Here is a 228,100-nt window from a genome sequence, read left to right as displayed (position 1 = left end):
GGACCTCGCAGATGCCCGGCGGCTGTCCGGAGCCGCCGAACCAGCGGATCGACAGGGCGGCCATGCCCTCACGGGCCAGGAGCTGGCACCGCTCGTCCTCGATCCGCCCGCTGGACCCGGAGAGCACGAGCACCCCGACCTCCGGGCCGCCGTCGGGTCCGTGCTGCGGCCTGGCGAGGAACCCCTCGCGAACGCCCCGGTGAAGGGCTTCGCGAGGGGTCCCGGTTCCGTGAGCAGCCCCGGGAGCAGCTCCGCGAGCGCCTTCGCCGGGATCGCCTTCGCAGGGACAGGGATCGCCGAAGGTGTGCTCGATGATGCGCATCGGCCGGTCAGGCGTCCGTGAGCACGACGGAGCGGGTCAGGTGGCGGGGGCTGTCCGGGTCCAGACCGCGGGCGGTGGCACGGGCGATCGCCAGACGCTGCACGCGCACCAGGTCGGCCAGCGGGTCCAGGCCGCTCTCCACCCAGCGGGCGCCGGTCGCCAGCACCTGCTCCGCGAGCCCCTCGGGGGCGGTGCCGAACATCCAGGTGGCGGTGCCGGCGGTGGCGATGCTGATCGGGCCGTGGCGGTATTCCATCGCGGGGTACGACTCGGTCCAGGACAGCGACGCCTCCTTCATCTTCAGCGCCGCCTCGTTGGCGAGCCCCGCCGTCCAGCCGCGGCCGAGGAAGGTGAACTGGGTGCACTCCACCAGACCCTCGGGCAGCGGCTCGGCCAGCGCGGTCTCCGCGTCGCGCACCGCTTCCTCGGTGTGCAGACCGAGGTGGGCGCGGAGCAGGGTGAACGCGGTGGTCGCGAACCGGGTCTGCACGACGGACTGCTCGTCGGCGAATTCGAGCACGACCACATCGTCGGCCGCCGTCATGACCGGGGTGTTCGGGTCGGCGGTGATGGCCACGGTACGGGTGACACCACGGAGCCGTTCGAGCAGCTCCAGCACCTCGGTCGTGGTTCCCGAGCGGGTGAGGGCGACGACCCGGTCGTAGCCGCGGCCGAACGGGAACTCCGAGGCGGCGAAGGCGTCGGACTCGCCCTGACCGGACCCCTCACGGAGCGCGGCGTACGCCTGAGCCATGTAGAACGAGGTGCCGCAGCCGACGACCGCGATGCGCTCGCCGGTGGCGGGCAGCGCGGCCGACTGCGTCTCGGCCAGCTCGGCGGCGCGACGCCAGCATTCCGGCTGACTGGCTGTCTCGATCTCGACAAATGACACTTTTGCACTCCGTACTCGTAGTGGGATGCTCGTTTACGCACGCTATATGGGTTGTGCGAGCATTATCAAGCATCCTGCGTGCAGGAAGCTTGACTGGGCGGAGCCTTGTGCGACGCTTGCGCGTGTCCGGTGACCGTACCCAAGGGGATGGGTGCCCGAAGCCCGGCCTGTGAGGAGAGGTGCCTTGTCCAGGGATGCCCGGTGGAACGCGCTGCTGGAACTCGTCGGTAAGAACGGCCGGGTGGACGTCGAGGACGCCGCCACGACGCTGGACGTCTCGGCCGCGACCATCCGCCGCGACCTGGACCAGCTCGCCGAGCAGCAGCTGCTCACCCGTACCCGCGGCGGCGCGGTGGCGCACGGCGTCAGTTACGAACTGGCCCTGCGCTACAAGACCGGACGCCACGCCCCGGAGAAGCAGGCCATCGGCCGTGCGGTCTCCGAACTGGTGGCGGTGGGCGAGGTGGTGGGACTGACCGGAGGTACGACGCTGACCGAGGTCGCCCGTTCGCTGGCGGTGCGCTCCGACGTCGTCGGTGAGGGCGCGACGGGGGTGGGCGGGCAGCCGACCCTGACCGTGGTCACCAACGCCCTCAACATCGCCAACGAGCTGGTGATCCGGCCGCAGATCAAGATCGTGGTGACCGGCGGAGTGGCCAGGCCCCAGTCGTACGAGCTGACGGGCCCGCTGGCCAGCGGGGTGCTGGGCGAGATCACGCTGGACGTCGCCGTGCTGGGCGTCAACGCGATCGACACCGAGCGCGGTGCGTACGTCCACCACGAGGGCGAGGCCAGCATCAACCGCCTGCTCGCCCAGCAGGCCCAGCGTGTGGTCGTGGCCGCGGACTCCTCGAAGATCGGCAAGCGGGCCTTCGCCCGGGTCTGCGATCTGTCCCGGATCGACTTCCTGGTCACCGACGAGGGGATCACCCCGGAGGCGACCGCCCGCTTCACGGAGGCCGGGGTCACGGTCATCGCGGTGTGAGCGCCGGCCGCCCGACGGCGGGGAGTCGTCCCGGACGAGGGGCGGCGCCCCGCCGTTTCTGTGTGCCCGCTGTTTCCTTGCTTGCGCCGAGGCGACTTGATGCCAAATCATGCTCGCTAAGTCCATGAAACGAACAACTCTTGCCATTTGCGTGCGCTGTCGTGAACTATGTGCGTGTCGCCGTGCAGGAGCATCGGCCGCACCCATCCCCGTACGAACCCCGCCCGCACCACCAGCACAACCAGAAGGGACCCCCGTGTCAGACCTGCGACTCGGCGTCATCGGGCTCGGCCTGCGCCGTTCCATCGCGACCTCCGCCCACCACCCCGGACAGGGCTCGGCGATCACCGCCGTCTGCGACCTCGACCCCGAGGTGCGGCGGCGCGAGGCCGAGCAGTTCGGTGCCGATGTCGCGGTCGAGGACTACAAGCAGCTCCTCGGCCGGGACGACCTCGATGCGATCATCGTCGCCACTCCCGACGACACCCACGAGACGATCGCCATCGACGCGCTGCGGGCCGGCAAGGCCGTCTTCGTCGAGAAGCCGCTCGGGATCACGGTCGAGAGCTGCGACAACATCCTGCGCGCCGCGTACGAGACCGGGACCCGGCTGTACGTCGGACACAACATGCGCCACATGGGCGTCGTGCGGCTGATGCGCGACATCATCGCCCGCGGCGACATCGGCGAGCCCAAGGCCGTCTGGGTGCGGCACTTCGTCGGGTACGGCGGTGACTACTACTTCAAGGACTGGCACGCCGACCGGACCCGCACCACCGGTCTGCTGCTCCAGAAGGCCGCGCACGACATCGACGTGCTGCACTGGCTGGCCGGCGGCTACACCCGCCGTGTCAACGCGCTCGGCGACCTCCTCGTCTACGGCGACCTGCCGCGCCGGGAGCCGGACACCCCGCGCCCGGCGAACTGGCTGCGCGAGTTCGACTGGCCGCCGACGGCCCGCAAGGACCTGCATCACATCGTGGACGTCGAGGACGTCTCGGTGATGAACATGCAGCTCGACAACGGCGTCGTGGCCGCCTACCAGCAGTGCCACTTCACCCCCGACTACTGGCGGAACTACACCGTCATCGGCACCGAGGGGCGCCTGGAGAACTTCGGTGACGGCCCCGGCGACGAGGTCAAGGTCTGGAACACCGGCCCCAGCGGATACCGGGCCGAGGCCGACATCACCTACCGGGTGCCGGAGGCCAACGGCTCCCACGGCGGCGGGGACAGCCGGATCATGGAGGAGTTCTGCCGGTTCGTGCGCGACGGGGGCGTCACCGACACCTCGCCGGTCGCCGCCCGGATGAGCGTCGCCGCCGGTGTGCTCGCGACCCGGTCCCTGCGCGAGGGCGGCACGCCGTTCGAGGTGCCGGCCCTCGACCCGGAGCTGATCGCCTACTTCGAGGGCGGCCAGGTCGGGTAGCGCGCGCCCGGTGCGACCGGCGCGACCGGTTCGCAGTCGCGGAGACCTTCGGGGACGGTGCCTTCCGGTGCCGTCCCCGAAGGTCTCGCTGAAGGTCTTGTCGAAGGTCACCATGCGATTGTTTTCGGCCATGCTCGGTGGGTAATCGGCGCATTCCTGTTTAGCGGCCGCCCGGTGGGTGTTCGGCGAGACGTGTGACATCGTCGGGTGAATTGGTGGCAATCATCCGGAAGATGACGAGTGGGGGCGGGGCGCGTCGGTCTCGCAGGGTTACCGCGACTGTGCCGCCTGGGGGCGAGAGCATCGATTTTGCGCCAATGGAACCCCTTAGTGGCCGAGTTCGAACGCGTGGCCGGATCTCGGTCGGCATAATCGCGTCCATGTCGATCACGGGTGGAGACGTCGTTGACCTGGGCAGGGGCCTGTACGCATGGCTCCCGCCGAAACGGGGCTGGGGGCTGGCCAACTGCGGTCTGCTCGTCTCGCCCCGGGGCGCGCTCTGGATCGACACCCCCTACGACGCGGTGCTGGCCGGTCAGTTCCTGGCCGAGTCCACGAAGCGGCTGCCGGACGGCGTCCAGGTCGACCGGGTGATCGTCACCCACGCCAACGGGGACCACTTCTGGGGCGCGGGCGTACTCCCGGACGCGGAGATCATCGCGACCCGCGAGGCCCGCGAGCACATCCACTACGAACCCACGCCGCAGCAGCAGCACGCCCTCGTCGCGGCCGGCGACCGGGCCACCCCGCTCGGCGGTTATCTCGCACGTCACTTCGGCACCTTCGACTGGTCGCGGACCGAGCCGGTGGTGCCGACCACCTACTTCACCGGCGAGCTCGAACTGACGCTGGGGGAGTACCCGGTCCAGATCTCCGCGCTGCCGTCCGCGCACACCACCGGCGACCTGATGGTCCATCTGCCCGCGCAGGGTGCCGTGTTCACCGGGGACATCATCTTCTCCTCCACCCCGGAGCAGCCGGGCGACCATCCGGTGCACTGGGCGGGCCCGCTGAGCAATCTGATCTCGGCCTGCGAACGGGTGCTGGCCACCGGCGCCGAGACCGTCGTCCCGGGACACGGCCCGCTCCTCGACCGGGCCGGGGTACGCGATCACATCGTGTACCTGGAGTACGTGCGTGAGCGCACCCACGCCTTCCACGCGGCCGGGATCCCCGCCGTCGAGGCCGCCCGCCGGGTCATCGCCGAGGGACGCTACCCGGAGCTTGGGCTTCCCGAGCGGCTGGTGGTGACCATCGGCAGCGAGTACCGGCAGCTCGACGGCTCCGAACTGCCCGGAGTGCTCCAGGTGATGACCGAGGTCGCCGTGGTCGCTCAGGAACTGGAGCAGCCGCATGAGCCGGCCGGACCTGCGGAGCGGTAGAGGCGTTCCTGCCAGGAGGGCCACCCCTTTTCCCCTGAAGACCTGTCCGACAACAGAAACGCGGTGACGGCATGGGATGGATAGTGGCGGTGATCGCCGTCGCCGCCGCCGTGGCGGCGATGGTCCACGCGGAGAACATGGCGCGTGCCCAACGCATCGCCGCGGCCCGCGCCGAGCTGGCCGAACGGCAGACGAAGGCCGCCGAGGCCCGTACCACGGCCCTCACCGACGAGATCGGCCAGTTGGCCCGGGAGCGGATACCCGTCGCCGCGCTCGCCCTCTCCCACCCCACCGCCCAGGTCCCCGGACTGCGGGAGGCGGCCGAGATCGACGGCGATGCCGCGCGGCTGCTCACCGAGGCGGTGCAGGCCGCGCGCACGGCCGTCCTGGAGGAGCGGGGCCGCGTCGACGCGGCCGCCCGCGCGGCGATGCGCGGCACCTCCGCCAAGATCCAGTCCCTGCTCAACCAGTCCCAGCAGCTGCTGCACGAGCTCCAGCACGAGTACGACGACCCGCGCATCCTGCAACTGGACTTCCGCAACGAACTGGCGCTGCGACGCACCCAGGCCACCGCGGTGCTCTGCGACGCCTGGCCCGGCCTCGCCCGCCAGAACTCGCCGCTCGTCGAGATCGTGCTCGGCGCCCAGTCCCGGGTGGCCGGCTACGAACGCGTCAAGGTCGCCAACCACCTGCGCGACGAACGGCTCGGCCTCGTCGCCCGTGCCGCCGAACCCCTCGCCATCGCCCTGGCCGAACTGCTGGCCAACGCCACCGCCTACTCGCACCCCGACACCGATGTCCAGGTCACCCTCCAGCAGAGCGGCGGCCGGGGCGCGTTCCTGATGGTCGACGACGCGGGCATCGGCATGGACGACGACGCGCTCGACCGGGCACGGGCCCTGGTGGCGGGCCCGCCGGAGATCCTGCTGACCGAGCTGGGCGATCCGCCGCAGACCGGCTTCGCCGTCGTCGGCCGGCTGGTGCTCCAGTACGGCTTCAACTGCCACATCGAGGAATCGCCGTTCGGCGGCATGCGCACGATCCTGCGCGTCCCCGCCCATCTGCTGACGGTGCTGGACGACGACCGCAGCCTCTCCGCCCTCGCCCCGAAGCCGGTGCGGACGCCCGCCTCGTCCACCGTTCCCGCGCCGACCGAGCAGGAGACCGCCCCCGTGCCGCAACCCGCCGGCGGACAGGCCCCCGCGCTGCCCAGCCGACGTCGTCGCACACCACGCCCGGCCCCGTCCCCCCAGGCGCCCGCCGGCGCCGCCCCGGAGCGCGAACAGGTGCCCCGTACACCCGAGCAGGCAGGGGCTTCCTGGGCGGCACTCCAGCAGGGCACCCTCAACGGCAGGAGCGTCGCCGGGCCGCCATCCGCCCCGGCACCGGACGACCACGACCACCCGGACGACCGGGACGAGCAAGGAGACGACCAGACGTGAGCGCCCCCACTTCCACCACCGGTGACCTCGCATGGGTGCTGACCCCGCTGCTGGAGCTCCCCGGAGTCCAGCACGCCGTGGTCGCCACCGGAGACGGCCTCGTCGAGGGCGCCTCACCCGGCCTGGACCGGGCCTCCGGCGAACGGGTCGCCGCCATGACCGCCACGCTGCACGCCGCGGCACGCGCCTTCACCACGGCCTTCACCGACGTCGAGGCACCACGCCTGGCCCAGACGGTCGTCGAGTCCGACCAGGGCTTCGCCATCGTCGTACCGGCCGGGAACAACACCACACTCGCCCTGTTCGCGGAACCCGGAGCCAAGCTCGGCGACATCGCGTACCAGATGCAGGTGCAGGTCACCGCCCTGACCCGGGCGATGAACGCACCCGCCCGCCTGCCGGACACCGCCGCCCGGCCATGACCTCCGGCCCGGGGCGCCGTCTGATACCCGCCTATCTGGTCACCGGCGGCCGGACCCGGCCCGCCGGTCCCGCGCTCGACCGGCTCGACGTACTCGTGCGCGCCGACACCGAGCTGCCCCCGGACACCGGCTCGGAACAGCGCAGACTCTGCGAGCTGCTCGAACCGGGGGCGCTCACCGTCGTCGAGTGCGCGGCCCACCTGGACCTGCCGGTCAGCGCCACCGTCTTCCTGGCCACGGACCTCGCGGCCGCCGGACACCTGCACACCCGACCGCCCGTCCCCAGCGCCGGGGAGATCGACCGGTCGCTCGTCGAGAGGCTGCTCGTTGGACTCCGCTCCCTCCACTGACCGCACCGGCATCGGCTATCTGCCGCCCGCCGCCCGGAACCTGATGAAGATCGTCGTCACGGGTCCGTTCGGCGTCGGCAAGACCACCCTGATCCGTACGCTGTCGGAGATCGCCACGCTCCACACCGAAGAGGCGATGACCCAGTCCAGCACCCGGCTCGACGACACCGCGGGGCTGCCGGACAAGACCACGACCACCGTCGCCGTCGACTTCGGCCGGCTCACCGTCCTGGACGACCTGGTGCTCTACATGTTCGGCACCCCCGGCCAGCAGCGGTTCCTGCCGCTCTGGGAGGACATCGCGCGGGGTGCGCTCGGCGCGGTCGTCCTGGTCGACACCCGCAGGCTCGCCGACTCCTTCGCGGTCATGGACATGGTCGAGGAGCAGGGCCTGCCGTACGCGGTCACGGTCAACCGTTTCCCCGATGCCCCCGCCCACACCGACGAGGTCCTGCGCAAACACCTCGACCTCGCCCCCGAGACCCCGCTGGTGCAGTGCGACGCCCGTGAACGCCGCGGCAGCATCGACGCCCTGATCGCGCTGGCCGAGCACGTACTCACCAAGATGCCCAGGCCCGAGGACCCGTCATGACAGCGTTCGCACAGCCGCCGGAGCCGCTCGCCCTGTACGGTCCGGAATTCGCCGCCGACCCGAGGAGCCACTACCGGCGCCTGCGCGAACACGGCCCCCTCGCGCCCGTCCGGCTCGCCCCCGGCATCGACGCCCTGCTGGTCACCGACTACCAGGCCGCCGTCGATCTGCTCCGCGACACCCACACCTTCACCAAGGATCCGCGCGCCTGGCAGGCCACCGTCCCCGAGGACTCGCCGGTCCTGCCCATGCTCGGCTACCGGCGCACCGCGCTGTTCAGCGACGGCGACGTGCACGCCCGCTACCGCGGCGCCATCAACGACAGCCTCGCACTGATCGAACCGCACGCCCTGCGGGCCGAGGTCACCCGGGTCGCGGGGCGCCTGATCGGCGAGTTCGCCGCCACCGGAAGCGCCGACCTCATCGCCCAGTACGCCCGACGGCTCCCGCTGCACGTCCTGGCCATCTGTTTCGGGGTGGAACCGGGCGACGGCGAACGCATCGTCAACGGCATCGCCGGCATGTTCAACTCCGCCGAGAACGCCGCCGCCGCCTACGCGGACCTCGTCGAGGTCGTCACCGCGCTGGTCGCCGACCGCCGTGACCGCCCGGGCCGCGACCTCACCTCGTACCTGCTGGGCCACCCGGCCAATCTCGACGACGACGAGACTGTGCGTCAGATCACGCTGATCATGAGCGCGGGCCACGATCCGACGACCAATCTGATCGGCAACGCGCTGCTGCACATGCTCACCGACGCCCGCTACGCCGGTTCGCTGCACGGCGGCGCGATGACGGCGCACGAGGCGGTCAACGAGGTCCTCTGGCAGGACCCGCCGCTGGCCAACCTCGCCGCCCACTACCCGCGCCACGACACGGAGTTCCACGGCGTGCGGCTGCGCGCGGGACAACTCCTCCTGGTCTCCTACGCCGCGGCCAACACCCGCTCGAAGCCCGGCCCTTCGGACTCTGCGGTCCGCTCCGGGGCCGGCGCCCACCTGGCCTGGTCCGCGGGTCCGCACCGCTGCCCGGCGAAGCAGCCGGCGCTGCTCATGGCCATGACCGCGATCGAGCAGCTCACCAGCCAGCTCTGCGACGCGGAACTGGCCGTCGAGGCCAGTGCTCTGAAGTGGCGTCCGGGCCCCTTCCACCGCGCACTGTCCCGGCTTCCGGTACGGTTCACCCCCGTCGACATGAGTGCGGAGACCCACCAGAACAGGACCGTCGGGGAAGCGGCGGACGGGCCGCCGACGGTGTCGATCGGCCCATGAACCGTGTCGGTGGTACGCCGAACGGGTGAGTGGCGAGAGAATTGCCCGATGAACAGCGAGCGCAGCCGGCGCAACGCCAACCGAAGCACAGACGGGGTGGTCCGGTGAGCAGGTACGACAGGTACGACGTCACGGACGAGCAGTGGGAGGGGCTTGCCCAGGTCGTACCTCTGCGCAGCCGCAACGAGTGGCCGTCCAGGGTGGATCACCGCACGGTTCCCGACGAGACCGAAACGGCCGAGCAGCGGCGACTCGTCGTGCTGCGGGTCCAGGTCTTCGCGGACGCACGGGAGGTGGCCGAATACCTGGTCGCCCAGATTCCGGTGCTGCTCGACCTGACCAGCGCCGAGACGGATGTGGCCAAGCGCATCCTGGACTTCACGAGCGGGGTGGTCTTCGGCCTCGGCAGCGGAATGCACCGGGTCGACCGGAACGTCTTCCTGCTGTCGCCGGTCGGCATGGAGGTCGAGGGAGTCACGGCGGCGGGCCTTCCCGGTTCGTAGGAGGGGCGCCGGGGCGGGCGGTGGCAGGGGTGTGCGAGGCAGTGCGTACGAGGTGGGGCGTACGAGGGGGTGGACGTACCCCGATCGTAGGAAGGTCGTTCAGGCGGAACGGTTCTTCTGTTGACGGCCTGCATACCGTCCGCCCATGACCGCACTCCGCCCCGAAACCTTCCCGCTGCCGCCCACCGGTTCGACCACGCCGGACGGCACATCCCCCGACGCACGCACGAGGGTCCACCCCGCCGGGCCCGTCGTCACCGAACTGCGGCTGTCCGCCTTCGCCTCGCACCGGGGCGCCGCCTTCCCCATCGGCCCCGTCACGCTCTTCGGCGGGCCGGGCGGCAGCGGCAAGTCGAGCGCGTTACGGGCGTACGAGGCGCTGGCGCGGCTGGGCGGCGGAGACCCGCTGGACGAGGTCTTCCCCGATCCGGCGGCCTGCGTGCCGGAGGGGGCCGCGGCCGACGCGCAGGGCCGCCGCGGCTTCCGGATCGGCTGCACGGCGGACGGCCCGGCGGGACCGGTGCGGCTCGATGTCGCCGTCCAGGCGGAGCCCACCCTCCGTATCGTCGGTGAACGGCTGACCGGCGGCGGCGAGACCCTGCTCACCACCGCGCTGCGCGACCCGGGACGCGCCACGGTCCAGGCGGCCTGGCACACCGCGGGCGCGGTCCCGGTGACGCGGGCGCCACTGCCGGACGACCGTCTCGGCACGGCCCTGCTGCCGCTGCGGGTCGCGGGCCGGACCGAGGGGCAGTTACGGGTCCTGGCCGCCGCCGAGCAGATGGTGGTGGCCCTCCGGTCGGTCTTCGCCTGCGAACCGCAACCGCAGCGGATGCGTGCCCCCGTGCCGGCCGGAGACGACAGGCTGCGGCGCGACTGCGACAACCTGGCGGCGGTGCTGGAGCGTACGCACACGCAGTGCGCGCAGCGCCATGCCCGGCTGGTCGCCGCGGCGCACGCCGGATGCGCGGGGACGGTGACCGCACTGGGCGTCGAACGGCTCCCCGACGGTTCGCTGCGGGCGGTCCTCGGCAGGGGCGGGGGACGGGCCACCCCGGCCGGGCGGCTCGGCGACGGCGAGCTGAGGTACCTCGCCCTCGCCCTGGTGCTGCTCACCGGTCCCGGGGTGCTGGCGGTGGATGCCGCGGGAGAGGTGCCGTCTGCCATGCAGACCCTCACCGTGCTGGCCGACGGACTCGATCGTGACCTGGACGAAAGGCAGTTGCGCGAGCTGCTCTCCCTGGCCCTGACGATCGGGGCGGCCGGGCATCTCAGGCTGGTCGGCACGGTCACCGAGTCAGGCGCGGCAAGGGCCCGGGAGATGCCTGGAGTGAGGGTGGTGGCCCTGGCGCCGTGACTGAACTCGATGTGTGGTGAGTCCGTCACCGAACTGCCGGCGGTCACGAGGGAATGCGCGCCCCCAGTCCGTGACCGCTGCAGCAGTCACTACCGGGAGAAGGGCGGGTGCTCTCCCTGAGGTCTCGCACCCGGCCCGGCACTCATTTTGAGGAGTGCCGACGTGCAGATGGTCTCTCCCCGTCGGCAGCGCAGTTTTCCATAATGGCATGAGAGAGCGGAGATGCGCGACAGGGGGCGTGAGCAGGGCTTGTCATAACTTGATCAAGCGGAAGAGAAGATTCCAGCTGTTGCGGGCATTCAAGTGCGCAGACAAGTCAATTGGGATGGTGTCTCGCTGAAGCGGTTTGAGTAAATTGCGCAGTTGCGACTGGATTGGAGCAGTGCCACGATGGTTACGCGCCCTGAACTGATCTCTATCTGTGGCGAGTTCACCGGCCGGCATACACCTGAATGCCTCGCACGTGCCTGAAACCCGGAAAGTGTCCAGAATCCGCATCTTGCATGCGGCATCTATGGCACGTGTGGCAGCGAGCGAAAGGCAAGGTCTTGTGATGAGATCAGTAACGAACGTTCGTCAACGGCCAAGAATGTCGGGGTTCACCTCGATCGCGGCGCTGGCAATAGTTGCCGTGCTCGCCTCGCTGCTGCTCGGCTCGGCGGGGACGGTGCAGGCGCGAGAATCAATTCAACCATCTTCGTCTCACTCCCCGAATATCCCCTGGATTGAACCCGGATGCGACACCGGGGAACTTGAGGGAGAGTACGTGGTTTGCTGCTGGGATGAAGACGGTTCCTTGGAGTGCACGGGAATTGTTTGAACCCATCGCTGTACACCATCTTGCGGCTCTTTCGCAGCGGTCGCGTGCAGAGAACGTTCGGTGCCCCCCCCGGCTGAGACCTCGGCCGAGGGGCACCGTTGCGTTCAGGCCCGGCACCGCAGGTGCGGCGGTTCGTCATGTCGCTTCGTACCCGGGCCGAACGGTCCTGAAGGCCACGAGAATACGCAGCCGATAGCGCCGCGGCTGGACGTCCAGGAACGGGTACGCCTTCCCGTTGACTACGGGCGTGTCCGCGCCGAACTCCTTGTCCAGGGTGTAGGCGAGCGAGCCGTCCGGATGGAAGGTCCGGTCGGCCAGGATGAGGGGAGCCTCGAACTCGCCCTGCGGCAGGCCGAGCCGCCTGTCGGCGGGATCATGAATGAGGTAGGTGCCGGCCAGGCCCGCATAGACGTTGAGGCTGGTGATCCCGATGGCGTGGTCGTGGTACCAGAGCACGCAGCTCGTGTGATCGTGGTTGGTGTAGCCGTAGATCGCTTCGTTGGGTGCGGCACGGCGCGGATCCAGAGTGGTGTAGGCCGGCCGAGGTTCTGTCGGAGTGCCTGGGGTGCCACGATCCCGGCTTCGCGCTGCCGGACCTACACTCACCTGATGCCGAGCGGCGAGAAGCGCACGCGGGAGGCCGGCCACAGCGCGTTCGAGGGCGACCCGAATGGTGAGCACGGCCCCACGGCGGCCCAGGGGGCATGAGGAGAGGGGACAGTATGCAGGTCGAGCCGCGAGCTGTGTCGGAACTCGATGTACGGACCCTTCAGCGACGGCTCGCCGCGTTCGCGGCCGCGCGGGACTGGGAGCGGTACCACACGCCGAAGAACCTGGCGTCGGCGCTGAGCGTCGAGGCGGCCGAACTGGTCGAGATCTTTCAGTGGCTGACGCCGGAGGAGTCGGCGCGGGTGATGGAGCGGCCCGGGACCGCGCACCGGGTGGCGGACGAGGTCGCGGATGTCCTCGCGTATCTGCTGCAGTTCTGCGAGGTGTTGGGGATCGACGCGCTCGCGGCCCTGTCGGAGAAGATCGACCGGAACGAGTCCCGATTCCCGGCGCCGGAGCGCCATGAGTCCACGGAATCCGGCGATCGTCACTCTTCGGAGTGATCAACTTGTCCACAATCGATTTTCTGTCCACAGATTTCCGAATTCCCCTGGCTTTTCGGTACCGGTGACCTCACTGTGGGTAATGGATGAGGTGAGCGGCTTTTCGTACGGACGGGGGAACGCATGGAAGCGGAACGGCTTGTGGGAGTCAGCCGGCGTGCTCTGGCTCAGAGCAGGGGGACGCCGGACATCATCGCGGAGGCCTGGCAGGCGCAGGCGCTGGCCCAGGCGATCGGCAGCCGCCTGGCCGCCGACGGGCCCAAGGAGTTACGGGGCGAGGCACGCGGGCTGAGCGAGATCGGGGGGCGGAGCAGCGGGTCGCTGGACCATCCGGCGGCGCGGGCCGGGGTGGCGCGGGCCGCGCAGCTCTCCGGGCTCGCCGAACCCCGGGCGACGCTGACGGGGCTGGGCGCATTGCTCGGGGAGGTGGGGATGGCCCTGGTCGGGGTCGCCTGCGAGACCGATGAGCAGGGGCTGTACTGGCAGTGCATGGAAGCGATCGACGCGGCCGACGAGTCGATGGACCGGGTGCATGGAATGCTCCGCCGCCTCGACGAGCACGACAGGGAACGGCAGCAGGATCTGGAGCGCGGCCGGGGGCGGGACGGCCCGTACGGAGCGCATGGCGCGTACGGTGCGCATGGCCCGTGCGGTGCGGACGGCTCGTACGGCGCGGTCGGCGGCGTCGGTGGACCGGCGGGTACGGGCGCGGTCGGCCGCGGTCGCGCGGGGCTCCGGGAGTGACCGGGCGGTCAGGCCGCGGGAGGCGGGCGAGGGCTGTCCGGAGGTGCAGGATGGATGCATGGATCTTCGAATCTTCACCGAGCCCCAGCAAGGGGCGAGCTACGACACCCTGCTCACCGTCGCGAAGGCGACCGAGGACCTCGGCTTCGACGCCTTCTACCGTTCCGACCACTACCTCCGCATGGGGCCGGGGGACGGGCTGCCCGGCCCGACCGACGCGTGGATCACCCTGGCCGGGCTGGCGCGTGAGACCAAGCGGATCCGGCTCGGCACGCTGATGACGGCGGGGACCTTCCGGCTCCCCGGCGTGCTCGCCATCCAGGTCGCGCAGGTCGACCAGATGTCCGGCGGGCGCGTCGAACTCGGCCTCGGCGCGGGCTGGTTCGAGGAGGAGCACAAGGCCTACGGCATTCCGTTCCCCAAGGAGAAATTCGGCAGGCTGGAGGAGCAGCTGGAGATCATCACCGGGCTGTGGGCGACGGAGACCGGCAAGACGTTCAGCTTCGACGGCACCTACTACCAGCTCACCGATTCGCCTGCGCTGCCCAAGCCGGCGCAGGCCAGGGTGCCGGTGCTGATCGGCGGTCACGGTGCGACGCGTACACCGCGACTGGCCGCCCGCTACGCGGACGAGTTCAATATCCCCTTCGCGTCGCTGGAGGACAGCGAGAAGCAGTTCGGACGGGTCATGGAGGCGGCCAGGACAGCCGGCCGCGAACCGGACGACCTGGTGTACTCCAACGCCCTGGTGGTCTGCGTCGGCAGGAACGACGCCGAGGTGGCGCGCCGCGCGTCCGTCATCGGGCGTGAGGTGGCGGAGCTGAAGGCGAACGGGCTCGCGGGCTCGCCCGCCGAGGTGGTCGACAAGATCGGCCGGTACGGTGCGATCGGCTCGTCCCGGATCTACCTCCAGGTCCTGGACCTGGACGACCTGGATCACCTGGAGCTGATCTCCGCCCAGGTCCAGTCCCAGCTCGGCTGAGGACCAACGACGGAAGGAGTCACCTGTGCACCCCGCCCGTTCGCTCGCCAGGGCCCTCGCGGCAGGGCCGGTCCTGCTCGACGGGGGGCTGTCCAACCAACTGGAGGCGCAGGGCTGCGATCTGTCCGACGCCCTGTGGTCGGCCCGGCTGCTGACCGACGGGCCCGACCAGATCGAGGCGGCCCACACCGCCTATGTGCGTGCGGGTGCGCAGGTGCTGATCACGGCCGGATACCAGGCGAGCTTCGAGGGGTTCGCACGGCGGGGGATCGGACGGGCGGAGGCGGCGGAGCTGTTCGCCCTGAGTGTCCGGCTGGCGCGGCGGGCCGCCGGTGCGGTGGAGCGGGATGTCTGGGTCGCCGCTTCGGTCGGCCCGTACGGGGCGATGCTGGCGGACGGCAGCGAGTACCGGGGCCGGTACGGGCTCACCGGCCGGGAACTGGAGCGGTTCCACCGGCCCCGGATCGAGGCGCTGGCCGCCGCCGGGCCCGATGCGCTGGCGCTGGAGACGGTGCCGGACGTCGACGAGGCCGAGGCGTTGCTGCGGGCGGTCGGGGGGTGCGGGCTGCCGGTCTGGCTCTCGTACAGCGTGGCGGGTGACCGGACCAGGGCGGGCCAGTCGCTGGAGACGGCCTTCGGGCTGGTCCGGGGGCACGACGAGGTGATGGCCGTGGGGGTGAACTGCTGCGATCCGGCTGATGCGGACCGGGCGGTGCGGGTGGCAGCCGAGGTGACCGGGAAGCCGGTCGTCGTCTACCCGAACAGCGGTGAGGGGTGGGACGCGGGGGCCCGGGGATGGGCCGGCGCCGCCACGTTCGACCCGGGCGGAGCAAGGGCCTGGCAGGACGGCGGGGCCCGGCTGATCGGCGGCTGCTGCCGGGTCGGCCCGGACACCATCGCGGAACTGGCCGGGCTGCTCGGCGCCGCGGGGGCCGGCGGGCCGACGTGAGCGGGCGCGGAAGTGGAAGCGGACCGGCAGGGCGGGCGCCGCGCCGCCCGGCCGGCCCGGAGCGTCGGCCGGGCAGATGCCCGGGACACGGGAAAATACTTGGTGGGGGGCAAGTGGAGCGGACCATACTCGGACGTGTGTTCCTGACAATCAGTGCGACCGGCAACCCGGAACGTCCAGCGACCGACCTCGGCTTTCTGCTGCACAAGCATCCCGAGAAGGCGCAGACGTTCTCCACCTCACACGGCACCGCGCATGTCTTCTACCCCGAAGCATCCGCCGAACGCTGCACCGCGGCGCTCCTGCTGGAAGTGGATCCCGTGGCGCTGGTGCGCCGCGGCAAGGGCAAGGGCCGGGGCGGCGCTCCCGACGCGGCGCTCGCGCAGTACGTCAACGACCGCCCGTACGCGGCGTCCTCGCTGCTGTCCGTCGCCATGAGCGCGGTCTTCAAGTCCGCGCTGAACGGTGTGTGCCGAGCACTGCCCGAGCGCGCGCGGGCACCGATGCCGCTGCGGATCGAGGTGCCCGCGCTGCCGGCCCGCGGTGGTGCGGAGCTGGTGCGCAAGCTCTTCGGGCCGCTCGGCTGGACGAGCGTGGAAGCCGTGGCCGTACCGCTGGACGAGCAGTTCCGGGAGTGGGGGGACTCCCGGTACGTACGCCTGGTGCTCGAAGGAGAGCTACGGCTGGCGGACGCCTTGCGTCAGCTGTACGTGCTGCTGCCGGTGCTTGACGACGCCAAGCACTACTGGGTCGCACCGGACGAGGTGGACAAGCTGCTGCGGGCGGGCGAGGGCTGGCTCGCCGCCCACCCCGAGCAGAAGCTGATCACCAGCCGCTATCTGTCCCGGCGCTGGGGGCTGACCCGGCAGGCGATGCAGCAGCTCGAACTGGTGCGGCTAGCGGAGTCGGACGACCTCGAAGTCGAGAGCATCGACAACGCGGTGGACGAGACGACCGACACCGAGGAGAAGCCGGTCCCGCTCGCCGAGCAGCGGCGCGCCGCAGTCCTCGGAGCGCTGCGGGCTGCCGGCGCGAGCCGGGTCCTCGACCTGGGCTGCGGCCAGGGCCAGTTGGTGCAGGCACTCCTCAAGGACGTGGCCTTCACCGAGATCGTCGGCGTCGATGTCTCCATGCGTGCCCTCACCATCGCGTCAAGGCGGCTGAAGCTGGACCGGATGGGAGAGCGGCAGGCAGCCAGGGTCACACTCCGGCAGGGCTCGCTCACCTACACCGACAAGCGGCTCAAGGGGTACGACGCGGCGGTGCTCAGCGAGGTGATCGAACACCTCGACCTGCCGCGACTGCCCGCGCTGGAGTACGCCGTGTTCGGTTCGGCCCGTCCGCGGACCGTCCTCGTGACGACGCCGAACGTCGAGTACAACGTCCGCTGGGAGACCCTGCCCGCCGGGCAGGTGCGCCACGGCGACCACCGGTTCGAATGGACCAGGGCCGAATTCCGCGACTGGGCCCGCGAAGTGGCCGAGCGGCACGGATACGAAGTCGGCTTCGTCCCCGTGGGGACGGACGACCCCGAGGTGGGACCGCCCACACAGATGGCCGTGTTCACGATGACCGCGGCAGACGGGACCGCGCAGCGGCGCGGGACCCGGACCGAGAAGGAGGCGAACGCCGCATGACCAGTACCGCACGCACCCTGCCGGTGACCGACCTCTCCCTCGTGGTCCTCATCGGGGCCAGCGGCTCCGGCAAGTCCACCTTCGCCCGCAGGCACTTCAAGCCCACCGAGATCGTCTCCTCGGACTTCTGCCGCGGCCTGGTCGCCGACGACGAGAACGACCAGAGCGCCAGCCGGGACGCCTTCGACGTACTCCACACAATCGTCGGCAAGCGGCTGGCGGCCGGGCGGCTGACCGTCGTGGACGCCACCAGCGTCCAGTCCGAGAGCCGCAAGCAGCTGGTCCAGCTGGCCAGGAGCCATGACGTGCTGCCCATCGCGATCGTCCTCGACCTGCCCGAAGAGGTCTGCATCGCGCGCAACGCGGCCCGCCCCGACCGCGCCGACATGCCGCGCCACGTCATCCAGCGCCACCGCCGCGAACTGCGCCGTTCGCTGCGGGGCCTGGAGCGCGAGGGCTTCCGCAAGGTGCACATCCTGCGCACCGAGGAAGAGGCCGAGCACGCCGAAGTGGTGCTGGAGCGCCGCTACAACGACCTGCGCCACCTCACCGGTCCCTTCGACATCATCGGCGACATCCACGGTTGCAGCTCCGAGCTGGAGTCCCTGCTCGGCAAGCTCGGTTACGTCGACGGCGCGCACCCCGAAGGGCGTACGGCGGTCTTCGTCGGCGACCTCGTGGACCGCGGCCCCGACAGCCCCGGAGTGCTGCGCCGCGTCATGGCCATGGTGTCGGCGGGCAACGCCCTGTGCGTACCGGGCAACCACGAGAACAAGCTCGGCCGTTACCTCAAGGGCCGCAACGTCCAGCACACCCATGGACTCGCCGAGACCATCGAGCAGTTGGAGAATGAGGACGAGAAGGACCCGGCCTTCCGCGAGCAGGTAAGGGAGTTCATCGACGGGCTCGTCAGCCACTACGTGCTCGACGACGGCAAGCTCGTCGTCTGCCACGCCGGCCTGCCCGAGAAGTACCACGGCCGCACCTCCGGACGGGTCCGCTCGCACGCCCTGTACGGGGACACCACCGGCGAGACCGACGAGTTCGGCCTGCCCGTGCGCTACCCCTGGGCGGAGGAGTACCGCGGCAGTGCCGCCGTGGTCTACGGCCACACCCCGGTCCCCAACACCTCCTGGATCAACAACACCATCTGCCTGGACACCGGGGCGGTCTTCGGCGGGAAGATGACCGCGCTGCGCTGGCCGGAGCGCGAACTCGTCGACGTACCGGCCGAGCGGGTCTGGTACGAGCCGGCCAAGCCGCTGGCCACGGAGGCACCCGGCGGCCGGGAGGGACGGCCGCTCGACCTGGCCGATGTGCAGGGCCGGCGGATCGTCGAGACCCGGCACATGGGCCGCATCGCGGTCCGTGAGGAGAACGCAGCCGCCGCGCTCGAAGTCATGAGCCGGTTCGCCGTCGACCCCCAGCTGCTCGGTTACCTCCCGCCGACCATGGCGCCCACCGCCACCTCGCGCGAGGACGGCTATCTGGAGCACCCGGCCGAGGCCTTCGAGCAGTACCGGGCGGACGGCGTGGCCAAGGTCGTGTGCGAGGAGAAGCACATGGGATCGCGCGCGGTGGCCCTGGTCTGCCGTGACGCGGCCGCCGCCCGTGAGCGGTTCGGCGCCGGGCCCACCTCCGGTGGAGCGAGCGGTCCGACCGGGGCGCTGTACACCCGTACCGGACGCCCGTTCCTCGACGACGCCGCACTCACCGAGGTGATCCTCGGCAGGCTGCGCACCGCCGTCACCGCTGCCGGGCTCTGGGAGGAGTGGGGCACCGACTGGGTGCTCCTCGACGCCGAGCTGATGCCCTGGTCCCTCAAGGCGGCCGGGCTGCTGCGCTCGCAGTACGCCGCCGTCGGTGCCGCGTCCGGCGCCGTCCTCCCGGAGGCCAACGCGGCCCTCGCGGCGGCGGCCGCCCGAGGGGTGGACGTCGGTCCGCTCGCTGAGCGCCAGCAGGGGCGGGCCGAGGACGCCGCCGCGTTCACCGAGACGTACCGCCGGTACTGCTGGTCCACCCAGGGCCTGGACGGGGTGCGGCTCGCGCCGTTCCAGATCCTCGCCGTGCAGGGCCGCTCGCTGGCCGCAGTACCGCACGACGAGCAGCTGGCCTGGCTGGACCGGCTGGTCGAGCACGACCCGACCGGGCTCCTCCAGGTCACCCGCCGGCTCGTCGTCGACACCGGGGACGAGGCATCGGTGCGCGCCGGTGTCGACTGGTGGCTGGAGATGACCGGGCGCGGCGGCGAGGGCATGGTCGTCAAGCCGCTCGCCGCGCTGGTCCGGGACGGCAAGGGCAGGCTGGTCCAGCCGGGCATCAAGGTGCGCGGCCGGGAGTACCTGCGGATCATCTACGGCCCCGAGTACACCCGCCCGGAAAATCTGGAGCGGCTGCGCGGACGGTTCCTCGGGCACAAGCGGTCGCTGGCGCTGAGGGAGTACGCGCTGGGACTCGAAGCGCTGGACCGGCTGGCCGACGGTGAGCCGCTGTGGCGGGTCCACGAGGCGGTGTTCGCGGTGCTGGCCCTGGAGTCGGAGCCGGTCGACCCACGGCTCTGAGGGGAGGCGCGAAGGCGGCACGGGGTCGCCGGTGGGTTCCGCGGAGCGATCGTCGGGGGGTTCCGCGGACGATCGCCGGTGGGTTGTGCGGAGGGATCAACGCAGAACCCACTGGCGATTCGCAGGGTTCACCGGCCCGCACACGGTGAGGATGGAGGCATGGGATTCCATGTCGACTCCGAGGCCGGGCGGCTGCGCCGCGTCATCCTGCACCGCCCCGATCTGGAACTGAAGAGGCTCACCCCCAGCAACAAGGACGCGCTCCTCTTCGACGACGTGCTCTGGGTGCGCCGGGCCCGCCAGGAGCACGACGGCTTCGCGGACGTGCTGCGCGACCGCGGAGTGGAGGTGCACCTCTTCGGTGATCTGCTCCGCGAGTCGCTGGACATCCCGGTGGCCAGACGGCTCGTGCTGGACCGGGTCTTCGAGGAGAAGGAGTACGGACCGCTCGCCACCGAGTATCTGCGGGCCGCCTTCGAGGAGTTGCCCAGCGCGGAGCTGGCCGAGGCGCTCGTCGGAGGCATGACCAAGCGGGAGTTCCTGGCGGGGCACGGCGAGCCGGTCTCCGTCCGCTTCCACGTCATGGACCTGGACGACTTCCTGCTGGACCCGCTGCCGAACCACCTCTTCACCCGGGACACCTCGGCCTGGATATACGACGGGGTGTCCATCAACGCGATGCGCTGGCCGGCCCGGCAGCGCGAGACGGTCCACTTCGAGGCGATCTACCGCCACCACCCCCTGTTCACCGGGCCCGAAGCGGGCGCCTTCCACCACTGGTCCCAGGGGCAGGACGACTACCCGTCCACCATCGAGGGCGGCGACGTCCTGGTCATCGGCCACGGCGCCGTCCTCATCGGGATGAGCGAGCGCACCACCCCGCAGGCGGTGGAGATGCTGGCCCGCGGGCTGTTCGACGCCGGCTCGGCCCACACGATCGTGGCGCTCGACATGCCCAAGCGCCGCGCGTTCATGCACCTCGACACCGTGATGACGATGGTCGACGGCGACACCTTCACCAAGTACGCCGGCCTGGGCATGCTCCGCTCGTACACCATCGAGCCCGGCGCGGGGCCCCGGGACCTGAAGGTCACCGACCATCCGCCCGAGCACATGCACCAGGCGATCGCGCACTCCCTGGGGCTGGAGTCGATCCGGGTCCTCACCGCCACCCAGGACGTGCACGCCGCCGAGCGCGAGCAGTGGGACGACGGCTGCAATGTGCTGGCCGTCGAGCCGGGTGTCGTCGTCGCGTACGAGCGCAACGCCACCACCAACACCTTTCTGCGCAAGGAGGGCATCGAGGTCATCGAGATCCGGGGCAGTGAACTCGGCCGGGGCCGGGGCGGCCCCCGCTGCATGAGCTGTCCGGTGGTGCGCGACCCGGTGTAGGGGGTGGGGACAGGTGCGGGCGCGAACCGACCGCACCGTATAGCGATGCATGGTGTCGTATAGACTTCCAGGGTCACTGTATGTGCGATCGTCGCCCGACCCAGGAGCTGTCCCATGGCCATAGACCTCACAGGCCGCCACTTCCTCAAGGAGCTGGACTTCACGGCCGAGGAGTTCCGCGGCCTGATCGAGCTCGCGGCCGAGCTCAAGAGCGCCAAGAAGTCGGGGACCGAGGAGCAGCGGCTGCGCGGCAGGAACATCGCGCTGATCTTCGAGAAGACCTCGACCCGCACCCGCTGTGCCTTCGAGGTGGCCGCCGCCGACCAGGGCGCTTCCACGACCTATCTGGACCCCTCCGGCTCCCAGCTGGGGCACAAGGAGTCGGTGAAGGACACGGCCCGCGTCCTCGGCCGGATGTTCGACGGCATCGAGTACCGCGGTGACAGCCAGGCGGCCGTGGAGGAGCTGGCCGCCCACGGCGGCGTGCCGGTCTTCAACGGGCTCACCGACGACTGGCACCCCACCCAGATGCTCGCCGACGTCCTCACCATGACCGAGCACAGCGACAAGCCGCTGGAGCGGATCGCCTTCGCCTACCTCGGCGACGCCCGGTTCAACATGGGCAACTCCTACCTGATCACCGGCGCCCTGCTGGGCATGGACGTCCGGATCGTCGCGCCGAAGGCGTACTGGCCCGCCGAACGGATCGTCGCCGAGGCCCACCGGCTGGCCGACGCGAGCGGTGCGACCGTCACCCTCACCGAGGACATCGCCGAGGGCGTCAAGGGTGCCGACTTCGTCGCCACCGACGTCTGGGTCTCCATGGGTGAGCCCAAGGAGGTGTGGGCCGAGCGCATCGAGGCCCTGGCGCCGTACAGCGTGACCATGGACGTGCTCCGTGCCACCGGCAACGCCGACGTGAAGTTCCTGCACTGCCTCCCGGCCTACCACGACCTGGGCACCGGGATCGGGCGGCAGATCGAGGCCGACCACGGGCTGACGGAGCTGGAGGTCACCGACGAGGTCTTCGAGTCGGCGAACTCGGTCGTCTTCGACGAGGCGGAGAACCGGATGCACACGATCAAGGCCGTTCTGGTGGCGACCATGGCGCCGCCGGCGGTCAAGGGCTGATCGCTGCATGGGCATACGCCCGATTCGCTGCATGGACATGCGCCCGATTGGGTGAACATGCGTGAAGGCGACTAATATGTCGCTCCTTGGTGGGGTTCGAGCTCGCACGCTCGAACCCCATTTTTTCTGAGCGTCACCGGAGCCCCCACAGTCCCGGGCGCACACCCCCCCACATGCTCCACCAGAGAAGAGACCATCCCCGTGAGTCCGCTGCGCCCACCGAGGCCCCCGCACCCGTCCGGGCCGCGCATCAAGAGCCCCCACCAGCTGATCGCCGAGTCCGGCGCCGACCTGGAGGGGCACGGCCTCAAGCGCACCATGGGGCTCTTCCAGCTGGTGTGCTTCGGTGTCGGCGCCGTCGTCGGGACCGGCATCTTCGTCGGCCTCTCCGACTCCGTCGCCGAGGCGGGCCCCGCCGTCGTGCTCTCCTTCGTGCTGGCCGCGATCACCTGCATCTTCACCGCGTTCTCCTTCGCCGAGCTGGGCAGCGCCATCCCGGTCTCCGGCAGCTCCTACTCCTTCGCCTACGCGACCCTCGGTGAACGCGTCGCGTTCCTCGTCGGCTGGTGCCTGCTGCTGGAGTACGGCGTCTCGCTCTCCGCGGTCGCCGTCGGCTGGAGCCAGTACGTCAACGAGCTGCTGGACAGCCTGTTCGGCGTGCAGCTCCCGGCCGCCCTCTCGGCGGGACCCGGTGACGGCGGCGTGATCAATCTGCCCGCCGTCCTGGTGGTCATGATGGCCGCGACCCTGCTGGCGCGCGGCGTGCGGGAGAGTGCCGGGGCCACCGCCGCGATGGCGGTCCTCAAGATCACCATCCTGGTCGCGTTCTGCGCCATCGCATTCACGGCCTTCGAGAACGGCAACCTCACGCCGTTCTTCGCCCAGGGCGCGGGCGGGGTCACGGCCGGTGCGTCGCTGGCGTTCTTCTCGTACATCGGCTTCGACGCCATCACCACGGCGGGCGAAGAGGTCAGGAACCCGCGGCGGAACATCCCGATCGCGATCATGGTCTGCATCGGGCTGGTCACCCTGCTCTACTGCGCGGTCGCGCTCGCCGCCATCGGCGCGCTGGGGCCGAAGGCCGTGGCCGACCAGCCGGCGGCGCTCTCGATCGTCGTCGACCAGGTCACCGACTCGACCGTGGGCGGCGGGATCATCGCCTTCGGTGCGGTCGTCGCGATCGCGTCCGTCGTGCTCGCGGTGATGTACGGGCAGACGCGCATCCTGATGTCGATGTCGCGGGACGGACTGATCCCGAGGGTCTTCGAGCGGGTCTCCCCGCGCACGGCGACGCCGGTCGCCAACACCTGGATCGTGGCGTCGGTCTTCGCGGTCCCGGCGGCCTTCTCGTCGCTGGACGTGGTGGTGAACCTGACGACCATCGGCGCACTGGCCACCATGGTCGCGGTGAACCTCGCGGTGATCGTGCTGCGGCGCCGCAACCCGGAGGTGAAGGGCTCGTTCCGGGTGCCGCTCTATCCGCTGAGCCCGCTCCTGGGCGTCGGCTTCTGCCTCTATCTGATGTACGGGACGGGCTGGGCGACCTGGGTGCAGTTCGCGGTCTTCCTGGCCGTCGGCTGGGCGGTGTACGCCTTCTACGGCCGCAGCCGCTCCCGGCTGGCCGGCGCCGGAGCGACCGGCTGAGGGCGGCGCTTCAGCTCTGAGGCGTGAGGGACGGCAGGGTGAACCACACCGCCTTGCCGCGCTCCGTCGTGCGGTGTCCGCAGGACGAGCTGAGCGTACGGATCAGCAGCAGGCCCCGGCCGTGCTCCTGCCAGGGGTCCGGTTCGCCGCCGGGCGGGGGGAAGGACAGGCCGGTCGGCGGGGCGGGGTCACGGTCGTGGACCTCGACCTGGCAGCCGGTCGGCAGGAGTTCCACCACCAGTTCGATGGGCTCGTCGCTCCGGGTGTGCTCGACCGCGTTGGCGACCAGCTCCGCGGTGAGGAGCTCGGCGGTGTCGCTGTCGGCCGGTGCGTCGATGTCCGAGAGCGCGGTACGGATCAGGGCGCGGGCGATCGGCACGGCCGCCGTCGAGTGCGGCAGGGCGATCCGCCAGGAGGCGGGGAGGGGGACATCGGGGGGCACGGCATGGTTTCCGTTCCGGGGTGGGGGCGGGTTCACGGGTGCGGGCGGACTCTTCGGCGGTCCGCACGGATGCGGGCGGACTCTCCGGTGGTCCGCACGGATGCGGGACTCTCTGGCGGTCAAGACTTCTCCGTTTCAACCTTACGAACCGCAACGACACAGACAAGGGCCTGCCGACCGGTATGAAAGGGACGTTGGCCACTGCGTTGTCACGCTCCACGTATTGCGTGCTCGTGACGGAAGTCACGTACGAGTGATAAGTTCGAGGGCAGGCAGCGGCCCGACGGCTGAAGGGGAGCCCCCTCCATGAGCCCGTTTCCCAGCTCCGCCCCGCACACGGACGACTGGCGCCATCTGCGGCTGACGACGGACGACGGGGTCGCCACCGTCACGCTCGCCCGGCCCGAGAAACTCAACGCGCTCACCTTCGGTGCCTACGCCGACCTGCGCGATCTGCTCGCCGAACTGTCCCGCGAACGCAGCGTGCGTGCCCTGGTGCTCGCGGGGGAGGGACGGGGATTCTGCTCCGGCGGAGATGTCGACGACATCATCGGCGCGACACTCGCCATGGACACCGCCCAGCTCCTCGATTTCAACCGCATGACCGGGCAGGTGGTGCGGGCCCTCCGTGAGACCCCCTTCCCCGTCATCGCCGCCGTACACGGGGTGGCGGCGGGTGCGGGGGCCGTTCTCGCGCTGGCCGCCGACTTCCGGGTCGCCGATCCGTCGGCCCGTTTCGCCTTCCTGTTCACCAGGGTCGGCCTGTCCGGCGGCGACATGGGCGCCGCCTACCTGCTGCCACGCGTCGTCGGCCTCGGCCATGCCACCCGGCTGCTGATGCTCGGCGAACCGGTCCGGGCACCCGAAGCGGAGCGGATCGGGCTGATCAGCGAGCTGACCGACGAGGGGCAGGCGGACGTACGCGCGGCGGCGCTCGCCCGCCGCCTCGCCGACGGACCCGCCCTCGCCCTCGCCCAGACCAAGGCCCTGCTCACCGCCGAACTCGACATGCCGCTCGCCGCCGCGGTCGAGATGGACGCCGCCACCCAGGCCCTGCTGATGCACGGCGAGGATTACGCCGAATTCCATGCCGCCTTCACCGAGAAGCGGCCCCCGAAGTGGCGGGGCAGGTAGCGCGATGCCGTCCGAGGCGAATCCGGCCGACGCGGCCCGAACCGGCGTACGGCGCATCGCGGTCATCGGCGGCGGGCCGGGCGGGCTCTACGCCGCCGCCCTGCTCAAGCGGCTCGACCCGGAACGCGACATCACCGTCTGGGAGCGCAACGCCCCCGAGGACACCTTCGGCTTCGGCGTCGTCCTCTCCGACGAGACCCTCGGCGGCATCGAACACGCCGACCCCGTCGTGTACCGGGCCCTCCAGAGCGAATTCGTACGGTGGGACGACATCGACATAGTCCACCGCGGCGTCACCCAGACGTCCGGCGGCCACGGCTTCGCCGCGCTCGGCAGACGCAGGCTGCTGCGGATCCTGCACGAGCGCTGCGACTCCCTCGGCGTACGCCTCCGCTTCCGCACCGAGGCACCGCCGGCCGCCGAGCTGGCCGCCACCCACGACCTGGTGATCGCCGCCGACGGGGTGCACAGCCTCACCCGCACCGCCCACGCCGCCACCTTCGGCCCCCGCCTCACCACCCACCGCTGCCGCTACATCTGGCTCGCCGCCGACTTCGCCCTCGACGCCTTCCGCTTCGAGACCGCCGAGACCGCCTACGGGGTGATGCAGCTCCACGGCTACCCCTTCTCGGCCGACGCCTCCACCGTCATCGTCGAGATGCGCGAGGAGGTCTGGCGGGCCGCCGGATTCGACACCTGCGAGGTCGAGCACTCCACGCTGCGCTGCGCCAAGATCTTCACCGAGGCGCTCGGCGGCCGCCCGCTGCGCTCCAACAACTCCTCCTGGCTCACCTTCCGCACCGTCGTCAACGCCCACTGGTCGCACGGCAACACGGTCCTCATCGGCGACGCCGCCCACACCGCGCACTTCTCCATCGGCTCCGGCACCAAACTCGCCGTCGAGGACGCCCTCGCCCTCGCCGCCTGCATCGAGGAACAGCCCGACCTGCCGAGCGCACTGTCCGCGTACGAGGCCGAGCGCCGCCCGGTCGTCGAGTCGACCCAGCGGGCCGCCGCCGCCAGCCTGCACTGGTTCGAGGAGCTCGGTACCTACGTCGACCAGCCGCCCCGCCAGTTCGCCTTCAACCTCCTCACCCGCAGCCGCCGCGTCACCCACGACAACCTGCGGCTGCGCGACGCCACCTTCACCGCCGCCGCCGAGGAGGAATTCGGCTGCGCCCCGGGCGTCCCGCCGATGTTCACCCCGCTGCGGCTGCGCGGCCTCGAACTGCGCAACCGCGTCGTCGTCTCACCCATGGACATGTACTCGGCCACCGGCGGCGTCCCCGGCGACTTCCACCTCGTCCACCTGGGCGCCCGCGCGCTCGGCGGCGCCGGACTCGTCATGACGGAGATGGTGTGCGTCAGCGCCGAGGGCCGCATCACCCCCGGCTGCACCGGCCTCTACACCCCCGAACAGGCCGCCGCCTGGACCCGGATCACCGAATTCGTCCACGCGAGCGCGCCCGGCACGGCCATCGGCGTGCAGCTCGGCCACTCCGGACGCAAGGGCTCCACCAAGCTGATGTGGGAAGGCATCGACCAGCCCCTCGACCACGGCAACTGGCCGCTCACCGCCGCCTCCCCGATCCCGTACGCACCCGGCGTCAACCAGGTCCCGCACGCCCTGGACCGGGCCGGGCTCGACACCGTGCGCGAGCAGTTCGCGGCGGCGGCCCGGCGCGCCGCCCACTGCGGCTTCGACCTGCTCGAACTGCACTGCGCCCACGGCTACCTGCTCTCCGGCTTCCTCTCGCCGCTCACCAACCACCGCACCGACGAGTACGGCGGTTCCCTGCGCGGCCGGCTCCGCTTTCCCCTGGAAGTCTTCGACGCGATCCGCGCCGACTGGCCCGACGACCGGCCCATGACCGTCCGGATCTCCGCCACCGACTGGGCCGAGGGCGGCACCACCGCCGAGGACGCCGTCGAGATCGCCCGCGCCTTCGTCGCCCACGGGGCCGATGCCATCGACGTTTCCACCGGCCAGGTCGTCCCCGACGAGCACCCCGAGTACGGTCGCTCCTACCAGACCCCGTACGCCGACCGGATCCGCAACACCCTGTGCGTGCCCGTCATCGCGGTCGGCGCGATCTCCTCCTGGGACGACGTCAACTCCCTGCTGCTCGCGGGCCGGGCCGACCTCTGCGCCCTGGCCCGCCCCCACCTCTACGACCCGCAGTGGACCCTGCACGCGGCGGCCGAGCAGGGCTACGAAGGACCGGGCGCGCCCTGGCCGCTCCCGTACCGCGCGGGCAGCCGCACCCCGCCGACGGGCCGCACGGACGCGCCGAAGCCCCGGCTCACCCTGGAGTGACGGGCAGGCACTCGTGGCACAGACACCGGTCCGGGTGCGGGGCCGCGTGGTGGGCGTGCCGCTCCTCGCGGGCGATCCGCTCCAGCAGCGCGGCCAGCTCCTCGGCCTCCTCCCGGGTACCGGACCCCCGGCCGTCGCACCGCTTCAGCACGGCCGGGGCGTACACCAACTGGGCCCGGAAGGTGTGCAGATGGCGGGTCCCCGTGTCGATGGTGATCCAGTGACCGGTGTGCCGCCCGTACCCCACCGTGGTCAGCTGCTGGTTTCCCATCCCCGGATAGGTGTCGACGACATACACCTTCGCCCCGCCCCGGTACGCCTTCGTGCCCGGACGCAGCTCCTGGCCGAGATCCCCGTACCGTCGCCACAGCACCACGTTCGCGGCGACCAGCCAGACCGGCTCGGGCGCCGCGCTCACCGCTCCACCACACTGATCAGCAGCCGGTCCGAGACCGCCCGGTAGCCGATGCGCCGGTACACGCCGTTGCTGGTGGGGTTCGCCAGGTCGGTGAAGAGCAGCACCTCCCGCGCGCCGGCCTCCCTCGCCGCCCGGCTGATCTCCGCCGTCACCGCTGCCGCGTAGCCCCGGCCGCGGCGCTCCGGCGGGGTGTAGACCGTCGCGACCCGCACCATGCCTGCGAGTCGCGGGGAGACGCCCGCCATCGACACCGGGACGCCGTCGTCCTCCCAGAGGGTCAGCCCGCCGGACGCGGTGCGCTCGTCCACCAGCCGCTCGGCGTGGGCACCTGACTGGCCGGTCCCTTCGGCGAAGTCGCGGACCCAGCGCACCAGCAGCTCCCGGTCGGCGACGGCCGCGGCCCTGGGCCGTCCCGGCGGGGCCGGGGAGGGCGGGATCAGCGTCGCCAGCCGGTAGAGCCGCTGCTCCTCGTCGACCCGGTGACCGGGCCAGGTCGCGGCGAGCGCCTCGGCGGTGGCCCGGTCCGCGTTGATCCGGGTCAGCGGGAGCGCGGCGGCCAGCGGACCGACCGCCGCCGGGGCGACGGACCCCAGCAGGGGCGGGTACGGCGGCGTCTGCACCAGCGTCCCCGCGACCTCGCCGTCCGCCCCGCGCCACCAGGCGAGCAGCGGGGCGGCGTCGCCGTAGGCATGCGGGCCGTGGCGCCGCAGGGTCTCGGTGACCGTCAGGACCAGGGTGTTCTCGGCGGGGCGGGCGGCCGGCGAGGAGCCGGCCGCGTCGAGGAAGACGTCGACGTCGTCGGTGAAGGACCAGGGCATGGTTCATCCTGCCGGGCGCGCGGGGAGCGCGGCACCCGGATTTCCGGTTCAGTCGTCCCGCAGCGGGAGGGTTCAGTCGGCCCGCAGCCGGAAGCGCTGGAGTTTGCCGGTGGCGGTGCGGGGGAGGGCGGGCAGGAACTCGACGACGCGCGGGCACTTGTGCGGGGCCAGCTCGCCCTTCACGTACGCGCGCAGCTCGTCGGCCGCCATTTCCGCGCCCTCGCGCAGCACCACGTACGCCACCACGATCTGGCCGCGCAGTTCGTCCGCCCGGCCCACCACCGCGGCCTCGGCCACCGAGGGGTGGTGCAGCAGGGCGTCCTCGACCTCCGGGCCCGCGATGTTGTAGCCGGAGGAGATGATCATGTCGTCGGCGCGGGCCACGTAACGGAAGTAGCCGTCCGGGTCCCGCACGTAGGTGTCCCCGGTGATGTTCCAGCCGTGCGCCACGTAGTCCCGCTGGCGCTCGTCGGCGAGATAGCGGCAGCCGACCGGGCCGCGTACCGCGAGCAGTCCGGGCTCCCCGTCCGGCATCGGGCGGCCGTCGCGGTCCAGTACCCGGGCCTGCCAGCCGGGGACGGGGATCCCGGTGGTGCCGGGGCGGATCGCCTCGTCGGCGGCCGAGATGAAGATGTGCAGCAGCTCGGTGGCGCCGATGCCGTTGATGATCCGCAGCCCGGTCCGCTCGTGCCACGCGCGCCAGGTGGCGACGGGGAGGTTCTCCCCGGCCGAGACGCAGCGCCGCAGCGCGCTCAGATCGTGGTGGTCCATGTGGTCGAGCATCACGCGGTAGGCGGTCGGCGCGGTGAACAGCACCGAGACGCGGTGGGCGGCCAGCGCGGGCAGCAGCTGTGCCGGGCCGGCCTGTTCGAGCAGCAGCACACTGGCACCGGCCCGCAGCGGGAAGACCACCAGACCGCCGAGCCCGAAGGTGAAGCCGAGCGGCGGGCTGCCCGCGAACACGTCGTCGGGGGTGGGCCGCAGGACATGGGCCGAGAAGGTGTCGGCGATGGCGAGCACATCCCGGTGGAAGTGCATGCACCCTTTCGGGCGTCCGGTGGTGCCCGAGGTGAACGCGATCAGCGCGACGTCGTCCGCCGCCGTCCGCACGGCCTCGTACGGCCCGCTCCTGGCCTCGGCCAGGCGCAGCAGATCGTCCGGGGCGTCGCCCCCGTAGGCCGTGATGCGCAGCCCCGGCACCTCGGCCTTCACCAGGTCGTCGACCGCGCGGGCGTCGCACAGCGCGTGACTCACCCGAGCGATGGAGCACATGGTGGACAGCTCGGCGGACCGCTGCCGGTCCAGCACCGTGACGGCGATCGCGCCGGCCTTCAGCACCGCGAGCCAGCAGGCGGCCAGATGGGGGGTGGTGGCGCCGCGCAGCAGGACGCGGTTGCCGGGTACGACCCCCAGATCGGAGGTGAGGACATGGGCGATCCGGTCCACCCGCTCCCGCAGCTCCCGGTAGCTCCACACCGCGCCGTCCGAGGTGCGGAAGGCGGGGCGGTCGGGGCCGAAGCGGTCGGCCGTACGGTCCAGCAGTTCCGCCGCGCAGTTGAGGTGGTCCGGATAGTGCAGCTCGGGAAGGCCGAAGAGCAGTTGCGGCCACTGGTCCTGCGGTGGCAGGTGCTCCCTGGCGAAGGTGTCGACGTGCGCTGAGGTCTTCGGGTCCATGACGGCTCGCCCCCTTGTCGCCTCTGGAGCGTATCGTTTGGGTGACGGTAGTCAACGGTCCGCGATAGACCGGGTGGACGGGAAACGGGCGGACGGGAAACGGGCGGACGGGAAACGGGACATCGAACGGATGGGAAGCGCGGGCAGGAAAACGGACGGGAAAAACGGGAACGAGGGACAGGGAAAACGGGAACGAGAGACCGGAAAAGCGGGAACGAGAGACCAGGAAGACGAGACGCGACCAGAAGGGCGCCCGTATGACGGCATTCTCACTCGATCCGGCACAGACCGCCTGGTGTGAAGAGCTAAGAACCCTGGCCGAGCAGCAACTGCGCCCCCTCGCCGAGAAGGGCGACCCCGGCCACGTCAACCGCCCGCTGATCGCCGCACTCGGCGAGTCGGGCCTGCTCGACCGGATGCTGAGCTCGGGAGCCCTCGATCTCTGCCTGCTCCGCGAGTCCCTGGCCCGCGGCTGCACCGAGGCCGAGACCGCGCTGGCCCTCCAGGGTCTCGGCACCCACCCCTTGCTCCGCTCGGGCACCCCGGCCCACCGCGAACGCTGGCTCCCCGAGGTGCGGGCGGGCCGCGCCGTCGCCGCCTTCGCGCTCAGCGAACCGGGCGCGGGCTCCGACGCGGCGGCCCTCGCCCTGAGAGCCGAACCCACTGCCGGCGGCTGGCGGCTGACCGGCGAGAAATGCTGGATCTCCAACGCGCCGGAGGCCGACTTCTACACCGTGTTCGCCCGCACGGCCCAGGGCGCCGGCTCCCGAGGCATCACCGCGTTCCTGGTCCCCGCCGACCGCCCCGGACTGACCGGCACCGCCCTCGACATGCTCTCGCCGCACCCCATCGGCGCCCTGGCCTTCGACGGTGTCCCGGTCACACCCGACGACGTCCTGGGCGAACCGGACCGGGGCTTCCGGGTCGCCATGGACACCCTCAACCTCTTCCGTCCCAGCGTCGGCGCGTTCGCCGTCGGCATGGCCCGCGCCGCCCTCGACGCCGCCGTGGAACACACCACGCACCGCACCGCGTTCGGCGGCCCGCTGAAGGACCTGCAGGCCGTCTCCCACCAGGTCGCCGAGATGGCAACCCGGACCGAGGCCGCCCGGCTCCTGGTGTTCGCGGCGGCCGCCGCGTACGACGCGGGGGAGTCCGGGGTGCCGGGCCGGGCCGCCATGGCGAAGCTGTACGCCACCGAGACCGCGCAGTACGTCGTCGACACCGCCGTCCAGCTGCACGGCGCCCGCGCCCTGCGCCGCGGCCACCTCCTGGAACACCTCTACCGGGAGGTCCGCGCGCCACGGATCTACGAGGGCGCCAGCGAGGTCCAGCGCACGATCATCGCCAAGGAGCTGTACGCGACCCGGGAGGCTTCCGCATGAGTCCGGTCCACCGGATCAACCCCGTCGAGCTGTCCCCGCCCACGGGCTTCTCGCACGCCGTCACGGCCACCGGCAGCCAACTGGTCTTCCTGGCCGGGCAGACCGCCCTCGACGAGGACGGCAAGATCGTCGGTGACGGCCTGCCCAAGCAGTTCACCACCGCGCTCACCAATCTGCTCACCGCGCTGCGCGCGGCGGGCGGCGCCCCGGCGGACCTCGCCCGGGTCACCGTGTACGCCACCGATGTGGCCGACTACCGCGAGAACTCCGCCGAACTGGGCCGGATCTGGCGGCGGCTGGCGGGCCGCGACTTCCCGGCCATGGCCGTCATCGGTGTGGCCAGGCTCTGGGACGAACAGGCCCTGGTGGAGATCGACGGGGTGGCGGTACTGCCGTGAACGCACCGTACGGGCCCGGCGAACCGGGCCCGTACGCGTGCGGCGGACGGCGCTTCAGCGAGGGTCAGTACGGCTTCACCAGTACGTGGGCGGCGCCCGGAATGCCGACCTTCAGCAGCTCGTCCTCGTCGGGCGTCGTCTCGTTGCCCGTCTCCTGCTTGAGCACCGCACGCGACATGGCCTGCACCCACATGGCCCGGGGGCGGCGGCGTGCCTCCCACGCTTCGAGCGCCTCGGCCACGCCGGACCCGGCGTCCAGCGACTCGGCCAGCACCAGCGCGTCCTCCACGGCCATCGCGGCGCCCTGGGCGATGTGCGGGGTGGAGGCGTGCGCGGCATCACCGGCCAGGACGACCCGGCCGACGTGCCACGGCTCCTCGACCGTCACCTGGGAGATCCGCGAGTACACCACCGAGGCCGGGTCGGTGACGGTGGCGAGCGCCTCGGCGACCGGACCGGAGAACATCGCCAGCCGCTCGGTGAGCTGCTCGTGGGCCCGCTCCGGGTCCGGCCGGAAGTCCTCGGACTCCGCGAACACCGCGCCCAGGTACATCAGTTCCTCGGTGATCGGGGTGAGCAGCGCCTTGGCTTCCTTGCCCGCGGTGCCCATCACCACGCCCCGCACCTGCGGCTGCCTGGGGACCGTCACCCGCCAGTTGGCGAAGCCGGTGTACTCGGGGGTGTAGCGGTCCCCGTAGAGCCGGGTGCGCAGCGGCGAGCCGATGCCGTCGAAGCCGGCCACCAGGTCCCAGCGGCCCGAGGAGCCGTCGGACAGGGTGACGTCCACACCGGAGCCGTCGTCGGTCAGCTCGGTGATGGTGGTCCCGAAGCGGATCTTCGCACCCGCGGCGACGGCGGCGGAGTTCAGCACCCGGGCCAGGGCGGGGCGCGGGATGCCGTTGTTGGAGGGGGCGTCGCCCATCCGCGGCTGGGGTATCTCGGCGAGCGTGTTGCCGGCCGGGTCGGCGATGGTCAGGATCTCCCACTCGAAGCCCGCCTCCAGGCAGTCGTCGAGGACCCCGATCTCCCGCATGACGTGCAGGGCGTTGGACGGCTGGATGATGCCGACGCCGAGCGCGTCCAGCTCGTCGCGGAGCTCGGCGACCTCGACGGTGTGGCCGCGCCGGGCCAGTGCGGTGGCGAGCGTGAGCCCGCCGATGCCGCCGCCGTGGATCAGGACGCGCAGGGGTGTTGCCATCTCAGGTGTCTCCAGAGCGAGAAAGGTGCGGGGAGTTACGGGGCGGACGGTCAGCCGGCCGCGACGGGCAGGCTCATCAGGTGGTCCACCAGGGCCAGCAGCACGTCCCGGCCGAACGGGCGCTCGCGGACGTCACCGATCAGCAGCGGCACGTGCGGGTCGAGGTCGAGAGCGGCCCTGATCTCCTCCGGGGTACGGGTGTTGTGGCCGTGGAAGCAGTTGATCGCGACCACGAACGGGATGTCCCGGCTCTCGTAGAAGTCGATCGAGGCGAAGCTCGTCTCCAGCCTGCGGGTGTCGGCGATCACCACGCCGCCGAGCGCCCCGTTGACCAGGTCGTTCCACATGAACCAGAAGCGTTCCTGGCCGGGGGTGCCGAAGAGGTAGACCACCAGCTCGGGACTGACCGTGATGCGGCCGAAGTCCAGTGCGACGGTGGTGGTGTCCTTCTCGCCGACACCGGCCAGGTCGTCGACCCCGATGCTGGCCTTGGTCAGGTACTCCTCGGTGCGCAGTGGCGCGACCTCGCTGACCGCGCCCACCAGGGTGGTCTTGCCGACGCCGAAGCCTCCGGCGATAAGTATCTTGACGGCGGCGGGGGCCGCCTGACTGCTTGTCATCTTGGTTCAGAGTCTCCGGAGTCCGTCACGTACGGCGGCCAGCAGCCCCATGTCGCGCCCGCCCGCCACCCGCGCCACCGAGAGCGGGGCGCGGGCGAGCAGCAGGCCCTGGGCGACGAGGTCGGCCAGCAGGATCTTGGTCACCGACACCGGGAGGCCGAGGTCGGAGGCGACTTCGGCGACCGCGGCCGGGTGGCGGCAGCGCTCCAGGATCATCCGGTGTTCCGGCTGGAGCCTCCCGGGCCGCACCGGCGCACCGTGCTCGTCGCGGGGGTCCTGCGCGGTCGTGAGCACGGTGATCAGGCTGAAGTCGTCCCGCTCGGGAGCGGTCCGGCCCCGGGTGATGGTGTACGGGCGCACCATCGTGCCCGCCCCGTCCTCCTCGGCCTCGTCCTCCCAGTACGGGGTCACGCCCGCTGCCCGTCCCCGGTACCGAAGGCGTCGAACCCGCCGCGGGCCGGCGTGGTGAGCTTCTGGCCGACCTGCTGCACGAGGTTGTGCATGGCGAGCGACATGATCTCGGCGTCCACCTCCTGGGAGGCGATCACGGCGAGGTGGGTGCCCTGGGCGGCCGCGATGATGAAGAGCCAGAGGTCGTTCAGCTCGACGATGACCTGGTGCACGCCGCCGCCGTTGAAGAGCTGGCCGACACCGCGGGCCAGGCTCTGCTGGCCGGTGCAGATGGCGGCCAGCCGCTCGGCGTCGGCGCGGTCGATGGTGCGCGAGTGGCTCACCACGAGTCCGTCGTCGGACAGCAGGACGGCGTTCTGGGTCTCGGCCACCGAGTCCACCAGGCCGTCGAGCAGCCAGTCGAGATCCTGGTGGGTGGCGGTTGTGCGTGTCATGGCCGTTCTTCTCTCGTGGGGAGCGGGATCGCTGGCGGTGCAGGCTGCTTCGGTGCCTCGTCGGTCGCGCGGGCGGCACGGGACCGGCGCTGGAACGCCCCGATCGCGGCTCCGGCCCGGCGTGGCGCCGGTCGCGGCTGCGGGTTCTCGGGCCGGTCCGGCGGCTGCGGTGCGGCGGGCCGGGAGGCCGCCGGGTCGAGCCGCAGCTCGTCGGCCAGGCTGGCCTGCCGTACCCGGCGCGGCAACGGGGGCTCCGCACCGGGCGCGGGGAGGGCGGGCCGGTCGGACCCGGGCCCCGCGTCCCGGGCGTGGATGGCCGCCACGTCCGGCGGGGCCGGGTGGTCGGGCTCCGACACCGGCAGCCGGGCGGGCGGGACGCTTTCCGGCTCGGACAGCCGGGGCGCGGGAACCGGGAGGGGCGCCGCGCGGTCCGCCCCGGGGGCGGAGGCGTACGGAGCCGGGTACGGCTGCTGCGGAGTCGCGAACGGCTCCTGGTCACCGGGGTACCGGCCCTCGGGCGCCGGGTACGGCGGCTGGTCCACGGGGTACTGTCCGGCGGCCGTCATGTACGGCTGTTCCGCCTGGCCGTACGGGCTCTCCTGAGCGGCGTACGGCGCGGCCGGCGGAGCGTACGGCGGCACGTACGGCTGCTCCTGTTCCTGCTCCGGCCGGTACGGCTCCGGTTCCGGGACCGGGTAGGGCTGTTCGGCGGCCGGGAACGGCTGCTCGGTGGTGGCGTACGGGGCGCCTGACGTGTGCAGCGCGGTGACTCCGGCGAGCGCCTGGCCCTGTACGCGGGTGGGCAGCGCGCCGTCGGCCGAAGGGGCGGAGGGAGCCGGGGCGGCGGCCGGGGCCGGCACGCCGACCGGGCCGGTACGCGGTTCGGGGACGGTCAGCTCGTCGGGGACGAGCAGGACCACGCGGGTGCCGCCGTACGCGGAGGAGCGGAACTCCACCCGCAGGCCGTGCTGGTCCGCGAGCCGAGCGATCACGTACAGGCCGAGACGGATGTCGTCGGAGTGGGCGAGCACGTCCATCCGGGGCGGCCGGACCATCAGTTCGTTGGCCGCCGCCAGCTGGTCCTCCTCCATACCCAGTCCCCGGTCCTCGACCTCGATGGCCAGACCGCGGCTCACCTTCGCAGCCCTGACCTCGACCGGGCTCGGCGGCCGGGAGAAGCTGAGCGCGTTCTCGATGAGCTCGGCGAGCACATGGGAGACCGGGCCGACGGCCCGCTCCGACAGCCAGGGGCTGCCGTCGAGATCCAGCACCACGCGCCGGTAGTCCTGCACCTCGCCCTGGGCGGAACGCATCACGTCCAGCAGCGGAACCGGCTTGCGCCAGCGCCGGTGCGGGGAACCGCCCGCGAGGATCACCAGGTTCTCCTCGTACCGCCGCAGTCGGGCGGTGAGGTGGTCCAGGTCGAAGAGGCCGTCGAGCACCTCGGGGTCCTCGTGCTTGCGCTCCAGCTCGTCCAGCTTCTTCAGCTGCTGGCCGATCAACTGCTGGGTGCGGCGGGCGATGCGCTGGAGCAGCCGCTCGAAGCCGCGGTGCTGGTCGGCCTGTTTGACGGCCGCGGCCAGCGCACTGGTGCGCGCCAGGTTGAGCGCGTCGCCGAGCTGGGTCAGCTCGTCGCTGCGGCTGTCCTTGCCGTCGGGCTCGATGGCCCGCGCCTCGGCCTCGACATCGATCCGCTCGCCCTGGGCGAGCCGCTCGACGACGTCCGGCAGGGCCTTCTCCAGCTCCTCGGCCCGCTCCTGGAGGCTGCCGATCCGGCGGCGGAGGTTGCGGGTGAGGCGCCAGGTGGTCCAGATGACCGCGATCACGGCCAGCAGGCCGACGACCGTGGTCAGCACCATCTTGAACAGCAGCGACATGACGCTGCCCTTGCCCTCCTCGACCACACTGGCGGTGCGGTGCTCAAGGAGCTTCTCGATCTGCGGGGTGAGTTCGTCCAACGCCCCGCGCCAGGTCTTCTCCTGGGCGCCGAGGGTGACGAACCCCTTCGCGTCGGCATCGGCCGGGCGCAGTACGTCGTTCTCCACCCGCGTCTTGGTCTTCCAGGCCGAGCTGCGGGTGATCTCCTCCCACATGGCCTTCTCGTCCGGGGGCAGTTGGGGAACGACCTTGGTGGAGTACTGGAGTTCCTGGCCGGAGACGGCCTCCCGGACCAGCTTGAGGTCCTCGGTGCTCAGCTTCCCCTTGGACCAGCCGCGCGCCAGCAGGGCGTCCGAGCGGGAGATCATCTCCTTGGTCCAGAACAGGTCGACCAGGGGCTGCGAGAGCGTGGTGATCCGGCCGTTGTCGACATGGCTGAGCGCCGCGAAGAGCTGGAGGTCGACCGCGATCAGATCCGTGTAGTAGCCGTACACGGCCTTCTGCTGGTCGCTGCCGCCGTCGTCGACGAGGGCGCGCTGGGCCGGGAGCTGGTTGATGGCCTCCCGGGCCTTGCCGACCGCGTCACGGACCTCGGCGGGTGCGTCGTCGGTGGCCACGTCGGAGAGCGTCTGGAAGCTCTTGACGGCGTCGTCGGTCAGCTTGCGCTGCCGCTGGAGTTCGTCGGTGGCGCCCTCGTGCCGGGCGAGCGCCTCGGCGCTGAGCCGGCGCTCCGCCTGGAGGTTGTAGTACACGATGTTGGACGGCTGGCCGGCCTTCTGTGCCAACTGCCCCTGGGCGGCCTGGCGCTGGAAGTCCAGCAGGGTCTGACCACTGGTGACGGCCCAGAGGGCGGCCAGTGCGACGCCGGGAACGATGGCCAGGACGAGCAGGGCTGTCCGCAGCGACATGGTGGCCGGTGCGGTCCGCCGTGAGGCGCGCGTGCGCAGGGCGTGCTCCTTGATGATGCCAGCCTCAGGACTGGTCAAATCCGTTGAGAACTTCGACACATAGATATTAGTCACAGTGAAAAAACGAAAAGGAAGCGGGCTCACACGGGCATTACCGATCACACACAGCTTCGCCATCATGCTGCGGAAGAGCCGGGGCCGTCCCGTTCCGAGTAGCGGGCCGGGAGGCAAGGGGGACGCTTGAACCGTCCCCGCGGAGTCATGAACCGACCCAGGAAGGTCACCGGTGGCCACCGAACAGCCGCCGCGCCCCGCGGCCAGGTCGTACGACGGCGAAGGCATCACCGTCGAGTACGACGTGCACCGCTGCCTGCACGCCGCCGAATGCGTACGCGGACTCCCGTCGGTCTTCGACACCGGCCGCAAGCCGTGGATCCGGCCCGACGGCGCCCCGGCCTACGACATCGCCGACGTCATCCACCGCTGCCCCAGCGGGGTCTGCGGCGAGCACGGGTGAACCCACCGCGCGGCGGGGGCGCGGCGCGCCGTACGGGTGAGGCACGGTCGGCGATATATCTGTATTGAGTGCTGTTCGCCCGTTACGTATCACCCGAACCCGGGACGCCCGTCCGCGCAGGGCGCGGAACGCCCCCCGGGGCCGAATGACCGCGCTCATCGTCTGCCACTTCGTCCTGGCCGCCTTCGCGCGCCCGCTGGTACGGAGGCTGGGCAGACGCGCCTTCGTCGTCCTCGCGCTGCCACCGGCCGCCGCCACCGTGTGGGCGGCCACGCAGTGGAACACCGCGGCGTCCGGTGGCGCGGTCACCTGGTCGTGGCGGTGGATGCCCGCGTACGACGTCACCGTCGCGCTGCGGTTCGACGCGCTCGCCGAACTGATGGTGCTGCTCGCGGCCGGGATCGGCACGCTCGTCCTGCTCTACTGCGCCTCGTACTTCACCGACGAAACCCCGCAACTGGCCGGATTCGCCGGGAATCTCCTGGCGTTCGCGGGCGCCATGCTCGCCCTCGTCCTCGCCGACGACCTGATCTCGCTCTATGTGTTCTGGGAGCTGACCACGGTCTTCTCGTTCCTGCTGATCGGATACGACAGAGAGCAGAAGCACAGCCGCCGCTCCGCGCTCCAGGCGCTCACCGTGACCACCCTCGGCGGTCTCGCGATGTTCGTCGGCTTCCTGATCCTCGGTCAGTCGGCGGGCACGTACCGCATCTCCGCCATCCTCGCCGACCCGCCCCGCGCCACCCTCGCGGTCTCCGTCGCGGTGGTGCTGATCCTGTGCGGGGCCCTGTCGAAGTCGGCGATCTGGCCGTTCAGCCTCTGGCTGCCCAACGCCATGGCCGCGCCCACACCCGTCAGCGCGTATCTGCACGCCGCCGCGATGGTGAAGGCCGGGGTCTACCTGGTCGCGCGGCTCGCGCCCGGCTTCGCGGACGTGCCCGTCTGGCGGCCCGTCGTGATCGTCCTCGGCGCCGCGACCATGCTGCTCGGCGGCTGGCGGGCGCTGCGCCTGAACGACCTCAAACTCGTCCTCGCCTACGGCACCGTCAGCCAGCTCGGCTTCCTCACTCTGCTCGCCGGGGCCGGCAACCGGGACACCGCGCTGGCCGCCGCCGTCATGATCCTGGCCCACGCACTGTTCAAGGCCCCGCTGTTCCTCGTCACCGGCATCGTCGACCACGCCGCGGGCACCCGTGATCTGCGCAGGCTCTCCGGCGTGGGCCGGGCGCTGCCGCACGTCTGCGCGGTCGCGGTCCTCGCCGCCGCGTCCATGGCGGCCCTGCCCCCGCTGCTCGGCTTCGCCGCCAAGGAGGCGGCCTTCGAGGCGCTGTTTGAGGGATCGACCGCCGACCGCTGGGCGCTGGGGGTCACGGTCGCGGGCTCGGCGCTGACCGTCGCGTACACCTTGCGGTTCGTCTGGGGCGCCTTCTGCCGCAAGCCGGGGGTTGAGGACACCCCGGTGCACCGGGTCGGGTGGGCGTTCCTCGCGCCGCCCGCCCTGCTCGCGCTGTGCGGGCTGGTGCTGGGGCCGGGCGTCGGCTGGACCGACCGGCTGTTCAGCGCGTACGCGGACGCCTTCGAGCCGTCCGCGCATCCGTACCACCTCGCGCTCTGGCACGGCTTCGGGACCGCTCTGCTGCTCTCCGCCGTCGCCGCCACGGGCGGTGTGCTGCTCTTCCTGGGACGCGTCGGAGTGACCCGGCTCTCCCGGCGGATCGCCTGGCCCACCGCCGACAGCGTCTTCGGGCACCTGCTGCTCGGCCTGGAACGGCTCTCCCTCCAGCTCACCGGCTTCGTCCAGCGCGGCTCGCTCTCCGGCTACCTCGCCACCACCCTGCTCGTGATGCTGGCCGGCCAGCTCACCGTCCTCGTCATGGACCGGCCCTGGCACACGGCCGCCGCCCCGAGGATCTGGGACCTCCCCCTCCAGGGCGCCGTCGCCGTACTGACCTGCGCGGCCGCACTCCTGTGCCTCACCGTCCGCCGCCGGATGAAGGCCGTGGTCCTGGCCGGGCTCACCGGATACGGCGCGGCGCTCCTCTTCGTCGTCCAGGGCGGCCCGGACCTGGCGCTCACCCAGTTCTGCGTCGAGACCGTGTCGATGATCGTGTTCGTGCTGGTGCTGCGGCGGATGCCGGTGCACTTCCAGGAGTCCGTCAGCACCTGGCGGCGCGCGGTGCGCATCCCGGTGGCGCTGGCCGCGGCGGCGACGCTCGGCGTGGTGGTGTGGGTCGCGGCGGCCGCCCGCAAGGCCGACCCGGCGGGCGCGGCCATGGTCGAGGAGGTCTCCCACCACGGGCTCAAGGACGTCGTGGCCACCATCCTGGTCGACCTGAGGTCCTGGGACACGATGGGGGAGTCGGCGGTGCTCGCGGCGGCGGCGGTCGGCGTCACGAGCCTGATCTACCTGCACCGCCGGACCGAGGAGTCGTCACCGCGCGACGAGGTACGGGGACGTACCGCCTGGTCATTGACGGCACCCGCGATGACGGGCCTTCCGCACGGCGACGAGGGGGCACCGGAGCGCGGCTGGCTCGCGGCCGGCTCGACGCTGGCGCCCGAGCACCGCTCCGTCGTCTTCGAGGTCGTGGCCCGGCTGCTGTTCCATCCGGTCCTGGTGCTCTCGCTGTACCTGCTGTTCTGCGCCGAGAACATGCCGGGCGGCGGCTTCGTCGCCGGGCTCGTCGCCGGACTCGCCCTGATCACCCGTTACCTGGCGGGCGGCCGGTTCGAACTGGCCGAGGCCGCCCCGCTCCAGCCCGGACTCTTCACCGGCCTCGGACTGTTCCTCTCCACCGGCGTCGCCCTGCTCGGCCTCGCCGACGGAACGGTCCTGCACGCCTGGACCCACCACGGCCGGCTGCCGCTGATCGGCGAGTACCACATCGGCACGCCCGTCCTCTTCGACTTCGGGGTCTATCTGCTGGTCCTGGGCGTCGTGCTGGACATCGTGCGCGCCCTCGGCGCCAAGATCGACCGCCAGATCGAGCGCGCGGCGGCCGAGCAGGCGGCCGCGGCCACCACCGCCGCACCACCGCGGCCGGCACCCGGCACGGGAGGCACCCCCGGATGACCGTCAGCGCCTCCCTCCTGGCCACCGCCGCGGTGCTGTGCGCGGTCGGCGGCATCCTCATGCTCACCCGCCCGCTCACCCGCATCCTGCTCGGCGCGGTCATCGCCGGCAACGGCATCAACCTGCTCGTCCTCGCCGCGGGCGGACGCGCCGGGGCGGAACCGCTCCTCTACGGCGTCCCGCTGGGCCGGGTCACCGACCCGCTGCCCCAGGCCATCGCGCTCACCGCGATCGTCATCACCCTCGCCACCACCGCGTTCCTCCTCGCCATGGCCTACCGCAGCCACCAGCTGACCGGCACCGACGAGGTCCACGACGACCTGGAGGACCGCCGGATCGCGCTGCGCGCCGAGGTACTGGGGGAGCGGGACGAACTGCGCGAGCGCTACCGGGCCGCCGACGACGTCACGGCCGAGGAACGCACCCGGTACCGCGCGGAACGCCGCCGCCTGCGGGCCCGGCTGCGCGCCGACCGCGCCCTCCAGGCCCGCGGCCGGTACGCCACCGGGGACCTCTGGCACGACGTGCTGGGCGCCGACCCCGAGGACTACGCGGCCCAGCAGGACCGCCCCGACGCCGACCCGGGAGCCACCGGATGAACGCACTCGTCCCCCTGCCGGTGCTGCTGCCGCTCTGCGCCACCGGCCTGAGCCTCGCCTTCGGCACCCGCCTCAAACAGCTCCAGCGCCTCATCAGCGTCGCCGTGCTCACAGCCGTACTGGGGCTCTCCGTCACCCTGATGACCATCGCCGACATGCGCGGCCCGCTCACCGTCCACCTCGGCGACTTCGCCCCGCCGCTCGGCATCACCCTGGTCGCCGACCGGCTGTCCGGACTGATGCTGACCGTCTCCTCGGCCGTCACCCTCTGCGTGCTGGTCTACTCCCTCGGGCAGGGCATGGCCGACCGGGAGGAGGAGACACCCGTCGCGGTCTTCCACCCGGCGTATCTGATCCTGGTCGCCGGGGTCTCCTGCACCTTCCTCGCCGGTGACCTCGTCAACCTCTACGTCGGCTTCGAGATCATGCTCGTCGCCAGCTTCGTCCTGCTCACCCTCGGCGGCACCGGCCCCCGCATCCGCGCGGGCTCCACGTACGTGATCATCTCCCTCTTCTCGTCGATGCTGTTCCTCACCGGCATCGCCATGACGTACGCGGCGACCGGCACCGCGAACTTCGCCCAGCTCGCCGGCCGCCTCGCCGGACTCCCGCTCGGCGTCCAGACCCTGATCCAGGCGATGCTGCTCACCGTCTTCGCCATCAAGGCCGCCGTCTTCCCGCTCGCCGCCTGGCTCCCCGACTCCTACCCGACCGCACCCGCCCCGGTCACCGCCGTCTTCGCCGGACTGCTCACCAAGGTCGGCGTCTACTGCATGCTGCGCACCGAGACCCTGCTCTTCCCCGGTAACCGGCTGGGCGATCTGCTGATGGCCGCCGCGCTCGCCTCGATGGTCGTCGGGATCCTCGGAGCCGTCGCCCAGACCGACCTGAAACGGCTGCTCTCCTTCACCCTCATCAGCCACATCGGCTTCATGGTCTTCGGGATCGGCCTCGCCACCCGGGACGCGTACGGCGGCGCGATCGTCTACGTCGCCCACCACATCACCGTCCAGACCACGCTGTTCCTGGTGGCCGGGCTGATCGAACGCCGGGGCGGCACCACCGAACTCACCCGGATCGGCGGCCTCGCCAAGGCCGCCCCGCTGCTCGCCGCCCTCTTCTTCGTACCCGCCATGAACCTGGCCGGCATCCCGCCGCTCTCCGGCTTCATCGGCAAACTCGGGCTGATGAGGGCCGGTGTCGCCGACGGCGGCGTCTGGGCGTGGATCCTCGTCACCGGGTCGGCGGTGACCAGCCTCCTGACCCTGTACGTGATCGCCAAGGTCTGGAACCTGGCGTTCTGGCGGGCCGCACCCCCCGGACAGGCCGCCACCGGCACCGTCCTGGAATCCGACTCCGACGAGGACGACGACGATGCGGACGCGGGCCCCGACCGGATCCCCGGCACCGGCGACGAACCGGTCCGCCCCCGCCACCAGCCCGCCGGACGGGCCGTCGCGGCCACCCTGCACGGGCACGCCGTCACCACCACGACGAAACTGCCCCTGCCGATGACCTGGGCCACCGCCGCGACCGTCGCGCTCGGCCTGGCCTTCACCGTGTTCGCCGGGCCCCTGACCTCGTACACCGACCGCGCGGCCGCCGAACTCCTCGCGCGGACCCCCTACGTGACGGCGGTGCTCGGCCGGTGAAACGCCTGCTCAGGCTGTCCTTCCGGAACAAGGACCTGCCCCCCTTCAGCTGCGAGTTCGTCGGGCGGCGACGACGCGTGCTCGACCTCCCGCTGATCGCCTGGCTCACCCTGATCTGGGTGCTGCTCTGGTCCAGCCCCAACTGGGTCAACCTGCTGACCGGCGTGGTCGTCGCCGTCGCCGTCTGCCTGGCCTTCCCGCTGCCCCGGGTCGACCTGGGCCTCCGCCTGCACCCCTGGGGCATCCTGATGCTCGCCGGGTACCTGCTCTACGACATGTACACCTCGGGCGTACGCGTCACCCGGCAGATCTTCGTCGACCACCCGCACCGGGCCGCCGTCATCGCGGTACCGCTGCGCTGCCGCTCCGACCTGATGCTCGCGGCCACCGCCGTCGCCGTGTCCAACGTGCCCGGCGGATCGGTCGTCGAGGTACGCCGCGCCACGGCCACCGTCTTCCTGCACGTCCTCGACGCGGACCGGCCCGCCGTGCTCGACGCGGCGCGCCGCTCCGTCTGGCGCCTGGAACGGCTGACCGTACGGGCCTTCGGCACCGCGGACGAGATCGCCCGCGTCGCCGCACCGCCTCCACCGACCGCATCCGACCGGGAGGGCGACGCATGAGCGCACCGGAGACCGTCGACCGGGCACTGCTCACCGCGGCCGTCGTGGTGATCGTCATCGCCGGAGCGGGGCTCCTCGCCCGCATCTGGCGGGGCCCCTCCATGCTTGACCGGGCCATCTCGCTCGATGTGTGCGCGGCCCTCATCATCGCGGGCCTCGGCGCCAAGTCCGCCTTCGCGCGCGACTCGTTCTACTTCCCGATCATGCTGGTGCTGGCGTTCCTCGGGTTCACGGGGTCGGTCGGCATCGCCCGCTTCATCGCCGTACGCGACAGACCGCCGCGACGCGGCACGGACCGGACCGGGGGCGGCAACGGAGGCGGCGAGGGGGAAGCGCGGTGAACGTCTGGTTCCAGATCCTCGACATGGCGGGCGCGGTCCTGGTCTTCATCGGCGCGGCCATCTGCCTGCTCGGTGTGATCGGGATGCTGCGGCTGCCGGACGTGCTCTCCCGCAGCCATGCCGCGACCAAGCCGCAGACCCTCGGCATGCTCCTGGTCCTCGCCGGGGTCGCCCTGCGGCTGCGCAGCGGCATGGACCTGGCGACCCTCGGGCTGATCGGCTTCTTCCAGCTGATGACCGGCCCCGTCGCCGCCCACCTCGTGGCGCGGTCCGCCTACCGGACCGGCCAGATCGACCACGGCGAGCTGCTCTTCGACGAACTGGACGAGCAGCTGACCGAGGAGAAGTGAGCAGTAAGAAGTGACGGGGCGGGGCACCTCCGGCATCCGTGCATGAATGCCGGGGGACGGGGGCCCCGCCTCCTCATCGCCGGACGTATCGCGTCAGACGTTCGGGTTCAGCACCGGGTTGTGCCGCCCCAGGATCATGTCCGTGCGCGCCGGCAGCGCCGCGTCCACCATCTCCGGCTGCGGGAACACCCAGTAACGCCCCTCCGCGATCTGCTCGAAGCACCGCCGCGCGTGCTCCAGCGGCGTGATCCCGGCGGAGTCGGCCCGCGCCTGGAGCTGCGCGTTGAACGCGGCGACCTCCGGCTGAGCCCCCTGGCCGGGAGCGTCGACCTTGAAGATCTCGCTCTGGACGGAGTCCGGGAAGACGACCGACACCTGGATGTCCGACTGCTTCATCTGCAACTCGTAGGCGAGCGACTCGGTCAGCGCCAGCGTGCCGAACTTCGTCACGCTGTACGGCGCCATCAGCGGGCTCGGCAGGAACCCGCCGACGGACGACACGTTCACCACCCACGCCTTCCCGCCCCGGGCGAGCAGCCGCGGCACGAAGGCCCGGATGCCGTTGACGTACCCGCCGATGTTGATCCGCAGCATGGCGTCCCAGCGCTCGGCAGGGATCTCCCAGGAGTAGCCCATCGCCATGATCCCCGCGCTGTTGAGCAGCAGATCGACCGTGCCGAAGCGCTCGTACGCCCGCTCGGCGAGCGCCTCCACGGAGGCCGGGTCGGAGACGTCGGTGACGACGCCCTCGACCTCGGTGCCCTTGTCGGCGAGCGCCCGCACCACGGCGGCCAGCCGGTCCTCGGCGATGTCGGCGAGGACCAGCTTCATTCCGAGGGAGGCGGCGTGCTCGGCGAAGCCGGCGCCGATGCCCGCGGAGGCCCCGGTGATGACGGCGACCTTGCCCTGGAAGGTGTCCTGTGAGGTGGTCATGAAACGTCCTGTTCCTCGATCGTGGGTGTGCGGCGGTTTTAGCGCAGGATGTCCTGCACGGCCGCGAGCTCCTCGGCGTCCGGCTCCCAGCCGATCGCCGCGGCGTTGGCGGCGACCTGCTCGGGGGTGGTGGCGCCGGCGATGACGGAGGCGACGCCGTCCTGGGCGAGGAGCCAGCCGAAGGCGAGCTCGATGATGCTCCGCCCGCGGTCGGCCGCGAACCGGGTCAGCTGCTCGACCTTGCGGAAGTTCTCCTCGGTCGCCACCTGGGCGAAGTACGGGATGAGCGCGAAGCGCGACCCTTCGGGGTACGGCTGCCCGGCGGCGTACTTGCCCGTGAGCAGGCCGGAGGCGAGCGGGAAGTAGGGCACGACACCCATGCCGGCCGCCCGCGCCGCCGGAACGACACCGGCCTCCACATCGCGCGAAAGCAGGTTCCACTCGGCCTGCACCCCGGTGAAGGGGGTGAGCCCGAGCTTCTCGGCGACCTGACGGGAGCCGCTGATCTGCCCCGCGTCGACGTTCGAGGTGGCCACGTGCAGCACCTTGCCGGCCCGCACCAGCTCGTCGAGCGTCTCCACGACCTCCTCGACCGGCGCCTCGGGGTCCGGGTAGTGCTGGTAGTAGACATCGATCCGGTCGGTACCCAGACGGCGCAGGCTCGACTCGCACGCCTCGCGGATGCGCGTCGCGAGAGCGCCCGGCGCGTAGGGCTCGTCCTGCGGCCGCGGAAGGTACTTGGTGGCGATGACGGTCTCGTCGCGGCGCCCCGCGAGGGCGGCGCCGAGGAACTCCTCGGACTTGCCGTCGCCGTACATCTCAGCGGTGTCGAAGTGGGTGATACCCGCGTCCAGGGCGGCGGCGACCACCGCCCGGCTCCCTTCGGCGTCCAGCTTCATCCCGAAGTTGTTGCACCCCAGGCCCACCACCGACAGCTGTGGACCACCGTCGCCGTACTCACGCGTTTCCATTGTTCAAGGCCTCCACTTGTCTTCTCTCCGTCACGGGTCGGGCGAGCGCCGCCCCGACCCGGATCGCTTCACTTTAGACGAGTGACTAAAGTCGAGGACATGGACTCCGACAAGCACGACGAGCCCGCGAACCGTCCCGGCCGCCGGCCGCGTCTGGGCCGGGAGCAGACAGTGGCCGCACTGGTCTCCTCCGCGCGGGCCCTCTTCGCCGAACGCGGCCCCGACTCGGTGTCGCTCCGCGATGTCGCCCAGCACGCAGGCGTCAATCACGGCCTCATCCACCACTACATCGGCGGCCGCGAGGACCTCATCCGTGCCGTGCTCGACGTGTCGGAGCGCGAGACCCTGGAGGCGGTGCGCACGGCCTCCGACCCGCTCGACGCCCTCGCCAGGCTCCGCAGCGAGGAACATCGCAGCATGGACTACGTGCGCCTCGTGTCCTGGCTGGCGCTGAGCAACCGGGCCCCCTCCTCCTTCCAGGAACGCTCGTCGGCGCTGGACGCCGCGGTGTCACTGGGGGCGCAGGACAGCGCGGAGGTACGCGAGGCCTTCGCCATCGCCATCGCGCAGCTGCTGGGCTGGGAGCTGTTCGGCGCCTTCGCCCTCCGCGCCGCCGGCATCGACGGCGACCCGGCCGACCACCGCGGCGCGGTCCACCGGGTCATCGACGACTACATGCGCTCGGCCACCGAGCTCCCCGACGACCGCTCCTGAGCGCTTCGAGCACGGCGCGAGGCGTGGCAACAGGACCGGCCCCCGGCCACGCCCTAGCCTCCGCATCATGCTGCGTATCGCCGACACCCGCACCGGCCACCTCGTGGAAGTCCCCGCCGCCCCACGCCACCTGCTGCGCAGCCGCGTCCAGCTGCCCGACATCGGTACGGGGCCGGACACCGGCACCGGGCTCGGCCCCGTGCACCTGCGCGTCCCGCTGATCGGCGACGTACTGGCCCGCACCGCCGAGCTGAACGGCCTCCAGGTCATCACGGTCCTCACCACCCCGGAGCTGACGCCCGACCGGGCCCGTGCCCTGGACCGGGTCATGGCGGTGCTCGGCATCCATCCCCCCGCAGTCGTCGGAGCCCACCGCCCGGACGCGGCACTGGGCGGCCCCGCCGACATCCACGTGGTCTCCGAGGGCACCGACCCGGCCGACGCCGAGGGCGGCGCCCTGATCGAGGTGGGCCAGGTCACCACGGCCCCACCGACCCAGGACTTCCCCGCCCCGGGCACACCCGATCCGACGGACACCGCCGACCCGCTGGCCGTGCGCCTCCTGCTGCTCACCAGCCCCTACAGAACACCGGTCACGGTCACCGGCGCCGCGCTCGCCGAGGCCAGGTGGACACTGCGCGACTGGCGCCGGTCGGTCGCCGACTGGGCGCAGGAGCCGTCCCACCCGATCCCCGCCGACCTGCTGCGGCAGTCGTACGCGGCGCTCGCCGAGGATCTCGACGTCGCCGCCGTCCTGGCCCTGCTGGCCGACCTGGCGGGCCGGTCCGATGTGCCGCCGGGCGCCAAGTTCGAGACCTTCGCCCACCTCGACCGGGTCCTCGGCCTGGACCTGGCCCGCGACGTGGGCCACCAGCGCCCCGCGTGACGGGCGGCCCGAGGGCCCGGCGCCCCTGGATCAGCGATCAGCCCTCCCGGCCCTGGTACGCCGTCGGCGGCCGGCCCAGGAGCTTCTTGAACGCGGCCGTGTAAGCAGCCGGGTTCTCGTAGCCGAGCAGGCCCGCGATACGCGTGACGGGCGTCCCCGCGGTGAGGTGCTGGAGGGAGTGCAGGACGCAGGCGCGCTGCCGCCACTGCGAGAAGGTCAGGCCGGTGCCGCGCCGGAACATGCGGGCCAGGGTGCGTTCGCTGACGTTGAGGGCCGCGCACCAGCGCGCGGGCGGGTCATGGACGTCCGGCTGCTGCAGGAACGCCTCGCACAGTCCGCGCAGCCGCGGATCGGACGGCAGCGGCACGTCGAGGGGCAGCGGGGTGAGGTTCCTGAGCTCGTGGAGGATGAGGGCCGCGACCGCCGCGTCGCGGCTGTGCTCCGGGTAGCGCGGCTCCATCTCGACGGCTTCCAGGATCAGCGCCCGGAGCAGGGCGGAGACGTCGACGGCCTGGCAGCGGGACGGGAACCACGGCACGGCGGCGGGCTCGATGTAGAGGCTGCGGGTGGAGACGCCCGTCATCGCGACCTGATGCGTGGTCCTGGGCGGGATCAGTACGGCGCGGGCGGTTGGCACCGTCCAGCTGCCGTCCGCCGTCTCGACCCGCATGACGCCCGTGGCGGCGTACAGGACCTGGGCGCGGCGGTGCTCGTGCCGGGGGAGCAGGTGGTCAGGGGGATAGTCGGTGCCGATGGCCAGCACGGCCCGATCGAGCCCGTCCACCTCCGCGACCGGAATGTTCCGCATGCCGCGAGGCTACGCGCGACCGAGTGCTGTGTCTGCTGCGCGTAGGAAGCAGTCAATTCATCGATTGCCCGCCAAGCCTGGCGCTTCCTAATGTCGGACCAGTGCTGACCCCCTTCCTCACCCTCCTGTCCCTCGGCTGCCTGACCGGCGTCACGACCGTGCTCTTCGGCTTCGGCGGCGGTTTCATCACGGTCCCCGTCGTCTACGGCGTCCTGACCATGACGGCGCGTCCCGGAACCGACGCGGACGCCATGCACATCGCCGTGGCGACCTCGGCGGCCGTCATGGTCGTCAACGCCGCGGCGGCGGCCCTGGCCCAGTGGCGTCAGGGCCGGCTGCGCCGCGAGTACGTGTGGCCGCTGGCGGCCTTCATCGCGGCGGGCGCCGTCGCCGGATCATTCGCGACCACCTTGATCGGCGGCACGGCGCTGCGCCTGCTGTTCGCCGCCTACCTGCTGGTCACGATCGCCGACAGCCTGCTGAGGAAGGGCTTCCTCTCGGTGGCGGACCGGACCCGTCCGCAGCCCCTGGACCGGGGAACCGTCACCTTCGGCGGCCTCGGCATCGGCCTCGTGGCGGCCGGCCTGGGCGTGGGCGGCAGCGTCATGACGGTCCCGCTCCTGCGGCGCAGGGGCCTGGCCATGGCCGAGGCGACCGCCATGGCCAACCCCCTCAGCGTCCCCGTCGCCGTGGCCGGAACCCTGGTCTACGCCCTCGCCCCCAACACCCCCGCCGCCCCGGGACAGCTCGGCTACGTCGACCTCACCGCGGGCGCCGCCCTTCTCATCGGCTCGCTCCCCACCATTGCGGTGGCCAGACGCCTCGTCGGCCGGGTCCCGGACCGCGTCCACTCCGTCGCCTACGTCGCGCTGCTCGTGGTCGTACTGATCGTGATGCTGGCCCTGGGCCTCTGACGCACCCACGGCCGCCTCCGAGGGTGACGCGAGCGGGCTCGTCCTGGAGATCCTGAAGAACCCGGACGCGGTGTACCAGTCGGAGGGCGGCGCCGGAAAGCTCATCCTCCGGAAGGGCGAGGGCGTCGTCGTGACTCATGGGCCGGGTTCCCAAGCCGGCCAGGCCATCACGGCGTACGGGCCGTCGGGTATCAAGGGTGAGTCCGGTGCGAGGGCGCTGGGCGGCGAGGCCACGGACCCCGGTCCACCGATCAACGACAGGGACATCGTGGAGGGAAGGATTCCGGGCAGGGACGGATTCATGCCCGGCGCGGAACTATTGAGGGAGCGCCAACCATGAGATTGACCATTGGCAACGACTGGCACGCGGAGGTGACGGCCGATCCGCTGCCCATCATTCCTCGCTTCTCGGGTAACTCCGTAGACATTGCACACTACGCGGATGTGGAGGAACGTGAGCGGTTCCTCCTGGCCACTTTCGGCAGCCAGGAACGGTTGTGGGATGCGCCCGACGTCCTCCGGTTCGACCCGGACAGCCGGAGACTGGCCGGTGCGGAGTTCCAATTGCCGAGGGAGTCCGCTTCCGCCGAGGTTTCCGCCCGCGTTTCAGTCCTGCCCGCGGTACGCCCGGGTGGGCTCCGCGCGGACGAGGTACGGGACTTCCGGCTGGAGATGTGCGAGGTGCTGTGCCGCACTCCCGGGGACACCGTGCTGACCAGCCTGCGCGACCGCGACGTCCTCAACGAGCAGCTGGAGGCCCGCATCGGCATTGCCCCCGATGCGGCCCTCCTCGTCCAGCACGGCACCGTCGTCGGCTGGAGTCTCACGGATCCGGCGCGTTACCTGACGCAGGCGTTCGCAGCCCCCGGCCCCAACCCACCGTTCCACCGAGCCGGTGATCGGCGACGTGATGGACGGCGAACCGGCCGCCCTGGCCCGGCTCAGGGCCGCCGACCAGGCCCTGCGCACTCAGCACGAGGACCGTTCCCGGGCCGACGCGCTGCTCGCGCTCATCGCCAACCTCGTGGAGGACCATCGGAACTGGTGACGGACAGCCGAAGAAGCTGAGGCGAACTTGGCGCTGTAGGCCACGTTTCGTGGCCTTCGCCGGTTGTTGGTCGCGTAGCCACATCTCTTCCACGGCCCGAACCGTTCGGACAGATCACGCCACTGCGCTCCGGTACGCACCCGGTGCAAAATCCCGTCGATCACCTGCCGGTGATCCCTTCGCCGGCCACAACGTCCGTTGTTGGTCGGCAGGAACGGTCGCAGCCGTTGCCGCTGAGTAAGCCCGGGGCGCGGTGGGCGCCGATGGTCGACCAGACGCGGTCGGCGTGACACGACCGACATCGGACGTTGCGAGGCCACTTCGGCGATATCCCTCCGTGAAGGCTGACGGGTGCTCAGGCATAGCCGATGTGGCGTCAGTCATGCGAGATCATTTTGCACGTGCGTTGCACAAGGTGTTGAAAAACAACGGTGATCAGTGGAGGGCCGGGAAGGTGGGTATCCGCAGGTCAGCTGGCATGTTGGGGTGTCGTGCCCCTTGCTCCCAAGGGGCACGACACCCCACCGGTCAGATGTCCCGGAAGATCTCGATCTGCGCGCCCACGGAGTTGAGCCGCTCTGCCAGCTCCTCGTAACCGCGGTTGATGACATACACGTTGCGCAGTACGGACGTGCCTTCCGCCGCCATCATGGCGAGCAGCACCACCACGGCGGGCCGCAGTGCCGGCGGGCACATCATCTCGGCGGCGCGCCACCGGGTCGGGCCCTCGACCAGTACCCGGTGGGGGTCCAGGAGTTGGAGCCTGCCGCCTAGGCGGTTCAGGTCGGTGAGGTAGATGGCCCGGTTGTCGTAGACCCAGTCGTGGATGAGGGTCTGGCCCTGGGCCGAGGCGGCGATCGCCGCGAAGAAGGGCACGTTGTCGATGTTGAGCCCTGGGAACGGCATGGGGTGGATCTTGTCGATCGGGGCCTCCAGCTTGGAGGGCCGGACCGTGAGGTCGACCAGGCGGGTGCGGCCGTTGTCGGCGGCGTACTCCGTCGTACGGTCGCAGTCGACGCCCATTTCTTCCAGCACCGCGAGTTCGATCTCCAGGAACTCGATCGGCACCCGGCGGATCGTCAGTTCGGACTCCGTCACCACGGCGGCGGCGAGGAGGCTCATCGCCTCGACCGGGTCCTCGGAGGGGGAGTAGTCGACGTCCACGTCTATGTGCGGAGCCCCGTGGACGGTCAGTGTGGTCGTACCGATGCCGTCCACGCGTATACCAAGGGCCTCCAGGAAGAAGCAGAGGTCCTGGACCATGTAGTTGGAGGAGGCGTTGCGGATGACGGTCCTGCCGTCGTGCCGGGCGGCGGCCAGCAGCGCGTTCTCGGTCACGGTGTCGCCGCGCTCGGTCAGCACGATGGGGCGGCCGGGGGTGACCGAGTGGTCGACCTGGGCGTGGTAGATGCCCTCGGTCGCGGCGATCTCCAGACCGAAGCGGCGCAGTGCGATCATGTGCGGCTCGATGGTCCGCGTACCGAGGTCGCAGCCGCCCGCGTACGGGAGCTTGAACCGGTCCATGCGGTGCAGCAGCGGGCCGAGGAACATGATGATGGAACGGGTCCGGCGGGCGGCGTCCGCGTCGATGGCGTCCATGTCGAGCCGGGCGGGCGGGACGATCTCCAGATCGGTTCCCTCGTTGATCCACCGGGTCCGCACGCCTATGGAGTTCAGCACCTCCAGGAGGCGGTAGACCTCCTCGATCCGGGCCACCCTGCGCAGCACCGTGCGGCCCTTGTTGAGCAGCGAGGCGCAGAGGAGTGCCACGCACGCGTTCTTGCTCGTCTTGACGTCGATGGAGCCCGAGAGCCGGCGGCCGCCGACCACCCGCAGGTGCATGGGCCCGGCGTAGCCGAGCGACACGATCTCGCTGTCGAGTGCCTCACCGATGCGCGCGATCATCTCAAGACTGATGTTTTGATTGCCGCGCTCGATGCGGTTCACGGCGCTCTGGCTGGTGGCGAGCGCCTCGGCGAGCTGACTCTGTGTCCAGCCCCGATGCTGACGTGCGTCACGGATGAGCTTGCCGATGCGTACGAGGTAATCGTCTGACATGGCGAAAGGCTATCTCAGATATGAGATGAGGCCTGTGCCGGGGTGTGGTGTTCGGGTGATTCTCGGGCGTGTCGGCACGGCAGTTGCAGGTCGGGCCGGTATGGACCGCCCGCATCCGGTGCGCGCCGTGCGTTCCATGTTGCGTCCGGACCACCGCGTCCGCGTGCGGTGCGCGTCCGTACGGGGGACGGGGCGGCCGGACTGCCTGGCACCGGCCTCCGGGAGCGCCCGGAGACCGGCCGTCGGCTTCCGGCGGTCAGTCCTCGAAGCCGTTGTCGCGCAGGATGTCGTCGATGCGGGCGCGGTGCGCGGCCTCCCACGCGTCAAGGGATTCGCCGGCCTCCTCGGCCACCTTCGCGCGGGCGTCGCGGAGCACCTGCTCGCGCCGGGCGCGGGGAACGACCACGATGCCTTCCTCGTCCGCCACCACGATGTCACCGGCTTCCACGTCCACACCGCCGCACCGCACGGGGCCGTTGAGCGGCCCGACCGCCTTCTTGGTACCGGGAATGGGGATCACGCCCCTGGCGAAGACGGGAAACCCCATCTCGCGCACCTCGGCGAGATCACGGATCACACCGTCGGCCACGAACGCCGCGATGCCCCGGCGCCGGGCGACGGCACAGACGTTCCCGCCGGCCAGCGCGTAGTCCACGTCGCCGGACTCGACGACGATGACGCTGCCGGGCTCCGCGCGGTGAATGGCTGCGTGGAGCATGAGGTTGTCGCCCGGAGGGCACCGCACGGTGAACGCCGGGCCGGCGACCCGTGGGACCGAGGGCCACAGCGGGCGGATGCCGATGTCCATGACCTGCCCGCGCCCCAGGAGGTCGGCGAGGGTGGTCGGGGAGGTGTCCTCGAACTCCCTGGACTCCCTGGACTCCTCGAACTTCTGGAATTCACTGATGCCGTTCATGTTCCTCCGTCGCCCGGGTCCACACGTCAGGTGTCGTACTGGCCGTCCCATGGAGCGTAGAAGCCGAGCCGGTCGGGGTGGAGTTCGGCCCGGTCGTCCTCGCCCTCGCCCTCGCCGTCTTCCCCGTCTTCCCCGTCCACGTTCCCGTCGTCGTGGCGCTCGATGACCAGCCCGAAGAGCACGCCGTCGACCGTCAGCCGGAAGGGCCGGATCGCGATGTCTCCGTACTCGCGCTCGGGAAGGCCGTCGAGGAGCGCCGTCATCCGCGCCTCCGCCCGCGCCATGACGGAGCCGTCGCCGGCGGGGAGTTGTCGCTGCTCGGCCTGCGTTCCCGCGTACCAGATGTCCGAATCGACGTGCCGGCCCTCGTGGTCGAACCGGTGCAGAACGACATAGAGCCGCTTGTGCTCCTCCCAGTCGTCGCCGACCGTGTACCCGTCCGGGAAGGCGTAGGTGACCGAGGCCAGGAACTGCCCGTCTGCGTACCGCCCGATGGTGTCGGTCCGGTAGTCCGGCTCGTGGGCTATGGGGATGATCGCGGGGACTGGCATGGCGAAACCGTAGTCGCGGCATCTGACATCGGCCGCCGGGCCCACTCCGGCCATGACCTGCGTCACTCGGCATTCCTGATGCCTTGTCCCGTTTGTGAGCACCGTGTCTAAGGTGGGTGCCGCGCGTGGTGGGTCCTGTCCGATCCGCGGTGCGCGCAGGTCATTTCGGCGCCGGGGGATCGGTGTCGCCGACACGGGGGAGGGCGGCCGGAGTTGTCGACGGAGCGGATGCGCGAGCTGTACTACTTCGACTACGCGCAGGACTTCGGGCTCAGCAGCTTCGCCGGCACTCTGTGCTCGCGTACGACGCTCCGCACCGACGTACCGGTGGTGCTCGCCCTCGCCGGGGCGCAGGCGGACGACGAGGACTACCAGCTCGGCAGGGACGTCCGGCTCCTGCTGGACTCCCCGCTGCCGGACGAGGTGCTCCACGCCGTGTGGCTGGCCGCCGTGCGCCGGTGCTTCGACCCGGCCGACGAGGGCACCGGCATCCGCTGCTGGTTGCGCCGGGTCGCGGAGGTCTGCCCGCCGTTCACGCAGGAGCGGGAAATGGCCGAGGCGGAGGTCCTCGACGAGGCGCGGCCGGCGGTGCCGGAGGAGGAGCTGCGCGGGACCGTGGCGGCGGAGATCGAGTCGGCCGCGGCCGCGCTCCGACGCGCCGTCGCGGTCCCGGACATCGTCCCGGCGCTCCTGCGGGTCGTGCGCGAGGCGGACGCCGACCTCGGGTTCCGGCTGTTCCTTCGTGCCGCGAAGGCGTACTCCGTACCGATCGGCAAGGAGGCGTACGACCGGCTGCTGGGGATCGGCGAGCTGCTGGCCCACCCCCTGGTCGCCGTCCACGACGGGCTGAACGTGCGCTGGCCCCCCGTCGACCCCGGCCGGCGCGACTTCGACCTCGGGCGCTTCGGGCTGCCGGTGCTCGCGAGCGTGTTCCACGGCACGGACTGGAAGTACCAGGGCACCGTTGCGGAGAACATCCGGAGCCTGGTCGGCAGCGACGCGGTCTCCGCCCCGGGTTCGTACGCGGCGGTGCTTCTGGAGGATGTACGGCGGCTGCTGGACTCCGCGCTGTCCGACGAGGCGGTCACCGCACTGTGGCGGACCGCCTCGCGACGGTTGTACGTCGATGCGGCGTTCGACGCCGACGAGGGGTTCGATGCCGACACGCGGGCCTGGCTGGAGCGGGTGGCTCGGGCATGCCGGGAACGGCTGAAGGAGGCCGACCCCGTCTACGTGCCGTACCTGTCACCCGCCCGGACCGATCTGGCCGGGGCCGTGCTGCGCGAGGTCCGCGAGGCGGCGCGCACCGACGTGGCCGAGGTGCGGGACGTGGCGCGCGTGCTGGAGGACGTGGTCACCACGGTGGACCCGGACCTGGGCTTCCGCCTCCTCCTCCAGATCCTCTTCACGCACGATGTTCCCGTCCCCGAGGCCCGGCGCGACCGCTACCGGGCCCTCGCTGAACGGCTCGGATTCAGCCCGGACCACGTGGACGACCAAATGCCGCGCCGGACGGACTGATCCGCCGCCCGGCCGGGCGGCGGATCAGTCCACTGAGTACGGGTACTCATGTGCGTCCGGGCACCGGTTGACCGGCTCCGCGGTATGACGAGTGGCAGAGGGGCGCTCACGGCCCTGCACCTCTTTGTGGTCTGGGCGATCACGGCGACCGCGGTGCCGGCGCTCGGCTTCGGGCTGGTGGCGGCGGCCTGGGGCGGCGGGGCCGGTGCGACGGTGCCGGTCCTGGCACTGGGCGCGCCGATGGTGGTGGTCCTGCTGGCCGTGGCGGGCCTGCTGGTGAAGGACGTGGTGCCGCTGTGCGGTTCCGTGCCGCGGCGGTTGGGCTGGGCGGTACTGGTCTTCGTCCTCGGCACGCTCGGCGTCCTGTCGGGTCTGGCCGCCTACAGCGGGGACGTCGACCTGGGGAGCGCCGGTACCCGGATCGCGCTGACGGGGGTGCCGTACGCCGTGGCCGCGGCGCTCTTCGTGCCGGGCCGGTGGGTGCGGTCGGGGGCGCTGATGGTGCTGGCGGCCGGGGTGGTCTACGGGGGCTTCGTCGGTCCGGCGCAGTCGCAGCAGCGTCAGCACGACGCGGAGATCGCGCGGTACCGGGAGAAGCCGGAGCTGCTGTACCTGGGCGCTGCACCGCCGGGCATGCAGGTCTCCCGCGCGGAGCTCGGCCCGGCCACCTTCGTCGTCGACTACCGTCCCGTCCGGGAGGGGTACGAGCCGGGGTACGTGAGCCTCGTCGTGCGCTCGTCGTACGCGCCGGAGGCCCGATGCCCCGAACCCGCGGAGAAGGGCGTCACCTGCACGGTGGACGCGAACCGGGAGATGGTCATGGTCCGCGAATTTCCCGACGGCACCCGCGACGTCACCCTTGTCCGCCGCCACGGGAAGGCGGAGGCACAGGTCGCCAGCCAGACCCTCGACGAAACCGGGCTGCGCCGTCTCCTGGACACTCTGCACCCGCTGTCGGACGCGGAGCTGGGGGAGCTGATGCGGGAGAAGAAGATCGACCACAGACTCTGAGCCCAGTCCGCTCCGGACTCCGGCAGCGGTCCCGTGCTCGGCCTCCGCCGGGAATCGCGCGGGCCGTGTCACGGTGCGAGTGAGTTCGAGTACGACGGGGGCGGCACTCCCTGCCGAGGGAGAGCCGCCCCCCGTCGCACTCGTGCCGCCCCTGCGCGGCGCCGGTTCTGCTCAGGCGGCGCGGCGGGCCCTGAGGTGGCGCACTGCGATGGTGGTGCCGCCACCCGCGACGATCAGCGCGGCGGCCACACCGGCGATCGCCGCGGTGCTGTCGTTCGTGCCGGTCTCGGCAAGGACGGAGTCCCTGTCCGCGGCCGGCCGGGCGCTGTTGTTCTTCATGGTCCTGTCGATCCAGTCCGCGTAGGCGGGCGCGCTGGTGTAGAGGCCAGGGCCCTGCGAGCACGGCACACCCGGGGTGCCGGGCCCCGAGGTGACGCCGATCAGTTCCCAGCGGCCGTCCCGGCCCTTCTGGAGCTGCGGTCCGCCGGAGTCCCCGAAGCACGCCATGGCCTCGGGCACGGTGGTGATCGTGCACAGCCGGGTCCGGTCCGCGTAGCCGGGCGCGCACTCGGATTCGGCGCCCCTGCGGGTGTTCAGTTCCTGCAGCCGGTCCGGGAACCTGAACTCGGTGTCGACGGTGGTGCCGAAGCCCAGGAGCCGGGTCGGCGTGCCGGGCCGTCCTGCCTGCTCGGCGATCTTGATGGGTTGCTGGGCGACCGGGCGGTCCAGGCGTATCAGCGCGATGTCGTTCTTGTTGGCGGCCTTGTTGTCGCCGTTCACGTAGCCGGGGTGGACGAAGGTCCGGTCGATCTTCCGGACGGTGCCGCCGGACTTGCGGTGGTCGCTGCCGACGCGCACGATGCCGTCCAGCTTGATGCCCTCGACCCTCAGGCAGTGGGCCGCCGTCAGCACCCACTGCCGATCGATCAGCGACGCCCCGCAGTTCCCGTCGATCAGACCCTGGTCCGGGGCCGACTCAGGGATGGTCGCCATGAACGGGTAGCTCTCGGTGGAGTCCGACCCGTTGACGATGGCTGCGGCGCTGCCGGCCAGGACGGTGGCGCAGGCCGCGGCGGCGAGAGCGCCGACGGCGGCGGTGCGGGCGGTACGGCGGCGCGGCGACTTGGAGCTGAACACAGGTGGTTCCCTTTTGCTTGGTGGATCCGGTATGCATTCAGCCTCGTCATCCGAGGCCTGCCGGACCATCCGGACAACCAGCCACCCGATGCTGTGGTCAGCCCCCGCATGACCGTGCGGCGGTGATGTACTAGAGTTATCTCGACATCGAGATATATGCCGAAGGCGCACCGCAGTCCGCCAGTCGGTAAGGGTTACCTAACTAAGCCTTACCTTAGCGGATGGGCGAGGGGCCGTAGGCGGCACCACGCGGCGCCCGCCGTATCGAGGCGTGGCGCGGAGTACGCGCACATTGATGAAGGAGACTGTCGTGTCGGCGAACAGCTTCGACGCCCGCAGCACGCTGCGCGTGGGCGACGAGTCGTACGAGATCTTCAAGCTGGACAAGGTCGAGGGCTCCGCGCGCCTCCCTTACAGCCTGAAGGTGCTGCTGGAGAACCTGCTCCGCACCGAGGACGGCGCGAACATCACCGCCGACCACATCCGGGCCCTCGGCGGCTGGGACTCCCAGGCCCAGCCCAGCCAGGAGATCCAGTTCACGCCGGCCCGCGTGATCATGCAGGACTTCACCGGTGTGCCGTGTGTCGTGGACCTCGCCACCATGCGTGAGGCCGTCAAGGAGCTGGGCGGCGACCCGGCCAAGATCAACCCCCTCGCCCCGGCCGAGCTGGTCATCGACCACTCCGTCATCGCCGACAAGTTCGGCACCAACGACGCGTTCGCGCAGAACGTCGAGCTGGAGTACGGCCGCAACAAGGAGCGCTACCAGTTCCTGCGCTGGGGCCAGACCGCCTTCGACGAGTTCAAGGTCGTCCCCCCGGGCACCGGCATCGTCCACCAGGTCAACATCGAGCACCTGGCCCGTACGGTCATGGTCCGGGGTGGCCAGGCGTACCCCGACACCCTCGTCGGCACCGACTCGCACACCACCATGGTCAACGGCCTCGGCGTGCTGGGCTGGGGCGTCGGCGGCATCGAGGCCGAGGCCGCGATGCTCGGCCAGCCGGTCTCCATGCTCATCCCGCGCGTCGTCGGCTTCAAGCTGACCGGCGAGCTCCCGGCCGGCACCACCGCCACCGACCTGGTGCTGACCATCACCGAGATGCTCCGCAAGCACGGTGTCGTCGGCAAGTTCGTCGAGTTCTACGGTGAGGGCGTTGCCGCCACCTCGCTCGCCAACCGCGCCACCATCGGCAACATGTCGCCGGAGTTCGGCTCCACCGCCGCGATCTTCCCGATCGACGACGAGACGCTGAAGTACCTGCGCCTGACCGGCCGCGCCGAGCAGCAGGTCGCGCTCGTCGAGGCGTACGCCAAGGAGCAGGGCCTCTGGCTCGACCCGGCCGCCGAGCCGGACTTCTCCGAGAAGCTGGAGCTGGACCTGTCGACGGTCGTCCCGTCGATCGCCGGCCCGAAGCGCCCGCAGGACCGCATCATCCTGGCGAACGCCAAGGAGCAGTTCGCCCAGGACGTGCGCAACTACGTCTCGGACGACGAGGAGTCGGGCAAGGAGTCCTTCCCGGCCTCCGACTCCCCGGCCGCCCACAACGGCGTCCCGTCGAACCCGACCACGGTCACGGCCCCCGACGGCACGACGTACGAGATCGACCACGGCGCCGTCACCGTCGCCGCGATCACCTCCTGCACCAACACCTCGAACCCGTACGTCATGGTCGCCGCGGCGCTCGTGGCGAAGAAGGCGGTCGAGAAGGGCCTGACCCGCAAGCCGTGGGTCAAGACCACCCTCGCCCCGGGCTCGAAGGTCGTCACCGACTACTTCGACAAGGCGGGCCTCACCCCGTACCTCGACAAGGTCGGCTTCAACCTCGTCGGCTACGGCTGCACCACCTGCATCGGCAACTCCGGCCCGCTGCCGGAGGAGGTCTCCAAGGCGGTCAACGAGCACGACCTGGCCGTGACCTCGGTGCTCTCCGGCAACCGTAACTTCGAGGGCCGGATCAACCCCGACGTCAAGATGAACTACCTGGCGTCCCCGCCGCTGGTCGTCGCGTACGCCATCGCCGGTTCGATGAAGGTGGACATCACCAAGGACGCCCTGGGCATCGACCAGGACGGCAAGCCGGTCTACCTCGCCGACATCTGGCCCTCCGAGGCCGAGGTGAACGACGTCGTCGCCAACGCCATCGGCGAGGACATGTTCAACAAGTCCTACCAGGACGTCTTCGCGGGCGACGCCCAGTGGCAGGCGCTGGCGATCCCCACCGGCAACACCTTCGAGTGGGACCCGCAGTCCACCTACGTGCGCAAGCCCCCGTACTTCGAGGGCATGACGATGGAGACGACCCCGGTCGCCGACATCACCGGCGCCCGGGTGCTCGCCAAGCTGGGCGACTCGGTCACCACCGACCACATCTCCCCGGCCGGTGCGATCAAGGCCGACACCCCGGCCGGCAAGTACCTCACGGAGCACGGCGTCGAGCGCCGTGACTTCAACTCCTACGGCTCGCGCCGAGGCAACCACGAGGTCATGATCCGCGGCACGTTCGCCAACATCCGCCTGCGCAACCAGATCGCCCCGGGCACCGAGGGCGGCTTCACCCGCGACTTCACCCAGGCGGACGCCCCGGTGTCGTTCATCTACGACGCCTCGCAGAACTACCAGGCCGCCGGCACCCCGCTGGTCATCCTGGCGGGCAAGGAGTACGGCTCCGGCTCGTCCCGCGACTGGGCCGCCAAGGGCACCGCGCTCCTCGGCGTCAAGGCCGTCATCGCCGAGTCCTACGAGCGCATCCACCGCTCGAACCTCATCGGCATGGGCGTCCTCCCGCTCCAGTTCCCGGAGGGCGCGAGCGCCGAGGCCCTCGGCCTCACCGGCGAGGAGACCTTCTCCTTCACCGGTGTGACCGAGCTGAACAACGGCACCACGCCGCGCACCGTCAAGGTGACCACCGACACCGGTGTGGAGTTCGACGCGGTCGTCCGCATCGACACCCCCGGTGAGGCGGACTACTACCGCAACGGCGGCATCATGCAGTACGTGCTCCGCAGCCTGATCCGCAAGTAGCAGATCCGGCGGGACACCGGGCCGCACCTCTTCGCATTGACGAAGGGGTGCGGCCCTTTCCCGTACCGGCTCACCGTCGCGCGGTCACCGTCGGAGCGACTTGGGCGAGGTGTAGCCGACGACGTACTTCGACACCGCCGACTGCTTGGTGTTCTTGTAGTTGAGCTTCTCGCTGGAGTTGCCCTCGACCGAGAAGTACGCCTTGTACTTGGTGCTGTACGCGGTGAGGACACCGACGTGGTCGATGACGCCGTCCCTGTTCCAGTCGTAGCTGACGACATCGCCCTTCTTCGGTACGTAGGGGTTCTTCTTCCTTGCCACCTCGGCGCGGGTGTGCCAGGTGTGGTTGGTGCGTCCGTAGCTGCGGAAGGAAGCGGCCGCCGCGTTGATCCCCGTCACCTTCGCGCCGCCCCAGTACCAGGTGTACTTCGCGAAGTCGGAGCACCAGGCGCGGGACTTCCACTTCACGGGCGTCCAGGTCTTGGTGCCCTTGACGTACATGTAGCCCTTGCTCGTGCCGCAGGTGGCGCGGTTGGTGCCGGTGCGCGGGGCCTTCGTGCCGTCGAAGCGGCGGTTGCGCGGGTCGGTCCAGAAGCCGGTGTAGAAGTTGCAGTTGTTCCTGGCGTTGACGCCGTTGGCCGCGCCCTCGTACTTGCGCTTCTTCACCTCGGCGTTCTTGCTGGTGTACTGACCGAGCGCCTGCGCGGCTATCTTGTTTCCGAGCGCGCTGGCGGCACTGACCGTACTGGCCGAAGCGGCCGTGCCGGCCGTGTCGGGCTGGACGGCGGTCGCGGGGTACGTCGTGACCCCCAGGGTGAGCACGGTGCCGAGGCCGGCCGTCGCCAGGGCATGGCGGATACGCATTTCTGCTCCTTGAGATCGGGTTGCTGTCCTGCTGCGCGACAGGTGGGTCCCCGGCTGCCGGCTGCGCTGTCTTCTCCGGTAGCCCGTCCCCGAACCTGTCCGGCGGGATGGACATCACCGTGCTCGGGCGACCCTGTCGCAACCTTGGAAAGAGCTTGAAACAGCTGCTCCGAGCCCTTGGCCTCGGTCTAGGATCGCGCCCGGGGGGTGGGTGGCGTGGCCGTGGAATTCCGCGTGCTCGGAGGGGTCGAGGCCTATGCCGACGGCCACCGGCTGGACCTGGGGCCCGCACGGCAGCAGCGCGTCCTCGCCGTGCTGCTGCTCGAAGCCGGCCAAGTGGTCACGGCGGACGAACTCGTGGACCGGGTCTGGGGCGAGCACGCCCCGCAGCGCGCCCGGCCGACGCTGTACAGCTACCTCTCCAGGCTGCGCAACGCGTTACGCACCGAGGGCCAGGAGGCGCCGATCGCGCGGCGGTCCGGAGGATACGTACTGACCGTCACCGCCACCGACGCCGACCTGCACCGCTTCCGGGCCCTCTCCGCCAGGGCCAGGGCCACCGCGCAGGCGGGGGACGAGCCGGCGGCGGCACGCCTCTTCGAGGAGGCCCTCGCGAACTGGCAGGGCGAGCTGTGCCCCGGCATGGACACCCCGTGGTTCAACTCCCGGCGCGAGGCGGCGCAGGTCGAACGCCTCGCCGCCGTGCTGGACTGGAGCGATCTCCAGCTCCGCCGCGGGATTCACACCGAGCTGGTGACCGTGCTGGCCCCGCTCGCCGAGGACAACCCGCTGGACGAACGGCTCGCCGGACAGCTGATGCTCGCCCTCTACCGGGGCGGGCGCCCCGCCGACGCCCTCAACCACTACCAGGAGCTGCTCCGTCGTCTCGTCGAGGAGCTGGGCATCGACCCGGCACCGCCGCTGCGGAGCCTGCACCAGCAGATCCTGATCTCGGATCCGCGGCTCGCCCCGCCGGCCCGCGATATCGCGCCCGCCCCGGCGCCCGCCACGACGACGCAGACCACGACGACACACCCACGACAACTGCCCGCTCCGCCACCCCTGCTGGCCGGCCGGGACAGCGAACTGGTCGGCCTGGACAAACTGTTGGCTCCGCAGGGCGAACCGCACGGCGGGACCGTGCTGATCGCGGTGATCTGCGGCACCGGCGGCGTCGGCAAGACCTCGCTGGCACTGCGCTGGGCCCATGGCTGGCAGGAGCGCTTCCCCGACGGCCAGCTCTTCGCGGATCTCCAGGGCTTCACCCCCTCCGGTGAACCCGCCGACCCGTACGCGGTCATGCGCGGATTCCTGGAAGCCCTCGGCGCCGACCCCGGGAGCCTTCCCGCCGCGCCCCAGGCCCAGGCCGCGCTGTACCGGAGCCTCACGGCGGGCCGGCGTCTGCTCATCGTGCTCGACAACGCCCGGGACACCGACCAGGTGGTGCCCCTGCTGCCCGGCAGCCCCAGCTGTACGGTCCTGATCACGAGCCGTCACCGGCTGCCCGGACTTGCCGCCTCCCACGGCGCCGCCCAGCTCACCCTGGAGACGCTCGACCCCGCCGAGGCACGCGACCTGCTCGTCCGCCGCCTCGGTTCCGACCGGATCGCCGCGGAACCCGGGGCGGCGACGGAACTCCTCCGCCACTGCGCCGGTCTCCCCATCGCCATCAGCGTCCTCGCCGCCCGCCTCACCACCGACCCGATGCTCACCCTGATCGCCCTGGCGGCCGAACTCCGGGAAGCGGCGACCCCGCTGGACGCCCTGGAGACCGGCGAACCGAACGGCGACATGCGGATCGTCTTCGCCTCCTCCTACCTCGCGCTCGACGCCGAAACCGCCCGGGTCTTCCGGCAGTTCGCCCAGGCCCCCGGGGCGGACATCGGCCTGCCCGCCGCCGCCAGCCTCACCGGCCTGCCGCTTCCCCGCCTCCGTACCCGGCTGCACCGTCTCCAGGCCCACCACCTCGTCCAGGAACGCGTCCCCGGCCGCTTCACCTGCCACGACCTGCTGCGCGCGTACGCCCTGGAGATGACGGAGGCCGTCGCCCCCGCCGGGGAGGCGGAAGCGGCACTCACCCGCGTACTCGACCACTACGCGCACACCGCGTACGAGGCCGACCGGCTCCTGCTCCCGCACCGCGATCCGCTCGCGCCGGCGACGCCGGCGGACGGCACGCGCCTTGAGGAATTCACAGACGCCGACCGGGCCACGGCGTGGTTCGCGAGCGAGCACACCGTGCTGACCGCGGCCGTCAACCACGCGGTACGCACAGGACACGATGCCCAGGCATGGCGGACGGCCTGGGCGATCACCACCTTCCTCGCCCGCCGGGCGTGGTGGGTCGACGTCACCGCCGTGCACAGCACCGCGCTGGCCGCCGCGGTCCGCCTCGGGGATCCGGCCGCCCAGGCGGAGTCCCGCCGCGCGCTCGCCTGGGCCTGCACGGAGACCGGGCGCTTCGCGGAGGCCCACCAGGAGCTGGCCCACGCGCTGGCCCTCGCGGAGAGACACGGCGACCCCCTCTCCGCCGCCCACACCCATCTCGCCCTCGGCTGGCAGTACGAGCGCGAGGGCGACAACGCTGCCGCGCTGCGCCACGACCGCAGCGCCGTCGAGTACTTCACCTCGGCCGGAAACCTTCCCGGACGGGCCCGCGCACTGAACGCCGTGGCCTGGGACCACACCCAGCTGGGGGACCACGAGGCGTCGGTACGCCGCTGCCAGGAGGCGCTGGTGATCCAGCGGGAACTGGGCGACGAACGAGGCCGGGCCGGCACCTGGGACACCCTCGGCTACGCCTACCACCGCCTCGGCGAACACGCGAAGGCCATCGACTGCTACCAGCACAGCCTGGACCTCAACCGCGCACTGGATCACCGCTACAACGAGGCCGAGACGCTGGTCCACCTGAGCCAGGCCCACTGTGCGACCGGCGCCGTCGAACCGGCCAGGGCCGCCCTGCACGAGGCCCTCCGCATCTACCTCGACATCCACGCGCTCAACCCCGAGGTGAACCACGTCCGCGCACTCCTGCGCGACCTCGGCGGCCCACCGGAACCGGAGGGCAGTTGACCGGTGTGGTGCCGGACAGGCCGTATGAACCCGGCCCTTCACGCCGGGCGCGTCGGCCGAGGCTGTCGCTCTACTGCTTGACGCCTTGCACGAAGGCCGCCCAGACCGACGCACGGAAGGGCAGGACGGGGCTGTCCGTCAGCTTGGTGTCGCGTACGGGGACGAAGCCGGGGACGTTGTCGGCGACCTCGACGCAGCTTCCGCCGTCTCCGTTGCTGTAGGACGAGGTCCGCCAGGCGGCACGGCTGAGATCGGGTGTGCTGTTCATCGGTCGTAGTCCTTCGCCGCCGAGGCGATCAGTGCCAGGGACGCCTCCGGCGACAGCGCGACGGCCCTGGCCAGATCGTATGCCGATCGATACTGCGCCACCAGAGCAGCCTCTTCGATGAGTTGACCCGCGTAGGCGCCCTCCGTGTACACAACGGGCGGCGCATCGGTGAACTGCATCAGCGAGGACATGGTGTTGAGAAACGGATGGAAGCCGACGGAGAACGGCAGGACCTGCACGATCGCCTGCGGATGAGCCCGAGCCGTCTCGACGAGGTGAGTGAGCTGCTCCCTCATGGTGTGCGGGTCGCCGATCGGCACACGCAAGTGCGGCCTCGTGAATGATCGCCCAGAAGTCCGGCTCGTTTTCGCAGCTGAGGAGTTGAGCGCGCTCCATGCGAGCGCTGACCGTCCGTTCCACCTCGTCGTCGGACGCCCGCCGCTTCGTGCCTCTGGTCAACGTCGTGGCGTAGGCGCGCGTCCCGTCGGCGTACGGATCGAGATCCTTGGGCTGCGGCATACGCCGGAATGTAGCGGCGCACGGACGCGCTGGACCGGGAATCGGGGAATGCGCCACCCGTAGGTGTCCACCGCCGCCCCGACACCCGGGGGCGAGCCGCACCCCGTCGCCGACCCGGTGGAATGCGATCGTGGGCCCGCGGGTTCACAGAGCGACATCGGCACAGAAAGAGCGGAATCATCATGGGCGAGCTGATCCTGATCCGGCACGGCGAGACGGAGTGGTCGCGGTCCGGGCAGCACACGAGCTACACCGATCTGCCGCTGACCGCCTTCGGGGAACGGCAGGCCCGTGCGCTGGCACCCTTGCTCACCGACCGGCGGATCGCGCTCACCCTCGTCTCTCCCGCCGTACGCGCCCGGCGCACCGCCGAGCTCGCCGGGCTCGCCGCGCCCCGCATCACACCCGAGCTGCGCGAGTGGGACTACGGCGGCTACGAAGGGGTGACCACCGTCGAGATCCGCCGGACCCGCCCCGAGTGGAATCTCTGGACGGACGGGGTCGCCCCCGGACCCGAGGCGCACCCCGGTGAAACCCCGGCCGAGGTCGGGGCGCGCGCCGACCGGGTGCTGGCCGAAGTCGCGGAGGCGGCCGGGCGGGACGAGGACGAGGACATCGCGCTGGTCGCGCACTCGCATTTCCTGCGTGTGCTCACCGCCCGCTACCTCGGTCTGACGCCGGCCGAGGGCACGCTGTTCCAGCTCGCCACGGGGGCCGTCTCCCGGCTCGGCACCGAGCACGGGAAGCCGGTCATCACCGCGTGGAATGTGACATTGCCCGAGAGCTTGTTCCCCCGGGCCGTTCCGGAGACCCCGAAACAGGACTGAGAGGAACGGGACTGACCGCACCGACGGCCGGTACCCCGCCCAGGGGTACCGGCCGCCGGTCTCGACGCAGGAGGAGCGGCAGGGTCAGGCGAGCAACTCCAGTTCAGCGAGGGTGCCTTCACCGGCGAACACCAGGCGGTAGTGCGCGTACGAGCCCGGATCGGTCACCGAGAACACCCTCGTCTGCCGGTCCCAGGCGAAGGACTCGGCCGAGCGCCTGTCCAGGTCCTTCCACGTCGTGCCGTCAGAGGAGCCCTGGAGGACCCAGCCGCTCGGGGCCCCGGCCGCCTTGTCCGATGTCAGTGTGTAGCGGACCGCGTCCGTGGCCGAGGGGACCGGCAGGTCCACCGTGGCGACCTTCGCGGAGGTGGCCGAGGTGTTGTCGAACAGGGCGCCGTCGCCCTTCACCACGTCCGCCTGTACCGTCGCCACCTTGTCGTCCGTGGTGATGGACGTCGGTGCCGCGTTCTTTCCGGTGCCCCACGACGACGGCCTCGGGCCCATGTCGAAGTCCAGCACACCGCCCTCGGCCAGCAGGTCGTGCGGGAGCGAAGTGGAGGTCCACTTCTTGCCGTTGACCCGCAGGCCCTGCACATAGATGTTCTTCGCGCTGTTCTTCGGCGCCCTGACGACCAGGTCGTGGCCGTTCTCCAGGTTGACGGTCGTCTTCTTGAAGAGCGGGGAGCCGATCGCGTACTCGCCACTGCCCATGACCAGCGGGTAGAAGCCGAGCGAGGAGAAGAGGTACCAGGCCGACTGCTCGCCGTTGTCCTCGTCGCCGTGGTAGCCCTGCCCGATGTCGCTGCCCGTGTAGAGCCGGCCCAGGACCTCGCGGACCTTCTCCTGCGTCTTCCAGGGCTGCGAGGCCGCGTCGTACATGTAGGTGACGTGGTGCGCGACCTGGTTGCTGTGACCGTACTGACCCATCCGTACGTCACGCGCCTCGGTCATCTCGTGGATGACACCGCCGTACGAGCCGACGAACTCGGGGCCCGCCGTCTCGGGAGTGGAGAAGTACGTGTCGAGCTTCTTGGCCAGGCCGTCCCGGCCGCCGTACAGGTTCGCCAGGCCCCGGCTGTCCTGCGGGGCCGTGAAGGCGTAGCCCCAGCCGTTGGTCTCCGTGTAGTCGTAGCCCCAGACCCGGGGGTCGTACTTGTCCGACGGGAGCCGCCAGTCGCCCTTGGCGTCCCTGCCCTGGAAGAAGCCGGCCTTGTCGTCGAAGAGCTGGACGTAGTTCCGGGCGCGGCCCAGGAAGTACTCGGACTCCTCCTTGTAGCGCGCCTTCTTCGTCTTCTTGTAGAGGGCCTGGCCCATCCGCGCGATGCCGTAGTCGTTGAGGTAGCCCTCCAGGGACCAGGACAGGCCCTCGTGCGTGTCGGTGTTCGCGTAGCCGGTGAACGGGGACGTCACCATGCCCTTGCGGCCGACGCCCGAGGACGGCGGGACCACCGTGGCGTTCTTCAGCGCCGCCTCGTACGCCGCCTCCGCGTCGAACTTCACGCCCTTGACGTAGGCGTCCGCGAACGCGACGTCCGAGGAGGTGCCGGTCATCAGGTCGGAGTAGCCGGGGGAGGACCAGCGGGAGATCCAGCCGCCGTCCTTGTACTGCTGGACGAAGCCGTCCACCATCTCGCCGGCCTTGTCAGGGGTGAGGAGGGAGTAGGCGGGCCACGTCGTGCGGTAGGTGTCCCAGAAGCCGTTGTTGACGTAGACCTTGCCGTCGACGATCTTCGCCCCGGTGTGCGTCGGGGTGTCGGAGCCGACCTGCGGGGAGAACGGACTGGCGTACTTGTCCTTGCCGTCGACCTTCTCGAAGCCCGAGTTCGGGTACAGGTACAGCCGGTACAGACTGGAGTAGAGGGTGGTCAGCTGATCGGCCGTGGCACCCTCGACCTCGACCTTGCCCAGGATGTCGTCCCAGGCACGTTGTGCCCGGTCCTCGACCCGGCCGAAGGAGCGGGAGGCAGGGATCTCGGCGGCCAGGTTCCGCTTCGCCTGGTCGATGCCGATGAGGGAGGTCGCCAGGCGCAGGCCGACAGTGCGGTCCTCGCCGGCGTCGAAGCGGAGGTAACCCGTGACGTCGTCTCCACCGCCGCCGGACAGCTTGCCGCTCGCGGTGACCGGCGCGTCGAAGACGCCGTACACGAAGAGACGGGTGGCGCCGGTCGAGCCGCCGCTCTTCACGTCGGAGAAGCCGGTGAAGGAGCTGGTGGCCGGGTCGAGGGTGAGGCCGCCGTCGTTGGAGACGTTGTCGAAGACGATGCTCGCGTCGTCACCGGGGTAGGTGAACCGCATCCGGGCCGCGTGGTCGGACGGTGTCATCTCGGCCTTGAGGCCGTTGTCGAATGTCACACCGTAGTAGTGCGGCTTCGCCGTCTCGTTCTCGTGGTGGAACGGCAGCGCACGCGCCTTGCGCGAGGCGTCCGGAGTGCCGGCGACCGCCGAGGGCATCAGCTGGAAGGTCTGCCGGTCGCCCATCCAGGGGCTCGGCTCATGACTGGCGCTGAACGCCTGGAGGGTGGGCAGGTTGTCGTCGTTGTTGCCCCGCGCGTAGTCGTACAGCCAGCTCGTCGAGCCGGCGTTGGTGACCGGGGTCCAGAAGTTGAAGCCGTTCGGGACCGCGGTGGCGGGGAAGTTGTTGCCGCGGGAGAAGGCACCGCTGGAGTTGGTGCCGCGGACCGTCGACGCGTAGTCGGACAGGTGCGCGCGGCGCTTCTCGGGCGCCTTCGGGGCGATCTCGATGTCGTCGATCCAGCCCTGGAACTTCGCCGTGCCCTTGGGGGAGTCGTACGCCACCAGGATCCGGTCCACGGTCCTGCCCGCCGCGACCGTGCCGATCGCCGACTCGACCTTGTTCCACTGGTTGACGTACAGCCGCTTGGCATCGGCCTGGCCCTGCGGGGTCAGCAGGCCGCCGTTGTTGTCCGTGGCCCGCAGCTCGCTCAGATACGTGCCGTCCGTGAACGCCAGGTCCACCGAGACATGCGTCGCCGGGTAGTCGAGGTCGGTCTCGCCCATCTGGGGATAGACCAGGTACGACAGTGAGGTGTCACGGGTGACAGCCGTGTTCACGTCGAAGACCTTGTTGTACGAGTACGCCCGGCCGTCCGCCTTGTGCGTACCGGCGTACCGCAGGGCCCGTTTTCCGGTGAAGCCCGCGCCCGCCTTGGCGGTGGGGGAGCCGGAGGGGCCGCGGTCGACGTGGCTGCGCATCTCCTCCGGGGCCGGGGTGGAGGTGTCGCCGTCGGAGAACTGGACGTCGGCGAGCTGGGTGGCGTCGTCGGCGCCGTTGTTCTTCGTGATCTGAAGGCGGAAGTGCTGGTATGCGGTGTCAGATGTGAAATCGTACGACTTCGTCTGGAACCGCTCGGTGAACGTCTGGCCGGTCCGGGAGTCGAGGTCCTGCCAGTCCCTGCCGTCGGCGGAGCCCTGGAGGGCCCAGTCCTTCGGGTCGCGCTCGTCGTGGTCATTGGCCGAAGTCAGTGCGTATGTCACGACCTTGGCCGGTTCATCCAGATCGAATTCGACCCAGCCGGTGGGCTCGAAGGTCAGCCACTTGGTGCCGGACTCCACGTCGATCAGGTTTTCCTTGACCTCCCCGCCGCCGCTGTTCTCACCACTTGCGCGGACGTCTGTCACCTTGTCGGTGATATTGCCCGGTATTCCTGCGGAGAATCCGCCGTCGACACCCGATGACCGCTTCTCTCCGTCCGGACCCTCTTCTACGGTGTTGCGCCAGTCCGGCTGCTTTTCATCCGCTTCGAACGACGAGTTGAATGTCCGGTCCCCCGAAGGCGACCGGCTTTCTTCGTGTGCGGCGGCCGACTGTGCGGCGGCCGCGGAGGGGGCGGTCACGACCAGAACGAGTGAAGCCGCGATCAGCGCGGCCGTACGGGCTTGTCTCGTGCGAGAACCATGTCGGGGCTGCATGCCGAGCCATTCCTCCCGAGGAGTGCATCCGGACAACGTTGTCAGAGAGATGCGCAAGGTCCAGTAGGGAGCCAAGTGGCGGGATGTGTCAAGGGTGTTGGACGGGAAGCGCAAGCCGAATCGACCGTATTGCGAAAATCGTTACACCCGGGCCAGGAGCATGCGGGGGCCATGTATCCGCGAGGTCTCAACTCGGGAAAGACTGCTGCTCAAACTCGCATTCGATCTTGCTCAGTTGACGGGAAGTGGACTATACCTGTCGGCGTCTGCACAGCTTTTCCGGCGACGCGGACAAGGGGGACACGGGGGAAGGGCCGAGGACAGCACGACGGGTGCGTCCGATGCCGGATCCTCCCGACCCCCCACTGCACCTGGCTAGCCTGAAATCAGCAATACCCAAGCGCAACTGACCGCGGTGGCGGGGCCCTTCGCCTGAGGCGAATATCTACGGGCGACCGGTACACACCGCCTGAGTCCTGGAGAAGGCGAGGACTTGAGCATGGGATCCACCTCCGCCCACAAGAATGAGGGCCTTGGCCGTCGCGATGTGATCAAGCGATCGGCCGCACTCGGCCTGATCAGCGTTCCGACGATGGGCTTCCTGTCGGCGTGCGCCAGTGGCGACAGCAGTAGCGACAAGAAGGTCGAGAAGGGCAAGGTCACCAAGGCCAACCCGCTCGGTGTCAACGAGACTGCCCCGCTCGAGGTGGTCATCTTCGACGGCGGCTTCGGCCAGCAGTACGCGATCGACGCGGAGAAGAAGTACAACGCCGCGTTCCCGAAGGCCCCGAAGGTCAAGCACGTCGCGACCCAGAAGATCCAGTCGCAGCTGCAGCCCCGCTTCAACGGCGGCACCCCGCCGGACCTGATCGACAACTCCGGTGCCGAGCAGATGGACATGGGTGTCCTGGTCGGCAAGAAGCAGCTGCTCGACCTGACGCCGCTGATGGACGCCCCGTCCATCGACGACCCGAGCAAGAAGGTCCGCGACACGCTGCGTCCCGGTGTCCTGGAGATGGGTCAGTTCGACGGCGACCCGGTCTGGATCATGTACTACGCGTACACCGTGTACGGCGTCTGGTACTCGCAGACCGCGCTGGAGAAGCTCGACGCGGAGTACCCGGAGGACTGGGACGCCATGCTCGCCCTCTGCGCGAAGGCGAAGAAGCAGGGCATCGCGGGCTGGACGTACGCCGGTAAGTACCCGTACTACCTGCCGTTCTCGCTCTACCCGTTCATCGGCAAGATCGGTGGCCGGGAGGTTCTCGACAAGATCGACAACCTGGAGCCGAACGCCTGGAAGGACCCCGCGGTCAAGGCGGCCTTCGAGGCGTACTACGAGCTGTACAAGAAGGGGTACATCCTCAAGGGCACCCCCGGCCTGACGCACATCCAGTCGCAGACCGAGTGGACCAAGGGCAAGGCGCTCTTCCTCCCGAACGGTTCGTGGGTGGAGAACGAGGCCGCGCCGACCACGCCCAAGGACTTCAAGATGATGGTCGCGGCGCCGTCCAGCCTGGACTCGTCCGACAAGATGCCGTTCGGCACCATCTGGGCCTCCGGCGGCGAGCCCTTCGTCGTCCCGGCCAACGCGAAGAACCCCCAGGGCGGCATGGAGCAGCTGCGCATCATGCTCTCCGAGGAGTCCTCGAAGAACTTCACCAAGCAGGTCAAGTCGCTCAGCGCGTTCAACGGTGGCACCGACGGTCTGACCCTGTCGACCGCCATGCAGTCCGGTGTCGACGCGCTGAAGAAGGCCGGCGACAACGTGGTGAACCCGCGCATGCAGGACTGGTACGTGAAGCTCCAGAAGGAGCAGATCGGTGTCGCCGGTATCGGCGAGATGATGGCCGGCCGCGCGACCCCGGCGGAAGCCATCAAGAAGATCCAGGCCTTCGCCGACGCGGCGGCCAAGGACCAGTCCATCAAGCACTACAAGCACCAGTGAGCAACCGTCACCAGCGGCGGCACCCGCAGAAAGATCGGGGTCGGTAAACGATGCAGCACGGCAAGTACCGTTTCATCGTGGGATTCTTGGTACTCCCACTCGCGTTGTACGCGGTCTTCGTCATCTGGCCGTTCATCCAGTCCATCTACTACTCGTTCACGGACTGGACCGGCCTGAGCCCGGACTTCAAGATGGTCGGGTTCGACAACTACACGAGGATGCTGAAGGACGACATCTTCTGGAAGTCGTTGCAGCACAGCGTGTTGCTCGTGCTGCTGCTGCCGCTGGTGACGCTGGGCCTGGCGCTCTTCTTCGCCTTCATGCTCAATGTCGGGGGCCGGCGGCGCAAGAACGCCGCGGTCTCCGGCGTGCGTGGCTCAAGTTTCTACAAGATCGCCTATTTCTTCCCGCAGGTGCTCTCGATCGTCATCGTGGCCCTGCTCTTCCAGTTCGCTTTCAACCCCCGTGACGGGATGCTGAATTCGACACTGGATGGAATCGGTCTGGGTTCCATCCAGCCGGACTGGCTGGGCGACCCCAGTCTCGCGCTGGTCTGCGTCATGTCGGTACTGGTCTGGTCGACGGTCGGATTCTTCGTCGTCCTGTTCTCGGCCGGAATGGCGTCCATCCCGAAGGACTTCTACGAGGCGGCGCTGCTCGACGGCGCCAACCGCTTCACCACGTTCTTCAAGATCACACTTCCGCTGCTCTGGGACACGGTGCAGTCGGGCTGGGTCTACATGGGGATCCTGGCCCTCGGCGTCGAGGCGTTCACCGCCGTGCAGGTCATGACCGTGGGCCCCGGTGGCCCCGACTACTCGACCACCGTCCTGCCGCTGTACGTGTACCAGACGGCCTTCCGCGACGGGCAGGCCGGCTACGCGACGACGATCGGTGTCGGACTGCTCATCGTCACCATGGCCTTCGCCGCCATCGTGATGCGACTGGGCCGGCGCGATCGGCTGGAGTTCTGATGCTGCGACTCCCGGGAGACGGTCCCCGGACCCCCAGCAGGCACCACAGGTCGGCCTCCGTGTCCGGCTCGACAGTACGAGGTGAGTACACGTGAAGACGACTGACACCCCGCCCGCCGCCGCCCCGGCCGCCGATCCCGCCCCGGTGGCCAAGGCGCCCGCATCCGCCGCCAAGGAGAAGAGCAGCGAGGGCCAGGTCCTCAATGTCTTCTCGCACGGTGTGCTGATCATCTGGGCGATCCTGGTCGTCATGCCGCTGCTCTGGGCGGTGATGGCGTCGTTCAAGACGGACGACTCGATCCTGTCGACGCCGTGGGCGCTGCCCGACAAGCTGCACTTCGAGAACTGGTCGCGCGCCTGGAGCCAGGCGCACATGAGCGACTACTTCTTCAACACGGTCGTGGTGGTGGGCTGCTCGCTCGTCGGCACCCTGCTGCTCGGCTCGATGGCGGCGTACGTACTGGCGCGGTTCGACTTCCCCGGCAACCGCTTCATCTACTACATGTTCATCGGCGGGATGAGCTTCCCGATTATCCTGGCGCTGGTCCCGCTGTTCTTCGTCATGAACAACATGGCCCTGCTGAACACGCGCCACGGACTGATCATGGTCTACATCGCGTACTCGCTGCCGTTCACCGTCTTCTTCCTCACCTCGTTCTTCCGGACCCTGCCGAGCTCGGTGGCGGAAGCCGCGATGCTCGACGGTGCCTCGCACACCCGGACGTTCTTCCAGGTGATGCTGCCGATGGCGAAGCCCGGCCTGATCAGCGTCGGTATCTTCAACTTCCTCGGTCAGTGGAACCAGTACATGCTGCCGCAGGTCCTCAACACGGAGCCGGACCACCGGGTGCTCTCCCAGGGCCTGGTCGAACTGGCCAACAGCCAGGGGTACAAGGGCGACTGGTCCGGGCTCTTCGCCGGTCTGGTGATGGCGATGCTGCCGGTCCTCGCGGCCTACATCATCTTCCAGCGCCAGGTCGTTGCCGGCCTCACCGCGGGCGCGGTGAAGTAGCGGCCCGGCACCGCTTCCCCCGTACACACGAACCGCCCGTCGGCCACACGCCGACGGGCGGTTCCTGCGTGCTCCGAGGCTGCTCGGGTGCGGCCGGGGTGCTCATCCGGGGCTTCGGTTGCTCAAGGTCTTGACGGGGGGTGCCGCAAAACGCTCAGCTTAGAGTTCACATGTTAGAGAAAACGGTAGGAGTGAGAGAGTCGATGGAGACTCCGGGGTCGCAGACATCTCTGCATCGCGCCAACCTTGAGCGGGTCGTGCGTGCGGTACGCATGGCCGGTTCGCTCACCCAGGCGGAGATCGCACGGAGCACCGGCCTGTCAGCGGCCACCGTCTCCAACATCGTTCGTGAACTGAAGGACGGCGGCACGGTCGAGGTCACCCCCACCTCGGCGGGCGGCCGCCGGGCCCGCAGCGTCTCGCTCAGCGGGGACGCGGGCATCGTGATCGGGGTCGACTTCGGCCATACGCATCTGCGGGTGGCGGTCGGCAACCTCGCCCACCAGGTGCTCGCCGAGGAGGCCGAGCCGCTGGACGTCGACGCCTCGTCCGCGGAGGGGTTCGGGCGGGCGGAGCAGCTGGTCAGGCGGCTGATCGAGACGACCGGAATCGGTCCGGACAAGGTGATCGGGGTGGGCCTCGGTGTACCCGGCCCGATCGACGTGGAGTCCGGCACGCTGGGCTCCACGTCGATCCTGCCGGGCTGGACGGGCATCAACCCCAGCAGGGAACTGGAGGGCCGGCTCGGAGTGCCGGTGTACGTCGACAACGACGCCAACCTCGGCGCGCTCGGCGAGCTGGTGTGGGGGAGCGGCCGGGGAGTCAGGGACCTCGCCTACATCAAGGTCGCCAGCGGGGTCGGCGCCGGCCTGGTGATCGACGGGCGCATCTACCGGGGTCCGGGCGGCACGGCCGGCGAGATCGGGCACATCACGCTCGACGAGTCGGGCCCGGTCTGCCGCTGCGGCAACCGGGGCTGCCTGGAGACCTTCACGGCCGCCCGGTACGTGCTGCCGCTGCTCCAGCCCAGCCATGGGCCCGATCTCACCATGGAGCGGGTGGTCCAGCTGGCCCGCGAGGGCGATCCGGGCTGCCGCCGGGTGATCGGGGACGTCGGGCGGCACATCGGCAGCGGGGTGGCCAACCTCTGCAACCTGCTCAACCCCAGCCGGGTGGTCCTCGGCGGATCGCTCGCCGAGGCGGGCGAGCTGGTGCTCGCACCGATCCGTGACTCGGTCTCGCGCTACGCCATTCCGAGCGCCGCCCGGCAGCTCTCGGTGCTGCCCGGGGCGCTGGGCGGCCGGGCCGAAGTCCTGGGCGCACTGGCCCTGGTGCTCAGCGAGATGGGGGATTCGACCCTTTTGGAGAGCACCCTGCCGAAGGCCACTCCCGCCTTCACTTAGATAAGGAATGGCACCGTTGTCATCTCGTTAAGGATTTACTCCTTGACGCTGACGGTGCGGCCGAGTTGACTGCCAGCCACCTCGGCCGCACCGTTGCGGCCTCGTCAGGGAGGCAACCCGTATGAACGCAACGACGCGACGCATCGTCATTGGAACGGCCGCACTCTCCATGGCCGTCTCCCTCGCGGCCTGTGGCAAGGCCGGCGACGACAAGGACTCCGGCAGCGGCGGCGACAGCAAGACCATCGGCCTGCTCCTGCCGGAGAACAAGACCACGCGATACGAGACGTTCGACCGCCCCATCATGGAGGCGAAGATCAAGGCGCTGTGCTCCGACTGCGAGGTCAAGTACAACAACGCCGCGGGCGACAGCGAGACCCAGAAGAAGCAGTTCGACGCGCTCATCACCCAGGGCGTGAAGGTCATCATCCTGGACACCGTCGACTACAAGGCCGCCAAGTCCTGGGTCCAGCAGGCCGCGAAGAAGGACGTCAAGGTCGTAGCGTACGACCGTCTCGCCGAGGGCCCGATCTCCGCCTACGTGTCGTACGACAACGAGAAGATCGGCCAGCTCCAGGGCGAGGCGCTGGTCAAGGCGCTGGGCGCCAAGGCCAAGGACAGCAACGTTGTCATGATCAACGGCTCGCCGCTCGACCCCAACGCCCCCTTCTTCAAGAAGGGCGCGCACAGCGTCCTCGACAAGCAGGTCAAGAAGGTCGTTTACGAGCAGGACATCCCGGACTGGTCGCCGGACGAGGCCAACAAGAAGATGGGCGCGGCCATCGACTCCCTGGGCAAGGACGGCTTCCAGGGCGTCTACTCCGCCAACGACGGCATGGCCGGCGGCATCATCACGGCCCTGAAGAAGCAGGGCGTGAAGGTCCCGGTCGGCGGCCAGGACTCCGAACTCGCGGGCATCCAGAGGATCCTGGCGGGCGAGCAGTCCTTCTCGATCTACAAGCAGATCAAGCCGGAGGCCGAGACCACCGCCGAGATCGCCGTCCGGCTGCTGAAGGGCGAGAAGTTCGACGACCTGGCCCCGGTCAAGGTCGACAGCCTCTCGGGCGAGTTCAAGGGCACCCCGTCGAAGCTGTACGACGCCTCGGTCGTGACCAAGGAGAACATCGCCTCCACGATCGTCGCGGACAAGGTCTACAAGGTCGAGGAGATCTGCACCGCCCAGTACAAGGCGGCCTGCGACGCAGCCGGCGTCAAGTAATCCGCCGTCGGCAGGCGTCACCCGATCCGGTCCGGCACCCGCCCCGTCAAATGCCCCGCAGCAAGGGGCGGGCGCCGGACTTCTCACCGGTCCCGGTCACCGCACACGGCCGCCCTCCGGGGCACGGCCTGGGCCCCGGCAGGCACGGAACCCCTTGCCGGGCGCGGTCTCGGCGCGTGGTCGTCCCCCGGCGACGACGTTCCGAGGCCGGCCCCGAAGGTGTTCGGCTCTCCCGGCGGCCCGGTGACCAACACCGCCCCCTGTGCTCAGCAGCACCATCCCCGCCGGTCAGGCGGCGAAGGAGATGATTCACGTGTCCGCTACGCCCGTGCTGGCGTTGCGCGGAATCTCCAAGCGGTTCGGCGCCGTCCAGGCGCTCACCGATGTGGACCTGGAGATTCGTTCCGGCGAAGTGGTCGCCCTGGTCGGCGACAACGGCGCCGGCAAGTCGACGCTCGTCAAGACCATTTCGGGTGTCCACCCGATCGACGAAGGCTCCATCGAGTGGGAGGGCGTGCCGGTCCGGATCAACCGGCCCAATGACGCCCAGGACCTCGGAGTCGCCACCGTCTACCAGGACCTGGCCCTCTGCGACAACCTCGATGTGGTCGCCAACCTCTTCCTCGGCAGCGAAATGCGCAAGGCCTCCGTGCTCGACGAGATCGCGATGGAGAAGCGCGCCAAGGAGCTGCTGGACACCCTGTCCATCCGGATCCCCAGCGTCCGTATCCCGGTCGCCTCGCTCTCCGGCGGTCAGCGCCAGGTCGTGGCCATCGCCCGCGCCCTGATCGGTGACCCCAAGGTCGTCATCCTCGACGAGCCGACCGCCGCCCTCGGCGTGGAGCAGACGGCCCAGGTCCTCGACCTCGTGGAGCGGCTGCGCGAGCGCGGCCACGGCGTCATCCTCATCAGCCACAACATGGCCGACGTGCGCGCCGTCGCCGACAAGGTGGCGGTGCTGCGGCTGGGCCGCAACAACGGAGTCTTCGACGTGGCGACCACGTCCCACGAGGAGATCATCTCCGCGATCACCGGTGCCACGGACAACGCCGTCACGCGCCGCCAGGCCCGCACAGCCACGAAGGAGGACGCCAAGTGAGCGACCTCGCCAAGACCCCCGAGTCCCCCAAGACCCCCGAGTCCCCGAAGTCCCCCGGGACCCCCGAGGTTTCCACCGAGAAGCCCGCGGCCGGAAAGCCCGCCGCGACGGCCGAGCCGTCGGCGGCTCCCATCCCCGCGGTGGACCCGCGCCTGCTCGTCCGCGCGGAGGGACTCGCGGGCTACTGGACCGAGTTCACCCGCAAGGTGCGCGGCGGCGAACTCGGCTCGCTGCCGGTCCTCGTGGGCCTGATCGTCATCGCGATCGTCTTCCAGTTCCAGAACAGCAACTTCCTCTCCGCCAGCTCCCTCGCCAACATCGCCGTCTACAGCTCCGGCCTCGGCATCATGGCGGTCGGCATCGTCTTCGTGCTGCTGCTCGGCGAGATCGACCTGTCCGTCGGTTCGGTCGCCGGTGTCGGCGCGGCCGTCTGGGCCGTGCTCAACGTCAACCACGGCTGGGACGACTGGACGGCGGTGCTCGTCGCGGTGCTGTCCGGCATGGTGCTCGGCGCGCTGCACGGCTTCTTCTTCGCCAAGATCGGGGTGCCTGCCTTCGTCGTCACCCTGGCCGGATTCCTCGGCTGGAGCGGTCTGCAGGAGTGGATGATGGGCGGTGAGGGCTCGATCAACACACCGTCCGGCAGCATCGTCGAGAACCTCACCAACTACTTCTTCGAGGACAAGGCCGCCGGATACGGCCTCGCCCTGGTCGCCGTCCTCGCGTACGCCGCCTCGCTCCTGGTGGACAGCCGGCGCCGCCGGGCCGCGGCCCTGCCCGCCCGTCCGACCGCCGAGATCGTGCTCCGTACCGGCGTCGTCGCCGTCCTGTGCTTCGCCGTCGCGTACGTGCTGAACGAGCCCTCCGGTGCCCGCGGCCTGCCGCTGGCCCTGGTGCTCTTCCTCGCCGTGCTGGTCATAGCGGACTTCGTGGCCCGCCGGACCACCTTCGGCCGCCAGGTCTTCGCGGTGGGCGGCAACCCGGAGGCCGCACGCCGCGCCGGTATCAACGTCGACCGGATCCGGATCACCGTCTTCGCGCTCTCCGGAATGCTGGGCGCCTTCGGCGGCCTCTTCATCGCCAGCCTCTCCGGCGGCGCCACCAAGAGCGTCGGCGGCGGCAACACACTGATGCTGGTCATCGCGGCCGCCGTCATCGGCGGCACCAGTCTCTTCGGCGGCCGGGGCAAGGTCTGGTCCGCGCTGCTCGGCATGATCGTGATTCAGTCGATCCAGCAGGGCCTGAACATGATCGGGATGGCCAACGCCATCCAGTACATGATCACCGGCGCGGTGCTGCTGGCCGCCGTGGTCATCGACTCGGTCTCCCGCCGCACGCAGAAGACCGCAGGTCGCGCGTAAACCGCAGGTCGCGCGCAAGAAGACCGTGGGCCGCACTTAGCAGGCCTTGCGGCGCTCGTAAAGGCCCTACGGACAGCCCTGAAATATCACATCCGCACCGTTCAGTGCCCGGCGCCCGGACAGGGAGCCGGGCACTGCGGGGTGCGGGTACGCGGGGTGTGACAGCACTCTCCATGCCCGATGCCCGCGCGGCCGGACGGAACATTAGACTCATCGGATCGGCATGCTCGACCAGCTCAATACGCAAGGAGGCACGGGTGGCTCTGCTGACCCGCATCGGTGGACCGCGTGACCTGGACCGGCTCACTCCCGAGCAGCTGGACCAGCTCGCCGAAGAGATCCGGACCTTCCTGGTCGACGCCGTATCGAAGACCGGTGGCCACCTCGGCCCCAACCTGGGTGTGGTCGAGCTGACCATCGCCCTGCACCGGGTCTTCGATTCGCCGAAGGACAAGGTCCTCTGGGACACCGGCCACCAGAGCTACGTGCACAAGCTGCTCACCGGCCGCCAGGACTTCTCCAGGCTCAAGATGAAGGGCGGCCTGTCCGGCTACCCCTCGCAGGCCGAGTCCGAGCACGACGTCATCGAGAACTCGCACGCCTCCACGGTCCTCGGCTGGGCCGACGGCCTCGCCAAGGCAAACGAGGTCCTCAAGAAGGACGACCACGTCGTCGCGGTCATCGGTGACGGGGCGCTCACCGGCGGCATGGCCTGGGAGGCGCTGAACAACATCGCCGCCGCCAAGGACCGCCCGCTCGTCATCGTCGTCAACGACAACGAGCGCTCCTACGCGCCGACCATCGGCGGCCTCGCCAACCACCTCGCGACGCTGCGCACCACCGACGGCTACGAGCGGTTCCTGGCCCGCGGCAAGGACCTCCTGGAGCGGACCCCCGTCGTCGGGAAGCCGCTGTACGAGACGCTGCACGGCGCCAAGAAGGGGCTGAAGGACTTCATCGCCCCGCAGGGCATGTTCGAGGACCTCGGTCTGAAGTACGTCGGCCCGATCGACGGCCACGACATCGAGGCCCTGGAGTCCGCGCTCCAGCGCGCCAAGCGCTTCGGCGGACCCGTCATCGTGCACTGCCTCACCGAGAAGGGCCGCGGCTACACCCCCGCTCTGCTTGACGAGGCGGATCGTTTCCACGCGGTCGGCAAGATCCACCCCGACACCGGCCTCCCGGTCGCCACCTCCGGACTCGACTGGACCTCCGTGTTCGGCGAGGAGATGGTCAAGCTCGGCAAGGAGCGCGAGGACATCGTCGCGATCACCGCGGCCATGCTCCAGCCGGTCGGCCTGACCAAGTTCGAGAAGGCGTTCCCGGACCGGATCTACGACGTCGGCATCGCCGAGCAGCACGGCGCGGTCTCCGCGGCCGGCCTCGCCACCGGCGGACTGCACCCCGTCTTCGCGGTGTACGCCACCTTCCTCAACCGCGCCTTCGACCAGGTCCTGATGGACGTCGCGCTGCACAAGTGCGGTGTGACCTTCGTCCTGGACCGGGCCGGTGTCACCGGCACCGACGGCGCCTCGCACAACGGCATGTGGGACATGTCGATCCTCCAGTGCGTGCCCACGCTCCGGATCGCCGCCCCGCGCGACGCCGACCAGGTCCGCGCCCAGCTGCGCGAGGCCGTCGAGGTCGACGACGCACCGACGGTGGTCCGCTTCTCCAAGGGCGCGGTCGGCCCGGCTGTCAAGGCCGTCGGCAGGGTCGGCGGCATGGATGTGCTGCGCGAGCCCGGCACCACCCGTCCGGACGTGCTGCTGGTCTCCGTCGGCGCGCTCGCCCCGATGTGCCTGGAGATCGCCGATCTGCTGGAGGCCCAGGGCATTTCGACGACCGTTGTCGACCCGCGCTGGGTCAAGCCGGTCGACGAGGCCATGGCACCGCTCGCCGAGCAGCACCGGGTCGTCGTCACCGTCGAGGACAACAGCCGGGCCGGCGGCGTCGGCTCCGCCGTCGCCCAGGCGCTGCGCGACGCCGGGGTCGACGTACCGCTGCGTGACTTCGGCATCCCGCCGCGCTTCCTCGACCACGCCTCCCGCAAGGAGGTCATGGCCGAGATCGGGCTGACCGCGCCGGACATCGCCCGCCAGGTCACCGGCCTCGTGGCCAAGCTGGACGGCCGCTTCGAGAGCGCTGCCGACAGCCGCTCCGTGATCGAGCCCGCCCGCGACTGACGCCAGATCCTTCGTCAGGACCTGGCGGACACCGATACGACCGATGGGCCGGTCGGGTCACCCTGTACGGGTGGTCCGTCCGGCCCATTAGCGTGAAATCGCCCGGTCCGGCGCGCTGGGCCGCCGGTGCGGTCCCAATCATGGCGTACACGACGAGTGCGTGGAGGTACGCCGGTGACTGCCCAGCAGGACACACCACCCAGCAGTGACGGACTGTTCCGGACCAAGACGGTCGAGCAGTCCATCCGCGACACCGAGGAGCCGGAGCACGCACTTCGCAAGTCCCTCTCCGCCCTGGACCTCACGGTCTTCGGAGTGGGTGTCATCATCGGCACCGGCATCTTCGTCCTCACCGGCAAGGTGGCCAAGGAGACGGCGGGACCCGCCACCGCACTCGCCTTCGTGGTCGCCGGCGTCGTCTGCGCGCTGGCGGCGCTCTGCTACGCCGAGTTCGCCTCCACCGTCCCGGTCGCCGGCTCCGCCTACACCTTCTCGTACGCCTCGCTCGGCGAACTGGTCGCCTGGATCATCGGCTGGGACCTGGTGCTGGAATTCGCGCTGGGCACGGCGGTGGTGGCGGTCGGCTGGTCCGGCTACGTCCGCTCACTGATGGACAACTTCGGCTGGCACATGCCCACCGTGCTCTCCGGACCCGATGTGGCAAAAGGATTCGGCTTCGACATCCTGGCCTTCGCCCTGGTGCTCGTCCTGACCGTGGTGCTGGTGCTCGGCATGAAGCTGTCTGCCCGGGTCACCACCGTCGTCGTCGCCATCAAGGTCGCGGTGGTCCTGATCGTGATCATCGCGGGGCTGTTCTTCGTGAAGGCCGCCAACTACTCGCCGTTCATCCCCGAGGCGCAGCCGCAGCCCCCGGGCTCCGGACTGACCGCGCCGCTGGTCCAGCTGATCTTCGGTTTCGCGCCCACCAACTTCGGCGTCATGGGCATCTTCACCGCCGCCTCCGTCGTCTTCTTCGCCTTCATCGGCTTCGACGTGGTGGCCACCGCCGCCGAGGAGACCAAGCAGCCGCAACGTGACATGCCACGTGGCATCCTCGCCTCACTCTTCATCTGCACCGTGCTCTACGTCGCCGTATCGCTGGTGGTCACGGGCATGGAGCACTACAGCGAACTGTCGGTGGAGGCCCCGCTGGCCGACGCCTTCAAGGCCGTCGGCCATCCCGTCTACGCCGGGCTCATCAGCTTCGGTGCCGCGATCGGGCTCACCACGGTCTGCCTGATCCTGCTGCTGGGACAGACCCGGGTCTTCTTCGCGATGAGCCGGGACGGGCTGCTCCCGAGGTTCTTCTCCAAGACCCACCCGAAGTTCGGCACCCCGTACCGCCCGACCGTCCTGCTCGGCGTGATCATCGCGATCGTCGCCGGATTCACCAGCATCAACGAGCTGGCGACGCTGGTGAACATCGGCACGCTCTTCGCGTTCGTCGTCGTGGCCCTGGGCGTGCTGGTGCTGCGCCGCACCCGCCCCGATCTCCACCGGGCCTTCCGCACGCCGTGGGTACCGCTGATCCCCATCCTGTCGGTGGCCGCCTCGGTGTGGCTGATGCTCAATCTGCCCGCGGAGACCTGGCTGCGGTTCGCCGTCTGGATGGCCATCGGCGTGGTCATCTACTTCGTCTACGGGCGTGGGCACAGCCGGATCAACGAGCCCGTGGGCCGGCCGTAGCGCGAGGCCGTGGCAGAAGGCCGGTGCGCGACGGAGTGTCAGGCACCGGCCGTACTCGCCGTCAGCCGCCGGTGGCGGGGGACTTCTTCGCGGACTCCGGGATCGTGGCGTCCTCGCGGATGGCCTTCCAGAGGTCGTCGGCCTGCGGCTGGGCCGCCACCACGCGGTTGCGGTCCTGCTTGTCGTACGCCACCGGAAGCATGATCGTTTCCATGGTGCCCGGGTCCACGCCGTTCATCGACCGGCCGAACTCCGCGAGGGACTTGAGCGAGGCGAGCTCCTCGTCGGTGGTCAGCGACTTGGTGGCCGAGCTGGCGATCTTGTAGGACTTGGTCGGACTGCCCAGCAGGTCCTGCGACTTGACCTCGCTCAGCAGGGCGAGCAGGAACTGCTGCTGGAGCCCGATCCGGCCGAGGTCGCTGCCGTCCCCGACGCCGTGGCGGGTACGGACGTAGGCGAGGGACTCGGTGCCGTCGAGCCTGTGCGTGCCCTTGGTGAGGTCGAGGCCGGACGACTTGTCGTGGATGTCCTGCGGGACATCGATCGTGACGCCCCCGATGGCGTCCACCAGATCCTTGAACCCGGCGAAGTTGATCTCCAGGTAGTGGTCGATCCGGACCTCGGACATCTTCTCGACGGTCTTGACCACGCAGGCCGGACCGACCTGCGAGTAGACGGAGTTGAACATCACACGGTTCGCCGACGGCACCGTCGAGCCGTCCGCCTTGGTGCACTCGGGCCGGGTCACCAGGGTGTCGCGGGGTATGGACACGGCGACCGCCTTGGAGCGGCCCTCGGGGATGTGGACCACCATCGCGGTGTCGGACCGGGCGCCGCTGACGTCACCGCCGCCGCCCAGCTCCTTGTTCTCGGCACCGGCCCGTGAGTCGGAGCCCAGCACCAGCAGGTTCTGGCCGCTGGTCGGCAGCTTCTCGGGGCGGTCCTCACCGAGCGCCCTGTCGATGTTCACGCCCTGGATGTTTCCGTCGAGGCGGCTGTAGAGCCAGTAGGCGGTGCCGCCGCCCGCGAGCAGCAGGACGAGCAGGATGCTGAGGGTGATCTTGAGGCCGCGGCGGCGCTTGCGAGGGCCCCCGCGCTTCCGGCCGCCGCCATGTGACGCCGAACGGCCTTCGCGCGTGCCCTGGGACATGGCGTCGTGGCTCATCGTGGTCGAGTCCTCAAATCTCGTGGCCCGGGGTGGGCTGTGGAGTGCGTGGGACTCGGGTGGGGGGTGTGGCCGGTCCGTGCGTGCATGACTGAGCGTGCACTATAGAACAGAGGATCGCTCGAATGGGTGTTTTGGGCCCCAGAATCATGATCTGAGCAGCCCGAATTACTATTCGTTCATGACTTGGTTGATCACGGGTGGGGCCGGTTTCATCGGGGCGCATGTCGTCCGTGCCATGAGCGAGGCCGGTGAGCGGGTCGCCGTGTATGACGACCTCTCGACGGGCGACCGCTCGCGTCTGCCCGCCGACGTCCCGTTCATCCAGGGCTCGACGCTCGACGCGGACCTGCTGCGGAGCACCCTGGCGGAGCTGCGGGTGCGCGGGGTGGTGCACCTCGCCGCGAAGAAGCAGGTGGCGGAGTCCGTCGAGCGCCCGCTGTTCTACTACCGGGAGAACGTGCAGGGACTGCAGACCCTGCTGGAGTCCGCGGCCGACAGCGCGGTGCGGGCGTTCGTCTTCTCGTCGTCGGCGGCCGTCTACGGCATGCCCGATGTGCGGCTCGTCACGGAGGCGACCCCGTGCGCCCCGATCAACCCCTACGGCGAGACCAAGTTGGCGGGCGAGTGGATGGTGCGCGCGGCCGGAAAGGCGCACGGCATCGCCACCGCCTCGATGCGGTACTTCAACGTGGCCGGCGCGGCCACCCCCGCCCTCGCCGACACGGGCGTCTACAACCTGGTGCCCATGGTCTTCGAGAAGCTGACGCGCGGCGAGGCCCCGGTGGTCTTCGGCGACGACTACGACACCGCGGACGGCACCTGCGTACGGGACTTCATCCACGTCGACGACATCGCCTCGGCCCACCTCGCTGCCGCGCGGGCCCTCCTCGACCGGGAGCCGGGCACCGACCTGACCGTCAACATCGGCCGCGGCGAGGGCGTCTCGGTGCGCGAGATGATCGAACTGATCGGTGAGGTGACGGGGTACGGGGCCGAGGCGGCCCCGGTCTCGGCGCCGCGCAGGGCGGGCGACCCGGCCAGGGTGGTCGCCTCGGCCGACCGGATCCGTACCGAACTGGGCTGGTCCGCCCGGCACGACGCCCGCGAGATGGTCGTCTCCGCGTGGGAGGGCTGGTGCCTGAGGCATCCCGGTGCGCGTCGGACCGCCACCGCCACCAGCTCGGCCTGAGCATGCCATGGCTTGTTTATGATGTCTCGATCCAGCACCCGTGACCTGCACGGGCCTGTTCACAGGGAGGGTGACGAACAGCGATGCGCAGCGCCTCCCCACGTGAAGCGAAGCAGCGGAACGAGCCGGTGGCGGAGGCTTCCGCACAGCTCGACCGGGCCCTCGGCGGCCCCTGGCTGCTGACCGGACACGACGGCAGGCTGACCGCGTACGTCCACGTCGAGGGCGCCGTGCTGCGCTGGACCGAGTCCGCCCCCGGCGGCCGGCGGTGGACGGGAGCGGACGTCCTGCCCGCGAAGGACATCGAACGGCTCACCGTGGTGCAGGGGCAGAATCGTTACGCCCATCTGCTGGGGCGCCGGGTCCGGCCCCGGGCCGACGGCTGGACGAACGTGGACATCATGTACGCCACGCAGTACCAGACGGCCCGCCCGATGACGCAGTGGCGCTCGCTGGGCAATCCGTTCAAGGAGATCGACAAGGCGGTCGAGACGGGCGTCCCGGCCGCCGCGGTCACCAGCGACGGCGCGCTGCACGTCTGCGTCCCGACCGGACCGGGCGGCGTCGCCCTGCGCCGCGAGGACAAGCGCGGCCGCTGGGAGGCCTGGGCCCAGCTCCAGGTGTCCGGCGTCACCGACGGCCCGGCGCCCGCGGCGACCTCGTCCGGCCTGGTGGAGGTCCTCGTCCCCACCCGTACCGCTGCCCTCCAGCTCCGCCAGCCGGAGCCGGGCGGCGCCTTCGTGCGCGGCTACGACGCGGCCGTGCCTCCGCTGCCCGGATCGGTGACCGCGCTGGAGACCGCCCCGGGCCGGCTGACGTACTACCTGACCGACGCGCGGGGCGGCGGCGTGGTCGCGGTCCGGGCGGGCAGCTGGCCCGTACCGCTGGGGGGCAACCCCGGGGACGGCCGCATCGCCGCGGTCCGGACGACGGTGGACGGCTTCGACTGCACGGTGCTCGCGGTCCGCGGGGCCGACGGGACGGTCAACCTCGGGGTCTGCGCGACCGAGGGCGAGCAGTCCGGCTTCTGGTGGACCGGCACCGGAATGAGCTGTACCGGGGATCCGGCCCTGGCGGCCGACGGCTACGGAAGGGCGGTCGTCGCGGTTCTCGGCACCGACGGCTCACTGTCCGTCGCACGCCAGGAGGACGGCCAGGGGCTGACCCTCGGAGACTGGAGCCGGGTATGAGCGCCATGGGCCCGGCCCAGCGGGTGACGATCGTCGCCGCACGCCATCGCGAGGCGGTGGCGCTCGTCGCGGCGGAGGGAGCCGGCGCGGAGATCGGCGTGCTCTGCGTCGAGGAGGACGGCAAGGACGGGCGGGCGGCACTGGACCGCGCGCTCGCGGACGCCGAACGGCGCGGCTGCAAGGTCGTGGGATCCCCGCGCACCGTCGGTACGCAGGACGGCGGTGACGCGCTGCTGCGGGAGCTGCGCGCACTGCGCCCGCAGCGGGTGCGCCTGGCGGACCCCGATCCGGTGCACGTGTCGTACGACAAGGAACGCGACGTCCCCGTGCACGACGAGCCGCCCGAGAACGCCGACTCTGCGCTCGCCGCGCTGGCCGCGGCCCGCGAACACCAGCTGGAATCGGGCGTCCCGGTCTTCGTCGACTGTCACCGCGCCGGTGCGGACGGGCAGCCCGGTACCGCTCCGCAGCCGCGCTACCCGCACCCGGCGCACTGGCTGACCGAGGGATTCGACGGCAGACTCTCCGCCTTCCTGCCCTCGGCGGCGGGCGTCGTGCGATGGACGCAGCGCGAGCCGGGGGGTGCGGCCTGGCAGGGGCCGGAGCTCCTTCCCGGCCCGCGGCTGATGCCCGGACTCCGGGTGGTCCGGGACGCGCACGGCTTCCCGCATCTCTTCGCGCTGCGCCGGACCCCGCTCAAGGGCGGCGGCGAGGACGTCGCGGTGGTGCGGGCCACCCAGTACCGCACCGGGCACCCGCTCACCCCGTGGCACTCCCTGGGCAGCCCGAACCCCGGCCACCAGCACCGCAGCCGGGAGGTCGGCTTCCCGACGGCCGCGTTCGACGCTGCGGGCGGGCTCTTCGTCTTCGTACGCAACTTCGGGCACAGCGTGAGCTACCGGCACCAGGGGGCCGACGGCGTCTGGACCCCCTGGCAGCATCTGAGCGGCGTCCGCGTCGCCGACGAGCTCGTCACCGTGACCACGGCCGGGGGAGGGGTCGAACTCTTCGCGCGAGCCCGGGACTCCGCCGCCGTGCTGCGCTGGTACCGCTCCGGGCCCGACGGCGCGTGGACCGAGGACCGGTCGGTGCCGTTCTCGCCCCGTCCCGGATCCCTGGCGGCCGGGCCCGAGCCGGGGACGGTTCTCTTCCGTGACGCGAGGACCAACGAGCCCTGTGTCTGGTGGCCGGGCGCGACGGGACCGGTGCCGCTCGGCGGCGCCGACGACGGTGCGGGACCGGTCACCGGTGTCCGGGGCGTCGAGGCGGACGGCTGGTCGTACTCCCTGCTGGTCCGGTCCGGACCCGGAGGCGCCTGCGCGGTCGGGGTGTACGCCGAGGGCCGGGCGGACGCGGGCGTGTGGTGGAACGCACTTGCTGCGGATTCCGCTGTGATGCCCGCGGTTGTCCGGGATCGTGCGGGGGTTGTTACCTTGGCGACCCTCGTGGCCGGATCGCAACTGGGACTCTCTCACCGAGAGTCACCGTCCGACGGATTCGACTTCGATATCTGGCACACAGCGTGACGGTTTGGTGGCTCTGATGATCTTTTTTGCCACCCGGTTGGCCGAAACTGGTTAAGTTCTTGATAAAGTCTGTGAATCTTTCATGTGAAGGATTCGGGGGAGTCTCGTGAACATCCGGGTGTCCCCTGACCGTGTATGGATCGACGGGGGCCTGCCGCTTTCGTTCTCGTGACTGAGGGGTTATGGCCAAGCTGTCCTTGCGTGCCGTCCAGAAGCTCACCTGCAAGAAGCGTGACGCCTGGTGGACGGTGATCCTGGTCGATCCCGTGGCCACGCGGATGCTCATCGTGATGGCGCGGTTCAACTTCATCACGCCGAACCGTGTGACGTGGGCGGCGCTGTTCGTCGGACTCGGTTCCGCCGGGTTCTTCCTCAAGGGCGACATCCAGTCCCTGATCATCGGGGCGGCGCTCTACCACCTGAGCTTCATCCTCGACTGCATCGACGGAAAGCTCGCGAGGCTCAAGGGCAACGGCACCGTCTTCGGCGGCTGGCTCGACTATGTCTTCGACCGCATCAGAGTGCTCTTCTGTGCCCTCGCCCTGATGGGCGGGCAGTACCTGCGCAACGGTGATGAAAGGTTTCTGCTCGCCGCGCTGATGGTCGTCTTCCTCGACATGCTCCGGTACGTCGACGCGCTCCAGATCTACAAGATGCGCATGTCGATGCGGACAAAGATCGAGAAGGTCACCCGGGAACGCCAGGAGGCCGAACGCGCGGCCGCCGCCGAGGGCCCGGCGGAGCCCGAGGCGCAGCAGATCCGGTTCATGGAGGACCTGCTGCGGGAGAACCCCGAGGCCGAGGCGGAGCTGCTCAAGGAACAGGCGGGCGGCGCCGGACACGTCGTGGACCTGCACGCCCAGTTCCGTCACCGCTTCCCCTGGTACCTGCGGGTGCGGCAGGCGCTGCTGCGCAGCCGGATCAGGCCGCACCTCATCAGCGGCATCGAGTTCCAGATGTTCGTCTTCATCGTCGGACCGCTGATCGGCCAGATCCTCCTGACCACGGTGATCTCCGCGGTCCTGCTGGGGATCTTCGAGCTGATCATCATGTACAAGTTCTGGCTCTCCACCCGCGACTTCACCCATGTGATGGCCGAGCTGGCCGAGCCGCCGTCCGGCGCGGGCTCCATCGCCCCCCACCTCCACCGGGGCCGGCACCGCCGCGGTGTGCAGGGCGACCCGCTCTCCGCCCCGGAGTTCCAGACGCCGCCCGCCTACGAGGACCCCGGATTCCAGCCGTACCCCGAGCCCTACACCTCGTACGGGGCACCGGACCAGCCGTCCCCGGACCAGCAGCCGACGCAGGCGTTCCAGCAGCTGCCGACGCCCGCGTACCAGCAGATGACACAGGCGTACCAGCAGGTCCGGACGCAGGGGTACGACCAGCAGGCGCAGGGCCGGCCGGTGTACGGCGCCCCCGGTGCCATGCCACCGAACCACGGGTACCCGGGCGATCGTGAGGGCGTCGGATGAACCACGAGCAGGACACACCCGACGTCTGGGTCACGGTGGTCATCCCCGCGTACAACGCGGCCACGACGATCGGCAAGGCGCTCCAGTCCGCCGTCAACCAGACGTACGAGCTGGTCGAGGTCGTCGTCGTCGACGACGCCTCCACGGACAACACCCTCGACGTCGTGAAGAACTTCGCCGGGACCAACGGCCGCGTCCGCGTGCTGCGCCGGCCCACCAACAGCGGCGGCGTCGGCGCGCCCCGCAACCTGGGCATCGCGCAGGCCGCCGGCCGGTACGTGATGTTCCTCGACGCCGACGACGAGCTGCCGCCCCGTGCCTGCGAGCTGCTGCTGGCCGGTGCGCTGGAGAGCGGCAGCGACATCACCGCGGGCAAGGCCGTCCGGGTCAACCGGGCCACCGGCGAGAGCGAGGGCTGGGCCCCCGAGGTGTACGCGCTGGCGCGCACCGTGCCCGGCCTGGCGGAGTTCCCGCTGATGCTGGCCGACCCGATCGCGGCGGCGAAGCTGTACCGGGTGGACTTCCTGCGCTCGGGCGGGGTCTGGTTCCCCGAGGGCGTCTTCTACGAGGACACGTACTTCTCCACCGTGGCGGGCTGCCTCGCCGACGGGATCACCGTCATCACCGACCCCGTCTACCGGTGGATGTGGGAACCCGAGGGCGGATCGATCACCGGCCGCACGGGCGAGCTGCGCTCCATCAGCGACCGGGTCGCGGTGCACCGCGCCACCGACGCGTTCCTCCTCGACCGCGGACTGTGGCAGCTCAAGGTCCGCAAGGACTCCAAGTTCCTCGCCCACGACCTGCGCCTGTACATGCGGGCGCTCGCGGAGGGCGACCCGGAGTTCCAGCAGGGGTTCGCCGAGATCGCGAGCAACTACCTCTTCTCCATCAGCGACGAGGCGTTCGAGCTGTGCGACCCGGTCGACCGGGTCAGGGCCTACCTCGTCATGTACCAGGAGACCGAGGCCGCGCTCACCACGCTCGACTACGTGCAGCGCAAGAGCGTGCTGTCGTCCTTCCTCGTGGAGGAGGACGGCCGGGTGTACTGGTCGGGCGACCATCTGCACCTGCCGGACGCCCGGCGCATGCTCGATGTGACGGAGCTCGGCCTCTCGGCGGCCAAGCTCGCCCAGGAACCGCTCTTCGCCCAGCTCGACGAGTGGTCCGTGGACGACGGGAAGCTCCGGTTCGAGGGCAGGCTGGTCAACCGCTTCGGGCGGATCGAGCCCGGACACGACCTCAAGCTGACCCTGGCCGTACGCAACCGCCACACGAAGAAGGACGTCACCGTCCCGGTCGACGGCGTCGACATCGACGAACGGTTCGTCGGCTTCGGCGGCACCGTCGACCTGCCCGCCGTCCTCGGCGACGATTTCTCCGAGAGCACGGTCTGGAACGTGTCGGTCGTCGTCGAGTGGAACCGGGCCAGGTCCCGCTCCCCGCTCAACGTGCGCGACGTGGACCTCTCCGGGCTGACCTTCCTGGCGAACGGGGAGGAGCTGGAGGGCTACCGCACGATCAGCGGCAACCTCGCGCTGCGGGCCGCCACGGCGGGCCGCAAGTCCTTCGAGTCCGCGCAGAACGACCCCGACGCGCCGTGGATGTGGTGGCGCGGCCGGATCCACCCTCCGATCTCCCGCCTGGACCATCCCTTCGAGATGGCCGTCGTCGTGCCCTGCTACAACGTGGCCAAGTACCTGGACGACTGCCTCGGCTCGATCGCGGCCCAGGAGGGCTTCGCCGCCACCCAGGTCATCCTGGTGGACGACGGCGCCACCGACGAGACGCCCCGGATCCTCGACAACTTCGCGCAGTACTACGCCAACGTCACGGTCGTCCACCAGACCAACGGCGGACTCGGAAACGCCCGGAACAACGGCCTGGACCGGGTCACCGCGCCGTATGTCACCTTCCTCGACTCCGACGACATCCTCGGCGAGCGGGCCCTGTCGCACATGCTCCAGGCGGCCTGGCGGGACGGCTCCGAGCTGGTCGTGGGCGACCTGGTGAACTTCCCCGACCGGCCCTACGGCCCGTGGAAGCAGTACTTCGGCAAGGGCGACCGTGTCATCGACGACTTCGCCTCCGTACCCGACCTGATCTTCAGCGGATCCGCGTGCAACAAGCTGTTCAGCACCCAGCTGCTGCGCCGGCTCGGGGTGCGCTTCGGCGAAGGGGTCCACTTCGAGGACTCCTGGGTGACCCTGCCGAGCATGCTGCGGGCCAACGCCATCAGCCTGGTCGACCGCCCGGTGTACTACTACCGCGGGCGCCCCGACGGGTCCTCCATCATGGACTCGCTGTGGAGCAAGCCGGCGAACTACCGGGACCACCTGCGGCTCAACCACTTCCTGCTGGACTACACCGCCGCCGAGCGGGCCGACATCCGGCACATGTTCCAGCGCTATGTGACCCGCACCTACAAGGGCTTCCTGTGCAACGCCCGTAACGTCATGGGCCGGACGCAGCTGGAGGAGATGTTCCCGGGCATCTGCCGCCACTACGCGCAGATACCCGACGAGGTCATCCTCGAATACGCCACCAACCCCGCCCAGCAGCTCGACCACTACGCGGCGAAGAGCGGGAACTTCGAGCTCTTCTGCAACCCGGAACCGGCGCTGGAGAACGCCCCGCTGGCGCTGGAGATCGACGACGACGGCTTTTACCGGACCTTCCCGGGCGGCACTCAGAACACCCGGACCGCCCGCGTCAACGACCCCAACGTCGTCGTCGAGTCGGTCCGTACCCGGGGCGACGTGCTGGTCGTGGAGGGCTGTCTGGCCTTCCCCGGCATGGACATCAGCGGCGCCATGGTGAACGAACTGGAGTTCGTCTACCAGACCGCGCACGCCAAGGTCGTCGTACCGCTGCGCCAGGTCGCCCGCCGCGACCTCTGGAACACCCGCAACGGCCGCGACCTGTACGCCGGCTGGTACGCGGAGGTCCCGGTCAAGGACCTGACGCGCGGCGGATTCGGGGTCGGTGACTTCCGGCTCCGGGTGCACCGCGTGGACCGCTCGCGGCAGCGCAACGTCGTCATGAAGGCGCGCCTTCCGCTGCACCGGCTCAAGGGCCCCGGCCGGATCGCCGGCCACCCCTACATGCTGACCATCGGCGGCCAGGACGCGCTGCACCTGCGGCTGATCGACCGGAAGCCCGTCGCGCGGGCGAAGCACGCCCTGTGGCGGACGGCCCGCGAGATACGCATCCTCAAGACCCGCAACCCGGGCTGGCGCATGCGACTCGCCTACTGGCTCACGTACCCGTTCCTCAACTCCCGTGAGATCTGGCTCATCGGCGAGCGGTCGGACACGGCCCAGGACAACTCGTACCACTTCTTCAAGTGGATGCGGACCCACCGCAAGCGCCGCAAGGCGTACTACGTCATCGACGGGAACTCCCCCGACTACAAGAAGGTCGCCCCCTACGGCCGGGTGATCAAGCTCGGTTCGTTCAAGCACCGGATGTATCTGCTGCACGCGACCAAGCTGATCGGCTCGTACGACTCCGAGTCGTACCTGCTGCCCGAGGGCTACCGGAAGGTGCTCTTCCTGCACCGCTTCGGCGAGCTGCTGAAGTACCAGCGGGTCTTCCTCCAGCACGGGATCATCTACAACGACGTGACCTCCGGTGTGGACCAGCGGATCACCAGTTACGACATGATCGTGACCACCGGCCGTCAGGAGCGCGCCTACCTGGCGGAGGAGGCCGGCTTCGGCGACCGCGCGGTGCTGGCGGGCCTGCCCAGGTTCGACGCGCTGCGGCGGGAGCCGGGGGAGCGTCCGCGCATCCTGCTCATGCCGACCTGGCGGCAGTGGATCGTCACGGCCTCCTACAAGAAGTCCGCGGGCCCGGCCAAGACCGCCTTCACCCAGTCCGAGTACTTCCGGTTCTACCGGTCGCTGCTCTCCGACCGGCGGCTCGCCGCGGCCCTGGAGCACTTCGGCGTCGACCTGGAGTTCTTCCCGCACTACGAGATCCGGCCCTACCTGCACAACTTCCGGATCGACTCGCCCGCGATCGAGGTCGCCGACCCCGGTACGCGCAACGTCCAGGAAGCCATGAAGGAGTGCTCCCTCATGGTCACGGACTACTCCTCCGTCTTCTTCGACGTGGCCTACATGGGGATTCCGCTCGTCCATGTGCCCTTCGACGAGGAGGACTTCTACGGACGGCACTACAAGCGGGGCTACTTCAACCTGACGGAGCACGGCTTCGGCCCGGTCTGCCGCACCGTCGACCAGGCCGTGGACGAGATCATCGCCTCGATGGCCAGGGGCTTCACCGTCGAGAGCCCGTACCGCGAGCGCGCGGAACACTTCTTCGCGCATCGCGGCGAGGGCAACTCCGAGCGTGTCCACGAGGCGATCGACGCCCTGGGAACGGCGAGCGCCGCCGACCTCGGTCCCTCCGGCCCCGTCGCCGCCCTGCCCGCCACCCGCGCGCACCGGGACGACGACATTCGCGGCGTACCGGACGCCGGCGCGGCGGCTTTGGACATGGCCGGCCGGGGAACGTACGAGAACGGGTGGGACCGTGCTGTCTGACTGGAATCCCGAGCAGGGCAGGCCCCGCCGGATCTTCCTCGCGGGCGACTCCGCCGCGGTGACGCGGGAAGCGAGCAAGGCGCCGATGACGGGCTGGGGCCAGGTGCTCCACTTCTTCCTCAGCTCGCAGGAGGTGGAGATCGTCAACTGCGCACGGGCCGGAGCGAGCGCCCGCACGTTCAGCGAGCGGGGCAGGCTCGACTGGATCCTCCAGAACATCCGTCCCGGGGACTACCTGTTCACCTCGTTCGGCATCAACGACGCCAAGCCGGAGGAGTGGCTCCGTACGGAGGCGTACGGCGACTTCCCGCACCACCTGCGGAAGTTCGTCGACGGCGCGCGCGAACGCAATGCCCATCCGGTGCTGATCAGCCCGCCGGAACGGGACACCCACGATGTGCACGGCAACCTGCCGAGGAGCATCACGGAGTACGTGATGGCGATGCGCGACCTCGCGGCCGAGTGCAGCGTCCCCTACGTCAACCTCTACGACCAGACCCACGGCTGGTGGGAGGGGCTGGGTCCGGAAGGCGTGCGCCCCTTCTTCATCCACCTGGAGCCGGGGGAACACCCGAACTACGCGGAGGGGTTCCACGACCCCGGCCACATGACGCCGGAGGGGGCCATCGCGTGCGCGCGCTATGTCGCCTACGCGCTGGTGGAGCAGCGGATCGTGCCACCGCACTGGGCCGTCAACCTCGACCGCGCGGACTTTCCTCCGGAGTGGGTGAGCTGGCTCGACGAGGAGACACACGCCGAACTGACCAGGTCACGCACGCTGGGCTCGAACTGAGAGTCGGACGATCATGAGCACCTTCACCCTCACCGGAATGCGCAGCGTCCAGCAGGACAACCCCTCGATCGTGGCGCACATGGAGCTGCGGTCCTCCGCGGATCCCCGGCTGCCCGTCGGGCCCGGCAGCCGGATCGACTTCGAATGGATCCTCACTCCGCAGGGCGACGGCACCCGCTACTACGGGTATCTCATGGCCGATTCGTTCGACAAGGTCGCCACCATCGAGAACATGGCCGGAATGAGCCTGCTGCCCTCGGGTGACCGGTACGCGACATCGACGGGCCCCGGCGTCGAGCGTGTCGCCAGGTTCACGCTCCAGGTGAACCGGCACGTCGCACCCGACGCGTTCCTCGTCCCCGTCCTGCGGGCGGGCATCATCGCCGACGGCGGGAAGGGTCTCACCTCCACCACGTTCTCCCTGAAGAACCACGGCTTCCGGGTCGCCCCGCTGCCCCCGCAGGGACTGAGCATGACGGTGGTGCCCGGACACCGCGGAGTGCTGACCAACCTCACCGCCGGGATGGGCGAGGACGTCAGGCTGGTCGGGGTCGGACCCGCCCGGCACGGGGTGACGAGCGTCGAGGTGGACGGAGCGGTGACGTACCACCCGTTCAACGGCCATCTGGGCTACGACTGGTTCGACTACGTGCTGGACGCCGGCGGCGGCCGCCTGGTCTCGGGCCGGGTGACCGTTCACGTCGGAGACCTCGGCGCGACGCCCGGCGTGCTCGGAGGCTGGGCACCGGCACCGTGAGACCGCACCGGGACCGCCTCGTGCGCTGGTGCGCGGTCCTGCTGGTCCTGGGGGTGACGGCCGCCGGGTGCACCGGCCGAGGTCCCTCCCGGCGCGACGACCTGCCGCGCTCGTCCCCGTCGGCCGACGGGTGCTGCGGGGTGGCGGCGGAGCGGATCACCCGACGGCTGACGGACGGGGCACGGGTCCTCATCAGCACGGTGACCGTGCGGCCGTCCGCCCGGGTCACGGTGAAGCCGGACGCCGGCGACCATCTCGCGACCACCGAGACCGTCGGCCGGACGGCGCGGCGCGCACGAACCGTGGCCGCGGTGAACGGCTCCTTCTTCGACACCGCGGGGTCCGCCGTCTCCAGCGGCTACCCGGGAGATCCGCTGGGCGTTCTGGCCATCGACGGCCGACTGCTCAGCGAGGCGGCGAACGGACGCACCGCGCTCATCCTGCCCGGCCCCGGAGAGCGGCCACGCATCGACGAAGTGCGTTCCGAGATGTGGCTGACCGCGCCGGACGGAGCGGTGCGCGAGCTGGACGGGGTGAACCGGGCGCCGGGAAGAATCGTCGGCTGCGGAGGCACGGGCGGGGACCGGCTGGCCAGTACGGGGCTGCCGGAGCAGCGGCCCCGGCACAACCAGCTCTGCCTGGACGACAGCGAGATCGTCGCCTTCACCCCCGACTGGGGCGCGCGTACACCACCCGGCGCACCCGGCAGCGCGGAGGCCGTGCTCGACGCGGACGGGCGGGTGACGGCGCTCCGCAGCCCAGCGGGCGGGGAGATCCCCCGGACCGGCTCCACCCTCACCGGGGTCGGGGAGGGCGCCGACTGGCTGCGGACGCACGCACGTCACGGGCTGCCGTTGGGCCGGCGGACGAGCGTGACGGACAGCAGCGGGCACGAGGTCCTCGCCCCGGGAGCGTCCATGCTGGGCGCGGGCCCCGCGCTGCTGCGCGGGGGAGAGACCTGGATCAACGGAGCGGCCAACGGGTTCACCGGCGACACATCGACCGAGCGCCAGCCCCGTACGGTCGTCGGCATCGAGGCGGACGGCACGCTGCTCCTCGCCGTCTTCGACGGCCGTGGCCCGGACAGCGCGGGCGTCACACTGCGGGAGGCGGCGGCGCTGATGCGCGAGCTGGGGGCGGTGGACGCACTCAACCTCGACGGCGGCGGCTCCAGCACGATGGTGGTGAACGGGCGGCTCCACAACCGGCCCAGGGGTGCTCAGGGAGCGCCGGTACAGGAACGCGCCGTGGCCGACGCGCTGGTCGTCCGGGAGACGGAACGCTGACGGACGCGCACGCTCGGGCGGAGAAGGGGAACATCGCGGCCGCCGGGCTGTCAGTGGCGGCATCTAGGGTGCCTGTATGAAGAGTTGGATCGACAGTCGGCTCGGGGAGACGTACCCGGGCCACGAGGTGAATCTCGTCTTCGTCCGCGGGCTGCCCGCCGACTCCGCCGCCGCAGGGCTCGCCGCGCTGCGGCGCGAAATGCTGGAGACGGGGGCTGCCGGCGGATGGACCTGGGCGGTGCACGACAGCTTCGCCCCGGAGATCGACGACTTCGACTCCGTGGACTACCGGCCGCTGTGCCGGGACGGGGCCGAGGCGGTGGTGTTCATGGTGGAGCCGTGCAGCGCCAAGGCCCACGCGCCCGACTTCACGTACTACCGGGACGGTCGGTGCGTGCTGCACTTCAGCTTCGAGGACCTGGGCCAGCGGGTCGGGGACAACCCCGACCACCTCTCGGCCGAGCTGCTGGCCGCCGGGCTGATAGGCCCGGACGCGTACTGCCGGCTGGCGGAGGACGACGAGCACGACTGCTTCGACCACCACTACGACGACGACGACCGCCTGGTGCGGGCGATAGCCGCCGCCTTCGGTCTGCCGTCACCGCCGCTGGCCGCGGGGGTGGCGGCATGAGCCTGCTGCCGCCCGGCACGTACGCCACGTTCTGCCGGGGCATGGAGGCCGGTCTGCTGCACCGGATCCTGGCGGATGCCGGGCAGCGGATCCGGGCCGTCGGCGAGGACGGGGGCTGGGGGTGGGTGCTGCAGGACGCCGGTGCGGTGCCCTGTGGGCAGGACGCGCTGGACCTGGCCAGGGACATCACGGGCTACCGCTTCGTGGAGCTGGTGGGCGACGAGGCGGAGACCGTGTTCCTGGCGTCCACACCGGCGTGCGAATGCCCGCATGGGCAGAACTACTCGGTTCCGCACTGCCCCGAGCACCCGTTCCAGTTCTCCTACCACCGCGGCGGCTTCGAGCAGCTGTATCTCAACGTGGGTGCCCGCAGGGAGTCGCGGCGGGGCGGTGCGATGTCCGACCACCTGCTCCCGGAGCTCCTGGCGGCGGGCATCGTGGGCCGGGACACGCCCCGCTACGCGACGGAGCCGGGCTTCAACGAGGACGGCGCGGTGACCCTGGGGATACTCGCCCGCCACTTCGGCCTGCCCTCGCCGCCGTTGTCGGTGGTGGCGTAGGGGCGTCGGGCCCGACGCCCGTCCGGCGAGCCGGCGTAAGCGAAACGGGCCGTACGGGAGATTCCCGTACGGCCCGCCCGTCGATGCCGACCCGGCGTTACGCCGGAACGCTCGCCACGCCCTGCGCGAGGAACTTCTTGCCGTTCACCCGCTCCGAGACGCCCTCACGGTCCAGGTACGGCGTGATGCCGCCCAGGTGGAAGGGCCAGCCCGCGCCGGTGATCAGGCACAGGTCGATGTCCTGGGCCTCGGCGACGACGCCCTCGTCCAGCATCAGACCGATCTCCTGCGCCACCGCGTCCAGGACTCGGTCGCGGACCTGCTCCTCGGTCAGGACGACATCGCCCTGCTTCAGGAGCGCGGCGACCTCCGGGTCCAGCTCCGGCTTCCCGGAGTCGTAGACGTAGAAGCCGCGCTTGCCGGCCTTGACGACCGCGGCCAGGTTCTCCGAGACGGTGAACCGGCCCGGGAAGGCGCGGTTCAGGGTCTCCGAGACATGCAGACCGATGGCCGGGCCGACCAGCTCCAGGAGGACCAGCGGGGACATCGGCAGGCCGAGCGGCTCGATGGCCTTCTCCGCGGTCTCGACCGGGGTGCCCTCGTCGATGACGTTCTGGATCTCGCCCATGAAGCGGGTGAGGATGCGGTTGACGACGAACGCCGGGGCGTCCTTCACCAGCACCGCGGTCTTCTTCAGCTTCCGCGCCACACCGAACGCCGTGGCCAGCGAGGCGTCGTCGGTCTGCTCGCCGCGGACGATCTCCAGCAGCGGCAGGATCGCGACCGGGTTGAAGAAGTGGAAGCCGACGACCCGCTCGGGGTGCTTCAGCTTCGACGCCATCTCGGTGACCGAGAGGGACGAGGTGTTGGTGGCGAGGATCGCGTGCGCCGGGGCGACCGCCTCGACCTCCGCGAACACCTGCTGCTTGACGCCGATCTCCTCGAAGACGGCCTCGATGATGAAGTCGGCGTCGGAGAAGCCCTCCGCCTTGTCCAGCACACCGGAGACCAGGGCCTTGAGGCGGTTGGCCTTGTCCTGGTTGATCCGGCCCTTGCCGAGCAGCTTCTCGATCTCGGCGTGGACGTAGCCCACACCCTTGTCGACCCGCTCCTGGTCGATGTCGGTCAGCACGACCGGCACCTCCAGGCGGCGCAGGAACAGCAGCGCCAGCTGCGAGGCCATCAGACCGGCACCCACGACGCCGACCTTGGTGACCGGGCGGGCCAGGCTCTTGTCCGGGGCACCGGCCGGGCGCTTGGCGCGCTTCTGGACCAGGTTGAAGGAGTAGATCCCGGAGCGCAGCTCGCCGCCCATGATCAGGTCCGCGAGGGCCTGGTCCTCGGCGTCGAAGCCGGCGCCCAGGTCGCCGTCCTTCGCCGCCGCGATGATCTCCAGCGCGCGGTACGCGGCCGGGGCGGCGCCGTGCACCTTGGAGTCGGCGATCGCCTTGCCCCGCGCGACGGCCTGGTCCCAGGCGTCACCGCGGTCGACCTCGGGACGCTCCACCGTGACCGTGCCGTTCAGCACGTTCGCGGTCCAGATCAGCGACTGCTCCAGGAAGTCCGCGCCCTCGAAGAGAGCGTCGGCGATCCCGAGCTCGAAGACCTGCTTGCCCTTGAGCTGACGGTTCTGGTTCAGCGAGTTCTCGATGATGACCGAGACCGCGCGGTCGGCACCGATCAGGTTGGGAAGCAGCGCGCAGCCGCCCCAGCCCGGAACCAGACCGAGGAAGACCTCGGGCAGCGAGAAGGCGGGCAGCGCCTTGGAGACGGTGCGGTACGTGCAGTGCAGACCGACCTCGACACCGCCGCCCATTGCCGCGCCGTTGTAGTACGCGAACGTCGGGACCGCGAGCGAGGACAGGCGCCGGAACACGTCGTGGCCGCCCTTGCCGATGGCGAGCGCGTCGGCGTGGTTCTTCAGCAGCTCGACGCCCTTGAGGTCGGCGCCGACCGCGAAGATGAACGGCTTGCCGGTGATGCCGATACCGGTGATCGCACCCTCGGCGGCCTCCTTCTCGACCTGGTCGACGGCGGCGTTCAGGTTCGCCAGCGACTGCGGTCCGAAGGTGGTCGGCTTGGTGTGGTCCAGGCCGTTGTCCAGCGTGATGAGGGCGAAGCGGCCCGCACCGGCCGGAAGGTCCAGGTGGCGTACGTGCGCCTGGGTGACGACCTCGCCGGGGAACAGCTCGGCCGCACCCTTCAGAAGCTCAGTGGTGGAGCTCACTTGTTGCCTCCGTTGAAGTTCGGGTTCTCCCAGACGACCGTGGCGCCCATGCCGAAGCCGACGCACATCGTCGTCAGGCCGTAGCGGACCTCCGGCTGCTCCTCGAACTGGCGGGCCAGCTGCGTCATCAGACGCACACCGGAGGAGGCCAGCGGGTGACCGTAGGCGATGGCGCCGCCGTACTGGTTGACGCGCGTGTCGTCGTCGGCGATGCCGTAGTGGTCGAGGAAGGCGAGCACCTGGACGGCGAACGCCTCATTGATCTCGAACAGACCGATGTCGTCGATGGTCAGCCCGGCCTTGGCCAGGGCCTTCTCGGTCGACGGGATCGGGCCGTAGCCCATGACCTCCGGCTCGACGCCCGCGAAGGCGTAAGAGACCAGGCGCATCTTCACCGGGAGGCCCAGCTCGCGGGCGACGTCCTCGGCGGCGAGCAGGGAGGCGGTGGCGCCGTCGTTGAGACCGGCGGCGTTACCGGCGGTGACCCTGCCGTGGGCACGGAACGGGGTCTTCAGACCGGCGAGCGACTCCAGGGTGGTACCCGGGCGCATCGGCTCGTCGGCGGTGACCAGGCCCCAGCCGGTCTCGCCGGCCTCGGCGTTGGTGCGGCGCACCGAGATCGGCACCAGGTCCTGCTGGATCTTGCCGTTGGCGTACGCCTTGGCGGCCTTCTCCTGCGAGCGGACCGCGTACTCGTCGGCACGGCCCTTGGTGATCTGCGGGTACCTGTCGTGCAGGTTCTCCGCGGTCATGCCCATGAACAGGGCGGACTCGTCGACCAGCTTCTCCGACACGAAGCGCGGGTTCGGGTCCACGCCCTCGCCCATCGGGTGGCGGCCCATGTGCTCGACACCACCGGCGACGACGACGTCGTACGCGCCGAAGGCGATGGAGCCGGCCGTCGAGGTGACGGCGGTCAGGGCGCCGGCGCACATGCGGTCGATGGAGTAACCGGGCACGGACTGCGGCAGCCCGGCCAGGATTCCGGCGGTACGGCCCAGCGTCAGGCCCTGGTCGCCGATCTGGGTGGTCGCGGCGATGGCGACCTCGTCGATCCGCGCGGGGTCCAGGTCCGGGTTGCGGCGCAGCAGCTCCCGGATGGCCTTCACGACGAGATCGTCGGCGCGGGTCTCGTGGTAGATGCCCTTCGGGCCCGCTTTGCCGAACGGGGTGCGGACGCCGTCGACGAAGACGACGTCCCGGATGGTACGAGGCACGGTGGCTCTCCTCCAGGGTGCGGGATGGCACTGCTGCGCGGCACGCCCGGAAGCGCGCCGCCACCATCATGCTACTTGCGGGTAACCAGACTGCCCACCCCTTGCGGCGGGAGCGGCGAAGGTCACATACGGCGGGGCCGGGTGCGGGAGCCGTTCCGGCCCGATACGCCGATCGCCGGACGGGGCTGGATCCAGCCCCGTCCGGCGATCGGGAACACGACGTGGCCGCGGCCCGCGCAACCTGGCGCGATTACGTCCCTCGGTGACGGCCGCTCAGGCCGCCGACGCCAGCGCGCGGACCAGCAGCGGGGCCACCTGCTCGATCTGCCAGCGGCGCGCCCCGTACCCGGCGAGCGCGGTCTCGACCGCGTCCGGCGTCAGGTGCTTGGGCGGCTCCCAGCAGACCCGGCGCACCGTGTCCGGGGTGATCAGGTTCTCCTGCGGCATGTGCAGCCGCTCGGCGAGCTCGGACACCGCGGCGCGGGCGGCCGAGAGCCGGGCCGCCGCGGCGGGGTCCTTGTCCGCCCACGCGCGCGGCGGCGGCGGGCCGGCGAGGGTCTGGCCGGGCTGCGGGAGCTCGGTGTCCGGCAGCGCCTTGGCCCGGTCGACGGCCGCCTGCCACTGCTCCAGCTGTCGGCGCCCCATGCGGTGGCCGAACCCGGGCAGCGCGGTCAGCGCCTGGACGTTCGGCGGGAGCGCGAGCGCCGCCTCGACGATCGCTGCGTCGCCCAGCACCTTGCCCGGCGAGATGTCACGGCGCCGGGCGACCTGGTCGCGCGCCGTCCACAGCTCCCGTACCACCGCCATCTGGCGACGACGGCGGACCTTGTGCATGCCGGACGTGCGGCGCCAGGGGTCCTTGCGCGGGGGAGCGGGCGGCGCGGAGGCGATCGAGTCGAACTCCTCGCGGGCCCATTCCAGCTTGCCCTGCCGGTCGAGCTCCTCCTCCAGGGAGTTGCGCAGATCGATCAGCAGCTCGACGTCGAGCGCCGCGTAGCGCAGCCAGGGGTCGGGCAGCGGGCGGGTGGACCAGTCGACGGCGGAGTGGCCCTTCTCCAGCGAGTAGCCGAGCACGCTCTCGACCATGGCGCCGAGGCCGACGCGCGGGAAGCCGGCCAGCCGCCCGGCCAGCTCCGTGTCGAAGAGCCCGGTGGGGGTCATCCCTATTTCGCGCAGACACGGCAGGTCCTGGGTGGCGGCGTGCAGGATCCACTCGCTGCCGCTCAGGGCCTCGCCGAGCCCCGACAGGTCGGGGCAGCCGACGGGGTCGATCAGGGCGCTGCCCGCCCCGTCACGGCGCAGCTGTACGAGGTAGGCGCGCTGGCCGTAGCGGTAGCCGGAGGCGCGCTCGGCGTCGACGGCCACCGGTCCGGAGCCGGCCGCGAAGGCTGCGATCACCTGGGCGAGGGCGTCGTCGGATGCCACCACCGGGGGAATGCCCTCGCGAGGTTCGAGCAAGGGGATCGGCGCCGGGGCGACGTCGTCCGGGGGAGCGCCCCCGGTGGTTCGCAGTGAAGTGTCTGCTGCGGTCTCTTGGGCGTCGGTCACGTGTCAAGGGTATCTGTGTATGTACGGCGCCCGTCGACGGAACGTTCCGTCGACGGGCGCGGATGAATGCAAACCAGCCGGTCCGTGGCTGTACGGACCCGCCGGGGTGCGGGTGTCAGTGGATGATTCCCGTTCGCAGGGCGACGGCGACCATTCCGGCGCGGTCCCCGGTGCCGAGCTTGCGGGCGATTCGGGCGAGGTGGCTCTTGACGGTAAGCGCGGACAGGCCCATCGAGACGCCGATGGCCTTGTTGGACTGGCCCTCGGCGACCAGCCGGAGGACCTCGACCTCGCGGCCGGACAGTTCGCGGTAGCCGCCCGGGTGGCTCGGGGTGCCGGGGGGCCGGCGGTGCATACGGGCGGCATTGGCGCCGATGGGGGCGACGCCGGGACGGGTGGGGTGGCCGATATTGGTACGTGTGCCGGTGACTACATAGCCCTTCACGCCGCCCGCGAGGGCGTTGCGCACGGCGCCGATGTCATCGGCGGCGGAGAGGGCGAGGCCGTTCGGCCAGCCGGCTGCTCGGGTCTCGGACAACAGGGTCAGCCCGGAACCGTCGGGCAGGTGGACGTCGGCTACGCAGATGTCGCGCGGATTGCCGACGCGGGGACGAGCCTCCGCGATGGACGACGCCTCGATGACGTCACGTACTCCGAGTGCCCACAGATGGCGGGTGACGGTGGAACGGACGCGCGGGTCGGCCACGACGACCATGGCCGTCGGCTTGTTCGGGCGGTAGGCGACCAGGCTTGCGGGCTGCTCTAGGAGAACGGACACCAGGCCTCCTGGGGGCGTGGACGGGACGGGCCGGCTCGGGGATGAAGCCGGGGCGAACCGTGCTTGAAGGGTCATTGACCTCTTCGGCAGCAGACCCGTGCTCCTTTAGGGGAAGATCACGATTTAGTGAGTAACAATTCGGGCAAATCGGACATGCGATCGATTGTACGAAAAGAACGCCGGTGACCGTGCATGAAATATGACGCACAGTTACCGGCGAGGGTAGAGTTCCGGCCAGGGAATGTCGGAGCAGAAGGTCAGGAAACCTGCGGACCGCGTCGCTGCGGGAGTGTCACCACCGCTGCGTCGGCGGGGCCCGACGGCGGCAGGCCGGCGATCTGGCACAGCAGGTCGCCCCACGCCATGAGATGCGCCGACGTGTCCGGCACCCCGCCGCGGCTCTCCCGGGGCGTCCACGACGCCCGGATCTCGATCTGGGTCGCCGGGCGCCGCGTGCCCAGCGCGCCGAAGTAGTGCGACCCCGCACGGGTCACCGTGCCGCCCGCCTCCCCGTACGACAGGCCGCGCGCCTCCAGCGCACCGGTCAGCCAGGACCAGCAAACCTCCGGCAGCAGCGGATCGGCGGCCATCTCCGGCTCCAGCTCGGCCCGCACCAGCGTCACCAGGCGGAAGGTGCCCTGCCAGGAGTCGTGTCCGGCCGGGTCGTGGAGCAGCACGAGGCGGCCGTCGGCGAGATCGTCCTCGCCGTCGACGACCGCCGCCTCCAGGGCGTACGCGTACGGAGCGAGACGCTTGGGCGGCTTCGTCGACTCCACCTCCAGCTCGGGGCGGAGGCGCGCGGAGTGCAGCGCGTCCACCGCCGACCGGAACGCGGGCGGGACGGAACCACCCTCCTCGCTGTCCTTGCTGTCAGCGCCATCGGTTTGATCGGAGAACTGTCCCTGAGCCGGAGCCATGCGGGGAAGAGTAGGCGGAACCGGCGCTTCGCGCAGGGAGAGACACCCGGGGCGGGCTCGGCTGCTTACTGCCTCGGCCACGATCGGGCAGTGAGCGAGGTCGTCACGGCTTCGTGCGAAGATTCCAGTGTGAGTGCCAACGACCGCCCCACGGGCCAGCAGACGAAGACCTCCGCCACCCATGGGTCGGCGTTCCTGAAGGCGTGCCGACGCGAGCCCGTTCCGCACACGCCGGTCTGGTTCATGCGCCAGGCAGGGCGCTCGCTGCCCGAGTACCTGAAGGTGCGCGAGGGCATCCCGATGCTCGACTCCTGCATGATCCCGGAGCTGGTCGCGGAGATCACGATGCAGCCCGTCCGCCGCCACAAGGTCGACGCCGCGATCTACTTCAGCGACATCGTCGTACCGCTCAAGGCCATCGGGATCGACCTCGACATCAAGCCCGGTGTCGGCCCGGTCATCGCCGACCCGATCCGCACCCGCGCCGACCTGGCCCGGCTGCGCGACCTCACGCCCGAGGACGTCGCCTACGTCACCGAGGCCATCGGCCTGCTCACCGCCGAGCTGGGCGCCACCCCGCTGATCGGTTTCGCCGGGGCGCCGTTCACCCTCGCCAGCTACCTCGTGGAGGGCGGCCCGTCCCGCAACCACGAGCACACCAAGGCCCTGATGTACGGCGACCCGCAGCTCTGGGCTGATCTCCTGGACCGGCTCGCCGAGATCACCGGCGCCTTCCTCAAGGTGCAGATCGAGGCGGGCGCCTCGGCCGTCCAGCTCTTCGACTCCTGGGTGGGCGCGCTGGCCCCCGCCGACTACCGGCGCTCGGTGCTGCCGGCCTCGGCGAAGGTCTTCGACGCCGTCGCTCCGTACGGCGTCCCGCGCATCCACTTCGGCGTCGGCACCGGCGAACTCCTCGGCCTGATGGGCGAGGCGGGCGCGGACGTCGTCGGCGTCGACTGGCGCGTCCCGCTGGACGAGGCCGCCCGCCGGGTCGGTCCCGGCAAGGCGCTCCAGGGCAACCTCGACCCCGCGGTGCTGTTCGCGCCGACGGCGACGGTGCAGGAGAAGACCCAGGAGGTCCTGGACGCGGCCGCCGGTCTCGAAGGCCACGTCTTCAACCTGGGCCACGGCGTGATGCCGTCGATGGACCCCGACGCGCTGACCCGGCTCGTCGAGTACGTGCACACCAGCACCGAGCGCTGAGCGGCCGGGGCGGGCGCTGCGCACTCAGGCGGTGCCCGCCCGCCGCACCGCGGTCACCGCCTTGCGGGCCGCCACCAGGACCGGGTCCCAGACCGGCGAGAACGGCGGGGCGTAGCCCAGGTCCAGGGCGGTCATCTGCTCCACCGTCATCCCGGCCGTCAGCGCCACCGCCGCGATGTCCACCCGCTTGGCAGCCCCGTCCCGGCCCACGATCTGCACCCCGAGCAGCCGGCCCGTGCGGTACTCAGCGATCATCTTCACCGTCATGGGCCGCGCCCCCGGGTAGTAGCCCGCCCGGCCCGTCGACTCGATCGTCACCGTGACGTACCGCAGGCCCACCGCGCGGGCGTCCTTCTCGCGCAGACCGGTGCGGGCGATCTCCAGATCGCACACCTTGCTCACCGCCGTGCCGACCACTCCCGGGAACGTCCCGTAGCCGCCGCCGACGTTGGACCCGATGATCTGGCCGTGCTTGTTGGCGTGGGTGCCCAGCGCGATGTGGCGGGTGCGGCCCGCCACCAGGTCCAGGACCTCCACGCAGTCACCGCCCGCCCAGATGTTGTCGTGCCCGACGACCCGCATCGACAGATCGGTCAGCAGCCCGCCGTGCGGGCCCACCGGGAGGCCGACGGCGCGGGCCAGCGTCGTCTCCGGCTCGACGCCGATCCCGAGCACCACCACGTCCGCCGGGTAGGAGGCGTCGCCGGTGGCGACCGCGCGGACCCGGCCGTCCGATCCGGTGCGGATCGCGGTGACCTCGGCCCGGTTGACCGTGGTGATGCCCAGGCCGTCCATCGCGTCGTGCACCAGCCGCCCCATGTCGGGGTCGAGCGTCGCCATCGGCTGCTCGCCGCGGTTGAGCACGGTCACCTCGAAGCCGTGCTTCAGCATGGCCTCCGCCATCTCCACGCCGATGTAGCCCGCCCCGACGACGACGGCCCGCCTGCTGCCCGGCGCCCGGTCCAGGGACTCCAGCAGCGCCTGCCCGTCGTCCAGGGTCTGCACCCCGTGCACCCCGGGCGCGTCCATGCCGGGCAGCGCCGGGCGCACCGGGCGGGCCCCGGTCGCGATCACCAGCTTGTCGAAGCCCGTCCAGTACGCCTCGCCGGTGGTGAGGTCCAGGGCCCGCACCCGCTGCCCGGCGACATCGATCTCCGTGACCTCGGTGCGCATCCTCAGGTCGATGTCGCGGGCGCGGTGCTCCTCGGGCGTACGCGCGATGAGGTCGTCCCGGGCCGTGACGTCGCCGCCGACCCAGTACGGGATGCCGCAGGCGGAGTACGAGGTGAAATGGCCCCGCTCGAAGGCGACGATGCTCAGCTCGTCGGGGCCCTTGAGCCTGCGGGCCTGGGACGCGGCGGACATGCCCGCCGCGTCACCACCGATGACCACCAGTCGCTCCGCCGTCATGCCCGGTCCCTTCGACACCTGGGGTCCGTCCCCAGTCCGAAGGGACCACGCTACGACGCCGGGGGAGCGGGCGAGGGCCCGCCCGGCCCGGAGGTCCGCCGCGCACGGCGTCCGGCCAGCCGGCGGCGCAGCAGCCGCCACAGCAGCAGGAGCACGGCCGGCGTCGCCAGGAACGGGGCCGCGGCGCCCACCGCCATCGCCAGCCACAGCAGCGCCGTCACGAACGCGTCCCAGCCGCCGCTCAGCGCGTCCAGGAAGCCGGGCCCGTCATCGTCGTCCTTCGCCACCGTCTCCGGCTCGGAGAGGTCGAGGGTGATCGTGGCGAGCGTGGTGCGGTCCTTCAGCGACGCCTGCTGGGCCAGCAGCGACTCCAGGGACGCCTGACGGCTGCTCAGCTCGCCCTCCAGCGTGACCACGTCGCTGAGTTTCTCCGCCCGGTCCATCAGCTTCCGTACCCGCGCCACACTCGCCCGCTGGGTGGCGATCCGGCTCTCCACGTCGACCACCTGGTCGGTGACGTCCTTCGCCGACGAGGTGCGCGACAGCAGCTTCCCGGTGCCCGCGAGCCGCTTCAGCACCGCTTCGTACTCGCCCTGCGGAACGCGCAGCACGAGATGCGACACCTCATGCGTCTCGTCGACCCGCTCGGTCTCCTCACTGGCGACCAGACCGCCCGAACCCTCCGCGGCCGAACGGGCCAGCGCGGCCGCCTTCGGCACGTTCCCCACCTCCACCGAGAGCGAGGCGGTACGGATGACATGGGTGCCGGAGGGCAGGGCGTCGCTCTTCTTCCCCTGCGACCCACCCTGCGACTTCTGCTGCGACGGCGAACCGCCCGTCTCCTGCTCCGCCTCCCCGGCCGCCGCGTCGGCGGCGCCCCGCTCCGGAGCACCGATCGCCCTCTTGCTGTCGCCGGAACTCGCGTCGCTCGCACTGTCCGAGCCGCCGCAGCCGCTCAGCGCGAGCAGGCCGGCCACCAGGCCGGCCGCCAGGACCAGGCGCGGACGGCGGACCGATGAACGGCCAGGATGCCGGTGTCTCTGCATGAATGCCCCCCCAAGGCAGGTCGTCGATGGTGCCGGTTCGACGTGCCGGACCGGGGCGCGGGTTGCCGGATCCCGGTTTCGAAGCAGTCACGTTCAGGACTCGGAAAGGGTTTTGAGAGAGTGGGGGCATGCAGCGTTCAATAAACCGCGCGGACCCGGGCACCGGACATGTCGTCGTCATCGGCGGTGGCATCGCCGGTCTCGCCGCCGCCCACCGGCTCCTGGGGACCGGCCTGCGGGTCACCCTGCTGGAGGCCACCGAGCGGCTCGGCGGCAAGCTCATGACCGGTGAGATCGCCGGCACCCAGGTCGACCTCGGTGCGGAGTCGATGCTCGCCCGCCGCCCGGAGGGGGTCGGCCTGGCACGCGAAGTCGGGCTCGGCGACCGCCTCCAGCCACCCGCCACGGCCGCCGCCTCGGTCTGGACGCGCGACGCCCTGCGCCCCATGCCCAAGGGCCATGTGATGGGCGTCCCCGGCGACCCGGCCGCGCTGACCGGACTGCTCACCCCCGAGGGCCTCGCCCGCATCGCGCAGGAGCGCGACCTCACCCCGACCCCCGTCGGTGACGACGTCGCCGTCGGCGCGTACGTCGCCGACCGGCTGGGCCGCGAGGTCGTCGACCGGCTCGTGGAGCCGCTGCTCGGCGGCGTGTACGCGGGCGACGCCTACCGGATCTCGATGCGCGCCGCCGTACCGCAGCTCTTCGAGGCGGCGCGGGAGGGCGGCTCGCTGCTCGACGCCGTCCTGCGCATCCAGGAACGGGCCGCCGCCCGGCAGCAGACCGGACCGGTCTTCCAGGGCATCGAGGGCGGCATCGGCACCCTGCCCCGAGCGGTCGCCGACGCGGTGCGCGCGGGCGGCGGGGAGATCCTCACCGCCACCCCCGTCCTCGGCCTGACCCGTACCGCCGAAGGCTGGGACGTCCGCACGGACACCCGGGTCATCAAGGCCGACGGCATCGTGCTCGCCGCCCCCGCCTGGTCCGCCTCCACGCTGCTCGCCGCCGAGTCCCCGGCGGCCTCCGCCGAGCTCGCCGGTGTCGAGTACGCGTCGATGGCGCTCGTCACGATGGCCTTCCGCCGCTCCGACGTCGCCGCCACGACCGCACTCGACGGCCGCTCCGGCTTCCTCGTCCCCCCGGTCGACGGCCGCACCATCAAGGCGTCCACCTTCTCCTCCCACAAGTGGAACTGGGTCGCCGACGCGGCCCCGGACCTCTTCGTGCTGCGCACCTCCGTCGGCCGCTACGGCGAGGAGGACCACATCCACCGCGAGGACGGCGAGATCGTCGACGTGTCGCTGCGCGACCTCGCCGAGGCGACCGGACTGGCCGCGAAGCCCGTGGACACCGAGGTCACCCGGTGGATCGGCGGGCTGCCCCAGTATCCGGTGGGCCATCTCTCCCGGGTCGCCCGGATCCGCGACGAGGTCGCCAAGCTGCCCGCGCTGCGGGTCTGCGGAGCGGTCTACGACGGCGTCGGCATCCCGGCCTGCATCGCGAGCGCCCACCGCGCCGCGGACGAAATCGCGGCCGACATCACCGGCCGCCCCGGGGAAGAGATCATCGCCACGTCGACCCTGGTTAAGGGCACACGGAGCGAGGCGGGACAATAGCCGTATGAGTGCGCCTGAGACTGTGAAATCAAGCAAGGGCCCCAACGCGGGTAAGAAGGCCAAGGACCTCAACGAGGTCATCCGCTACACGCTGTGGTCCGTCTTCAAACTGCGCGACGTCCTGCCCGCGGACCGGGCCGGCTACGCCGACGAGGTCCAGGAGCTGTTCGACCAGCTCGCGGCCAAGGACATCACCGTCCGCGGCACCTACGACGTCTCCGGCCTGCGTGCCGACGCCGACGTCATGATCTGGTGGCACGCCGAGACGGCGGACGAGCTCCAGGAGGCGTACAACCTCTTCCGGCGCACCAAGCTGGGCCTGGCGCTGGAGCCGGTCTGGTCGAACATGGCGCTGCACCGCCCCGCCGAGTTCAACAAGTCGCACATCCCGGCCTTCCTGGCCGACGAGACGCCGCGCAACTACATCAGCGTCTACCCCTTCGTGCGCTCCTACGACTGGTACCTGCTGCCGGACGAGGACCGCCGTCGCATGCTCGCGGACCACGGCAAGATGGCGCGCGGCTACCCCGACGTCCGGGCCAACACCGTCGCCTCCTTCTCGCTCGGCGACTACGAGTGGGTCCTCGCCTTCGAGGCCGACGAGCTCTACCGCATCGTCGACCTGATGCGTCACCTGCGGGCCTCCGAGGCGCGGATGCACGTCCGCGAAGAGGTCCCGTTCTACACGGGGCGCAGGAAGTCGGTTGCAGACCTGGTGGCCGGGCTCGCGTAGCGAGCGGGCTCCGACCACCCCAACCCGGAAGATCAGAGGACGGGCACCGGCGCGCATCGCGCCGCCCGTCGTTCCAGCGACACCGGGTTCGGCTCCGGGTGCGGCGCGCGTCCAGCGCGCCGCACCGGCGTCCTCATCGACACACACCACCGCACACCGCTCCGTGACGGGCCGGGCCGGGCTACCGGAGCGGACCTCCCGGGCCGCCGCCGAGCGCGGCCCGCAGCGCCGGATCGTCCACGGCGCGCACACCCCGTACCGCGATCGCCGCCAGGACGTCACGGTCCGCCCCGGCAACCGGCACCTCGTTCTCGGCGAGCAGCCGCTGACCGGCGGGCGACGCCCACGAGCTGTACGGATGGATCTCCATCCGGGCTATGGCCAGACAACCGACGGTCAGCGCGAGCGGCAGCCCGAACCGGACGAGCAGCGACACGACCGGCCCGCCGGGGCCGTGATCCTGACCGGGCATCAGCAGCGTGACCACCCCCATCGCGACCACCACCGCGGCCGCGCCGCGCACCGCGCGCACCGCGGCGGCGACATCGGTCCCGGCACCGCCGGGCAGGGCCAGCCCCGCGGCGACCAGCCGGTCGGCCAGGGCGCGTACGGCGTCGGCGGTGGCCGCGGCCGCCCGTACCGGCGGTATCGGGGACTGGCCCTGCGGCCCTATCGCACGGATCACCGTGCGCTCCATCTCGTCCCGGCCCAGCGGGTCGACGACCGTCGCCCAGCCGGTGTGCGCGAGCAGCAGCCGGCGGCGCAGATGCATGGTGACCAGCGCCAGATCGACCACCCGATGCGGGCCGCCGGCCAGGAACGCGGTCTCGTACAGGGTCAGTTCATGACCGGCACCGCTGCCGCGCACGTCATCGGCCGACGCGCTCGACAGCAGCCCGGTGCGGGCCGAGACGAGGCAGAGCCGGACACACGTGATGGCTGCCGCACCCCATGCGACCAGCAGGAACAGAACCCAGAGCATGGCGGATTTCTATGCGAGGCGGCCTCGGAAAGCCATGGCCTGTTCATCATGCGGACGATCCGGCGGCGCCGGGACGGCACTAACCGCCGCAGCTGGACCCGCCGCCGCCACAACTGGAACCGCTGCTGCCACCGCAGCCGGAGCCGCTCGATCCGCCACAGCCGGACCCGCTCGATCCGCAGCTCGACCCGGAACTGCACCCGCCACCGCCGCCCGTGCCGCCCCCGTCGCCGGAGCTCCCGCAACTGCCGTGACCGGGACTCGTACCGGCGCACCACACCACCGGCGCGAGGAGCAGCGCGGAGGCGCCCGTGGACGCCGCCGCCATGTGGGTACGCCGCCCCGCCGTCCGCCCGTGCGGCTGCATCCGGGCCGCCGCGATCAGCTGCTCCTGGAACACGGGGTCGGGGATCGCCCGCAGCCCGTGCGCGGCCACCGCGTGGGCCGGGTCCGGGTTGTACGCCTGGGCGGCGCGGAACGCCTCGGCGGCCCGGCGCCCCGACCTGGTGACGCGTCCCCGGGCGACCCCGGCGCAGATGAAGCCGGTGAAGATACCGACGATCAGGACCGGGAAAACCTTGAAGAAGAAGGGAACGGCGAAGAAGTCCGCGGACAGGGGATCCAGGACGGTCGCCACGATGGTGAGCGGGACGGCCAGGAGGCAGGCCATTCCCTGGACACGGCCCCAGCGGCGCCACGTCCGGCTCGCGGCGGGTGCGGCCAGCAGACCGCGGGCCGCGAGCCCGTCGCCGACCTCCTGCACCGCGGGGTGCCGCATCACCGCCTCGCGCAGGGTGTGCAACGCCCCGCTGGGAGCCGAGGCGTGTTCCTGGAGCACCGCGCGCTCCACCGGGTCATGGGCTTCGGCCCGCTGGACGGCGACGATTCCGGGGCCCCCGACGGCCAGCCGGCCGTCCGCCTGCATCGCGGTGAGCGCGGCGTCCGCGACCCTGCCCGGACCGCCGTTGAGGAAGGCGGCTTCGTAGACGTCGTGGACGGCGCCGCCGGTGCCGCCACGGGCCCGCGAGAGCCCCACGACCAGGAGGACGGAGGAGACCACGACGCCGAGGTCCACCAGCAGTGCGACGGTGGTCATGCCGGTCACCTTCCGATCAGGGCAGCGCGGGCCGCTCGTACGAGCCGGGTGGTGCGGCGCGGTGGTCGCGCGCCGGCCCGGTCCTGCCACCAGTGGGTCAGCCGGCGCCGGGCCGCGTCGTCGGCGGGCCGGCCCGCGATCAGCAGGTCCTCGGCGAAGTCCATCGCGTCGCGCCGGTAACCGGCGGACATGGGGCGGGTCGCGGCGTACGAGAGAAAGGCGTCCCGGTAGCCGGTGCCCAGGATCTCCGGCAGCTCCGGTGCCACCTTGGCGACCACCCCTGCCCGCTTGGCGGCCAGGGCGCGGCTCTGGACCCCGAGGCGGCGCCGGTCGAAGCCCTGCGGCGCGGGGCCACCGGCAACGAGCGCGGAGAGCAGTCCGGTCTGGGCGGCCGCGAGCCGGTCGCGTGTGGCGTCGGGGGGCGTGGACGCTCCGGTCCGCGCGGACGGGCGGACGCGAGGGGCGGGCCGCTTCGTGTCCCCCGCCGCCCGGTTCAAGGTGGCGCGGATCGTGTCCAGTTCGCCCGCCAGCTCCTCGGCCGGCGGGAAGTCGTCGTCCCGTTCCAGCAGGACGCCGGGCGGGTCGACCCGGGAACGGAGCTCGGCCAGGACGCCGAGGACGGGCTCGGTGACCGGGTGGGCGTGGGTGTCGTGCCAGACACCGTCCTTCTCGATGCCGCCCGCCACATGCACGTACGCGATGGCCTCCACCGGCAGCTCGTCGAGCGCGGTGGCCGGGTCCTCGCCCCGGTTGACGTGGTTGGTGTGCAGATTGGCGACGTCGATCAGCAGCCGGACCCCGGTGCGCTCGACCAGCTCCGCCAGGAACTGCCCCTCGGTCAGCTCCTCGTCGGGCCAGGAGATCAGCGCCGCGATGTTCTCCAGGGCCAGCGGCACCGGCAGCGACTCCTGCGCGATGCGCACGTTCTTGCACAGCACGTCCAGTGCGTCCCGGGTCCGCGGGACGGGCAGCAGATGGCCCGCTTCCAGCCCCGGCGAGGAGGTGCGCGGCCCCCCGGCCCGTACGAACGCGATGTGCTCGGTCACCAGGGGAGCGGAGAGCAGTTCGGCGCGGGCGGCGAGATCGGCGAGCCGGCCCGGGTCGGGGCGGTCGGCTCCGCCGAGGCCCAGCGAGACGCCGTGCGGGACGACCGTGACACCGCGCTCCTTGAGCCGTACCAGCGAATCGGGGAGATGGCCGGTGCAGATGTTCTCCGCGACCGCCTCCACCCAGTCGATCCCCGGCAGTGCCTCGACGGCATCCGCGATCTCCGGCCGCCAGCCGATCCCGATACCCAGCCTCATGCCGTCCCCCTCCTCCGCTCCGTGCAGGGCTCATGGCCCCAAAGGGCGGTGGTGAATCCGAACAGGGGGACGTTCAGAGGTCGATTTGAGGTTCCCGCTCCGGCGCTCTGGTGCTCAGCCGCGTCGCAGCGCCGGGTGGTCGGCGACCACGGTGCACGACCCGGGCGCGATCTCGGTGAACCCGGCGTCCTGCACCACCGGAAGCCCGCTCGCCGTGAGCTCCGGCCAGCACCCCGCATCCGCGGTGGCGACCGAGAACGGGAAGCCCGCCTCGCGCCACGCCTTGCGCTCCGTGTCCGACAGCTCCCACCAGGCGAGCTGCGCGCCGTGCCCGGCCTGCGCCATGGCCTTGCCCGCCGACATGTCCAGCTCCGGGTTGAGCCACAGGACCGGGCCCCGGCGATCGGGCGCGGCAGGCGGTTCCGGGTCGTCCAGATCCGTCCCCGAAACCTGGAGCTTCGCCAGCTCCTTGGGCCAGCCGTCCAGAGGCACCGGCGGGAAGACCCGCACCTCGGCGCCCTCGCCCGTGACCGTGATGCCCGGCAGCGCGGACGCCTTGCGCCACTCCGAGCCGCGCGCCCGCCGCACCACCTTGCGGATCCGGGCGTCCTGCCAGTCCCGCATCGCCCGCGCCCACTCGCCCTCGCCCACCGAGCGCTCGTCGGAGAGCATCACGAGCACCGCGCGGGCCGCGGTCCGCAACGCGTCGGTACGGGCCGGGGGAGCGGTCTTCTCGATGTGCACGACCAACGGCAGCACGTACTGCGGCGCCTCGTCGCGGCTCGTCGGCTCGGACCTGAACGGGCTGTCCGCCGCGGGCGAATGGGGAGTGGACGGGGACGCGGGAATGTCATTGCTGCTCACCCGGTCCAGTCTGCCAGCCGCCCGATCCGGGCTTCTTGGCGGAATGGACCGCTCCGGGTGAGGATGCACCGCATGAAGAGCGATCTCTTTTCCAGCGAGAACCTGGCACAGCAGGCGACGGCCCCCGGGATGACCCTGCAGAACGCCAAATCCATCAAGTACGCCGTCAACGGCGAGATGCACGCCCGCCAGGGAGCGATGATCGCCTTCCGCGGCGATCTGCAGTTCGAGCGCAAGGGCCAGGGCATAGGCGGCATGCTGAAGCGCGCCGTCACCGGGGAGGGACTGCCGCTGATGGCGGTCCGCGGCCAGGGCGAGGCATGGTTCGCGCACGAGGCCGCCAACTGCTTCATCGTGGAGATGGAGCACGGCGACGTCCTCACGATCAACGGCCGCAACGTGCTCTGTTTCGACCCCACGATCTCCTACGAGATCAAGACCGTGAAGGGCGCCGGGATGACCGGCGGCGGGCTCTTCAACAGCGTCTTCACCGGCTACGGCAAGCTCGGCCTGATGTGCGAGGGACACCCCATCGTGATTCCCGTCACGCCGCAGCAGCCGGTCTGCGTCGACACGGACGCGGTGGTCGGCTGGAGCGCCAACCTGACCACGTCGCTGCACCGTTCGCAGAGCGTCGGCTCGATGATCCGCGGCGGATCCGGCGAGGCCGTCCAACTGCGGCTGGACGGCGAGGGATTCGTGATCGTGCGGCCCAGTGAGGCCAAGCCCGAGAAGACCGCCAACTGAGGCTGAACGGGGTCGGCCGCCGGTACGGACTCGGCGGCCCCTGGGTGCTGCGTGGGATCGATCTCGACCTGCCCGCGCACGCCCTGGTCCGGATCGAGGGGGCCAACGGCACCGGCAAGTCGACCCTGCTGCGGCTGCTCGCCGGGATCGACGCCCCGACGGAGGGCCGGATCACCGGCCGTGGAGCGCGTACGGCATACGTCCCCGAGCGCTTCCCGGCCGCGCTGCCGTTCACCGCGTCCGGGTACCTCGTCCACCTCGGCCGTGTCCACGGCCTGCGGACCTCCGAAGCGGCCGACCGTGCCCGGTCCTGGCTCGCCCGCTTCGGCGCCGCCGCCCATGCCCGTACACCGCTTCCGGAACTCTCCAAGGGCACCAGCCAGAAGGTCGCCGTCGCCCAGGCGCTCCTCGCCGAGCCCGAGCTGCTGATCCTGGACGAGGCATGGACCGGGCTCGACACGTCGGCCCGCGACGAACTGGACCGGGCCGTGACCGAACGGGTCGCGGCCGGCGCCACCGTCGTCTTCGTCGACCACGACCCGCGCAGGCTCGCCGGGGCGGTCGACGCCGTGTTCCGGATCGAGGGCAACGGCCTGCTCCCCGCCCCCGGGGCACGGGCCGCGGAGACCGGCCCGCCGGTACGGATCGAGGCGGCGGGCCCGCCGGGCGCATCGCTTCCCGCCGGACTGCCGGGCGCCCCGGAGCACACGCCCGCGGCCGACGGGGGCGTACGGCTCACCGTCCCGGCCGCGCACTCCGACGCGCTGCTGCGCGCCCTGCTCACCGCGCACCCGCCCTGGCACATCCGGCAGGTGGCCGCCGCGCCCGTCCGCACCGAGAGCCCCGGCCCGCACGGGGCCGCCACGGACCCACGCGGCCTCCCGACCCACGAGGCACCATGACCGCCCTCCTGCGCTACCAGACCGCCCTGCTGGTCCGCTCCCAGCGCTGGCTCGCCCCGGTGCTGCTGTACGCGGCCTTCGTCTCCGTCGGCGTGCAGTGGGGACAGCCCGTCCTCGACTCGCTCGGCTACGCGGCCGCCGGGCTCCTGCCCGTCACCGCCTGGCTCTTGCAGCTCTGTGCCAACCAGGAACCGCCCGCCGCCCGGACCGTCACCGCCGCGGTGGTGGGATCGCCGAGGGCGCATCTGGCGGCGCTGCTCGCCGCGCTCGGCTGTGCCGGGGTGCTGGGCGTGGCCGCCACCCTGACCGTGCTGCTGATCAGCAAGCCGGCCGGCGCCGACAACTCCGTCCGGGTGCCGCTGCTGCCCGCCGGGGCCGCCGGACTGCTGGCCGTCGCGTGCTGTGTGCTGCTGGGGGCGGTGGTCGGCGCGCTCTGCACCCGGCCGCTGCTGCACCGGCGCGGCTGGTCCGTCGCCGCCACCGTGCTCGGCGCGCTGCTGGCCCTGGTGACCGCCGGTTCGCCCGCGAACACCGCCGTGACGGGCCTGGTCACCGGTTCGCGGACCGGCACGGTGCACTTCCCCGTCCTGCCACTCGTCGCTGCCGCCGTCCTCGCCGCCGCGGCGGCCACGCTCGTCTGCAAGCTGACTTCCCTGCGCGCCTGAGTAAGAGCGTCCGGCAGCAGGCCTCGCGGTGTCGCGGCGGCCTGCTGCCGGACGCTCTAGGCTCGTACGCATGGACGAGCGCAGGGAAGAGGCGTACTGCGGTGCACCCACCGCGAACCCCGCACCCACCGGGACGGAGACCGCCGCAGGGCCTCCGTACGCCGAGTGCGTGCTCTGCCGGAAGCCGACCGAGTACCCGGAGTCGGTCAGGGGCATCACCCTCTGCCCGGTCTGCGAATGGCAGGAGGCCCAGCGCACGGCGTGCTCCGGCTGATGAGCGACCCCCCCCCGGCAGCCTCTCAGCGCTGTGCCGCCCGGATCAGGTCGGAGACCTTCACGAAGCGGTACCCGCGCTCCCGCAGCTCCGGGACCACTCGGCGGACCGCCTCGTCCGTGACCGGTGCCACGCTTCGGGAGCAGTGCATGACGACCAGTGAGCCGGGCCGCACCCCCTCCAGCACCTGTTCGGCCACCGCGTCCGCGTCCGTCGCGAAGGCATCGCCGCTGACGACGTCCCACTGCACCGCCGTCACCTTCTCGGGCGCGAGCGCGCGCAGCGAGGCATCGTCGTAGCAGCCGCCGGGGAAGCGGAAGTACGGCACCGTATTGCGCACACCGGCCTTCCGGAACGAGTCGAAGGCCCGCGCCACATCGGCGCGCATGCCGTTCTCGGTCACGGTCGGCAGTCCGTAGCAGGGGGACTTGAAGGCGTAGTGGCTGTACGAGTGGTTGGCGACCTCGAAGAGGGGGTCGGTGCCGATGGACCTGGCCTGCGTCGGGTACTCGTCGGCCCACCGCCCCGTCATGAACACCGTGGCGGGCACCTCCAAGTCGCGCAGCATATCGATCAGTTCGGGATTGTCGAACTGCTCGCCCGCCGCCGCTCGGGGCCCCTCGGCGGCGGTCATGTCGGCGTCGAAGGTCAGCGCCACCACCTTCTCGCCGCCCTTCGTCCCGCGTTCGAAGACCGGCGTCCGCCCGCCGGGCCCCGGAGCCATGGTGGGCGGCGCCGAGGCGGCGTGCGACGGGGCGTGGGCCGCCGCGGGCGCGCGCCCGGCGGCCGGGGGGCCGTCGGGGCCCCCACAGCCGGCGAGGCCGCCGAGCATCACACCGAGAACGGACAGAGCCGTCAATTTCAGCACAGCATTGTTCGAATGAGCTGAATGAGTCGAGTGGTTCGAACGAGTCATCAGCGGAAAATATCGGCTTATGCGACTAAAAGGTGTATATGGGGCCTTGCCTCGTCGGAGTCGCGCCCGGATTCACCCGGGCCGTCGAGTCGGCCGTGCGGATCGACCGGGCCGGCCCGCCCGACCGGGTCGCCCGGCCGGTCCGCTCCTGTGCGTAGGCGCGGACGGCGACGACGTGTGCGGCGGTCCCGCCCGCCCGGAAGCAGAAGGCGCGGCGCAGCAGGCCGTCGTCGGTCCACTCGCGCAGCGGCTGCGGCGACTCGGCGGCCGGGTCCAGCGTGACGCGGGTGAACGCGAGTACGCCCGGGGCCGGCCCGTCGGTGCTGTACAGGGCGAGGTCCGGATCGGCCCGCACGAGGACTAAGGCGTTGCGGGCGCTCTCGGGCGGCCAGTGGAGCCCCGTCCCGACCCACTGCTTCGACCCGGCGGAGACCGGGACGGTGACGGAGTGGACGAGGCGGCGGGGTACGTAGTTCTGTCCGAGCTCCGGGTCGTGGAGCTCGACGCGAGTTCCGTGTCCCGCTCGGCGTCGACGAGCCGTTCGAGGCCGGTCAGCCCGGGGTCGACGGGAAGCACCAGCCCGGCGTCGGCGCTCAGCGGCAGGCGCTCCAGCAGTGTTTCGGCGCCGAGCTCCGTCAGGCTGGACGAGGCCATGACGGTGGCGCCCAGGGCCAGGTCGTCCGGGTCGCTCGACGCCAGACCGATGACGGAGGCGTCCTCCCGCAGCAGGGTGCGTTGCAGCGCGGGTACGTCGGCGAAGGGGGCGGGCACCCGCTGCCCGCCCCCTCCGGTACCTCGACGGACCACCGTGTCAGCGCGTCAGCGCCACGGCCCCGTCACCGCGAACGTCGTCCCCGGCGTGTAGCAGTTCACGTACATCGTCCCGCCGTCCGGCGCGAACGTGACCCCGGCGAACTCTCCCCACTCGGGCTCCTCCGGCGTCCCGATGTTCTGCCGTCCCCGCGCCATCGGGTACACCTCGCCGCGCCGCGTCAGGCCGAACACGTGCTGCGCGCCGCCGCCGTCCTCGCACACCATCAGCCCGCCGTCGGCGGCGAGGCAGATGTTGTCCGGGGACTCGCCCGGCAGCTGTACGTCGGTGCCGGGGCCGAAGACGATGACGAGCGTGAGGCGGCGCCGCTTCGGCTCGTACCGCCACACCTGGCCGTAGTGGTCGGCGGCGGACCCCTCCGCGCTGTGCGCGAAGCTGGAGACGAAGTAGACCGAGGATCCGCCCCAGTAGCAGCCCTCCAGCTTCTGGGCGTGCGTGATGCCCTTCGGGCCGAAGTCCTGGAACCGGATCGGTGTCTCGGCCGCCAGCGGATCCGGCACGGGAACCCACTCGATGCCCTCGAAGCTCGCGCCGGTCTCCTGGACCATGGAGAGGTCGGCGACGCCCGGCACCCGCATGGCCTCCAGATGGCCGCCGGCCCGCAGCGAGCCCGTACCGCCGAGCGGCTTGTTCGGCAGGAAGCGGTAGAAGAGCCCGAACGGCTTCTCGAACGCGTCCTCCGTCTCGTAGACGATCCCGTTCTTCGGGTCGATCGCGATGGCCTCGTGCTGGAAGCGGCCCATCGCGGTGAGCGGCACGGCTCCGGTTCGGTGCGGATCGGCGCCGTCCACCTCGAAGATGAAGCCGTGGTCCTTGGTGTAGCCGTTGGTACCGGCTCTGTCCTCGGTCTCCTCGCAGGTCAGCCAGGTGTCCCACGGGGTGCGGCCACCCGCGCAGTTCACCGCCGTGCCGGCGATGGCGACCCGTTCGCCGAGGACGTTGTTGCGGCCGTCCAGCTCCAGAGCCGTACAGCCGCCCTTGCCCATCGGGTCGTAGGTGAGACCCTCGACGGTCGGGACCGGGCGTTTCGCGGTGACGCGGTTCTCGTGGTTGCGGACGAGCCGTACGTGGCCGTGCCGGCCCGCGAAGGCGGCCATGCCGTCGTGGTTGCTGGGGACCTGGCCCTCGCCGGAGCGGAGCTGGTCGCCCTCCCGGGACAGCACCCGGTAGCGGAAACCCTTCGGGAGGTCGAGCAGACCGTCGGGGTCGGGCACCAGCGGGCCGTACCCGCTGTGTCCCCGGGCGGCGGCGGTGCCCGCGAAGAGTTCGGAGAACGCTCCGGCGAAGGCGATGGAGGCGACGGCCGCGCCGCTGCCGGCCAGGACCTGACGACGTGTGGCCGTCGGCCGTGACGCTTCTTCGGTCGGCCGTGACGATTCTTCGGTCAGGCGTGACGTTTCTGATGACATGAGGCAACTCCCTGCTGGCGGACAGGAGAAGTGACCCGCATGTGTGTAGCACGCGTATCGCCGCGCGGGAACCATGCGGGTCACTGAGGCCCTGGCCGTGTCCCGGGCCGGGAGTGGCCCCTGCGGTCAGATCAGCGAGGCGGCGAGCGTGATCGTCGTGCCGGTCAGCGCCTGGCTGACCGGGCAGTTCGCCTTGGCGTCCTCGGCGGCCTTGACGAAGTCCGCCTCGTCGATGCCGGGCACCTGGCCCTGGACGGTGAGGTGGATTCCGGTGATCCCGGTGCCGGGCTGGAGGGTGACGTCGGCGGTGGTGGTCAGCTGGGTCGACGGGGTGCCGGCCGAGGCCAGACCGTGGGCCAGCGCCATCGAGAAGCAGCTGGAGTGGGCCGCCGCGATGAGCTCCTCGGGGGAGGTCTTGCCGTTCGCCTTCTCCGCGCGGGACGGCCAGGAGACGTCGAATTCGCCGATGCCGGAGGAGTCGAAGGTGACGACCCCCTTGCCCTCGATCAGGTTGCCGTCCCAGACCGTGTGAGCCTGACGCGTGGTTGCCATGCCGATTCCCTTCGAACGGTGTGCGCGGTTGGTACGGGAGTCCCTCGGCGCCCAAGGGTCCGAGGGGCGGTACGTTCCCGAACCTACTGCGCCACCAGCCCCTTCGCGTCGCGCGCCAGCGCCGTCAGCCGGGAGATCGCCCGGAAGTACTTCTTCCGGTATCCGCCGTTCAGCATCTCTTCACTGAACAGCCGGTCGAAGGGCAGCCCGGAGGCGAGCACCGGGACCTCCCGGTCGTACAGCCGGTCCGCGAGGACGACGAGCCGCAGCGCGGTCGACTGGTCGGGGACCGGCTGGACCTCGGTGAGGCAGACCGCCCGGAGGCCGTCCGTCAGCGCGCCGTAGCGGCTCGGATGGACCCGGGCGAGATGGTCGAGCAGCGAGGGGAAGTCGTCCAGGCTGGCGCCCTCGGTGGCGTACGCCGCCCTGGTGACCTGCTCCTCGGAGTACGGCGCGGGGGCCTCGGGCAGCCCGCGGTGGCGGTAGTCCTCGCCGTCGATCCGCAGCGGGCGGAAGTGGGCGGACAGCCCCTGGATCTCCCGCAGGAAGTCGGCCGCGGCGAACCGGCCCTCGCCGAGCTTGCCGGGCAGCGTGTTGGAGGTGGCGGCGAGCGCGACCCCCGCCTCGACCAGCCTGCTCAGCAGCGAGGACACCAGCACGGTGTCACCCGGGTCGTCCAGCTCGAATTCGTCGATGCACAGGAGCCGGTGCCCGCTCAGCGTCTGCACGGTCTGCTGGAAGCCCAGCGCGCCGACCAGGTTGGTCAGCTCCACGAAGGTGCCGAACGCCTTCAGCGAGGGGGCGGCGGGGGTGGCGTGCCACAGGGAGGCCAGCAGATGGGTCTTGCCGACGCCGTAGCCGCCGTCGAGGTAGACCCCGAGCGGGGCCGAGGGGGCCGCGGGCTTCCTGCTGAACCACTTGCGCTTGCCCGAGCCGCTGGCGTGCGCGCCGCCGAGCCCGGCCGCGAAGCCGCTCAGGACCCCGACCGCCTCCGTCTGGCTCGGCTGCTTGGGGTCCGGCACATAGGTGTCGAAACGCACGGAGTCGAAGCGCGGCGGCGGCACCATCTCGGCGACCAGTCGGTCGGCGGGTACGCGGGGCTCTAGGGCGCACAGGGAAAGGGGAGCCGTTTCGGCTATGGGGCTCTGCCCCGGCAGGGCTGTGGAGGACGACACAACTCTCAACCTTAAGCGCCGTGCCAGACTGCAGAACATGCGACGCCTCTTCCCTGTGACCGACCTGACACCGGCTGACCACGAGGAGGAGTGGAGTCTGGACGCCCTGGCCGACGCCTACGCCTACCCCGAACAGGACGGCCCCTGGCTGCGCGCCAACATGGTTTCGACGCTCGACGGGGCCGCCCAGCACGACGGCCGCTCGCAGCCGATCTCCTGCGCGAGCGACATGCGGATCTTCGGCACCCTGCGCGGTCTGGCCGATGTGGTCCTGGCCGGGGCGGAGACGGTGCGCCTGGAGGGCTACCGCCCCGCCAGGGCCCGCGAGGCGTTCGCCGCCCGCCGGGCCGCGGCCGGACAGGGGCCCGCACCCGCGATCGCCGTGGTGAGCGGCAGCCTGGACCTCGACTTCTCCTTGCCGCTCTTCACCGAGCCGCTCGTCCCGACCCTGGTGCTGACCGGCGCCGGGGCCCCGCCGGGCCGGATCGGGGAGGCGCGCCGGGCGGGCGCCGAGGTGGTGATCGCGGGGGAGGGCTCCCGGGTGGACCCCGCCAGGGCCGTACGGGAGCTGGCGGACCGCGGGCTCAAGCGGCAGCTGACCGAGGGCGGCCCCAGGATGCTGGGCCAGTTCGTGGCAGCCGGAGTGCTGGACGAGCTCTGTCTCACCCTCTCGCCGATGCTGACCGCCGGGGACGCGCAGCGGATCGCGGGCGGCCCCTCGATGGCCGTGCCGGAACGATTCACCCTGGCGTCGATGCTGGAAGAGGCCGGGTTCCTCTTCACTCGGTACCGTCGGAGCTGACAATCAGCGGAATTTGTCGTTCCGGTTAGCTTCCGGTGGGCACAATTACTCTCGCAGACCCCGTGCGAGCACGGGGAAGGATGGTTTCAGCAGTGACCGGCGACGGCCACTGAAGCAGAAGGGCGCCCGTGGTGTTCACCAGCGTTTTGATGATCGAGAAGCCCCTCACCTCCGAGGACGTCGAGTTCGTCACCACCCTGCACGGGGAGGAGCCGACCTCCTTCGTCGTGCTCATGCAGCCCCGCGGTGACCAGGCAGATGTGCTGCTGCGAGCCATCGACGACCTGGCGATGGGAGAGCTGAAGGAAGCCGCCCGGGAGGGTGAGGAGCCGGAGGGAAAGAACGCCAGACAGCCCGCCGAACTCGCGCTCGAAGTCTCCCTGGAGGCACTGCGCCAGGCAGGCTCCGAAGCGGTCGGACAGGTGATCGAGGACCACCCCCTGGACAAGCTGAAGTCCGTGGTCGACGACGCGGAGGCGGACGAGGTCATCGTGCTGACCGCGCCGCACTACGTCGAGGAGTTCTTCCACCGGGACTGGGCGTCCAGGGCCCGTCACAAGGTCGGCGTACCGGTGCTCAAGCTCTTCGCGCACAGCGAATAGGCTGGGCGGGCACCTCGTACCGGCTCGGGTACTCGCATCCCGGCCCGGCCACCCGCATCGACGTCTGGGAGACACACGCATGGCACCCGGTATTCCTGCCGCCATGGAACGGCCGCACTTCATCGGCATCGGCGGCGCCGGAATGTCGGGCATCGCGAAGATCCTCGCCCAGCGCGGCGCCAAGGTCGCGGGCAGCGACGCCAAGGAGTCGGGTACCGCCGAGGCACTGCGGGCGCTGGGGGCGACCGTCCACATCGGGCACGCCGCCGGACATCTGGCGGACGACGCCTCGTGCGTGGTCGTCTCCAGCGCCATCCGCGCCGACAACCCGGAGCTGCTGCGCGCCGCCGAGCTGTCGGTCCCGGTGGTGCACCGCTCCGACGCGCTCGCCTCGCTCATGGGCGGGCTGCGCGCCATCGCGGTGGCCGGCACGCACGGCAAGACGACCACCACGTCGATGCTGGCCGTCGCCCTGACCGAGCTGAACCTCGACCCCTCGTACGCCATCGGCGGCGACCTCGCCGGCCCCGGCACCAACGCCGCGCACGGCGAGGGCGCGATCTTCGTCGCCGAGGCGGACGAGAGCGACCGCAGCTTCCAGAAGTACGACCCCGAGGTCGCGATCGTCCTCAACGTCGAGCTGGACCACCACGCGAACTACGCCTCGATGGACGAGATCTACGAGTCGTTCGAGGCGTTCGCCGGCAAGATCGTCCCGGGTGGCACCCTGGTGATCTCCGCCGACCAGGCGGGCGCCGTCGAGCTGACGGAGCGGGTCCGGGCCCTGTCCTCGCTGAACGTCGTCACCTACGGCGAGTCCGAGAACGCCGACGTACGCGTCCACAAGATCACCCCGCGCGGACTGACCAGCGAGGTCACGGTCGTCCTGAACGGGAAGTACCTCACGTTCACGGTCTCCGTGCCCGGCCGCCACTACGCCCTCAACGCCGTCGCGGCCCTCGCCGCCGGTGTCTCCCTCGGCGTCCCGGCCCACAACCTGGCCTCGGCCCTCGGCAAGTACACCGGGGTCAAGCGCCGCCTCCAGCTCAAGGGCGAGGCGGCGGGCGTGCAGGTCATCGACTCGTACGCGCACCACCCCACCGAGATGACCGCGGACCTCGAAGCGATGCGCGGCGCCGCGTCCGAGGCCCGCCTCCTGGTCGTCTTCCAGCCGCACCTCTTCTCCCGCACCCAGGAGCTCGGCACCGAGATGGGCCAGGCCCTCGCGCTGGCCGACGCCTCCGTGGTGCTGGACATCTACCCGGCCCGCGAGGACCCGATCCCCGGCATCACCAGCGACCTGATCATCGACGCCGCGCGGGCCGCGGGCGCCGACGTCACCGCCGTCCACGACAAGGCCGCGGTCCCCGAGGCCATCGCGGGAATGGCGAAGCCCGGCGACCTCGTTCTCACCATGGGAGCGGGCGACGTCACGGACCTCGGCCCGCAGATCCTGGACCACCTGTCGAGCTGAGGGAGCGACGTGTCGTACGACATCGAGAAGCCGGACGAGCAGTGGCGGGCGGAGCTGACGCCGGCCGAGTACGCGGTCCTGCGCCAGGCCGGCACCGAACCCGCCTTCGTCGGTGAGTACACCGACACCAAGACCACGGGCGTCTACTCCTGCCGCGCCTGCGGCGCCGAACTGTTCCGCTCGGACACCAAGTTCGAGTCGCACTGCGGCTGGCCGTCCTTCTACGACCCGAAGGACAGCGACGCGGTCGAACTGATCCAGGACCGCAGCCACGGCATGGTCCGCACCGAGGTCCGCTGCGCACGCTGCGGATCGCACCTCGGCCATGTCTTCGAGGGCGAGGGCTACCCGACCCCCACGGACCAGCGGTACTGCATCAACTCGATCTCGCTGCGCCTGACCCCGGACGAGGACTGAGGGACGAGAACCGAAGCGGGTGCCCCGGAACACGTTCCGGGGCACCCGCTCCGTCGTACGGGCTCAGTGCACGTCCCTGCGCATCGGCACCAGGACCGCGACGCACGCCGCGACCAGGGCGTACCCGGCGAGCAGCAGTCCGCCGCCGACGGGGGAGAGCAGCGGCACCGGGCCGGTCGCCAGCTCCGCGGCCATCGTGTCCGCCACATAGCTGAAGCCGGTCAGGGACGCCGTGGCGCCGCCGGGCAGCAGCGGGTAGAGCAGCTTGACGCCCGGGATCATCATCAGCAGGTACTCGCCCGCGTACAGATAGCCGATGACGACGGCCAGCGCCGCGACCTGATGACGGATCAGCGCCCCGGCCGCCACGCCCAGCAGGGTGTACACCGCCATCGCCACCGCCGGCCGCACGAGCAGCCCCAGCACCTCGCCGGTGGCCATCCCCGGGGTCACCCCGCGCGCCGCCACACCCCCGAAGAAGGCGGCCGCCGCCGTGCCGGTGAGCACCAGCCCGTACAGCAGACCGGCGACGCCGTACGTGACGAGCTTGGCGGTGAGCACCTGGCGGCGCCGCGGGGCGTGCAGGAAGGTGTACGTGGCGGTGCGGTGCCGGTACTCCGACGTCATCGCCAGGGTGCCGAGCGCGGCCGGCAGGAACACCGTGAAGCTCAGCATGCCGAGTACGGAGCGGACACCGGCCTCGGTGTCCAGGCCGGGCGCCGGCGGGTCGAAGTTCTCCGGCCCGACCAGTGTCATCAGCCCCACCATGCCGCCGCCCAGGACGACGGCCGCGAGGAGCGCCCACAGCCACAGGCGGGTGGCGGCCAGCCGCAGGAACTCCGCCTTGATCAGTGCGTTCATCACCGGTTCCGCCCCTCGTCCGTCAGCGCCGCCGGCCGGTCGGGGCCTGCCGGTTCGCCGTCCCCCGCCAGCCGGAGGAAGAGCTGCTCCAGGCCGCCCCCGGCGGTCAGCCCGTGCACCCGCAGCCGCTCGGCGGCGGCCAGATCGGCGACGGCCCAGTCCGCCATCCCGTACACCCGCAGCGTCCCGTCCGGCAGGAGGTCCACCCGGTCGGCCACCCCGTCCCGCGCGGTGCCGCGCAGCAGTGCGGCGCGCAGCGCCGCCGCGTCCGGGGAGCGGACCAGCACCGTGCCGGGCGAGAGCCGCTCGACCTCCGCCAACGGTCCCGCCGCCACCAGCCGGCCCTTCCGGATCACGACGACGTCCTCGACGATCTGCTGCACCTCGCTGAGCACATGGCTCGACACCAGCACGGTGCGGCCCTCGGCGGCCAGCCCGCGCAGCAGCCCGCGCAGCCAGGCGATGCCCTCCGGGTCGAGCCCGTTGCCCGGCTCGTCCAGCAGCAGTACCCGGGGGTCGCCCAGCAGCGCCGTGGCGAGCGAGAGCCGTTGCCGCATGCCCGTGGAGAAGGTGCGGGTACGGCGGTCGGCCGCCTGGGTGAGCCCCAGCCGGTCCAGCAGTCGGTCGACCCGCTCGGGCGGGTGGCCGCCCATGGTGCGGTAGATGTGCAGATGGTCGCGGGCCGTGTGGCCGGGGTGGACCGCGGAGGCGTCGAGCACGGCGCCCACGGTGGCGGTGGGCCTGGACAGCTCCGCGTACCGCTTGCCGCCGATGGTGGCGGTGCCCGTGGTGGGTGCCACCAGGCCGAGGATCATCCGCATCGTCGTGGTCTTGCCCGCGCCGTTGGGGCCGAGGAAGCCCGTCACGACGCCCGGCCGCACGGTGAAACTCAGGTCGTCGACGGCGCGTACGGCTCCGAACCGCTTGGTCAGCCCGCTGACTTCGATGGACAGGCCCTGCGGCCGCCCGCTCATCGCTCGGACCCGGCGACGGCCCGGCCGGTGTCGGAGATGTTCATCAGTGCCATGGGAATTCATCCTCCAGCGGAGCCTGAGCGTCTGTTCTATTAGATGTATAGCAGATAGGGTTAAGGTGTGTACCTAGTGCTCGACCTCGACAGCGAGGTGCCGATCTATCAGCAGATCCGGGACCGGGTGGTGGAAGCCATCGCGGAAGGCGCATTGGCGCCCGGTGCCGGACTTCCGTCCACCAGGCAGCTGGCCGTCGACCTGGCGATCAACTTCCACACCGTCAACAAGGCCTATGACCTGCTACGACGCGAAGGGATCATCCGCATCAACCGCAAGAGCGGCGCGGTGGTCCGGCCCGACGTCAAGCAGCCGTCGGACGAACTGCGGGCCGGCGTCGACTGGGAGGCGCGCATGCGCACCCTCCTCGCCGAGCTGGATGTGCGCGGGATCGCGAAGGCGGAGGTGATGAGTCATGTCGCGGCGGTTCTGGACCGCTTCCCCGCGAGGGAGGACGGGACGCCCTGACTCTCGGGGCCGCCCCGGGAAACGCACATCCGAAAGGCCGCGCCGGGCTCCGGTGCGGCGCCCCGCCCCGTCGGGATCAGTGAAAGGAACGGACAGATGAACACCTTGCTGGTCGACGCAGCTCTCAACTTCGGCATACTCGCGGTGCTCAGCGCCGTGCTGTACACCGCGCCCAGCCCGCGCCTCAACGCCTCGGCCGTGCCCTTCGGCGTCCGCGTACCGCCGGACCAGGCGCGCTCCGCCGCCGTCGAGGAACAGCGCCACCGCTACCGCGGTGCGATGCTCGTCGCCGCGGCCGTCGTCACCGTGCCCGCCACGGCGCTCGGCGCCGCGCTCGGCACTCCCGCCGCCTCGGTCGCCGGTTCGCTGCTGCTCTGCGCCCTCGCCGCCGCCCTGTGGGTACGCGCCCACCGGGCCATCGCCCGCGCGAAGGCGGAGGGCGGGTGGTACCGGCAGGCCCGGCAGGGCGCCGTCGTGGACACGTCCCTGCGTACCGACCCGGTCCGATTCCCCTGGGGCTGGGCGGTCCCCGCAATCGTCGTGATCGCCGTCAGCGTCGTCGCGGGCGCCGTCGTCTACCCCGGCCTGCCCGACCGCATCGCACTGCCCGAACGCTCGCTCGGCGGCACCGTCTACCGCACGTACCCGACCGGTGTGTGGACCGCCTTCGGGTTCGTCCTCGGCCAGGTCCTGCTCACCCTCACCATGGTCGCCACCGTCGCCGGGCTGCTCCGGGCCCGCGCCGACCTCGATGTGGCGCGCCCCGTGGCCGGCGCCGCACGGTACCGCCGCTATCTCACCGTCACGGCCCGCTCCATGCTGGGCATCACCGCCCTGGTGAACCTGATGCTGCTCGGGCTGTCCGCGCTGATGTGGAGCGACACCCGCTCCACGGGCATGACCCTGGCCGTCGCGGGTGTGCCGCTCGTCGGGGTCCTCGCCGTGACCGCCTGGCTCGTCCTGCGCGTCGGGCCCGCCGGGAGCAGGCTGCCGGAGGAAACGGGCGAGGAGAGCACCGGACTGGTGCCGCGCGACGACGACCGCTTCTGGCGCGGCGCCGGCACGGTCTACGTCAATGCCGATGATCCCGCGATCCTGGTGCCCAAGCGGGTCGGCATCGGCTGGACGGTCAACTTCGGCAACCCGCGGTCCCTGGTCGTCGTGGCGCTGGTCCTCGCCGTCGTGGTGGGAGCGTCCGTCGTCCAGGCCGTCGGGTGACTCCGGGGCGGCCGGTGGTTCCGGACGGGCCGGTGACTTCGGGCTGCTCCGGGGCGGCCGGTGGCTTCGGGCGGCCGGGGCGGGTGCCGGGGCCGGCGGTCAGTCCTCGGTCTCGTCCCCGGCGCCTTCCGGCCGCAGCAGCGGATGGGCGACACCCGGGAACACCCGGGCCTGCACGACCGGCTCGGCGGAGCCGCCCCGGATCACCGTCTCGGCGACGCCCCAGGGCCGTCCGGGCAGCACCACGGTCAGGACGTACGAGGACGCGCAGCCCATGCAGTCGTAGCGGTCGGCCCAGGTCTCCACGTCCGTGACACTGCCGGGGTAGCGCGCCACGTGGCGATGGAGCGCGTGGCAGCGCTCGCACCGCTCGCCGGGCTCGCACGTGCCGCCGCAGGGGCACGGCACGTCGAGAGTGTCGGCGGGGCGCCAGCGCTGGGTGAGGACGGCCTCACGCGTGGCGCCCATGTCCTTCATGGCCTTCAGATTGCGGGCGGCGACGTTGTACGACTCGCCGGTCGCGGCCATCCGGTCCCGGATGACGTCCTTGCGTCCGCGGTTCGTCGTCATCTGTTCCTCCTGGGGGTGTCACGCAGCCCGCCGGGAGCGCACGAGAGATCGATATGTCACACGGTACCGGTCACCCATGACGGGCCACGACCTCCGTGGCCCGCCCGTGACTGCCGGGGATGCCGGTCACGACCGGCGGGGATGCCGTTCGTGACCGCCGGGAATGCCCTTCGCGACCGCCGGGGATGCCGTTCACGACCGTCGCACGCGGGCCGCCAGCCTGTTGCCGAGCCGCTTGCGCAAGCCGTCCGGCCGGTTCCACGCCCGGAACGCCTCCGCCGTACGGCTGCTGCCCGCCAACTCGGCGGCCTCCTCCACCGCCGCCACCTCACCGGCGGACAGGCCGCGCACCACTGGACGCAGCACCTCCGCCAGCAGCGCTTCCCGGGTCCCGCTCCAGGCGCGGCCCGCGTGCGGGTGGGAGCTCCAGACAGTGAAGCAGTCCGCCACATAGGCCGGGTCGGAGCGCAGCCGGGCGAGCACCACGTCCTGCCGGGCGGCGGTGCCGTAGGCCGCGATGAGGTCCGGGTCGTCGCTGTGGACGAACGCGTACAGCTCCGCCTCCGGCCGGTCCGGGTCGAGCAGCCGCCCGGCCAGGGCGCCGAACGCCTGCTCGCGCACGCCCGCCTCCACCGGCTCCGCCCCAGCGCACAGCTTCCGGGCCTGCTCCGCCCAGCCCGGCTCCGCCGCCCCCGACCGGACGTCCCGCGCGAACTCCAGGAGATGCAGCGCGCCGCGCGCCCGCGCGTCGATCTCCTGCGGGAAGCCGCGCAACAGATCATGGGCGAGCTCGGGCGCCTCCGCGTCGTCGGCCGGGGCGCCGAGCGCCGCCGCGACGAGCACGGACCACGTACCGGCCGTGCGATGCGCGTCGGACGTGCTCCCGGCCAGCAGCAGCCGCGCCTCGCCAGCCGTGGGGACGTCGTCGCCCCAGACCAGACCCACCGCCGTCCGCAGCACCAGCGGCTCGGTGAAAGGTGACATTCCACCGGCACGCAGCACCGCGTTCAGTACCTTCACCCGGTCGTCGCCACCGCTCGCCCTGGCCTCCGGCGCCGCCGCGCACATCCGCAGATGCGGCAGCGCCTGCGCCCCGGTGAACGGCAGCGCGACCCCGGCCAGCAGCCGCTCCGTCGCCGAGGCGTCCTGCGGGGCGATCCGGTCCAGCTCACCGAGCAGCGCCGTACGGACGTCGAACTGTTCGTCCAGGAGGTCGAGCAGCACCGCGGCGCAGTCGGCGGCCCCTTCGTCCAGCAGTGACCGGGCCATCCGGCCCACCACGTCGGGGAGCAGCTCGGTGCAGTCCACATCGAGCAGCCGCGCGATCCGCAGCAACTGCACCGCACGCCCCACGGTCCGTCCGGGAACAGCGGGGGCCGCGAGGGGCGTACCGGTGGTGAGTTCGGTACACAGGTCGTCGCCCAGAGCCGTGACGAGCGCGGCGACGGCACGCTCCCCGGCCGGTCCGGCGAAGACCGAGCGCGCGGGCGGTTCGAGTGCGACGCCGCCGCCGCGTACCGCCTCCGTCACCAGCAGAGCGCCGAGCGACGCGGTCACGGCGTCGCCCGACCGTCCGTCGAGAGCGGTCAACAGCCTTGCGACGGCGCGGAGTTCGTCATCCGTGCGGTCGAGGCCGGGGGCGGTCAGCGCATCGGTCAGCCGTCGCGTCCGCTCGTCGTCCAGCGCGTACGGCCGCTCGGCCGCCCAATGCGCCGCCGCGGCACGCCCGTCTGGACCGAGCGGTACGCCCGCGCAGAGCGCCGTCACGGCGAGCGGCCCGGCCGCGAAGGGCTCGCCGGGCAGCTCCGCCGCCACCCGGAACAGCTCCGGGGACCGGTTGCGCCAGATCCGGGCGCAGCTCTCCGCCCAGGCATCGCCCACCGTCTCCCCGGGGCGTGCCCCGGTGCAGTCGCGCACCAGGAGGCCGCCTTCCGGGCCGGCCGGTGCGGGGGCGTCCTCCGGCCGCACCCCGACGACCTGGTGCGGGGAGTCGGCCGGGCGTCGGGTGTACGTCGTGAAGGTCAGCCGCTGGGCGGTCTCCGGCGGCAGCACGGACCCGGCCAGGGCGATCCACCGGGCCACATCGGCGCAACTCCGCTCCACGAGAACGAGCCGCGACGGAGCCGGCTCCTCGCACACCCGGCGCAGATCGGCGAAGACCGCCGCCAGCCAGGGGCTCCGGGAGACCGCGAAGTCCTTGAGCGCCTCGGGGCCGAAGGAGGCGGAGGCGGGCAGGGCGGCCAGGGGGCCGGGGGCGGAGCCCTCCGGTGGGGCGGAGGCCCAGCTCGGCGACCGCCAGGCCGAGATCGGCAGCGCGTCGCCCGGCAGCCGGGTACCGGCCGGAAGATGTACCGCGTGCGCGTGGAAACCGCCGGCGCCGGGGCCGCCGAGGGCCACGGTGCGGCTCAGCAGACGACTGCCGTCGGACAGGGAGCTGAAGCTGAACGCCTCGGGAAACGAACGGAGTTCGCCGGCGGTGGGGTGGTACGGGGCTCCGGCGGGCGGTTCGTACCCGAGGAGCTGCTCGGCCTCCGCCAGCACCGGCGTGGGTATGCCGGCGCCGACCGCCGTGAACCGCGTGCCACCCCCGTCGTCCCCCGCGGTGGCAGAGGTGTAGTGCAACTGCGCGAGGCTCATGCGTCGGCCCTCTTCGTCCTTGCCGCGAACGTCCCCGTGCCGTCAGCACGCCCGCTCCGCGGACCGCCCGTCGAGGGCAGGACGTCCGGGGCGCAGCGACGACCCCGGCGGGGAGCGGTCCGCAATCGCGGGAGCGACGCTATCAAGGCTCGCCGCCCCGCACGCACCCCGCGGGAAGGTCACCGGGACCTCCGTCCGGAGCGTGCCGGACCCGTGCGCCCCGGCGCGCGGCAGGCCCCGTTCAATGCGCCTCCCTCACCCCAATGGCACACGCACCCTACGGGCCCCCGGTCGTTGATCGTCATCGGATTGCTCAATCCCCCGAGGGCACAGCTCATCGGTCCCAAGGGTCCCCCTGTGTACAGGAGTTACTCCGTTGAATCTCAAAACTCTCTCTGCCGCCGCGGCCGTTCTGGCGCTGGCCGGTCTCGCCGGTTCGAGCACGGCCGGCGCGGTGCCCGGCACCGTCTCCGGCGACGGCGGCAACCGCATCGGCACCCTGCGGGTCAACGGCGACGCCTACGTGAAGGAGGGTGGCCTCAGCGCGACCTGGGTCAAGGAGTCCGGGAACGTCAAGCAGGTCGCTCTCTCCGGCAACCGCATCGGCGTCCTCACCGGTGACGGTGTCGCGTGGGTGAAGGAGGGCGGGCTGAGCGCCACCTGGGTCAAGGAAGCCACCGACGTCAAGCAGATCGCCCTGTCCGGCAACCGCATCGGCGTCCTCAAGGACAACGGCGAGGCGTACGTGAAGGAGGGTGGCCTCAGCGCGACCTGGGTCAAGGAGTCCGACAAGGTCAAGGAACTGGAACTCTCCGGCAACCGCATCGGTGTCATCACCGGAGATGGTGTCGCCTGGGTGAAGGAGGGTGGCCTCAGCGCCAGTTGGGTACGGGAGTCCGACAACGCCATCGGCATCGACCTGGCGGGCAACCGCATCGGCGTCCTCGTCGGCAACGGTGTCGCCTGGGTGAAGGAAGGCGGCCTCAGCGCCTCCTGGGTGCGCGAGGCCGACGACGTCATCCAGCTCGAACTGTCGGGCAACCGCATCGGCGTCCTCAAGGACAGCGGCGACGCGTACGTGAAGGAGGGCGGCCTCAGCGCGACCTGGGTCCACGAGTACACCCACGCCATTCAGATCGCCCTGTCGGGCAACCGCATCGGCGTCCTCAAGGGCGACGGCAACGCGCGGGTGAAGGAGGGCGGGCTCAGCGCGACCTGGGTCCTGGAAGCGGGCGACGTCACGGAACTGGCCCTCTCCTGAACCGCCGTCCGGCACAGACCTCGTGAGGCCCGCCGCGCCGCACACCGGTGCCGACCTCGGTGCCGACCTCGGTGTGCGGCGCGGTGCCGCTCGGGGACGCGCACCGGCGGGCCGGCGGTGCCGCTCGGGGACGCGCGCACCGACAGGCCGGGAAAATCGCTGGTCAGAGTTCTGATGCTTCAGTAGAAATGGGGCCATGAGCACTCTCTCCGCCCCTGCCCCGGGCCCCGCCCCCGCCGACCGCAAGACCTTCATCCGCACCGAGTTCGATCTGGTGGACGCCGTACTGCGCCCCTGGAGCCGGGCGGACGCCGATTCGCAGAACGTGCTGGACGCGTTGGTGGCCGCCGTGGCGGATCCGGCGATCGCCCTGTGGAACCCGATAGCGACGACCGACCGGGATGCCGCCCGCGCCTGGGTGGAGGCGCGGGACGCCGGGTGGGAACGCGGTACGGTCGCCGCCTTCGCCATACGGGACGCCGCCGACGACGCGGTGCTCGGCGGCGTCGCCCTGCGCTGGGTCGACCGCGAGGACGGACTGGCGATGGTCGGATACTGGCTGGCGCCCGCCGCCCGTGGGCGGGGCCTCGTGACCAGGGCGGTCGCGGCGGTGACGGACTGGGGCTTCGACACCGCCGACGTCCGCCGCGTCGAGATCGCCCACGCCGTCGGCAACCCGGCGTCCTGCCGGGTGGCCGACCGCTGCGGCTACCTCCCCGAGGGCGTCCTGCGCGACTCCCACCGCTTCGGCGACGGCGAGTACCACGACGAGCACCTGCACGCCCGGCTCGCCAAGGACCCGCGACCCGAAGGTCTCTGACGGAACGACAGATCTTGCGGGAACCGGCCACCCCCTTTCCGCACTCGTAGGATCGACGCGACTTCGGGGATACGGGGGTGGTCGATCGCTCGTGGCCGCGAAGGTCATCCGGGCCGAACACGCCGCAGACCCCGGCTTCCGGGCCCGTTTCCGGCGCGAGGCCGAGGCCGCCCGCCGGGTCACCGGCCCCTGGGTGGTCCCGGTGACGGACGCCGACACCGAGGCCCGCGAACCGTGGCTCACCACCGCGTTCGTGCCCGGCCCCTCGCCGGCCGAGGCCGTCGCCGCCGAAGGGCCCCTGCCGCCCGTGACCGTCCGCGCGCTCGGGGCCCGCCTCGCCGACGCGCTCGACGCGGTGCACGGCACGCCCGGCTACCTCGCCCCCCGGGCACCGACGACTTCGGCCCGGCGGCCCGTACGGTGGTCGCCGAACGAGCGGACGCCGTCGTCCTCGCCTCGACGTCACCTGCCCGGGGCGCCCGCTGCGCCGCCGCCCTCGCCGCCGCCGGGTTCACCGGCAGCCGCGTGTCCACCGGCCCCGTCCTCGCGCCCGCCTTCCTCAGCGGTGCCGGGGAGGCCGCCGAGGGGTGGGTGTCCGCCCAGGCGTACAGCGACCCGGCGGCGGCCTGGGCCGCGAAGGCGTTCACCGCCGCGTACCGGAAGCGCTTCGGGTCGGCACCCGCCCGCTGGGCCGCCGAGGCGTACGACGCGGTCGGGCTGATCGCCGACGCGGCCCGCTCCACCAGCGCCACCGGAGCGGAACGCGAAGGCATCGCCCAGCGCCTGTTCCGGACCACCCATCCGGGCATCACCCGGACAGTGTCCTTCTGCGCCAGCCGGCAGGTGCGGTACGAGACGGGGATCTACCTCTACCGGGTCGAGCGCGGACGGGCCCGCTTCCTGGGGCCCTGCACCAAGGTCCGAGCCGGGCACTCCATGCGCCGGACGGGGGAACCGTGCCGACGGCATGAAGCGGATCTTCGGGCGCGCTTAAGAAAACCTCGATGGACCTGTGGCGCGGGGTGCGGCAGATTTCTCCGTGACGGCCGAGGATGGTGCGCGGCAGCCGATCGACGCGCGCTGCCCATGTTGTCCCGTCCCTCTCGATCCTCCCCGGGCCGCAGGCTTCCTCTGGCATGCCCCCGGCCCGGGGTACTCAACGCCGCACCAGCGCAGGGAGCCGCAGCCGTGAAGGCACTCGTGAAGCAGAAGGCCGAGCCGGGACTCTGGCTGATGGACGTGCCGGAGCCGGAGATCGGCCCCACGGACGTACTGATCAAGGTCCTCCGTACCGGTATCTGCGGCACCGACCTGCACATCCGCAACTACGACGGCTGGGCCCAGCAGGCCGTGCGCACCCCGCTCGTCCTCGGCCACGAGTTCGTCGGCGAGGTCGCACGGACCGGTGCCGACGTCGTCGACATCAACGTCGGCGACCTGGTCAGCGGCGAGGGCCACCTGGTGTGCGGCAAGTGCCGCAACTGCCTGGCCGGCCGCCGCCACCTGTGCCGCTCCACGCTCGGGCTCGGCGTCGGCCGGGACGGGGCGTTCGCCGAGTACGTCGCCCTGCCCGCGTCCAACGTCTGGGTGCACCGGGTCCCCGTCGACCTCGACGTCGCCGCGATCTTCGACCCGTTCGGCAACGCCGTGCACACCGCGCTGTCGTTCCCGCTGGTCGGCGAGGACGTACTGATCACCGGCGCCGGACCGATCGGCATCATGGCCGCCGCCGTCGCCAAGCACGCGGGCGCCCGCAACGTCGTCATCACCGACGTCAGCGAGGCCCGCCTGGAGCTGGCCCGGAAGGTCGGCGTCAGCCTCGCCCTGAACGTCGCCGAGGAGACCATCGCCGACGGCCAGAAGCACCTCGGACTGCGCGAGGGCTTCGACATCGGCCTGGAGATGTCCGGCCGGCCCGAGGCGATGCGCGACATGATCGCGAACATGACGCACGGCGGCCGGATCGCCATGCTCGGACTGCCGTCCGAGGAGTTCGCCGTCGACTGGGCCCGCATCGTGACCTCGATGATCACCGTCAAGGGCATCTACGGCCGGGAGATGTACGAGACCTGGTACGCCATGTCCGTACTGCTGGAGGGCGGCCTCGACCTCGCCCCCGTGATCACCGGCCGGTACGGCTACCGCGACTTCGAGGCGGCCTTCGACGACGCGGCGAGCGGACGCGGCGGCAAGGTCATCCTCGACTGGACCTCCTGACCACCCGTATCCAGATATCGAGTATCCAGCCATCGAGCCGGGAGACACCCCTCATGTTCGACTCCGTACGCGACGACATGCGCACCACCCTCGAAGAGATCGAGGCCGCCGGACTGCACAAGCCCGAGCGCGTGATCGGCACCCCGCAGTCCGCGTCGGTCGCCGTCACCGCGGGCGGCCGCCCCGGTGAGGTGCTCAACTTCTGCGCCAACAACTACCTGGGCCTCGCCGACCACCCCGACGTGATCGCCGCCGCCCACCAGGCGCTGGACCGCTGGGGCTACGGCATGGCCTCGGTCCGCTTCATCTGCGGCACCCAGGAGGTCCACAAGGAACTGGAGCAGCGGCTCTCCACGTTCCTCGGCCAGGAGGACACGATCCTCTACTCCTCCTGCTTCGACGCCAACGGCGGTGTCTTCGAGACCGTCCTCGGCCCGGAGGACGCGGTCATCTCCGACGCCCTCAACCACGCCTCCATCATCGACGGCATCCGCCTCTCCAAGGCCAAGCGGTTCCGCTACGCCAACCGCGACATGGAGGACCTGGAGAAGCAGCTCAAGGAGGCGTCCGGCGCCCGGCGCAGGCTCGTCGTCACCGACGGCGTGTTCTCCATGGACGGGTACGTGGCGCCGCTGCGTGAGATCTGCGACCTGGCCGAGCGCTACGACGCCATGGTCATGGTCGACGACTCGCACGCCGTCGGCTTCGTCGGCCCCGGCGGCCGCGGCACGCCGGAGCTGCACGACGTGATGGACCGGGTCGACATCATCACCGGCACCCTCGGCAAGGCGCTCGGCGGCGCGTCCGGCGGCTATGTCGCGGCCCGCGCCGAGATCGTCGCGCTGCTGCGCCAGCGCTCCCGCCCGTACCTCTTCTCCAACTCCCTCGCCCCGGTCATCGCGGCCGCCTCGCTCAAGGTCCTCGACCTGCTGGAGGCCGCCGGCGACCTGCGTGAGCAGCTCAACGCCAACACCGCGCTCTTCCGTACCCGGATGACCGAGGAGGGCTTCGACATCCTGCCCGGCGACCACGCCATCGCCCCCGTCATGATCGGGGACGCGGCGAAGGCAGGCCGGATGGCGGAGCTCCTCCTGGAGCGCGGTGTGTACGTGATCGGGTTCTCCTACCCGGTCGTCCCGCAGGGCGCGGCCCGCATCCGCGTCCAGCTCTCCGCCGCGCACTCCACACAGGACGTGAACCGGGCCGTGGACGCGTTCGTCGACGCGCGGGCCGCGCTGGGGGAGTAGCACCCGGGGCCCGGCCGGGCGCCCCGGCCGGGCGGCGGGGTTCCACCCATGACCTGGGACAATGGGTCACATGATCGATTCACGGCGGCTGCGCATCCTCCGTGCGGTGGCCGACCACCGCACGGTGACCGCAGCCGCCGCCGCGCTGTATCTCACCCCTTCCGCGGTCTCCCAGCAGCTCGCCGCGCTGGAGCAGGAGACCGGCCACCGGCTCGTCGAACGGGGCGCGCGCGGCGCCCGGCTCACGCCCGCCGGGGAGATCCTGCTGACCCACACCAACGCGGTGCTGGCCCAGCTGGAACGGGCCGAGGCGGAGCTCGCCGCCTACAGCTCGGGGGACGCGGGCACGGTCACCGTCGCCGCGTTCGCCACCGGCATCGGCCTGGTCCTCGCCCCCGCGATCGCCGCGCTGACCCGCACCGCGCCCGGCATCCGGGTCCGGGTCCAGGACGCCGAGGGCGACGCGAGCGTGCCGATGGTGCTCGACCGGCAGGTCGATGTGGCGGTCGCCGTCGAGTACCGGGGTGCCCCGGACGAGGACGACCGGCGGCTGACCCGGGTGCCCCTGTACTCCGAACCGTTCGACGCGGTGCTGCCGGTCGGGCATCCGCTGGCCGGCCGGGAACAGGTGGCGATCGCGGACCTGGAGAAGGACGCGTGGATCGGCCCGTACCCCGGCAACCCCTGCCACGACGTGGTGGTCCTGTCCTGCGAGTTCGCCGGCTTCCAGCCCAGGATGGAGCACTCCTCGGACGACTTCCGCGCGGTGGTCGCGCTGGCCGGGGCGGGCGCCGGGGTGGCGCTGGTGCCGCGGTCGGCGCTGCTGGGGATGGAGCTGACCGGAGTGGTGGTGCGGCCGGTGGAGGGCAGCGCGCCGACCCGCCGGGTCTTCGCCGCGGTGCGGCACGGGGCGGAGGGGCATCCGCTGATCGCCCCGGTGCTCGACGCGCTGGCCGCGGCGGCGGCACGGGAGGGGGCGCTGCCCCTGCCCGCGTCGCCGTGAGACGTCGGGGCGGCCGCCCTCACGCCCGCCGTCCGAGTACGGACCGGCCGCCGCCGGACCAGCCCGGCCCGAGCGCCCCCGCACCCGCCGCCACCGTCACGGCCAGCGCCAGCATCCCGTACCGGGCCGGTGGCAGATACGGCACCGAACCGGTCACCGACAACGCGAACGCCAGCAGCGGGACCACCGCGACCAGCGTGCCGATCGCCAGCCCGGCCACCGCCACAAGGCCCGTCTCCAGCACCAGCATCCGCCGCACCTGACGGCGCCCCGCACCGACCGTCCGCAGCAGGCGGAACTCGGGGCGGCGGCCCACCGTGATCAGGGACAGCGTGCTGACCACCGCGAGCAGCGCGAAGCCACCGATCACCCCGACCCCGATGACGACCATGGCGTCGTCCTGGTCCGAGGACGGCGGTGCGATCCGTACGTCGTCGGCCGTCGCGGGCCGCACCCGCACACCCGGGTACGCGGCGAGCGCGCGCCGTACGGCCGGGGCCGCCCCGCCGTCCGCCGAACGGACCAGGATCCGCTGGTCGCGCGGGACCGATACGTGTCCGGCCAGCGCCTCGCGCGGCAGCATGAACTCACCGAGTCCCAGGGCCCGTTCGTAGAGCGCCACCACCCGCAGCCGTACCTCGGTGCCGTCGCCGAGACGGAGCTCCACCGAGTCACCGACGCCTACACCGAGATCGGACGCCCGGTCCTCGCCGACCGCCACCGTGCCCCTGCCGGTGAGGTCCGCCGGATCGCCCGCCGTGACGCGCGGGTCGAGCGTGCCGGACAGCTGGTCCGCCGTCACACCCAGCACGGGGAACCGGTCCAGCTTCGGATCGCCCATCTCGCGGTGGGCGAGCACGACGCCGGAGCGCAGCACACCGGTCGCCGCCTTCACCCCGGGGGCCTCGCGCACGGCGTGCGCCGCGCCGGCCGGCAGCCCGGCGGCCGGGCCCGTCACCACCAGGTCGGCCCGGAGCGCGGCGGCGGCCTGCCGGTCGGCGGCCCGCTCCAGCGTCGAGCCCGCCGCCAACTGCACGCAGACGAACGCCACCACCAGCACGATCGGCGTGATCGCCGCACCCAGGCGCCGATGGTGCGCGGCGGCGGACCTGGCGGCGAGGAAGCCCGAGACCCCGCCGGCGCGCCGCACCGGCGTGCCGAGGACCCGCGTCGCCACCCGGGCGATCCACGGACCGAGCAGCGCCACCGCGATGATCAGCGAGGTGGCCGCACCCGACGCGGCCACCGCGGCGGCCTGCCCGCCCTGCGCCGTCGCCGCACCGGCCGCGCTCACGCCGCCCATGGCCAGCACCGCCCCGGCGACCGTGCGCACCCGCCCCGGCTCGCCCGGCTCGGGTGCACCGGCCGCGCCCAGCGCGGCGGCGGGCCGCAGTCCGGTGACGCCCCTGGCCGCGAGGACCGCCACCGGCCGGGCGGCGAGCGCGACGAGCACAGCGGCCGCGGCGCTCGCGGCGAACGGCAGCCACACCGGTACCGGCAGCGGCAGCGGGTCCGTCGTCAGCAGCGACCGCATCAGCAGCCCCAACGGCACCGCGGCGACCCCGCCCAGTACCGCCGCCGCCCCGGCCACCCGGCTCACCTCGCGGCCGACCGCCGACCTGAGCTGACGCGGTGTCGCCCCCACGGCACGCAGCAGCGCCAGCTCACCGGCGCGCTGGTGGACCGCCTGGGAGACGGTGGTGGCGATCACCAGGAGCGCCACCATGAAGACCGTGCCCGTGATCGAGGCCAGCAGCGGCAGCAGTTCACCGCGGGCGCCGAGCGCGTCCGGGTGTTCGGCCTGCCCGCGCTCCGGGCCGGTGAGCACCCGGACGTCACGGTCGCCACGGGCCCGTTCGGGCAGCGCCTCCTCCAGCGATGCCCGCAGCGCGTCCGTGGAGACGCCCTCCTCGGCGAGGACGCCGATCGCGTCGACCGTGCCGGGGTGTCCGGCCAGGGCGGTGAGGTGCCGCTCGGTGAGGAACACGGCGGGGGAGCCGCCCCGGTGACCGGTGCCGGCGACCCCGCTCACGGTGTACCGCCGGGGAGCCCCGTCCGCCTGCAATGTCACATGGCCACCGACCCTGCTCCCGGTGGCCGCTGCCAGCCCGCCGTCGAGGACGACCTCGGTGGCGGTCCTCGGTGCGCGGCCCTCCGCCAGCCGGTACGGGGTGAGCGCGGCGGCCGCCCAGGACCGGCCGGTGCCCACCGCCGCGCCGCCCTCTCCGCCCACGGTCACCGGCACCGAATCGTCCGCGACGGCCTTCGCGACGCCGTGCGCGGCGGCCGCTTCCGCCACCAAGGAGCGGTCGAGCCTTACCCGTTCGGGCAGATACGCCGTCGCGGTCTGCGGCTCGCTGCCCCACGGCTTCGCCGTGTACGCCACCCGCTGATCGGCCGCCACCACCGCGTCGGCCCCCGCGTAACGCTCCACCGGCGGCTGCGCCAGCAGCAGCGAACCCACGACGAGGGCGAAGGCCCCGATCAGCGCGGCTGCCGCCGTCGTCGCCGTGAACACCGCGCCCCAGGCCCGGCGATGGGCCTTCAGCGAACGCCGGGCGAGGAACGCCGACGCCCGACGGACTCCGGCCCGCACATCCGACCCGGGCCCTGCCACGCCCTCGCTCGCACTCCCGCTCCCGCCCTCGCTCGCCCTACCGCTTCCGCTCGCACTCCCGCTCTTCCTGCTCATCGCAGCCGGCCGCCGTCCATCGTCAGCACGGTGTCCGCCCAGCTCGCCGCCACCGGGTCGTGGGTGACCATGACGACCGTACGGCCGTCGACCCGCACCGCGTCCCGCAGCAGAGCGAGCACCAGTGCCGCCGACTCCGGGTCCAGGGAGGCCGTCGGCTCGTCCGCGAAGATCACCTCGGGTTCCGTCACCAACGCCCGTGCCACCGCGACGCGTTGCTGCTGCCCGCCGGAGAGCGTCGCCGGACCCTGCGCGCCGCGGCCCGCCAGACCGACCCGGGTCAGCAGGTCCCGCCCACGGCTCAGCACCCGCTCGTCCTCCGGATCGGCGCCCGCCAGCACCAGCGGCAGCACGACGTTCTCCTCGATGCTCAGTGACGGCACCAGGTTGAGGGCGTGCGACTGGAAGACGAAGCCGATCCGGTCCCGGCGCAACCGGGTCAGCGCCGCCTCGGAGAGCGCACCGAGATCGGTGCCCCCGATCCGTACCGTGCCCGACGTCGGACGGTCCAGCCCCGCCGCGCACTGGAGGAACGTGCTCTTCCCCGAGCCCGAAGGACCCACCACCGCGGTGAAACTCCCCGCCGGGACCGCGCAGCTGACCGCGTCGAGCGCGGTGGTCCCCCCGTCGCCCCGGCCGTGGCGCCGGCTCACCGAATCCAGACTCAGCGCGGACGCCCGCACTGCCGTGATCGTGTCCACCGTTGACCCCACCATTCTTCCCTCTGCCCCGCCATGTGCCTTCTGACCTGGATAAACGCTATGAACAGCGGCCCGGCCGGGCGAGGGTGCGCGGTCCCGGAACGGGGGTGCAGCCAGCTCCACCGAACCCCGGGGGAGGGCTCCACTCCGGCGGCCGGCGAACCCCCGTAACGTGGTCCGTCATGAGCACCGCACCCGCCCCGCTGACCACCGCCATCAGGCGTTCGTGGGATGCGTCGCGCTATCTGGCCATCGGCATCGCGGTCGCACTGCTCGCCTATGTGAGCGCGTTCCTGGTGGTGGCGGTCCTGCTGTTCGCCGCCGTGATCATCGGGCTGCCCGCGCTGCCGGAGGCCGCCAAGGTGCTGCGCAGGTTCGCGGAGTTCGAGCGGCGCAGGGCGGCGGCGCGGCTGGGCGTTCCCTTCACGCCGACGCCCTATCCCTCGCTGGACAGCGCCGAACTCTCCGAGCGGGTACGGCGCGTACTCAACGACCCGACCGTGTGGCGCGACGCGCTCTGGCTGCCGCTGCAGGCGCTCATGGGCAATGCCGTCGGATATCTGGCGATGGTGCTGTGGCCGGTCGGGCTCCTCGTGGACGGGGTCGCGCTGCCCGTCGTGCGCCTGCTGGACCGGCGGGCCGCCGACGAGTACGGCACACCGCTGCCCGAACGGCAGGGGTGGGTGCTGCGCTGGCACTGCGTGCTCGCGGACCTGTCGGCCGGCTGGACCAGGTCCCTGCTCACCTCCTCGCCGTCCACCGCGCTCGCCGAACGCATCGCCCAGCTGACCGAGAGCCGGGCCGGTGCGGTGGAGGAGCACGGAGCCGAACTGCGCCGCATCGAACGCGATCTGCACGACGGCGCCCAGGCCAGGATCGTCGCCCTGTCCCTGCGCATCGGCCTCGCCAGACAGCTCCTCGACAGTGACCCGGCCGCCGCGCGCATCCGTCTGGACGAGGCACAGGACGGCGCGGAGGCGGCCCTCGCGGAACTGCGGCACGTGGTGCGCGGCATCCACCCCCCGGTGCTGACGGACCGTGGACTGGCCGGTGCGGTAAGGGCGTTGGCCGCCGACGCGGGCGTGCCCGTCGCCGCGGAACTGGACGGCGTCGAGGACGGCCGGCGCCTCCCGGCCGCGATCGAGGCCGCCGCCTACTTCGTCATCGCCGAGGCGCTCACCAACATCAGCAAACACAGCGGTGCGACGGCCGCGACGGTGCGCATCGCCCGCACCCCCGGCAGCCTGCGGGTGACCATCAGCGACAATGGCCGCGGCGGCGCGGACGAACGGCGCGGCACCTCGCAGAACCCTTCCACCGGCAGTGGGCTGGTCGGCATCGGTCGGAGGATCGCCGCACTGGACGGCACCACCCGCATCAGCAGCCCCGTCGGGGGGCCGACGGACATCGAAGTGGAGCTGCCGTGCGGATCGTGATCGCCGAGGACAACGCGCTGTTGCGGGAGGGCCTGATCCTGCTGCTCACCAGCTCGGGCCACGAGGTGGTGGCCGACGCGGCGACCGGGCCCGAGGTGCTGCCCGCCCTGCTGGAACACCGTCCGGACGCCGCCGTGCTCGATGTACGGCTCCCGCCCACCTTCCGCGACGAGGGGCTGCGCGCCGCGATCGCCGCCCGCGCCGAGCTGCCCGAACTGCCGATCCTGGTGCTCTCCCAGTACGTCGAGGAGACGTACGCCGCCGAGCTGCTCGCCCGCGGCGCGCAGGGCATCGGCTACCTCCTGAAGGACCGGATCGGCCGGGTCGACCAGTTCCTCCAGGCACTGGAGCGGGTGGCGGGCGGCGGTACGGCGCTCGACCCCGAGGTGGTGACCCAGCTGCTGACCCGCAAGTCGTCGGCCGAGCCGCTGCGGAGCCTCACACCGCGCGAGCGCGAAGTGCTGGAACTGATGGCGCAGGGCAAGGCGAACGGCACCATCGCCACCGAACTCGTCGTGACGGAACGAGCGGTGAGCAAGCACATCGGCTCGATCTTCGCCAAGCTCGGCCTGGAACCCGACGACGGCACGGTGCACCGACGGGTGCTGGCGGTACTGGCGTACCTGGAGGGCAAGGGGGCGCGCTGACACCCCCGGTTCGCGACAATGCCCCGCATGGACATCAGCGATCCGGCCACCGGCGATCCGGCCACCAGTGATCCCACCGGGGCGGCGGCCCGCGCCCGCCGCCTCGCCGTCCCCGGCCACCGCCGCATCCTCGGCATCGCGGGGCCGCCCGGGGCAGGGAAGTCCACCCTGGCGGCCCGGCTCGTCGACGCGTTGGACGGCCTCGCCGTCCTCGTCCCCATGGACGGCTTCCACCTCGCCCGGGTCGAACTGGAACGGCTCGGCCGCGCCGCGCGCAAGGGCGCCCCCGACACCTTCGACGCCGCCGGGTACGCCGCCCTCCTCGGACGCCTGCGCGCACCGGAGGCGGGTACCACCGTGTACGCCCCCGCCTTCGACCGTGCCCTGGAGGAGCCGATCGCCGGAGCCGTCCCCGTACACCCGGAAATCCCGCTGGTCATCACCGAGGGCAACTACCTGCTGCACGACGAGGGCCCCTGGGCGCCCGTGCGCGGGCTGCTCGACGAGGTGTGGTTCCTGGAGACCGACCCGGTGCTGCGGGTACGGCGGCTGGTCGAGCGCCATGTGCGGTTCGGGAAGCCGCGAGCGTACGCCGAGCGCTGGGTGGCGCGGTCCGACGAAGCCAACGCGCGCCTGGTCGAGCGGGGCCGCACCCGCGCCGACCTCGTCGTACGTCCGGATCCGGAATCCTGAGCCCCGACCTCGCCGGCCCCGCTCGCGTCGGGCGGCCCGGACGGGCAGGATGCTGTGTGCCGTGTCGCGTCACCAGGAGGTCCCGCATGTCCAGCCAGAGCCAGCCCGTGCCGTTCACCGCCGACGACTACCGGGCCCGCATGACGCGCGCGGCCGACACCGCCGCCGAGGCCGGGCTCGCGGGCGTACTGGTCGCGCCCGGCCCCGACCTCGTGTACCTCACCGGCTACCAGCCCGTGAACACCGAACGCCTCACCGTCCTCGTCCTCACGCCGGGCCAGGACCCGGTCCTCGTCGTTCCGACGCTGGAGGCCCCGGACGCCGAGAAGGCCGTCGGCGCCCCCGCGTTCACCCTGCGGGACTGGACCGACGGCAAGGACCCCTACGCCGTCACCGCCCCGCTGCTCGACGGCCGGGGCCGGTTCGGGATCAGCGACAACTCCTGGGCGATGCATCTGCTCGGGCTGCAGCGCACCCTGCCGGACACCTCGTACGTCTCGCTCACCGAGGCGCTGCCGATGCTGCGCGCGGTGAAGGACGCCCACGAGCTGGAGCGGATCGCCGCCGCCGGAGCCGCCGCCGACGCCACGTACGGAGAGATCCTCAAGGTGCGCTTCTCGGGCCGCAAGGAGACCGACATCGCGGCCGAACTGGCCGAACTGCTCAAGCGGTTCGGGCACTCCCAGGTCGACTTCACGGTCGTCGGCTCCGGCCCCAACGGTGCCAACCCGCACCACGAGGCCGGTGACCGCACCATCGAGCGGGGCGACATGGTCGTACTCGACTTCGGCGGCCTCAAGCACGGCTACGGCTCGGACACCTCCCGCACGGTCCACGTCGGCGAACCCACCGCCGAGGAGCAGCGGGTCCACGACATCGTGCGCGAGGCGCAGGAGGCGGGCTGCAACGCGGTCCGGCCGGGCGTCGCCTGCCAGGAGATCGACCGGGCGGCCCGCGCGGTCATCACCGAGTTCGGCTACGGCGAACGCTTCATCCACCGCACCGGCCACGGCATCGGCGTCACCACCCACGAGCCGCCGTACATGATCGAGGGCGAGGAGCAGCCGCTGGTGCCCGGGATGTGCTTCTCCGTGGAGCCGGGCATCTATCTGCCGGGCCGGTTCGGCGTACGGATCGAGGACATCGTGACCGTGACCGAGGACGGCGGCCGGCGCCTCAACAGCACGGCGCGCGAGCTGGCGATCGTCGAGTAGCCGGACACGGGCGGGGCGGCCGCGAGGTTCGCCCCGCCCCCGCCGCGCCACCGCCCGGTGCCGCCGCGCCCGCGCCCCTCAGCCGTCGGCCAGCACCACGCACGACTCCGGCGGCAGGTGCAGCAGCCCGTCGCCGCCCGGGGCATCCACCGGCTCCCACGCCGCCACCACCCGGTCCCCGCCGCCCCGGCGCCGGCCGCCGCCCAGCGGGATCGTGGCCGGCTTCTCGCCCAGGTTGACCGCGATCCGCAGATCGCCCCTGCGGTACGCCAGCCAGCGCGCCTGCTCGTCGTGGGCGGTGCGCACCGACGCCAGATCCGGGTCGTGGAGGTCGGGCAGGGCGCGGCGCAGTGCGATCAGCTCGCGGTACCAGGCGTGCAGGCGGGCGTGCGGCTCCCGTGACGGCTCGCTCCAGTCCAGACAGGAACGGTTCCGGGTGGCCGGGTCCTGCGGGTCCGGGATGTCGTCCGCCGACCAGCCGTGCGCCGCGAACTCCCGCCGCCGGCCGCTGCGGACCGCTTCGGCGAGGGCCGGATCGGTGTGGTCGGTGAAGAACTGCCAGGGGGTGCGCGCGCCCCACTCCTCGCCCATGAACAGCATCGGCGTGAACGGTCCGGTCAGGACGAGGGTCGCGGCGCAGGCCAGCAGGCCGGGGGAGAGCGTCGCGGAGAGCCGGTCGCCCAGCGCCCGGTTGCCGATCTGGTCGTGGGTCTGGGCGTAGCCGACGAAGCGGTGGGCGGGCGTGCGGACGATGTCGACGGGGCGGCCGTGGGTCCGGCCCCGGAAGCTGGAGTACGTGCCGTTGTGGAAGAACGCACTGGTCACGGTCTTGGCGACGGCGGTCAGCGGAGCCTGGGCGAAGTCCGCGTAGTAGCCCTGGGACTCACCGGTCAGCGCGGCGTGCAGGGCGTGGTGGAAGTCGTCGTTCCACTGGGCCTGCAGTCCGATGCCGCCGGATTCGCGCGGGGTGGTGGTCCTCGGGTCGCAGAGGTCGGACTCGGCGATCAGCGGCAGCGGACGGCCCAGTTCCGCGGCGAGCGCGTCGGCCGCCGTGGACAGCTCCTCCAGGAAGGTCAGCGCCCGGCCGTCGGCCAGGGCGTGGACCGCGTCGAGCCGCAGTCCGTCCAGCCGGTAGTCCCGCAGCCAGGCGAGCGCGCTGCCCAGCAGGAATGCCCGCACCTCGTCCGAACCAGGGGCGTCGAGATTGACCGCCGCCCCCCACGGAGTGTGATGGGCCTCGGTGAAGTACGGGCCGAAGGCCGGCAGGTGATTGCCGGACGGGCCGAGATGGTTGTGGACCACGTCCAGCAGGACCGCCAGCCCGAGACCGTGCGCCGTGTCGACAAATCGTTTGAGACCGTTCGGCCCGCCGTACGGCTCGTGCACGGCCCAGAGCGACACGCCCTCGTACCCCCACCCGTGCGTGCCGGGGAACGGGCAGACCGGCATCAGCGACACATGGGTGACGCCCAGCTCGGCCAGATGCCCCAGTCTGGCGGCCGCCGCGTCGAAGGTGCCCTCCTCGGTGTACGTACCGATGTGCAGCTCGTACAGCACGGCCCCCGCGAGCCCCCGGCCGGCCCAGCCGCCGTGCCACTCGAACAGCGAATGGTCGACGACGGCGCTCTCGCCGTCCGGCCCGTCCGGCTGACGGCGCGAACGCGGATCGGGGAGCACCCTCCCGTCGCTCCCGCTCCCGCCCCCGCCCAGGACGAAGCCGTACCGGTCCCCGTCCGACGCCGGCGCCTCGGCCGTCCACCAGCCGGACCGGGCCGGATCACGCTCCATCGCCCGCGGCTCGCCCGACAGCCGCAGCCCCACCTCGTCCGCATCCGGTGCCCATACCTCGAACAGCATGCAACGCTCCTCGTCTGATCGCCCCCGTGGCCCGTGCCCCGTCGTCGGCAACAGACACGATCACCGGCCCACGACACTGGATCGAGCCCGTTACTGGCGATTAAGGTCTGGTTCTGATCATTGCCCCATCGGGTTCTGCTCAATACGCACTCCCTCGTACGGCTGTGGAGGCCGAGATGACCGTGCCGTCGTTCCCGCCGGGCTTCCTCTGGGGGGCCTCCGCGTCCGCCTTCCAGACCGAGGGGGCCGCCGACACCGACGGGAAGGGCCCCTCCGGCTGGGACGCCTTCGCCGCGCAGCCCGGACGGATCAAGGACGGCACCGACACCACCCGGGGCACCGGCTTCCACCAGCACTACCGCGAGGACGTCGCCCTGCTGGCCGGCCTCGGCGCCGACGCCTTCCGCTTCTCCGTCAGCTGGCCCCGCGTGGTGCCCGGCGGCAGCGGACCGATCAACCCGCAGGGGCTCGACTTCTACGACCGGCTCGTCGACGAGCTCTGCGCCCACGGCATCACCCCGGCCCCCACCCTCTACCACTGGGACACCCCGCTGCCGCTCGACGAGGAGGGCGGCTGGCTCAACCGGGACACCGCCTACCGCTTCGCCGAGTACGCGGGCATCGTCGCCGAGCGCCTCGCCGACCGCGTACCGATGTGGATCACCATCAACGAACCGGCCGAGGTGACACTGCTCGGCTACGCCCTCGGCGAGCACGCACCGGGCCGCGCCCTCCTCCTCGACGCCCTGCCCGCCGCCCACCACCAGCTCCTCGCCCACGGCCTCGCCGTGCGCGCGCTGCGCGGCGCGGGCGCGGACAACATCGGCATCGCCGTCTCGCACACCCCGGTCTGGACCGCCGGGGACCGTGAGGAGGACCGCCTGGGCGCGGAGCTCTACGACACGATCACCAACTGGCTGTTCGCCGACCCGGTCCTCACCGGCCGCTACCCCGACGAGAACTTCGCCGCGATGATGCCCGGCCCGGTCGAGGACGACCTGAGGACCATCTCCACCCCGCTCGACTGGTACGGCGTCAACTACTACAACCCCACCCTCGTCGGCGCCCCCGGCACCAGCACCCCGGAAACCTTCTCCGGCTACCGGATGCCCCCCGAACTCCCCTTCGGCATCCAGGAGATAGAGGGTTACGAGAAGACCGACTTCGGCTGGCCCGTCGTCCCCGACGGCCTGCGCGAGACCCTCGTCCAGCTCCACAGCCGCTACGGCGACCGGCTCCCGCCGCTCTACATCACCGAGAACGGCTGCGCCGTCGACGAGCCCGCCGAGGACACCCGCCGGATCGCCTACCTCGAAGGACATCTGCGGGCCCTGCGCACCGCCATCGACGCCGGGGTCGACGTGCGCGGCTACTTCACCTGGTCGCTCACCGACAACGTCGAATGGACCGAGGGCGCCAGCAAGCGCTTCGGCCTGGTCCACATCGACTACGAGACGCTGCGCCGGACCCCCAAGGACTCCTACGCCTGGTACCGCGACCTGATCCGCGCACAGAAGACCGGCAGCCCGGCACAGTGACCTGACGCACGGCGCCCGCGATGATCCATACTTCGCGGCATGGTTGCTTCATGGTGGTCCCGGGCCGGCCTGGGGATATTCGTGCACTGGACGCCTGCCTCCGTACCGGGCTGGGCCCCGCGGTACGTCCCCGCGGACGAACTCCCCCTGGCCGGCCGCCGCGCGCCGCTCGGCTGGACTCCTTACGCCGAGTGGTACGAGAACGCGCTCCGGTTCCCCGGCAGCCCCGTCGCCGCCCACCACCGCGCGACCTACGGGGCCCGCCCGTACGCCGCCTTCGGGGACGACTTCAACGACGCCCTGGCGAACTGGGACCCCACCGCGTGGGCCCGCGACTTCCGTGCGGCGGGCGCCCGTTACGCGGTCCTCGTCACCAAGCACCACGACGGCTTCTGCCTCTGGCCCTCCGAGGTGGCCAACCCGCACCGGGCCGGCTGGCGCACCGCACGCGATGTCGTCGGTGAATTCGCCGAAGCCGTCCGGGCCGAGGGGCTGCGCTTCGGGGTCCACTACTCCGGCGGACTCGACCGGACCTTCGACGACCGCCCGATCGGCACCGGCGCGGACATCGTCTCGGCCGTCCCGCGCGGCAGCTACCCGGCGTACGCGGGCGCCCAGATGCGCGAACTGATCCGCCGCTACCGCCCCGACATCCTCTGGAACGACATCGCCTGGCCCGGCTCACCCACCGATGTCCAGCGGCTGGTCGAGTACTACCGCTTCGCCGTCCCGCACGGCGTCGTCAACGACCGGCTGATGCCCCGCGCACCGATATGGCGCACGCTCTCGCTCCCCGGCGCCAAGGCCCTGTACAACGGCCGGCAACGCCGCACCGTCGCCCGGGGCGAGGGCTCCGTACCGCGCCGGCCCCCGTACTTCGACTTCCGCACCCCGGAGGCCGCCCGCCGCACCGGCCCCGACCTGTACGAGATCACCCGCGGCATCGACCGAGGCTTCGGCTACAACCGCAACTCCCTGCCCGAGGCGTGCCTCGGCCGCGAGGCGCTGGAATCGCTGGTACGGGAGACGGCGGCCGGGGGCGGCAACCTGCTGATCGGTGTGGGGCCACGTGGCGAGGACGCGAAGGTCCCCGCCGCGCAGCGGCTCCGCCTGGACTGGCTGGCGGAACTCACCCGTGAACTCACATCAGATGGATGCGTTCCTGGGTGATGCGGTGACCGGCCCGCGCGAACGCGGCCGCCATCGGCACATTGCCCCGGTCGGTGGCGCCCGCGATGAACCCGGCGCCCTCGGCAGCGAGGAAGTGCGTGCACTCCGCGAGCAGGTCGTACCCGTAGCCGTGCCCCCGCTGCTCGGGCACGACCCCGATGAAGCCGACGCACGGCCCGGACGGGTTGTGGGCGGGCACCTGGATGCCCGCCAGTTCGCCCTCGCGGGTGTACGCCAACTGCCACCAGGAACGCGGCGAGGGGCACCAGTGGAAGAAGTCGAGCTCCTCCCGCGCCGCCTGCTCCAGACCGCCGGCCTCGATGGCCTTCCGGGCATGGGCGTCCAGTGTGACGGTGTGGACCCGGCGCAGCACGTCGAGGATCACCTCGTCGTCCGGCTCCGGCCGGAACTCCAGCCGCCCCGGGCGCTCGGGCAGGCCGAACTCCGGTGTCCACCGGTAGCTGTACCGCTCGACCAGCGGCTTCATCCCGGCCGCGCGGGCGGCGGAGATCCGGCCCTCGGCGGCGGCCCGGACGTCGGGCCGCTCCCGCCAGTCGGCCGGCAGGATCAGCTCGTACTCGGTGTGCAGCGGGGCGCGGCGCAGCAGTTCGGCGCCCGCCGCCTCCTCGCCGTCGGCGAAGTCGAACCAGTTGAGCAGCACCGGCTCGGTGTCGTGGGGCCCGCCCCACCAGGCGGCACGGGCCACCACGACACCGTCGCGCAGGGCGACCCAGGTCCACTCGGGGCGGTAGTCGCCGCCGTCGTCCGTCGTGGCGTACCGGTGCCCGAACGCGGCGCGGCCGACGAGGTCACGGCCCCGCATGGTGTGGAAAAGATGTGCGTCGCTCTCGGTGAGCGCGCGGATGACCGGATCGGTCATGGAACAGTCCTCCGGAAGAAGCGGTGCGCTCCCGGTCAGACAGAAACCGAAGCCGCCCGGCGAACGGGACGGGAGCGCGGGAACGAAATGGTGGGTGTACGCACTGTTCTCGCCTCCTTCCTCGGTTCTCGGGCGGAGCCGTCACCGTAACCGGTGGTCCGGCGGGCCGTCCACCGTATTCAGTCCCGAATTCAGTCCCAGACCATGTCGAAGGAGCGCTCGAAGTTCACGTACCCGAGGCGTGCGAAGGACTTGGCCATCGGTACGTTGCCGAGATCTGTGGCGGCCCGGATGCGTTCCACGCCGTCCTGCGCGGCCAGTACCCGGGTGCCCTCGGCGAGGATGTCGTCGATGTAGCCGTGGCCGCGGTGGGCGGGCAGCACACCGATGTACGCGACGATCGGGTTGTAGTTGTTGCGGGCCGGGATGACGAACCCGACCGGTTCACCGTCCGGGAGTTCGGCGATGCGCCACCACTCGCGCGGGGTCCGGTACTTCGCCAGTTCCTCGTCGTAGTGCTTCTCGGCGGCCTCGCGGGCACTGAGCCCGGTCGCCAGATCGGCCTGCCCGTGGGCGTCGAGGGTGCCCTCCATCACCGGTGTCATCAGCGCGAGGAGGTCCTCGCGCCCGTCGACCGGACGGAACCGGAGCCGGCCGCTGTCGGCGGGGACCGCCGTACCGGCGCGCCACTCCAGCCGGAGCCGCTCGACCAGCATCCGCGCACCGGAGCGCTCCATGACCCGGATCCGGGCCTCGACGACCTCGCGGGCGGCCGGGTCCTCGCGCCAGTCGGCCGGTACGAAGCGGCCGTACTCGGGCCGCGGGGCGCCGGCGGGCACGACCGTTGCCGTTGCCGTCTCCAGCAGCTTCAGCCCCGTCTCGCCGCGTTCGGGCTCGGGCAGGGTGTCGTCCAGGTCGAAGAAGTCGAGGAGCAGGGGCTCCTCCCCGCCCAGGCTCCACCACGCGATCCGCGCCACCAGGCGTTCGCCGCGCAGCGCCACCCACATCCACTCGGGACGGCGACGCCCGCTCTCCAGGTCGTCGGCGAGTTCGTGATCGAGGGTGTACGACAGCTGGAGGAAGAGCCCGAGCTCCTCGGGACCGGCGAGCGGACGGATGGTCAGTTCCTGTGGTGCAGGGGTCACACAAGCTCCTTGAAATGCGCAGGCGTGCCTTCCGGCGGATGCCGGGCGGCCTGCGGCGGGAGACAGTAGCAACGACTCCACGGCCGTGCGCGGGGATATCCGCGGCCACGCGCTCCCTGTACGGCGCAGCTCTCCCTTCGCGGCCGCACGCTCCGTGCACGGCCACGCGCTCCCTTCGCGGCCCAGGGGCGGGATACGGGCACGTTCTGGACACTCCGGGGCGGTCGGACCGACAATTGGCCGTGTGACGTCCTCCTTCGAGTCCCACACGTATCCCGTGCGGCTGTCCGACGCCCAGCGCGACCGTGTGCTCGGCGTGCTCAGAGACGGCGCGGCACAGGGCAGGCTCTCCCATGACACCTTCATGCGGCGCATGGAGCTGGCCCTCACCGCCCGGCGCTCCGAGGAACTGGAGGCACTCACCGCCGACTTGGAGGGCGAGGGCCGCTGGTCCCGGCGGATACTCCGGGTCGTGAGCGGGGTGTCCGGATTTCCCGGCCGGGTGCGCCGGGTCTGGCAGACCGAGCGGCTCCCCAAGCTCCTGCTCCCCGCCCCGAGCCCGCACCCCCTGTTGATCGGCCGCGATCCGGGCAACGGGCTGCGGCTCAACCACGAGACCGTCTCCCGGCTCCACGCGGAGCTCACCGCCCAGGGCGGCCGCTGGCTGCTGCGCGACCTCGGCTCGACCAACGGCACCTGCGTCAACGGCCAGCGGGTCACCGGCGTGGTCCCGGTCCGCGACGGGGACCAGGTGAGCTTCGGCCGGATGAGCTTCCGGCTCTCCGCACCCGTCCTCGGCCCGCCGGCCTGAGAGGCGCAATCCAGGGGCCTTTCGAGCTTCCTCCGAGCTCCGTCCGAGCTCCGTCCGAGCTCCGTCCGAGCTCCGTCCGAGCTCCCTCCGAGATCCGTCTGAGCACCTTCCGAGCTTCCTGGCACTTCCGGGGGCCGTCGGTGTCCGGCTCAGGACCGCTGGTGCAACCCGCGCCCGCCGAGGGTGAGAAAGACTTCGCCGACCGCCTCGGAGAGCGTCGGATGCGCGTGGACGTGGTGGGCCACATCGGCGGGTTCGGCGTCCCAGCCGACGATCAGCTGGCTCTCGGCGATCATCTCGGAGACCTGCGGCCCGACGAGATGCACCCCGAGGACCCGGCCGCCCCGCTCGGCGACCACCTTCACCAGGCCGCCCCGCCCGTGCACCATCCCCTTGGCCACGGCGGTCAGCGGCATGCTGCCCACCGTGACGTCGTGCCCGGCGTCACGGGCCTGGGCCTCGGTCAGGCCCACCGCGGCGGTCTGCGGGGACGAGTACGTGACCCGGGGGACGGCGGCGTAGTCCACCGCGGGTGTGCTCAGTCCGGCCAGCGTCTCGGCGACGAGCAGCCCCTCCGCGAACGAGGCGTGGGCCAGCCCGAGGGACGGCGGCGGCAGCAGATCGCCCACCACATGGATGCCCGGCACGGACGTTTCGAGCCGGGACCAGTCGGCGGGCGCGACATGGCCGCGCCCGTCGACGGCCAGCCCCGCCGCCGCGAGTCCGAGCCCCTCGGTCACCGGCACGCGCCCCACCGCGACGAGCAGCCGCTCGGCCCGCACGGTGCGCGTCTCGCCGCGCGAGGTGCGTACCGTCGCGACCACCCCGTCGGAGACCACGCCCGCGTCCGTCAGCCGTGCCCCGGTGAGTACGTCGATCCCGCGCTTCTTCAGACCGCGGGTCAGATGGCGCGACACATCGACGTCCTCCAGCGGCACGAGCCGGTCCGCGGCCTCCACCAGCGTCACATCGGCGCCCATCGACCGGTGGAACGAGGCGTACTCGACGCCGATCGCCCCGCCGCCCAGCACCAGGACGGACCGCGGCAGCCCCGGCGCGAACAACGCGTCGTCGCTGGTGACGACGCGGTGCCCGTCGGCCTGCAGCCCCGGCAGCATGCGCGGTCGCGACCCGGTCGCCAGTACGATGCCGCGGCGCGCGACGACCGTCCCGCGACCGGTGACGTACGCACTGCGCGGGCCGGTCAACTCGGCGCTCCCGTACGCCACTTCGACCGCCGCGTGCGCCAGGTGGTCCACCACCCCGCGATGGTTGCGCGCCACGATGTCGTCCCGGGCGGCGACCAGGGCCGGCCAGTCCACCGAGTCCAGGGTCGCCTTCGCCCCCCACCGTTCCCCGGCCTCCGCGATGCCGTCCACGAGTTCGGCGGCGTGCAGCATCGCCTTGCTGGGAATGCAGCCGCGGTGCAGACAGGCGCCGCCCACCTTGTCGCGCTCCACGAGGACCACCTCCAGGCCGAGGGCGGCGGCCCGCAGAGCGGTGGAGTATCCGCCCGTACCGCCCCCGATCACCAGGACGTCGGTCTCGGTCCCGGTCGCTGCGGTTGTTCCCGTTCTCGTTGCTGTCGTTGTCCGTGTCATGGCCACAGCCTCCGCCCGGCCCTTGCCATGAGTCCAAGGCAATGTTTCTGTGGCATCGATGCACAGCCCTTATGGGTACGGTCCACGGGGAGAGAGTGTTGAGCCTGCGACAGATGGAGTACTTCCTCACGGTCGTCGAGGAGTCGTCGTTCACCCGGGCCGCCGAACTCCTCCACGTCACCCAGCCCGCGCTCTCCCACCAGATCAAGGCCCTGGAGCGGACCGTCGGCGGTGCCCTCCTCGAACGGCTGCCGCGCGGCGTGCGCCTGACCCCGATGGGGCGTGCCTACCTGCCGCACGCCGAGCGGTCCGTACGCAGCGCCGCCCAGGCACGGCGGGCGGCGCGGGCGGCGGCGGGAGCGGAGGGCGGTGAGCTGCACATCGCGACGGTGCACGCGGTGGCTGTCGGCATCCTCCCCGACGTCTTCGCGCGCTGGCGCCGGGCGCACCCCGGGGTCGCTCTCGTCCTCCACGAGTACGCCACCCCGGAAGCCCTGGAGGAACAGCTCGAACGCGGCACCGCCGACCTCGCGGTCGGCCCGCCGCCCGCGCGCTGGCCGGGGCCCGTCGTCCCGGTCGGCGAGGAGGAGATCGTCCTGGTGGTCCCCTTCGACGACCCGCTCGCCGGACGCGCCTCGGTCCGTCTGCCGGAGCTGGCCGACCGGCCCTGGGTGCGCTGCGCGATGGAACCCGTGGTCCAGGGCCAGGCGTTCCTGGACCTGGCCTGCGGGCAGGCCGGCTTCACACCCCGTACGGCGGTGCGTACCGAACACACGTCGACCGCGGTACGGATGGCGGCGGCCGGGGTCGGTGTCGCCACGGCGCCGGCGCATGTCGTGCGGGGAGCGGTCGGCGAGGACTGCGCGGTCCTCGCCGTCGAGCCTCCGTGGCGGCGTGGGCTGGCGGTCTTCTCCCGCGTGGAACTCACGGGGGCCGCCGCCGCGTTCACGGATCTCCTCGCGGGCTCCGGGCCACTGGGCTCCCGTACGACGACAGGCTGAGGCCGCCCGGCCCGGGGAGCGTCGCCCTCACCCGTACGGCCGTACGCCGACTGCGCGACGCCCCTGCCGGTGTTTCCCTGATGGAAAACCGCGCCGTACACCGGCGCCCTGACGCCCCGGGGGTACGGATGCAGGCCGACGTGCCGGAAGGCATATCCGCACCGGACCTCGGCCGCCGAGGGCGCCGACCGGTGCGCGGCCCCCGCCCGGACGCCGGCCCCAGCCTGCTCGCGCCCGGTGCGGCGCGTGACCCGTACCGCCTCTACCGGGTCCTGCGCGAGGAGTACCCGCTCAGCTACGACGCGCCCCTGCGCGCCTGGCTGGTCAGCCGGTACGCGGACGTGGCCACGGCCCTCACCGACCCCCGCTTCACCGGCCTCCCGCACGACGCCGCACCCCGCGGCGCCCCCGCCCCGCTCGGTCTCTGCCACGGCAGCCCCCGCTGCGTGCCGCGCGATCAGCGCCCGGCGGCACCCGGACCCGTGCCATGTCACATGCCGGAGTTCGAAGCGGTACCACGTCACATGCCGGAGTTCGAAGCAGTGCCACGTCACATGCCGGAGCTCGCGGCGGTGCCACGTCACATGGCAGCGCGCATCGAGCGGACCGCGTACGTGCTGGCGCGCCGCATCGCGTGCCGCCAACAGGCCGATCTCGTCGAGGAGTTCTGCCGCTGGCTGCCCTTCGGCGCCGCCCCCGGCGTGAGCGCCCGACGCTACACCGACCGGCTGTCCGGCACCACGCCCGGCATCGCCTGCGGCACCGCGCCCGGCATCGCGTACGACCCCCCGCCCGGCGCCGTGACCGCCACCGCGACCGCGGCCACCCCCTGCACCCGGCACACCGGCCTCCGCGAGAGGGCGCTCGCCTCCCTCCTCGCCAATGTGCTGGACGCCCCCGACCTCCTCACCGCCCTGCGCGTCGAACCGGCCCTGGCCGACCGGGCCTGGACGGAGTCGCTGCGCCGCGACCCGCCGGTCCAGGTGGTGCTGCGCCGTACCGTCACCGAGGTCACCCTCAGCGGCGGCACCCTGCCCGCCGGGGCTGACGTCGCCTGCCTGATCGGCGCGGCCGGCCGCGATCCGGAACGGTTCGCCGCCCCCGACCTCTTCGACCCCTTCCGCCGTGACCAGGGCCGGTCCCTCACCGGCCCCGTGTCCTGCCCCGCCGTCCTGCTCGGCCGGCTGGAGGCCCGCCAGGGCCTGCGCGCGCTGCTCGACGCGATGCCCCGGCTCCGCTGGGCGGACGGATTCCGCCCGGCCGGCACCGGGCTGCTCACCCGAGGTCCGCGGGCCCTCCTCGTCCGGCCCGGCTGAGCAGCGCCACCGGCCGCGCGGCGAAGAGTTCGGCGAGCGCGACCGAGCTCCCGGTGAACTTCCGACCGGACGCCAGCAGATCGGTCCACGGCCCGTCGTCCGGCAGCACCAGCTCCGTGTCGTGCCAGCCGCCCGACTCCGCCAGCCGCAACGACAGCCTGGTCACCGCGGTGACCACCTCGCCGGAGCGGCAGAACGCCAGACAGTGCGCGGCCGCCGGGCCCCGCGCGCCCAGCGGGGCGTACGTACCGGACTCACCGAACACCTCCGGCCGCTCGCGCCGCAGCCGCAGGGTGGCCGCCGTCAGCTCGCCCTTCTCGCCGAGGGCCCCGTCCAGGGACGGCTCGCAGAACGGCCGCCGGTTGTCCGGGTCGACCAGCGCCACGTACTCCCGCTCCGTGCCCTGGTACAGATCCGGCACACCCGGCATCGTCAGCTGCACCAGCGCCGCCCCCAGCACATTGGCCCGCACATAGGGGTCGAGCGTGCTCGCGAACCGCTCCAGCGTCTCGCGCACCGGACCGCCGCTCGCGGCAGGCCCGGCCGCCACGAAGTCCGTCACCGCCCGCTCGTACGCCGCATCGGGCTCGGTCCAGCCGGTGAAGAGCCCCGCCTCGCGGACCGCCTTCAGCAGCGCCGGCTCAAGACGGCCCGCCATCTCGCCGTCCGGCAGCTTCGCGCAGCCCACCGCCGTCTGCCAGGCCTGCCAGGCGAGCTGCGGATCCGGAGCGGTGGCCGGGGTCGCCCGGTCCAGCTCCGTCAGCAGCCCGGACCACGACTGCGGGCACTCCGTCAGCACCGCGATCCGGGCCCGTACATCGGCGCTCCGCTTGGTGTCATGGGTGGTCAGCGCCGTGCCGGTGGCCGGCCAGTCGCGGGCCAGCCGGGCACAGAACGCGTGGAACTCCTCCGGCTTCACCGCGGGCTGCCCAGGGTCGCCGCCCACCTCGTTCGCCGAGATCAGCGGCACGTACCGGTAGAACGCCGTGTCCTCGACCGACTTGGCGCGCAACGCCGAGGCGGTCTGGGCGAACCGGACGCAGAACGCGGCCCGCTCGGGCCCCTCGCCCAGCCGCCCCAGCGCCAGCTCCCGGACCACGTCGACGGCCGACGCCTCCTCCGCGACGGTGAACATCGCCTTCGCGTCCCGCACGACCGCGTCCGACAGCGTCTCCCCGGCCGTCGTGGTGCAGGCCCCGCCGGCCGTCACGTACGGGCGGTAGACGGGCATCCGCACCATCAGTTCGCGCAAGGCGGTGCGCAGCGTCCACGGGGCGTGATCGCACAGCGCGGGCTCGGCGGCGCAGATCCGTGCGGCGAGCCGGGTCAGCAGCTCGGTCTCGGCGGCCAGTTCGTGCGTCACCACCCGGTACGCGGCGCGGCGGACGGTCGCCGTCCAGTAGCCGCCGCGGTCGCCGGCGGGTCCCGCGTACTCCCGGTAGCGGCCGACCAGCTCCGCGGCGCCCATCGGGTCGAGGAACAGGCCGTCCACGCGGTGCAAGGCGTCGTACCCGGTCGTCCCAGCCACGGCCCAGTCCGCGGGCAGCTCCTCGCCGCCGGTGAGGATCTTCTCCACCACCGTCCACCGCCCGCCGGTCGCGGCCGAGAGCCGCTCCAGGTACGCCGCGGGCTCGGCCAGCCCGTCGGGGTGGTCGATGCGCAGCCCGTCGACGACACCGTCCCGGACCAGTTCGAGGATCTTGCCGTGGGTGGCGGCGAAGACCTCGGGGTCCTCCACCCGTACCCCGATGAGCTCCGAGATCGTGAAGAACCGCCGGTAGTTCAGCTCGGTGCGGGCCAGCCGCCACCAGCCGAGCCGGTAGTGCTGGGCGTCCAGCAGCTCCTGCAGCGGCAGCCCGGCCGTGCCGGTCCGCAGCGGGAACTCCTGCTCGCCGTGGCGCAGCACCTCGCCGTCCACCAGGAGCCCGCCGAGCTCGTCGCCGATCGGCCCGCCGAGCACCGGCAGCAGCACCTTCCCGCCGCCCGCCGCCCAGTCGATGTCGAACCAGCGGGCGTACGGTGATCCGGGGCCCTCGCGCAGCACCTCCCACAGCGCGTGGTTGTGGCGGGGGACGGCGGCCATGTGGTTCGGCACGATGTCCACGATCAGTCCGAGACCGTGCCCGCGCGCCGTGCGGGCCAGCTCCCGCAGCCCCTGTTCACCGCCGAGCTCGGCGCGTACCCGGCCGTGGTCGACGACGTCGTAGCCGTGCCGGGAGCCGGGTACGGCTTCGAGGACCGGGGACAGATGCAGATGGGAGACGCCGAGCGAGGCGAGATACGGCACGGCCTCCCCGGCGGCCGAGAACGGGAAGTCGGGCTGGAGCTGGAGCCGGTAGGTGGCGGTGGGCGTCATGCGGACGTTCGTACCCAGCCTGGCGGCTTCTGTGTCACGGAATGCCGCAAAGGGCTCGACCGGCGGTGTCCTCCCCGGCGGCCGGACGGCCCTCGGGCCTACGCGGGCCGCTGCAGCACCGCCATGCTGCGCCCGACCAGCGTCACCCGATCGCCCCCCGCCACCTTCGGCCCCGAGCCGGGCATGACTCCGACCGGGCGCGCCGTGTCGACCACCACCAGCCACTGCCGGCCGTGATTCACCGGAACGGAGAACTCCAGCGTCTCCGCGCTCGCGTTGAACATCAGCAGGAACGAGTCGTCGGAGATCCGCTCGCCGCGCGGCCCCGGCTCCGAGATCGCGTGACCGTTGAGGAAGACCGTCAGAGCCTTGGCGTGCGCGGCCTGCCAGTCCCGCTGCTTCATCTCGCCGCCCTCCGGTGTGAACCACGCGATGTCCGAGAGCTCGTCGTGCGTGCCCTCGACCGGACGGCCGTGGAAGAACCGGCGGCGTCGGAAGACCGGATGGTCGCGGCGCAGCCACACCATCGCCCGGGTGAACTCCAGCAGACTGCTGCCCCCGGTGTCCGCCCCGCCCCGGTCGGCGCCGTCCGCCTTTTCCTGAGCCGCCTCGTCCGGATCTGGCCAGTGCACCCACGACAACTCGCTGTCCTGGCAGTACGCGTTGTTGTTGCCCCGCTGGGTGCGTGCGAACTCGTCGCCGTGGCTCAGCATCGGCACGCCCTGCGACAGCATCAGCGTGGCGATGAAGTTCCGCATCTGCCGCGTCCGCAGGTCGAGGATCTCCGGCTGGTCGGTGTCCCCCTCCGCGCCGCAGTTCCAGGACCGGTTGTGGCTCTCGCCGTCCCGGTTGCCCTCGCCGTTCGCCTCGTTGTGCTTGTCGTTGTACGAGACCAGGTCGTGCAGCGTGAACCCGTCGTGGCAGGTGGCGAAGTTGATCGAGGCGAGCGGCCGCCGCCCGTCGTCCTGGTACAGGTCCGACGACCCGGTCAGCCGCCCCGCGAACTCCGCGAGGGTCCGCGGCTCGCCCCGCCACAGGTCCCGCACGGTGTCCCGGTACTTGCCGTTCCACTCGGTCCACAGCGGCGGGAAGTTCCCCACCTGGTAGCCGCCCTCGCCCACGTCCCACGGCTCGGCGATCAGCTTCACCTGGCTGACCACCGGGTCCTGCTGCACCAGGTCGAAGAACGACGACAGCCGGTCCACCTCGTGGAACTGCCGGGCCAGGGTCGCCGCCAGGTCGAAGCGGAAGCCGTCCACATGCATCTCGGTCACCCAGTACCGCAGCGAGTCCATGATCAGCTGGAGCACGTGCGGTGACCGCATCAGCAGGGAGTTCCCGGTCCCCGTGGTGTCCATGTAGTACCGCTGGTCGTCCGCCAGCCGGTAGTACGAGGCGTTGTCCAGGCCCCGGAAGGAGAGCGTCGGGCCCAGATGGTTGCCCTCCGCGGTGTGGTTGTAGACCACGTCGAGGATCACCTCGATGCCGGCCTGGTGCAGCGCCCGCACCGCCTGCTTGAACTCCAGCACCTGCTCGCCCCGGTCGCCCCAGGAGGCGTAGGCGTTGTGCGGGGCGAAGAAACCGATGGTGTTGTAGCCCCAGTAGTTGGCCAGCCCCGCGTCCGCCAGCCGGTGGTCCTGGACGAACTGGTGAACCGGCATCAGCTCGATGGCCGTGACGCCCAGTTCCGTCAGATGGGCGATCACCTCCGGATGGGCCAGCCCCGCGTAGGTGCCGCGCAGCTCCTTCGGCAGCCCCGGGTGGAGCATCGTCAGGCCCTTCACATGGGCCTCGTAGATCACCGTGCGGTGGTAGTCCGTTCGGGGCCGCCGGTCGTCGCCCCAGTCGAAGTACGGGTTGACCACCACCGAGGTCATGGTGTGCGGCGCCGAGTCGAGATCGTTGCGCGCGTCGGGCCGGCCGAACGGATAGCCGTACACCGCCTCGCCCCACCGGATCTGCCCGGCGACGGCACGGGCGTACGGGTCGAGCAGCAGCTTGGCCGAATTGCAGCGGGCGCCGCGCTCCGGTTCGTACGGTCCGTGGACCCTGAATCCGTACCGCTGACCGGGCATCACCCCGGGCAGGTAGGCATGGCGGACGAAGGCGTCGGTCTCCCTGAGCTCCACCGCCGTCTCGGAACCGTCGTCGTGCAGCAGGCACAACTCGATTCGTCTGGCGGCCTCCGAGAAGACCGCGAAGTTGGTCCCGGCGCCGTCGTACGTGGCACCGAGGGGGTACGCCTGTCCCGGCCAGACCTGCATAGGTTCGACCCTTCCACTTCTGATCCGGGTGCCTGGGGCTTGCGGCTGCAAGGGCCCGTCCGACCCCTGATCCGCCCGACAGGCCCTGAGCCAGATCTTCCCCGAAAGAGGTGCGGCTACCTAGGACCGACCGGCACGTCACGCGGTCCGGTCAACTTCGGGCCTCTCCGTGTAGCCCGGAACCGGGATCCGGACCCGGAAACCCGGCGCTCGCCCGGTCCAGGGCCCCGGATGGGGTGGTTAATCACTATGAATCCTCTCACTACGGCAGATCTTGACGCCGGGAACATGCCCGCGCCGCAGGGGAGTTGACGAAGCAGCATGTGCATCCGGCTGCACCGGATCCCGCTCCCGGAGTACCCTTCCTTGATCGTTGGTGGGGGAGTGGAAGGCGGTGCGCGGGTGAGCTCGGGCGGATTCGAGCTGCCCCCAGGTGACCCGGGTCACGAGGGGGACTCCACCGATGTCCCGCCAGGGGCGGTATCGCTTGCGCAGCCCATGGAGATCGGCGCGGAGCTGGACTGGGGAGCGGACGCCTGGAGCGAGGTGCGTACGCGCGCGCAGCGGGCCGGACGGGCCTACATCTGGCTGAATCTCGTGGAGCAGCGGCTGCGTGCCGTGGTCGCCGCGGTGCTCCGGCCCATCTACGAGCCGGTCCACGGCGAGGACTGGGTGGTGGCCGCCGCCGGGCCCGCCGGGCAGGAGTGGGTGCAGCGCGCCGTCGCCGTGCGCGAGGTCTCGCGCCGCAAGGGCTACCTGCTGGACCCGGCCGACGACAACGTCCTCAGCTTCCTCACGCTGCCCCAGCTGCGTGAGCTGATGGTCCAGCACTGGCCGTGCTTCGAGGCGTACTTCGACGACCGGCGAGAGGTGGAGCTGGCGCTCGACGAGCTGGAGGTCGCCCGCAACGTGGTCTCCCGCAACCGCGCCCTGAACGAGGCGGTGCTTGCCCAGGCCGAGCGCGCCTCCGCCCGGCTCCTGGAGATCCTGGGCAGCGGCGCCGGGGTCCCGTCGGCCGACCGGCTCCCGGTCGACGCCGTCGAGGAGCTGGTCGGCGACCGGTACGCGGACGTGGTCTCCGTCCACTCCGACCGGGTGCGGCTCCAGCGCCAGCTGCCCGCCGAGGACCTCTTCGGCGGTTCGCGCCGGCTCGACGCGATCGGCATAGGGCTCAACCTGCTGGTGCAGAACTTCTCCGGCCGCAGGCTCATCCGGCTCGCCGAGTCCGGCTGCCGGGTGCGGCTGCTCTTCATCAACCCGGCGAGCAGCGCGGTCAAGCGCCGGGAGCGGGAGCTGGGCCTGAAGAAGGGTGAGCTGAGCCGGTCGGTGGAGATGAACATCCTCCACATGCGCCGGGTCCGCTCCAAGCTCCGCGATCCGGGCGCCTTCGAGATCCATGTGTTCGACGAGACCCCGCGCTTCACGGCCTATCTGGTCGACGGGGACGGGACGGACGCGGTCGGGGTCGTCCAGACCTATCTGCGGCGCGCACGCGGCATGGAGGCGCCCGTGCTGGTGCTGCGCGGCGGCGGGCGCGCCGTGGTCCGGGCGGGGCAGGACAACGAGCACGGACTCTTCGAGACGTACCGCGAGGAGTTCGAGTCGGTGTGGGCGGACTCCCGGCCCGTCTCCTGAACGAGGGGCCGCGACCGCGTTGTCAGTGGCGCGTGCGAGGGTGGTCAGCACCTGGGGGAGAGCACCACGAAGGAGGTACGGGATGAGCTGGCACCGGGAGGCGCTGGTCGGCTTCGACCTGGAGACGACGGGCACGGAACCGCTGGAGGCCCGGATCGTGACAGCCGCGGTCGTAGGCGTCGGCGGCCGGGACGGGGAGCCGGTGCGGCAGCGCGCCTGGCTGGCGGATCCGGGCATCCGGATCCCCGCGCAGGCCTCGGCGATCCACGGCATCAGCAGCGAGCGGGCGGCGGCGGAGGGCCGGCCGGCGCGCGAGGTGGCCGACGAGATCGCCGACACCCTCACCGGCTACTGGCGCCGGGGCGTTCCGGTCGTCGCGTACAACGCGGCCTTCGACCTGACGCTGCTCACGGCGGAGTTGCGGCGGCACGGGCTGCCGTCGCTGAGCGACCGGCTCGACGGGACCGGGATCGGCCCCGTCATCGACCCGTACACCATCGACCGGGCCGTCGACCGCTACCGCAAGGGCAAGCGCAACCTGGAGGCGGTCTGCGTCGAGTACGGCGTGGTGCACGGCGGAGCCCATGACGCGGGGGCGGACGCGCTGGCCGCGGTCCGGGTGGCGTACGCCATAGCCGAGCGGCACGGCTCGGTGGCCGAGCTGACCGCCGCCGAGCTGCACGAGCGCCAGGTTGAGTGGTACGCGCAATGGGCGGCGGACTTCCAGCAGTTCCTGCGCCGCAAGGGGACGGCCGACGCGGTGATCGACGGCCACTGGCCGCTGCGGGAGCCGGCCGGGGTCGCCACCGGCTGACGGTCCGGCCCCGCGGCCGGGTTCAGCGGGCGGTGCTCAGAACGGATACCACCGCACCGCCGTGTCGCCGTCGCGCAGTGAGGCCACCCGGCGGCGGAATTCCGCGAGCGCCTTCGGATTGGCCGGCGCGTGCTGGGACACCCACGCACAGCTGGCCGTCTCCCGGGCCCCGCGGAGCACCGCGCAACCCTCCCACTCACGCACGTCCCAGCCGTACGCGGCGGTGAAGGCGTCGTACGCCTCGGGCGCCAGGCCGTACCGGTCCCGGGACAGCGCCAGCACCACCAGATCGTGCTCGCGCAGATCCGCGGAGAAGGTCTCCAGATCGACCAGCACCGGACCGTCCGGACCGACGTGGACGTTACGGGGCAGCGCGTCGCCGTGGATCGGCCCCGGCGGCAGATGGGGGACCAGAGCGGCGGCGGCCGCCGCGAAGCCGTCGCGGCGCTCCCTCAGATAGTCGGCGTCGGCCGGGTCGATCGCATCGCCCGCGAGCCGCAGCCAGCGTTCGACCCCGCCCAGCAGTTCGCGGCGCGGGAGGGCGAGCCCCTCCGGGGCGGGCAGCGCGTGCACCAGGGTGAGCAGCGGCGCCAGATCCCGCGGCTCCGGGGGGCGTACGGCATCGGGCAGCCGGTGCCAGAGGGTCACGGGGTGCCCCTCGACCAGGCGCGCCGCGGGCTCGGCGGCCCGTACGGCAGGCACGTCCGAGGCGGCCAGCCACCGGGCGACGGCCACCTCGCGTTCTGCCCGTTCCCGCAGTTCCGGGTGGCGCACGGCGTCCCGGCCGACCTTGACCACCAGGTCGCCGACGGCGAACACCGCGTTCTCACCCATCGCGAGCAGCTCCGCACCGCCGGACAGCCCGGCAGCGGTCAGCACCTCACGCGCACGCATCTCGTTCATGACTCCGATTTTCGCATCAGTGCAGGCCCGCTTGACGAACCGACGGACCGTCAGCACGATGACGGAGGCCACCTGAGCGGCCAGAACGGTGTGAATCCGATCGAATGACGCAAGGGGGCGGATTCGTGACATTAGCGAGTGCAACCGTACGTACCGAGAGGCATGGCCCACCCGGCGGCCCGCAGGACAGACGGTCCCGGCCGGTCAACCGGAGCGCCGGTACCTGGTTCCTGGTGCTGCCCGCGCTGATCCCGATCCTGGTCCTGAGCGTCGGCCCCCTGCTCTACGGCATCACGTTGGCCTTCACCGACGCCCAGTCCGGCCGTACCCGCTCCACCCAGTGGGTGGGCGGACTGAACTTCCAGGACCTGCTCCACGACACCCTCTTCTGGGACTCGTTCCGGATCGGCCTGGTCTGGGCGTTCGGCGTCACCGTCCCGCAGTTCGTACTGGCCCTCGGCCTCGCCCTGCTGCTCAACCAGAAGCTGCGGCTGCGCTGGCTGGCACGGGCCCTGGCGATCATTCCGTGGGCGATGCCCGAGGTGGTGGTGGGCCTCATGTGGCGGCTCGTCTACAACCCGGACGCCGGCATCCTCAACGAGACCATCCGCGACCTCGGCCTCGGCGACGGCCGGGACTGGCTCACCGGACTCGCCACCGCCCTGCCCGCCGTGATCGTCGTGGGGATCTGGTCCGGCATGCCCCAGACCACCGTCGCCCTGCTCGCGGGGCTGCAGAACACCCCGCACGAACTCCACGAGGCGGCCGCCCTGGACGGCGCCGGGGCCTGGCGCCGCTTCCGTACCGTCACCTGGCCGGTGCTCCGGCCCGTCGCGCTCTCCATCACCGCGCTCAACTTCATCTGGAACTTCAACTCCTTCGCCCTGGTCTACGTACTGACCAACGGCGGACCCGGCGGCCGCACCCGGCTGCCGATGCTCTTCGCGTACGAAGAGGCCTTCCACTACGGGCAGTTCGGGTACGCGGCGGCGATGGGCTGCGTGATGGTCGCGGTGATCTCCGTGATCCTCGCCGTGTATCTCGCCGGCCGGCTCAGGGGAGGCGAGGACCGATGAGCATGCGCACCGGAAGAGCCGCACGCGCCGGACAGTACGCCGCGCTCCTCGGCTATCTCGTCTTCCTGGCGTTCCCGTTCCTGTGGCTGGTCTCCACCGCTTTCAAACCGGCCCGCGAGCTGGGCTCCCTGCATCCCACCTGGATCCCGGAGAACCCGACGCTCGGCAACTTCCGCACGGCGTTCGACGAACAGCCGCTGTTGGAGGCCGCCGCCAACTCGCTGATCGCCGCTCTCTGCGCCGCCTTCATCGCCGTCCTCGTCGCCACGCCCATGGCGTACGTGATGGCCCGCCGCCGCTCCAGGCTCTCGACGGCGGCCACCGGCTGGGTCGTGATCAGCCAGGCGTTCCCGCTCGTCCTGCTGATCATCCCGCTCTTCCTGATCCTGAAGAACCTCCATCTGATCAACACCCTGTGGGGCCTGATCATGGTGTACGTCGTCTGGGCGCTGCCCTTCGCGCTCTGGATGCTGGTCGGATACGTACGGGCCGTGCCCGCCGAGCTGGAGGAGGCCGCCTCGGTCGACGGAGCGGGCCGGCTGCGGACGCTCGTCTCGGTCACCGCCCCGCTGCTGGCCCCCGGGATCGTCGCCACCGCGCTCTTCGCCTTCATCACCGCGTGGAACGAGCTCTTCTTCGCGCTCGTCCTGCTCAAGACACCGGAGAAGCAGACCTTGCCGGTCGTACTGACCCACTTCATCGGTGCGGAGGGCGCGGCCGACCTCGGGCCGCTCGCCGCCGCCGCGTTCCTCGCCACCCTGCCCTCGCTGGTCATCTTCGCGATCATCCAGCGGCGGATCACGGGCGGCATGCTGGCCGGGGCGGTGAAGAGCTGATGCGGGCATCGCTGCGCAGGACGGCCGCCGCGGCGGCCACCGCACTGGCCCTGCTGCTCACCGGCTGCGCCGGGACGGACGACGGCCGGGACACCGGCGGGCGGATCGAGCTCAGCTTCCAGTCGCTGGCCTGGCAGAAGGAGTCCGTCGACGCCAACAAGCAGCTGGTGAAGGAGTGGAACGAGGCTCATCCGGACATCCACGTCAGCTACGTCCAGGGCAGCTGGGACACCGTCCACGACCAGCTGCTCACCTCCTTCGAGGGCGACGAGGCGCCGGACATCATCCACGACGCCTCCGACGACCTGGCCGACTTCGCGTACAGCGGCTATCTCGCGGACCTGCGCGGGCTCCTTCCCGGCCGGCTGACCGCCGACATCCCGCAGCAGAGCTGGTCCACCACCACCTTCGGGGACGGCGTCTACGGAGTGCCGTTCCTCCAGGAGCCCCGCGTCCTGATCGCCAACACCAAGATCCTCGCGGAGTCGGGGGTCCGCATCCCGACCCCCGAACACCCTTGGAGCTGGTCCGAGTTCCGGCAGGTCACCGGGGAACTGACGGGCAAGGGGCGGTACGGCATCGCCTGGCCGCTGAAGGAACCGGTCTCCGTCACGCTGAACCTCGGGCTCTCCGGCGGCGGCCGGCTCTTCCACCGCGGTGCCGACGGCAAGGTCACCATCCGCGCGGGCGAGGGCGACCGGATCGTCCCCGGCACCATCCACGACCAGGTCAACACCGACCGCAGTGCCGTGCGCACCGCACTCGGCATGGGCGGCTCCGACACCCTTCCCGGGTTCTTCGGCGGCAAGTACGCGATGGTTCCGCTGGGCTTCTCGTACCGCCAGCAGGTCGTCGAACAGGCCCCCGAGGGCTTCGAGTGGACGGTCCTGCCGGCTCCCGCGGGCAGTGCGGGCCTCGCCCAGGGGGTGAGCCCGCAGACCCTGTCCGTCTCGGAGGCCAGCCCGCACAAGAAGGAGGCCGCGCAGTTCATCGACTTCCTGCTGCGGCCGCCGAACATGGTGCGGCTGGCCAAGGGCGACTGGATGCTCCCGACCGGCACCGCGGCCCTCGCCGACCCGTCCCTGCACACCGCCGAGAACGGCTGGGCGACCGGTGCGGCCGTCGCGAAGGCACTGCGGCCGGCGCCCGCCCAGTCGGTGCGGGGCTACCCGGAGTGGAAGGACAAGGTCGCCACACCGGCCCTCCAGGAGTACTACAGCGGGGCGATCGGGGCGGACGAGCTGAGGAAGCGTCTGGTGGACGACGGCAACCGGGTCCTGGCCCGCTACCAGCGCTGAGGAACCCCGAGGCCCTCCCCGCCGAGGCCCCGTGCACAGGGGCGCCGGCAGGGAGGGCTTCGTGGTGCCCGCCGGTTCAGTTTCATGGGCCAAGCAGTGCCCGCCCCGGTCGACCCACCCGTTACCGACCGGTACGTTTCTTTCGGCGGGTAACCGAAAGTATCCGGGAAATCGCACGCGGATACAGGCCTCGAATCCGCGAATTCTTCAACGTCGGCGATTCAGACATTCAATGGCGTGAATCAGCCTCTTCAGGCTCTTGTGTCCGGGCGTCCGTGCCGGTATGAACTTCGCGTCCTCCCTGGTGACATGGTGTCTCGTCCGAAGTCTCCGCACCCCTCGGGGGCTTACGGAAAGCTGAACACCCCTCCGTTTTCCGCAAAAAGAAGTCATTGACAATTCCTTTCGTGCTGGGCTTCACTCCTTTCGGCGGTGAGCGGCTCTGAATTCCCGGCCCCGGGTCGGGGGTTGGTGTCGCGAACGGCTCAATCCATGCACGTCGGAATGCAAATTCAGAGTAAAAGATGGAGGTGCTGTTATGAAGTTCCTTTTCTTGCTCAAGGACAAGATGACGCCGGAGAAGAGCCTGAAGGCGTACGCCTGGTACCACTGGTACTAGGCCGACAGACGGTCCGTCGTTTCGAGGGACACGGACAGTCGATTCGGGCCCGTGTCCGGTCAGGCCTCATCGGCCCGCCGGGCGCGGGCCCTTCCCGCTTCTTGGAGACCACCGATGTACATGTCCGGTACCGGCAGCCGCGCCCGGGACGTCGTCTTCGCGCCGAGACTCCAGGCGCTCCTGCGAGACCACCGGGGCGAGGAGGTCTTCCGTCTCGACCCCGGCACCGTCGGTGTCGCCGGGGCCGAACTGACGGACCGGATCCTCGCCGCCAGGCCGGCCACCGAGGTCGAGCGCCCCACGTTCAAGCCGCTGCACGGACGGTCCATCCCGCGCACCGAGGCGTCCACGGTCATGCAGGCCATCGGCCGGGACGTCCGGGCGGCGCTGAAGAAGCCCGTCAGGGCGGTCGACCTGTCCGGTGAATGGCCGCACGTCGGCCATGTGTTCCTGCGCGATCTGGTCCTCGAAGGTGACCCGTACCGGCTGCGCATCCTCATGGACCGCGCGCTGGAGCTGACGCCCAAGCTCACCTGGACGGTCATCGCGGCCGGAGCCGCGCTGCCCGGCCGGCTCCGCCCCGGCGCACCCGTCTCCGCCATCGCGGGCCTGACCGCCGAGGCGGCGAGCTACAGCGACCGTCGCTACGCGATGGGGCTCTACCGGCGGGCGGCTGCCCCGGTCTGCTTCACCGTCTCGACGCTCGTCGCCAACGCGCTCTGGCTCGGCTCGCCCTTCGACGACGACACCTCGAACCGCAACATCCTGTACGAGGCCATGCGGCTGCTGCCGCCCTCCTGGAACATCCTGCGCAGGGCGTCACCGGAGTACCCGGCCCTCGACTGCCGGATCGGTGCGGCCGACGACATCCTGCTCCTGCCGTTGCTGAGCCATCGCGACCCCGCGCTCTGGGAGGACCCCGACGAGTTCCGCCCCGAGCGCTGGGACAGCCTCGACCCCGACGACCAGCCCGGCTACCTCCCCTTCGGTCATGCCTCCGAACGCTGTTGGGGCCGGCACATGGTGATGCCGCTCGCCGAGATGCTGCTCGACATGCTGCGCGGCGACGGCCTGACGGTGAGTCCGGAGCAGGCCGCGGCGAAGGTGCCGCTCGCCGGACTGATGGGGGTCGCCGACGTCCGGGTCGTCCGCCCCTGACGCGACGGCCCGACCGGCCCCGACCTCAATTTGGTGACCGCGTGAGGGCTCTGTGAACACGGGGGTGGAATCCGGCCGCCGCCCCGCCCGGCCGGGCGGCCGGACGGGGCCCGTCTTCCCGCCTGTGAAGTGTGCCGGTCGGGCAGTAACCCCGGTGCCTGTGGCGGATGTTGCGGCACCGGTGCCCGACTTGGGTGCGGCTGGCCGGTTTTTTATTACGAAACTTTGTTGAGTAAGTCACAGCCGCATGAAGGTCTTGATCTGGGCGCGTCAATCGGCGAGGGTTTCGAGCCAACCCCCGGAGATCTTCCGGCCGAGGGTCAATCCCCCCACAAAGAATGACGAGGAGACCCCTCTTCATGGCAATTCACAAGCGCGCACGCCGGTTCAAGCTGACCGCGGCGATAACCGCGGTGGCCGCGGCCGCCGGAGTCACCCTGCTCAACACCTCGCTCGCCGGCGCCACCCCCGCTCCCGCGATGGGCGTCGTCTACGGCGCCGACGCGGCGAACGCCGTCTCGGGCAGCTACATCGTCATGCTGAACGAGAAGGCCGACAAGGCGGAGCTCGCCAAGGAGTACGGCGGCAAGCTGAAGCGCAACTACAGCTCCGCCATCAACGGCTTCTCCGCCAGCGGCCTTTCGCTCACCGAGGCCAAGCGCCTAGCGGCCGACCCGTCCGTCTCCAAGGTCGTCCAGAACAAGAAGTTCCACATCGACGAGACCCAGGACAACCCGCCGTCCTGGGGCCTGGACCGGATCGACCAGACCGAGACGGCCGGCGACGACGCGTACACCTACCCGGACAGCGCGGGCGAGGGTGTCACCGCGTACGTCATCGACACCGGTGTCCGCACCACGCACAACGAGTTCGAGGGCCGGGCCAGCTCGGGCTACGACGCCGTGGACAACGACGACAGCGCCGACGACGGCAACGGCCACGGCACCCACGTGGCGGGCACCATCGCCGGTGCGACCTACGGCGTGGCCAAGAAGGCCAAGATCGTCGCCGTCCGGGTGCTCGACGACTCCGGCTCGGGCACCACCGAGCAGGTCGTCGCCGGTATCGACTGGGTCACCGAGAACCACGAGGGCCCCTCCGTCGCCAACATGAGCCTCGGCGGCGGCGCGGACGAGGCGCTCGACGCCGCGGTCCAGAAGGCCATCGCCTCCGGCGTCACCTTCGCGGTGGCCGCCGGAAACGAGTCCTCCGACGCGAGCGAGAGCTCCCCGGCCCGCGTCCCCGAGGCCATCACCGTCGCCTCGTCCACGGTGGACGACGAGCAGTCCTCGTTCTCCAACTACGGCTCGATCGTGGACATCTACGCCCCGGGCTCGGACATCACCTCGTCCTGGAACGACAGCGACGACGCGTCCAACACCATCTCCGGTACGTCCATGGCCACCCCGCACGTCGTCGGCGCCGCCGCCGTCTACCTCGCCGGCCACCCGGACGCCACTCCGGAGGAGGTCGCCACCGCGCTGACCGACGGAGCCACCCCCGACGCGATCTCCAACGCGACCGAGGGCACCCCCAACAAGCTGCTGAAGGTCGTCGAGTAACCGACCCCGCAGCCGTGACCGGGCGAAGGATGCCCGGCACAACGGAATCGGCGGCCGCCGCGCCCTCCCCCACGGGGCGCGGCGGCCGCTCCGTGCGAAGAGATCGTCCTATGGTGTGCCCATGACGATGTACGCGGCGCTGTTGCGCGGGATCAATGTGAGCGGCCACAAGAGGGTCCCGATGGCCGAACTCCGCACACGGCTCACCGAACTGGGACACGGCGACGTCCGCACCCATCTGCAGAGCGGCAATGCCGTCTTCAGCAGCGCGTCGGACGACGAGAACGCCCTCGCCGCCGAACTGGAGCAGGCGATCGAGAAGCGGTTCGGTTTCCCCGTCCCCTGCCTGGTCAGGGACGGAGCCTACCTGGCGGCAGTTGCGGCGGCCTGCCCGTTCCCGGCCACCGAACTCGAAGGCAGGCAGCTCCACATCACGTACTACGACCAGCCGGTCGACGCCGACCGCTTCGCCGGGATCGACGCGGCGGCCTACCTCCCCGAGGCATTCAGCCTCGGCGACCGCGCGCTCTACCTCTACGCCCCCGACGGACTGGGCCGCTCGAAGCTCGCAGACGCGCTGTCCCGCACCTCCGTCACCAAGGGTCTCGTCGCCACCTCGCGCAACTGGAACACCGTGGAAAAGCTGGTGCGGATGACCGCACCGCCAAAGACGGCTCACGCCGGACCCGTACCCGACGGAGCCCCGGCATGACCGAACCGTCACCCGGCGTGGCCGCCGCGGTCGAGGGCGAGCTGCGCCTCCTGGACCCGGCCGTGCGCGCCTCCGCCGAACTCCTCTCCCAGGTGCTGCACCCGGACTACCGGGAGATCGACTCGTCCGGCCGGGTCTGGGACCGCGACACCATGATCGCCTCACTCACCGCGTCGGACGCCCCGCGCCCCGGCCAGATGACCGCGTCCCGGATGAGCGGGACCCAGCTCGCCCACGACCTCGTCCACCTCACCTACGACACCGAGACGAAGGGACACCTCGCCCACCGCAGCTCGGTGTGGCGGCTGGCCGAAGTGGGCTGGTCGCTCTATTTCCACCAGGCGACCCCCTTCGGCGACACCGCGTACACCGCGGACACCGGCCCCGACGGGGTCACGCCCTAGGACCGGACGAAGCGCTGCGCCCGCGCCGCCCACCGGCCGTCCGTGCGGGAGATCTCCACCGGATGCCCGAAACAGTCGCTGACCCGGTCCGTGGTCAGTACCTCGTCCGCCGGGCCCGAGGCCAGACACCGGCCGCCCCGCAGCAGCAGCGCATGCGTGGTGGACGCGGGAAGCTCCTCCAGGTGATGGGTGACCAGGACCGTCGCCAGCTCCGGATTCTCCTCGCGCAGCACGTCCAGACTGTCGAGCAACTGCTCACGTGCGGCAAGATCCAGACCGGTGGCCGGCTCGTCGAGCAGCAGGAGCCGCGGCTGCGGCATCAGTGCGCGGGCGATGAGCGTACGGCCCCGCTCACCCTGGGACAGCGCAGGCCAGCGCGAACCCGACTTGCCGCCCATGCCCAGCATCTTCAGCAGCCGATCCGCCTGCTCCCGCTGCTCCTCGCTCACCGACCGGCGCGGCACCGGCTCGACCGAGTTGGTCAGACCGGTCAGCACCACCTCGTGCACCGAGAGCGGGGAGCGCAGCGGATGACGCGGATTGACATGCCCGAGCAGCGACCGCAGCTCCCGCAGATCGACCCGGCCGAGGGTGCGTCCCAGCACCTCCACCGACCCCCGGGTGGGGTGACCGACCGCGCCGAGCAGTCCCAGCAGTGTGCTCTTCCCGGCACCGTTGGCACCGAGCAGCGCCCAGTGCTCACCGCTCCGTACGGTCAGCGAGACCGAGTCGAGCAGCGTTTTCCCCTCCCGTACCAGCGAGACACCGTCGGCCCGGATCACCGGGACGGCGGGAGCAGCGGCCGGGGCGGGAACACCGGTGACGACAGGGCCGGTGGCAGTGCTGCCGGTGGTGGTACGGGGCGCGGTGGAACGAGGTGCGGTGGAACGAGGTGCGGTCACGTTCGGGTACTCCTTCATGCGGGTGCGAGCGCCTCCAGGCTGCTCAGGTCCTCGGCGGACAGCCGGATCTCCCGGGCCCCCAGGTTCTCCGTCAGATGGACGGTGGAACCGGTGCCCGGAGTCGGGCACAGCACAGGGGACCGGTGCAGCAGCCAGGCGAGGGCGATCTGCCCGCGGGTGGCACCGTGCCGATCGGCGATCGCGGCGAGCGATGCGGCCGAGTCGCCGGTCAGAGCGCCGTTGGCCAGCGGGAACCAGGGCAGAAAGGCCAGGCCGTGGGCCTCGCACACCTTCAGTACCGCGTCCGACGAACGGTCGAGGAGATTGAACCGGTTCTGCACCGAGGCGATCCCGGTCAGGGAGAGGGCCTGCTCCAGCTGGTCGGCGGTAAGGGTGTCCAGACCGATGTACCGGATCTTACCTTCCTGCCTCAGCGCATCCAGAGTGCCCAGCTGGTCGGCCATCGGTACTTCCGGGTCGAGCCGGTGCAGCTGGTATAGGTCGATCCGGTCGGTGCGCAGCCGTCGCAGACTGGCCTCGCACATCGCCCGCAACTCCTCCGGACGCCCCGCGATGTGCCAGGCGTCGTCGCTCGTGCGCACCACACCGCCCTTGGTCGCGATCACCAGCTCGTCGCGGTACGGGTGGAGCGCCTCGGCGACGAGCTCCTCGGCCAGCCCCGGCCCGTAGTTGTCGGCGGTGTCGACGAGCGTCACCCCCTGCTCGACGGCCGCCCGCAACACGGCCACGGCATCCTCCCGCTCGCCGCGCGGCCCCCAGTACCCGGGGCCGGTCAGCTGAGCGGTGCCGTAGCCGAGCCGGCGTACGGGCACCTCGCCGCCGAGCAGGAACGTGTCGTCGAGCGGCTGTGGCATGGAAGGCATCCCGCAATCCTAGAACCGTGCCGCGCACGGTGATCAGCCGGTCAAGTCACGTCCGGCTGTCCGGCCATATGCCGGGCCGCCTCAGGTGGTGACGGTGAGGATCACCGATCCGGTCTGCTGGTGCGCCGCGTTCTCGGCGTAGACCCGGAAGCAGAACGTCCGGCCCGCGGCCAGGCGGAACGGTACGAGCGCGAACCCAATGCACGGATGGCGGGCGCCAGTCGGCGGGATGGCGAACAGCTGAAGCCTTGCCGCGGTACGAGCTCTCCCTGCGCCGCCCGTCAAGGTCGCGTGCGCCGAGCATCCCTAACGAGGGAAGTGTGCGTGCATAACTGCCCTTTGCCAGTGCGTACGCACACGCCATCCCTACGGTCAACCGTACTGAACTCACTGCTTGCGACAGGGGGCGTACCCGCGATGGCGATGACGACGATCAAGGTGTACGGGGCCGACCCGTGCGGGCGGGTGCGAACAATCCGGTACCGAACACCGCAGTGCCGCCGGGCCGCGAACCCCGACCGGGCCGACGCGTACCGCCCGCGCTCCGGCGGGCAGGCGATACCCGCGGTCGACAGCGTGACGGAACGTCTGCACCGCGCCTGTCTCTGCCACACCAACCCGCGAGAGAGGACGGCACCATGAAGTGTGCCAAATGCGGCAACCAGATGAGTCAGAACGTCGGCGGCTGGTGGACGTGCTGGGGCTGCGGAAACACCCAGCCACCCGGATACGTGGCGGTCGACGAGGCTTGCCGCGTCGGAGGCCGACGAGAACGCGTTCTTCGAGCGTGTGCGACAGCCCACCAGAACTTGCGGTCGCCGGGACCGGCGTGGCTACGAACTCGCTGAGCGCACCCCCTGCTCGGGGCCGCTGATCACGCCGGCTCGTGTGCGGGCGGGTGCTGCCCCGTCCGCATTCGAGCCCGTCGGATTCCGGGGCCGGTCGGGCACCGGAACACCCCGCGGGACCGGTGCCGGACGTGTCGCCTTTCTTCAATCCGGGTGCGGGGGCGCGGTCATAGTTTGGGCGGCATGAAGAACGAGCACGCGCACATGACCGAAGTCGCCGCCGAGGCGGCCCGTATCGCCCGCTCCATCAGCGCCGAGCAGCTCGACGCGCCCAACACGCCCTGCGGTGACTGGGATGTGCGCGGGCTCGTCAACCACTGGGTGCTGTACACCTCCCACGGCCTGGAGCACCGGGCCCTGCGCAAGGACCTCCCGGAGGAGCTCACCGGCCGGGACTTCACCGCCGAGGCCGACTGGGCGCAGCAGTACGCCGGGCAACTGGACCGCGCCGTCGCCGCCTGGGCGGACCCGGCCGTCTGGGAGGGGGAGATCGACCTCGGGGGGTCGGCCTCCGCGGCCACCGAGATCGCGGCGATGCTCATCGCGGAGACGGCCCTGCACGGGTGGGACGTTGCCCGTGCCGTCGGGGAGGAGTTCCGGCTCTCCGAGGAGGCGGCTGCCCATGTGCTCGGCATCGTCGACGGCATGGCCGCGCTATACCGGCAGTACGACGGCTTCGCCGACGAGGTGACGGTGCCCGCGTCGGCGTCGGTCTTCGAGCAGGCACTGGCCCACAGCGGACGCGACCCGCAGTGGACCGGAGCCTGAGCCGGACGAGTGTCCGGGCAGCCTGGACGTGGGGTGACCGGTCCGCCGCGCTACGCGGTGAGTGCGGCGGGGCGGACCGCCGGACGGCGGGCCTCGTCGTAACGGGCCAGCAGGAGCCGTGCCAACTCCGGTGCGGGGCCCAGTACATCGGCCAGTACGTCCGCTCCGGCCGCCCCTGCGGCGATCCGGTCGGGGAGCCGGCCGGGGGCGACGACGTACGGCGCCACCGCCACCCGGCGCACGCCTTCGTCCCGCAGGGCCCGTACCGCGTCCTCGGTACGGGGGAAGCCCGCGGGAGATGTGGCGGAGGCGAACGCAGGCCGCACGGAACACCAACCGGTGTGCCGCAGCTCCCGCGCGATTTCAGCGATCACTGCGATCGCCTCCGGGTCCGTGGAGCCCGCCGAGGCCAGGACGAGCCCGGTCGAGCTTCGGTCACCGGGACGGGTCCCGGCTTCGTGCAGGCGCCGTTCCAGCGCCGAGTTCAGCAGCGGTGACGGGCCGAGCACCTCGGCCTGCCGCACCCGCAGCCGGGGCAGCCTGGTCCGGGCCTCGTGCAGCACCGTGGGAATGTCGGACTTGGCGTGGAAGGCCCGGGTGAGGAGGAGGGGGAGGGCGACGACGTCCTGCTCCCCCTGCGCGACCAGCCGTTCCAGGACCCTCGGCACCGACGGCGCGTTGAAGTCCAGGAAGCCCGTCTCCACACGCAGCCCCGGCCGCAGCGACCGTACCCGCGCGGTGAGCGCGTGGACGGTCGCCGCGTGCCGTGGGTCGCGGCTGCCGTGGGCGATGACGAGGAGCACCGGAGCGGTCATGGTCGTGACTCAGTTCTTGACGAGGAGGCCGCGGCTGCGCAGCACCCACCGCTCCAGCGGACTGAAGATCAGCAGGTCGATCGCGATGCCGACGGTGAGGATCAGGATGATGGCGAGGAACACCATCGACATGCTGCTGGTCTCCCGGCCCTGTTCCAGCAACTGGCCCAGACCCACCCCCAGATCGGGCGAGGAGGCGATGATCTCGGCGGCCATCAGCGAACGCCAGGAGAACGCCCAGCCCTGCTTCAGGCCCGCCAGGTAGCCGGGCAGCGAGGCCGGCAGCACGATGTGCCAGGTGCCGCGCAGCCCGGTGGCGCCCAGCGTCCGCCCGGCCCGCAGATGCAGCGGCGGGATCTGGTCGACGCCCGAGACCAGCCCGTTGGCGATCGACGGGACCGCCCCCAGCAGGATCACCGCGAACATCATCTTGTCGTTGAGCCCCAGCCAGATCACCGCGGGCGGCACCCACGCCACCGAGGGCAGCGACTGGAGCCCGGAGAGCACCGGGCCGATCGCCGCGCGCACCAGCTTGACCCGGGACACCAGCAGCCCGAGCGGAGTGCCGATGACCAGCGCCAGCAGGAAGCCGAGCAGACCGCGCGAGACGCTGGTCCAGATGTAGCCGAGCAGGGTGCCCTGCGCCCAGGCGTCGGTCACCTCGCTCCAGACCAGGGACGGCGACGGCAGCTTGTAGTCGTCGGTGACCTTCGCCCAGATCAGGATCTGCCAGACGGCGAGCACCAGGACCACCGCCACGACCGGCGGCAGCACCTTGCGCACCAGCACCTCGCGGACCGGGGTCCGGCTCACCCGCACCGCGTCGAGTGCGTCCAGCCCCGCCTCCAGGCCCGCCAGGTCCTGGGCGGTGTCCTTGGCGGCGGTCTCAGTGCTGGCCATGTCGGCGGATCTCCCCACGCAGTTGTTCGGTGATCTCCACGGACAGCTCGGCCACCGCGGTGTCCTCGATGCGGCGCGGCTGGTCGATGTCGACCGTCCACTCCCGGGCGATCCGGCCCGGCCGCGACGAGAGCAGGACGACCCGCTCGGCGAGCCGGACCGCCTCGCGCACGTTGTGCGTGACGAAGAGGACCGAGACGTTCGTCTCGCGCCAGATCCGGGTCAGCTCGTCGTGCAGCACGTCCCGGGTGATGGCGTCGAGCGCGGCGAACGGCTCGTCCATCAGCAGCAGTTGACTGTCCTGGGCGAGCGCGCGGGCCATCGCCACCCGCTGCCGCATGCCGCCCGAAAGCTCATGCACCCGCTTCCCGTACGCCCCACCGAGCCGTACGAGTTCGAGCAGCCGCTCCGCCTCCGTGCGGCGGTCGGACTTGGGTACGCCGCGCAGCCGCAGCGCGAGTTCGATGTTCTTGCCCGCGGTCAGCCACGGGAAGAGGGCGTGCTCCTGGAACATCAGGGCCGGCCGCCCGCCGGGGGTCTCGATGGACCCCGCGGTCGGGCGGTCGAGTCCGGCCACCAGGTTGAGCAGGGTCGACTTCCCGCACCCGGAGGCGCCCAGGAGGGTGACGAACTCGCCGGGAGCGACATCGAGTGTGATGTCGTCCAGGACGAGCTGCTGCCCCTCCGGTCCGCCGAAGGACTTCGAGACGTGGCCGATGCGGGCGGCGTGCCCGACCGCCGTGCGGTCCTCGGCCTTGGTGAGCGTGGTGGTCGCCATGGTCGTCACCTCCTGGGAATCCTGTTCGGGCGCCGGACGCGCTTACTTGACGCCGAGACCGGCGTCGGCGACCTCGGGCTTGCCCGCGGCCTTGAGGATCTTGTTCAGCGGCTTCAGGTCGTAGATGCCCGTCAGGTCCGGCTGCTCCAGCAGACCGGCCTTCACCGCGTGCTCGGCCTCGGCGTCGAGCGTGGCGGCCAGCGGGTCGTCGATGAACTGGACGGACTTCCACGCCGGGTCGAGGATCTCGGCCGGCAGCGCCTTGCCGCTCAGCTCCTTGAGCGCGGTGTTCGCGGAGGTCTTCGCCTTGTCCGGGTTGGCGTTGATCCAGGCGTTGGTGGCGACGGTGCCGCGCAGCACCGCCTCTACGACGTCCGGGTGCTCGGTCAGGAACTTCTGCGACACGATGATGTTCGTGATCACGAACTTCTTGTCCGGCCACAGCGTCGACTCGTCCAGGAGCTCCTTCGCGCCCTGCGCGACCAGCTTGGAGGCGGTCGGCTCGGGCACCCAGGCACCGTCGATGGAACCCGAACGGTAGGCGTCCGGCGTCACCTTGTTGTCCGTACGGACCACGGAGACGTCGCCCTTGCCGCTGTTGGCGTCGACCTTCCAGCCCTTCTCGGAGATCCAGTTGAGGAAGGCCACGTCCTGGGTGTTGCCGAGCTGCGGGGTGGCGATCTTCTTGCCCTTGAGGTCGTCCAGGGTCTTGATCTTCTTCGGGTTGACGACCAGCTTCACCCCGCCGGACGCCGAACCGCCGATGATCCGCAGGCTCTTGCCCTTGGACTTGGTGAAGCCGTTGATGGCGGGGGAGGGGCCGATGAAGCCGATGTCGATCGAGCCCGCGTTGAGCGCCTCGATCTCGGACGGACCGGCGTTGAACGTCGACGGCTTGACCGCGGTGGAGCCGAGCTCCTTGGCGATGATGCCCTCCTGGATGCCGACCAGGGCCGTGGCGTGGGTGAGGTTCGGGAAGTAGCCGATCTTCACGGTGTCCGTGGAAAGCTTCTTGCCGCCGGTCGGGACGTCCGCCGCCTTGACATCGTCCTGCTTCGCCTCGGAGCCGTAGCCGCAGGCGGTGAGCGCCAGGGCGAGCAGCGGCAGGGCGGCGACGGCGGCGAGGGCGCGGCGCGGCGTGGTACGGGGGACAGACACGGGAGGCTTTCCTCTCGTTGGCCCGGTCCTCGCGTCCCGGTCGATCACGGGGACGCGGCCGGGAAGTCGGCAGGTCTTCGTCTGAACTGGCGGTGCGGTTGGAGCGAGTGGGCGCGCAGGCGGTGCGCGTACGTCATCGCGCACATCGCGCGACCCCGCCCTGGCCGCTGCCGAGGGCGCCGCTGCCGATGCGGCCGCCCTCCTTCGCGAACGTGGAGAAGATGTCGATGGTCATCAGAAGTCCCACTCGGCGTCGTCGTCGGCGGCCGCCGCACCGGGCTCGGCCGCGGCGGCGAACGAGGCGCCCGCCATGCCGGCCGTCAGCGTGGTGCCGTCCGCCGGGTCGATCAGCAGGAACGATCCGGTGCGCCGGGAGTCGGCGTACGCGTCGAGCGCGAGCGGCTCCGCGGTACGGACGACGACCCGGCCGATGTCATTGGCGACGAGCTGTCCGGGCGCCGGGTGCTGGGACAGGTCGTCTAGCGTCAGGCGCGAGGGGATGTCCTTGACGATCGCCTTGACCGTGCGGGTGGTGTGCTTGAGCAGCACCCGCTGGCCGACGGAGAGCGGCTGGTCGGCGACGTGGCAGACGGTCGCCTCGACGTCCTGGGTGACGGCCGGCGCGTCGGCGGCCGGTGCGATCAGGTCGCCGCGTGAGATGTCGATGTCGTCGGCCAGCCGGATGGTCACCGACTGGGGCGCCCAGGCGATGTCCACGCTCTCGCCGAGCGCGTCGATCCCGGCGATCGTCGACGTACGGCCGGACGGCAGGACGGTGACGGCCTCGCCCACCCGGAACGCGCCGGCGGCGATCTGGCCCGCGTAGCCCCGGTAGTCGGGGTGCTCGGCGGTCTGCGGCCGGATCACGTACTGGACGGGGAAGCGGGCGTGGCAGGCGGTGAGGTCATGGCTGACCGGCACCGTCTCCAGGTGCTCCAGGACCGTCGGGCCGCCGTACCAGTCCATGTGCGCGGACGGCTCCACGACGTTGTCACCGGCCAGCGCGGAGATCGGGATCGCGGTGATCTCCGGGACGCCGAGCGAGGCCGCGTACGCGGTGAACTCCTCGGCGATGGCGGCGAACACCGGCTCCGCGTAGTCGACCAGGTCCATCTTGTTGACGGCCAGCACCACGTGCGGAACCCGCAGCAGCGCGGCGACGGCGGCGTGCCGGCGGGTCTGCTCGACGACGCCGTTGCGGGCGTCGACCAGGACGACGGCCAGCTCGGCCGTCGAGGCGCCGGTCACCATGTTCCGGGTGTACTGCACGTGCCCCGGGGTGTCGGCCAGGATGAACCGGCGGCGCGGCGTCGCGAAGTAGCGGTAGGCGACATCGATGGTGATGCCCTGCTCGCGCTCGGCCCGCAGCCCGTCGGTCAGCAGCGCCAGGTCGGGCGCCTCCTGGCCCCGGCTGCGCGAGGCGTGCTCGACGGCCTCCAGCTGGTCGGTGAGGACCGACTTGGAGTCGTGCAGCAGACGTCCCACGAGGGTGGACTTGCCGTCGTCGACGGAGCCCGCGGTGGCGAACCGCAGCAGGGTGGTGGTCGACAGCTGATCTGCGTGCTGGGTGTGCGTGGTCATCTTAGAAGTACCCCTCGCGCTTACGGTCTTCCATCGCGGCCTCGGACATCTTGTCGTCGGCCCGCGTCGCGCCCCGCTCGGTGAGCCGGGAGGCGGCGATCTCGGTGATCACGTCGTCCAGCGTCGTCGCGTCCGAGTCGACGGCGCCGGTGCACGACATGTCGCCGACCGTGCGGTAGCGCACCTGCCGGGTCTCGATGCTCTCGTGGTCCTTGGGGCCGCCCCAGTCGCCGGCGGTGAGCCACATGCCGTTGCGGTTGAAGACCTCGCGCTCGTGGGCGAAGTAGATCTGCGGGAGTTCGATGGACTCGCGGGCGATGTACTGCCAGACGTCCAGCTCGGTCCAGTTGGAGATCGGGAAGACCCGGACATGCTCACCGGGGGCGTGCCGGCCGTTGTACAGCTGCCACAGCTCGGGGCGCTGGCGGCGCGGGTCCCACTGGGAGAACTCGTCGCGCAGCGAGAAGACCCGCTCCTTGGCTCGCGCCTTCTCCTCGTCGCGGCGCCCGCCACCGAACACGGCGTCGAAGCGGTGCTGCTGGATCGCCTCGGTCAGCGGCACGGTCTGCAGCGGGTTGCGGGTGCCGTCCGGGCGCTCGCGGAGCTTCCCGGCGTCGATGTACTCCTGCACGGAGGCGACATGGAGCCGCAGCCCGTGCCGGGCCACCGTGCGGTCGCGGTACTCCAGCACCTCGGGGAAGTTGTGCCCGGTGTCGACATGCAGCAGGGTGAACGGCACCGGCGCGGGCGCGAACGCCTTGAGCGCCAGATGCAGCATCACGATGGAGTCCTTGCCGCCGGAGAACAGGATCACCGGCCGCTCGAACTCGCCCGCCACCTCGCGGAAGATGTGCACGGCCTCGGACTCCAGGGAGTCCAGGTGGCTGAGTGCGTACGGATTGTCGGTGCCTTCCGACACGGTCGCGACGGTCGTCATACCGCACCCCTCTCGCTCAGCAGCGCGTACAGCTCCGCCGCGGACTCCTGCACGGTCTGCCGGTGCGACTCGATCCGCAGGTCCGGCGACTCGGGGGCCTCGTACGGGTCGTCGACCCCGGTGAGGCCGCTGATCTCGCCCGCCGCCTGCTTGGCGTACAGACCCTTCACATCGCGTTCCGAGCACACCTCGACCGGCGTCGCGACATGCACCTCCAGGTACGCGGTGCCCTCGGTCTGGTGCCGCTTGCGTACCGCGTCCCGGCTGTCCGCGTACGGGGCGATGACCGGGACCAGCACCTTCACGCCGTTGGCCGCCAGCAGCTCGGCGACGAAGCCGATCCGCTGGACGTTGGTGTGGCGGTCCTCGCGGGAGAAGCCGAGACCCGCGGAGAGGAACTCCCGGATCTCGTCCCCGTCGAGCACCTCCACGCGGTGGCCCTCGCCGCGCAGCCGCCCGGCGAGTTCGTACGCGATGGTGGTCTTGCCCGCGCTCGGCAGACCGGTCAGCCAGATGGTGGCTCCCGTCTCCGTCACGCTCATCGAAGTCTCCTGATCAGTCGTCATCAGTCGTGCAGCCCGCACTCGGTCTTGCCCCGGCCGGCCCAGCGCCCGGCGCGGGCGTCCTCGCCCTCCAGCACCCGGCGGGTGCAGGGGGCGCAGCCCACGGAGGCGTAACCGTCCATCAGCAGTGGGTTGGTGAGTACGCCGTGCTCCGCGACGTACGCGTCGACGTCGTCCTGCGTCCAGCGGGCGATCGGCGAGATCTTCACCTTCTGCCGCTTCGCGTCCCAGCCGACGACCGGGGTGTTCGCCCGGGTCGGGGACTCGTCGCGGCGCAGCCCGGTCGCCCAGGCCGTGTACCCGGTCAGGCCCTCCTGGAGCGGCTTGACCTTGCGCAGCGCGCAGCACAGGTCGGGGTCCCGGTCGTGCAGCTTCGGCCCGTACTCGGCGTCCTGCTCGGCCACCGTCCGGCGGGGCGTCAGCGTGATGACGTTGACGTCCATCACCGCCTCGACCGCGTCACGGGTGCCGATCGTCTCCGGGAAGTGGTAGCCGGTGTCGAGGAAGACCACGTCCACGCCGGGGAAGACCCGCGAGGCGAGGTGTGCGACGACCGCGTCCTCCATGGAGGAGGTGACGCAGAACTTCCCGCCGAAGGTGTCGGCGGCCCACTTCAGGATCTCCGTCGCGGAGGCGTCCTCCAGCTCCCGGCCCGCCCGCGCGGCCAGGGTCTCAAGGTCTTCTCCGGTCTGCAGGGTGTCCGTCATATCCCGTCCCCTTCAACGTCGTTGCGCCGCAGTCCCCGGGTCAGCAGACCCAGGAACCTGAGCTGGAACGCGCGGTTGCAGGAGGCACATTCCCAGGCGCCGTGACCGCTCTCGTGCGGGCGCAGGTCCTCGTCCCCGCAGTACGGGCAGTGGAACGGTGCGGCGCGCTCGCTCATGACAGCGACTCCGCACCGGCCCGCGCCGCCCAGGTCGCGAACCGCTCGCCTTCCTCGCGCTCCTCCTGGAAACGGCCCAGGACCCGCTCGACGTAGTCGGGCAGCTCGGCCGAAGTGACCTTCAGGCCACGGACCTTGCGGCCGAACCCGGCCTCCAGGCCGAGTGCGCCGCCCAGGTGCACCTGATAGCCCTCGACCTGGTTGCCGTTCCCGTCCAGGACCAGCTGGCCCTTGAGGCCGATGTCGGCGGTCTGGATGCGGGCGCACGCGTTGGGGCAGCCGTTGATGTTGATGGTGAGCGGCTCGTCGAAGTCCGGCAGGCGGCGCTCCAGTTCGTCGATGAGCGCGGCGCCGCGCGCCTTCGTCTCGACGATCGCCAGCTTGCAGAACTCGATGCCGGTGCAGGCCATCGTGCCGCGCCGGAACGGCGAGGGCCGCACCTGGAAGTCGAGCGCCTCCAGCCCGGTGACCAGGGAGTCCACCTGGTCCTGCGCCACATCGAGGATGATCATCTTCTGCTCGACGGTGGTCCGCAGCCGGTCCGAGCCGTGCGCGGCGGCCAGGTCGGCGATCTTGGCGAGCGTGGAGCCGTCCACCCGGCCGACCCGGGGGGCGAAACCCACGTAGAAGCGGCCGTCCTGCTGCTGGTGCACACCCACGTGGTCGCGCCAGCGGCTGCTGGGCTGCTCGGGCGCGGGACCGTCGGTCAGCGGACGCTTCAGGTACTCGTCCTCCAGCACCTGGCGGAACTTCGCCGGGCCCCAGTCGGCCATCAGGAACTTCAGCCGGGCGCGGTTGCGCAGCCGCCGGTACCCGTAGTCGCGGAAGATGCCCACGACTCCGGCCCACACGTCCGGGACCTCGTCGAGCGGCACCCACGCGCCCAGCCGTTCGGCGAGCCGCGGGTTGGTGGAGAGTCCGCCACCGACCCAGACGTCGAAGCCCGGACCGTGCTCGGGGTGGACCACGCCGACGAACGCGATGTCGTTGATCTCATGGACCACGTCCTGCACCGGCGAACCGGAGATCGCGGTCTTGAACTTGCGCGGCAGGTTGGAGAATTCCTTGTTGCCGATGTACCGGTCGTGGATCTCGTCGACGGCGGGCGTGCCGTCGATGATCTCGTCGGCGGCGATGCCGGCCACGGGGGAACCGATGATCACGCGGGGGCAGTCGCCGCACGCCTCGGTGGTGGAGAGCCCGACGGCCTCCAGCTTCTCCCAGATCGCCGGGACGTCCTCGATGCGGATCCAGTGCAGCTGGATGTTCTGCCGGTCGGTGATGTCCGCGGTGCCGCGCGCGTACTCCTGCGAGATCTCGCCGATCACCCGCAGCTGTGCGGTGGTCAGCCGGCCGCCGTCGATCCGGACCCGCAGCATGAAGTGCCGGTCGTCCAGCTCCTCCGGCTCCAGGATCGCGGTCTTGCCGCCGTCGATCCCGGGCTTGCGCTGGGTGTACAGACCCCACCAGCGCATCCGGCCGCGGAGATCGTTGGGGTCGATCGAGTCGAAACCGCGCTTGGAGTAGATCGTCTCAATGCGTGTCCGCACATTGAGACCGTCGTCGTCCTTCTTGAACTGCTCATTGCCGTTGAGCGGGGTGTGGTGCCCCACGGCCCACTGGCCTTCGCCACGGTGGCGTCCGGCCTTGCGGCGGGGCGTGGTGGTCGCAGGCTGTTCCGGGGTAGCGGCCATGACAGTACGTCCTTCGGGACTGCAGGAGGGCGGCTCTGAACTGCACACTCGCGCTGAGGCGCGGCGGTGCGCAGGGTTTGCAGAGAAAAAGGGGGATCGCGGCGGTGCTGGGACTCTCAGCTCGCCGGACAGATGGCGCTGGACACGCGGCCGAGGTCGACGTGGCGTCGACTCACCAAGGCAATTCCAGTTCCAGGCATGGCGGAAGCGTGGCACGCGAATCTCGGGCCAGTCCACCACTATCCAGAATGTGGACGAGAGTGTCCCGCAATGCGAGACACTGTGGCACTCGTCACGGAAAGTGTCCCGATCCGCCTGTCCGTAATGGCGGCAATCCCCCGTCTGTCACCGGAGGGTGGAGTGTGGCCCTTCCGTCGTACACCCCGCCCCGAACCCGCCGGGACCCCGCCCGGTACTACCGCCCGGAGCCCGGCCACGGTCCGGGCGTCTCCACCTCCGGCTCCAGCTCCACCTTCGTGTCGAAGAGCCGGAAGCCGCGCCGCAGGTAGTTGTCCATGGCGTACGGGCCGTCCTTGGAGCAGGTGTGCAGCCACACCCGCTTCGTCGGTGTCCGCTCCGGCCAGCGCTCCGCCAGGTCCCAGGCGCGGGCGACCCCGTACGAGAGCAGATGGCCGCCTATCCGCCGCCCCCGGAAGGCCGGAATCAGCCCGAAGTACATGATCTCGACGGCGCCCTCGTCCTGCGGGTCCAGCTCCACGTACCCCGCCGGGGTGCCGTTCTCGTACGCCACCCAGGTCTCGGCGCCGGGGCGGTCCAGGGCCTCCTGCCACTGCGCGTACGTCATGCCGAGCCGGTCGGTCCACCGGATGTCGCCGCCCACCGCCGTGTAGAGGAACCGGCTGAACTCGGGAAGCGGAATCTCCGACCGCACGATCCGCACATCACCCTCCGGGGCCGCGGCGGGCCGCAGATCGTCGGGGGAGGTCTGTTCCAGGGACCAGATGGTCACTTCGGTGGTGGCGGCAGCAGTGCTGTATGCGGGGTTGCTCATGGCTGCCAGGGAACCACGCCCCGCGGCCTGCGCGAAAGCCGGTCCCGGTCCACGGACAGCGGGACCGCCCACGGAGCGGGCCCACAACCGGAACCGGAACGCGACCGCCGTCAGCCGGCCGTACGCGCCCCGACTACCACCGGAGCCGTCGAGTGCGGCAGCAGATCGGCCCGGTGGTCCGGGTGGATCACCTCCACCTCGACGTCCTCGCCGAAGCGGTACGGGCGGTGCGCGAGCACCTGGGCGAGATGGCGGCGCATCCGTGAGATCTCCGCCCGCACCGTCACCGTCCGGGTCGCGTCACCGAAGATGTCCTGGGCCAGCTCGGAGGCCGTACGCCCCTCGGGGTGCAGCGCCAGGGCGTACAGCAGCTCCGCGTGGCGCGGCGAGAGCCGCTGCGTCCAGGTGCCCACCGCGCCCACCACGTTGACCGTGAGGGCGCGTGGCCGGCTCAGATCCAGCACCACCCGCTGCTGCGCCCCGTCCGAGGGCCCGTCCGCGACCTGCAGCAGCCAGCCGCCGGGCAGCTGCTCGACGCGGCACATGCCGAGCGACGGCAGCCACACCCGGCCCGGCCGTAACGACTTGGGCAGCGGCAGCCGGTCGACCGGCGGCATCCCGGTCACCGCGGCGAGCCAGCCGTGGGTGTCCACCGCCAGGGCCCGCCCGCCCAGCCGGCACACCAGCGGTGCCGCCACCGACCGCAGCCGGTCGATCGCCTGCAGATGCCGGTTCCTGATCTCGCTCTCCGCCAGCCTGGCCACCGAACTGACCAGGGCGAGCGTCGTCGGATGGAACGTGGAGGCGGGGCCGCTCATGTCGACGATGCCGATCACCTTGCCGTCGCGCGGGTCACGGACCGGTGCGGCCGCGCACGTCCAGCTGTGCAGGGTGCGGACGAAGTGCTCCGAGGAGTGGACCTGGACCGGGACGCGGGAGACCAGCGCCGTACCGATCGCGTTCGTCCCGGTGCTCTCCTCCGCCCAGGCCGCGCCCTCCGCCAGACAGACGTCGTCCGCCCGGCGCAGCACCGCCGCGTTGCCCCGGCGCCACAGCACCCGGCACTCCACATCGGTGACCACCATGATCTGCTGGGCGGCGTCCGCCAGGGCGACCAGACCGTCGTTGAGCAGCGGCATCACCTCGCCCAGCGTCGAGCTCCGGCGCCGGTGCTCGATCTCGTCCGCATCGAGCAGCAGGCTGTCGGTGGACTGGTCCGGGTCCATGCCGCTGCGCAGCACCCGGTCCCACGAGGCGCCGATCTCGGCCCGCGGGGCGACCACCGGGCGCTCGCCGACGAGCACGGACTCCCTGGCCCGGTGGATCTCGCGGAGGGCCCCGACGGACTGCGGGACAGCGGGCCGGGGAACCCCCGAGGCGCTGGTCTCCACTCTGGTATCCCCCCACATGCCAGGGCCGGCTCGACGCTCCACGGCCCCATCCTGCCGCCGCGAGGGGCCCGGCACCGTGCACTCCACACAATGGTTGCAACCCTTTGCAACTCTGGCGAGAGCGTATGGGTCCGTACGAGAGTGGTGGAACACCGCGCGGCGGAGTCCCTGCCCCGCTGTCCGGTGTGCACAGCAAGGAGGGTGGTGCCGTGTCGGCGCAGCACCACCCTCCGTTGCCGTGTACGGGGGCGGTTCTCAGTGCGCGACGGGCCGCGCCCGTTCGACGACCGACGCCAGGTCGAGGGTGTGCGGCAGTGTGCCGAAGCCGGCGCCCCGGTCCCCGCCCAGCCGCGAGGCGCAGAACGCGTCGGCCACCTCCGGCGGTGCCCACCGCACCAGCAGCGACCCCTGGAGCACCAGCGCCATCCGCTCCGCCAGCCGGCGGGCCCGCGCCTCGATCCCGTCCAGATCGGCCAGCTCCGTCAGCATGTCCCTGATCGCCCCGTCCAGCCGGTGATCGGCCCCGCGCGCCCTGCCGACCTCCTGCAGGAACGCGTTCAGCGCCATCGGCTCACGCTGCAGCGCCCGGAGCACATCCAGCGCCTGCACATTCCCGGCGCCCTCCCAGATGGAGTTGAGCGGCGCCTCGCGCAGCAGCCGCGGCATCCCGGACTCCTCGACGTAGCCGTTGCCGCCGAGACACTCCAGCGCCTCGCCCACCAGCGGCGTGCACCGCTTGGTCACCCAGTACTTCGCCGCGGGCACCGCGATCCGCAGGAAGGCCAGCTCGCTCTCCGAGCCGTCGTCGTACGCCGCCGCCAGCCGCATCGCCAGCACCGTCGCGGCCTCCGACTCCAGCGCCAGATCCGCCAGCACATTGCGCATCAGCGGCTTCTCGATCAGCACCCCGCCGAACGCTCTGCGGTACGTGCAGTGGTGGATCGCCTGCGCGACCGCCTGCCGCATCAGCGCCGCCGAACCGACCACGCAGTCCAGCCGGGTCGCCGCCACCATCTCGATGATGGTGCGCACCCCGCGCCCCTCCTCACCGACCCGGCGCGCCCAGGTGCCGTCGAACTCGACCTCGGCAGAGGCGTTCGACCGATTGCCCAGCTTGTCCTTGAGCCGCTGGATCGCGAACGGGTTGCGGGTGCCGTCGGGCAGCACCCGGGGCAGCAGAAAACACGTCAGTCCGCCGGGCGCCTGCGCCAGCACCAGGAAGCCGTCGGACATCGGTGCCGAACAGAACCACTTGTGCCCGGTGAGCAGATACTCGCCCGCCGCGGCCAGCGGCTCGGCGCGGGTCGTGTTCGCCCGTACGTCCGTGCCGCCCTGCTTCTCCGTCATCCCCATCCCGAGGAGCACGCCGGCCTTCCGCCCGGTGGGCCGCAGCCCCCGCTCGTACACCGCCGAGGTGAGCAGCGGCTCCCACACGGCGGCCAGCTCCGGATCGGTGCGCAGTGCGGGCACCGCCGCGTGCGTCATCGACAGCGGGCAGCCGTGCCCCGCCTCGGCCTGCGTCCACACGAGGAATCCGGCCGCCCGCCGCACATGGCCGCCGGGCCGGCCCCAGGCATTGGTCAGGCCGGCGCCGACCGCGTGGCCGAGCAGCCGGTGCCAGGCCGGATGGAACTCGACCTCGTCGACGCGATGCCCGTACCGGTCGTGCGAACGCAGCACCGGCGGATTCGCGTTCGCCTGCGCGCCCCACTCCTGCACCTGCGCGGAGCCCGCGGCGCGGCCCAGCTCACCGAGTTCGCCCCGTACTTCGGCCAGGAGCTCGGGTGACGTGTGACGTTGCACCGCCTCGGAGAGCGCCCGGTCGGTGGCGAAGACGTCGTAGCCGGTGAGCGGTGGTACCTGGTTGGACACGGTGTGGGTGGTGGCTGCCATGCCGATACGGTAAGGATGTGCAGGCAGCAAATGAAACACCCGAGCGGCCATCGGGTCGGCTCCACCGGGCCCGAGTCCTCTACCGCAACGTATCCAAGCGGCAGATGGCCTGGCGGTTGCTCAAGGACACCGTTAACTCGTGCATGGAGTACCGCATTCTCGGGCTCGCCGCCGAGGCGGCGTTCTTCACCCTGCTGTCCCTGCCGCCCCTGCTCCTCGGCCTGATCGGACTGCTCGGATACGTCGACGAGTGGACCAGCACCACCACGGTCGCCTCCATCGAGCGCAACATCCTCAACGCCGCGCAGACCGTGCTCAGCGAGCGCGGCGTCAACGACTTCGCCAAGCCGCTCCTGGCGGACGTCACCACCGGCGCCCGGCCCGACGTCATCTCGATCGGCTTCGCGATCGCGCTCTGGTCCGGCTCCCGCGCGGTCAATGTCTTCATCGACACGATCACCGTGATGTACGGCCTCGACGGCCAGCGCGGCATCGTCAAGACGCGACTGCTCTCCTTCCTGCTGTACGTCGTCGCGCTGCTGCTCGGCTCCGTGGTGCTGCCGCTGCTCGTCGTCGGCCCGGACCGGGTCGTGGAGTTCGTCCCGTGGGGCACCGAGCTCATAAGCGTCCTGTACTGGCCGCTGGTGATCCTGCTGTCGATCGCGTTCCTGACGACGCTCTACCACGTGTCCGTGCCGGTCCGTTCGCCGTGGATCGAGGACATGCCGGGTGCGCTGGTCGCGCTCGCGATGTGGGTGCTCGGCAGCTTCCTGCTGCGGATCTACCTCACGAGTACGGTCGAGGGGCCCACGATCTACGGCTCGTTGGCGGCCCCGATCGCCGTGCTGCTGTGGATCGGCATCTCCGCGTTCGCGGTACTGGTGGGAGCGGCGGTGAACGCGGCCATCGACCGGGTGTGGCCCTCGCTGGCGACGGCCGCCGCCCGCGCGGCGAACGACCGGGTACGGGCGGCCCAGGCGGCGGAGTTGGTCGCCCGCGCGCAGGCGCAGAGCCAGGGGGAGCCCTGGGACGATGACGATGACGACGACGATGATGACGACGACGGGAGCGACGACGGCGGCAGCCCCTACATGCCCTCCGAGTTCCCGGAGCGCTGGTCGAAGTTCCTGCCGCCGGACGATGTGAAGTCCCGGCTGCAACCGAGCCGCGACAAGGAGCCGGAGAAGCCGAACCCGGAGAAGCGGGACGAGGAGTCCGGCGACTGAGCGGCTCCTACGGCGCGGGCGGGGGCGCGGGCGCCGGAACGGTCGGCTCCGGCGGAGCCGCAGGTACCGCAGGTGCTGCCGGGGGAGCGGGGGCCGCCGGTACCGCCTCCGTCGCGCCGGGGGACCAGGACAGCTTGACCGTCAGATGGCCCTCGACCGCGCTCTTGGCGATCACGGCACCGGCCTCCGCCGTGATCTTCACCCCGAATTCGAGCTCCACCCCGTCCGGCTTCAGGGCGCCGTCCCGGAACACCGCGAGCGCGGACTCGGCCGCCGACCGGATTCCCGTGAGCGCGCTGTCGAACGTGCGCCCGGCCCTGGCCAGCGTGTTGTCGTCGCCCAGCGCTACCAGCTGCGCGCCCTGCGTGTGCCGGTCGACCTCGACCGTCACCGTCGCACCGCTGTCGGTGCTGAACTCCATCAGTGCCGTCATGGCCGCCCCCGGGAAGCTGATTCCGTTCGCCGACGACATTAGCGTGTGAAACATGGGCGGCGAGCGGTACGAAGAGCGGGTGTCGCGGTTCGACGGCGCGATCGTGTGGACGCTGACCATGCCGGAGGGGTCGGTCCATCCGGTGCTGCCCGACGGATGCATGGACCTGCTCTGGATCGGCGGCCGGCTGCTCGTCGCGGGCCCCGACACCCGTGCCTCGACGCCGTCCGCCCCGGCCGACGGGCGGTGCGCCGGCATCCGGTTCGCGCCCGGCACCGCCCCCGCGCTGCTCGGCGTGGCGGCGCACGAGCTGCGCGACCGCCGCGTCGAGCTCGCGGACCTGTGGCCCTCGGGCCGCGTCCGCGAGCTCACCGAGCAGCTGGCCGAGGCCCCCGACCCGGCTGCCGAGCTGGAGGCCGTCGCGATGCGCCGGGCGGCCGGCACGGCGCCGCCGGACCCGCTGCTGCGGTACGTCGCGGACCGGCTCGACGCCGGGTGGTCCGTCGCGGACACCGCGCACCGGGCCGGTCTCGGCGCCCGCCAGCTGCACCGCCGTTCGCTCGCGGCCTTCGGCTACGGGCCCAAGACGCTCGCCCGGGTCCTGCGCCTCCAGCGCGCGCTCGCCCTCGTCCGGTCCGGGACGCCGTACGCCGAGGCGGCCGTCCGGGCGGGCTGCAGCGACCAGGCCCATCTCGCCCGGGAGATGCGTGACCTGGCCGGGACCACCCTGACCGCCTACCTGGCCCGCCAGGGCCCGCTGCCTCAGCCGTTGGCGGCGAACAACGACACCGCGCCGCCGTCCGGATCGAGGACCGTCGCGTAACGCTGCCCCCACACCGCGTCCCACGGCTTCAGCTGCCCCCGGTAGCCCGCACCGGTCAGCTCCTCGTACACCGCGTCCACCTCCGCCGGGCTGTCGCACAGGAAGGCCAGGGAGAGACGGTCCCCGCCGGCGGACGCGGTCCATTCGGGGTCGAACGAGCGGATGACGTCCTCGGTGTCCCACAGCAGCCGCTGCCCGCCCGGGAGCGTCACTTCGACATGGGGTGCGGATTCCGCCCCGGCGGGGATGTCGAGACCGAGCCGGCGGTAGAAGGTGAGCGATGCGGCCAGATCCGCCGTGACGATGCCGATCGCGTCCATGCGTGGAGTCATGCCCCCGACCGTATGCCGGGCCCCGGCACGGGTCTTGTACGAAACGGACATCGGCCCGGACGGGTGCGTACGGGGTGCCGCGAGCGGCCGCCGGCACCCCGCCCCGCTGCCGTGCTACGAGGATGCCGTGCAGTCGGCGGGCGACGTGCCCGGGTCGGTCAGCGCGAGAGAGAGCTGGGCGCGTTCGGTGACCCAGCGGCTCGGGCGATGGCGCGGATCGCCGGTCGTCCGGTGCAGGGCCCGGTGCAGCTCCAGCATCCGGTCCGCGCCGATCCGGTCGCCCCAGGCCAGTGGGCCGACCGGGTAGCCGAGCCCGGCGGTGACGGCCAGGTCGATATCGGCGGGAGCCGCGATGGAGCGCTCCGCGATGCCCGCCGCGACCGACACGATCGAGGCGAGCAGCCGCTGCGCCACCGAGCCCGCGGTGTCCCGCACCACCGAGACCGCCCACGGCTCGTCGCCCTCGGCCGCGCGGGCCAGCACCGCACGGGCGTCGCGCGCGGCGGCCGGATCCGCCGCCGGGGTCACGGCCAGCACCCGGCGCCGGCCGGCCGCGGGCAGCGGGTCCACACCGAAGGTGCGCCGTGCGGGCAGCCCGTCTCCGGCGACCGCCCCGGCCACCGTGGTGCCCCAGACCGGAACCAGCACCAGGGCGTCGGCGGACGGCCCGTCGCCGCTCTCGACGACGGCTCCCGCGGCGCTCAGCGCGGCCCGCAGCGCCGCCGCGTCCCGCTCCTGTCCCTCGGTGCCGTGGACGAACACCGGACGGTCCGCGTCGCCGGTGACCGGGGGCTCCGGGGCGGGGGCGGGCGCCTCGGGGCCGTACGCGTACCAGCCGTGCCCGGTCTTGCGGCCGTGCAGCCCGGCCGCCACCCGGTTCGGGGTGAGGTAGGAGGGGCGGAGCCGGTCCGCGTACCGGAAGCCCTGCCAGATCGAGTCGATCACCGCGGCCGTCACATCGAGGCCGGTGAGGTCCATCAGTTCGAACGGGCCCATCCGCAGGCCCAGTACGTCGCGGGCGATCCGGTCGATGTCCGCCGGGCCGCCGACCGTCTCCTCCAGCAGCGCGAGCGCCTCGGTCACCAGCCCGCGTCCGGCGTGGTTGACGAGGAAGCCGGGGGTGTCGGCGACGGTGACCGCGCGGTGGCCGCAGCTCTCGACCAGCGCGGTGAGGGCCGGCGGGATCTCCGGGCGGGTGGCCGCCCCGGGCACGATCTCGACGATCTTCATCAACGGCACCGGATTGAAGAAGTGCAGCCCGGCCAGGCGCGTCGGGTCCTTCAGCCCGGCGGCGATCCGGGTGACCGACAGGGACGAGGTGTTGGTCGCGAAGACGGCCGTCGCGGGCAGCGCCTGCTCCAGCCTGCCGAAGACCTCCGTCTTGGTGCCGAGGTCCTCCCGCACGGCCTCGATGACCAGCTCGACATCGGGACCCTGGGCCCACGGGTCGTCGAGCGGGACCAGCCGCGCCAGGGCGGCGGCGCTGTCCGCCGCGGACATCCGGCCCTTCTGGACGGCCCGTTCCAGCATGGAACGTACGAAGTCCACGGCGGCCGTCACGGCCTCCGTGCGGACGTCGCACAGCTCGACGGTGTGTCCGGCGGTAGCCGCCCACTGGGCGATGCCGCGGCCCATGGCCCCGGCGCCGACGATCCTGATACGCATGGCGGTTGCGGTCCTCTCGGGATGTGACATGTGACAGGTCCGAGCCGACGGCTGTGACCTGTGATCCGTCTCGGCGAGGACGGACGCGGTTCGGTCTCGGTGAAGACAGGCCCGGTTCCGTCTCAGCGAAGATAGACGCGGTCCGGGTCCACGTCCTCACGCAGCAGGCGGAGTTCGGCCGCGGTCGGCGGCGGTACGGTACCGACCGTGTCGGCCACCTCCAGGTCCCAGCCGGTGGCCGCCCGAACCTGCTCGACGGTGACGCCGGGGTGGACGGCGACCAGCCGGAGTTCCTCGCCGACGCCCGCGCGGGCCAGGATGCCCAGTTCGGTGATGACCCGGGTGACACCGGCGCCCAGCGGCCGGATGCCCTCGGCGAGTGCCCGGTCGGGGCCGGGAGTGGTGCAGAAGTCGAGGGTCTCGGTGAAGGAGCGCGGATTGTGGCGGCGCATCACCACGAAGACCTCGCGGGAGTTGGCCATCACCTCGATGCCGCCGCCGGAGCCGGGCAGCCGGACCGAGGGGCGGTCCCATTCGCCGATCACGGACGTGTTGAGGTTGCCCCACCGGTCGATCTGCGCGGCGCCCAGGAACCCCACGTCGATGTGGCCGCCCTGGAGGACACAGCCGAAGAGCGCGGGCATCGACAGCACCGCCTCGGCACCGGTGATCAGGACCGCGTCGGCGATGGTCTCCGGCAGGTGCGAGGGGTGCGCGCCGCAGACCCCGGACTCGTACACCACCTCGATCTGCGGGGCGACCGTCAGATGGGCCAGCTCGGTGGCGAGCGTCGGCAGGCCGATGCCGGCGAACACGGTGCGGCGCGCGGCCAGTTCGCGGGAGGCGACGACGGAGAGCAGCTCGGAGGAGGTGATGGTCGTGGTCATGGCGCTTTCCTTCTCGTGTTCCGTTCCCGTCCGCCCGTTCACAGCCGCCGCCCGTAGTTCACCGGCCGGCTCAGCGCCTCGCCGACCGCCAGGCCCGCCCAGAACTCCTCGCCGAGCTTGTCGACGTACTCCGCGTGGTCGGCCGTCCCGAGCACCCACTCGGCCAGCCAGTCCTGGAGCCGCTGCGGATCCTTGCTGATGTGCGACCAGGCGCGGTAGAAGGCGTTGTCCCGGTCGTAGTACCCCTGCGCGAAGGAGGGGTGGGCGCCGCGCGGGCAGACGACGACCGCGTCGACCGCGTGGGCGGGGACGAGCGTACGGTTCGGGTCCGAGCGGACCACCTCGTCGTCGACGAGCTCCTCCACGACGACGATCGCCTTCTCCGCCGCGTACACCGCCTCGGCCTGGATGCCGGTCAGGCCCCACATCTGGGTGTTGCCGCCGCGGTCGGCGCGCTGGGCGTGGATGATCGTCACGTCCGGGTTGACCGGCGGCACGACATAGATCTGCTCGGGTTCGCCGTCCGGGCCCGGGTAGGGCGAAGTGACCTTGCGCAGACCGCTGTTGACGGACGGAAGATCGCTGCCGCCGTAACTGCGCAGCGGGTGGAACGGCAGCCGCTGGGCACCGGCCAGGTACCGGCAGATCATCCCGTAGTGGCTGTACTCCTCGAAGGCGAGCGGCGCCGGGTCGCCGGTCTCGATGCGGCGGCGCAGTTCGCCGAGCGACCCGGCGGAGGAGTTGCCGACGAAGGAGGAGACCAGTCGCGAGACGCAGCCCGCGGCGATCATCTGGTCCACCACGATGTCCGCGGTCATCCGGACCACGGTGAGGTCCCGGCGGCCCTGGCGGATGATCTCGTGACCCGCGGCGGTCGGGACGAGATGGGTGAAGCCTTCGAGACAGACGGTGCCGCCGTCGTGGACGAACGCGGCGATGGCCGCCTTCATCGACATCGTCTTGTCTTTCCGGTCCGTCGTGGCCACGGTGCTCCTTCGGCTCTGCTGGCGCGTCCTGGTATGCGCGTCGCCCCACCGTGTCAGCGGCTATTGATTGCTGTCCAATACCAAATTAAGGTCGCATCGAGACGTCTGGTTAATGAATCGACCGAAGGGGCACGCATGGAGCTGCGTCATCTGTCCGCGTTCGTCGCCGTGGCCGAGGAGCTGCACTTCGGACGGGCGGCGAAGCGGCTGCAGATGGCCCAGCCGCCGCTGAGCCAGCAGATCCGCCAGCTGGAGAAGGAGCTGGGCGTCCAGCTCTTCGAACGCAACACCCGCTCGGTGCGGCTCACCAGCGCGGGGGAGTCCTTCCTCCAGCCGGTCCGCACCGTGCTCGACGACCTCGACACCGCGGTGCGTGCCGCGAAGGCGGCGGGCCGCGGCGAGTACGGGCGGGTCACCATCGGCTTCGCGGGAGCCTCCAGCCACGAGACGCTGCCGCACCTCACCCGGGCCGTGCGCGCCGCCCACCCCGCTCTCGAACTGGTCATGCGGGGCCAGACCTACGCCAACGTCGCCCTGGACCGGGTCGCCGACGGCTCGCTGGACCTGGGGTTCGTCCGGCTGCCGGTGACCCGGCCGGGAGTGGCGTACCGGGTGATCGACGAGGAGGAGCTGGTGTGCGCGCTGCCCTTCGACCACCCGCTCGCCCGGCTGGAGAGCGTCCCCATCGGCGTCCTGGCCGAGGAGCCCTTCGTCTCCTTCCCCGCCAACACCGGCTCCACCGTGCGCGACGCGATGGTCGGGGCCTGCGAGGCAGCCGGGTTCAACCCCCGGGTCGTCCAGGAGGCGCCCGACTCGTACACCATCCTGGCGCTGGTCGCCGCGGGCGTCGGCGTCACGCTCACCGTCACCTCCGTCCAGCACATCCAGCAGAACGGCCTCGTCTACCGGCCCCTGTCCGGCCCGTCGATCCGGCTCCAGGCGGCGCTGGCCTGGCGGGCCGACAACCCTTCCGCCGCGCTGCGCGCGGTCCTCGCCGTGGCGGAGGAGGCCCTGCCCACGCCCGCGGGCCCGGCCGGGAACCGGACACCCGCAGGCGGGAATTGAGACGCGCCACGTCTTGAACCAGGGTGAACTGGATATTGGACCGACTCAGTCGCCGGGTGCAAGGGTCGGCGGCAAACGCTCTCGCCACCGAGCGGCAAACGCTCCCGCCACCGAGCGGCAAACGCCCTCGCCACCGACGGGCAGCCGCTCCCGCCACCGAAAGGCCACGCCGTGCCCGACCAGCCCGACCAGCAGCTCGATGTCGTCATCTGTGAACCACTGCGTACCCCCATCGGCCGTTTCGGCGGAGTGTTCGCGCAGCAGAAGCCGGCCGCACTCGCCGCACGCGTCATCGCCGAGGTCGTGGCCCGCACCGGGATCGACCCCTCCGCCGTCGACGAGGTGATCCTCGGCCACTCCTACCCGTCCGCCGAGGCCCCCGCCATCGGCCGGGTCGCCGCGCTCGACGCCGGACTGCCCGAGACCGTCACCGGCTCCCAGGTCGACCGCCGCTGCGGATCGGGCCTCCAGGCCGTGCTCGACGCGGCGATGCAGATCCGGGCGGGCTTCAGCGAGGTCGTGATCGCGGGCGGCGTCGACGTGATGAGCGCCGCCCCGTACTACACGCACGACGGCCGCTGGGGCATCAAGGGTCCCGGCCTCCAGCTCCACGACTCGCTGGCCCGGGGCCGGGTCACCGCGGGCGGCGTCAACCACCCCGTGCCGGGCGGCATGATCGAGACCGCCGAGAACCTCCGGCGCGCGTACGGCATCAGCCGCGCCGACCAGGACGCCCTGGCCCTGCGCTCCCAGCAGCGGGCCGGCCGGGCGGCGGCGGAGGGGCGGTACGAAGCGGAGACCGTTCCCGTCACCGTACGCACCCGCAAGGGCGAGAGCGTCGTCACCGCCGACGAGCACCCCCGCCCCGACACCACCGCCGAACAACTCGCCGCGCTGCGCCCGATCATGGCGAAGTCCGACCCGGAGGCGACCGTCACCGCCGGCAACGCCAGCGGCCAGAACGACGCGGCCGCCGCCTGCCTGGTGACGAGCGCGGCCACCGCCGAACGGCTCGGCCTCACCCCGCTGGTCCGGCTGGTCTCCTTCGCCCGCGCCGGGGTGCCCGCCGCGACGATGGGCATCGGCCCCGTCCCGGCGACCCGGGCCGCTCTGGACCGCGCCGGACTCACCCTCGCCGACCTCGACCTGATCGAGCTCAACGAGGCCTTCGCCGCCCAGGTGCTGGCCTGCACCCGGGAGCTGGGGCTCGGCGAGAAGGACCACGAGCAGCGGATCAACGTCAACGGGTCCGGCGTCTCCCTCGGCCACCCGGTCGGCGCCACGGGCGCCCGTATCCTCGCCACGCTCACCCGTGAGCTGCACCGCCGCGAGGCCCGGTACGGCCTGGAGACCATGTGCATCGGCGGCGGGCAGGGCCTCGCCGCCGTCTTCGAGCGGATCGCGGCCTGAGATTCGGCCGCCCAGGGTGCAGTGAGACGCGTGACGTCTCACTGCACCAGTAATTCGGTATTGGACCGTTCTAGGTCCCGGCTGGCACCGTAACCGCCATCACCCCCACGCCGCAGTCCCCTTTTCCTGGTTCACCGATGCGTCCCCACGCATCCGATGCGACCCCACGCATCCCGACGTATCGCTGCGTATCCCTACGCATCCCCATGCATCCCCACGCGGCGACGGGCGTCTCGGGCGACGCCCCTTCTCGTCCCCTGCCATCCGTTCGATCAATGACGTCCACGGGAGCCACCATGAGTGCGTCCACCGCAAGCGCACGAGAGCGCACAAGAGCCGCCAATCGTGCCGGATTCGGTGCCTTCATCGGTTCGACCATCGAATGGTTCGACTTCTACATCTACGGGACGGCGGCCGCGCTCGTCTTCGACAAGGTGTTCTTCCCCGAACTGGACGGGCCGGTGGGAACCCTGGTCGCGTTCGCGACCTTCTGGGTCGGCTTCCTCGCCCGCCCCATCGGCGGGATCGTCTTCGGTCACTACGGCGACCGCCTGGGCCGTAAGAAGACCCTGGTCATCACCCTGCTGATGATGGGCATCTCGACCACCGCGATCGGTCTGCTGCCGAGCTACGCCTCCATCGGCATAGCCGCCCCGATCCTGCTGGTCGCCATCCGCATGGTGCAGGGCATCGGCCTGGGCGGCGAGTGGGGCGGCTCCGTGCTGATCGCCTCCGAGCACGCCCCGAAGGGCAAGTCGGTGCTGTACGGGGCGTTCGCCCAGCAGGGCTCGCCCGTCGGCAACACCCTCTCCACCCTCAGCTTCCTCGCGATCAGCCAGCTGCCCGACTCCGCGTTCGTCTCCTGGGGCTGGCGGGTGCCGTTCCTCTTCTCGGCCGCCCTCGTCATCGTCGGACTCTTCGTCCGGCTGAAGGTCGCCGAGTCCCCGGCGATGGCCAGGCTCATCGAGAAGAAGGAAGTCGTCAGGCTTCCGCTCACCGAGGTCCTGCGCACCCAGCCCATGCTGATCGTCCTCGGCATCGGCGCCTGCACCATCGGCCTGTCGGCCACCTACTTCAAGTCGACGTTCGCCCTTTCCTGGGCCACCTCGGCGCTCAGCTTCGACCGCAGCTCGTTCCTGACGATCATCCTCGTCGCCAACATCACCCAGATCATCGTCCAGCCCTTCGGCGCACTGATCGCCACCCGCATGAAGAGCTGGTCCCGCGCGGTGACCGTGATGCTGGTGCCCGAGCTGATCCTGATGCCGGTGATGTTCCTGCTGATCCGCACCGAGAACTACGGTCTCGCGATGCTCGGCGTCGCCGTCGCCACCGTCCCGCACTGCCTGTACTACGCGGCTCTGGCCGGCATGCTCGCCAGTCGCTTCCCGGCCCACCTGCGCTACACCGGCATCTCCCTCTGCTACCAGCTCTGCGGGACGCTGCTCGGCGGCACCACCCCGATCATCGGCCAGTTCCTGCTGAACCGCACCGGCTCGATCACCGCCGTCATCGCCTACGCGGTCTTCCAGGTGGCGCTGACCCTGGGCTGCATGCTCCTGCTGCTCAAGCGCCCCAACCACGACGAGCAGGCCGCGGAGCCTGCTGCCATGTCACATACCGCAGCCGCCACCGTCTGACCCCCGCCCGCGAGAAGAGAAGACGAGACGAGAGGACGGCGCCGTGCCGCTGACCGTGAACGGCATCCCGGAGATCCTCGCGCTGGACGGGCGCGACCTCGGGCACTCCGGCTGGAAGGAGATCACTCAGGAACTCATCGACGCCTACGCGGACGTCTCCGGGGACCATCAGTGGATCCACACCGACATCGAACGCGCCGCGTCCGGCCCGTACGGACGGACCATCGCCCACGGGTACATGGTGCTCAGCTGGGGCATCCCGATGTTCGCCGAGCTGCTCCGGGTCGAGGGCGTGGGCCGCGCCCTCAACTACGGGGTCAACCGGGTCCGTTACCCCGCGCCCGTGCCGGTCGGCAGCCGGGTCCGGCTGCATGCCGCCGTCGCCGGGGTGAAGGAGGTCGCACGCGGCGGCGTGGAGATGACCCGGGCCTTCACCTTCGAGCTCGAAGGGTCCGGGAAACCCGCCTGCGTGGCCGAGTCGCTGACGCACTTCTACCCGTAGGACAGCCGTGAGCGCGGGGCGGTGACTCTCCACCGCCCCGCGCTCACGCGGCTCCCGTCGTGTCAGCCGACGGCCGTCGTACGCGAGGCCGTACTCCGCTCCTTCGCCGGCACCACCGCGAGATGGTCCCGTTCGGCATCCGGATCGGTGAGCCGGTTCAGCCGGGCCGGTACGTCGAAGCCGACCAGCAGCACCACGATCACCGTGCCCGCGAAGGTCAGCACGGCCAGCGCCTGCCCCAGATCCATCCCGGACGCCAGATGCGCGCCCAGTACCGGAGCCACCGCACCGCCCAGCGCCCCCACGTTGTACGTGAAGCCGAGCGCAGCGCCCCTGTTTTCCGTCGGGAAGTGCCCGCCGATGTAGCGGGGCAGCAGCCCGGAGATGCCGAAACTGGTCGCCTGGAGCAGGAAGAGCAGGATGCCGAGCAGCAGCAGATTGTCGTGCACGGCGAAGACCGGGTACACGAAGGCCAGCGAGGCGAGCAGCGTCAGCGCGTACGCTTTCTTCGCGCCGATCCTGTCGCCGAGGAAGCCCGCGGTCCAGCAGCCGACCATGGTCCCGAACCCCGCGAAGTACAGGACGTCGGTGACCTGGTCGGTGGAGTAGCCCAGCTCGGTCTTCAGGTACGTGGGCAGCAGCGACTGGATCGGCCACGAGTACAGGAACGCGAAGAACAGCGTCACGATCATCGACAGATACAGCACCCAGCCGCGCTTCCCGCCCATCTGCACGGCGAACGCGGCGAGCGTCAGCCCGGCGACCACCGAGAGCACCGGGATCATTCCGGCCCCGCCCGGAGTGAAGACCAGGAAGAGCGAGACGGTGGCGACAACCACCAGGACCGTGTTGACTACGGCCCGGCCCCGGGTCGCGAACAGCGGCCGGAACGGATTGGGCTTGGCCCCCGTGTCCGCGACGCTCTCCGTCCACTCCTCGGCCTCCGGCAGCGCCCGCCGCATCCACAGCGCGATGACGATCGGCACCAGGCCGATGTAGAACATCCACCGCCAGCCGAGCGAGGGCACCACCCAGTTGTAGACCTGTGCGGCGAGCACCGAGCCGACCGAGAACCCGGAGATCAGGAAGCCGCTGGCCCGGCTGCGGAGCCTGGCGGGCCAGCTCTCCATGACGTACGTGGCGCTGGCGCTGTACTCACCGGCCATGCCCATGCCGATGGCCAGCCGGGCGGCGAACAGGCTCTGGTAGTTCCAGGCGAATCCGCAGGCGAAGGTGCCCAGGGAGTACAGCAGGATGCTCAGGACCATGGAGAGCTTGCGGCCGTACCGGTCGCCGATGGCACCGAGCACCGCACCGCCCAGCCAGCGGGTGATGAACGCACCGGAGATCAGGCTCGCGGCCTGCACCGTGCTCAGCCCGAAGTCGTCACTGATCTCGGTGAGCACGAGGGTGATCAGCACGAAGTCGAAGCCGTCGAGGACGTAGCCGATCCAGGCGGCGAAGAACGACTTCCACTGGGTACCGCTCACTTCGCGGTACCAGGGGAGCTTGGCGGGTGATGTGGTCTGCACGGTGACTCCAGGATGCGGGACGGCGCTCGTCGTTGAGACGCCGGCCCGCGTGGTGGGGGGAAGGTCAGGGCCGGGCGATGGCCGCGACGAAGCGGGCGGTCAGGGCGGTGGGTGCGGTGATGGCGGTGCCGACGACGATGCTGTGGGCGCCGCGGGCCAGGGCCTCGGCGGCCTCCCCGGGGGTGTTGATCCGGCCCTCGGCGACCACCGGGACATCGATCACGGCGGCGAGATCGGCGACCAGGCCGAGATCGGGGCCGGTATGCTCCGGCGTGCCCGGCACATAGCCGGAGAGGGTGGTGGAGACGAAGTCCGCGCCCTGCCCGGCCGCCGCGACGCCTTCGGCGAGCGTGGAGACATCGGCCATCACCAGGGCGCCCGCTTCGTGCACCGCCGCGACCAGTTCGGCGAAGGTGGAGCCGTCGGGGCGCGGCCGGTCGGTGGCGTCGGCGGCGACGACATCGGCGCCCGCCTCGACGATCGCCAGGGCGTGCCGGACGGTCGGAGTGATGTAGACGCCGACGTCGCCGTCCTTCCACAGGCCGATGACCGGGAGATCCACGGCCTCGACGATCGCGGCGACGACCTCCGGCTCATTGGCACGGATCGCGGCGCCGCCTCCGGCTACGGCCGACTCGGCGAGCCGGACGAGGGTGCCGGTCTCCCGCATCGGGTCGCCGGGGGGCGCCTGGCAGGACACGATCAGCTTGCCCCGCAGGGAGTCGGCCAGTTCCTGAGCGGTCATCGAAGGGCTCCCGGGTGGTGGAGGGGAAGTGTGGTGGTCAGGGCGGCGGCGCCGAGCACCGCCGCGTCGGCGCCGAACCGTGGCGCCCGGGGCACGAGGCCGCGCAGCGGCGGCATCAGCTCCGCGGTGAAGGCGGCGGCCAGGGCGTCCCCGTACAGCGGGCCGATCCGTGGCACGCCGCCGCCGACGACGACCCGGTCGGGCCCCAGCGCGTTGGCGAGCCCGCCGAGCACCTGGCCGGTGGCGGCGGCACCGGTGGTGATGGCGCGGACGGCCGCCGAGTCGCCCTGCCCGGCGCGGGCGGCGACGGTTTCGAGCCGGTCGACGGGGGCACCGGTCAGCCGCTCGTAGTGGGCGGCGATGCCGGGCCCGGAGGCGATGACCTCCAGATGTCCGGCGGCACCGCAGGTGCAGGGGAGTCCGGCGGCCTCGGGGCTGGCCAGATGGCCGAGGTGCCCGGCGAGCCCGAAGGCGCCGTGCAGCATCCGCCCGTCGACGGCGACCGCACCGCCCACCCCCGTGCCGACCGCCAGGAACAGCAGCGATCCGCGCCCCGAGTGCCGGGCGGTCAGCGCCGCGAGCTCCGGTCCCGCCGTGGCGCGTACGTCGTTGTCGCAGGCCACCGGGTATCCGGTGCGGTCGGCGAGGCCGGCGCCCAGGACGGTGCCGGCCCAGCCGCGGATGGAGTCGGTGGCGCTGGTGACCATGCCGGTACGGGGGTCGACGACGCCGGCCGCAGCGATGCCGAGAGCCGTGGCCAGCCGCCCCGGATCGACGGCCGCGGCCGCCCCGGCGAGCGCGTCCAGCACGGCCGCCGCGCCGTCCCGGGCCGGGGTGGGCCGGGTGTGCCGGGACAGGACGGTGCCGTCGGGGCCGAACAGCGCGGCGGCGATCTTCGTACCGCCGAGGTCGAGTCCGACCACCGCGGCACCGGTTCCGGCGGCGGACGGCCGGGAGCGGTCGTCGTTCATCGGACCGGCGGCAGACCGGCGGCGCGCAGGCGCCGGGAGACCAGGGCGACGGACTCGGCGCCGAGCTGGATCTGCGGGAAGGCCGTGTCACCGCAGGCGATGACGCCGAGCAGCTGGAGCGCCGACTTGAAGGAGCCGAGCGCCGAGGAGCTGCGGCCCATGTCCGCCTCCGGGCCCGCGTCGACCATGGCGAACAGCTCGACGAGCCGCTCCTGCTCCTTAGCGGCCAGCTCCCAGTTCCCGGCCCGCGCGGCGTCGTAGAGCCGTACGTAACCGGCCGGGTCGACATTGCCGATGCCCGGCACCACGCCGTCGGCCCCGGCCAACAGGGCGGCGTCCACGGTGAGTTCGGAGCCGGTGAGGATGCTGAAGCGGGGCGCGGGGCCGTCCGCGCGGCCGCTCTTGCCACCGAGCTCGACGATGAGGCGGCGCAGTCCGCCCTCGTCGCCGCTGCTGTCCTTCAGGCCGGCCAGGGTGCCGTCCTCGGCGAGCTCGCGCACCAGCGCGGGGGAGAGCTTGCTGTGCACGGCGACCGGGATGTCGTACGCGAACAGCGGCAGGTCGACCGACGCCCGCAGCCGCCGGAAGTGCTGGGCGATCTCCTTGCCGTGGGTGCGGGTGTAGAACGGCGCGGTCGCGACCAGGGCGTCCGCGCCCAGTGCGGCGGCGGAGCGGGCGTGCTCGACGACGCGGGCGGTGGTGGTGTCGATGACACCGGCCAGCACCGGAACCCTGCTGTCGGTCGCGTCGACCACGGTCTCCAGCGCCGTGGCGCGCTGCTCGTCGGTGAGGTAGGCGACCTCGCTGGTGGAACCGAGCGCGAACAGCCCGTGCACGCCGCCGCCGATGAGGTGCTCGACGAGCCGGGCGAGGGACGCGGTGTCGACCTCCCCCTGAGGGTCGAGCGGGGTGCAGACCGGCGGGACGACGCCGTGCAACGGTGAGGTCAGGGACATGGTGAGGGGCTCCAGCTCGGTGAGGGCTCGGTCGGTGCACCGGTCCATGGCCCGGAACGGATGCATGGATCGATACATGAGACGTAAGATGTCCTATGTCTGGCTCACCTTAAACAGATGCTCCTGCGAACGGTCAAGGGGCAATCGCACCCCGGGAGGTCGTTGTGGCGCGCCCCACCATGGCTCAGGACATAGAGCGCCGGCTCAAGGAACTGATCCTGGAACGCAGGCTCGCCCCCGGCGACGCGCTGCCCACCGAGAGCGAGCTGATGGAGCTCTTCGGGGCCGGCCGGGTGTCGGTGCGCGAGGCCCTCAAGGCGCTCCAGGCCGTCAATGTCGTGGAGATCCGCCGAGGCTTCGGCACCTTCGTCGGCTCGCTCTCCCTGTCACCCTTCGCCGAGGGGCTCGCCTTCCGGGCCGCCGTCCGTCACCGGCAGGGGGAGCCGGGCCTCTTCGAGCTGATGAAGGTGCGGGAGGCGCTGGAGGCCGGCCTGGTCGGCGCCGTCACGGCCGGGATCCCCGGCGAGGACCTCGATGTGCTGCGCGGTCTCGTCGCGAAGATGGAGGACGAGGCCCGCGACCACGGCCGGGTGGCGCGCTCCACCGACCGCGCCTTCCACCTGGCGCTCTACGCCTCGCTCGACAACCACCTGCTCAGCGAGGTGCTCGACGCGTTCTGGGCGGCCATGGACCGGGTGCGCGAGGATCTCGACGACGGCCATCAGGACCCGGTCGCCACCTGCGCCCAGCACCGCGAGATCGTCGCGGCGGTCGCGGCGGCCGACGGCGAACGCGCGGCACGCGCCATGCGCACCCACTTCGACGGCATCCGCACCCGCCTGGAACCGTCGCCGGTCCGGTAGCCGGGCGCGATGGCGGGGCCTCACCGCCCCGGCGTCGCTCCGGTGATCGCGGTGACGGCCATCCGTACCGCCCGGTCCGTCACCGCTCCGGGGTCGTCGCCGTTCTCGATCGCCGTCGTCGCCGCGTTGACGATTCCCTGGAGGAGCAGCGCCGTGCGCCGCGGGTCCTCCTCGCCCAGCTCGGTCAGCGCGCCGATCAGCGGGGTGAGCAGCTCCCGGTGGGCCCGCACCGCGCTCTCCCGCACCACGGCCGCGTCCCGGACACCGGCCAGCGCCTGGGCGATCCGGTGCTCCCCGCCGCGCACCAGCTCCAGCTGGGACGACACATAGGCGGCGATCTTCTCCTCGGGCGTAGCGGCCGCCGACATGCCCGCCCGGATGGCGTCCGTCCAGCGGGGCATCGCGTCCTCGACGACCGCGGCGAGCAGTTCGGGGCGGCCGGGGAAGTACTTGTACAGGCTGTTGCGGGCCAGGCCCGTCGCCCTGGCGACCGCGGTGAAGGTCACGGCCTCGGCGTCGCCGCCCTCCAGCAGTTCGCGCGCCGCCCGCACCAGGGCCAGCCGCTGCTGGGCGTGGTGCTCCGCGACGGTGGCGGCATTGATCCTGGGCACCGGCCCAGTCTAGAAGCCCCGGCGCACACCCGACCCCACTTGGCGACGCGGCGTCCCCATCATCTATGTTGGCGACACACCGTCCCTAACATCGATCCATCGAAGGGAACCGCCGTGTTCCTCGCTCTGCTGGAGCTGCGCGCCGCCCGAGGGCGCTTCTTGCTCATGGGGTCCGTCGTGGTGCTCGTCGCCGCACTCGTCGGCATCGTCTCCGGCTTCACCACCGGCCTGGGTGACGACACCATCTCCGCGCTGCGCCGCCTCCCGGCCGCGCAGCTGGTCTTCTCCTCGGACGCCCGGTCCGACCAGTTCGCCCGCAGCCTCCTCGACGAGAAGACCGCCGCCGCCTGGCGCGCGGACGCGGACACCGACACGACCCCGCTGGGTGTCTCCATCACCCGCGGCACGACCAACCGTGGCGCCGAGGTCGACCTCGCCGCCTTCGGCGTCGAGCCCGGCTCCTTCCTCAACCCCTCGGTCACCGACGGCGACGGCCTCACGGACGGGAAGGCGGACAGCATCGTGATGTCCGCCGAACTCGCCGACGAGGGCGTACGCGTCGGCGACACCCTGGTCATCGACCGGCTCGGCATCGAACTGCGCGTCGTCGGGCTGACCGAGCGCTCCAGCTACGGCCATGTGCCCGTCGCCTACGTCCCGCTGAAGACCTGGCAGCGCATCCGCTTCAGCACCCCCGGCGCCCCGGCATCCTCGACCGCCGCGATCCCCGGCCAGTTCAGCGCCCTGGCCCTGCGCACCCCGCCGTCCGGGACCTCGGCCGCGACCCTCGACGCGCGGCACTCCACCACCACCCTCACCAAGGAGAAGGCGTACGAGGCGGCCCCCGGCTACACCGGCGAGCGCGTCACCATGAACTCGATCCAGGTCTTCCTCTACCTGATCGCCCCACTCGTCGTCGGCGCCTTCTTCGCCGTGTGGACCGTGCAGCGGCAGCCCGAACTCGCCCTGCTGCGCGCACTGGGCGCCTCCCGCCGGCGGCTGCTCGCCCACACCGTGCTCCAGGCGGCCCTGGTCGTCGTCCTCGGCACCGCGGCGGGCGCCGTGCTCGCCGGAGCGGTCGGGCTGCTGGTCGGTGAACAGGTGCCGTTCAGCCTGCCCGCCACCACCCTCGTGGGCACCATGTGCACCGTCGTGGCCGTCGGCCTCGCGGGCACCGTCCTGACCCTGCGCCGGGTGACCAAAGCCGACCCGCTGACCATGCTGGGAGCCAACCGATGAGCCTCGAACTGACCGGCGTCACCGTTGAGTTCGGCCACGCCGACGCCCGTACCACCGTCCTCGACGGACTCGACGTCACCTTCGAATCCGGCCGCATGACGGCCCTCGTCGGCCCGTCGGGCTCCGGGAAGTCGACACTGCTCGCCGTCGCGGGCGCGTTGCTGCGTCCCACCGCCGGGCACGTACTGCTGGACGGCGAGGACCTCGCCGGGCTCACCGACGCCCAGCGCGCCAGGGCCCGCCGGGAACGGATCGGCTACATGTTCCAGAGCGGCAACCTGCTCTCCGGCCTGGCCGCCGTCGACCAGTTGCTCGCCGCCGTGTACATCGGCGGCCAGCGCCCCCGCGCGCACCGGTCCCGCGCCGAGGAGGCCCTGACCCGGGTGGGTCTCGGCCACCGCCTGCGCCACCGCCCCGAGCAGCTCTCCGGCGGCGAACGCCAGCGCGTCGCCCTGGCCCGCGCGCTCTTCCTCTCCCCGAAGCTGCTGCTGATCGACGAACCGACGGCGGCCGTCGACCGCTCGCAGGCCGGTGAACTGGCCGGGCTCCTCGCCGAACGCACCCGACAGGACGACTGCGTCACGGTCGTCGCCACGCACGACCCGGCCGTCGCGGACGCCGCCGACCGGGTCGTGGACATGGCCGCGCTGACCGCCGACGCGGCGACGTCCGCACCGCCCGGCCGCTGAACCGGCCCGTCACCGCTGCCGCTGAGTCAGCCCGTCACCCCTGTCGCTGGACGCTGCCGTACAGATAGCTGGCGTCGCCGTCCAGCGCGGCACGGCTGAGCGCCTCCACCTCGGCGGGCCCCATCGCCGGCCAGTCGGGCGCGTTCTCGACGAACGCGCGCCCCAGCCTGCGGCCGAGGCCGACCAGGCGGGCCCCCTCGGCGGAACGTTCGTCCGCGTACCGGTGCAGGGCCTCGGCCGCCGAGGCGGAGGCGCGCAGCGACCGTTCCAGACACAGCGCGTCCTGGAGCGCCTTGACCGCCCCGCTCGCGGTGTGCGGCCGGGTCACGCTCGCCGCGTCGCCGGCCAGCAGGAAGGGGGGTTCCACCGCCCGGGGCACCACGAAGTCGGCCACCGGGTGGAGCGCCTGGGAGCTGTGTTCGCCCCGGGCGACGATGTCGGCCCACTCGGCGGGGAAGTGCTCCTCGGCGATGTGCCGCACGTACGCGGCACGGACCGGGGCGACCGGAGCGGTGCCGGTGGCCGCGTCCGCGGCCGGGGGAGAGGCGTGGACGGCGTGCGCCTCGGCCGGGGGCGAGGCGTAGATGGCGTACGCCAGCAGCCGCGAACCCGTGGCCGCCCCCGGGATCAGATAGAAGACACCGTGCCCGCCGGGGAAGCCCAGGGTGACCCAGGCGGACTCCAGCAGTTCCAGCTGCTTCGGATGGTCGCGCAGCGCGCTCGACGGGATCGTCCCCCGCCAGACCAGATACCCGGCGGGCACCGGCCGCACCCCGGGTGCGAGCAGCTCGCGGGTGACGGACCGGTGTCCGTCCGCCCCGACGACGAGGTCGTACTCCCGCTCGCCTTCAGCGGAACGGATCACGGCGCCGCCGGAGGCCGTACGTCCGACGGAGGCGACGGGGTGCCCGCGGTGGTAGGTGCAGCCCCCGGCGTTGGCGCGCAGCGCCCGCCACAGCAGACCCCAGTTGCACGGTGCCACCGGGGCCTGCTGCCGGGCCAGTTCGCGTGCCGACCGCCGCCCCGGTGCCCGTGCCAGCCAGACCCGGGTGGCGACCGGGATGGTCGGCATGTCCGCGCCCAGGTACCCGCCATCGACCAGTTCCCGGTGGAGCGGCGGCGGGATGACGATGCCGAAACCCCGGTCCTGCAAATCGCCGTCGCTGCGCTCGTGGACGGTGACGTCCGCCCCGGCCCGAGCCCCGGCGACCGCCATCGCGCAGCCGGCGATGCTGCCGCCGACCACCCCGATGCGTAAACCCGTCACTGCCACCGCGCTACCACCTGTTCTGACGCTCCGGGAGGTGCTGAACGCCCTCATCGTCGCACCGGTGCGCGAGGGCGGACCGGGGACGCGCGGCACCTCCCGGAGGTCCGGCCCGCTACGGAGTCACGGTCACCGTGGCGCTGCCGGACGCCTGCTTGCCGCTCGCCCGGTACGTGGCGGTGAGCGTGGCACTGCCCGAGGCGCCCGCGGCCACCGTCACCGGGACCTTCACATTGGCCCCCTGGCCCGGGTTGAGCGCCGGGACGACGACCTGGCTCGTCGTCCATCCGCCGGGCACCGTGAGATCCATGGTGCCCCGGTCACGGCGCACGTCCATCCGGTTGACCACCCGCACCGTCACGTCGGCGGACGCGCCTGCCCTGAGCGTCGCGGGCGGGGTGATCGTGATGTCGGCGCAGGTGCCGCCGAGCCACTTCAGGTCGAAGGACGAGTAGGTGATGTGCGTGTAGTCGGCCCGCTCGTAGAGGAGCCCCAGGCGGCCGTCCGCGAGCCGGGTCAGTGTCGAGTAGGCCGCGGCGCCCGGGTCGACGACCTTCCGGATCGGCCAGGTCTTCCCGTTGTCGCAGGACATCTTCACCGTGAGGTTGCGCCGTGCCGAGGCGTCCTCCGTGTTGCTGAACAGCAGCCACGAGGACTGCGGGTCGGACGGTGCGGCATCGGGGGCGTACCGCATCACCGAGGCGTTGTTGGCAGGGTCGGTGAGCTCGGTGTCCTGGGCGAACGGGGTGTAGTTGACCCCGCCGTCGGTGGAGTACGCGATCGTCCGGTACGGCTTCGAGCGGTTGTTGAGCATGACCCTGCCGTCGGACAGCTCGACGGTCTTGTTCTCGTCGCCGCCGGGGCCGACCGGATTGCCCATCCTCCACGTCTCGCCATGGTCGTCGCTGTAGGCGCTCGCCGCGTAGTCGGCGCCGTTGATACGGACGACGTACTGCTGGATCAGCCGGCCCTTGTACGTGCCCCGGCGCAGCTGGATGCCCTCGCCGGAGGCCGCGAACATGCCCGCCCAGGCGGGGTTCTTGATCTGCTTGGTGATACGGCGATGGGTCCAGGTCACCCCGTCGTCGTCGGAGTAGCTGTAGTCGGCCTGGAGGACGTTGGGGTCGCTCTCGTCGTTGCCGGTGCCCGAGCCGAAGAAGCCCTGGTTCACCGAGGCCGCGTAGAACAGGAAGATCCGGCCGGTGGTGCGGTCCACGAGCAGGCTCGGGTCGCCGTAGCCCTTGGGCGCGGCGTCCTTGCGGACCACCTGCTGCGGCTGCCATGTCACACCGTTGTCCGTGCTGCGGCGCAGCACGATGGAGATGTTGCCCGGCAGGTCACCGAGGGTGGGGCGGGCGTCGTAGGCCGCGAGCACCGTGCCCTTGACCGAGGTGGTGAGCGCCGGGATGCGGTAGTGGGGCGATCCCACCCCGTCGACGGTCAGGTCCTGCGAGGTCAGCTGACCGGGGGTGGGGGAGGCGGCGTGGGCGGTGCCGGTCGCGGTGACCACCAGCATGGCGGCGCTGAGCAGGGCGACGGAGACTTTTCGCTGCATGGACGATCTCTCTTCTCGGAAGGGGGATGTGCTTCTTGGAAGGGGAGGTGCTTCTCGCGAGGGGCGGCGCCCTCGCGAGGCCGGGCCGGGCCCGGCGGGGCCGGGGACCGGGTGCGGGCCGGTGCGGACTCGGGCGCGCCGCTACGGGACACGCAGCGAACAGACCCGGCTGCCGGGGTCGAAGACCCGCAAGTCCTTGATCATCTTCAGTGCGAGGCGGTGGTGCCCCCGCTCGTTCGGGTGAAGCCCGTCGTTGAGCAGCGACAGCGGGACCTGCCCGCCGTTGCTGTTCAGCCAGTCGCTGTAGTGGTCGACGAACACCACGTTCTGCGCTGCCGCGACCTCGCCCATCACCTGCGCGTACCGGGAAAGTCCCACCCGGCCGGGCCACTTCGCCGGATCGACCGGGTTGGGTGACTGGAGCACCGGCACCGGCGAGCCGGGCAGCGCCCGCACGGAGCCGACGAGCGAGACGAGGTTGGCCCGGTAGGCCTCGGGGCCGAGGCCCGATGTCGCGATGTCGTTCGTACCGATCATGATCGAGACCACTTGCGGCGAGAAGGCGGTGACCCGCTCCCCGAACATGGCGACGAGCTCGGCGCTGGTGGCGCCGCTCACACCGGAATCGATCACGAAGTCACGGTTCTTCGGCTTGCCCAGCTCCCAGCGGACCCGTTCCGTCCAGTGCTCCGGGTAGCTGCGCCAGCCATTGGTGTGCAGGGCGCCGTGGGTGATGCTGTCACCGGTGACGACCCAGGTGGCGGGCGTGTCACTGTTCAGGACCGTGGAGATCCTGCCCAGACCGGCGAGGTCGGGGCGGGGGCTGTGCGCGACCAGTTCGGCCTCGCCGAGCACCCGGTCCCAGACCGCGGCCCGCTCGATCGTGCCGGTGCAGAACCACTCGCCGCCGGGGTGGTCGCTGTCGAGATTGCGGCCGAGAGCGAGCGCGCCCAGCCCGGAGACATCGGCGAAGAAGGCGTGCCGCGCCGTCTCGAAGACGGTGCGTCCGCCGGCGTGGAGCCGGGTGCCGGAGGAGCCGACGGTGACGGCGACGGTATGGCGCAGCCCGTCGTCATACCGTGTCCTGGTCATGACATTGATCAGGACCGCACCCTTCTGGCGCACGGAGAACTGAAGGGCGCCGCCGCTCAGGTTCAGCGTGATGTTGGAGGAGGGCTCGGCCGGATCGGAGCCGCTGAGCAGCGTCATCGCCTCGTTGTGGCTGGTGGTGCGGAAGGTGACGAGGATGGTCCCCGTGGCGAGCGGGGCGAGTTTGCCGACCCGGTTCGACAGGTCGACGTACTCGCTGCCGTCCAGGTCCACGGGGCTGTCGTGGTCCAGGAGCGGATCGCCGCCCGGAGCGGCGGCGAAGGCGCGGCCGCCGAACTGGGCGCCAAGGGCTGCCGCGCCGGCGGCGAAAAGCATGGATCGTCTGCGCACGGAAGGTGCCTCCGGTCAGGAGTGGCCGGCCCGCCCCGACGGCGGGCCTGCGAACAGGGAACGCACCCAGGCCAGTTGCTCCCGCTGCTGATACGCCGTGCCGCCCTCGTGCCCGTTGAACTCGTAGACGCGTACGTCCTTGGGCCCCGCGTAATGGTTGTACGCGGTGAAGCAGGTGGAGGGCGGACAGATCTCGTCCATCATCGCGATCGAGAACAGTGCGGGAGCGGTGGCGCGGGTGGCGAGCAGCGCCGCATCGAAGTACGACAGGGTGGTGAACGCCGCCCCGGTGCGGTCGCGGTGGAGCTTCAGGTACTCGGCGATCTCGGTGAACGGCGGCCGGCCCGAAATCTCCGCGCCGCGCCGGAAGTTGCAGAGGAACGGCACGTCGGGCATCACCCCGGCCAGCCCCGGCACCAGCCCCGACACCGCCAGCGCGATCCCGCCGCCCTGACTGACCCCGGTCACGACGATCCGGTCCGGATCGACCGCGGGGTGCTCGCGCACCGCCTCGACACAGCGCACCGCGTCGGTGAACACCCGCCGGTAGTAGTACGTCTCGGGGCTCTCGATGCCACGGGTGAGGAAGCCGGGCACGGTGCCGGCCGCCCCGGCGTCCGTGTCGGCGGTGGAGCCGCCCGCGGCCGACCAGCCCTGACCACGGGTGTCCATGATCAGGTGTGCGTGACCGGCGGACGCCCAGAGCGTGTTCTCGTGCGCGAGGCCCCGCCCACGCCCGTAACCGAGGAACTCGACCACGCAGCCGAGGGGTTCGGTGGCACCGGCCGGCAGATGCAGCCAGCCGTGGACCGGGCGTCCGGCGAATCCGGACAATGTCACATCGTACGTACGGATCTGGGTGAGCCCGGTGTCCACGGGCGCGAACACCGGCTTCGGCACCGGACTGCCGGCGGCGGGTGCCTCGCTCAGGGTGCTCGACCAGAAGGCGTCGAAGCCGTCCGGGACCGGCAGTTCGGGCCGGTATTCGCGGCAGTCCGCGAGCGAGAGGTCCGTCAACGGCATGGAGGTGCCCTCCTGGGATGCGCCGGGGTGTGAACGCCGGACATCGAGACAGAAGACGTCAGATGTCCTGGCAGCACACGGACCCTAGGCAGCCTTCACGGCGGCCGTCAAGGGCCCGGCCGGCGGATCGCGACCCGGGGCCGGCGAGTCACGGCCCGGGGTGGCGAGTCGCGGCCCGGGGTGGCGAGTCGCGGCCCGGGGTCGATGGATTCCGGCCCGGGGTCGGCGGACGACTGGCCGGGGCGGCGGATCACGGGCCGGGGGCGGCGGCCCCGATCCGCCGGGCGGAGCCTCAGTCCAGGGCGCTGTCGCGGGCGCGGGCCTCGGAGATCCGGCGCCTGACCGGGGCGTAGTGCTCGCCCAGCGCCTTCATGAAGCCGGTGATGTCCCCGGCCCGCGCGGCGTCCACGATGTTCTGGTGGGCCGCGATCGTCGCCATCTCGTCGGCGTGCGTGAACCCGTCGAGGTGCGGCGCGACGATCGAGTACACGTCCCAGAAGGCCATCGAGAGCTGGCCGATCAGTTCGTTGCCGAGCGGCGCCACCAGCAGTGCGTGGAACGCCCGGTCCGCCTCCACGAAGCCGTGCCCGTCCTGGGCGCCGGTCCTGCGCATCGTGGTGACCAGTCCGTCCAGTCTGTCGAGCTGTTCCGCGCTGAGCAGCGAGACGATCCGGTCGGCCATCCCGCGCTCGAAGAGCTCGCGTACGTCGACGAGGTCGGCCATCACCTGGAAGTCGTCGTCGGGGGAGAGCAGTCCCCGGAAGGTCAGGCTCTCCACCAGGGCCGACAGGCTCAGCCTGCCCACGTACGTGCCGTGTCCGTGCCGCACCTCCACGATGTCCAGCGCGGCGAGGATCTTGACCGCCTCGCGGACGCTGGAGCGGCTGGCGCCGAGCGCCTCGCACAGGGCGGGCTCGGTGGGCAGCGGGTCCCCGGGGCGAAGGCGCTCTTCGAGGATGTAGCGCTTGATGCCCTCGACCACTTCCTGCCGGAGCAGCTGCCGGCCGGGCTTCGCACCGGACATATGTGAACTCCCCACCTCTTGACCCCTCTCGATTGTCCAGCTACGTTCCCACGCTATCAAGGCATCAGACATCTGACGTCCGATGCCCGGGATTCCTGATCCCTCGTGATCCTGCGTCCCACCACCCGCTTCCCCGCCAGATCTCCCCCTCACGTTCCACCTTCGACGTCCCTGGAGGACCCGTGCCCGAGCTGAGACCAGCCGGTGTCGAGCGCCGCACCTTCCTGCGATACACCGGTGCCATCGGTGCCGCAGCCGCCATCACGGCGAGCCTTTCCGCCTGCGGCGGCCCGTCATCGACCGCCGACGGCACGGCGGACAAGGGCAGCGGCAGCGGCCTGATCGAGGCCGGTCTCTCGTACCCCCTGTCGACCGGTTTCGACCCGATGATCACCTCGGGCGCCACTCCGTACGCCGCCAATATGCACATCTTCGAGGGCCTCGTGGATCTCGATCCGGCAACACTCGTGGCCCGTCCCGCACTCGCCACCGAGCTGCCGAAGAAGATCAACGCCACCACCTACCGGGCCACGCTCCGCACGGGCGCGACCTTCCACGACGGATCACCGGTCACCGCCGACGACGTGGTGTTCAGCTTCGAACGCATCCTGGACCCGAAGAACGCCTCGCTCATGGCGCAGTTCGTGCCCTTCATCGACACGGTGAAGGCCGTCGACGCCGGCACGGTCGAGTTCAAGCTGAAGTACCCCTTCGCGCTCCTCCCCTCCCGTATCGCCGTGGCCCGGATCGTCCCGAAGAAGATCGTCGAACCGGACCCCAAGGCGTTCGACGCCAAGCCGGTCGGCTCGGGGCCGTACCGGTTCATCGAGGCGACCCGCGAGGACAAGATCGTCTTCGAGGCGTACGACAAGTACAACGGCCCCCACCCGGCCAAGGCCAAGAAGATGATCTGGCGCCTGATGTCCGATCAGTCGGCGCGCGTCAGCGCCATGGAGTCCGGCCGGGTCCAGGCCATCGAGGACGTGCCCTACATCGACGTCAAGCGGCTCGCTGGCTCCTCGAAGACCGAGTCCGTACAGTCCTTCGGCCTGCTCTTCCTGATGTTCAACACCGCCGACAAGCGGTTCGCGGACAAGCGCGTGCGCCAGGCGCTGCACTACGCACTGGACACCGAGAAGATCATCTCGACGGCGATGGTGGGCAACGCGGCGGCCGCCACCGGCTACGTCCCCGCCACCCACCCCGACTACCACAAGGCCGCCACGGTCTACACCCACGACGTGGCGAAGGCCAAGCAACTGCTCGCCGACGCGGGCGTCAAGAACCTCTCCTTCACCGTCCTCACCACCGACACCGGCTGGGTCAAGGACATCGCCCCGCTGCTGAAGGAGAGCTGGGAGGCGGCCGGCGTCAAGGTCACCCTCGACATCGCCCAGTCCCCGGCCCAGTACGCCAAGATCGACAAGGGCGACTTCGAGGTGCTGGTCGCCCCCGGTGACCCGTCGGTCTTCGGTAACGACGCCGACCTCCTGCTGCGCTGGTTCTACTACGGCTTCTGGCCCGAGAGCCGTTACGGCTGGGGCAAGTCCGCGGCGTACAAGAAGGTCAGGCAGACCCTCGACAAGGCTGCCCAGGCCGCCGACGAGGCCAAGCGCAAGGAGCTGTGGGGCGAGGTCACCGACCTGGTCGCCGATGAGGCCGCGCTGTACCCGATCCTCCACCGCAAGCTGCCCACCGCCTGGAACGAGAAGGCGCTGCCCGGCTTCAAGCCGCTGCCCACCACGGGCCTCTCCTTCCTGGACGTCAGCCGCGCCTGACCGAACAGCACCGGTCACCTGTGACATGTCACCGCACCGCACCGCACCGCTGTGCCACCGCACCGCACCGCCGTGCCAATGCACTGCCGCCGTGCCACCCGCACCGCCGCATCACGGACGGCGCGTCGGCGACATGTCACAGGTGACCGACAGCCCGGTCCGGCACCCCGCCCCCCGGTGCCAGGGCCACCAGACCGCCCAACCGCAAGGAACCCGACGATGGTTGCTTTTCTCCGGCTCGCGCTGCGTCGCGTCGCGATGATGCCGGTGATGATTCTCGGCATCGCGCTGCTCGTCTTCGTGGTGCTCCAGTTCTCGCCGGCCGACCCGGCCTTCAACGCGCTCGGGGAGAGCGCCACCCCCGAGGCCCGAGCGGCCTTCGCCGAGGCCAACGGCCTCAACGACCCGCTCCCGGTCAGGTACTTCCACTTCCTCGGCCAACTGCTCCACCTCGACCTCGGGATGACCGTTCCGCCGAGCCAGCCCGTGGCCGACCGGATCACGGCCGCCTTCCCGCTCACCCTCCAGCTGACCCTGCTCGGGCTGTTCCTCGCGGTCGTGCTGGCCGTGCTGTTCGGAGTGACCGGCGCGATGTACCGGGACCGCTGGCCCGACCAGCTGTTCCGGGTCGTCTCCATGGCCGGGGTCGCCATCCCGTCCTTCTGGCTCGGGGTGCTCCTCATCCAGCAGTTCGCACTGAACACCCGGATCTTCCCGACCGGCGGCTACACCAACCCGGCCGACTCCTTCAGCGGCTGGCTCACCACCATGGCCCTGCCCGCGATCTCGCTCGCCCTCCCGGTCTCCGCGTCCCTCGCCCGCCTCGTACGGACCGCGATGGTCGCCGAACTCGACCGCGACTACGTACGCACCGCCCGAGGCAACGGCCTCCCGCCGCTGCTGGTGATCCGCTCGGTGCTGCGCAACGCGCTCGTCACCCCGCTGACCGTGCTCGGCATCAAGGTCGGCTACATGCTCAGCGGCGCCGTCGTCATCGAAGCGATCTTCGACCTGCCCGGCATGGGCAAACTCATCCTCGAAGGTGTCACCGGCGGCGACGTCGCCCTGGTCCAGGGCACCGTACTGACCATCGCCATTGCGTTCCTGGTGGTCAACGTCATCGTCGACCTGCTCTATCTGCTGGTCAACCCGCGCATCAGGACGGTGTGACATGTTCGCCACCGGCCGTCTGGCCAACAAACTGTCCCGACCGGGCATCGCGTTCCGCTCCCTCCCGGTCACCTCCCGCATCGCCCTCGGCGTACTGATCGTCGTCGTACTCGGCGCCGTGTTCGCCCCGCTGTTCACCCAGGACCCGCTGACCACCGGCACCCCGGTGCAGGCACCGAGCGGCGCCCACTGGTTCGGCACCGACCGGGCCGGCCGCGACGTCTTCGCCCGGGTCGTGCACGGCTCCCGCTACTCGCTGGTCATCGGCCTCGGCGCGACCGCCGTGGCGCTGATCGCCGGTGCGCTGCTCGGCTCGGTCGCCGCCACCTCCCGCAAGCTCGGCGACGAGTCCGTGATGCGGACCCTCGACGTCGTGATGTCGTTCCCGCCGATCGCGCTGGCCGCAGTCCTCGTCGCGGTCTTCGGCACCAGCGTCCCGGTGATCATCTTCACCATCGCCTTCGTCTACACACCGTCGCTGGCCCGAGTGGTCCGCGCCAATGTGCTCTCCCAGTACGGCGAGGACTACGTAGCCGCCGAGAAGGTCATCGGAGCCCGGCGCGGCTACATCGTGCTCCGCCACGTCGCCGTCAACTGCATGGCCCCGGTCATGGTGTTCGCCACCGTGATGGTCGCCGAGGCGATCATCTTCGAGGCCAGCCTCTCCTTCATCGGCGCCGGCGTGCAGGACCCCGACCCCAGCTGGGGCAGCGTCCTCGCCTACGGCCGGCAGATCCTCCTCGCCGGCGGCTGGTGGGCCACCTTCTTCCCCGGCCTCGCCCTGCTCATCACCGTTCTCGCCCTCAACATCCTCTCCGAGGGCCTCACCGACGCCTCCGCCGCTCCCAGGATCGCCAAGGCCGTCGCCGACCCCACCGCGGCCACCGCACCCGACCCGGTCGAGGCCGACTCCACCGTGGACGTCGACGCCGCCCTCGCCAGACTCGCCGACCGTGTCAACGCCACCGAGCCGACGATCACCCCGGTACGGGACGACGCCGCCGAACTGCTCGTCGTGCGGGACCTGTCGATCCGCTTCCCCGACCGTTACGGGCAGATCCCCGTCGTCGACTCGCTGGACTTCACCGTCCACGAGGGCGAGACGCTCGGCCTGGTCGGCGAGTCCGGCTGCGGCAAGTCCATCACCAGCCTCGCCGTCATGGGCCTGCTCGTCCGCAACGCCGAGGTCCGCGGCGAGATCCTCTACCGGGGCCGGAACCTGCTGGACCTGTCGCCGAAGGAACGCCGTGCCCTGATGGGTCCGGAGATCGCGATGGTCTACCAGGACGCGCTCTCCTCCCTCAACCCCTCCGTCCTCGTCGGCACCCAGCTGAAGCAGCTCACCTCGCGCGGCGGTACGAAGACCCCGGCCGAACTCCTCGAACTCGTCGGTCTCGCACCCGAACGCACCCTGCGCAGCTACCCCCACGAGCTCTCCGGCGGACAGCGCCAGCGCGTCCTGATCGCCATGGCGCTCTCCCGCGACCCCCGCCTGCTCATCGCCGACGAACCGACCACCGCCCTCGACGTCACCGTCCAGGCCCAGGTCGTCGAACTCCTCGTGAAACTGCGCGACGAACTCGGCTTCGCCATGGTCCTCGTCTCGCACGACCTCGCCCTCGTCGGCGACCTCTCGCACCGCGTCGCCGTGATGTACGCGGGCCGCCTCGCCGAGATCGGCGCCACCCGCTCCGTACTCACCGGCCCCACCCATCACTACAGCCGCGGCCTGCTCGGCTCGGTCGTCTCCCTGGAGGCCGGCGCCGACCGGCTGCACCAGATCCGCGGCATCGTCCCCGCCCCCCAGGGCTTCGGCGCCGGCTGCCGCTTCGCCTCGCGCTGCGACGCAACCACCGACCTGTGCCGCACCACGGCACCCGAGCTCACCGCACGCGACGCCGCGAACGACCACGGCTTCGCCTGCCACCACCCCGCGAAGGCCGCCCAGCTGGAAGGGAGCGCCCTGTGATCAGGATCGACGGCGTCCACGTACGCCACAAGGCACGCAGCGGCGGACTCTTCCGCCGGGACGCCGTGCACGCCCTCACCGACGCGACCCTGGAGGTCGAGCGCGGCGAGATCGTCGGCCTGGTCGGCGAGTCCGGCTGCGGCAAGTCCACCCTGGCCCGGGTACTGACCGGACTGCAGAAGCCCACCGAGGGCCAGGTCACCTTCCACGGCCGCGACCTGTGGGAGATGTCCGCGGCGCAGCGCCGCGACGACTTCGGCTCCGCCGTCGGCGTCGTCTTCCAGGACCCGTCCACCGCCCTCAACCCCCGGCTCACGGTCCGTCAGATCCTCCGTGACCCGCTCGACGTGCACAAGCGGGGCACCCGCGAGGCGCGCGAGGCACGCGTCGAGGAACTCCTCGACCTGGTCGGCCTGCCCGGCCACACCCTCGCCGCGCTCCCCGGACAGCTCTCCGGCGGCCAGCGCCAGCGCGTCGCCATCGCCCGCGCCCTGGCCCTCGAACCGGAACTGATCGTCGCCGACGAACCGACCTCCGCGCTCGACGTCTCCGTCCGCGCACAGGTCCTCAACCTCCTGGTCGACCTGCGTGAACGCCTGGGGCTCGGCATGGTGTTCATCTCGCACGACATCCAGACGGTGCGATACCTCGCCGACCGCCTCGCCGTCCTCTACCTCGGCCGGATCGTCGAGGAGGGACGGGCGGCCGATGTGGCGGGCGCGCCCGCGCACCCCTATACCGAGGCACTGCTCTCCGCGACCCCGAGCCTGCTGGAGACCACCGAGCGGATCGTGCTCACCGGCCCCGTCCCCTCGGCCACCAACCCGCCGTCCGGCTGCCCGTTCCGCACCCGCTGCTGGAAGGCCGACGACGCCTGTGCCACGGCCTTTCCCGCCGTGGCCGCCGGCCGGGACGGACGCCGCTGGCACTGCGTCCACCCCCAGATCCCCACGTCCCCCGTACCATCCGCAAGGAGCACCGTATGACCGCCCGGAACCCCCGCTGGACCGGCGTGATCCCGCCCGTCGTCACCCCGCTCACCGAGGACGGCGAGATCGACCGCCGCTCCCTGGAGCGGGTCGTGGGGCATCTGCTCGACGGCGGCGTCAGCGGCCTGTTCGCCCTCGGCAGCTCCGGTGAGACCGCCTACCTGACGTCCGGCCGGCAGGACGAGGTCATCAAGGTCATCACGTCCGCCTGCGCCGGCCAGGTCCCGGTGCTCGTCGGAGCGATCGAGACCACCACTGGCCGGGCGGTCGAGCGGGCCCGCGCCGCCGAAGGACTCGGCGCCGACGCCGTGGTCGTCACCGCCCCCTTCTACACACGCACGCACCCCACCGAGATCGACCGCCACTTCCGTGACATCGCCGCCGCCCTCGACCTGCCGGTCCTGGCGTACGACGTACCGGTCTGCGTGCACAGCAAGCTCGACCCGGAGCTGCTGCTGCCGCTTGCCGCGGACGGCGTGCTGGCCGGGGTGAAGGACTCCAGCGGCGACGACGGCTCGTTCCGCCGACTGGCCATCGGAGCCCGTGGAATCCCGGAGTTCTCCGTGCTCACCGGGCATGAACTGGTGGTCGACGCGATGATGCTGGCGGGCGCGGACGGCTCGGTCCCCGGGCTCGGCAATGTGGACCCGAACGGCTACGTACGTCTGCACCAGGCCGCGGTACGGGGCGACTGGGCCGCGGCCAGGGCCGAACAGGACCGCCTGGTCGCGCTCTTCGACATCGTCCGCGCGGCCCGTCCCGGCACCGCGTCCGCCACCGCCGCGGGCCTCGGCGCCTTCAAGACGGCACTCATGCTGCGCGGGATCATCGGGACGAACGCGATGAGCGCGCCGATGCGCCGCCTGGACGCGGCTGAGACCGCCGAAATCGCGGCCTGCCTGGACCGGGCGGGGCTCAGCAGGGTCTGAGCCCCGCCCGGAACAGGAGAAGAGCGGTCCGTCGCCACAGCCCCGGCTGCGGCGACGGACCGCGGCTTTTCGGCCGGTCGATCGACGACCGGCTACCGACGGTGCAGGTCAGCTCTTCGATGCGCGGGTACGGCGGACCAGCATGGTTCCACCGAGCACCATGGCCGCGGCGGCCCCGCCGGCCATGGCCAGGTTGGCGTCGGCACCGGTGTGCGCCAGCTGGCCGACGGAGCCCTTCGGCTCGACACCGGTCCCCGGTTCACCGCCGCGAGGCGTGACCGGGGGCGTGACCACGGGAGGCGTCGTGGGAGGCGTGACCACCGGGGGCGTCACGGGGGGTGTGACCACCGGGGGCGTGACCGGAGGCGTGACCACCGGCGGTTCGACAGGCGGTTCGACCACGGGAGGCTCGACAACCGGCGGCTCTACGACCGGCGGCTCTACGACCGGCGGCTCTACGACCGGCGGCTCGACAACCGGCCCGTCCACGTTCGCGCAGGTGTTCCCGGCAGCCGGGTTCAGCGCACCGACGACATCCACGGTGTTGCCGCAGGCATTGACCGGTACGTCCACCGGAGCCTGGATGTTGTTGCCGGACAGCACCCCGGGGGAGCCGACCGCGCCGCCCTCGGCGCTCGCGCCCCGGCCCCCGGCACCGGCGCCGGAACCGCCCGCGTTCGCGCACTTGTTGCCGAACGCGGGGTTAAGCAGGCCGATCACATTCACCGTGTTGCCGCACACGTTGACCGGCACATGTACCGGCACCTGCACGTTGTTGCCCGAGCCGACGCCGGGCGAACCGACGGCCGCGCCGTCGGCGGAGGCATCCGCGAAAGCGTATCCACCGGCGGCGGTCAGGATCCCTGACGCCGCCGCCATCACCAGCACGCTCTTGTTCAAGGCTTTTCGCATTGACTGCCCCTTCTTAGGACATTCCGTGCGAGCGCAACGCTCGCAGTTCCTTCATCAGGCCGGTGCGGAGGCCGCCGGGAGGCCAATCCCGCGGTGCCCGTGCGTGACTCGGCAAGCGGCGCTTACGGAAAGCGCGGAGAACCATGAAGCCATGTGCTTCATGGGAGGGACCCGTGCTTCTGCCGATCAAGCGCCCGAACCTGCTCGCATCTGTCACTCATAACGAGGAGGAATTGTTGAGGAAACTCGCCAGCTCGTGGAAATTCTGTGATCACACGAATGGAGTACACGTGTGGGCTGGTTCGGCCCCGGCGGGCGTGCGGGGGAGTTCGGTCAATCGGGCAGGAAAGGGCTGTTGAGGGCCGCGAGGTGGCCGGTCGGACCGCTTCCGTCCGGGCGCCTTGGAAGTGCCGTTTCGTACTGTTGTGCGCACTCTCGGGCAATCGGGTGAATGGAGAGAACCAAACGCCCGGTGGTGAGTTGGGCAGGGGGCTCCGGTACGGGGCATCCAGTACGAGAAGGGTTAATCGTGATCAAGAAGGTTCTGGCTACGGGTGCCGTTGCCGCCTCCATCCTCGGTCTGGGCGCGACGCAGGCCATGGCCATCGGCGACGACGGCGGTACGACCTCGGTCAACGGCAACGGAGCCTCGCAGTCGTTCGGCAATGCCGAGACCCACGGTGACCTCAGCCCGCAGTTCGGTCTGGTCCAGGGCAGCCTGAACAAGCCCTGCGTCGGCCTGCCGGCCAAGGTCAACGCCGGCTCGCTCGTCGGCCTGATCCCGGTCGCGGTCCAGGACGTCAACGTGCTGTCCTCGCCGCAGAACCAGCAGTGCACCGAGAACTCCACCCAGGCCAAGGGCGACGAGCCGCTCTCGCACATCCTGGACGGCATCCCGGTGCTCTCCGGCAACGGTGCCGGCAACAGCTGATCCGCAGCTGACCCAGCCGCAACAGGCCCGGGCCGCCGGCGTTCCTCCTCCGCGCGGCCCGGGCCTGTTGCTGTCATTCCCCGAAATGGGTGCGCCGGATTGTCGGAAGATCTCGTCGGTGATACCGAGCGATCGCTGTTGCGTCATTCGGGCGACTTTCTGGGAATCTTCTGGCTGAAGAGTTTCGCCCACGGTCTTAAATCGTTATGAATTACAGCGGCGGAGTTACGAGTGATCATGATCACGCTCGTGCGGCACGAAAGACGTTGCTGCTTCGGACTCCGTCGAAGAAAGGGAACAAAAGTGAAGTACACCAAGGTTGCCGCCATCGCCGCCGGAACCCTGATGGCGATGGGTGCCGCCGCCCCCGCCTTTGCCGACTCGGGCGCCGAGGGCGGCGCCGCTCTCTCCCCGGGCGTGCTGTCCGGTAACTCCATCCAGATCCCGGTCCACGTCCCGATCAACGCGTGCGGCAACACCGTGGACGTGATCGGTCTGCTCAACCCCGCTTTCGGCAACAACTGCGCCAACGTCTGATCTCTGGTCGGACGGGCCGAACGCTCGTGACCGGAAGGCCCCGGAACGCATTCGATGCGGTCCGGGGCCTTCCTGCGTTCTCCCTGGCATTCGATCGGGTGGTCCCGCAGAAAAGCGACTCCGTCCAGTTGCCGTGTCGCAACCACATCGTTACCCAGGGCGAAAGCGGCAGAAGGCACGGCTAAAGAAGGCTCGTGCGGCGCGGGTGCGCGACCGAACAGATGCCGCTGCAGAAGGGAACCCGAAAGTGAAGTACGCGAAGACTGCTGCGTTCGTTGCCGGTTCCGTGGTTGCGCTCGGAACGGCTGCTCCCGCCTTCGCCGTCACCAACGCCACGGCCCCCAACTTCAGCCTCAACGGAGGCATCAACCAGGTGGTGGAGAGCGCCCCGCAGGCTGTCGACCCGGTCGTCGACACGGTCGGCGGCGCCGCGGAGTCGGTGCAGAAGAACGGCACGGTCACCAAGCTGGCCGACCAGGCAACCGGTGCGGCAAAGGGCGCGGCCCCGCTCATCGGCGGTCTGCCGGTCGGCGGCTGACCAGTCGCGTCACAGCGGTTCCCGGCCGGCCCCGGCCTTTCGAATTTCTCCGGTGCGGTGAATTCGGCGAAAAACCGAACGTAAAAGCACCGTTCGAGTGAATCGGCACAACTATCCCCGTCGTCGCGAGTTGATCAGTTCGCTCCGGACAGGCGGGCAACAGAGAACCCCAGAAGGGCTATTCAATGATCAAGAAGATTATGGCCTCGGCAGCAGTCGCTGCTTCGATCGTCGGTGTCTCCGCCGCGATCGCCCCGCAGGCCATGGCCATCGGCAACGACGGTGGCACGACGTCGGTCAACGGCAACGACGCCATTCAGTCGTACGGCAACTCCGCCACCCACGGCGACATGAGCCCGCAGTTCGCGCTCATCCAGGGCTCGCTCAACAAGCCCTGCATCGCGCTGCCGGCCAAGGCCAACGTCGGTTCGGTCCTCGGGGCCATCCCGGTCTCGGTCCAGGACATCAACGTCCTGGCCTCGCCGCAGAACCAGCAGTGCACGGAGAACTCCACCCAGGCCAAGGGCGACGAGGCCCTCTCGCACATCCTGGACGACATCCCGATCCTGTCCGGCAACGGTGCCGGCAACAACTGAGGCCGTACCGCTCCGGGCGCTCCTCGCTGAACTTCACGGATCGGCAGGGGAGCGTGCCGCGGGCAGCTTCGAGCCCGCCTGTACGCAGTAGCTGAAACACCTTGTGGGGCCGTCACATCCACGCGGCAGCCGTTCTCCGGCCGCCCGGATGTGCCGGCCCCACTCGTGCGTCCGGGACGCGGCGGCCCCTCGAAGGAGCGGGTGGACTGGGCCGGTTGCCGTAGTACCGGCAGCCCTCACCCGCCGCACCGGGTAGGGGCCACACATGGACCAGTACGACAGTCAAAGCCCCCGTGGCCGGGAGCGGCACGCACAGGACGGCACGCCCATCTACGACCGGCTGCTCGCCGAATGGCAGGCGGCCCACGGCGGTCCGGAGCCCGCGCCCCCGGCAGGGCCCGACCGGAGCCACGCGGGCAGCAGGGTTCCCGCGGCCCGCACCTCCGGCGAGGCCGTCGACGGGTAACCACGAGCGTCGAACTCATGCCGGATCGAACCCGTTTGAGTGGTACTGCGGAACCGACGCTTCCGTTGCGGGTTGATCAGTACGTTCCACAACGGGACGCTCCGAAAGGTGAAGCGTGATGAAGAAGATGATGGCCGGCGCAGCAGTGGCCGTGTCCCTGGTCGGTCTGTCCGCCGCCGCGGCCCCCGCGGCCATGGCGATCGGCAATGACGGGGGCACCACGTCGGTCAACGGCAACGGCGCCGTGGACGAGTTCGGCAACAGCGTGACCCAGGGCGACGGCAGCCCGCAGTTCCAGCTCGTCCAGGGCACGCTGAACAAGGCCTGCGTCGGTCTGCCGCTGAAGGCCAACGCCGGTTCGCTCGTCGGCGTGCTGGTGCCGGTCGCGGTCCAGGACGTCAACGTGCTGGCCTCGCCGCAGAACCAGCAGTGCGCCGAGAACTCCACCCAGGCCAAGGGCGACGAGCCGCTGTCGCACCTGGTCGACGACATCCCGGTGCTCTCGGGCAATGGGATCGCCAACGACTGACGCACCCGAGGCATGGGCTGCCCGGGGATTCACCCCTCGGCAGCCCGCACCGCGGTGCACAGCAGGATCCGGGGCGCACCGCCCCAGGGCTCCACACAAATGGATGCCCACCGCGCCACGGGGGGCGGTGGGCATCCGGCGTTCCGGGGGCGGGTCAGCCGAGGCTGCGGACCGGGACGACGCAGTGGGCGGAGGTCGTGATGACCTCCGGGTCGGCCGCGAAGGACCGCAGCAACTCCTCGCTCACCGGCCGGCCCGGTGCGCCCTGGGGCCATGGGCGGGTGGCGAACATGGTGTGCACCTCGCCCCGCCGGCCGGCCGCGGCCAGCCACTCGGGCGGTGCGGGGTACTGCGCCGTGAAGTGGGGCAGCGTGAGGACCGCCTGGCCGG

The 228,100-nt window shown here is 71.3% G+C and carries 204 protein-coding genes and 2 pseudogenes (2 of these 206 cut by a window edge); 116 read left to right on the top strand and 90 right to left on the bottom strand.

Going from position 1 to position 228,100, the window contains the following annotated elements:
- Together ACFYY7_RS06915 and ACFYY7_RS06910 are read right to left on the bottom strand one after the other, a co-directional pair.
- Nucleotides 1–133, bottom strand: partial view of an acyl-CoA thioester hydrolase/BAAT C-terminal domain-containing protein gene (locus ACFYY7_RS06915; RefSeq protein ID WP_388658014.1) — the 5' end (the start) only. Its footprint begins 662 nt before the window's first position; only the first 133 of its 795 coding nucleotides appear in the window; the start codon lies at nt 131–133; its stop codon lies beyond the left edge, outside the window.
- A 196-nt stretch (nt 134–329) separates the two neighbouring features.
- Complete coding sequence (locus ACFYY7_RS06910) at nt 330–1,214, bottom strand: SIS domain-containing protein (protein ID WP_388658013.1); 885 nt, start codon at nt 1,212–1,214, stop codon at nt 330–332.
- A gap of 184 nt (nt 1,215–1,398) precedes the next feature.
- On the opposite strand from ACFYY7_RS06910, the gene ACFYY7_RS06905 reads away from it, so the two are divergent.
- The 10 genes from ACFYY7_RS06905 to ACFYY7_RS06860 all read left to right on the top strand — a co-directional run bounded on the left by ACFYY7_RS06905 (nt 1,399) and on the right by ACFYY7_RS06860 (nt 10,947).
- Entirely contained in the window at nt 1,399–2,199 is an 801-nt protein-coding gene (locus tag ACFYY7_RS06905) for a DeoR/GlpR family DNA-binding transcription regulator (protein ID WP_388658011.1), read from the top strand.
- Nucleotides 2,200–2,455: 256 nt separating this feature from the next.
- Nucleotides 2,456–3,628 carry a Gfo/Idh/MocA family protein gene (locus tag ACFYY7_RS06900; RefSeq protein WP_383720544.1) on the top strand — a complete coding sequence of 391 codons (1,173 nt, stop codon included), beginning with the start codon at nt 2,456–2,458 and terminating at the stop codon, nt 3,626–3,628.
- Nucleotides 3,629–4,008: 380 nt separating this feature from the next.
- On the top strand, nt 4,009–5,010 hold the full coding sequence (locus tag ACFYY7_RS06895; protein WP_388658008.1) for an MBL fold metallo-hydrolase: 1,002 nt from the start codon (nt 4,009–4,011) through the stop codon (nt 5,008–5,010).
- Between the two features lie 71 nt (nt 5,011–5,081).
- Nucleotides 5,082–6,452: an ATP-binding protein gene (locus ACFYY7_RS06890; RefSeq protein WP_388658005.1), complete on the top strand. Its 1,371-nt coding sequence runs from the start codon at nt 5,082–5,084 to the stop codon at nt 6,450–6,452.
- Entirely contained in the window at nt 6,449–6,874 is a 426-nt protein-coding gene (locus ACFYY7_RS06885; protein ID WP_266729168.1) for a roadblock/LC7 domain-containing protein, read from the top strand. Before ACFYY7_RS06890 ends, ACFYY7_RS06885 begins: the two co-directional genes overlap by 4 nt.
- Nucleotides 6,871–7,224, top strand: a complete 354-nt coding sequence (locus ACFYY7_RS06880) for a DUF742 domain-containing protein (protein ID WP_388658002.1) — start codon at nt 6,871–6,873, stop codon at nt 7,222–7,224. Before ACFYY7_RS06885 ends, ACFYY7_RS06880 begins: the two co-directional genes overlap by 4 nt.
- Complete coding sequence (locus tag ACFYY7_RS06875; RefSeq protein ID WP_388658000.1) at nt 7,202–7,816, top strand: ATP/GTP-binding protein; 615 nt, start codon at nt 7,202–7,204, stop codon at nt 7,814–7,816. The genes ACFYY7_RS06880 and ACFYY7_RS06875 overlap by 23 nt, the downstream gene beginning before the upstream one ends.
- Entirely contained in the window at nt 7,813–9,087 is a 1,275-nt protein-coding gene (locus ACFYY7_RS06870; protein ID WP_388657997.1) for a cytochrome P450, read from the top strand. Before ACFYY7_RS06875 ends, ACFYY7_RS06870 begins: the two co-directional genes overlap by 4 nt.
- Nucleotides 9,088–9,191: 104 nt before the next feature.
- Nucleotides 9,192–9,590, top strand: coding sequence for a cell division protein SepF (locus tag ACFYY7_RS06865; RefSeq protein ID WP_266729164.1), 399 nt, complete (start codon nt 9,192–9,194; stop codon nt 9,588–9,590).
- A gap of 145 nt (nt 9,591–9,735) precedes the next feature.
- Nucleotides 9,736–10,947 (top strand): ATP-binding protein, encoded by a 1,212-nt coding sequence (locus ACFYY7_RS06860; protein ID WP_388657993.1) that lies wholly within the window; start codon nt 9,736–9,738, stop codon nt 10,945–10,947.
- A 955-nt stretch (nt 10,948–11,902) separates the two neighbouring features.
- Here ACFYY7_RS06860 and ACFYY7_RS06855 read toward each other — a convergent pair.
- The gene (locus tag ACFYY7_RS06855; protein ID WP_388657991.1) at nt 11,903–12,223 is read right to left on the bottom strand and encodes a hypothetical protein; all 321 of its coding nucleotides are present in this window, start codon (nt 12,221–12,223) and stop codon (nt 11,903–11,905) included.
- 266 nt (nt 12,224–12,489) lie between these two features.
- Here ACFYY7_RS06855 and ACFYY7_RS06850 point away from each other — a divergent pair, with 266 nt between their 5' ends.
- The 9 genes from ACFYY7_RS06850 to ACFYY7_RS06810 all read left to right on the top strand — a co-directional run bounded on the left by ACFYY7_RS06850 (nt 12,490) and on the right by ACFYY7_RS06810 (nt 23,919).
- Nucleotides 12,490–12,879 (top strand): nucleotide pyrophosphohydrolase, encoded by a 390-nt coding sequence (locus ACFYY7_RS06850; RefSeq protein ID WP_388657988.1) that lies wholly within the window; start codon nt 12,490–12,492, stop codon nt 12,877–12,879.
- 123 nt (nt 12,880–13,002) lie between these two features.
- The gene (locus ACFYY7_RS06845; RefSeq protein ID WP_388657985.1) at nt 13,003–13,623 is read left to right on the top strand and encodes a DUF6099 family protein; all 621 of its coding nucleotides are present in this window, start codon (nt 13,003–13,005) and stop codon (nt 13,621–13,623) included.
- 58 nt (nt 13,624–13,681) lie between these two features.
- Nucleotides 13,682–14,605 carry an LLM class F420-dependent oxidoreductase gene (locus tag ACFYY7_RS06840; RefSeq protein WP_388657982.1) on the top strand — a complete coding sequence of 308 codons (924 nt, stop codon included), beginning with the start codon at nt 13,682–13,684 and terminating at the stop codon, nt 14,603–14,605.
- 25 nt (nt 14,606–14,630) lie between these two features.
- Entirely contained in the window at nt 14,631–15,554 is a 924-nt protein-coding gene (mmuM, locus tag ACFYY7_RS06835) for a homocysteine S-methyltransferase (protein ID WP_388657980.1), read from the top strand.
- Between the two features lie 137 nt (nt 15,555–15,691).
- On the top strand, nt 15,692–17,191 hold the full coding sequence (locus ACFYY7_RS06830) for a 3' terminal RNA ribose 2'-O-methyltransferase Hen1 (protein ID WP_388657978.1): 1,500 nt from the start codon (nt 15,692–15,694) through the stop codon (nt 17,189–17,191).
- Nucleotides 17,188–19,752, top strand: coding sequence for a polynucleotide kinase-phosphatase (locus tag ACFYY7_RS06825; RefSeq protein WP_388657975.1), 2,565 nt, complete (start codon nt 17,188–17,190; stop codon nt 19,750–19,752). Before ACFYY7_RS06830 ends, ACFYY7_RS06825 begins: the two co-directional genes overlap by 4 nt.
- 159 nt (nt 19,753–19,911) lie before the next feature.
- Entirely contained in the window at nt 19,912–21,144 is a 1,233-nt protein-coding gene (locus tag ACFYY7_RS06820) for an arginine deiminase (protein WP_388657973.1), read from the top strand.
- A 114-nt stretch (nt 21,145–21,258) separates the two neighbouring features.
- Nucleotides 21,259–22,275, top strand: a complete 1,017-nt coding sequence (argF, locus tag ACFYY7_RS06815) for an ornithine carbamoyltransferase (protein WP_388657970.1) — start codon at nt 21,259–21,261, stop codon at nt 22,273–22,275.
- Nucleotides 22,276–22,476: 201 nt separating this feature from the next.
- Nucleotides 22,477–23,919, top strand: coding sequence for an amino acid permease (locus ACFYY7_RS06810; RefSeq protein WP_388657967.1), 1,443 nt, complete (start codon nt 22,477–22,479; stop codon nt 23,917–23,919).
- 10 nt (nt 23,920–23,929) lie between these two features.
- Here the strand turns inward: ACFYY7_RS06810 and ACFYY7_RS06805 are convergent, their stop codons facing one another.
- Entirely contained in the window at nt 23,930–24,361 is a 432-nt protein-coding gene (locus tag ACFYY7_RS06805) for an ATP-binding protein (protein ID WP_356079727.1), read from the bottom strand.
- A gap of 306 nt (nt 24,362–24,667) precedes the next feature.
- Between ACFYY7_RS06805 and ACFYY7_RS06800 the strand changes: the two genes are divergently transcribed.
- Together ACFYY7_RS06800 and ACFYY7_RS06795 are read left to right on the top strand one after the other, a co-directional pair.
- Nucleotides 24,668–25,495 carry an enoyl-CoA hydratase family protein gene (locus tag ACFYY7_RS06800; protein WP_266729152.1) on the top strand — a complete coding sequence of 276 codons (828 nt, stop codon included), beginning with the start codon at nt 24,668–24,670 and terminating at the stop codon, nt 25,493–25,495.
- 4 nt (nt 25,496–25,499) lie between these two features.
- Nucleotides 25,500–27,812 carry a bifunctional salicylyl-CoA 5-hydroxylase/oxidoreductase gene (locus ACFYY7_RS06795; RefSeq protein ID WP_388657963.1) on the top strand — a complete coding sequence of 771 codons (2,313 nt, stop codon included), beginning with the start codon at nt 25,500–25,502 and terminating at the stop codon, nt 27,810–27,812.
- On the opposite strand, the gene ACFYY7_RS06790 is transcribed toward ACFYY7_RS06795, so the two are convergent.
- The 3 genes from ACFYY7_RS06790 to ACFYY7_RS06780 all read right to left on the bottom strand — a co-directional run bounded on the left by ACFYY7_RS06790 (nt 27,799) and on the right by ACFYY7_RS06780 (nt 30,722).
- Nucleotides 27,799–28,230 carry a hypothetical protein gene (locus ACFYY7_RS06790; protein WP_388657961.1) on the bottom strand — a complete coding sequence of 144 codons (432 nt, stop codon included), beginning with the start codon at nt 28,228–28,230 and terminating at the stop codon, nt 27,799–27,801. The genes ACFYY7_RS06795 and ACFYY7_RS06790 overlap by 14 nt on opposite strands.
- The gene (locus ACFYY7_RS06785) at nt 28,227–29,048 is read right to left on the bottom strand and encodes a GNAT family N-acetyltransferase (RefSeq protein WP_388657958.1); all 822 of its coding nucleotides are present in this window, start codon (nt 29,046–29,048) and stop codon (nt 28,227–28,229) included. Before ACFYY7_RS06785 ends, ACFYY7_RS06790 begins: the two co-directional genes overlap by 4 nt.
- 72 nt (nt 29,049–29,120) lie before the next feature.
- On the bottom strand, nt 29,121–30,722 hold the full coding sequence (locus tag ACFYY7_RS06780; protein ID WP_388657955.1) for an AMP-binding protein: 1,602 nt from the start codon (nt 30,720–30,722) through the stop codon (nt 29,121–29,123).
- A gap of 257 nt (nt 30,723–30,979) precedes the next feature.
- Between ACFYY7_RS06780 and ACFYY7_RS06775 the strand changes: the two genes are divergently transcribed.
- Nucleotides 30,980–32,107: an acyl-CoA dehydrogenase family protein gene (locus ACFYY7_RS06775; protein ID WP_388657953.1), complete on the top strand. Its 1,128-nt coding sequence runs from the start codon at nt 30,980–30,982 to the stop codon at nt 32,105–32,107.
- Nucleotides 32,104–32,505: a RidA family protein gene (locus ACFYY7_RS06770; RefSeq protein WP_388657950.1), complete on the top strand. Its 402-nt coding sequence runs from the start codon at nt 32,104–32,106 to the stop codon at nt 32,503–32,505. Before ACFYY7_RS06775 ends, ACFYY7_RS06770 begins: the two co-directional genes overlap by 4 nt.
- A 64-nt stretch (nt 32,506–32,569) precedes the next feature.
- Here the strand turns inward: ACFYY7_RS06770 and ACFYY7_RS06765 are convergent, their stop codons facing one another.
- The 5 genes from ACFYY7_RS06765 to ACFYY7_RS06745 are packed head-to-tail and all read right to left on the bottom strand — an operon-like array spanning nt 32,570 to nt 38,032.
- Nucleotides 32,570–33,703 carry an FAD-dependent monooxygenase gene (locus ACFYY7_RS06765; RefSeq protein ID WP_388657948.1) on the bottom strand — a complete coding sequence of 378 codons (1,134 nt, stop codon included), beginning with the start codon at nt 33,701–33,703 and terminating at the stop codon, nt 32,570–32,572.
- A 50-nt stretch (nt 33,704–33,753) separates the two neighbouring features.
- Nucleotides 33,754–34,323 carry an ATP/GTP-binding protein gene (locus ACFYY7_RS06760; protein WP_388657946.1) on the bottom strand — a complete coding sequence of 190 codons (570 nt, stop codon included), beginning with the start codon at nt 34,321–34,323 and terminating at the stop codon, nt 33,754–33,756.
- 6 nt (nt 34,324–34,329) lie between these two features.
- Nucleotides 34,330–34,734 (bottom strand): DUF742 domain-containing protein, encoded by a 405-nt coding sequence (locus ACFYY7_RS06755; RefSeq protein ID WP_388657943.1) that lies wholly within the window; start codon nt 34,732–34,734, stop codon nt 34,330–34,332.
- Nucleotides 34,731–35,168: a roadblock/LC7 domain-containing protein gene (locus ACFYY7_RS06750; RefSeq protein WP_266729143.1), complete on the bottom strand. Its 438-nt coding sequence runs from the start codon at nt 35,166–35,168 to the stop codon at nt 34,731–34,733. The genes ACFYY7_RS06755 and ACFYY7_RS06750 overlap by 4 nt, the downstream gene beginning before the upstream one ends.
- The gene (locus ACFYY7_RS06745; RefSeq protein ID WP_388657939.1) at nt 35,165–38,032 is read right to left on the bottom strand and encodes a nitrate- and nitrite sensing domain-containing protein; all 2,868 of its coding nucleotides are present in this window, start codon (nt 38,030–38,032) and stop codon (nt 35,165–35,167) included. Before ACFYY7_RS06745 ends, ACFYY7_RS06750 begins: the two co-directional genes overlap by 4 nt.
- A 208-nt stretch (nt 38,033–38,240) precedes the next feature.
- Between ACFYY7_RS06745 and ACFYY7_RS06740 the strand changes: the two genes are divergently transcribed.
- The 7 genes from ACFYY7_RS06740 to mnhG all read left to right on the top strand — a co-directional run bounded on the left by ACFYY7_RS06740 (nt 38,241) and on the right by mnhG (nt 45,109).
- Nucleotides 38,241–38,471, top strand: coding sequence for a (4Fe-4S)-binding protein (locus tag ACFYY7_RS06740; protein WP_388657936.1), 231 nt, complete (start codon nt 38,241–38,243; stop codon nt 38,469–38,471).
- A 145-nt stretch (nt 38,472–38,616) separates the two neighbouring features.
- Nucleotides 38,617–41,544, top strand: coding sequence for a Na+/H+ antiporter subunit A (locus ACFYY7_RS06735; protein ID WP_388657933.1), 2,928 nt, complete (start codon nt 38,617–38,619; stop codon nt 41,542–41,544).
- On the top strand, nt 41,541–42,143 hold the full coding sequence (locus tag ACFYY7_RS06730; protein WP_388657931.1) for a Na(+)/H(+) antiporter subunit C: 603 nt from the start codon (nt 41,541–41,543) through the stop codon (nt 42,141–42,143). Before ACFYY7_RS06735 ends, ACFYY7_RS06730 begins: the two co-directional genes overlap by 4 nt.
- Complete coding sequence (locus tag ACFYY7_RS06725; protein WP_388657928.1) at nt 42,140–43,795, top strand: Na+/H+ antiporter subunit D; 1,656 nt, start codon at nt 42,140–42,142, stop codon at nt 43,793–43,795. The genes ACFYY7_RS06730 and ACFYY7_RS06725 overlap by 4 nt, the downstream gene beginning before the upstream one ends.
- On the top strand, nt 43,792–44,418 hold the full coding sequence (locus tag ACFYY7_RS06720; protein ID WP_388657925.1) for a Na+/H+ antiporter subunit E: 627 nt from the start codon (nt 43,792–43,794) through the stop codon (nt 44,416–44,418). The genes ACFYY7_RS06725 and ACFYY7_RS06720 overlap by 4 nt, the downstream gene beginning before the upstream one ends.
- On the top strand, nt 44,415–44,759 hold the full coding sequence (locus tag ACFYY7_RS06715; protein ID WP_376307794.1) for a monovalent cation/H+ antiporter complex subunit F: 345 nt from the start codon (nt 44,415–44,417) through the stop codon (nt 44,757–44,759). The genes ACFYY7_RS06720 and ACFYY7_RS06715 overlap by 4 nt, the downstream gene beginning before the upstream one ends.
- On the top strand, nt 44,756–45,109 hold the full coding sequence (gene mnhG / locus ACFYY7_RS06710) for a monovalent cation/H(+) antiporter subunit G (RefSeq protein WP_388657922.1): 354 nt from the start codon (nt 44,756–44,758) through the stop codon (nt 45,107–45,109). Before ACFYY7_RS06715 ends, mnhG begins: the two co-directional genes overlap by 4 nt.
- A gap of 93 nt (nt 45,110–45,202) precedes the next feature.
- On the opposite strand, the gene ACFYY7_RS06705 is transcribed toward mnhG, so the two are convergent.
- Together ACFYY7_RS06705 and ACFYY7_RS06700 are read right to left on the bottom strand one after the other, a co-directional pair.
- Entirely contained in the window at nt 45,203–46,042 is an 840-nt protein-coding gene (locus tag ACFYY7_RS06705; protein ID WP_388657920.1) for an SDR family NAD(P)-dependent oxidoreductase, read from the bottom strand.
- Nucleotides 46,043–46,080: 38 nt separating this feature from the next.
- Nucleotides 46,081–47,013 (bottom strand): aldo/keto reductase, encoded by a 933-nt coding sequence (locus tag ACFYY7_RS06700; RefSeq protein ID WP_388657917.1) that lies wholly within the window; start codon nt 47,011–47,013, stop codon nt 46,081–46,083.
- Nucleotides 47,014–47,112: 99 nt separating this feature from the next.
- On the opposite strand from ACFYY7_RS06700, the gene ACFYY7_RS06695 reads away from it, so the two are divergent.
- Both ACFYY7_RS06695 and ACFYY7_RS06690 read left to right on the top strand, forming a co-directional pair.
- Nucleotides 47,113–47,727, top strand: a complete 615-nt coding sequence (locus ACFYY7_RS06695; RefSeq protein ID WP_388657915.1) for a TetR family transcriptional regulator — start codon at nt 47,113–47,115, stop codon at nt 47,725–47,727.
- Nucleotides 47,728–47,794: 67 nt separating this feature from the next.
- On the top strand, nt 47,795–48,613 hold the full coding sequence (locus ACFYY7_RS06690; RefSeq protein ID WP_388657912.1) for a hypothetical protein: 819 nt from the start codon (nt 47,795–47,797) through the stop codon (nt 48,611–48,613).
- Nucleotides 48,614–48,650: 37 nt separating this feature from the next.
- On the opposite strand, the gene ACFYY7_RS06685 is transcribed toward ACFYY7_RS06690, so the two are convergent.
- The gene (locus ACFYY7_RS06685) at nt 48,651–49,421 is read right to left on the bottom strand and encodes an AraC family transcriptional regulator (RefSeq protein WP_388657910.1); all 771 of its coding nucleotides are present in this window, start codon (nt 49,419–49,421) and stop codon (nt 48,651–48,653) included.
- A 101-nt stretch (nt 49,422–49,522) separates the two neighbouring features.
- Here ACFYY7_RS06685 and ACFYY7_RS06680 point away from each other — a divergent pair, with 101 nt between their 5' ends.
- The gene (locus ACFYY7_RS06680) at nt 49,523–50,335 is read left to right on the top strand and encodes a sulfite exporter TauE/SafE family protein (RefSeq protein WP_388657907.1); all 813 of its coding nucleotides are present in this window, start codon (nt 49,523–49,525) and stop codon (nt 50,333–50,335) included.
- Between the two features lie 606 nt (nt 50,336–50,941).
- Here the strand turns inward: ACFYY7_RS06680 and ACFYY7_RS06675 are convergent.
- From ACFYY7_RS06675 to ACFYY7_RS06655, 5 genes are all read right to left on the bottom strand, one after another.
- Nucleotides 50,942–51,136, bottom strand: coding sequence for a hypothetical protein (locus tag ACFYY7_RS06675; protein WP_388657904.1), 195 nt, complete (start codon nt 51,134–51,136; stop codon nt 50,942–50,944).
- A 168-nt stretch (nt 51,137–51,304) separates the two neighbouring features.
- Nucleotides 51,305–51,658, bottom strand: coding sequence for a transposase (locus ACFYY7_RS06670; RefSeq protein WP_388658402.1), 354 nt, complete (start codon nt 51,656–51,658; stop codon nt 51,305–51,307).
- A gap of 253 nt (nt 51,659–51,911) precedes the next feature.
- Nucleotides 51,912–53,441, bottom strand: a complete 1,530-nt coding sequence (locus tag ACFYY7_RS06665) for a helix-turn-helix domain-containing protein (protein WP_388657901.1) — start codon at nt 53,439–53,441, stop codon at nt 51,912–51,914.
- Nucleotides 53,442–53,697: 256 nt separating this feature from the next.
- Complete coding sequence (locus tag ACFYY7_RS06660; protein WP_388657899.1) at nt 53,698–54,357, bottom strand: RraA family protein; 660 nt, start codon at nt 54,355–54,357, stop codon at nt 53,698–53,700.
- Between the two features lie 26 nt (nt 54,358–54,383).
- On the bottom strand, nt 54,384–54,908 hold the full coding sequence (locus ACFYY7_RS06655; protein ID WP_388657896.1) for a hypothetical protein: 525 nt from the start codon (nt 54,906–54,908) through the stop codon (nt 54,384–54,386).
- Nucleotides 54,909–55,121: 213 nt separating this feature from the next.
- Between ACFYY7_RS06655 and ACFYY7_RS06650 the strand changes: the two genes are divergently transcribed.
- Nucleotides 55,122–56,429, top strand: coding sequence for a hypothetical protein (locus ACFYY7_RS06650; RefSeq protein ID WP_388657894.1), 1,308 nt, complete (start codon nt 55,122–55,124; stop codon nt 56,427–56,429).
- A gap of 84 nt (nt 56,430–56,513) precedes the next feature.
- Nucleotides 56,514–57,440: a hypothetical protein gene (locus ACFYY7_RS06645; RefSeq protein WP_388657892.1), complete on the top strand. Its 927-nt coding sequence runs from the start codon at nt 56,514–56,516 to the stop codon at nt 57,438–57,440.
- A gap of 171 nt (nt 57,441–57,611) precedes the next feature.
- Here the strand turns inward: ACFYY7_RS06645 and ACFYY7_RS06640 are convergent, their stop codons facing one another.
- Nucleotides 57,612–58,577, bottom strand: coding sequence for a S1 family peptidase (locus ACFYY7_RS06640; RefSeq protein ID WP_388657889.1), 966 nt, complete (start codon nt 58,575–58,577; stop codon nt 57,612–57,614).
- A gap of 310 nt (nt 58,578–58,887) precedes the next feature.
- Between ACFYY7_RS06640 and acnA the strand changes: the two genes are divergently transcribed.
- A complete protein-coding gene (acnA, locus tag ACFYY7_RS06635) occupies nt 58,888–61,602 on the top strand; it encodes an aconitate hydratase AcnA (RefSeq protein WP_388657886.1) in 2,715 nt (904 codons plus the stop codon).
- Nucleotides 61,603–61,686: 84 nt separating this feature from the next.
- On the opposite strand, the gene ACFYY7_RS06630 is transcribed toward acnA, so the two are convergent.
- The gene (locus tag ACFYY7_RS06630; RefSeq protein WP_388657883.1) at nt 61,687–62,466 is read right to left on the bottom strand and encodes a hypothetical protein; all 780 of its coding nucleotides are present in this window, start codon (nt 62,464–62,466) and stop codon (nt 61,687–61,689) included.
- 216 nt (nt 62,467–62,682) lie between these two features.
- Between ACFYY7_RS06630 and ACFYY7_RS06625 the strand changes: the two genes are divergently transcribed.
- Nucleotides 62,683–65,541, top strand: a complete 2,859-nt coding sequence (locus ACFYY7_RS06625; RefSeq protein ID WP_388657880.1) for a BTAD domain-containing putative transcriptional regulator — start codon at nt 62,683–62,685, stop codon at nt 65,539–65,541.
- A 70-nt stretch (nt 65,542–65,611) separates the two neighbouring features.
- On the opposite strand, the gene ACFYY7_RS06620 is transcribed toward ACFYY7_RS06625, so the two are convergent.
- The 3 genes and pseudogenes from ACFYY7_RS06620 to ACFYY7_RS06610 all read right to left on the bottom strand — a co-directional run.
- Entirely contained in the window at nt 65,612–65,809 is a 198-nt protein-coding gene (locus ACFYY7_RS06620) for a DUF397 domain-containing protein (protein ID WP_388658399.1), read from the bottom strand.
- Nucleotides 65,806–66,129, bottom strand: coding sequence for a Scr1 family TA system antitoxin-like transcriptional regulator (locus tag ACFYY7_RS06615; RefSeq protein WP_388657877.1), 324 nt, complete (start codon nt 66,127–66,129; stop codon nt 65,806–65,808). The genes ACFYY7_RS06620 and ACFYY7_RS06615 overlap by 4 nt, the downstream gene beginning before the upstream one ends.
- 67 nt (nt 66,130–66,196) lie before the next feature.
- Nucleotides 66,197–66,328 (bottom strand): annotated as a pseudogene (locus ACFYY7_RS06610) (hypothetical protein); the annotation flags it as partial.
- A 182-nt stretch (nt 66,329–66,510) separates the two neighbouring features.
- Here ACFYY7_RS06610 and ACFYY7_RS06605 point away from each other — a divergent pair.
- On the top strand, nt 66,511–67,155 hold the full coding sequence (locus tag ACFYY7_RS06605; RefSeq protein ID WP_388657875.1) for a histidine phosphatase family protein: 645 nt from the start codon (nt 66,511–66,513) through the stop codon (nt 67,153–67,155).
- 84 nt (nt 67,156–67,239) lie between these two features.
- Here ACFYY7_RS06605 and ACFYY7_RS06600 read toward each other — a convergent pair whose 3' ends face one another.
- The gene (locus ACFYY7_RS06600; protein ID WP_388657873.1) at nt 67,240–71,085 is read right to left on the bottom strand and encodes a GH92 family glycosyl hydrolase; all 3,846 of its coding nucleotides are present in this window, start codon (nt 71,083–71,085) and stop codon (nt 67,240–67,242) included.
- Between the two features lie 499 nt (nt 71,086–71,584).
- Here ACFYY7_RS06600 and ngcE point away from each other — a divergent pair, with 499 nt between their 5' ends.
- From ngcE to ACFYY7_RS06555, 9 genes are all read left to right on the top strand, one after another.
- Nucleotides 71,585–73,033 (top strand): N-acetylglucosamine/diacetylchitobiose ABC transporter substrate-binding protein, encoded by a 1,449-nt coding sequence (gene ngcE / locus ACFYY7_RS06595; RefSeq protein ID WP_388657871.1) that lies wholly within the window; start codon nt 71,585–71,587, stop codon nt 73,031–73,033.
- A 50-nt stretch (nt 73,034–73,083) separates the two neighbouring features.
- Nucleotides 73,084–74,007, top strand: coding sequence for a carbohydrate ABC transporter permease (locus ACFYY7_RS06590; protein ID WP_388657869.1), 924 nt, complete (start codon nt 73,084–73,086; stop codon nt 74,005–74,007).
- A 91-nt stretch (nt 74,008–74,098) separates the two neighbouring features.
- Nucleotides 74,099–75,019, top strand: coding sequence for a carbohydrate ABC transporter permease (locus tag ACFYY7_RS06585; protein ID WP_388657867.1), 921 nt, complete (start codon nt 74,099–74,101; stop codon nt 75,017–75,019).
- Nucleotides 75,020–75,222: 203 nt separating this feature from the next.
- Nucleotides 75,223–76,422 carry an ROK family protein gene (locus tag ACFYY7_RS06580; protein ID WP_388657865.1) on the top strand — a complete coding sequence of 400 codons (1,200 nt, stop codon included), beginning with the start codon at nt 75,223–75,225 and terminating at the stop codon, nt 76,420–76,422.
- Between the two features lie 121 nt (nt 76,423–76,543).
- Complete coding sequence (locus ACFYY7_RS06575; RefSeq protein ID WP_388657864.1) at nt 76,544–77,641, top strand: substrate-binding domain-containing protein; 1,098 nt, start codon at nt 76,544–76,546, stop codon at nt 77,639–77,641.
- A 304-nt stretch (nt 77,642–77,945) separates the two neighbouring features.
- On the top strand, nt 77,946–78,740 hold the full coding sequence (locus tag ACFYY7_RS06570) for an ATP-binding cassette domain-containing protein (RefSeq protein WP_388658396.1): 795 nt from the start codon (nt 77,946–77,948) through the stop codon (nt 78,738–78,740).
- Nucleotides 78,737–80,101, top strand: a complete 1,365-nt coding sequence (locus tag ACFYY7_RS06565) for a sugar ABC transporter permease (protein ID WP_388657861.1) — start codon at nt 78,737–78,739, stop codon at nt 80,099–80,101. The genes ACFYY7_RS06570 and ACFYY7_RS06565 overlap by 4 nt, the downstream gene beginning before the upstream one ends.
- A 257-nt stretch (nt 80,102–80,358) precedes the next feature.
- Nucleotides 80,359–82,287 carry a 1-deoxy-D-xylulose-5-phosphate synthase gene (gene dxs / locus ACFYY7_RS06560; protein WP_266729110.1) on the top strand — a complete coding sequence of 643 codons (1,929 nt, stop codon included), beginning with the start codon at nt 80,359–80,361 and terminating at the stop codon, nt 82,285–82,287.
- Between the two features lie 174 nt (nt 82,288–82,461).
- Complete coding sequence (locus ACFYY7_RS06555) at nt 82,462–83,973, top strand: amino acid permease (RefSeq protein ID WP_388657858.1); 1,512 nt, start codon at nt 82,462–82,464, stop codon at nt 83,971–83,973.
- 61 nt (nt 83,974–84,034) lie between these two features.
- On the opposite strand, the gene ACFYY7_RS06550 is transcribed toward ACFYY7_RS06555, so the two are convergent.
- Nucleotides 84,035–85,138 (bottom strand): LCP family protein, encoded by a 1,104-nt coding sequence (locus tag ACFYY7_RS06550; protein WP_388657855.1) that lies wholly within the window; start codon nt 85,136–85,138, stop codon nt 84,035–84,037.
- A gap of 181 nt (nt 85,139–85,319) precedes the next feature.
- Between ACFYY7_RS06550 and galE the strand changes: the two genes are divergently transcribed.
- The 10 genes from galE (at nt 85,320) to ACFYY7_RS06500 (ending at nt 99,098) form a co-directional block, all read left to right on the top strand.
- Nucleotides 85,320–86,330 (top strand): UDP-glucose 4-epimerase GalE, encoded by a 1,011-nt coding sequence (gene galE / locus ACFYY7_RS06545; RefSeq protein WP_388657852.1) that lies wholly within the window; start codon nt 85,320–85,322, stop codon nt 86,328–86,330.
- 128 nt (nt 86,331–86,458) lie between these two features.
- Complete coding sequence (locus ACFYY7_RS06540; protein ID WP_388657849.1) at nt 86,459–87,520, top strand: hypothetical protein; 1,062 nt, start codon at nt 86,459–86,461, stop codon at nt 87,518–87,520.
- Nucleotides 87,517–89,046, top strand: coding sequence for a hypothetical protein (locus tag ACFYY7_RS06535; RefSeq protein WP_388657846.1), 1,530 nt, complete (start codon nt 87,517–87,519; stop codon nt 89,044–89,046). The genes ACFYY7_RS06540 and ACFYY7_RS06535 overlap by 4 nt, the downstream gene beginning before the upstream one ends.
- Before the next feature lie 182 nt (nt 89,047–89,228).
- Nucleotides 89,229–90,521, top strand: a complete 1,293-nt coding sequence (locus ACFYY7_RS06530) for a CDP-alcohol phosphatidyltransferase family protein (RefSeq protein WP_388657843.1) — start codon at nt 89,229–89,231, stop codon at nt 90,519–90,521.
- The gene (locus tag ACFYY7_RS06525) at nt 90,518–95,071 is read left to right on the top strand and encodes a glycosyltransferase (protein WP_388657840.1); all 4,554 of its coding nucleotides are present in this window, start codon (nt 90,518–90,520) and stop codon (nt 95,069–95,071) included. Before ACFYY7_RS06530 ends, ACFYY7_RS06525 begins: the two co-directional genes overlap by 4 nt.
- Nucleotides 95,061–95,864 carry a rhamnogalacturonan acetylesterase gene (locus ACFYY7_RS06520; protein ID WP_388657838.1) on the top strand — a complete coding sequence of 268 codons (804 nt, stop codon included), beginning with the start codon at nt 95,061–95,063 and terminating at the stop codon, nt 95,862–95,864. The genes ACFYY7_RS06525 and ACFYY7_RS06520 overlap by 11 nt, the downstream gene beginning before the upstream one ends.
- Nucleotides 95,865–95,877: 13 nt before the next feature.
- On the top strand, nt 95,878–96,621 hold the full coding sequence (locus tag ACFYY7_RS06515; RefSeq protein WP_388657835.1) for an Ig-like domain-containing protein: 744 nt from the start codon (nt 95,878–95,880) through the stop codon (nt 96,619–96,621).
- On the top strand, nt 96,618–97,907 hold the full coding sequence (locus ACFYY7_RS06510; RefSeq protein ID WP_388657832.1) for a phosphodiester glycosidase family protein: 1,290 nt from the start codon (nt 96,618–96,620) through the stop codon (nt 97,905–97,907). Before ACFYY7_RS06515 ends, ACFYY7_RS06510 begins: the two co-directional genes overlap by 4 nt.
- A 76-nt stretch (nt 97,908–97,983) precedes the next feature.
- Nucleotides 97,984–98,538, top strand: coding sequence for a hypothetical protein (locus ACFYY7_RS06505; protein WP_388657830.1), 555 nt, complete (start codon nt 97,984–97,986; stop codon nt 98,536–98,538).
- Complete coding sequence (locus ACFYY7_RS06500) at nt 98,535–99,098, top strand: hypothetical protein (protein ID WP_388657827.1); 564 nt, start codon at nt 98,535–98,537, stop codon at nt 99,096–99,098. Before ACFYY7_RS06505 ends, ACFYY7_RS06500 begins: the two co-directional genes overlap by 4 nt.
- 97 nt (nt 99,099–99,195) lie before the next feature.
- Here the strand turns inward: ACFYY7_RS06500 and ACFYY7_RS06495 are convergent, their stop codons facing one another.
- The 5 genes from ACFYY7_RS06495 to ACFYY7_RS06475 all read right to left on the bottom strand — a co-directional run bounded on the left by ACFYY7_RS06495 (nt 99,196) and on the right by ACFYY7_RS06475 (nt 105,785).
- Entirely contained in the window at nt 99,196–101,325 is a 2,130-nt protein-coding gene (locus ACFYY7_RS06495) for a 3-hydroxyacyl-CoA dehydrogenase NAD-binding domain-containing protein (protein ID WP_388657826.1), read from the bottom strand.
- Nucleotides 101,322–102,542 carry a thiolase family protein gene (locus ACFYY7_RS06490; RefSeq protein ID WP_388657823.1) on the bottom strand — a complete coding sequence of 407 codons (1,221 nt, stop codon included), beginning with the start codon at nt 102,540–102,542 and terminating at the stop codon, nt 101,322–101,324. Before ACFYY7_RS06490 ends, ACFYY7_RS06495 begins: the two co-directional genes overlap by 4 nt.
- Nucleotides 102,543–102,815: 273 nt before the next feature.
- The gene (locus tag ACFYY7_RS06485; RefSeq protein WP_376630192.1) at nt 102,816–104,090 is read right to left on the bottom strand and encodes an HRDC domain-containing protein; all 1,275 of its coding nucleotides are present in this window, start codon (nt 104,088–104,090) and stop codon (nt 102,816–102,818) included.
- Nucleotides 104,091–104,205: 115 nt separating this feature from the next.
- Nucleotides 104,206–104,868, bottom strand: coding sequence for a response regulator transcription factor (locus tag ACFYY7_RS06480; protein WP_024488613.1), 663 nt, complete (start codon nt 104,866–104,868; stop codon nt 104,206–104,208).
- A gap of 257 nt (nt 104,869–105,125) precedes the next feature.
- Nucleotides 105,126–105,785: a DUF3000 domain-containing protein gene (locus ACFYY7_RS06475; RefSeq protein ID WP_388657819.1), complete on the bottom strand. Its 660-nt coding sequence runs from the start codon at nt 105,783–105,785 to the stop codon at nt 105,126–105,128.
- 129 nt (nt 105,786–105,914) lie between these two features.
- On the opposite strand from ACFYY7_RS06475, the gene hemE reads away from it, so the two are divergent.
- On the top strand, nt 105,915–106,988 hold the full coding sequence (hemE, locus tag ACFYY7_RS06470; RefSeq protein WP_388657816.1) for a uroporphyrinogen decarboxylase: 1,074 nt from the start codon (nt 105,915–105,917) through the stop codon (nt 106,986–106,988).
- A gap of 24 nt (nt 106,989–107,012) precedes the next feature.
- Here hemE and ACFYY7_RS06465 read toward each other — a convergent pair whose 3' ends face one another.
- Entirely contained in the window at nt 107,013–108,398 is a 1,386-nt protein-coding gene (locus ACFYY7_RS06465; protein WP_388657813.1) for an FAD-dependent oxidoreductase, read from the bottom strand.
- Nucleotides 108,399–108,448: 50 nt separating this feature from the next.
- Nucleotides 108,449–109,444, bottom strand: coding sequence for a DUF4349 domain-containing protein (locus ACFYY7_RS06460; RefSeq protein WP_388657810.1), 996 nt, complete (start codon nt 109,442–109,444; stop codon nt 108,449–108,451).
- A gap of 128 nt (nt 109,445–109,572) precedes the next feature.
- Here ACFYY7_RS06460 and hemG point away from each other — a divergent pair, with 128 nt between their 5' ends.
- Nucleotides 109,573–111,060 carry a protoporphyrinogen oxidase gene (hemG, locus tag ACFYY7_RS06455; protein WP_388657807.1) on the top strand — a complete coding sequence of 496 codons (1,488 nt, stop codon included), beginning with the start codon at nt 109,573–109,575 and terminating at the stop codon, nt 111,058–111,060.
- Between the two features lie 4 nt (nt 111,061–111,064).
- The gene (hemQ, locus tag ACFYY7_RS06450) at nt 111,065–111,793 is read left to right on the top strand and encodes a hydrogen peroxide-dependent heme synthase (protein ID WP_388657804.1); all 729 of its coding nucleotides are present in this window, start codon (nt 111,065–111,067) and stop codon (nt 111,791–111,793) included.
- 181 nt (nt 111,794–111,974) lie between these two features.
- Here the strand turns inward: hemQ and ACFYY7_RS06445 are convergent, their stop codons facing one another.
- The 4 genes from ACFYY7_RS06445 to ACFYY7_RS06430 form a co-directional block, all read right to left on the bottom strand.
- A complete protein-coding gene (locus ACFYY7_RS06445) occupies nt 111,975–112,775 on the bottom strand; it encodes a TIGR04222 domain-containing membrane protein (RefSeq protein ID WP_388657801.1) in 801 nt (266 codons plus the stop codon).
- Between the two features lie 79 nt (nt 112,776–112,854).
- Nucleotides 112,855–113,871, bottom strand: a complete 1,017-nt coding sequence (locus tag ACFYY7_RS06440) for a TIGR04222 domain-containing membrane protein (RefSeq protein ID WP_388657798.1) — start codon at nt 113,869–113,871, stop codon at nt 112,855–112,857.
- A 5-nt stretch (nt 113,872–113,876) separates the two neighbouring features.
- Nucleotides 113,877–115,175, bottom strand: coding sequence for a DUF692 domain-containing protein (locus ACFYY7_RS06435; protein ID WP_388657796.1), 1,299 nt, complete (start codon nt 115,173–115,175; stop codon nt 113,877–113,879).
- A 114-nt stretch (nt 115,176–115,289) separates the two neighbouring features.
- Nucleotides 115,290–116,039 carry a peptidyl-tRNA hydrolase gene (locus ACFYY7_RS06430; RefSeq protein ID WP_388657793.1) on the bottom strand — a complete coding sequence of 250 codons (750 nt, stop codon included), beginning with the start codon at nt 116,037–116,039 and terminating at the stop codon, nt 115,290–115,292.
- A gap of 72 nt (nt 116,040–116,111) precedes the next feature.
- Here ACFYY7_RS06430 and ACFYY7_RS06425 point away from each other — a divergent pair, with 72 nt between their 5' ends.
- The 4 genes from ACFYY7_RS06425 to ACFYY7_RS06410 all read left to right on the top strand — a co-directional run bounded on the left by ACFYY7_RS06425 (nt 116,112) and on the right by ACFYY7_RS06410 (nt 118,627).
- Entirely contained in the window at nt 116,112–116,786 is a 675-nt protein-coding gene (locus tag ACFYY7_RS06425) for an AIM24 family protein (RefSeq protein ID WP_351256646.1), read from the top strand.
- 44 nt (nt 116,787–116,830) lie between these two features.
- Nucleotides 116,831–117,688, top strand: coding sequence for an ATP-binding cassette domain-containing protein (locus ACFYY7_RS06420; RefSeq protein ID WP_388657790.1), 858 nt, complete (start codon nt 116,831–116,833; stop codon nt 117,686–117,688).
- A complete protein-coding gene (locus ACFYY7_RS06415) occupies nt 117,685–118,353 on the top strand; it encodes an ABC transporter (protein WP_388657788.1) in 669 nt (222 codons plus the stop codon). The genes ACFYY7_RS06420 and ACFYY7_RS06415 overlap by 4 nt, the downstream gene beginning before the upstream one ends.
- 70 nt (nt 118,354–118,423) lie before the next feature.
- Nucleotides 118,424–118,627, top strand: a complete 204-nt coding sequence (locus ACFYY7_RS06410; protein WP_388657785.1) for a hypothetical protein — start codon at nt 118,424–118,426, stop codon at nt 118,625–118,627.
- A 25-nt stretch (nt 118,628–118,652) separates the two neighbouring features.
- Here ACFYY7_RS06410 and ACFYY7_RS06405 read toward each other — a convergent pair whose 3' ends face one another.
- From ACFYY7_RS06405 to zapE, 6 genes are all read right to left on the bottom strand, one after another.
- The gene (locus tag ACFYY7_RS06405) at nt 118,653–119,486 is read right to left on the bottom strand and encodes a polysaccharide deacetylase family protein (protein ID WP_388657782.1); all 834 of its coding nucleotides are present in this window, start codon (nt 119,484–119,486) and stop codon (nt 118,653–118,655) included.
- Between the two features lie 82 nt (nt 119,487–119,568).
- Complete coding sequence (locus ACFYY7_RS06400; RefSeq protein WP_388657779.1) at nt 119,569–119,898, bottom strand: hypothetical protein; 330 nt, start codon at nt 119,896–119,898, stop codon at nt 119,569–119,571.
- 5 nt (nt 119,899–119,903) lie between these two features.
- A complete protein-coding gene (locus ACFYY7_RS06395) occupies nt 119,904–120,314 on the bottom strand; it encodes a hypothetical protein (RefSeq protein ID WP_388657776.1) in 411 nt (136 codons plus the stop codon).
- A gap of 48 nt (nt 120,315–120,362) precedes the next feature.
- The gene (locus ACFYY7_RS06390; protein ID WP_388657773.1) at nt 120,363–121,784 is read right to left on the bottom strand and encodes an alkaline phosphatase PhoX; all 1,422 of its coding nucleotides are present in this window, start codon (nt 121,782–121,784) and stop codon (nt 120,363–120,365) included.
- Nucleotides 121,785–121,910: 126 nt separating this feature from the next.
- Nucleotides 121,911–122,336 carry an OsmC family protein gene (locus ACFYY7_RS06385; protein ID WP_388657770.1) on the bottom strand — a complete coding sequence of 142 codons (426 nt, stop codon included), beginning with the start codon at nt 122,334–122,336 and terminating at the stop codon, nt 121,911–121,913.
- Between the two features lie 83 nt (nt 122,337–122,419).
- Entirely contained in the window at nt 122,420–123,511 is a 1,092-nt protein-coding gene (gene zapE, locus ACFYY7_RS06380) for a cell division protein ZapE (protein WP_376630156.1), read from the bottom strand.
- A gap of 37 nt (nt 123,512–123,548) precedes the next feature.
- Here zapE and ACFYY7_RS06375 point away from each other — a divergent pair, with 37 nt between their 5' ends.
- The 4 genes from ACFYY7_RS06375 to msrB all read left to right on the top strand — a co-directional run bounded on the left by ACFYY7_RS06375 (nt 123,549) and on the right by msrB (nt 126,806).
- Nucleotides 123,549–124,313, top strand: coding sequence for a pyrimidine reductase family protein (locus ACFYY7_RS06375; RefSeq protein ID WP_388657767.1), 765 nt, complete (start codon nt 123,549–123,551; stop codon nt 124,311–124,313).
- A gap of 149 nt (nt 124,314–124,462) precedes the next feature.
- Nucleotides 124,463–124,915, top strand: a complete 453-nt coding sequence (locus ACFYY7_RS06370) for an indole-3-glycerol phosphate synthase (protein ID WP_351256620.1) — start codon at nt 124,463–124,465, stop codon at nt 124,913–124,915.
- Nucleotides 124,916–124,994: 79 nt separating this feature from the next.
- On the top strand, nt 124,995–126,389 hold the full coding sequence (murC, locus tag ACFYY7_RS06365; RefSeq protein ID WP_388657763.1) for a UDP-N-acetylmuramate--L-alanine ligase: 1,395 nt from the start codon (nt 124,995–124,997) through the stop codon (nt 126,387–126,389).
- 9 nt (nt 126,390–126,398) lie between these two features.
- Nucleotides 126,399–126,806 carry a peptide-methionine (R)-S-oxide reductase MsrB gene (msrB, locus tag ACFYY7_RS06360; protein WP_388657759.1) on the top strand — a complete coding sequence of 136 codons (408 nt, stop codon included), beginning with the start codon at nt 126,399–126,401 and terminating at the stop codon, nt 126,804–126,806.
- Nucleotides 126,807–126,869: 63 nt separating this feature from the next.
- Here msrB and ACFYY7_RS06355 read toward each other — a convergent pair whose 3' ends face one another.
- Nucleotides 126,870–127,667: an ABC transporter permease gene (locus ACFYY7_RS06355; protein ID WP_388657757.1), complete on the bottom strand. Its 798-nt coding sequence runs from the start codon at nt 127,665–127,667 to the stop codon at nt 126,870–126,872.
- Nucleotides 127,667–128,641: an ABC transporter ATP-binding protein gene (locus ACFYY7_RS06350; RefSeq protein WP_388657755.1), complete on the bottom strand. Its 975-nt coding sequence runs from the start codon at nt 128,639–128,641 to the stop codon at nt 127,667–127,669. The genes ACFYY7_RS06355 and ACFYY7_RS06350 overlap by 1 nt, the downstream gene beginning before the upstream one ends.
- Before the next feature lie 129 nt (nt 128,642–128,770).
- On the opposite strand from ACFYY7_RS06350, the gene ACFYY7_RS06345 reads away from it, so the two are divergent.
- Together ACFYY7_RS06345 and ACFYY7_RS06340 are read left to right on the top strand one after the other, a co-directional pair.
- The gene (locus ACFYY7_RS06345; protein ID WP_351256606.1) at nt 128,771–129,163 is read left to right on the top strand and encodes a GntR family transcriptional regulator; all 393 of its coding nucleotides are present in this window, start codon (nt 128,771–128,773) and stop codon (nt 129,161–129,163) included.
- A 96-nt stretch (nt 129,164–129,259) separates the two neighbouring features.
- Nucleotides 129,260–130,381: a DUF1648 domain-containing protein gene (locus ACFYY7_RS06340; protein ID WP_388657753.1), complete on the top strand. Its 1,122-nt coding sequence runs from the start codon at nt 129,260–129,262 to the stop codon at nt 130,379–130,381.
- A 99-nt stretch (nt 130,382–130,480) separates the two neighbouring features.
- On the opposite strand, the gene ACFYY7_RS06335 is transcribed toward ACFYY7_RS06340, so the two are convergent.
- Nucleotides 130,481–130,951, bottom strand: coding sequence for a hypothetical protein (locus ACFYY7_RS06335; protein ID WP_388657750.1), 471 nt, complete (start codon nt 130,949–130,951; stop codon nt 130,481–130,483).
- A 192-nt stretch (nt 130,952–131,143) separates the two neighbouring features.
- Nucleotides 131,144–133,588: a GTPase-associated protein 1-related protein gene (locus ACFYY7_RS06330; protein WP_388657747.1), complete on the bottom strand. Its 2,445-nt coding sequence runs from the start codon at nt 133,586–133,588 to the stop codon at nt 131,144–131,146.
- Between the two features lie 376 nt (nt 133,589–133,964).
- Here ACFYY7_RS06330 and ACFYY7_RS06325 point away from each other — a divergent pair, with 376 nt between their 5' ends.
- The 6 genes and pseudogenes from ACFYY7_RS06325 (at nt 133,965) to ACFYY7_RS06300 (ending at nt 140,136) form a co-directional block, all read left to right on the top strand.
- Nucleotides 133,965–134,849 carry a peptidase S1 gene (locus tag ACFYY7_RS06325; RefSeq protein WP_388657744.1) on the top strand — a complete coding sequence of 295 codons (885 nt, stop codon included), beginning with the start codon at nt 133,965–133,967 and terminating at the stop codon, nt 134,847–134,849.
- A gap of 196 nt (nt 134,850–135,045) precedes the next feature.
- Nucleotides 135,046–135,669, top strand: a complete 624-nt coding sequence (locus ACFYY7_RS06320) for a GNAT family N-acetyltransferase (protein WP_388657741.1) — start codon at nt 135,046–135,048, stop codon at nt 135,667–135,669.
- A gap of 234 nt (nt 135,670–135,903) precedes the next feature.
- Nucleotides 135,904–136,542: pseudogene (locus ACFYY7_RS06315) on the top strand (ABC transporter substrate-binding protein); the annotation flags it as partial.
- Nucleotides 136,543–136,857: 315 nt separating this feature from the next.
- Complete coding sequence (gene tdh / locus ACFYY7_RS06310) at nt 136,858–137,886, top strand: L-threonine 3-dehydrogenase (RefSeq protein WP_383720792.1); 1,029 nt, start codon at nt 136,858–136,860, stop codon at nt 137,884–137,886.
- A 53-nt stretch (nt 137,887–137,939) separates the two neighbouring features.
- The gene (locus tag ACFYY7_RS06305) at nt 137,940–139,133 is read left to right on the top strand and encodes a glycine C-acetyltransferase (protein WP_376318304.1); all 1,194 of its coding nucleotides are present in this window, start codon (nt 137,940–137,942) and stop codon (nt 139,131–139,133) included.
- 70 nt (nt 139,134–139,203) lie between these two features.
- A complete protein-coding gene (locus ACFYY7_RS06300) occupies nt 139,204–140,136 on the top strand; it encodes a LysR family transcriptional regulator (protein ID WP_388657737.1) in 933 nt (310 codons plus the stop codon).
- Nucleotides 140,137–140,155: 19 nt separating this feature from the next.
- Here the strand turns inward: ACFYY7_RS06300 and ACFYY7_RS06295 are convergent, their stop codons facing one another.
- Nucleotides 140,156–142,828, bottom strand: coding sequence for an ABC transporter permease (locus tag ACFYY7_RS06295; protein ID WP_388657736.1), 2,673 nt, complete (start codon nt 142,826–142,828; stop codon nt 140,156–140,158).
- The gene (locus tag ACFYY7_RS06290; RefSeq protein ID WP_388657734.1) at nt 142,825–143,544 is read right to left on the bottom strand and encodes an ABC transporter ATP-binding protein; all 720 of its coding nucleotides are present in this window, start codon (nt 143,542–143,544) and stop codon (nt 142,825–142,827) included. The genes ACFYY7_RS06295 and ACFYY7_RS06290 overlap by 4 nt, the downstream gene beginning before the upstream one ends.
- Nucleotides 143,545–143,711: 167 nt before the next feature.
- Here ACFYY7_RS06290 and ACFYY7_RS06285 point away from each other — a divergent pair, with 167 nt between their 5' ends.
- The 4 genes from ACFYY7_RS06285 (at nt 143,712) to ACFYY7_RS06270 (ending at nt 147,519) form a co-directional block, all read left to right on the top strand.
- Nucleotides 143,712–144,965 carry a sensor domain-containing protein gene (locus tag ACFYY7_RS06285; protein ID WP_388657732.1) on the top strand — a complete coding sequence of 418 codons (1,254 nt, stop codon included), beginning with the start codon at nt 143,712–143,714 and terminating at the stop codon, nt 144,963–144,965.
- Entirely contained in the window at nt 144,953–145,612 is a 660-nt protein-coding gene (locus ACFYY7_RS06280) for a response regulator transcription factor (RefSeq protein WP_356079337.1), read from the top strand. Before ACFYY7_RS06285 ends, ACFYY7_RS06280 begins: the two co-directional genes overlap by 13 nt.
- 27 nt (nt 145,613–145,639) lie before the next feature.
- Nucleotides 145,640–146,305 carry a nucleoside/nucleotide kinase family protein gene (locus ACFYY7_RS06275; protein WP_388657729.1) on the top strand — a complete coding sequence of 222 codons (666 nt, stop codon included), beginning with the start codon at nt 145,640–145,642 and terminating at the stop codon, nt 146,303–146,305.
- A gap of 86 nt (nt 146,306–146,391) precedes the next feature.
- Nucleotides 146,392–147,519, top strand: coding sequence for a Xaa-Pro peptidase family protein (locus tag ACFYY7_RS06270; RefSeq protein ID WP_351252643.1), 1,128 nt, complete (start codon nt 146,392–146,394; stop codon nt 147,517–147,519).
- A gap of 78 nt (nt 147,520–147,597) precedes the next feature.
- Here ACFYY7_RS06270 and treZ read toward each other — a convergent pair whose 3' ends face one another.
- Complete coding sequence (gene treZ / locus ACFYY7_RS06265) at nt 147,598–149,376, bottom strand: malto-oligosyltrehalose trehalohydrolase (RefSeq protein ID WP_388657726.1); 1,779 nt, start codon at nt 149,374–149,376, stop codon at nt 147,598–147,600.
- Between the two features lie 176 nt (nt 149,377–149,552).
- On the opposite strand from treZ, the gene ACFYY7_RS06260 reads away from it, so the two are divergent.
- Together ACFYY7_RS06260 and ACFYY7_RS06255 are read left to right on the top strand one after the other, a co-directional pair.
- Nucleotides 149,553–150,914, top strand: coding sequence for a GH1 family beta-glucosidase (locus ACFYY7_RS06260; protein WP_388657723.1), 1,362 nt, complete (start codon nt 149,553–149,555; stop codon nt 150,912–150,914).
- A 39-nt stretch (nt 150,915–150,953) separates the two neighbouring features.
- On the top strand, nt 150,954–152,084 hold the full coding sequence (locus ACFYY7_RS06255; RefSeq protein ID WP_388657720.1) for an alpha-L-fucosidase: 1,131 nt from the start codon (nt 150,954–150,956) through the stop codon (nt 152,082–152,084).
- Here ACFYY7_RS06255 and ACFYY7_RS06250 read toward each other — a convergent pair.
- Both ACFYY7_RS06250 and ACFYY7_RS06245 read right to left on the bottom strand, forming a co-directional pair.
- Complete coding sequence (locus tag ACFYY7_RS06250) at nt 152,056–152,964, bottom strand: GNAT family N-acetyltransferase (protein WP_388657718.1); 909 nt, start codon at nt 152,962–152,964, stop codon at nt 152,056–152,058. The two genes, ACFYY7_RS06255 and ACFYY7_RS06250, sit on opposite strands and share 29 nt — an antisense overlap.
- A gap of 191 nt (nt 152,965–153,155) precedes the next feature.
- Nucleotides 153,156–154,109 (bottom strand): GNAT family N-acetyltransferase, encoded by a 954-nt coding sequence (locus tag ACFYY7_RS06245; protein WP_388657715.1) that lies wholly within the window; start codon nt 154,107–154,109, stop codon nt 153,156–153,158.
- A gap of 244 nt (nt 154,110–154,353) precedes the next feature.
- Here ACFYY7_RS06245 and ACFYY7_RS06240 point away from each other — a divergent pair, with 244 nt between their 5' ends.
- The gene (locus tag ACFYY7_RS06240; protein WP_388657712.1) at nt 154,354–154,920 is read left to right on the top strand and encodes an FHA domain-containing protein; all 567 of its coding nucleotides are present in this window, start codon (nt 154,354–154,356) and stop codon (nt 154,918–154,920) included.
- A 149-nt stretch (nt 154,921–155,069) separates the two neighbouring features.
- Here the strand turns inward: ACFYY7_RS06240 and lpdA are convergent, their stop codons facing one another.
- Complete coding sequence (gene lpdA / locus ACFYY7_RS06235) at nt 155,070–156,521, bottom strand: dihydrolipoyl dehydrogenase (RefSeq protein ID WP_388657710.1); 1,452 nt, start codon at nt 156,519–156,521, stop codon at nt 155,070–155,072.
- A 98-nt stretch (nt 156,522–156,619) separates the two neighbouring features.
- Here lpdA and ACFYY7_RS06230 point away from each other — a divergent pair, with 98 nt between their 5' ends.
- A complete protein-coding gene (locus ACFYY7_RS06230) occupies nt 156,620–157,522 on the top strand; it encodes a LysR substrate-binding domain-containing protein (protein ID WP_388657707.1) in 903 nt (300 codons plus the stop codon).
- A gap of 128 nt (nt 157,523–157,650) precedes the next feature.
- Nucleotides 157,651–158,838, top strand: a complete 1,188-nt coding sequence (locus ACFYY7_RS06225; protein WP_388657704.1) for a cytochrome P450 — start codon at nt 157,651–157,653, stop codon at nt 158,836–158,838.
- Here the strand turns inward: ACFYY7_RS06225 and treY are convergent.
- Both treY and glgX read right to left on the bottom strand, forming a co-directional pair.
- A complete protein-coding gene (gene treY / locus ACFYY7_RS06220; protein WP_388657701.1) occupies nt 158,798–161,194 on the bottom strand; it encodes a malto-oligosyltrehalose synthase in 2,397 nt (798 codons plus the stop codon). The genes ACFYY7_RS06225 and treY overlap by 41 nt on opposite strands.
- A 98-nt stretch (nt 161,195–161,292) precedes the next feature.
- Nucleotides 161,293–163,458: a glycogen debranching protein GlgX gene (glgX, locus tag ACFYY7_RS06215; RefSeq protein WP_388657698.1), complete on the bottom strand. Its 2,166-nt coding sequence runs from the start codon at nt 163,456–163,458 to the stop codon at nt 161,293–161,295.
- A 402-nt stretch (nt 163,459–163,860) separates the two neighbouring features.
- Here glgX and ACFYY7_RS06210 point away from each other — a divergent pair, with 402 nt between their 5' ends.
- Complete coding sequence (locus ACFYY7_RS06210) at nt 163,861–165,093, top strand: SAV2148 family HEPN domain-containing protein (RefSeq protein WP_266729035.1); 1,233 nt, start codon at nt 163,861–163,863, stop codon at nt 165,091–165,093.
- Nucleotides 165,094–165,175: 82 nt separating this feature from the next.
- Nucleotides 165,176–165,907 (top strand): 3'-5' exonuclease, encoded by a 732-nt coding sequence (locus ACFYY7_RS06205; RefSeq protein WP_388657695.1) that lies wholly within the window; start codon nt 165,176–165,178, stop codon nt 165,905–165,907.
- 36 nt (nt 165,908–165,943) lie between these two features.
- Here the strand turns inward: ACFYY7_RS06205 and ACFYY7_RS06200 are convergent, their stop codons facing one another.
- Nucleotides 165,944–166,810 carry a phosphotransferase enzyme family protein gene (locus ACFYY7_RS06200; protein ID WP_388657692.1) on the bottom strand — a complete coding sequence of 289 codons (867 nt, stop codon included), beginning with the start codon at nt 166,808–166,810 and terminating at the stop codon, nt 165,944–165,946.
- A gap of 104 nt (nt 166,811–166,914) precedes the next feature.
- On the opposite strand from ACFYY7_RS06200, the gene ACFYY7_RS06195 reads away from it, so the two are divergent.
- From ACFYY7_RS06195 to ACFYY7_RS06160, 8 genes are all read left to right on the top strand, one after another.
- Nucleotides 166,915–167,886, top strand: a complete 972-nt coding sequence (locus ACFYY7_RS06195; protein ID WP_388657689.1) for a carbohydrate ABC transporter permease — start codon at nt 166,915–166,917, stop codon at nt 167,884–167,886.
- Nucleotides 167,883–168,722, top strand: coding sequence for a carbohydrate ABC transporter permease (locus ACFYY7_RS06190; RefSeq protein WP_388657686.1), 840 nt, complete (start codon nt 167,883–167,885; stop codon nt 168,720–168,722). The genes ACFYY7_RS06195 and ACFYY7_RS06190 overlap by 4 nt, the downstream gene beginning before the upstream one ends.
- Nucleotides 168,722–170,020 carry an ABC transporter substrate-binding protein gene (locus tag ACFYY7_RS06185; protein ID WP_388657683.1) on the top strand — a complete coding sequence of 433 codons (1,299 nt, stop codon included), beginning with the start codon at nt 168,722–168,724 and terminating at the stop codon, nt 170,018–170,020. Before ACFYY7_RS06190 ends, ACFYY7_RS06185 begins: the two co-directional genes overlap by 1 nt.
- Before the next feature lie 538 nt (nt 170,021–170,558).
- Nucleotides 170,559–170,639 (top strand): tryptorubin family RiPP precursor, encoded by an 81-nt coding sequence (locus ACFYY7_RS06180; RefSeq protein ID WP_350985409.1) that lies wholly within the window; start codon nt 170,559–170,561, stop codon nt 170,637–170,639.
- 114 nt (nt 170,640–170,753) lie between these two features.
- Nucleotides 170,754–171,797 (top strand): cytochrome P450, encoded by a 1,044-nt coding sequence (locus ACFYY7_RS06175; protein ID WP_388657681.1) that lies wholly within the window; start codon nt 170,754–170,756, stop codon nt 171,795–171,797.
- Between the two features lie 359 nt (nt 171,798–172,156).
- Complete coding sequence (locus ACFYY7_RS06170) at nt 172,157–173,359, top strand: S8 family serine peptidase (RefSeq protein WP_388657679.1); 1,203 nt, start codon at nt 172,157–172,159, stop codon at nt 173,357–173,359.
- 121 nt (nt 173,360–173,480) lie between these two features.
- Nucleotides 173,481–174,071 (top strand): DUF1697 domain-containing protein, encoded by a 591-nt coding sequence (locus tag ACFYY7_RS06165; RefSeq protein ID WP_388657676.1) that lies wholly within the window; start codon nt 173,481–173,483, stop codon nt 174,069–174,071.
- Entirely contained in the window at nt 174,068–174,475 is a 408-nt protein-coding gene (locus tag ACFYY7_RS06160; RefSeq protein ID WP_388657673.1) for a DUF4440 domain-containing protein, read from the top strand. Before ACFYY7_RS06165 ends, ACFYY7_RS06160 begins: the two co-directional genes overlap by 4 nt.
- Here the strand turns inward: ACFYY7_RS06160 and ACFYY7_RS06155 are convergent.
- Both ACFYY7_RS06155 and ACFYY7_RS06150 read right to left on the bottom strand, forming a co-directional pair.
- Nucleotides 174,472–175,257, bottom strand: a complete 786-nt coding sequence (locus ACFYY7_RS06155; protein ID WP_388658393.1) for an ABC transporter ATP-binding protein — start codon at nt 175,255–175,257, stop codon at nt 174,472–174,474. The genes ACFYY7_RS06160 and ACFYY7_RS06155 overlap by 4 nt on opposite strands.
- A 134-nt stretch (nt 175,258–175,391) precedes the next feature.
- On the bottom strand, nt 175,392–176,261 hold the full coding sequence (locus ACFYY7_RS06150; RefSeq protein WP_388657670.1) for an aldo/keto reductase: 870 nt from the start codon (nt 176,259–176,261) through the stop codon (nt 175,392–175,394).
- 1,031 nt (nt 176,262–177,292) lie between these two features.
- Here ACFYY7_RS06150 and ACFYY7_RS06145 point away from each other — a divergent pair.
- On the top strand, nt 177,293–177,877 hold the full coding sequence (locus ACFYY7_RS06145) for a TIGR03086 family metal-binding protein (protein ID WP_388657667.1): 585 nt from the start codon (nt 177,293–177,295) through the stop codon (nt 177,875–177,877).
- A 50-nt stretch (nt 177,878–177,927) separates the two neighbouring features.
- Here the strand turns inward: ACFYY7_RS06145 and ACFYY7_RS06140 are convergent, their stop codons facing one another.
- The 14 genes from ACFYY7_RS06140 to ACFYY7_RS06075 form a co-directional block, all read right to left on the bottom strand.
- On the bottom strand, nt 177,928–178,692 hold the full coding sequence (locus ACFYY7_RS06140) for a sirohydrochlorin chelatase (protein WP_388657665.1): 765 nt from the start codon (nt 178,690–178,692) through the stop codon (nt 177,928–177,930).
- Between the two features lie 9 nt (nt 178,693–178,701).
- A complete protein-coding gene (locus ACFYY7_RS06135; protein WP_388657662.1) occupies nt 178,702–179,592 on the bottom strand; it encodes an ABC transporter permease in 891 nt (296 codons plus the stop codon).
- Nucleotides 179,579–180,370 carry an ABC transporter ATP-binding protein gene (locus ACFYY7_RS06130; RefSeq protein WP_388657659.1) on the bottom strand — a complete coding sequence of 264 codons (792 nt, stop codon included), beginning with the start codon at nt 180,368–180,370 and terminating at the stop codon, nt 179,579–179,581. Before ACFYY7_RS06130 ends, ACFYY7_RS06135 begins: the two co-directional genes overlap by 14 nt.
- A gap of 42 nt (nt 180,371–180,412) precedes the next feature.
- Entirely contained in the window at nt 180,413–181,528 is a 1,116-nt protein-coding gene (locus ACFYY7_RS06125; protein WP_388657656.1) for an aliphatic sulfonate ABC transporter substrate-binding protein, read from the bottom strand.
- Between the two features lie 234 nt (nt 181,529–181,762).
- The gene (locus ACFYY7_RS06120) at nt 181,763–183,109 is read right to left on the bottom strand and encodes a sulfate adenylyltransferase subunit 1 (protein WP_388657653.1); all 1,347 of its coding nucleotides are present in this window, start codon (nt 183,107–183,109) and stop codon (nt 181,763–181,765) included.
- A gap of 1 nt (nt 183,110) precedes the next feature.
- On the bottom strand, nt 183,111–184,046 hold the full coding sequence (cysD, locus tag ACFYY7_RS06115) for a sulfate adenylyltransferase subunit CysD (protein WP_388657650.1): 936 nt from the start codon (nt 184,044–184,046) through the stop codon (nt 183,111–183,113).
- A complete protein-coding gene (gene cysC / locus ACFYY7_RS06110; RefSeq protein ID WP_388657648.1) occupies nt 184,043–184,588 on the bottom strand; it encodes an adenylyl-sulfate kinase in 546 nt (181 codons plus the stop codon). The genes cysD and cysC overlap by 4 nt, the downstream gene beginning before the upstream one ends.
- Before the next feature lie 23 nt (nt 184,589–184,611).
- Complete coding sequence (locus ACFYY7_RS06105) at nt 184,612–185,316, bottom strand: phosphoadenylyl-sulfate reductase (protein ID WP_388657645.1); 705 nt, start codon at nt 185,314–185,316, stop codon at nt 184,612–184,614.
- Nucleotides 185,313–185,492 carry a hypothetical protein gene (locus tag ACFYY7_RS06100; RefSeq protein ID WP_351252675.1) on the bottom strand — a complete coding sequence of 60 codons (180 nt, stop codon included), beginning with the start codon at nt 185,490–185,492 and terminating at the stop codon, nt 185,313–185,315. The genes ACFYY7_RS06105 and ACFYY7_RS06100 overlap by 4 nt, the downstream gene beginning before the upstream one ends.
- Entirely contained in the window at nt 185,489–187,186 is a 1,698-nt protein-coding gene (locus ACFYY7_RS06095; RefSeq protein WP_388657641.1) for a nitrite/sulfite reductase, read from the bottom strand. The genes ACFYY7_RS06100 and ACFYY7_RS06095 overlap by 4 nt, the downstream gene beginning before the upstream one ends.
- Before the next feature lie 116 nt (nt 187,187–187,302).
- Nucleotides 187,303–187,386 carry a putative leader peptide gene (locus tag ACFYY7_RS06090; protein ID WP_317864749.1) on the bottom strand — a complete coding sequence of 28 codons (84 nt, stop codon included), beginning with the start codon at nt 187,384–187,386 and terminating at the stop codon, nt 187,303–187,305.
- A 215-nt stretch (nt 187,387–187,601) separates the two neighbouring features.
- Nucleotides 187,602–188,198 carry a GNAT family N-acetyltransferase gene (locus tag ACFYY7_RS06085; protein ID WP_356079248.1) on the bottom strand — a complete coding sequence of 199 codons (597 nt, stop codon included), beginning with the start codon at nt 188,196–188,198 and terminating at the stop codon, nt 187,602–187,604.
- Nucleotides 188,199–188,308: 110 nt separating this feature from the next.
- Nucleotides 188,309–189,607: a GAF domain-containing protein gene (locus ACFYY7_RS06080; protein ID WP_388658391.1), complete on the bottom strand. Its 1,299-nt coding sequence runs from the start codon at nt 189,605–189,607 to the stop codon at nt 188,309–188,311.
- Between the two features lie 237 nt (nt 189,608–189,844).
- Entirely contained in the window at nt 189,845–191,482 is a 1,638-nt protein-coding gene (locus ACFYY7_RS06075) for an acyl-CoA dehydrogenase family protein (protein WP_388657638.1), read from the bottom strand.
- Nucleotides 191,483–191,586: 104 nt separating this feature from the next.
- Between ACFYY7_RS06075 and ACFYY7_RS06070 the strand changes: the two genes are divergently transcribed.
- Entirely contained in the window at nt 191,587–192,708 is a 1,122-nt protein-coding gene (locus tag ACFYY7_RS06070; protein WP_388658388.1) for a YihY/virulence factor BrkB family protein, read from the top strand.
- Between the two features lie 7 nt (nt 192,709–192,715).
- On the opposite strand, the gene ACFYY7_RS06065 is transcribed toward ACFYY7_RS06070, so the two are convergent.
- A complete protein-coding gene (locus ACFYY7_RS06065) occupies nt 192,716–193,141 on the bottom strand; it encodes a CU044_2847 family protein (RefSeq protein WP_388657635.1) in 426 nt (141 codons plus the stop codon).
- Nucleotides 193,142–193,193: 52 nt separating this feature from the next.
- On the opposite strand from ACFYY7_RS06065, the gene ACFYY7_RS06060 reads away from it, so the two are divergent.
- Entirely contained in the window at nt 193,194–193,964 is a 771-nt protein-coding gene (locus ACFYY7_RS06060; RefSeq protein ID WP_388657633.1) for a DUF6597 domain-containing transcriptional factor, read from the top strand.
- Here ACFYY7_RS06060 and ACFYY7_RS06055 read toward each other — a convergent pair.
- The 4 genes from ACFYY7_RS06055 to ACFYY7_RS06040 form a co-directional block, all read right to left on the bottom strand.
- On the bottom strand, nt 193,904–194,296 hold the full coding sequence (locus tag ACFYY7_RS06055; RefSeq protein ID WP_388657630.1) for a VOC family protein: 393 nt from the start codon (nt 194,294–194,296) through the stop codon (nt 193,904–193,906). The genes ACFYY7_RS06060 and ACFYY7_RS06055 overlap by 61 nt on opposite strands.
- 114 nt (nt 194,297–194,410) lie before the next feature.
- On the bottom strand, nt 194,411–195,961 hold the full coding sequence (locus ACFYY7_RS06050) for a 3-hydroxyacyl-CoA dehydrogenase (protein ID WP_388657627.1): 1,551 nt from the start codon (nt 195,959–195,961) through the stop codon (nt 194,411–194,413).
- A gap of 122 nt (nt 195,962–196,083) precedes the next feature.
- Nucleotides 196,084–196,848 carry a CoA-transferase subunit beta gene (locus ACFYY7_RS06045; protein ID WP_388657624.1) on the bottom strand — a complete coding sequence of 255 codons (765 nt, stop codon included), beginning with the start codon at nt 196,846–196,848 and terminating at the stop codon, nt 196,084–196,086.
- Nucleotides 196,849–196,886: 38 nt separating this feature from the next.
- Nucleotides 196,887–197,804: a CoA transferase subunit A gene (locus ACFYY7_RS06040; RefSeq protein ID WP_388658385.1), complete on the bottom strand. Its 918-nt coding sequence runs from the start codon at nt 197,802–197,804 to the stop codon at nt 196,887–196,889.
- Nucleotides 197,805–197,969: 165 nt separating this feature from the next.
- Between ACFYY7_RS06040 and ACFYY7_RS06035 the strand changes: the two genes are divergently transcribed.
- The 4 genes from ACFYY7_RS06035 (at nt 197,970) to ACFYY7_RS06020 (ending at nt 202,451) form a co-directional block, all read left to right on the top strand.
- Entirely contained in the window at nt 197,970–198,899 is a 930-nt protein-coding gene (locus ACFYY7_RS06035) for a LysR family transcriptional regulator (RefSeq protein ID WP_388657621.1), read from the top strand.
- Between the two features lie 171 nt (nt 198,900–199,070).
- A complete protein-coding gene (locus ACFYY7_RS06030; protein WP_388657618.1) occupies nt 199,071–200,309 on the top strand; it encodes an acetyl-CoA C-acetyltransferase in 1,239 nt (412 codons plus the stop codon).
- Between the two features lie 296 nt (nt 200,310–200,605).
- Nucleotides 200,606–201,949: an MFS transporter gene (locus ACFYY7_RS06025; RefSeq protein WP_388657615.1), complete on the top strand. Its 1,344-nt coding sequence runs from the start codon at nt 200,606–200,608 to the stop codon at nt 201,947–201,949.
- A gap of 43 nt (nt 201,950–201,992) precedes the next feature.
- Nucleotides 201,993–202,451, top strand: a complete 459-nt coding sequence (locus ACFYY7_RS06020; RefSeq protein ID WP_388657612.1) for a MaoC family dehydratase — start codon at nt 201,993–201,995, stop codon at nt 202,449–202,451.
- Between the two features lie 62 nt (nt 202,452–202,513).
- Here ACFYY7_RS06020 and ACFYY7_RS06015 read toward each other — a convergent pair whose 3' ends face one another.
- The 4 genes from ACFYY7_RS06015 to ACFYY7_RS06000 all read right to left on the bottom strand — a co-directional run bounded on the left by ACFYY7_RS06015 (nt 202,514) and on the right by ACFYY7_RS06000 (nt 206,655).
- Complete coding sequence (locus tag ACFYY7_RS06015) at nt 202,514–203,983, bottom strand: sialate:H+ symport family MFS transporter (RefSeq protein WP_388657609.1); 1,470 nt, start codon at nt 203,981–203,983, stop codon at nt 202,514–202,516.
- A 64-nt stretch (nt 203,984–204,047) separates the two neighbouring features.
- Nucleotides 204,048–204,728, bottom strand: a complete 681-nt coding sequence (locus tag ACFYY7_RS06010; protein ID WP_388657606.1) for an N-acetylmannosamine-6-phosphate 2-epimerase — start codon at nt 204,726–204,728, stop codon at nt 204,048–204,050.
- Entirely contained in the window at nt 204,725–205,699 is a 975-nt protein-coding gene (locus tag ACFYY7_RS06005) for an ROK family protein (protein ID WP_388657603.1), read from the bottom strand. Before ACFYY7_RS06005 ends, ACFYY7_RS06010 begins: the two co-directional genes overlap by 4 nt.
- The gene (locus ACFYY7_RS06000; protein ID WP_388658382.1) at nt 205,696–206,655 is read right to left on the bottom strand and encodes a dihydrodipicolinate synthase family protein; all 960 of its coding nucleotides are present in this window, start codon (nt 206,653–206,655) and stop codon (nt 205,696–205,698) included. Before ACFYY7_RS06000 ends, ACFYY7_RS06005 begins: the two co-directional genes overlap by 4 nt.
- Before the next feature lie 164 nt (nt 206,656–206,819).
- On the opposite strand from ACFYY7_RS06000, the gene ACFYY7_RS05995 reads away from it, so the two are divergent.
- The gene (locus ACFYY7_RS05995) at nt 206,820–207,518 is read left to right on the top strand and encodes a FadR/GntR family transcriptional regulator (RefSeq protein WP_266728957.1); all 699 of its coding nucleotides are present in this window, start codon (nt 206,820–206,822) and stop codon (nt 207,516–207,518) included.
- Nucleotides 207,519–207,538: 20 nt separating this feature from the next.
- Here the strand turns inward: ACFYY7_RS05995 and ACFYY7_RS05990 are convergent, their stop codons facing one another.
- Nucleotides 207,539–208,129 carry a TetR/AcrR family transcriptional regulator gene (locus ACFYY7_RS05990; RefSeq protein WP_388657600.1) on the bottom strand — a complete coding sequence of 197 codons (591 nt, stop codon included), beginning with the start codon at nt 208,127–208,129 and terminating at the stop codon, nt 207,539–207,541.
- Between the two features lie 114 nt (nt 208,130–208,243).
- Here ACFYY7_RS05990 and ACFYY7_RS05985 point away from each other — a divergent pair, with 114 nt between their 5' ends.
- Together ACFYY7_RS05985 and ACFYY7_RS05980 are read left to right on the top strand one after the other, a co-directional pair.
- Nucleotides 208,244–209,368: an ABC transporter permease gene (locus ACFYY7_RS05985; protein ID WP_388657597.1), complete on the top strand. Its 1,125-nt coding sequence runs from the start codon at nt 208,244–208,246 to the stop codon at nt 209,366–209,368.
- Entirely contained in the window at nt 209,365–210,057 is a 693-nt protein-coding gene (locus tag ACFYY7_RS05980) for an ABC transporter ATP-binding protein (protein WP_388657594.1), read from the top strand. Before ACFYY7_RS05985 ends, ACFYY7_RS05980 begins: the two co-directional genes overlap by 4 nt.
- A gap of 34 nt (nt 210,058–210,091) precedes the next feature.
- Here the strand turns inward: ACFYY7_RS05980 and ACFYY7_RS05975 are convergent, their stop codons facing one another.
- The 5 genes from ACFYY7_RS05975 to ACFYY7_RS05955 form a co-directional block, all read right to left on the bottom strand.
- The gene (locus ACFYY7_RS05975; protein WP_388657592.1) at nt 210,092–211,330 is read right to left on the bottom strand and encodes an FAD-dependent monooxygenase; all 1,239 of its coding nucleotides are present in this window, start codon (nt 211,328–211,330) and stop codon (nt 210,092–210,094) included.
- A 109-nt stretch (nt 211,331–211,439) separates the two neighbouring features.
- Nucleotides 211,440–212,879, bottom strand: coding sequence for an exo-alpha-sialidase (locus ACFYY7_RS05970; protein WP_388657589.1), 1,440 nt, complete (start codon nt 212,877–212,879; stop codon nt 211,440–211,442).
- A gap of 141 nt (nt 212,880–213,020) precedes the next feature.
- Complete coding sequence (locus ACFYY7_RS05965; protein ID WP_388657587.1) at nt 213,021–214,304, bottom strand: GDSL-type esterase/lipase family protein; 1,284 nt, start codon at nt 214,302–214,304, stop codon at nt 213,021–213,023.
- Between the two features lie 30 nt (nt 214,305–214,334).
- Nucleotides 214,335–215,342 (bottom strand): acetylxylan esterase, encoded by a 1,008-nt coding sequence (locus ACFYY7_RS05960; protein WP_388657584.1) that lies wholly within the window; start codon nt 215,340–215,342, stop codon nt 214,335–214,337.
- A 292-nt stretch (nt 215,343–215,634) separates the two neighbouring features.
- Nucleotides 215,635–216,366 (bottom strand): FCD domain-containing protein, encoded by a 732-nt coding sequence (locus ACFYY7_RS05955; protein WP_328512169.1) that lies wholly within the window; start codon nt 216,364–216,366, stop codon nt 215,635–215,637.
- Between the two features lie 182 nt (nt 216,367–216,548).
- Between ACFYY7_RS05955 and ACFYY7_RS05950 the strand changes: the two genes are divergently transcribed.
- The 5 genes from ACFYY7_RS05950 (at nt 216,549) to ACFYY7_RS05930 (ending at nt 223,201) form a co-directional block, all read left to right on the top strand.
- Nucleotides 216,549–218,144 carry an ABC transporter substrate-binding protein gene (locus tag ACFYY7_RS05950; RefSeq protein WP_388657581.1) on the top strand — a complete coding sequence of 532 codons (1,596 nt, stop codon included), beginning with the start codon at nt 216,549–216,551 and terminating at the stop codon, nt 218,142–218,144.
- A gap of 219 nt (nt 218,145–218,363) precedes the next feature.
- On the top strand, nt 218,364–219,314 hold the full coding sequence (locus tag ACFYY7_RS05945) for an ABC transporter permease (RefSeq protein ID WP_388657578.1): 951 nt from the start codon (nt 218,364–218,366) through the stop codon (nt 219,312–219,314).
- A 1-nt stretch (nt 219,315) separates the two neighbouring features.
- Nucleotides 219,316–221,283 (top strand): dipeptide/oligopeptide/nickel ABC transporter permease/ATP-binding protein, encoded by a 1,968-nt coding sequence (locus tag ACFYY7_RS05940; protein ID WP_388657575.1) that lies wholly within the window; start codon nt 219,316–219,318, stop codon nt 221,281–221,283.
- Nucleotides 221,280–222,269 carry an oligopeptide/dipeptide ABC transporter ATP-binding protein gene (locus ACFYY7_RS05935; protein ID WP_388657572.1) on the top strand — a complete coding sequence of 330 codons (990 nt, stop codon included), beginning with the start codon at nt 221,280–221,282 and terminating at the stop codon, nt 222,267–222,269. The genes ACFYY7_RS05940 and ACFYY7_RS05935 overlap by 4 nt, the downstream gene beginning before the upstream one ends.
- Entirely contained in the window at nt 222,266–223,201 is a 936-nt protein-coding gene (locus ACFYY7_RS05930; RefSeq protein ID WP_388657570.1) for a dihydrodipicolinate synthase family protein, read from the top strand. The genes ACFYY7_RS05935 and ACFYY7_RS05930 overlap by 4 nt, the downstream gene beginning before the upstream one ends.
- A gap of 108 nt (nt 223,202–223,309) precedes the next feature.
- On the opposite strand, the gene ACFYY7_RS05925 is transcribed toward ACFYY7_RS05930, so the two are convergent.
- Entirely contained in the window at nt 223,310–224,113 is an 804-nt protein-coding gene (locus tag ACFYY7_RS05925; RefSeq protein ID WP_388657568.1) for a chaplin, read from the bottom strand.
- A 529-nt stretch (nt 224,114–224,642) separates the two neighbouring features.
- Between ACFYY7_RS05925 and ACFYY7_RS05920 the strand changes: the two genes are divergently transcribed.
- The 6 genes from ACFYY7_RS05920 to ACFYY7_RS05895 all read left to right on the top strand — a co-directional run bounded on the left by ACFYY7_RS05920 (nt 224,643) and on the right by ACFYY7_RS05895 (nt 227,710).
- A complete protein-coding gene (locus tag ACFYY7_RS05920; RefSeq protein WP_351252701.1) occupies nt 224,643–225,044 on the top strand; it encodes a rodlin in 402 nt (133 codons plus the stop codon).
- 303 nt (nt 225,045–225,347) lie between these two features.
- Complete coding sequence (locus ACFYY7_RS05915) at nt 225,348–225,581, top strand: chaplin (protein WP_358948515.1); 234 nt, start codon at nt 225,348–225,350, stop codon at nt 225,579–225,581.
- A 247-nt stretch (nt 225,582–225,828) separates the two neighbouring features.
- Nucleotides 225,829–226,119, top strand: a complete 291-nt coding sequence (locus ACFYY7_RS05910; protein WP_358948514.1) for a hypothetical protein — start codon at nt 225,829–225,831, stop codon at nt 226,117–226,119.
- 185 nt (nt 226,120–226,304) lie between these two features.
- Nucleotides 226,305–226,715, top strand: coding sequence for a rodlin (locus ACFYY7_RS05905; RefSeq protein ID WP_358948513.1), 411 nt, complete (start codon nt 226,305–226,307; stop codon nt 226,713–226,715).
- 265 nt (nt 226,716–226,980) lie between these two features.
- Nucleotides 226,981–227,181, top strand: coding sequence for a hypothetical protein (locus ACFYY7_RS05900; protein WP_388657563.1), 201 nt, complete (start codon nt 226,981–226,983; stop codon nt 227,179–227,181).
- A gap of 118 nt (nt 227,182–227,299) precedes the next feature.
- On the top strand, nt 227,300–227,710 hold the full coding sequence (locus tag ACFYY7_RS05895) for a rodlin (protein ID WP_376314827.1): 411 nt from the start codon (nt 227,300–227,302) through the stop codon (nt 227,708–227,710).
- Between the two features lie 154 nt (nt 227,711–227,864).
- Here ACFYY7_RS05895 and ACFYY7_RS05890 read toward each other — a convergent pair whose 3' ends face one another.
- Nucleotides 227,865–228,100: the 3' end of a DUF5949 family protein gene (locus ACFYY7_RS05890; RefSeq protein WP_388657560.1), read on the bottom strand. The gene runs 265 nt beyond the window's last position; 236 of the gene's 501 nt are visible here — the last part of the coding sequence; its start codon lies off the right edge, out of view; it ends in the stop codon at nt 227,865–227,867.

The organism is Streptomyces sp. NPDC001933, assembly GCF_042890955.1.
GTDB lineage: Bacteria > Actinomycetota > Actinomycetes > Streptomycetales > Streptomycetaceae > Streptomyces.
Note: the sequence above shows the minus strand (reverse complement) of the source record. Positions and strands in the feature narration are given on the sequence as shown.

Coding starts and splice junctions, on each gene's coding strand:
- hemG (WP_388657807.1), top strand. CDS start 109,573: ATGCAGCGTTCAATAAACCGCGCGGACCCGGGCACCGGACATGTCGTC.
- ACFYY7_RS06140 (WP_388657665.1), bottom strand. CDS start 178,692: ATGACCGCTCCGGTGCTCCTCGTCATCGCCCACGGCAGCCGCGACCCA.
- ACFYY7_RS06185 (WP_388657683.1), top strand. CDS start 168,722: ATGCGGGCATCGCTGCGCAGGACGGCCGCCGCGGCGGCCACCGCACTG.
- ACFYY7_RS06715 (WP_376307794.1), top strand. CDS start 44,415: ATGAGCGCACCGGAGACCGTCGACCGGGCACTGCTCACCGCGGCCGTC.
- ACFYY7_RS06445 (WP_388657801.1), bottom strand. CDS start 112,775: ATGCTCTGGGTTCTGTTCCTGCTGGTCGCATGGGGTGCGGCAGCCATC.
- treZ (WP_388657726.1), bottom strand. CDS start 149,376: ATGCTGTTCGAGGTATGGGCACCGGATGCGGACGAGGTGGGGCTGCGG.
- ACFYY7_RS05925 (WP_388657568.1), bottom strand. CDS start 224,113: ATGCGAAAAGCCTTGAACAAGAGCGTGCTGGTGATGGCGGCGGCGTCA.
- ACFYY7_RS06880 (WP_388658002.1), top strand. CDS start 6,871: ATGACCTCCGGCCCGGGGCGCCGTCTGATACCCGCCTATCTGGTCACC.
- ACFYY7_RS06195 (WP_388657689.1), top strand. CDS start 166,915: ATGACGCAAGGGGGCGGATTCGTGACATTAGCGAGTGCAACCGTACGT.
- ACFYY7_RS06000 (WP_388658382.1), bottom strand. CDS start 206,655: ATGTCCCTGACCTCACCGTTGCACGGCGTCGTCCCGCCGGTCTGCACC.
- ACFYY7_RS06825 (WP_388657975.1), top strand. CDS start 17,188: ATGACCAGTACCGCACGCACCCTGCCGGTGACCGACCTCTCCCTCGTG.
- ACFYY7_RS05980 (WP_388657594.1), top strand. CDS start 209,365: ATGAGCCTCGAACTGACCGGCGTCACCGTTGAGTTCGGCCACGCCGAC.
- ACFYY7_RS06320 (WP_388657741.1), top strand. CDS start 135,046: ATGAGCACTCTCTCCGCCCCTGCCCCGGGCCCCGCCCCCGCCGACCGC.
- ACFYY7_RS06050 (WP_388657627.1), bottom strand. CDS start 195,961: ATGCGTATCAGGATCGTCGGCGCCGGGGCCATGGGCCGCGGCATCGCC.
- ACFYY7_RS06080 (WP_388658391.1), bottom strand. CDS start 189,607: ATGTGGGGGGATACCAGAGTGGAGACCAGCGCCTCGGGGGTTCCCCGG.
- ACFYY7_RS06750 (WP_266729143.1), bottom strand. CDS start 35,168: ATGACACGCACAACCGCCACCCACCAGGATCTCGACTGGCTGCTCGAC.
- ACFYY7_RS06525 (WP_388657840.1), top strand. CDS start 90,518: ATGAACCACGAGCAGGACACACCCGACGTCTGGGTCACGGTGGTCATC.
- ACFYY7_RS06075 (WP_388657638.1), bottom strand. CDS start 191,482: ATGGCAGCCACCACCCACACCGTGTCCAACCAGGTACCACCGCTCACC.
- ACFYY7_RS06465 (WP_388657813.1), bottom strand. CDS start 108,398: ATGACGGCGGAGCGACTGGTGGTCATCGGTGGTGACGCGGCGGGCATG.
- ACFYY7_RS06505 (WP_388657830.1), top strand. CDS start 97,984: ATGAAGAGTTGGATCGACAGTCGGCTCGGGGAGACGTACCCGGGCCAC.
- ACFYY7_RS06355 (WP_388657757.1), bottom strand. CDS start 127,667: ATGAACGCACTGATCAAGGCGGAGTTCCTGCGGCTGGCCGCCACCCGC.
- ACFYY7_RS06330 (WP_388657747.1), bottom strand. CDS start 133,588: ATGAGCCTCGCGCAGTTGCACTACACCTCTGCCACCGCGGGGGACGAC.
- ACFYY7_RS06200 (WP_388657692.1), bottom strand. CDS start 166,810: ATGAACGAGATGCGTGCGCGTGAGGTGCTGACCGCTGCCGGGCTGTCC.
- ACFYY7_RS06620 (WP_388658399.1), bottom strand. CDS start 65,809: ATGAACAGCACACCCGATCTCAGCCGTGCCGCCTGGCGGACCTCGTCC.
- ACFYY7_RS06850 (WP_388657988.1), top strand. CDS start 12,490: ATGCAGGTCGAGCCGCGAGCTGTGTCGGAACTCGATGTACGGACCCTT.
- ACFYY7_RS06275 (WP_388657729.1), top strand. CDS start 145,640: ATGGACATCAGCGATCCGGCCACCGGCGATCCGGCCACCAGTGATCCC.
- ACFYY7_RS05905 (WP_358948513.1), top strand. CDS start 226,305: ATGATCAAGAAGATTATGGCCTCGGCAGCAGTCGCTGCTTCGATCGTC.
- hemQ (WP_388657804.1), top strand. CDS start 111,065: ATGAGTGCGCCTGAGACTGTGAAATCAAGCAAGGGCCCCAACGCGGGT.
- ACFYY7_RS05930 (WP_388657570.1), top strand. CDS start 222,266: ATGACCGCCCGGAACCCCCGCTGGACCGGCGTGATCCCGCCCGTCGTC.
- ACFYY7_RS06260 (WP_388657723.1), top strand. CDS start 149,553: ATGACCGTGCCGTCGTTCCCGCCGGGCTTCCTCTGGGGGGCCTCCGCG.
- ACFYY7_RS06340 (WP_388657753.1), top strand. CDS start 129,260: ATGAACACCTTGCTGGTCGACGCAGCTCTCAACTTCGGCATACTCGCG.
- ACFYY7_RS06425 (WP_351256646.1), top strand. CDS start 116,112: ATGAAGAGCGATCTCTTTTCCAGCGAGAACCTGGCACAGCAGGCGACG.
- ACFYY7_RS06385 (WP_388657770.1), bottom strand. CDS start 122,336: ATGGCAACCACGCGTCAGGCTCACACGGTCTGGGACGGCAACCTGATC.
- ACFYY7_RS06655 (WP_388657896.1), bottom strand. CDS start 54,908: ATGCCAGTCCCCGCGATCATCCCCATAGCCCACGAGCCGGACTACCGG.
- galE (WP_388657852.1), top strand. CDS start 85,320: ATGACTTGGTTGATCACGGGTGGGGCCGGTTTCATCGGGGCGCATGTC.
- ACFYY7_RS06665 (WP_388657901.1), bottom strand. CDS start 53,441: ATGTCAGACGATTACCTCGTACGCATCGGCAAGCTCATCCGTGACGCA.
- ACFYY7_RS06735 (WP_388657933.1), top strand. CDS start 38,617: ATGACCGCGCTCATCGTCTGCCACTTCGTCCTGGCCGCCTTCGCGCGC.
- ACFYY7_RS06145 (WP_388657667.1), top strand. CDS start 177,293: ATGAAGAACGAGCACGCGCACATGACCGAAGTCGCCGCCGAGGCGGCC.
- treY (WP_388657701.1), bottom strand. CDS start 161,194: ATGACGCCCACCGCCACCTACCGGCTCCAGCTCCAGCCCGACTTCCCG.
- ACFYY7_RS06150 (WP_388657670.1), bottom strand. CDS start 176,261: ATGCCTTCCATGCCACAGCCGCTCGACGACACGTTCCTGCTCGGCGGC.
- lpdA (WP_388657710.1), bottom strand. CDS start 156,521: ATGACACGGACAACGACAGCAACGAGAACGGGAACAACCGCAGCGACC.
- ACFYY7_RS06270 (WP_351252643.1), top strand. CDS start 146,392: ATGTCCAGCCAGAGCCAGCCCGTGCCGTTCACCGCCGACGACTACCGG.
- ACFYY7_RS06370 (WP_351256620.1), top strand. CDS start 124,463: ATGATCGAGAAGCCCCTCACCTCCGAGGACGTCGAGTTCGTCACCACC.
- ACFYY7_RS06500 (WP_388657827.1), top strand. CDS start 98,535: ATGAGCCTGCTGCCGCCCGGCACGTACGCCACGTTCTGCCGGGGCATG.
- ACFYY7_RS06630 (WP_388657883.1), bottom strand. CDS start 62,466: ATGCGTATCCGCCATGCCCTGGCGACGGCCGGCCTCGGCACCGTGCTC.
- ACFYY7_RS06100 (WP_351252675.1), bottom strand. CDS start 185,492: ATGAGCGAGCGCGCCGCACCGTTCCACTGCCCGTACTGCGGGGACGAG.
- ACFYY7_RS06350 (WP_388657755.1), bottom strand. CDS start 128,641: ATGAGCGGGCGGCCGCAGGGCCTGTCCATCGAAGTCAGCGGGCTGACC.
- ACFYY7_RS06105 (WP_388657645.1), bottom strand. CDS start 185,316: ATGACGGACACCCTGCAGACCGGAGAAGACCTTGAGACCCTGGCCGCG.
- ACFYY7_RS05940 (WP_388657575.1), top strand. CDS start 219,316: ATGTTCGCCACCGGCCGTCTGGCCAACAAACTGTCCCGACCGGGCATC.
- ACFYY7_RS05970 (WP_388657589.1), bottom strand. CDS start 212,879: ATGCAGCGAAAAGTCTCCGTCGCCCTGCTCAGCGCCGCCATGCTGGTG.
- ACFYY7_RS06305 (WP_376318304.1), top strand. CDS start 137,940: ATGTTCGACTCCGTACGCGACGACATGCGCACCACCCTCGAAGAGATC.
- ACFYY7_RS06820 (WP_388657973.1), top strand. CDS start 19,912: ATGGGATTCCATGTCGACTCCGAGGCCGGGCGGCTGCGCCGCGTCATC.
- ACFYY7_RS06570 (WP_388658396.1), top strand. CDS start 77,946: ATGATTCACGTGTCCGCTACGCCCGTGCTGGCGTTGCGCGGAATCTCC.
- cysD (WP_388657650.1), bottom strand. CDS start 184,046: ATGACGACCGTCGCGACCGTGTCGGAAGGCACCGACAATCCGTACGCA.
- ACFYY7_RS06205 (WP_388657695.1), top strand. CDS start 165,176: ATGAGCTGGCACCGGGAGGCGCTGGTCGGCTTCGACCTGGAGACGACG.
- ACFYY7_RS06530 (WP_388657843.1), top strand. CDS start 89,229: ATGGCCAAGCTGTCCTTGCGTGCCGTCCAGAAGCTCACCTGCAAGAAG.
- ACFYY7_RS06645 (WP_388657892.1), top strand. CDS start 56,514: ATGACGAGTGGCAGAGGGGCGCTCACGGCCCTGCACCTCTTTGTGGTC.
- ACFYY7_RS06165 (WP_388657676.1), top strand. CDS start 173,481: ATGACGATGTACGCGGCGCTGTTGCGCGGGATCAATGTGAGCGGCCAC.
- ACFYY7_RS06660 (WP_388657899.1), bottom strand. CDS start 54,357: ATGAACGGCATCAGTGAATTCCAGAAGTTCGAGGAGTCCAGGGAGTCC.
- ACFYY7_RS06250 (WP_388657718.1), bottom strand. CDS start 152,964: ATGACCGATCCGGTCATCCGCGCGCTCACCGAGAGCGACGCACATCTT.
- ACFYY7_RS06300 (WP_388657737.1), top strand. CDS start 139,204: ATGATCGATTCACGGCGGCTGCGCATCCTCCGTGCGGTGGCCGACCAC.
- ACFYY7_RS06600 (WP_388657873.1), bottom strand. CDS start 71,085: ATGCAGCCCCGACATGGTTCTCGCACGAGACAAGCCCGTACGGCCGCG.
- ACFYY7_RS06895 (WP_388658008.1), top strand. CDS start 4,009: ATGTCGATCACGGGTGGAGACGTCGTTGACCTGGGCAGGGGCCTGTAC.
- ACFYY7_RS06010 (WP_388657606.1), bottom strand. CDS start 204,728: ATGACCGCTCAGGAACTGGCCGACTCCCTGCGGGGCAAGCTGATCGTG.
- ACFYY7_RS06685 (WP_388657910.1), bottom strand. CDS start 49,421: ATGCGGAACATTCCGGTCGCGGAGGTGGACGGGCTCGATCGGGCCGTG.
- ACFYY7_RS06785 (WP_388657958.1), bottom strand. CDS start 29,048: ATGCCCTGGTCCTTCACCGACGACGTCGACGTCTTCCTCGACGCGGCC.
- ACFYY7_RS06440 (WP_388657798.1), bottom strand. CDS start 113,871: ATGACCACCGTCGCACTGCTGGTGGACCTCGGCGTCGTGGTCTCCTCC.
- ACFYY7_RS06295 (WP_388657736.1), bottom strand. CDS start 142,828: ATGAGCAGGAAGAGCGGGAGTGCGAGCGGAAGCGGTAGGGCGAGCGAG.
- ACFYY7_RS06120 (WP_388657653.1), bottom strand. CDS start 183,109: ATGACCACGCACACCCAGCACGCAGATCAGCTGTCGACCACCACCCTG.
- ACFYY7_RS05955 (WP_328512169.1), bottom strand. CDS start 216,366: ATGTCCGGTGCGAAGCCCGGCCGGCAGCTGCTCCGGCAGGAAGTGGTC.
- ACFYY7_RS06890 (WP_388658005.1), top strand. CDS start 5,082: ATGGGATGGATAGTGGCGGTGATCGCCGTCGCCGCCGCCGTGGCGGCG.
- ACFYY7_RS06170 (WP_388657679.1), top strand. CDS start 172,157: ATGGCAATTCACAAGCGCGCACGCCGGTTCAAGCTGACCGCGGCGATA.
- ACFYY7_RS05965 (WP_388657587.1), bottom strand. CDS start 214,304: ATGCTTTTCGCCGCCGGCGCGGCAGCCCTTGGCGCCCAGTTCGGCGGC.
- ACFYY7_RS06040 (WP_388658385.1), bottom strand. CDS start 197,804: ATGTCGATGAAGGCGGCCATCGCCGCGTTCGTCCACGACGGCGGCACC.
- ACFYY7_RS06535 (WP_388657846.1), top strand. CDS start 87,517: ATGAGCGCCATGGGCCCGGCCCAGCGGGTGACGATCGTCGCCGCACGC.
- ACFYY7_RS06095 (WP_388657641.1), bottom strand. CDS start 187,186: ATGGCCGCTACCCCGGAACAGCCTGCGACCACCACGCCCCGCCGCAAG.
- ACFYY7_RS05895 (WP_376314827.1), top strand. CDS start 227,300: ATGAAGAAGATGATGGCCGGCGCAGCAGTGGCCGTGTCCCTGGTCGGT.
- ACFYY7_RS06800 (WP_266729152.1), top strand. CDS start 24,668: ATGAGCCCGTTTCCCAGCTCCGCCCCGCACACGGACGACTGGCGCCAT.
- ACFYY7_RS06060 (WP_388657633.1), top strand. CDS start 193,194: ATGGGCGGCGAGCGGTACGAAGAGCGGGTGTCGCGGTTCGACGGCGCG.
- ACFYY7_RS06765 (WP_388657948.1), bottom strand. CDS start 33,703: ATGGCAACACCCCTGCGCGTCCTGATCCACGGCGGCGGCATCGGCGGG.
- ACFYY7_RS06605 (WP_388657875.1), top strand. CDS start 66,511: ATGGGCGAGCTGATCCTGATCCGGCACGGCGAGACGGAGTGGTCGCGG.
- ACFYY7_RS06255 (WP_388657720.1), top strand. CDS start 150,954: ATGGTTGCTTCATGGTGGTCCCGGGCCGGCCTGGGGATATTCGTGCAC.
- ACFYY7_RS06780 (WP_388657955.1), bottom strand. CDS start 30,722: ATGGACCCGAAGACCTCAGCGCACGTCGACACCTTCGCCAGGGAGCAC.
- ACFYY7_RS06290 (WP_388657734.1), bottom strand. CDS start 143,544: ATGGTGGGGTCAACGGTGGACACGATCACGGCAGTGCGGGCGTCCGCG.
- ACFYY7_RS06460 (WP_388657810.1), bottom strand. CDS start 109,444: ATGCAGAGACACCGGCATCCTGGCCGTTCATCGGTCCGCCGTCCGCGC.
- ACFYY7_RS06860 (WP_388657993.1), top strand. CDS start 9,736: ATGACCGCACTCCGCCCCGAAACCTTCCCGCTGCCGCCCACCGGTTCG.
- ACFYY7_RS06025 (WP_388657615.1), top strand. CDS start 200,606: ATGAGTGCGTCCACCGCAAGCGCACGAGAGCGCACAAGAGCCGCCAAT.
- ACFYY7_RS06160 (WP_388657673.1), top strand. CDS start 174,068: ATGACCGAACCGTCACCCGGCGTGGCCGCCGCGGTCGAGGGCGAGCTG.
- argF (WP_388657970.1), top strand. CDS start 21,259: ATGGCCATAGACCTCACAGGCCGCCACTTCCTCAAGGAGCTGGACTTC.
- ACFYY7_RS05960 (WP_388657584.1), bottom strand. CDS start 215,342: ATGCCGTTGACGGACCTCTCGCTCGCGGACTGCCGCGAATACCGGCCC.
- ACFYY7_RS06410 (WP_388657785.1), top strand. CDS start 118,424: ATGGACGAGCGCAGGGAAGAGGCGTACTGCGGTGCACCCACCGCGAAC.
- ngcE (WP_388657871.1), top strand. CDS start 71,585: ATGGGATCCACCTCCGCCCACAAGAATGAGGGCCTTGGCCGTCGCGAT.
- ACFYY7_RS06870 (WP_388657997.1), top strand. CDS start 7,813: ATGACAGCGTTCGCACAGCCGCCGGAGCCGCTCGCCCTGTACGGTCCG.
- glgX (WP_388657698.1), bottom strand. CDS start 163,458: ATGCAGGTCTGGCCGGGACAGGCGTACCCCCTCGGTGCCACGTACGAC.
- ACFYY7_RS06175 (WP_388657681.1), top strand. CDS start 170,754: ATGTACATGTCCGGTACCGGCAGCCGCGCCCGGGACGTCGTCTTCGCG.
- ACFYY7_RS06070 (WP_388658388.1), top strand. CDS start 191,587: ATGGCCTGGCGGTTGCTCAAGGACACCGTTAACTCGTGCATGGAGTAC.
- ACFYY7_RS06730 (WP_388657931.1), top strand. CDS start 41,541: ATGACCGTCAGCGCCTCCCTCCTGGCCACCGCCGCGGTGCTGTGCGCG.
- ACFYY7_RS06705 (WP_388657920.1), bottom strand. CDS start 46,042: ATGACCACCTCACAGGACACCTTCCAGGGCAAGGTCGCCGTCATCACC.
- ACFYY7_RS06180 (WP_350985409.1), top strand. CDS start 170,559: ATGAAGTTCCTTTTCTTGCTCAAGGACAAGATGACGCCGGAGAAGAGC.
- ACFYY7_RS06760 (WP_388657946.1), bottom strand. CDS start 34,323: ATGACAAGCAGTCAGGCGGCCCCCGCCGCCGTCAAGATACTTATCGCC.
- ACFYY7_RS06130 (WP_388657659.1), bottom strand. CDS start 180,370: ATGGCGACCACCACGCTCACCAAGGCCGAGGACCGCACGGCGGTCGGG.
- ACFYY7_RS06690 (WP_388657912.1), top strand. CDS start 47,795: ATGCTGCGTATCGCCGACACCCGCACCGGCCACCTCGTGGAAGTCCCC.
- murC (WP_388657763.1), top strand. CDS start 124,995: ATGGCACCCGGTATTCCTGCCGCCATGGAACGGCCGCACTTCATCGGC.
- ACFYY7_RS06390 (WP_388657773.1), bottom strand. CDS start 121,784: ATGTCATCAGAAACGTCACGCCTGACCGAAGAATCGTCACGGCCGACC.
- ACFYY7_RS06285 (WP_388657732.1), top strand. CDS start 143,712: ATGAGCACCGCACCCGCCCCGCTGACCACCGCCATCAGGCGTTCGTGG.
- ACFYY7_RS06725 (WP_388657928.1), top strand. CDS start 42,140: ATGAACGCACTCGTCCCCCTGCCGGTGCTGCTGCCGCTCTGCGCCACC.
- ACFYY7_RS06135 (WP_388657662.1), bottom strand. CDS start 179,592: ATGGCCAGCACTGAGACCGCCGCCAAGGACACCGCCCAGGACCTGGCG.
- ACFYY7_RS06775 (WP_388657953.1), top strand. CDS start 30,980: ATGACGGCATTCTCACTCGATCCGGCACAGACCGCCTGGTGTGAAGAG.
- ACFYY7_RS06795 (WP_388657963.1), top strand. CDS start 25,500: ATGCCGTCCGAGGCGAATCCGGCCGACGCGGCCCGAACCGGCGTACGG.
- ACFYY7_RS06700 (WP_388657917.1), bottom strand. CDS start 47,013: ATGGAAACGCGTGAGTACGGCGACGGTGGTCCACAGCTGTCGGTGGTG.
- ACFYY7_RS06515 (WP_388657835.1), top strand. CDS start 95,878: ATGAGCACCTTCACCCTCACCGGAATGCGCAGCGTCCAGCAGGACAAC.
- ACFYY7_RS06695 (WP_388657915.1), top strand. CDS start 47,113: ATGGACTCCGACAAGCACGACGAGCCCGCGAACCGTCCCGGCCGCCGG.
- ACFYY7_RS05945 (WP_388657578.1), top strand. CDS start 218,364: ATGGTTGCTTTTCTCCGGCTCGCGCTGCGTCGCGTCGCGATGATGCCG.
- ACFYY7_RS06045 (WP_388657624.1), bottom strand. CDS start 196,848: ATGACCACGACCATCACCTCCTCCGAGCTGCTCTCCGTCGTCGCCTCC.
- ACFYY7_RS06840 (WP_388657982.1), top strand. CDS start 13,682: ATGGATCTTCGAATCTTCACCGAGCCCCAGCAAGGGGCGAGCTACGAC.
- ACFYY7_RS06415 (WP_388657788.1), top strand. CDS start 117,685: ATGACCGCCCTCCTGCGCTACCAGACCGCCCTGCTGGTCCGCTCCCAG.
- ACFYY7_RS06065 (WP_388657635.1), bottom strand. CDS start 193,141: ATGACGGCACTGATGGAGTTCAGCACCGACAGCGGTGCGACGGTGACG.
- ACFYY7_RS06375 (WP_388657767.1), top strand. CDS start 123,549: ATGCGACGCCTCTTCCCTGTGACCGACCTGACACCGGCTGACCACGAG.
- ACFYY7_RS06190 (WP_388657686.1), top strand. CDS start 167,883: ATGAGCATGCGCACCGGAAGAGCCGCACGCGCCGGACAGTACGCCGCG.
- ACFYY7_RS06435 (WP_388657796.1), bottom strand. CDS start 115,175: ATGAGGCTGGGTATCGGGATCGGCTGGCGGCCGGAGATCGCGGATGCC.
- ACFYY7_RS06035 (WP_388657621.1), top strand. CDS start 197,970: ATGGAGCTGCGTCATCTGTCCGCGTTCGTCGCCGTGGCCGAGGAGCTG.
- ACFYY7_RS06225 (WP_388657704.1), top strand. CDS start 157,651: ATGCAGGCCGACGTGCCGGAAGGCATATCCGCACCGGACCTCGGCCGC.
- ACFYY7_RS06085 (WP_356079248.1), bottom strand. CDS start 188,198: ATGAGCAACCCCGCATACAGCACTGCTGCCGCCACCACCGAAGTGACC.
- ACFYY7_RS06550 (WP_388657855.1), bottom strand. CDS start 85,138: ATGAGCCACGACGCCATGTCCCAGGGCACGCGCGAAGGCCGTTCGGCG.
- ACFYY7_RS06475 (WP_388657819.1), bottom strand. CDS start 105,785: ATGGCTCCGGCTCAGGGACAGTTCTCCGATCAAACCGATGGCGCTGAC.
- ACFYY7_RS06590 (WP_388657869.1), top strand. CDS start 73,084: ATGCAGCACGGCAAGTACCGTTTCATCGTGGGATTCTTGGTACTCCCA.
- ACFYY7_RS06090 (WP_317864749.1), bottom strand. CDS start 187,386: ATGCCTGGAACTGGAATTGCCTTGGTGAGTCGACGCCACGTCGACCTC.
- ACFYY7_RS06005 (WP_388657603.1), bottom strand. CDS start 205,699: ATGAACGACGACCGCTCCCGGCCGTCCGCCGCCGGAACCGGTGCCGCG.
- ACFYY7_RS06575 (WP_388657864.1), top strand. CDS start 76,544: ATGAACGCAACGACGCGACGCATCGTCATTGGAACGGCCGCACTCTCC.
- ACFYY7_RS06580 (WP_388657865.1), top strand. CDS start 75,223: ATGGAGACTCCGGGGTCGCAGACATCTCTGCATCGCGCCAACCTTGAG.
- ACFYY7_RS06770 (WP_388657950.1), top strand. CDS start 32,104: ATGAGTCCGGTCCACCGGATCAACCCCGTCGAGCTGTCCCCGCCCACG.
- ACFYY7_RS06055 (WP_388657630.1), bottom strand. CDS start 194,296: ATGACTCCACGCATGGACGCGATCGGCATCGTCACGGCGGATCTGGCC.
- ACFYY7_RS06335 (WP_388657750.1), bottom strand. CDS start 130,951: ATGACGACGAACCGCGGACGCAAGGACGTCATCCGGGACCGGATGGCC.
- cysC (WP_388657648.1), bottom strand. CDS start 184,588: ATGAGCGTGACGGAGACGGGAGCCACCATCTGGCTGACCGGTCTGCCG.
- ACFYY7_RS06845 (WP_388657985.1), top strand. CDS start 13,003: ATGGAAGCGGAACGGCTTGTGGGAGTCAGCCGGCGTGCTCTGGCTCAG.
- ACFYY7_RS05900 (WP_388657563.1), top strand. CDS start 226,981: ATGGACCAGTACGACAGTCAAAGCCCCCGTGGCCGGGAGCGGCACGCA.